164 protein-coding genes and 3 pseudogenes are annotated in these 166,292 nt (G+C 61.6%); 94 read left to right on the top strand and 73 right to left on the bottom strand.

Annotated features, from left to right (window positions below; translation table 11 throughout):
* Positions 1-115 precede the first annotated feature (115 nt).
* The 3 genes and pseudogenes from istA (AO692_RS09075) (at position 116) to AO692_RS09065 (ending at position 3,147) form a co-directional block, all read left to right on the top strand.
* Positions 116-1,682: pseudogene (gene istA / locus AO692_RS09075) on the top strand (IS21 family transposase).
* A complete protein-coding gene (gene istB, locus AO692_RS09070) occupies positions 1,615-2,343 on the top strand; it encodes an IS21-like element helper ATPase IstB (protein WP_054308547.1) in 729 nt (242 codons plus the stop codon). Before istA (AO692_RS09075) ends, istB (AO692_RS09070) begins: the two are co-directional and overlap by 68 nt.
* Before the next feature lie 156 nt (positions 2,344-2,499).
* The gene (locus AO692_RS09065) at positions 2,500-3,147 is read left to right on the top strand and encodes an AraC family transcriptional regulator (RefSeq protein WP_054309731.1); all 648 of its coding nucleotides are present in this window, start codon (positions 2,500-2,502) and stop codon (positions 3,145-3,147) included.
* 48 nt (positions 3,148-3,195) lie between these two features.
* Here AO692_RS09065 and AO692_RS09060 read toward each other — a convergent pair whose 3' ends face one another.
* The gene (locus AO692_RS09060) at positions 3,196-4,071 is read right to left on the bottom strand and encodes a LysR family transcriptional regulator (protein ID WP_054309730.1); all 876 of its coding nucleotides are present in this window, start codon (positions 4,069-4,071) and stop codon (positions 3,196-3,198) included.
* A gap of 79 nt (positions 4,072-4,150) precedes the next feature.
* Here AO692_RS09060 and AO692_RS09055 point away from each other — a divergent pair, with 79 nt between their 5' ends.
* From AO692_RS09055 to AO692_RS09040, 4 genes are all read left to right on the top strand, one after another.
* On the top strand, positions 4,151-5,191 hold the full coding sequence (locus tag AO692_RS09055; RefSeq protein WP_082407265.1) for an agmatine deiminase family protein: 1,041 nt from the start codon (positions 4,151-4,153) through the stop codon (positions 5,189-5,191).
* 68 nt (positions 5,192-5,259) lie between these two features.
* Positions 5,260-6,300, top strand: coding sequence for an agmatine deiminase family protein (locus tag AO692_RS09050; protein ID WP_054309728.1), 1,041 nt, complete (start codon positions 5,260-5,262; stop codon positions 6,298-6,300).
* A gap of 8 nt (positions 6,301-6,308) precedes the next feature.
* Positions 6,309-7,199, top strand: coding sequence for an N-carbamoylputrescine amidase (gene aguB / locus AO692_RS09045; RefSeq protein ID WP_054309727.1), 891 nt, complete (start codon positions 6,309-6,311; stop codon positions 7,197-7,199).
* Between the two features lie 213 nt (positions 7,200-7,412).
* The gene (locus AO692_RS09040) at positions 7,413-8,498 is read left to right on the top strand and encodes an extracellular solute-binding protein (protein WP_054309726.1); all 1,086 of its coding nucleotides are present in this window, start codon (positions 7,413-7,415) and stop codon (positions 8,496-8,498) included.
* Positions 8,499-8,537: 39 nt separating this feature from the next.
* On the opposite strand, the gene AO692_RS09035 is transcribed toward AO692_RS09040, so the two are convergent.
* Positions 8,538-9,497, bottom strand: a complete 960-nt coding sequence (locus tag AO692_RS09035) for an FkbM family methyltransferase (RefSeq protein WP_054309725.1) — start codon at positions 9,495-9,497, stop codon at positions 8,538-8,540.
* A 279-nt stretch (positions 9,498-9,776) separates the two neighbouring features.
* On the opposite strand from AO692_RS09035, the gene AO692_RS09030 reads away from it, so the two are divergent.
* Both AO692_RS09030 and AO692_RS09025 read left to right on the top strand, forming a co-directional pair.
* The gene (locus AO692_RS09030; RefSeq protein ID WP_054309724.1) at positions 9,777-10,115 is read left to right on the top strand and encodes a metalloregulator ArsR/SmtB family transcription factor; all 339 of its coding nucleotides are present in this window, start codon (positions 9,777-9,779) and stop codon (positions 10,113-10,115) included.
* A 51-nt stretch (positions 10,116-10,166) separates the two neighbouring features.
* Positions 10,167-10,634, top strand: coding sequence for an SRPBCC family protein (locus AO692_RS09025; protein WP_054309723.1), 468 nt, complete (start codon positions 10,167-10,169; stop codon positions 10,632-10,634).
* A gap of 83 nt (positions 10,635-10,717) precedes the next feature.
* Here AO692_RS09025 and AO692_RS09020 read toward each other — a convergent pair whose 3' ends face one another.
* On the bottom strand, positions 10,718-11,506 hold the full coding sequence (locus AO692_RS09020; RefSeq protein ID WP_054309722.1) for a 3-hydroxybutyrate dehydrogenase: 789 nt from the start codon (positions 11,504-11,506) through the stop codon (positions 10,718-10,720).
* A 202-nt stretch (positions 11,507-11,708) separates the two neighbouring features.
* Between AO692_RS09020 and AO692_RS09015 the strand changes: the two genes are divergently transcribed.
* Together AO692_RS09015 and AO692_RS09010 are read left to right on the top strand one after the other, a co-directional pair.
* Positions 11,709-12,458, top strand: coding sequence for an acetoacetate decarboxylase (locus tag AO692_RS09015; RefSeq protein WP_054309721.1), 750 nt, complete (start codon positions 11,709-11,711; stop codon positions 12,456-12,458).
* A gap of 29 nt (positions 12,459-12,487) precedes the next feature.
* Positions 12,488-13,648 carry a patatin-like phospholipase family protein gene (locus AO692_RS09010; RefSeq protein WP_054309720.1) on the top strand — a complete coding sequence of 387 codons (1,161 nt, stop codon included), beginning with the start codon at positions 12,488-12,490 and terminating at the stop codon, positions 13,646-13,648.
* A gap of 124 nt (positions 13,649-13,772) precedes the next feature.
* Here AO692_RS09010 and AO692_RS09005 read toward each other — a convergent pair whose 3' ends face one another.
* Entirely contained in the window at positions 13,773-14,795 is a 1,023-nt protein-coding gene (locus tag AO692_RS09005) for a transporter (RefSeq protein ID WP_054309719.1), read from the bottom strand.
* A 124-nt stretch (positions 14,796-14,919) separates the two neighbouring features.
* Complete coding sequence (locus tag AO692_RS09000) at positions 14,920-16,524, bottom strand: inorganic phosphate transporter (protein ID WP_054309718.1); 1,605 nt, start codon at positions 16,522-16,524, stop codon at positions 14,920-14,922.
* 365 nt (positions 16,525-16,889) lie between these two features.
* On the opposite strand from AO692_RS09000, the gene AO692_RS08995 reads away from it, so the two are divergent.
* The 3 genes from AO692_RS08995 to AO692_RS08985 all read left to right on the top strand — a co-directional run bounded on the left by AO692_RS08995 (position 16,890) and on the right by AO692_RS08985 (position 18,291).
* Complete coding sequence (locus AO692_RS08995; RefSeq protein WP_054309717.1) at positions 16,890-17,075, top strand: Flp family type IVb pilin; 186 nt, start codon at positions 16,890-16,892, stop codon at positions 17,073-17,075.
* A gap of 221 nt (positions 17,076-17,296) precedes the next feature.
* On the top strand, positions 17,297-17,602 hold the full coding sequence (locus tag AO692_RS08990) for a hypothetical protein (protein WP_054309716.1): 306 nt from the start codon (positions 17,297-17,299) through the stop codon (positions 17,600-17,602).
* Positions 17,603-17,742: 140 nt separating this feature from the next.
* On the top strand, positions 17,743-18,291 hold the full coding sequence (locus tag AO692_RS08985) for an NUDIX hydrolase (protein WP_152979765.1): 549 nt from the start codon (positions 17,743-17,745) through the stop codon (positions 18,289-18,291).
* A 35-nt stretch (positions 18,292-18,326) separates the two neighbouring features.
* On the opposite strand, the gene AO692_RS08980 is transcribed toward AO692_RS08985, so the two are convergent.
* Entirely contained in the window at positions 18,327-18,869 is a 543-nt protein-coding gene (locus AO692_RS08980) for a GNAT family N-acetyltransferase (protein WP_054309715.1), read from the bottom strand.
* 128 nt (positions 18,870-18,997) lie between these two features.
* The gene (locus AO692_RS08975; protein WP_054309714.1) at positions 18,998-19,228 is read right to left on the bottom strand and encodes a YdeI/OmpD-associated family protein; all 231 of its coding nucleotides are present in this window, start codon (positions 19,226-19,228) and stop codon (positions 18,998-19,000) included.
* 182 nt (positions 19,229-19,410) lie between these two features.
* On the opposite strand from AO692_RS08975, the gene AO692_RS08970 reads away from it, so the two are divergent.
* Positions 19,411-19,866: a DUF2214 family protein gene (locus tag AO692_RS08970; RefSeq protein ID WP_054309748.1), complete on the top strand. Its 456-nt coding sequence runs from the start codon at positions 19,411-19,413 to the stop codon at positions 19,864-19,866.
* Between the two features lie 64 nt (positions 19,867-19,930).
* On the opposite strand, the gene nth is transcribed toward AO692_RS08970, so the two are convergent.
* On the bottom strand, positions 19,931-20,731 hold the full coding sequence (gene nth, locus AO692_RS08965; protein ID WP_054309713.1) for an endonuclease III: 801 nt from the start codon (positions 20,729-20,731) through the stop codon (positions 19,931-19,933).
* Positions 20,732-20,753: 22 nt separating this feature from the next.
* On the opposite strand from nth, the gene AO692_RS08960 reads away from it, so the two are divergent.
* Positions 20,754-21,248, top strand: a complete 495-nt coding sequence (locus AO692_RS08960; RefSeq protein WP_054309712.1) for a DUF2244 domain-containing protein — start codon at positions 20,754-20,756, stop codon at positions 21,246-21,248.
* 173 nt (positions 21,249-21,421) lie between these two features.
* Positions 21,422-22,324 (top strand): bifunctional helix-turn-helix domain-containing protein/methylated-DNA--[protein]-cysteine S-methyltransferase, encoded by a 903-nt coding sequence (locus AO692_RS08955; RefSeq protein WP_054309747.1) that lies wholly within the window; start codon positions 21,422-21,424, stop codon positions 22,322-22,324.
* 12 nt (positions 22,325-22,336) lie between these two features.
* On the opposite strand, the gene AO692_RS08950 is transcribed toward AO692_RS08955, so the two are convergent.
* Positions 22,337-23,251, bottom strand: coding sequence for an EamA family transporter (locus AO692_RS08950; protein WP_054309711.1), 915 nt, complete (start codon positions 23,249-23,251; stop codon positions 22,337-22,339).
* A 241-nt stretch (positions 23,252-23,492) separates the two neighbouring features.
* Here AO692_RS08950 and AO692_RS08945 point away from each other — a divergent pair, with 241 nt between their 5' ends.
* The 9 genes from AO692_RS08945 (at position 23,493) to AO692_RS08905 (ending at position 29,047) form a co-directional block, all read left to right on the top strand.
* A complete protein-coding gene (locus tag AO692_RS08945) occupies positions 23,493-24,401 on the top strand; it encodes a ribokinase (RefSeq protein ID WP_054309710.1) in 909 nt (302 codons plus the stop codon).
* Between the two features lies 1 nt (position 24,402).
* Complete coding sequence (locus tag AO692_RS08940) at positions 24,403-25,875, top strand: amidase (protein WP_054309709.1); 1,473 nt, start codon at positions 24,403-24,405, stop codon at positions 25,873-25,875.
* 88 nt (positions 25,876-25,963) lie between these two features.
* Positions 25,964-26,287: a metalloregulator ArsR/SmtB family transcription factor gene (locus tag AO692_RS08935; protein ID WP_054309708.1), complete on the top strand. Its 324-nt coding sequence runs from the start codon at positions 25,964-25,966 to the stop codon at positions 26,285-26,287.
* The gene (locus tag AO692_RS08930) at positions 26,284-26,703 is read left to right on the top strand and encodes an SRPBCC domain-containing protein (protein WP_054309707.1); all 420 of its coding nucleotides are present in this window, start codon (positions 26,284-26,286) and stop codon (positions 26,701-26,703) included. Before AO692_RS08935 ends, AO692_RS08930 begins: the two co-directional genes overlap by 4 nt.
* 47 nt (positions 26,704-26,750) lie before the next feature.
* A complete protein-coding gene (locus AO692_RS08925; protein ID WP_054309706.1) occupies positions 26,751-26,972 on the top strand; it encodes a hypothetical protein in 222 nt (73 codons plus the stop codon).
* Between the two features lie 12 nt (positions 26,973-26,984).
* Positions 26,985-27,452 carry a DUF1801 domain-containing protein gene (locus AO692_RS08920; protein WP_054309705.1) on the top strand — a complete coding sequence of 156 codons (468 nt, stop codon included), beginning with the start codon at positions 26,985-26,987 and terminating at the stop codon, positions 27,450-27,452.
* A 63-nt stretch (positions 27,453-27,515) separates the two neighbouring features.
* Positions 27,516-27,854 carry a YciI family protein gene (locus tag AO692_RS08915; protein ID WP_054309704.1) on the top strand — a complete coding sequence of 113 codons (339 nt, stop codon included), beginning with the start codon at positions 27,516-27,518 and terminating at the stop codon, positions 27,852-27,854.
* Positions 27,855-27,859: 5 nt separating this feature from the next.
* Positions 27,860-28,297 carry a DUF1801 domain-containing protein gene (locus AO692_RS08910; protein ID WP_054309703.1) on the top strand — a complete coding sequence of 146 codons (438 nt, stop codon included), beginning with the start codon at positions 27,860-27,862 and terminating at the stop codon, positions 28,295-28,297.
* A gap of 135 nt (positions 28,298-28,432) precedes the next feature.
* Positions 28,433-29,047: a LysE family translocator gene (locus AO692_RS08905; protein ID WP_054309702.1), complete on the top strand. Its 615-nt coding sequence runs from the start codon at positions 28,433-28,435 to the stop codon at positions 29,045-29,047.
* Between the two features lie 66 nt (positions 29,048-29,113).
* Here the strand turns inward: AO692_RS08905 and AO692_RS08900 are convergent, their stop codons facing one another.
* Positions 29,114-30,055, bottom strand: a complete 942-nt coding sequence (locus AO692_RS08900) for a nucleoside hydrolase (protein ID WP_054309701.1) — start codon at positions 30,053-30,055, stop codon at positions 29,114-29,116.
* A 129-nt stretch (positions 30,056-30,184) separates the two neighbouring features.
* On the opposite strand from AO692_RS08900, the gene AO692_RS08895 reads away from it, so the two are divergent.
* Together AO692_RS08895 and AO692_RS08890 are read left to right on the top strand one after the other, a co-directional pair.
* On the top strand, positions 30,185-30,610 hold the full coding sequence (locus AO692_RS08895; RefSeq protein ID WP_054309746.1) for an Hsp20 family protein: 426 nt from the start codon (positions 30,185-30,187) through the stop codon (positions 30,608-30,610).
* Positions 30,611-30,673: 63 nt separating this feature from the next.
* Positions 30,674-30,931: a DUF1150 family protein gene (locus tag AO692_RS08890; protein WP_054309700.1), complete on the top strand. Its 258-nt coding sequence runs from the start codon at positions 30,674-30,676 to the stop codon at positions 30,929-30,931.
* Positions 30,932-31,103: 172 nt separating this feature from the next.
* Here the strand turns inward: AO692_RS08890 and ptsN are convergent, their stop codons facing one another.
* The 6 genes from ptsN to lptC form a co-directional block, all read right to left on the bottom strand.
* Positions 31,104-31,568, bottom strand: coding sequence for a PTS IIA-like nitrogen regulatory protein PtsN (gene ptsN, locus AO692_RS08885; protein ID WP_054309699.1), 465 nt, complete (start codon positions 31,566-31,568; stop codon positions 31,104-31,106).
* 58 nt (positions 31,569-31,626) lie between these two features.
* The gene (gene raiA / locus AO692_RS08880; protein ID WP_054309698.1) at positions 31,627-32,211 is read right to left on the bottom strand and encodes a ribosome-associated translation inhibitor RaiA; all 585 of its coding nucleotides are present in this window, start codon (positions 32,209-32,211) and stop codon (positions 31,627-31,629) included.
* A gap of 265 nt (positions 32,212-32,476) precedes the next feature.
* Positions 32,477-34,000, bottom strand: coding sequence for an RNA polymerase factor sigma-54 (gene rpoN, locus AO692_RS08875; RefSeq protein ID WP_054309697.1), 1,524 nt, complete (start codon positions 33,998-34,000; stop codon positions 32,477-32,479).
* Between the two features lie 145 nt (positions 34,001-34,145).
* Positions 34,146-34,940, bottom strand: a complete 795-nt coding sequence (gene lptB / locus AO692_RS08870) for an LPS export ABC transporter ATP-binding protein (protein WP_054309696.1) — start codon at positions 34,938-34,940, stop codon at positions 34,146-34,148.
* Positions 34,941-34,951: 11 nt separating this feature from the next.
* Entirely contained in the window at positions 34,952-35,542 is a 591-nt protein-coding gene (locus AO692_RS08865; RefSeq protein ID WP_152979764.1) for an LptA/OstA family protein, read from the bottom strand.
* Complete coding sequence (gene lptC, locus AO692_RS08860) at positions 35,529-36,251, bottom strand: LPS export ABC transporter periplasmic protein LptC (protein WP_054309694.1); 723 nt, start codon at positions 36,249-36,251, stop codon at positions 35,529-35,531. Before lptC ends, AO692_RS08865 begins: the two co-directional genes overlap by 14 nt.
* 346 nt (positions 36,252-36,597) lie before the next feature.
* On the opposite strand from lptC, the gene sppA reads away from it, so the two are divergent.
* The 5 genes from sppA (at position 36,598) to AO692_RS08835 (ending at position 39,737) form a co-directional block, all read left to right on the top strand.
* A complete protein-coding gene (gene sppA, locus AO692_RS08855) occupies positions 36,598-37,548 on the top strand; it encodes a signal peptide peptidase SppA (RefSeq protein ID WP_054309693.1) in 951 nt (316 codons plus the stop codon).
* An 81-nt stretch (positions 37,549-37,629) separates the two neighbouring features.
* Entirely contained in the window at positions 37,630-37,914 is a 285-nt protein-coding gene (locus AO692_RS08850; RefSeq protein ID WP_054309692.1) for an integration host factor subunit beta, read from the top strand.
* 57 nt (positions 37,915-37,971) lie between these two features.
* Positions 37,972-38,304: a DUF1049 domain-containing protein gene (locus AO692_RS08845; protein WP_054309745.1), complete on the top strand. Its 333-nt coding sequence runs from the start codon at positions 37,972-37,974 to the stop codon at positions 38,302-38,304.
* 126 nt (positions 38,305-38,430) lie between these two features.
* The gene (locus tag AO692_RS08840; protein ID WP_054309691.1) at positions 38,431-39,396 is read left to right on the top strand and encodes an ornithine cyclodeaminase family protein; all 966 of its coding nucleotides are present in this window, start codon (positions 38,431-38,433) and stop codon (positions 39,394-39,396) included.
* 95 nt (positions 39,397-39,491) lie between these two features.
* Complete coding sequence (locus tag AO692_RS08835; RefSeq protein WP_054309690.1) at positions 39,492-39,737, top strand: DUF982 domain-containing protein; 246 nt, start codon at positions 39,492-39,494, stop codon at positions 39,735-39,737.
* A gap of 55 nt (positions 39,738-39,792) precedes the next feature.
* Here AO692_RS08835 and AO692_RS08830 read toward each other — a convergent pair whose 3' ends face one another.
* From AO692_RS08830 to AO692_RS08810, 5 genes are all read right to left on the bottom strand, one after another.
* Positions 39,793-40,110 carry a DUF1634 domain-containing protein gene (locus AO692_RS08830; RefSeq protein WP_054309689.1) on the bottom strand — a complete coding sequence of 106 codons (318 nt, stop codon included), beginning with the start codon at positions 40,108-40,110 and terminating at the stop codon, positions 39,793-39,795.
* A complete protein-coding gene (locus tag AO692_RS08825; RefSeq protein ID WP_054309688.1) occupies positions 40,107-40,958 on the bottom strand; it encodes a sulfite exporter TauE/SafE family protein in 852 nt (283 codons plus the stop codon). The genes AO692_RS08830 and AO692_RS08825 overlap by 4 nt, the downstream gene beginning before the upstream one ends.
* 16 nt (positions 40,959-40,974) lie before the next feature.
* Positions 40,975-41,718 carry a GntR family transcriptional regulator gene (locus AO692_RS08820; protein WP_082407263.1) on the bottom strand — a complete coding sequence of 248 codons (744 nt, stop codon included), beginning with the start codon at positions 41,716-41,718 and terminating at the stop codon, positions 40,975-40,977.
* 137 nt (positions 41,719-41,855) lie between these two features.
* Entirely contained in the window at positions 41,856-42,242 is a 387-nt protein-coding gene (locus AO692_RS08815) for a VOC family protein (protein WP_054309687.1), read from the bottom strand.
* A 66-nt stretch (positions 42,243-42,308) separates the two neighbouring features.
* Positions 42,309-42,998 carry a YafY family protein gene (locus AO692_RS08810; RefSeq protein ID WP_054309686.1) on the bottom strand — a complete coding sequence of 230 codons (690 nt, stop codon included), beginning with the start codon at positions 42,996-42,998 and terminating at the stop codon, positions 42,309-42,311.
* 129 nt (positions 42,999-43,127) lie between these two features.
* On the opposite strand from AO692_RS08810, the gene AO692_RS08805 reads away from it, so the two are divergent.
* The 4 genes from AO692_RS08805 (at position 43,128) to AO692_RS08790 (ending at position 46,793) form a co-directional block, all read left to right on the top strand.
* Complete coding sequence (locus tag AO692_RS08805) at positions 43,128-44,267, top strand: class I SAM-dependent rRNA methyltransferase (RefSeq protein WP_054309685.1); 1,140 nt, start codon at positions 43,128-43,130, stop codon at positions 44,265-44,267.
* A gap of 58 nt (positions 44,268-44,325) precedes the next feature.
* A complete protein-coding gene (locus tag AO692_RS08800) occupies positions 44,326-45,177 on the top strand; it encodes an RNA methyltransferase (protein ID WP_054309684.1) in 852 nt (283 codons plus the stop codon).
* Positions 45,174-45,647, top strand: a complete 474-nt coding sequence (gene lspA / locus AO692_RS08795; protein ID WP_054309683.1) for a signal peptidase II — start codon at positions 45,174-45,176, stop codon at positions 45,645-45,647. The genes AO692_RS08800 and lspA overlap by 4 nt, the downstream gene beginning before the upstream one ends.
* Before the next feature lie 156 nt (positions 45,648-45,803).
* Positions 45,804-46,793, top strand: a complete 990-nt coding sequence (locus AO692_RS08790; protein WP_054309682.1) for an MDR family oxidoreductase — start codon at positions 45,804-45,806, stop codon at positions 46,791-46,793.
* Between the two features lie 39 nt (positions 46,794-46,832).
* On the opposite strand, the gene AO692_RS08785 is transcribed toward AO692_RS08790, so the two are convergent.
* Complete coding sequence (locus AO692_RS08785; RefSeq protein WP_054309681.1) at positions 46,833-47,708, bottom strand: NmrA/HSCARG family protein; 876 nt, start codon at positions 47,706-47,708, stop codon at positions 46,833-46,835.
* Between the two features lie 98 nt (positions 47,709-47,806).
* On the opposite strand from AO692_RS08785, the gene AO692_RS08780 reads away from it, so the two are divergent.
* Positions 47,807-48,205, top strand: coding sequence for a helix-turn-helix domain-containing protein (locus AO692_RS08780; RefSeq protein ID WP_244483298.1), 399 nt, complete (start codon positions 47,807-47,809; stop codon positions 48,203-48,205).
* Positions 48,206-48,220: 15 nt separating this feature from the next.
* Here the strand turns inward: AO692_RS08780 and AO692_RS08775 are convergent, their stop codons facing one another.
* Both AO692_RS08775 and AO692_RS08770 read right to left on the bottom strand, forming a co-directional pair.
* Positions 48,221-48,700 (bottom strand): NIPSNAP family protein, encoded by a 480-nt coding sequence (locus tag AO692_RS08775; protein WP_244483297.1) that lies wholly within the window; start codon positions 48,698-48,700, stop codon positions 48,221-48,223.
* Positions 48,701-48,784: 84 nt separating this feature from the next.
* Positions 48,785-49,693, bottom strand: a complete 909-nt coding sequence (locus tag AO692_RS08770; protein WP_054309679.1) for a LysR substrate-binding domain-containing protein — start codon at positions 49,691-49,693, stop codon at positions 48,785-48,787.
* Between the two features lie 149 nt (positions 49,694-49,842).
* Between AO692_RS08770 and AO692_RS08765 the strand changes: the two genes are divergently transcribed.
* The 3 genes from AO692_RS08765 to AO692_RS08755 all read left to right on the top strand — a co-directional run bounded on the left by AO692_RS08765 (position 49,843) and on the right by AO692_RS08755 (position 53,544).
* A complete protein-coding gene (locus tag AO692_RS08765) occupies positions 49,843-52,122 on the top strand; it encodes a PAS domain-containing hybrid sensor histidine kinase/response regulator (protein ID WP_054309678.1) in 2,280 nt (759 codons plus the stop codon).
* Positions 52,123-52,276: 154 nt separating this feature from the next.
* Positions 52,277-53,161 (top strand): GNAT family N-acetyltransferase, encoded by an 885-nt coding sequence (locus AO692_RS08760; RefSeq protein ID WP_152979763.1) that lies wholly within the window; start codon positions 52,277-52,279, stop codon positions 53,159-53,161.
* Between the two features lie 8 nt (positions 53,162-53,169).
* Positions 53,170-53,544: an MmcQ/YjbR family DNA-binding protein gene (locus tag AO692_RS08755; protein ID WP_054309676.1), complete on the top strand. Its 375-nt coding sequence runs from the start codon at positions 53,170-53,172 to the stop codon at positions 53,542-53,544.
* Between the two features lie 112 nt (positions 53,545-53,656).
* Here the strand turns inward: AO692_RS08755 and AO692_RS08750 are convergent, their stop codons facing one another.
* Together AO692_RS08750 and grpE are read right to left on the bottom strand one after the other, a co-directional pair.
* Positions 53,657-54,289 (bottom strand): trimeric intracellular cation channel family protein, encoded by a 633-nt coding sequence (locus tag AO692_RS08750; protein WP_054309675.1) that lies wholly within the window; start codon positions 54,287-54,289, stop codon positions 53,657-53,659.
* Between the two features lie 180 nt (positions 54,290-54,469).
* On the bottom strand, positions 54,470-55,099 hold the full coding sequence (grpE, locus tag AO692_RS08745) for a nucleotide exchange factor GrpE (RefSeq protein ID WP_054309674.1): 630 nt from the start codon (positions 55,097-55,099) through the stop codon (positions 54,470-54,472).
* A 239-nt stretch (positions 55,100-55,338) separates the two neighbouring features.
* Here grpE and AO692_RS08740 point away from each other — a divergent pair, with 239 nt between their 5' ends.
* On the top strand, positions 55,339-55,527 hold the full coding sequence (locus tag AO692_RS08740) for a hypothetical protein (protein ID WP_054309673.1): 189 nt from the start codon (positions 55,339-55,341) through the stop codon (positions 55,525-55,527).
* A gap of 18 nt (positions 55,528-55,545) precedes the next feature.
* Here AO692_RS08740 and AO692_RS08735 read toward each other — a convergent pair whose 3' ends face one another.
* From AO692_RS08735 to cysG, 6 genes are all read right to left on the bottom strand, one after another.
* On the bottom strand, positions 55,546-57,174 hold the full coding sequence (locus tag AO692_RS08735) for a choline dehydrogenase (RefSeq protein WP_054309672.1): 1,629 nt from the start codon (positions 57,172-57,174) through the stop codon (positions 55,546-55,548).
* Positions 57,175-57,318: 144 nt separating this feature from the next.
* Positions 57,319-57,870, bottom strand: a complete 552-nt coding sequence (locus tag AO692_RS08730; protein WP_054309742.1) for a DUF934 domain-containing protein — start codon at positions 57,868-57,870, stop codon at positions 57,319-57,321.
* A gap of 114 nt (positions 57,871-57,984) precedes the next feature.
* On the bottom strand, positions 57,985-58,749 hold the full coding sequence (locus tag AO692_RS08725; RefSeq protein ID WP_054309671.1) for a phosphoadenylyl-sulfate reductase: 765 nt from the start codon (positions 58,747-58,749) through the stop codon (positions 57,985-57,987).
* Entirely contained in the window at positions 58,724-60,394 is a 1,671-nt protein-coding gene (locus AO692_RS08720; protein ID WP_054309670.1) for a nitrite/sulfite reductase, read from the bottom strand. Before AO692_RS08720 ends, AO692_RS08725 begins: the two co-directional genes overlap by 26 nt.
* A 39-nt stretch (positions 60,395-60,433) precedes the next feature.
* Complete coding sequence (locus AO692_RS08715) at positions 60,434-60,730, bottom strand: DUF2849 domain-containing protein (protein WP_054309669.1); 297 nt, start codon at positions 60,728-60,730, stop codon at positions 60,434-60,436.
* A complete protein-coding gene (cysG, locus tag AO692_RS08710) occupies positions 60,727-62,178 on the bottom strand; it encodes a siroheme synthase CysG (protein ID WP_054309668.1) in 1,452 nt (483 codons plus the stop codon). Before cysG ends, AO692_RS08715 begins: the two co-directional genes overlap by 4 nt.
* Positions 62,179-62,713: 535 nt before the next feature.
* Here cysG and ybaL point away from each other — a divergent pair.
* Positions 62,714-64,510, top strand: a complete 1,797-nt coding sequence (gene ybaL, locus AO692_RS08705; protein ID WP_054309667.1) for a YbaL family putative K(+) efflux transporter — start codon at positions 62,714-62,716, stop codon at positions 64,508-64,510.
* Between the two features lie 147 nt (positions 64,511-64,657).
* On the opposite strand, the gene AO692_RS08700 is transcribed toward ybaL, so the two are convergent.
* Complete coding sequence (locus AO692_RS08700; RefSeq protein ID WP_082407266.1) at positions 64,658-66,520, bottom strand: chloride channel protein; 1,863 nt, start codon at positions 66,518-66,520, stop codon at positions 64,658-64,660.
* A gap of 65 nt (positions 66,521-66,585) precedes the next feature.
* Here AO692_RS08700 and AO692_RS08695 point away from each other — a divergent pair, with 65 nt between their 5' ends.
* Complete coding sequence (locus AO692_RS08695; RefSeq protein WP_162839658.1) at positions 66,586-67,041, top strand: MarR family transcriptional regulator; 456 nt, start codon at positions 66,586-66,588, stop codon at positions 67,039-67,041.
* 45 nt (positions 67,042-67,086) lie between these two features.
* Here the strand turns inward: AO692_RS08695 and AO692_RS08690 are convergent, their stop codons facing one another.
* The 3 genes from AO692_RS08690 to AO692_RS08680 all read right to left on the bottom strand — a co-directional run bounded on the left by AO692_RS08690 (position 67,087) and on the right by AO692_RS08680 (position 72,185).
* The gene (locus AO692_RS08690; RefSeq protein ID WP_054309666.1) at positions 67,087-69,315 is read right to left on the bottom strand and encodes a transglycosylase domain-containing protein; all 2,229 of its coding nucleotides are present in this window, start codon (positions 69,313-69,315) and stop codon (positions 67,087-67,089) included.
* A 174-nt stretch (positions 69,316-69,489) separates the two neighbouring features.
* Entirely contained in the window at positions 69,490-70,617 is a 1,128-nt protein-coding gene (locus AO692_RS08685; RefSeq protein ID WP_054309665.1) for a glycosyltransferase, read from the bottom strand.
* 8 nt (positions 70,618-70,625) lie between these two features.
* Complete coding sequence (locus AO692_RS08680) at positions 70,626-72,185, bottom strand: GumC family protein (protein WP_054309664.1); 1,560 nt, start codon at positions 72,183-72,185, stop codon at positions 70,626-70,628.
* 175 nt (positions 72,186-72,360) lie between these two features.
* Here AO692_RS08680 and AO692_RS08675 point away from each other — a divergent pair, with 175 nt between their 5' ends.
* Complete coding sequence (locus AO692_RS08675) at positions 72,361-73,650, top strand: VpsF family polysaccharide biosynthesis protein (protein WP_054309663.1); 1,290 nt, start codon at positions 72,361-72,363, stop codon at positions 73,648-73,650.
* A 45-nt stretch (positions 73,651-73,695) separates the two neighbouring features.
* Here AO692_RS08675 and AO692_RS33650 read toward each other — a convergent pair whose 3' ends face one another.
* On the bottom strand, positions 73,696-74,199 hold the full coding sequence (locus tag AO692_RS33650) for a hypothetical protein (protein ID WP_244483296.1): 504 nt from the start codon (positions 74,197-74,199) through the stop codon (positions 73,696-73,698).
* A 42-nt stretch (positions 74,200-74,241) separates the two neighbouring features.
* Here AO692_RS33650 and AO692_RS33645 point away from each other — a divergent pair, with 42 nt between their 5' ends.
* From AO692_RS33645 to AO692_RS08655, 4 genes are all read left to right on the top strand, one after another.
* Entirely contained in the window at positions 74,242-75,045 is an 804-nt protein-coding gene (locus AO692_RS33645; RefSeq protein WP_244483295.1) for a hypothetical protein, read from the top strand.
* A 274-nt stretch (positions 75,046-75,319) separates the two neighbouring features.
* Positions 75,320-76,474 (top strand): UDP-N-acetylglucosamine 2-epimerase (non-hydrolyzing), encoded by a 1,155-nt coding sequence (gene wecB / locus AO692_RS08665; protein WP_054309661.1) that lies wholly within the window; start codon positions 75,320-75,322, stop codon positions 76,472-76,474.
* Complete coding sequence (gene wecC, locus AO692_RS08660; protein ID WP_054309660.1) at positions 76,467-77,792, top strand: UDP-N-acetyl-D-mannosamine dehydrogenase; 1,326 nt, start codon at positions 76,467-76,469, stop codon at positions 77,790-77,792. Before wecB ends, wecC begins: the two co-directional genes overlap by 8 nt.
* The gene (locus AO692_RS08655) at positions 77,789-78,592 is read left to right on the top strand and encodes a WecB/TagA/CpsF family glycosyltransferase (protein ID WP_054309659.1); all 804 of its coding nucleotides are present in this window, start codon (positions 77,789-77,791) and stop codon (positions 78,590-78,592) included. Before wecC ends, AO692_RS08655 begins: the two co-directional genes overlap by 4 nt.
* Positions 78,593-78,599: 7 nt before the next feature.
* Here AO692_RS08655 and AO692_RS08650 read toward each other — a convergent pair whose 3' ends face one another.
* Positions 78,600-80,039 (bottom strand): oligosaccharide flippase family protein, encoded by a 1,440-nt coding sequence (locus AO692_RS08650; RefSeq protein WP_054309658.1) that lies wholly within the window; start codon positions 80,037-80,039, stop codon positions 78,600-78,602.
* A gap of 27 nt (positions 80,040-80,066) precedes the next feature.
* Positions 80,067-80,192, bottom strand: a complete 126-nt coding sequence (locus AO692_RS33855) for a hypothetical protein (RefSeq protein WP_280138578.1) — start codon at positions 80,190-80,192, stop codon at positions 80,067-80,069.
* Between AO692_RS33855 and AO692_RS08645 the strand changes: the two genes are divergently transcribed.
* Positions 80,191-81,312, top strand: a complete 1,122-nt coding sequence (locus tag AO692_RS08645; RefSeq protein ID WP_244483293.1) for a glycosyltransferase family 4 protein — start codon at positions 80,191-80,193, stop codon at positions 81,310-81,312. The genes AO692_RS33855 and AO692_RS08645 overlap by 2 nt on opposite strands.
* Positions 81,309-82,730: a phenylacetate--CoA ligase family protein gene (locus AO692_RS08640; RefSeq protein ID WP_054309656.1), complete on the top strand. Its 1,422-nt coding sequence runs from the start codon at positions 81,309-81,311 to the stop codon at positions 82,728-82,730. The genes AO692_RS08645 and AO692_RS08640 overlap by 4 nt, the downstream gene beginning before the upstream one ends.
* Positions 82,731-82,736: 6 nt before the next feature.
* On the opposite strand, the gene AO692_RS08635 is transcribed toward AO692_RS08640, so the two are convergent.
* Positions 82,737-83,981, bottom strand: a complete 1,245-nt coding sequence (locus AO692_RS08635; RefSeq protein WP_054309655.1) for a cellulase family glycosylhydrolase — start codon at positions 83,979-83,981, stop codon at positions 82,737-82,739.
* 108 nt (positions 83,982-84,089) lie between these two features.
* Here AO692_RS08635 and AO692_RS08630 point away from each other — a divergent pair, with 108 nt between their 5' ends.
* The 3 genes from AO692_RS08630 to AO692_RS08620 all read left to right on the top strand — a co-directional run bounded on the left by AO692_RS08630 (position 84,090) and on the right by AO692_RS08620 (position 88,358).
* A complete protein-coding gene (locus AO692_RS08630) occupies positions 84,090-86,003 on the top strand; it encodes a heparinase II/III-family protein (RefSeq protein WP_054309654.1) in 1,914 nt (637 codons plus the stop codon).
* 205 nt (positions 86,004-86,208) lie between these two features.
* Positions 86,209-87,204, top strand: a complete 996-nt coding sequence (locus AO692_RS08625; RefSeq protein ID WP_054309739.1) for a sterol desaturase family protein — start codon at positions 86,209-86,211, stop codon at positions 87,202-87,204.
* A 218-nt stretch (positions 87,205-87,422) separates the two neighbouring features.
* Positions 87,423-88,358, top strand: a complete 936-nt coding sequence (locus tag AO692_RS08620) for a GNAT family N-acetyltransferase (RefSeq protein WP_244483292.1) — start codon at positions 87,423-87,425, stop codon at positions 88,356-88,358.
* Positions 88,359-88,395: 37 nt separating this feature from the next.
* Here AO692_RS08620 and AO692_RS08615 read toward each other — a convergent pair whose 3' ends face one another.
* Positions 88,396-89,508, bottom strand: a complete 1,113-nt coding sequence (locus AO692_RS08615; RefSeq protein WP_054309652.1) for a hypothetical protein — start codon at positions 89,506-89,508, stop codon at positions 88,396-88,398.
* Between the two features lie 902 nt (positions 89,509-90,410).
* Between AO692_RS08615 and AO692_RS08610 the strand changes: the two genes are divergently transcribed.
* The gene (locus AO692_RS08610; RefSeq protein ID WP_348271452.1) at positions 90,411-90,734 is read left to right on the top strand and encodes a DUF982 domain-containing protein; all 324 of its coding nucleotides are present in this window, start codon (positions 90,411-90,413) and stop codon (positions 90,732-90,734) included.
* A gap of 177 nt (positions 90,735-90,911) precedes the next feature.
* Here the strand turns inward: AO692_RS08610 and AO692_RS08605 are convergent, their stop codons facing one another.
* From AO692_RS08605 to AO692_RS08585, 5 genes are all read right to left on the bottom strand, one after another.
* A complete protein-coding gene (locus AO692_RS08605; protein ID WP_054309650.1) occupies positions 90,912-91,166 on the bottom strand; it encodes a GlsB/YeaQ/YmgE family stress response membrane protein in 255 nt (84 codons plus the stop codon).
* Between the two features lie 199 nt (positions 91,167-91,365).
* Positions 91,366-91,617: a hypothetical protein gene (locus AO692_RS08600; protein WP_054309649.1), complete on the bottom strand. Its 252-nt coding sequence runs from the start codon at positions 91,615-91,617 to the stop codon at positions 91,366-91,368.
* A gap of 20 nt (positions 91,618-91,637) precedes the next feature.
* Entirely contained in the window at positions 91,638-92,258 is a 621-nt protein-coding gene (locus AO692_RS08595) for a ribonuclease D (RefSeq protein WP_054309648.1), read from the bottom strand.
* 11 nt (positions 92,259-92,269) lie between these two features.
* Positions 92,270-93,655 (bottom strand): M20/M25/M40 family metallo-hydrolase, encoded by a 1,386-nt coding sequence (locus AO692_RS08590; RefSeq protein WP_054309647.1) that lies wholly within the window; start codon positions 93,653-93,655, stop codon positions 92,270-92,272.
* A 195-nt stretch (positions 93,656-93,850) separates the two neighbouring features.
* The gene (locus AO692_RS08585; RefSeq protein WP_280138579.1) at positions 93,851-94,783 is read right to left on the bottom strand and encodes a lipid kinase; all 933 of its coding nucleotides are present in this window, start codon (positions 94,781-94,783) and stop codon (positions 93,851-93,853) included.
* A gap of 540 nt (positions 94,784-95,323) precedes the next feature.
* Between AO692_RS08585 and polA the strand changes: the two genes are divergently transcribed.
* From polA to AO692_RS08570, 3 genes are all read left to right on the top strand, one after another.
* Complete coding sequence (gene polA / locus AO692_RS08580; protein ID WP_054309738.1) at positions 95,324-98,260, top strand: DNA polymerase I; 2,937 nt, start codon at positions 95,324-95,326, stop codon at positions 98,258-98,260.
* Positions 98,257-98,697, top strand: a complete 441-nt coding sequence (locus tag AO692_RS08575) for a GFA family protein (RefSeq protein WP_054309645.1) — start codon at positions 98,257-98,259, stop codon at positions 98,695-98,697. The genes polA and AO692_RS08575 overlap by 4 nt, the downstream gene beginning before the upstream one ends.
* 200 nt (positions 98,698-98,897) lie before the next feature.
* A complete protein-coding gene (locus tag AO692_RS08570; RefSeq protein WP_152979762.1) occupies positions 98,898-99,209 on the top strand; it encodes a hypothetical protein in 312 nt (103 codons plus the stop codon).
* A 51-nt stretch (positions 99,210-99,260) separates the two neighbouring features.
* Here AO692_RS08570 and AO692_RS08565 read toward each other — a convergent pair whose 3' ends face one another.
* The 8 genes from AO692_RS08565 to AO692_RS08530 form a co-directional block, all read right to left on the bottom strand.
* Positions 99,261-99,683, bottom strand: coding sequence for a Fur family transcriptional regulator (locus tag AO692_RS08565; RefSeq protein ID WP_054309643.1), 423 nt, complete (start codon positions 99,681-99,683; stop codon positions 99,261-99,263).
* 166 nt (positions 99,684-99,849) lie between these two features.
* A complete protein-coding gene (mgrA, locus tag AO692_RS08560) occupies positions 99,850-100,896 on the bottom strand; it encodes an L-glyceraldehyde 3-phosphate reductase (RefSeq protein WP_054309642.1) in 1,047 nt (348 codons plus the stop codon).
* A 206-nt stretch (positions 100,897-101,102) separates the two neighbouring features.
* Positions 101,103-102,242: a Gfo/Idh/MocA family oxidoreductase gene (locus AO692_RS08555; protein WP_054309641.1), complete on the bottom strand. Its 1,140-nt coding sequence runs from the start codon at positions 102,240-102,242 to the stop codon at positions 101,103-101,105.
* A gap of 10 nt (positions 102,243-102,252) precedes the next feature.
* Entirely contained in the window at positions 102,253-102,999 is a 747-nt protein-coding gene (locus AO692_RS08550) for a sugar phosphate isomerase/epimerase (RefSeq protein WP_054309640.1), read from the bottom strand.
* 51 nt (positions 103,000-103,050) lie between these two features.
* Positions 103,051-104,145 (bottom strand): sn-glycerol-3-phosphate ABC transporter ATP-binding protein UgpC, encoded by a 1,095-nt coding sequence (ugpC, locus tag AO692_RS08545; protein ID WP_054309639.1) that lies wholly within the window; start codon positions 104,143-104,145, stop codon positions 103,051-103,053.
* A 2-nt stretch (positions 104,146-104,147) separates the two neighbouring features.
* The gene (locus AO692_RS08540) at positions 104,148-105,053 is read right to left on the bottom strand and encodes a carbohydrate ABC transporter permease (protein WP_054309638.1); all 906 of its coding nucleotides are present in this window, start codon (positions 105,051-105,053) and stop codon (positions 104,148-104,150) included.
* Positions 105,054-105,055: 2 nt separating this feature from the next.
* Entirely contained in the window at positions 105,056-105,958 is a 903-nt protein-coding gene (locus tag AO692_RS08535) for a sugar ABC transporter permease (protein ID WP_054309637.1), read from the bottom strand.
* 105 nt (positions 105,959-106,063) lie between these two features.
* A complete protein-coding gene (locus AO692_RS08530) occupies positions 106,064-107,302 on the bottom strand; it encodes an ABC transporter substrate-binding protein (RefSeq protein WP_054309636.1) in 1,239 nt (412 codons plus the stop codon).
* A 345-nt stretch (positions 107,303-107,647) separates the two neighbouring features.
* On the opposite strand from AO692_RS08530, the gene AO692_RS08525 reads away from it, so the two are divergent.
* Complete coding sequence (locus AO692_RS08525; RefSeq protein ID WP_054309635.1) at positions 107,648-108,688, top strand: LacI family transcriptional regulator; 1,041 nt, start codon at positions 107,648-107,650, stop codon at positions 108,686-108,688.
* 29 nt (positions 108,689-108,717) lie between these two features.
* Here the strand turns inward: AO692_RS08525 and AO692_RS08520 are convergent, their stop codons facing one another.
* The 7 genes from AO692_RS08520 to AO692_RS08490 form a co-directional block, all read right to left on the bottom strand.
* On the bottom strand, positions 108,718-109,974 hold the full coding sequence (locus AO692_RS08520) for a S41 family peptidase (protein ID WP_054309634.1): 1,257 nt from the start codon (positions 109,972-109,974) through the stop codon (positions 108,718-108,720).
* 107 nt (positions 109,975-110,081) lie between these two features.
* A complete protein-coding gene (gene gndA / locus AO692_RS08515; RefSeq protein ID WP_054309633.1) occupies positions 110,082-111,497 on the bottom strand; it encodes an NADP-dependent phosphogluconate dehydrogenase in 1,416 nt (471 codons plus the stop codon).
* A 216-nt stretch (positions 111,498-111,713) separates the two neighbouring features.
* Positions 111,714-113,336 (bottom strand): copper resistance CopC/CopD family protein, encoded by a 1,623-nt coding sequence (locus AO692_RS08510; RefSeq protein WP_054309737.1) that lies wholly within the window; start codon positions 113,334-113,336, stop codon positions 111,714-111,716.
* 52 nt (positions 113,337-113,388) lie between these two features.
* Positions 113,389-113,910, bottom strand: coding sequence for a YcnI family protein (locus AO692_RS08505; RefSeq protein WP_054309632.1), 522 nt, complete (start codon positions 113,908-113,910; stop codon positions 113,389-113,391).
* 31 nt (positions 113,911-113,941) lie between these two features.
* Positions 113,942-114,484 carry a copper chaperone PCu(A)C gene (locus AO692_RS08500; protein ID WP_054309631.1) on the bottom strand — a complete coding sequence of 181 codons (543 nt, stop codon included), beginning with the start codon at positions 114,482-114,484 and terminating at the stop codon, positions 113,942-113,944.
* 96 nt (positions 114,485-114,580) lie between these two features.
* Positions 114,581-114,940, bottom strand: a complete 360-nt coding sequence (locus AO692_RS08495) for a DUF2946 family protein (protein ID WP_054309630.1) — start codon at positions 114,938-114,940, stop codon at positions 114,581-114,583.
* A gap of 133 nt (positions 114,941-115,073) precedes the next feature.
* Positions 115,074-116,009 (bottom strand): GntR family transcriptional regulator, encoded by a 936-nt coding sequence (locus tag AO692_RS08490; protein WP_054309629.1) that lies wholly within the window; start codon positions 116,007-116,009, stop codon positions 115,074-115,076.
* Between the two features lie 153 nt (positions 116,010-116,162).
* Between AO692_RS08490 and AO692_RS08485 the strand changes: the two genes are divergently transcribed.
* From AO692_RS08485 to AO692_RS08460, 6 genes are all read left to right on the top strand, one after another.
* Positions 116,163-117,668 carry an altronate dehydratase family protein gene (locus tag AO692_RS08485; protein WP_152979760.1) on the top strand — a complete coding sequence of 502 codons (1,506 nt, stop codon included), beginning with the start codon at positions 116,163-116,165 and terminating at the stop codon, positions 117,666-117,668.
* 52 nt (positions 117,669-117,720) lie between these two features.
* On the top strand, positions 117,721-118,737 hold the full coding sequence (locus tag AO692_RS08480; RefSeq protein WP_054309627.1) for an aldo/keto reductase: 1,017 nt from the start codon (positions 117,721-117,723) through the stop codon (positions 118,735-118,737).
* Between the two features lie 58 nt (positions 118,738-118,795).
* On the top strand, positions 118,796-119,233 hold the full coding sequence (locus tag AO692_RS08475) for an RbsD/FucU domain-containing protein (RefSeq protein WP_054309626.1): 438 nt from the start codon (positions 118,796-118,798) through the stop codon (positions 119,231-119,233).
* A gap of 242 nt (positions 119,234-119,475) precedes the next feature.
* Positions 119,476-120,471 (top strand): ABC transporter substrate-binding protein, encoded by a 996-nt coding sequence (locus tag AO692_RS08470; protein ID WP_054309625.1) that lies wholly within the window; start codon positions 119,476-119,478, stop codon positions 120,469-120,471.
* Between the two features lie 194 nt (positions 120,472-120,665).
* Entirely contained in the window at positions 120,666-122,219 is a 1,554-nt protein-coding gene (locus AO692_RS08465) for a sugar ABC transporter ATP-binding protein (protein ID WP_054309624.1), read from the top strand.
* A complete protein-coding gene (locus AO692_RS08460; RefSeq protein ID WP_054309623.1) occupies positions 122,216-123,184 on the top strand; it encodes an ABC transporter permease in 969 nt (322 codons plus the stop codon). Before AO692_RS08465 ends, AO692_RS08460 begins: the two co-directional genes overlap by 4 nt.
* A 55-nt stretch (positions 123,185-123,239) precedes the next feature.
* Here the strand turns inward: AO692_RS08460 and AO692_RS08455 are convergent, their stop codons facing one another.
* Complete coding sequence (locus AO692_RS08455; RefSeq protein WP_054309622.1) at positions 123,240-124,535, bottom strand: amidase; 1,296 nt, start codon at positions 124,533-124,535, stop codon at positions 123,240-123,242.
* A 245-nt stretch (positions 124,536-124,780) separates the two neighbouring features.
* Between AO692_RS08455 and AO692_RS08450 the strand changes: the two genes are divergently transcribed.
* The 6 genes from AO692_RS08450 to AO692_RS08425 all read left to right on the top strand — a co-directional run bounded on the left by AO692_RS08450 (position 124,781) and on the right by AO692_RS08425 (position 130,348).
* On the top strand, positions 124,781-126,391 hold the full coding sequence (locus AO692_RS08450; RefSeq protein ID WP_054309621.1) for an ABC transporter substrate-binding protein: 1,611 nt from the start codon (positions 124,781-124,783) through the stop codon (positions 126,389-126,391).
* 71 nt (positions 126,392-126,462) lie between these two features.
* Positions 126,463-127,449, top strand: coding sequence for an ABC transporter permease (locus AO692_RS08445; protein WP_054309620.1), 987 nt, complete (start codon positions 126,463-126,465; stop codon positions 127,447-127,449).
* Positions 127,446-128,267: an ABC transporter permease gene (locus AO692_RS08440; protein WP_054309619.1), complete on the top strand. Its 822-nt coding sequence runs from the start codon at positions 127,446-127,448 to the stop codon at positions 128,265-128,267. Before AO692_RS08445 ends, AO692_RS08440 begins: the two co-directional genes overlap by 4 nt.
* Complete coding sequence (locus AO692_RS08435) at positions 128,264-129,064, top strand: ABC transporter ATP-binding protein (protein WP_054309618.1); 801 nt, start codon at positions 128,264-128,266, stop codon at positions 129,062-129,064. Before AO692_RS08440 ends, AO692_RS08435 begins: the two co-directional genes overlap by 4 nt.
* Positions 129,057-129,845 (top strand): ATP-binding cassette domain-containing protein, encoded by a 789-nt coding sequence (locus tag AO692_RS08430; protein ID WP_054309736.1) that lies wholly within the window; start codon positions 129,057-129,059, stop codon positions 129,843-129,845. The genes AO692_RS08435 and AO692_RS08430 overlap by 8 nt, the downstream gene beginning before the upstream one ends.
* Positions 129,842-130,348 (top strand): L-2-amino-thiazoline-4-carboxylic acid hydrolase, encoded by a 507-nt coding sequence (locus AO692_RS08425; RefSeq protein WP_054309617.1) that lies wholly within the window; start codon positions 129,842-129,844, stop codon positions 130,346-130,348. The genes AO692_RS08430 and AO692_RS08425 overlap by 4 nt, the downstream gene beginning before the upstream one ends.
* Positions 130,349-130,354: 6 nt before the next feature.
* Here AO692_RS08425 and AO692_RS08420 read toward each other — a convergent pair whose 3' ends face one another.
* From AO692_RS08420 to AO692_RS08400, 5 genes are all read right to left on the bottom strand, one after another.
* The gene (locus AO692_RS08420) at positions 130,355-131,992 is read right to left on the bottom strand and encodes an AMP-binding protein (RefSeq protein ID WP_054309616.1); all 1,638 of its coding nucleotides are present in this window, start codon (positions 131,990-131,992) and stop codon (positions 130,355-130,357) included.
* An 89-nt stretch (positions 131,993-132,081) separates the two neighbouring features.
* Positions 132,082-132,675: a 2'-5' RNA ligase family protein gene (locus tag AO692_RS08415; RefSeq protein WP_054309615.1), complete on the bottom strand. Its 594-nt coding sequence runs from the start codon at positions 132,673-132,675 to the stop codon at positions 132,082-132,084.
* 98 nt (positions 132,676-132,773) lie between these two features.
* Positions 132,774-134,261 carry an aldehyde dehydrogenase gene (locus tag AO692_RS08410; protein ID WP_054309614.1) on the bottom strand — a complete coding sequence of 496 codons (1,488 nt, stop codon included), beginning with the start codon at positions 134,259-134,261 and terminating at the stop codon, positions 132,774-132,776.
* On the bottom strand, positions 134,261-135,451 hold the full coding sequence (locus tag AO692_RS08405) for a cytochrome P450 (RefSeq protein ID WP_054309613.1): 1,191 nt from the start codon (positions 135,449-135,451) through the stop codon (positions 134,261-134,263). The genes AO692_RS08410 and AO692_RS08405 overlap by 1 nt, the downstream gene beginning before the upstream one ends.
* 10 nt (positions 135,452-135,461) lie before the next feature.
* Positions 135,462-136,910, bottom strand: coding sequence for an APC family permease (locus AO692_RS08400; protein WP_054309735.1), 1,449 nt, complete (start codon positions 136,908-136,910; stop codon positions 135,462-135,464).
* Between the two features lie 176 nt (positions 136,911-137,086).
* Between AO692_RS08400 and AO692_RS08395 the strand changes: the two genes are divergently transcribed.
* From AO692_RS08395 to AO692_RS08380, 4 genes are read left to right on the top strand one after another with little or no spacing between them, the layout of a single operon-like run.
* Complete coding sequence (locus AO692_RS08395) at positions 137,087-137,851, top strand: IclR family transcriptional regulator (protein WP_054309612.1); 765 nt, start codon at positions 137,087-137,089, stop codon at positions 137,849-137,851.
* A 27-nt stretch (positions 137,852-137,878) separates the two neighbouring features.
* Positions 137,879-139,150, top strand: a complete 1,272-nt coding sequence (locus AO692_RS08390; RefSeq protein ID WP_054309611.1) for a Tm-1-like ATP-binding domain-containing protein — start codon at positions 137,879-137,881, stop codon at positions 139,148-139,150.
* Complete coding sequence (locus AO692_RS08385; RefSeq protein WP_054309610.1) at positions 139,147-139,803, top strand: HAD-IA family hydrolase; 657 nt, start codon at positions 139,147-139,149, stop codon at positions 139,801-139,803. Before AO692_RS08390 ends, AO692_RS08385 begins: the two co-directional genes overlap by 4 nt.
* 16 nt (positions 139,804-139,819) lie before the next feature.
* A complete protein-coding gene (locus tag AO692_RS08380) occupies positions 139,820-141,175 on the top strand; it encodes an aminotransferase class III-fold pyridoxal phosphate-dependent enzyme (protein WP_054309609.1) in 1,356 nt (451 codons plus the stop codon).
* 7 nt (positions 141,176-141,182) lie between these two features.
* Here the strand turns inward: AO692_RS08380 and AO692_RS08375 are convergent, their stop codons facing one another.
* Positions 141,183-142,058 (bottom strand): helix-turn-helix domain-containing protein, encoded by an 876-nt coding sequence (locus AO692_RS08375; RefSeq protein WP_054309734.1) that lies wholly within the window; start codon positions 142,056-142,058, stop codon positions 141,183-141,185.
* Between the two features lie 92 nt (positions 142,059-142,150).
* On the opposite strand from AO692_RS08375, the gene AO692_RS08370 reads away from it, so the two are divergent.
* Entirely contained in the window at positions 142,151-143,689 is a 1,539-nt protein-coding gene (locus AO692_RS08370; RefSeq protein ID WP_054309608.1) for a 4-hydroxyphenylacetate 3-hydroxylase N-terminal domain-containing protein, read from the top strand.
* Positions 143,690-143,704: 15 nt separating this feature from the next.
* Positions 143,705-144,214, top strand: a complete 510-nt coding sequence (locus tag AO692_RS08365) for a flavin reductase (RefSeq protein ID WP_054309607.1) — start codon at positions 143,705-143,707, stop codon at positions 144,212-144,214.
* A gap of 67 nt (positions 144,215-144,281) precedes the next feature.
* Here the strand turns inward: AO692_RS08365 and hpaR are convergent, their stop codons facing one another.
* The gene (gene hpaR / locus AO692_RS08360) at positions 144,282-144,686 is read right to left on the bottom strand and encodes a homoprotocatechuate degradation operon regulator HpaR (RefSeq protein WP_162839659.1); all 405 of its coding nucleotides are present in this window, start codon (positions 144,684-144,686) and stop codon (positions 144,282-144,284) included.
* A 246-nt stretch (positions 144,687-144,932) separates the two neighbouring features.
* On the opposite strand from hpaR, the gene AO692_RS08355 reads away from it, so the two are divergent.
* From AO692_RS08355 to hpaH, 5 genes are read left to right on the top strand one after another with little or no spacing between them, the layout of a single operon-like run.
* On the top strand, positions 144,933-145,319 hold the full coding sequence (locus tag AO692_RS08355) for a 5-carboxymethyl-2-hydroxymuconate Delta-isomerase (protein WP_054309605.1): 387 nt from the start codon (positions 144,933-144,935) through the stop codon (positions 145,317-145,319).
* A gap of 13 nt (positions 145,320-145,332) precedes the next feature.
* Positions 145,333-146,850 (top strand): 5-carboxymethyl-2-hydroxymuconate semialdehyde dehydrogenase, encoded by a 1,518-nt coding sequence (hpaE, locus tag AO692_RS08350; protein ID WP_054309604.1) that lies wholly within the window; start codon positions 145,333-145,335, stop codon positions 146,848-146,850.
* A gap of 56 nt (positions 146,851-146,906) precedes the next feature.
* Positions 146,907-147,887 (top strand): 3,4-dihydroxyphenylacetate 2,3-dioxygenase, encoded by a 981-nt coding sequence (gene hpaD, locus AO692_RS08345; RefSeq protein WP_054309603.1) that lies wholly within the window; start codon positions 146,907-146,909, stop codon positions 147,885-147,887.
* Positions 147,888-147,921: 34 nt separating this feature from the next.
* On the top strand, positions 147,922-148,785 hold the full coding sequence (locus tag AO692_RS08340) for a fumarylacetoacetate hydrolase family protein (RefSeq protein WP_054309602.1): 864 nt from the start codon (positions 147,922-147,924) through the stop codon (positions 148,783-148,785).
* 11 nt (positions 148,786-148,796) lie between these two features.
* Positions 148,797-149,597: a 2-oxo-hept-4-ene-1,7-dioate hydratase gene (gene hpaH, locus AO692_RS08335; protein ID WP_054309733.1), complete on the top strand. Its 801-nt coding sequence runs from the start codon at positions 148,797-148,799 to the stop codon at positions 149,595-149,597.
* A 47-nt stretch (positions 149,598-149,644) separates the two neighbouring features.
* Here the strand turns inward: hpaH and AO692_RS08330 are convergent, their stop codons facing one another.
* From AO692_RS08330 to AO692_RS08320, 3 genes are read right to left on the bottom strand one after another with little or no spacing between them, the layout of a single operon-like run.
* On the bottom strand, positions 149,645-150,880 hold the full coding sequence (locus AO692_RS08330; protein WP_054309601.1) for a styrene monooxygenase/indole monooxygenase family protein: 1,236 nt from the start codon (positions 150,878-150,880) through the stop codon (positions 149,645-149,647).
* Positions 150,881-150,924: 44 nt separating this feature from the next.
* The gene (locus AO692_RS08325) at positions 150,925-151,710 is read right to left on the bottom strand and encodes an SDR family oxidoreductase (RefSeq protein ID WP_054309600.1); all 786 of its coding nucleotides are present in this window, start codon (positions 151,708-151,710) and stop codon (positions 150,925-150,927) included.
* A 33-nt stretch (positions 151,711-151,743) separates the two neighbouring features.
* A complete protein-coding gene (locus AO692_RS08320) occupies positions 151,744-152,241 on the bottom strand; it encodes a flavin reductase family protein (protein ID WP_054309599.1) in 498 nt (165 codons plus the stop codon).
* A 174-nt stretch (positions 152,242-152,415) separates the two neighbouring features.
* Between AO692_RS08320 and AO692_RS08315 the strand changes: the two genes are divergently transcribed.
* The 8 genes from AO692_RS08315 to AO692_RS08280 all read left to right on the top strand — a co-directional run bounded on the left by AO692_RS08315 (position 152,416) and on the right by AO692_RS08280 (position 161,445).
* Positions 152,416-153,402, top strand: a complete 987-nt coding sequence (locus AO692_RS08315) for a helix-turn-helix domain-containing protein (protein ID WP_152979759.1) — start codon at positions 152,416-152,418, stop codon at positions 153,400-153,402.
* A 237-nt stretch (positions 153,403-153,639) separates the two neighbouring features.
* The gene (locus AO692_RS08310; protein WP_054309597.1) at positions 153,640-154,743 is read left to right on the top strand and encodes a hypothetical protein; all 1,104 of its coding nucleotides are present in this window, start codon (positions 153,640-153,642) and stop codon (positions 154,741-154,743) included.
* A 10-nt stretch (positions 154,744-154,753) separates the two neighbouring features.
* The gene (asnB, locus tag AO692_RS08305; protein ID WP_054309596.1) at positions 154,754-156,670 is read left to right on the top strand and encodes an asparagine synthase (glutamine-hydrolyzing); all 1,917 of its coding nucleotides are present in this window, start codon (positions 154,754-154,756) and stop codon (positions 156,668-156,670) included.
* A gap of 23 nt (positions 156,671-156,693) precedes the next feature.
* A complete protein-coding gene (locus AO692_RS08300; protein WP_054309732.1) occupies positions 156,694-156,948 on the top strand; it encodes an acyl carrier protein in 255 nt (84 codons plus the stop codon).
* 15 nt (positions 156,949-156,963) lie between these two features.
* Positions 156,964-158,517, top strand: coding sequence for a class I adenylate-forming enzyme family protein (locus AO692_RS08295; RefSeq protein WP_054309595.1), 1,554 nt, complete (start codon positions 156,964-156,966; stop codon positions 158,515-158,517).
* The gene (gene nadE / locus AO692_RS08290) at positions 158,514-159,485 is read left to right on the top strand and encodes an NAD(+) synthase (RefSeq protein WP_054309594.1); all 972 of its coding nucleotides are present in this window, start codon (positions 158,514-158,516) and stop codon (positions 159,483-159,485) included. The genes AO692_RS08295 and nadE overlap by 4 nt, the downstream gene beginning before the upstream one ends.
* Positions 159,486-159,700: 215 nt before the next feature.
* A complete protein-coding gene (locus AO692_RS08285) occupies positions 159,701-160,318 on the top strand; it encodes a glutathione S-transferase family protein (RefSeq protein ID WP_054309593.1) in 618 nt (205 codons plus the stop codon).
* A 227-nt stretch (positions 160,319-160,545) separates the two neighbouring features.
* Positions 160,546-161,445, top strand: a complete 900-nt coding sequence (locus AO692_RS08280; RefSeq protein WP_054309592.1) for an alpha/beta hydrolase — start codon at positions 160,546-160,548, stop codon at positions 161,443-161,445.
* A gap of 265 nt (positions 161,446-161,710) precedes the next feature.
* Here the strand turns inward: AO692_RS08280 and AO692_RS08275 are convergent, their stop codons facing one another.
* Positions 161,711-162,607, bottom strand: coding sequence for a DMT family transporter (locus AO692_RS08275; protein WP_244483291.1), 897 nt, complete (start codon positions 162,605-162,607; stop codon positions 161,711-161,713).
* A 34-nt stretch (positions 162,608-162,641) separates the two neighbouring features.
* On the opposite strand from AO692_RS08275, the pseudogene AO692_RS32185 reads away from it, so the two are divergent.
* The 4 genes and pseudogenes from AO692_RS32185 (at position 162,642) to istB (AO692_RS08260) (ending at position 166,268) form a co-directional block, all read left to right on the top strand.
* Positions 162,642-163,024 (top strand): annotated as a pseudogene (locus AO692_RS32185) (YkgJ family cysteine cluster protein).
* Between the two features lie 60 nt (positions 163,025-163,084).
* The gene (locus AO692_RS08270; RefSeq protein ID WP_054309590.1) at positions 163,085-163,432 is read left to right on the top strand and encodes a hypothetical protein; all 348 of its coding nucleotides are present in this window, start codon (positions 163,085-163,087) and stop codon (positions 163,430-163,432) included.
* A 608-nt stretch (positions 163,433-164,040) separates the two neighbouring features.
* A pseudogene (gene istA, locus AO692_RS08265) lies at positions 164,041-165,607 on the top strand (IS21 family transposase).
* Complete coding sequence (gene istB / locus AO692_RS08260; RefSeq protein ID WP_054308547.1) at positions 165,540-166,268, top strand: IS21-like element helper ATPase IstB; 729 nt, start codon at positions 165,540-165,542, stop codon at positions 166,266-166,268. The pseudogene istA (AO692_RS08265) and the gene istB (AO692_RS08260) overlap by 68 nt, the downstream one beginning before the upstream one ends.
* Positions 166,269-166,292 lie beyond the last annotated feature (24 nt).

Genomic DNA, 166,292 nt, shown 5'->3' with positions numbered 1-166,292 from the left:
TGTGTTTCGGCGTGGAATAAGGACCCCGTTTCAGGGGTGACCGGCGTCCAAAAAGGACCCCTGTAACGCAGGGTTGTCACACTGCCTTCGGTTTCATCGGGGGCATTTGTTTTGGATGTTGGTTGTGGAGACGATTGCGAAGATACGTCGGCTTTCGCTGGTCCAGGGGAAGTCGATCAAGGAGATCTGCCGCGAGTTGAGGATATCGCGGAAGGTTGTCCGGAAGGTGCTGCGGTCGAACGCGACGGAGTTCCGTTACGAGCGTGAGCATCAGCCGATGCCAAAGATCGGCCCCTGGCAGGATCAGCTCGACGGGCTTTTAGGTGGCAATCACGGCAAGGCGGGGCGCGAGCGGCTAACGCTGATCCGAATCTTTGAGGAGCTCCGCGGTCTCGGATACGACGGCAGCTACGACGCGGTTCGCCGATACGCCAAGAGCTGGGCGAAGGCGCAGGGATCAGCGACGGCGGAAGCCTATGTGCCGTTGTTCTTCGCGCCGGGTGAAGCCTACCAGTTCGACTGGAGCCACGAGATCGTCCTCATCAATGGCGTGACTGTGACCGTGAAGGTTGCCCATGTCCGGCTTTGCCACAGCCGCATGATGTTCGTCAGAGCCTATCCGCGCGAGACGCAGGAGATGGTGTTCGACGCGCACGACCGGGCCTTCGCCTTCTTTGGCGGCACCTGCACGCGCGGCATCTACGACAACATGAAGACGGCGGTTGAGACGGTATTCGTCGGCAAGGACCGGCAATACAATCGCCGCTTCCTGCAGATGTGCAGCCATTATCTGGTGCAGCCGGTCGCCTGCACGCCGGCGTCGGGCTGGGAGAAGGGTCAAGTCGAGAACCAGGTCGGGCTGGTGCGCGAGCGCTTCTTCACGCCGCGGCTGCGCTTCAAATCCTATGAGGAACTCAACGCCTGGCTGCTCGACAAATGCATCGCCTACACCAAGACGCACCGTCATATCGATCAGCCGGAGCGCACGATCTGGGAGGTGTTCGAGGAGGAGCGCGGCAAACTTGTCGAGTATCGCGGCCCCTTCGACGGCTTCCACACGGTCCCCGCCTCGGTATCGAAGACCTGCACGGTGCGCTTCGACAACAACAAATACTCGGTGCTGTCGACTGCCGTGGGCCGACCGGTCGAGATCCAGGCCTATGCCAGCAGGATCGTCATCCGGCAGGATGGCGTTGTCGTCGCCGAACACGCCCGTTCGTTCGGGCGCGGTGAGACCATTTACGATCCCTGGCACTATGTCCCCGTGCTCGCCCGCAAGCCCGGCGCATTGCGCAATGGCGCGCCGTTCCAGGACTGGGTTCTGCCCTCGGCGATGGAGCGGACCCGGCGCCGACTGAAGTCCTCGGATGACGGTGATCGCCAGATGGTGGCGATCCTGGCTGCGGTGTTGACCGACGGGATCGATGCCGTGGAGGCCGCCTGCCAAGAGGCGCTCGACCAGAACGTCTGCTCGTCAGCTGTCATCATCAACATTCTGGCGCGGCGGCGCGATCCGGCGCCAGCCATCACCATTCTCACCCCGGACGCTCTTCGCCTGCGCCATGAGCCGCAGGCCGACTGTGCCCGCTACGACAGCCTCAGGAGGGCAAGCTGATGGAACGCACGCAGGTTCTGGATCTGATGGGAACGTTGAAGCTCTACGGCATGCGCAGTGCCTATGACGAGGTTATGGCGACCGGCATCAAGCGCCAGCACGAGCCGCCGAGGATCGTCGGCGATCTGCTGTCGGCCGAGATCGCCGAGAAGCAGGCGCGCTCCATCAAATACCAGCTCACCGTCGCAAAGCTGCCGATCGCCAAGGACATCGAGGAGTTCGACTTCGACGGCACGCCGGTCAACGAGGTGCTGGTCAGGGACCTTGCCAACGGCACCTTCGTCGCCGACCAGCGTAACGCCGTTCTCATCGGCGGCACCGGAACCGGCAAGTCACATCTGGCGATTGCCCTTGCCCGATCCCTCATCCGCAACGGGACGCGCGGTCGCTTCTTCAATGTCGTTGATCTCGTCAACCGGCTCGAGACCGAGCACCGCGGTGGCAAGCAGGGCCGTATCGCTGACTACCTGACCCGATTGGACTTCGTCGTCCTCGACGAACTCGGCTATCTGCCCTTCGCGCAAGCCGGCGGGCAGTTGCTCTTCCACCTGATCAGCAGGCTCTACGAGCGCACCTCGATCATCGTCACCACCAATCTGGCGTTCGGCGAATGGCCCGCTGTCTTCGGCGACGCCAAGATGACGACGGCGCTGCTCGACCGGCTCACCCATCACTGCGAGATCATCGAGACCGGAAACGAATCCTGGCGATTCAAGAACCGCGCCTGATCACCCCATAACGCCGATCCGCGCTCGCCGGCCTGCGCAACCCAGACCAGCTTCGCCCGGCGAGCGCTAACCGTGGTGCCCTACAGGGGTCCCTTTTGCGCGCCGATCCAGGGTCCCCATTCCAGGCCGATTGACAGGCGAGCCACGGAAAGCGAGGTGACCCTGCTCTACATGCCATACGATCTCTTCGGCGATCAGGCGGGCATGCTGGTTGCGGCCAACAATTCAGTCCTCTCGGGCAACTACGCAACACTTTTGATCGATTATATCAGCAGCGTCGAAACAAGACTGCCAGCGCTGGTGGCCAACGATCTGCCAAAGATCGTGCACACGATAAGAGACATGCTCGTCACCTGCGTGACGGATGCAGCGGCCAATGCCCGAAACGGGGTCAATCCACTGACATTGAGCGCAATGGAACGGGTACACCGCTATATCCACAGCAACCTTGGTGCACCAAATCTCAATCCCGACAGCATCTCGCGCGCCATGGGCATTTCCCGCACTCGCCTCTATCAACTGTTCGAGGCGAGCGGCGGCGTTCTCAACTACATTCGCAGAAAGCGCCTGCAGGATGCCTATGCAGCGCTCAGCGATACGACCAACAACCAACGCATATTGGACATTGCCGAAGGGGCTGGTTTTGACGTCGCGGCGAATTTCACGCGTGCGTTCATACACGAATTCGGGCTGAGCCCAAGCGAAGTCCGCAAAGCGGCCAGCAGCGCCCAGCCCCCAACCATCCAGACCGATCCGTCGCCGACGCCAACTTTCGAGAAGTGGCTGCGAGAATTAGGGCGCTGACATTCGGCCTGGACAATATGCGGCCATGGGACGTCGGTCTGTTCCAAACTAGCTCTGCTCACCCAACCAATCCCACGCCCCCTGAACATCGGCATCCTTGAGCCGATCCTGCGTGGATATGGCATACCACGCGCGGCCCGTTTCAAGGGTGTGGTCATAGGGGAGTACGAGAGACCGTGCTGCTATGGCCGCCTCGACCAGCGGCAGGCTACCCAGCGCCACGCCCTGACCGAGCTCAGCCGCGGCAAGCGCAAGATCGCTGTCGCTGAAATTGCTTCCGTGCCAGCTGCCATTCGCCTCGATGCCGGTACTCCGCAGCCAATCGGCCCAACCGACGGGACGCTCGTCATGAATGAGAGGAACACCGAGCAGGTCGGCGGGATTGTCCAGAGCCCTCGCCAACGTCGCAGTTGCGACCGGCGACAGGACATCCTTTGCGATCAGCAGGCTCTCGCATCCCTCGGGCGGCGCTTCGGCATGGATGATTGCCAGGTCGATCTCCATCGTCTGGAAATCGATCGCCGCCCCGCTTGTGTCGAGCCAGGGTTCGCAGGCCGGCACGGCCGCTTGCAGCGAAGGAAGGCGATGCAGCAACCAGCGTCGGCTGAAATCACGTGGCGCATAGATCACGACGCTGCCGGGCTTACGATAGGGTTCCAGACGCCGATAGCCTTCCTCCATGAGTTCCAGGCACTGGCGTACGGTGCGCTGATAGTCGCGCCCCGCATCCGTCAACCGCACCTCGCGGCCGATACGCAGGAACAACGGTTGACCGATATGGCCTTCGAGCAGCCGCATCTGGTGGCTGATGGCCGATTGGGTGAGACCCAGATCCTCGGCTGCACGGCTGAAGCTTTCGAACCGCGCGGCCGCCTCGAACCCCTTCAGGAATTGCGTCGGAGGAATATGCCGGAACCTTGCCATTCATGAATTCCATTCAATGACAACAGGAATCCTTCTCAGTTGTATGGGCTGTTCTTCAGCTTAACAATGAGCACTGTACATGAATGGAGAGTTTTCGATGAATGCCATCGAGTGGCCGGCGCAGCAGTTGAAATTTCGTCGACCTGCCGAATTCGAGCCTCATGCGAAGACATGGATGGCATGGCCTCACCGCCAGGACATGTATGGCGCCACTCTGCCTGCCATGCAGCAGGCCTATGCAGCCGTCGCCCACGCCATCGCACAATTCGAGCCGGTCAGCATGGTGGCTCATCCCGATCACGCCGGGGGTGCCCGGGCCATGCTTGGAAGCGGCATCGATGTCGTCGAGATCCCGATCGACGATTGCTGGATTCGCGATTCCGGCCCGACCTTCCTCAAACTCGCCGATGGCGGCCTCGCCGGCGTGTCGTGGCGTTTCAACGCCTGGGGCCGCAAGCACGAGCCCTATGACCAGGACAACGCGCTTGCCGAGAGGTTGCTCAACAGGGAGAACGCGCTCGCCCTGCGCTCCTTCCTCCATTGCGAAGGCGGTTCGCTGACGACCGACGGCGAAGGAACGCTGATCGCGACCGAAACCAGCCTGCTCCATTCCAACCGCAATCCCGGCTTGTCGAAGGCATGGGTGGAAAAAGAACTGCTACGCATGCTTGGCCTCGAAAAGGTCGTATGGCTGCCTGGCGACCCGCTGGATCTCGAAACGGACGGCCATGTCGACGGTATGTGCTGCTTCGTGTGCCCCGGCACGGTGATGTTCGAATACAATCCCGATCCATCGGACCTGCACGGACGCGTCCTTGCCGACAACCTTGCGGCCTTGCGCAGCCAGACCGACGCTCGGGGACGCAGCTTCGAAGTGATCCTCATCCCCGAAGCCTACGATGTCGAAGCGACCAGCGAAGTGTTTGCACGCTCCTACATCAATTTCGCGCTCGCCAATGGTGGCGTGGTCATGCCGACCTTCGGTCAGCCCTCGGGCGAGGAGGCCAAGGCGGCCGTCGCGCGCGCCTTCCCGGATCGGCGCATCGTCACGGTCGATGTCGGAGCCGTGGTGCCGGCGGGCGGCGCCATCCATTGCATCACGCAAGAACAGCCGCGGTAGCGGGCTGCCGAATGAGGACATCATGGACACGTCGTCACGTTATCATGGCAGCGGCAGGATGGACGCTCATGTCTGAGATCTCGATCAAGTCGGCACAGGCGAACGACTGGAAGGCGGCCGTTCCTTCCGAGACCGCACCGCATGCCAGGACCTGGATGGCCTGGCCGAGCACACCGGCCGTTTATGGCGGGCCGGGTGCGTACTACGAAAGCGTCCAGGAGACACTGGGCCGGCTGGCGGCGGCGATCGCCGAGAACGAGCCGGTGGCCATGGCGGCGGCCGCGGAACATCACGCCATTGCGGCGGAGCTCTGTGGTCCAGATGTCGAACTCGTCGACATCGCAACCGACGACATGTGGATGCGCGATTCCGGGCCGGTATTCGTGCGCTCCGCGGACGGTGCGATGGCTGCGGTCGACTTCCGCTTCAACGGCTGGGGCAACAAGCAGGCGCATCCGCGCGATGCAGACATCGCTTCCAATGTCGCCAGACATGTCGGAGCCATTCGCCATGTCTCTCCACTTCGGGGCGAAGGCGGCGGCATCGAATATGACGGCGACGGCACCTTGCTGCTCGCCGAGAGCTGCTGGGTCAACGACAACCGCAATCCCGGGCTGAGCCGCGCCGAGATCGAGCAACACCTCAGGACCGCGCTCGGCGTCGAGGCCGTGATCTGGGTTCCAGGCGTGCGCGGCAGAGACATCACCGACGGTCATGTCGACGGCTCCATCCGCTTCGTGAAACCAGGCCTGCTTATCGCCAGCAGTTGGCCGGGCGATACGTCCGAATGGGGCCGGGCACACGAAGAAGCGCTTGCCATCCTGGCCAAAGCCAAGGACGCACGCGGACGCAAATTCGAGGTGGTCTCCGTTCCTTCCGCCACGAACGCGCGTTCCAAAAGCGACGATTTCCTGACCAGCTATGCGAATTATTATGTCGGCAACGGCGCGCTCTATACGCCGCAGTTCGGTGACAAGAAAGCCGATGCTCTGGCCAGGGAAACGCTTGGGCGGCTGCACCCGGACCGTCGCATCGTCCAGCTCGATATGGACCGCATCTACGAGAATGGTGGCGGCATCCACTGCGTCACCCAACAACAACCTTTGTGAGGTGAACCATGCGCCAGTTGATTGCCGCTGCTGTCCAGATTTCCTGCACCGACGAGATCGAAGCCAATCTCGACAAGCTCGAACATCAGGTCCGCGAAGCCTCCCGGCGCGGCGCCCAGCTCGTCGTGCTGCAGGAACTGTTCGAAGGCGTCTATTTCTGCATGGATGAGGACAGACGCCACAATATCCGCGCGCGCCCGCTTGAAGGGCATCCGACTGTTGCCCGCATGGCAGCGCTGGCGCGCGAGACAGGTACCGTCCTGCCGGTATCCCTGTTCGAGCGCGACGGTTCAGGATTGTTCAACACACTGGTGATGATCGACGCCGACGGCAAGGTGCTCGGCCACTACCGAAAGAGCCACATTCCAAACAGCCCCGGCTATTCGGAAAAGCTCTACTTCAATGATGGCGATACCGGCTTCAGGGTCTTCGAAACCGCTGCCGGTAAGATCGGCGCAGGGATATGCTGGGACCAGTGGTTCCCCGAAGCAGCCCGCGCCATGGTGCTGATGGGCGCCGAGGTGCTGATCTACCCGACTGCCATAGGCTCGGAGCCTTCCTATCCCGGCTGGGATTCGAAGGACCATTGGCAACGCGTCATGCAGGGCCATGCCGGTGCCAACCTCACTCCGGTTATTGCCGCCAACCGGATCGGCGTGGAAAGGGGTGAAACAAGCGAAGTGGTGTTCTACGGCTCGTCCTTCATCACGGACCATACCGGAGCCAAGCTCGCCGAAGCCGACCGTGTCTCCGACAGCGTGATCACGGCTGCTCTCGACCTCGACGAGATCGCCGCGGCCCGGCGCAGTTGGGGCGTATTCCGCGACCGGCGGCCCGATCTCTACGGCGCGCTTCTGGAGCCGACACCGGAGCGCCTGCTCGCCAGGGAGGCGGCCTAGTGCACGGCCTGAAGAGCCGCCGCTGAAAACTGTCGGAGCGCCACAAGGCTCACGCGACGCTCCGATTGAAAGCTCCGGCAACGATCCGGGGGCGTACCAGAGCGTTTCCGTTTTTTACGGAAACGCGAAAATGCTCTAACTCTTTGTTTTCACGCAATTCCGGGCGGAAAACCTCTACGCACTTTTCCTGGAATTGCTCCAAGGGAGGAAATGATGAAACATTGGCTCGCGCTTGCCGCGGCATGCCTTTTTGCGACCTCGGCTCTCGCCGAGGAAAAGGTGCTGCACCTTTATTCCTGGGAATCCTATTTCGGACCGGACACCATCGCCAAATTCGAGAAGGAGACCGGCATCAAAGTCACTTACGACCTGTTCGATTCCAACGACATGGTCGAGACCAAGATCCTCACCGGAGGTTCCGGTTACGACGCCATCACCATCAACCTGTCACCGCACCTGCAACGCGAGCTGCCCGTGGGCGTCTGGGCAACGCTCGACAAGAGCAAGCTTTCCAATCTGGGCAACCTCGACCCGGCCGTGGTCGCGCGTGTCGACGAGATCGACAAGGGCAGCGCGCACGGCGTGCCCTGGATGTGGGGAACGACCGGCGTCGGCTACAACGTCGACAAGATCAAAGCCATCATGCCCGACGCGCCGGTCGACTCGCTGCGCATGCTTTTCGACCCGGAAATCGTCGGCAAGTTCGCCCCTTGCGGCGTCACCATGCTCGACGATGCCGAACAGGTTCTGGGTCTTGCACTGATCTATCTCGGCCTCGATCCGGATACCACCGATCCGGACGAATTGCAGAAGGCTGTGGACGTCATCGCCAAGATCCGTCCCTATGTGCGCAAATTCCACAGCTCCAGCTACATCAACGATCTCGCCCAGGGCGATGCCTGCGTGGCGCTTGGCTTCTCCGGCGACATGCACATCGCCGACGTTCGGGCCAAGGAAGCGAAACGGCCTTTCTCGATCACCTATCGACTGTCGAAGGAAGGCAATTTGATGTGGGCCGACGTGTTGGCGGTACCGAGTGACGCACCGCACCCGGAAGCCGCGCATGCCTTCATCGATTTCGTGATGCGGCCGGACATTGCCGCATCGGCCGCCAGGGACACCGGCTTTTCGACGGCGAACAAGGCGGCGCTCGCGATGCTCGATGAAAAGCTGCGCGCCGATCCAGACCTCTATCCGTCAGACGAAGCGCAGAAGCGCTTTCACCTGCCGAAGGCGCTCGATCAGAAAGCTCTGAAAATGTGGTCCAAGGCATGGAACCGGGCCAAAGGTCTGGAATAAACCCGTTGGAGTGCCGGGCCAGGCACCGTCTGCCCGCCCCTATTCGGCGATCAGCCTTTCCAGCCGTTCGATCCAGAATGGGCTGCGTGTAGCAATGAAATCGTAGCCGAAACGCCGTGATTTCTTGATATCCGCCAGTTGCTCCGGCGCCGTGATTTCGCGGCGCCGGCCATGTCCCAGCCAGAAAACGCGCAGCTTCAGCATATCCAGCGCATGGCGCGTGGTGGCATGATCGAGATCGGAACCATGATCCTCGTAGACAAACACGGTATCGCCGCCGAGCAATCTCGTCGCGCCGGAAAACGCGGCTATCTCCACACCCTCGACATCAAGCTTGACGATGAATTTGTCGAGCCCGGCAAACAGCGGCAATGCAGCGAGATCGTCGATGCTTATCGTGTCGCATTCGAGAATGGGGGGCGAGCCGTCGGCGGGATCGACGATGGTGCGCGCTTCATGCTTTGCGCCGAAAATGCGCACATGTTCGCCGCTCATCGCACCAATTGCCCGGTTCAATGCCGTATAGCGGCCACCATTGAGCAAGCGATTGTCTTCCAACACACGGAATGTATCGGCGGCGGCCTCGATCGCCACCGTGGGCTTGCTGCCGGCCTGCGGGCCACTCGCCAGAATTGACCAGTAACCGTAATTCGCCCCGCCATCGATGAAGCCGTAGCCGACATCGCGCACCGCATCGAGCAGGGTCAGCATCGAGCGCTCATACGAATAACCGGGCAACAGCAGGATCGACCAATAAGGGTCGCAATAAGGAACACGCATCGATGCGCCGGACGTCAACGTAAAGACCATCGGCCGCTTGCTTGGCAGCAAGGCGCGAACGGCGCGCGCCACATACGAAAAGCCGAACTGGCGCAGCGGCAGCAGTACCCGCATGGCAAGCCGCAGCGAGCGCAAGGCCATGGCCTCATGCAGGCTTGCGCCTTCTATGCGGCCGCTGTGCGCGTCGACAACAATGTCTTTTGCCAGAGGCTTCAACATACGCGGTTCAATATCCGAGATTGCCTCCAAATACGATGCCACCTGCACCCCCCAAGGTCATTTCCCGAATGCGGCTCCTATCACCCGCCACCCCATACATCACGTTTGCGGCGTCTCTGCTTGGAAACCAATTGTTAACCTTACCGGCGCGCGACGAGGCCGAAGCCTATCAGGTGCCGTCGACGACACGGCGGTTTGCTGGTCCCGACAGCCATTTGCTTGACAGGCGCGGCTTCTTTATTATTTTACCGATAAGCTAATTAGCCAATTGGAAAAATAATGGACCAGCTCAGCCTCACCTTCCATGCGCTTGCCGACCCGACCCGGCGCGCCATCCTGATGCGACTGGCCAAAGGCGATGCCACCGTCAACGAGTTGGCGAAACCATTCGACCTGCGCCTTCCAACCATCTCGAAGCACCTCAAGGTGCTGCAGGAGGCATCGCTGGTTTCCCAGACCCGCGAAGCACAACGACGGCACTGCCATCTCGAAGCCAAGGCGCTGAAGGAGGTTGCCGACTGGGTTTGGAATTACCGAACGTATTGGGAGGAGAGCTTCGACCGGCTCGACGCCTTTCTGAGCGACATCGAAGCAGCGAGTAAAGCCAGCAAGAATTAGCCGCACCGCTCAACGCAACTCATCGTTTTGTCACGAAATGGAGCAGTCATCATGTCCAAGACCACTTTTACGGCCGAAACCGGCAAATACGAGATCGTCATGACGCGAACGTTCGATGCGCCACGCGAACAGGTCTTCGCCGTCTACACCGATCCCAAGGCGATCCCGAACTGGTGGGGCCCGAGTTGGCTGACGACGACGGTTGATAAATTTGAAGCAAGGCAAGGCGGCGTCTGGCGTTTCGTGCAGCGCGACAAGGCCGGCAACGAATACGGCTTCCATGGTGTCCACCATGAAATCACGGTCCCTTCCCGCATGGTGCGCACCTTCGAATTCGAAGGCATGCCGGGCCATGTTCTGCTCGAGACCGTCACTTTCGAGGACGTCGGCGGCAGGACCAGGATCGTCGCGCAATCCGTGTTCCAGTCCATCGCAGCACGCGATGGCATGGTGCAGTCGGGCGCCGAGTCCGGAGCCACCGAGAGCTGGGATCGCCTGAACGCTCTGCTTTCCGCCTGACCGGTTGGACATCAGAAAAAGACCGCCGGCTCCGTCGGCGGTCTTTTCTTTTGCGGGAACATGAGCTTACACGGGCGAACGACTTACTGGGCCGTCCAGCCGCCGTCGACCGGCAGCGTCGTGCCGGTGATCTGCCTGGCGGCGTCCGAACAGAGGAACACCGAAAGCGCCGCGATCTCTTCCACCGTCACGAATTCCTTGGTTGGCTGAGCTGCCAGCAGCACGTCATGCTTGACCTGCTCTTCGGTCATGTTGCGCGCCTTCATCGTATCGGGGATCTGCTTCTCGACCAGTGGCGTCCACACATAGCCCGGCGCGATCGCGTTGACGGTCACGCCGTCTTGCGCGGCTTCGAGCGCCACCGTCTTGGTCAGGCCGGCTATGCCATGCTTGGCCGAGACATAGGCCGATTTGAAGGGCGACGCGACGAGCGCGTGCGCGGAAGCGGTGTTGATGATCCGACCCCACTTGCGCGCCTTCATGCCCGGCAGTGCAGCCTTGATCGCGTAGAACGCCGCCAGCAGGTTGATACGGATGATCGCCTCCCACTTGTCGTCGGGGAATTCCTCGATCGGCGCGACATACTGGATACCGGCATTGTTGACCAAAATATCGAGGCTTCCAAAGGCTTGCTCGGCCTCCTGCACCATGGCGGTGACTTCTTCGCCCTTCAGCATATTGGCGCCGGAATAGCGGCACTGGACGCCGAAATCCGCTTCGATCGCCACACGCTCCTTCTCGATTTCAGCAGGGTCTCCAAGTCCGTTGATGGTGACATTGGCGCCTTCGGCAGCAAAGGCTCGGGCAATGGCAAGGCCAATGCCGCTGGTAGAGCCGGTGACGAGCGCATTCTTTGAAGTCAGGGAACCCATGGTGATCTCTCGGCTGGCAGTTGGAGTGACATTCTAACTAGGTGCATTGCAGCAAGTTTCCATCACAAACATGTGTCGATTTCATTCTGGAACCGACAAACGACTGGAATCGTTCATCGACCCGACACAAACCCGTCATGCTGCCATGCAACATGACATGCGTTGTTTCTGATGTGACATCCGTCAATCCCGAGGTGACAACTTGGAAATCGCCGACGTCGTGAAGCGCGCTTACGCCATGCCGCTGACCAACCCCTCCTTCCCGCCCGGGCCTTATCGTTTCTTCGACCGCGAATATGTCATCATCACCTACCGCACCACGCGCGAGGCGCTGGAAGCGGTGGTGCCGGCGCCGCTGGAACTCGATGGCGAGCCGCTGGTGAAATACGAATTCATCCGCATGCCGGACTCGACCGGCTTCGGCGACTACACCGAAAGCGGCCAGGTCATCCCTGTGCGCTTCAACGGCGAACATGGCGTCTATGTCCATTCCATGTATCTGGATGACGACGCTCCAATCGCCGGAGGGCGCGAATTATGGGGCTTTCCCAAGAAGCTGGCCAATCCCAAAATCGTCAACGAAGGCGAAGTTGTCGTCGGCACGTTGCACTATGGTTCGGTGCTCTGCGCCACTGGCACGATGGGCTACAAGCACCGCGAAGCCGACCGCGAACAGGTGATGGCCGCGCTGACCGCACCCAACTTCCTGATCAAGATCATTCCGCATGTCGACGGCACGCCGCGCATCTGCGAGCTCGTGCGTTATCACCTCACCGACATCACACTTAAGGAAGCCTGGACCGCTCCCGCCGCGCTTGACCTGCGCCCGCATGTCATGGCCGACGTGGCTCGCCTTCCGGTGCTCGAAGTCGTTTCGGCTTTGCATTTCACCGCCGACCTCACCCTCGGCCTCGGCGAAGTCGTCCACGACTATCTCGCCGGCGCACGCTGACCTTTCTTAATCATGTGCCGGAGTTGACCGTGCTGGACCGCAACAGAACGAAGGCGAACATCGCCACCATCCAGGAGATCGCATCGCAATACGACCGCGTCGCGCTCGTACTTCAGGGCGGCGGTGCGCTCGGCGCCTACCAGGCCGGCGTCTATCAGGCCCTGTCCGATGCCGGTTGTGAACCCACCTGGCTTTCCGGGGTTTCGATTGGCGCCATCAACGCTTCGATCATCGCCGGCAATGAACCGAGCCGCCGCCTGCAAAGGCTGGAACAGTTCTGGCAGACGATTTCCGGCCGCAAGATCTGGGCCTATACGCCGGAAGGCGACATCTATCGCGACATCCGCAACCGCACCAGTTCGTGGATGACGATGACGATGGGACAGCCTGGCTTCTTCAAGCCGCGCTTCCCCAACCCATGGTTGGAGCAGGTGGGTGCGGAAGGCGCGACCAGCTTCTACGACACGGCGGAATTGAAAGACACGCTCGAGCAGGTGATCGATTTCGACGTGCTCAACGATGGCCGCAAACGCCTCAGTGTCGGCGCCGTCAACGTGCGCACCGGCAATTTCGTCTATTTCGACACCGACAAGGTCCGTATCGGGCCGGAGCATATCATGGCTTCCGGCGCCCTGCCCCCGGCTTTTCCGGCCATCCGCATCGAAGGCGAATATTATTGGGACGGCGGCATCGTCTCCAACACGCCTCTGCAATATCTGCTCGACCAGGAAGAGGACCGCAGCTCGCTGGTTTTTCAGGTCGACCTGTTCAGCGCCCGCGGTGTGCTGCCTCGCGGCATGGCCGACGTGCTGTCGCGCCACAAGGACATCATGTATTCGAGCCGTACGCGCCAGAACACGGACAACTTCAAACGCATCCATGATCTGAAGATGCAGCTCCTGGATGCCCTCAAGCGCGTTCCTGCAGAGATGCGCTCCCCCGAGGAAGAGCGGCTGATTGCCGACTATTCCGATGCCGGCGTGGTCAACATCATCCACCTCATCTACCAGCACAAGGGCTATGAGGGGCACGCCAAGGATTATGAATTCTCCGGCACCTCGATGCGCGAACACTGGGACACAGGGCTCGAAGATACACAGCGCACGCTGCGGCACCATCAGTGGTTGACCCCGCCGACGAATACGGAGGGCGTGGCCATCCACGATCTGCATCGCGAAGACCCGACCTGACCAAGCAATCCTGAGACCAGAGCAACTCCAGGAAAAGTGTGTAACGGTTTTCCATCCGGAATTGCGTAAGAACAAAGAGTTAGAGCGTTTCAGCGTTTCCGTGAAAAACGGAAACGCTCCAGGGTCAGAAACGCACGCTGATGCCGGCGCGACGCAGCAGCCAGTAAAACAGCGCCGTGGCGCCAACACCCAGCGCGACCGCCCACCAGAAACCGCCATCGCCGTGTGTGAACGGCAGGCCGCCGGTATTCATGCCGAAGACACCCACCACGAGCGTACCGGGCAGGAGCAGCGCGCTCATCACAGCCATGGCTTTCAGGCTGCGATTGGATTCGTCGGCCAGTTCAGCTGCCATTTCTTCCTGCAGCAGCCTGGCGCGATCGTTGATCATGACGATCTCGCGGTCGAGCCGCTCGAGCCGTGTCGACAGGCGCTGCAACACCGTATGAGCGGCCGCGGAAAGCTGCCATTCTTCGCGGTCCTCGTCTTCGAACAGTGCAACCATGCCGGAAACCGGCCTGTGCAATGAAACCGCCAACCGGCGCACTTCCTTGAGCCGTCGACGCTCGTCGCTCAACCTCTCCGTGACCAGATTGTCTTCCACTTCATCGAGCTGTCGCGCTGCTTCCGCGAGCCTGAGGCCGGTATTCTTGCAGAAGGCGCCGACGATTGCCTCGAACAGATCGAAGGCTGTAGGCAACCTCAACCCATCGCCCAACGCTCGGCGCAGTTGGTCGACACCTTCCAGCGAATGCCGGCGCCCAGTCACCAGGAGGCGTTCGGTAACCGCGAAATGCAACCGTCCGATCGTGCTCGAGCGCCGCTCGATATCCTTGTGCATGTCGGCCGACACGCCATGCACCACTCCGTCTTCATGGCCAAGCACCAGACTGTCATGCCCTTCCAGGATGGCGCGCGATGCGTGAGGCAGCCGACAGGCATGCCCCACCCAACCATGCGCACGCTGATCGACCAGATCGACGTGCAGCCAGACCCATCCTTCGTCGGCGGCAAGGGCGGCTTCGATATCCTTCTGCGCCAGGACGGCCGCTGGCTGGCCGGGCAGTGCGCGATAGGCAAAGATCAGGCCTGGCGCCTGATCGGTGCTTTCACTGCCCGGAAGGCTGAAACGCGGCGCTTCATTCATCGACGGCACGGAGCCTTGATTGGACGGAGCACGATCCCGGAAAATCTTTCTGGACAAGGATCATGCGACAGAACCACGAAGAGGCTGGCACGGCTTCACTGCGCCAGCCTCGCTTGACGAGACGCTAGAACACCGCGCGCATCAACACGAACAGGCCAAAGGCCAGCGCGATGGAAGCTGGCAGGGTCAAGACCCAGGCGAGCAGCATGTTGCGCACCGTCGACCACTGCAGGCCAGAGCCGTTCGCAGCCATCGTGCCGGCAACGCCCGACGACAGAACATGGGTGGTCGAGACGGGCAGCCCCAGCATGTCGGCGGCACCGATCGTGCCCATGGCGACGAGTTCGGCGGAAGCACCCTGGCCGTAGGTGAGGTGCGTCTTGCCGATCTTTTCACCCACGGTGACGACGATACGTTTCCAACCGACCATCGTGCCGAGCCCGAGCGCCAGCGCAATCGCGATCTTGACCCAGAGCGGGATGAACTTGGTCGCGTTGTCGACGGCCTTGTGATAGCCGGTGACCACCTTGAGGTCGTCGGCCTCCATCGGCAGTAGCTTCTTCTTGTCGATCAGCTTCAACGCCTCGCCGATGAGATAGATATCATTGCGGGCGTTGCTGACCAGTTCGATCGGCAGTTTCTCGACCGATGGATAGGGCGACACCAGCGCATTGGTCTGATGGATAAAGGCCTGCAGCGCCGGTGTGGTCTGATCGGTCCAGGTCTTGGTGCGCACAGCTTCGCTCACGACGGCCTTGGCGTCGGTGACGGTTACACCCGGCTTCACATATTTTCCGAGCACCGTGTCAACCTGCGCGGCGGCGGTCTTGTAGGCTTCCAGATAATTGACGTCCGGCGTGCGGTTCAGGGCAAACGCGGTCGGGACAACGCCGATCAGGATCAGCATGATCAGACCCATGCCCTTCTGACCGTCATTGGAACCGTGCGCGAAAGACACGCCCGTGCAAGTGAAGATGAGCAGGGCACGGATCCACAGCGGCGGCGGCGTATTGCCTTTCGGAGCCTCGTAAAGTGCCTTGTTGCGGACGAGCAGCTTCATCGCCAGAAGCAGCAATGCCGCCATGCCGAAGCCGAACAGCGGCGAGATCAGCAGCGACATGCCGACTTCCGTCGCTTTCGACCAGTCGACACCGCTCGTGGCGCTGCCGGCCGGCGCCAGGAACTGGTTGGCGAGACCGACACCGACGATCGAGCCGATCAGCGTGTGCGAGGAAGAAGACGGCAGACCGAGATACCAGGTTCCGAGGTTCCAGATGATCGCAGCCGTCAGCAGCGAGAACACCATGGCAAGACCCGCGCTGGAGCCGACCTGGAGGATGAGTTCCACCGGCAGCAGCGAAATGATGCCGAAGGCGACCGCACCGCTGGCCGTGAGCACGCCGAGGAAGTTGAAGAAACCCGACCACATGACGGCGAGTTCGGCCGGCATGGAGTGCGTGTAGATCACGGTCGCCACCGCATTGGCGGTATCGTGAAAGCCGTTGACGAATTCGAAGCCGAGCGCGATCAACAGCGCAAGGCCAAGCAGGATCCAGGGAACAGCCACAGCGCTGGTCAGATCCTGGCTCAGTGCGTAACCGACATAGATCAGCCCGCCGATCACGATCGCCAGGAAGATCGGCATGAACCATCGGCCGGCCATGCTTGGCCCTTCGAGCGGATGCTCGGGCCGCGGAATGCCTATTTCACTCGAGGTTAAGTCCACCATTGTCCCGTCCCTTTTGCAGTGCAGCAAAATTCAACGAGACCCTATTTCGGCTAAATGAACCTGTTGTGACGCCAATGTCCGCCGGGCAGCAGGTGCCGGCGGCAACGCTCGTTCCATGGGGTTACCTCGGCAAGAACCGGCCCCCGTGTTTTTCTAAGCAGCGGCGTCGGTTCGATTTCGATATCAAACAATCCGCAATATTTGTCTAAAGTTCTTCTGGCCTGAGTTGTGTCTTTGTTAAGCAAACACTCGATCTACACTTTGTTTACCATTTGGCTTAACCGGTCCGCAATCGAAGCCGCACAGAATGGGCCACGGTTCGCAAAGAGACCGTCAAACGTCACAACCGGGCAAAGGGTACCACCATGACCAATCTTCTTTCGCGCTTCTTCAAGGATGAATCGGGCGCGACGGCCATCGAATACGGCCTGATCGCCGCTCTGATTGCGCTGGCGATCGTTACCGGCGCCGGCTTCCTCGGCACCACGATCAACAACAAGTTCAACGCCATTGCCACCAAGCTGAGCACGTCCGGCAACAACAACCTCTAACAAGTCGAGGCTGTTGAACTCCCGACGCGTTTTCGAAGCTTCGAAAACAGACCTTGGGGCGCCTGTGGCGCCCCAATCGTTTTTTCAGTCGCCCTGCCTCCAATCGGCTCCGTCACAGCCGCTGGTCGCGTAGGCTGCCAGGGCCCTCTGTCTCTGGACCCTGTCGCCACTCGCACTATATATCCGACTATCGCCTTAGGCCTGAATCGGAGCGACGAACGATGGCGCGCCACCTCATCATCACGATTTGTCTCGGCACCACGTTTTTCATGATGCCGGCCACCGCGACATTGGCCGCGGGTGAAACACAGTTGGCCCAGGTGCAGCCGCGCGCCAATTCGATCGGCCAAGCCGATCTTCAGGCGCTGCGTAATCAGCTCCAGCGCCAGCAGTTCCAGCAGCAGCAACAGATCTATCGAGAGATCGACCGGCAGGTCGTCACGCCGCCGCAACCGGTGGCGCCGGCGGTCCGGCAACCTTGCCAATCTTCAGCCCGTGGCGGTAGTGCAGTGGGTGGTTGTCGCTGATAGAACAGCAAACAATTTGATTAGCCGTCTATAAAAATCCATAATGTGCCTGCGATACGCGAGCCATTGCGCTCGTTCTCAACGTTTATGCTAATTTGAAGGTCTGCCTGAACCGCCAGGTGGATTTGATCGGAAGTGCGATGGCGGCAACAAAAAAGAAGAACGGACGTGAACATGCGTCCAAAAGAGAAGCGCCTGCCGCCCCGACCGTCGTCAAGCCGTCGGTTGCCAAGCCATTGCCGAAAAAGCAGGCGGTCGAGCAAGCGAAAAAGGGCAAGACCATCCGGCAAGTCGCCGCTATCCCTTTTCGCAAGGGAGCGGATGGCGGAATCGAAGTCATGCTGGTGACATCGCGTCAGACGCAACGCTTCATCGTCCCCAAGGGCTGGCCGATGTCCGGCAAGAGTGGCCGCAAAGCCGCTACCATCGAAGCCAGGGAAGAAGCAGGCGTGGTCGGCAAGACGTTGAAGCAGCCGGCCGGCAGCTATTCCTATTGGAAACGACTGGAAACCAATTTCGCGCGTGTCAACGTCACCGTCTATCTGCTTACCGTCAGTGAAGAACTCGTGAACTGGCCGGAGGCACGCACGCGCCAGCGGGCATGGCTCAAGGCGGAGGATGCTGCCACATTGATCGACGAGCCGGAATTGGCGACGCTTTTGAAGACGCTTCGCGTTCCCGCCGAGTAGAGCGTCTCCGCGTTTCCGTGAAAAACGGAAACGCTCTAGCTTAACGGGCGCCGCTCGAAAAGGATCGTCGGCTCTCCATGATAGGTCGTGCGGAGCACTTGGACGTAGCCGGCCCTTCCCGCCACTTGCAGCGAGGGCCTGTTTTCAGGATCGATTATGCAGACGGTTCGGGCCGCACCGATGGTCTCGTCGGCCCAGGCAACCATGCGCGCAACCACTTCGCCGGCGATGCCCTTGCCATGGGCTTCTGGGGCCAGCACCCAGCCGGCTTCCGGAATACCTTCCAATGAGGGCTTGATGTCGCGCTTCATGTCGTGGAAACCGGCCTCGCCGATGAAACGTCCGGTCCCCCTGTCTTCGATCGCCCAATACCCATAGCCAATCAGTGACCATAATCCTGCATGGCGCAGGAAGCGCATCCAGCTTTCCTCGCGCGTGCGCGCCTTGCCGCCGATGAAACGGCATACGACGGGATCGGCCCACATCTGCGCATAAGCGTCAAAATCACCCAAAGCGTGGGCGCGAAGGACGGTTCTGTCGGTTTCCAGGGTCGGTGCGGTCCGGATTGCTGTCGTCATGGTTGCCTCTTCATTTCAGCCGCACCTAGCAGGCGGTGCGGTGATGACAAGGGCCAGCGCATACGGCATTCCCGGCCAGAAACCGGCGCCGCGACGCGTCAGCCATCGAGGCCGAGCACATTGGCAGCTTAGCCGCGCCAAGCCATGTTCATGTAGACGCCACCACGCTTCAATTCGTCCAGCATCTGGTTGAGCCGCTTGATCCGCGTCTCCTCGCGTCTGGCCCGCGCAATCCAGCCCAGATAGTCGTTCTTCTGATAGTCGGGCCTTGCCGCGTATGCAGAACCCAGCCCATCCCGGTCGAGAGCCGCCCGAATATCGTCGGGCATGGGATTGATGGCACGCTTCAACTTCGTCATCCGGTGACGTTAGAGCGCCACGTCCGGAAGTGCAAAGGACGTTCCAACACTTTAAATCTGCGCATCGTGCTTCCGAAATCGATTCCGATTCCGGGCCGATACTCTAGCCAGCACCTGACGACCCGCTGGGCATTTCCCCTCCGAGGTCGTATGAAACACACCATCGCGAGGAGGGAATGCAGATGGAAACCACCGATCTCGTACTGACCATTCTACACCATCTGCTTGCTTTCTCACTGGCCGGCATAATCGCGGCCGAGTTCGTGCTGATACGCAACGAGTTGACGCCCGGCACATTGCGACGCCTCGCGCGCGTCGACCGCCATTACGGCCTGCTTGCGGTGCTGATGATCCTTGTCGGCATCGGCCGCGTGTTCCACGGCCTGAAGGGCTGGGAATTCTATGTCTACAATTGGGTGTTCTGGGCGAAGATGGTGACCTTCGCCGCGGTCGGCCTGCTCTCCATCGTTCCAACCATCCGCTTCATTGCCTGGAACCGGCAGGCGGTCTCGAACAGTGCATTCCAGGTGCCAGGTCACGAACTCGCTTCGGTGCGCCGTTATGTCTGGCTGGAAGCATTGCTTTTCCTGGCTATCCCGGCTTTCGCCGCCGCCATGGCACGTGGCTACGGCCTCTGAGGCCGGCCGGCCTGGAGCGTTTCCGTTTCGCGGAAACGCTCTAACTCTTTGTTTTTGCGTAATTCTAAAGCACTTCACCGGCCGGTTCGAGCGGCGCTAGTTCGACCAGCGGTGCCGGAATGGCATTTGTCTTTTCGGCAGCCTTGCAGATGTCGGCGATGATACAGGCCTGGCAGTCGGGTTTGCGCGCCTTGCAGACATATCGGCCGTGCAGGATCAGCCAGTGGTGCGCATGCCGCATGTATTCATCTGGAATGATGCGGATGAGCCCTTCCTCGACCTGCTCCGGCGTCTTGCCGGGCGCAAGGCCGAGGCGATTGCCGATGCGCAGAATATGCGTGTCCACGGCCATCGTATGCCGGCCGAAAGCCATGTTGAGCACGACATTCGCAGTCTTGCGGCCGACGCCGGGAAGCCTGACAAGTTCGTCGCGGCTGTCGGGTACTTCGCCACCATAGTCCGCAATCAGGGCTTTTGAGAGCAAAATGACGTTCTTGGCCTTGTTGCGCCACAAGCCGATGGTGCGGATGTATTCGCCTACCTTCGCCTCGCCCAGCGCCAGCATCTTCTCCGGCGTGTCGGCTATCTTGAACAACGCGCGGGTCGCCTTGTTCACACCCGCATCGGTTGCTTGCGCCGACAGCACCACCGCCACCAGAAGCGTGAAAGCGTTCACATGTTCAAGTTCGCCCTTTGGCTCGGGCCGCTGTATGGCAAAACGGCGGAAGATCTCATGCACTTCGGCCGCCGTATAAGCCGATTTCCCGCGTGAAGATTTCTTCGCGGACGCACGCGCCGTTCCGTTGCGCTTGGGCGCGGGACGATTTTCCGAGCTGCGACGATCTTTGAGCTTGGGGACTGCCATGTGCTTCCTATAATATCAGGCCATGAGCGATACAAATGCCCCTTTCGCTGCTGACGAGCCGATCTTTCAGGCTTTGCTCATGCCGCATCGCTCGCTTGGCCGCTTGGGCTTCATGATCCTGATCGGTGCGCTTCTGTTTTGCTGGGCCGTGACGGGCGTGGTTTTCCTGGCCAACGGTGCCTGGCCGATCTTCGGCTTCTTTGGCCTCGACGTGCTGGCAATCTATGTCGCCTTCCGCCTCAACTACCGTGCTGCGCGCGCCCGCGAAGAGGTTTCCGTATCGCGCACAGCGCTCGATATCCGCAAAACCGCTCCGTCAGGCAAGACGGAGGAACACCGCTTCAACCCATTCTGGTCGCGCTTCTCGGTGGCACGCCACACCGAGATCGGCATCACCACCATGGCGGTCGAGTCGCGCGGCCAGAGCGTGCCGATCGGCGGCTTCCTGAACCCGGATGACCGCGAGAGTTTCGCCACGGCCTTCACCCGCGCGCTCGCCACCGTCAAGGCGCGCTGACCTTCGCAGGAAACGGGTGGAGACTGGCTCCAAAAGCCCCGATATTCGCGTTCAAGAGCACGATCCCGGAAGTTGCAGACTTTCCGGACAGGATCATGCGACGAAACAAGAAGAAGGAGCAGAATGCATTCCATTCTGCTCCGGGAGAAATTGCCATGAACGCTCATCTCGCTATGAATACCAGGATGCCGATGAAGATCGCCCCGACCCTCGAGAAGGACATCACGCCGGACGGCAGCGATTATGAGGTCGTGCGCCGCGCCATCGAGAAGATCAGCCTCGACTATCGCGATCAGCCCTCGCTGGAGGCGCTGGCTGAAGAGGTCGGCGAAACGCCCACCGGCTTGCAGAAACTGTTTACCCGCTGGGCCGGACTGTCGCCGAAAGCCTTCCTGCAGGCCGTGACGCTCGACCATGCGCGCAGGCTGCTCGATTCCGGCATGCCGCTGCTGGAAGCCTCCCTCGAAGTCGGCATGTCCGGCCCCGGCCGCCTGCACGACCTGTTCGTGACACACGAAGCGATGTCGCCGGGCGATTACAAGACCCGCGGCGAGGGATTGACCATTCGCTACGGCTACCACATTTCGCCTTTCGGCGTCGCGCTGATCATGGTTACCGATCGTGGCCTGGCCGGCCTCGCCTTCAATGATGCCGGCAGTGAGCAGGCTGCCCTCAGGGACATGTCGAGCCGTTGGCCGAACGCCACCTATGTCGAAGACATCAGCGCCACGGCTCCCTATGCCGCGCGTATCTTCGACCCCGCCCATTGGCGTTCCGACCGGCCGCTGCGCGTGGTGATGATCGGCTCGGATTTCCAGATCCGCGTCTGGGAAGCATTGCTGCGTATCCCGATGGGCAAGGCCTGCACCTATTCGGCGATCGCCGCGGAGATCGGCCAGCCGACGGCGAGCCGCGCGGTCGGTGCTGCGGTTGGCGCCAACCCGCTGTCCTTCGTGGTGCCTTGCCACCGCGCGCTTGGCAAGTCCGGTGCGCTCACCGGCTACCACTGGGGCCTGACCCGCAAGCGTGCCATTCTGGGCTGGGAAGCGGGCCAGCTCTCGGTCGGCGCGGCGTGACGCCGCGCAGCTTCAAGGTGTTGGAGTATCCTTTGCGCGTCCGAATGGACGCGCAGCGCTCTTAAGTCTCGCCCCGAACAGGTTGATGCACAGGCCCGCGATGACAAGACCGGAGGCGGCAAGCTTCCAGCCCTGCAGCGGTTCGCCGAGCAGCACGGCGGAGCCGAGGAAGCCGAACACCGGCACCAGCAGCGTGAACGGTGCAACGGTCGACACCGGGTAGTGCGCAAACAGGCTCGCCCAGACAGCGAAGCCGAGCAGCGTCGACAGATAGACGATATAGGCGATCGAGCCGACCGACACCCAGTCGAGATTGGTGAAGCTGGATATCAGGTGATCCGGGTCGAGCACCAGCGCCACCACCAGCAGGATCGGCAACGCAAAGAGGCTCCCCCACACCACCAGCCCCAGAACATTGGGAGTGGCGGCAAGCTGAGAAATCCGTTTCGAAACGATATTGCCGGCGCCCCAGGAGGCGGCTGCCGCGACAAGCAGAACGAGGCCGACAATCGTCACGTCGCCGCCGACGTTCAACGCAACCACACCGACACCGCCGAAGGCAAGCAGAGCGCCGGCCAGTTGCCATACCGTCGGCCGTTCACCGAGCATGATCACGGAGAGGCCGATGGTGAAGAACACCTGCAATTGCAGGATGAGCGAAGACAGGCCCGCGCTCATGCCGAGCTTCATGCCCGTAAACAGGAAGCCGAACTGCATGGCGAAGATCAAAAGACCGTAAAGGGCGATCAGCCACAACGGCACCTTGGGGCGCGGAATGAAGAACACCCACGGGAAGGCCGCGAGAGCGAAACGTGCCACGCCCAGCGCCAATGGCGAGACCTGTCTCAGGCCCAGCTTGATGATGGCGAAATTGACACCCCAGATGAAAACGATGCCGAGGGCCAGCAGGAGATGACGCAGCCGCATGGTTCAGTTTTCCTGATGAATTCATTTAAATAATTGAATTTATTATTTTATTTTACCCGCACGGAAACAGTTTCGCAAGCTCGTGCGCCTGCCGGCCGGATCACAATCCATCTCTCGGGAATTACGCAGGGGAAGGACGCCTGGCCTACCGGCAAAGCAGTTTCCTTCGAGGCGGAGAACCGCTAGGGTCCGCGCCGAAATAAGCCCGGAACAATCCAGAACAATCTTGAGGGGGCCTGCCTTGATCGTCACCATTGGTTCCATCAATCTCGATCTGATCGCCACGGTCGAGCGTCTCCCGGGTCCCGGCGAGACGGTCCCGGGAACCTCCTTCACCACGGCCCCGGGCGGCAAGGGCGCCAACCAGGCGCTGGCCGCCGCGCGTGCCGGCGCCAAGGTGCGCATGGTGGGTGCAGTCGGCAAGGATAGCTTCGCCGGTGAAGCGCTGGCGCTGCTTGATCAGGGCAAGGTCGATCTTTCGGCGGTCGCCAAGACGCACAGCTCCACCGGCACCGCCCATATCCTGGTTGGCGGTGATGGCGAGAACATGATCGCGGTCGTGGCCGGCGCCAACGACGCCGTGCTGGCCGGCGACGTCGCGAAGGCTGCACTCAAGAAAGGCGATGTCGTATTGCTGCAGCACGAAATCCCGCTGAAGACAGTGGAGGCAGCCCTCGATGCAGCGCGCAAGGCTGGCGCAATCACTGTGCTCAACACCGCACCCGCCCGCATCGAGGCCGCCAAGCTGCTCGACAAAGCCGACTACGTGGTGGCCAACGAGACCGAGTTCGACCTTTATTGCGAACCGCTGGCATTGACCGGAACGGATCGTACCGAGCGCATGCGTGCCTTTGCGAAAAAGAGCGGACGAACCATCGTCGTCACCCTCGGTGGGGAAGGCGTTCTGGCCGCGACCGGCGACGAATTCCTGAAAGTGCAGGCCCTCAAGATCGTTCCGGTGGATACGGTGGGCGCCGGCGATACGTTCTGCGGCTACCTGGCAGCCGGGCTGGAATCCGGCCTGCCGCTGAAGGCAGCGCTTGCGCGCGCTGCCGCAGCCGGCTCGCTCGCTTGCCTGAAGCCCGGCGCCCAGCCGGCGATCCCGCAGGCCGCCGAAGTCGAGGCCGCTCTCAGCTCGGACAGCCACTGACATGACCGACACGCGCCCTGCAAGCCGGCACGCCATTCCACCGGCCGGCGACGTCTGTGGCCTCAGTGCAGTCGATCTCGCCGCGGCGATCCGCGAACGACGGCTTTCCGTACGCCAAGTCATGACCGCCTTCCTGGATCGCATCGAAGCGCTCAACCCAAAGGTCAATGCCATCGTCTCGCTGCGCGACCGCGCCGACCTCCTGGTCGAGGCGGATGTTGCGGATGCCCATCTCGCCAGTGGAGGCACAACGGGCAGCCTGTTCGGTCTGCCGATCGCAATCAAGGATCTCGCCCAGACCAGGGGCCTCAAGACCACGTTCGGCTCGCCGATCTTTGCCGATCTCGTGCCAGAGGCAGACGAGTATTTTGTCGAGCGCATGCGCAAGGCGGGCGCCATCGTCATCGGGAAGACCAACGTGCCGGAGTTCGGTCTCGGTTCCAACACCTACAACACAGTCTTCGGACCGACGCTCAATGCCTTCGACCCTGCCTGGACGGCTGGCGGGTCCAGCGGCGGCGCGGCCGTCGCCCTGGCGCTGGACCTCGTGCCCCTGGCCGACGGCAGCGATTTCGGCGGTTCGCTACGCAACCCCGGCGCCTACAACAACGTCTTCGGCTTCCGCCCGTCGCAGGGACTGGTGCCGGGCGGTCCCGGTTTCGAGGTCTTCCACGCACAGATGGGCGTGGAAGGGCCGATGGGCCGCAGCGTGCGCGATATGGCACTCCTGCTCGACGTGCAGGCCGGCTACCACCCGCATGCACCGCTGTCGCACGATCCGCATGGGTCGTTCCTGAAGGGGATCGATGAAGGGCCAGCGACCGGCGGCAGAATCGGCTGGCTGGCCGATCTCGGCGGTCATCTGCCCATGGAGGATGGCATCCTCGATCTTTGCGAGACAGCACTCCAGCGGCTCGCCGGCATCGGCTTCGAGGTCGAGCCCCTGCTGCCGGACGTCGATTTCGAAGCCCTATGGCAGGCTTTCGTGACGTTGCGGCAATCTTCCAGCGGTTGCGGGTTGAAGCTGCTCTACGACGATCCGTCAAAGCGCGCGCTTTTGAAACCGGAGGCGATTTGGGAAGTGGAAGGAGCCGCCCGGCTCACCGCGCCACAGATCCACGCCGCCGCAATGCAGCGCACCGCCTGGCACCGCACGCTGCTGACGCTGTTCGAGCGCTACGATCTGTTGGTGCTGCCCACGGCGCAGGTATTTCCTTTCGATGTCTCGACGCACTGGCCGCGCGAGGTCGCAGGCCGTGCCATGGACAGCTATCATCGCTGGATGCAGGTCACAGCCTTCGCGACCCTCGGCGGTTGCCCGGCCGTGAATGTGCCGACAGGATTTGACGCCAAGGGCAGGCCGATGGGCATGCAATTGATCGGTAAACCGCGCGGTGACCTTGCCGTGCTGCGCGCCGCCGCTGCCTATGAAGCCGTCCTGCCCTGGAAGGTCGGAGCCTCGCCCGAGAACTAGTCGTTTCGCTATCCTCTCAATTCACGCTTGACTAATCCATAGCCAGTCAGTTATACGTCAAATCATAGCCAACGGGTTATCGATTTCGATGACGGACGCGCACGACCAGCTGTTCAAAACGCTTGCCGACCCGACCCGTCGGGCGATTTTCGAACGGCTCTGCCGCGGTGGGGAACAGACGGTCGGCACGCTGACAACGCATGCCGGCGTCTCGCAGCCGGCTGTGTCGAAACATCTGGGCGTCCTGAAACAGGCTGGCCTGGTGCGCGATCGTCACGAAGGCCGCCAGACGCATTACAGCGCGCAACTTGGTGCGCTGGCGCCACTGGTCGATTGGACAAAGGAGATGGCAGGCTTCTGGGAAAGTCGTTTCGACGATCTCGAAGACCTGCTGAAAAGGATGGATCAATGAGCGAAACACGCACCGTCATTGTTGAACGGGAAATCCCGTTTCCTCCTGAAAAGCTGTGGCGCGCGCTGACCCAACCGCACCTGATCGAGGAGTGGCTGATGAAGAACGACTTCAAACCGGCCGTCGGCCACCGCTTCAATCTGCGCGGCGAATGGGGCGGCGTGCTGGACTGCGAAGTGCTCGCCGTAGAGCCGAACAAGACACTCTCCTACCGCTGGGACTTCGCCCATGACGACCCGGCCTACGGGTTGAAAAGCGTGGTCACATTCACGCTGACGGCCACGCCTGCGGGAACGCATCTGCGCATGGAACAATCCGGTTTCCGGCCGGATCAGAAGCAGGCCTTTGGCGGCGCCAAGGCAGGCTGGCAACAGTTCTTCACAAATCTCGAGCAGCTCCTGGCCAAGGACGATTAGGTCCATAGCCGGGCAAGCCGCTTTGCTTCACTTGGAATGAGAGAACCATGACCTGGAACAAATGGATACGGCAGTTCCATCGTTGGCTGTCGATCATCTTCACCGCCACCGTCGCCGCCAATTTCATCGCCATGGCAATGGGGCAGCCACCGGCCTGGATCGTCTACTCGCCATTGCTCCCGCTCTTTCTGCTACTGTTCAGCGGGCTTTACATGTTCGTCCTGCCCTACGCCACGAAGGGACGCGATAGCCAGCCAACCAGCGGATAGGATCGACAAGCGATGCCGGAAGGGAAACCCAAAGCGACCAAGACCGCCAAGCAAACGGCCAGGACCAAGCCGGAGCAGCCCGTTTTGCTCTCCGGCGGCAACCCTCAGATTCCGAAGGGTTATGGCGACGCCCCGGTGCAGGCCTATATCGCGGCGATGCCGGGCTGGAAGAGCGACGTCGGCCGCCGCCTCGACGCCATCATCGAAAACGCCGTGCCTGGTGTACGCAAGGCCGTGAAATGGAATTCGCCGTTCTACGGCGTTGCCGACGAAGGCATGGGCTGGTTCCTCGGCATCCATGTCTTCACCAAATATGTGAAGGTGTCGTTCTTCCGCGGCGCGGCGCTGAACCCGGTCCCGCCGGGCACCTCCAAGCAAAAGGAGGTGCGCTACTACGATATCCACGAAGACAAGCTCGACGAAAAGCAATTCGCCGATTGGGTAAGGCAGGCCAGCCGGTTGCCGGGCGAAAAGATGTGACGCGCCGAAGTTCCGCGCGCGCCTGGCTCCACTGCAGAAGAACGATGCGATCAAGGAGGAACAATGCTTTTTCTGGTGCTGATCTATCACCACGACGCGAAAATGGCGGCGGCAACGGCCGCTGAACACGAGGCCCTGGGGCGTGACTATGGCGCGTTCAACAAATTCCTTGCCGAAAGCGGCGCCTTGCGTGGAACCGCCACATGGCCTGCCGGCGTCGCGACGATCCGCTCGCAGGACGGCGAAGCGCTTGTCACGGAAGGTCCCTACAGTGAGGCCAAGGACAAGGTGGCGGGTTTCTTTCTCATCGAAGTCGAGGACATGGACGCCGCGATCGGATTCGCCAAACGTGTGCCCGGCGCGCAATATGGCGGCGTCGAAATCCGGCCTGTGCAGGTGTAACAATCATGACGAAGAACACGACCGACACTGAAAGTGTCCCTGCCTCCGAGCTCATCGACCAGACCATCAAGGCCCTGGGCGATTGGCGCGGCGAAATGCTCGCCCGGCTCCGCGCCCTCATCAAACAGGCAGATCCCGATGTTGTCGAAGAGGTGAAGTGGCGAAAGCCCTCCAATGCGATGCTGGGGGTTCCGGTGTGGGAGCATGACGGCATGATCTGCACCGGCGAGACCTATAAAGCCGCCGTGAAGCTGACCTTTGCCAAGGGGGCTTCGATGGAGGATCCTTTCGGCCTTTTCAATTCAAGCCTCGACGGCAACACAAGACGCGCCATCGACTTTCAGAAGGACGACGCGATCAACGAGGAAGCATTCAAGGCGCTTGTTCGCACTGCCGTGGCCTTGAACACCTCACAGGTCGGAAAGAAGCCAAAGAAGGCCTGAGGCAGCGGGGCTTCCTGAAAAACAGCTGATACCCTCATCCCGCATCCCTGACAACACACCCTCCCTTGCGCGCCCTGCGGCGGCATGCATTGATCCCGACGCTGGCCGATGCCGGCATTCGAATGGGGAGAAACCATGTCGCCGTCTCTTTACGCCGCCTATGTCGTGGCCTGCATCGTCATCGTCCTTGTGCCGGGACCGACAGTGACATTGATCATCGCCAATTCGATCCGCCATGGCACGCGCGCCGGGCTGGCCAACGTGGTGGGCACGCAGATCGGCCTTGCGGTTACCATCGGCGTCGTCGCCATCGGCCTGACCTCGCTGATTGCCGGCATGGGCCACTGGTTCGAATGGGTACGCCTGCTCGGCGCCGCCTATCTCATCTGGATGGGCATCCAGATGTTCCGCAACAAGGGCAGCCTGAATCCGGACGGTTCGGTCAGGAAGCCGCGCGGCGGCTTCGTACTGCAGGGCGTTCTGGTCGCCATCAGCAATCCCAAAACGCTGGTGTTCTTCGGCGCCTTCTTCCCGCAATTCATCGACCCGAGCGGCAATTTTTCACTGCAGATGACAGTGATGGGCCTCACAGCCCTCGCCTTCGCCGCCGTCTCCGACAGCTGTTACGCGCTTGCCGCCGGCCGTGCCGGTCGCTTGCTCTCGGCGCATCGCATTCGGCTCCTGTCGAAGATCAGTGGCGGCTTTCTCGTCGGTGGTGGCCTTTGGCTGGCTTTCTCGCGGGCGAAATAAACAGCTTCCCCATCTTCGCGGAGAGAGGGTGATCTGGCCCCCTCTCCCGTAAACGGGAGGGAACTCTCAGAGCCGCCCCAGCCTTTCCGTCAGCAGAGCGAAGAAGCCATCTGAATCGATGTCGCGCATGACGGTGGCGTTCTTCGGCCGGTCGGTCACCCCCCACCAGTCGATCACGGTCATGCCCATGGTGAGGTCCGAGGTTGTTTCAACAGTCACATTGCAGTGACGGCCCTTGAACAGGTCCGGCTTCAGCAGATAGGCGATGACGCAAGGATCGTGCAGCGGCCCGCCGTCGGTGCCGTACTTTTCCTCGTCGAAACGCTCGAAGAAATCGAGCAGCGCGGCGGTTGCGTCGCCCACTTTCGAACCCATCGCGCGGAACGCCTCGACCCGCTTGGCCGTCGTCAGCGCCTTGTGCGTCACGTCGAGCGGCATGACCACGATCGGCACGCCAGAGTGGAAGACGACGTCAGCCGCGTGCGGATCGACATAGATGTTGAACTCGGCCGCGGGCGTGACGTTGCCACCCTCGAAGAAGCCGCCGCCCATCAATACGATTTCCTTGATGCGCGTCGCGATCCTGGGCTCGCGGACCAGGGCCAGTGCGATATTGGTGAGCGGCCCGAGCGGGCACAGCGTCACCGAACCCGGCTCCTCGTGCATCAGTGTCTCGACGATGAAATCGACGGCATGCTGCTCTTGCAGCTTCATCGTCGGCTCCGGCAAATCGGGACCGTCGAGGCCGGTCTTGCCGTGCACATGCTCGGCGGTGACCAGTTGCCGGACCAATGGCCGGATGGCGCCCGAATACACCTTGATATCGCGGCGGCCGGCCAGTTCGCAGATCTTGAGGGCATTCTTTTCAGTAAGCCTCAGCGGCACGTTGCCGGCGACTGCGGTGATGCCGATCACATCCAGCTCGGGACTCGCCAGCGCCAGCAATATGGCTACGGCATCGTCCTGGCCGGGATCGGTGTCGATGATGATCTTGCGTTTATCCGGCATTTTGTGTCCTTGGTTGGCGGGCCCCTTGATGGCTTGAACTCGCCCGCGCGGCGGACCATATCAATGAAGACCGGGAAAATGCCAGTCGGGTTTTTCCGGTTCATGTCGCTCTTGGAGGACAACGGTACGATGAGTCGAATGACGCCCTTTTCCAGCCCGCTTCTTCTGGGCTTCGATGCAATGGAAAAGACGCTGGAGCGCCTGGCGAAATCCGGTGACAGCTATCCGCCCTACAACATCGAACGGCTGCGCGGCAGCGAAGGCGACGCCGAGAGGCTGCGTATCACGCTGGCGGTCGCCGGCTTCGCGGAAGACGATCTGGACGTAACCACGGAAGAGAATCAGCTGGTGGTGCGTGGACGCCAGAACGACGACACGGAACGCGAATATCTTCACCGCGGCATCGCGGCCCGCCAATTCCAGCGCTGCTTCGTGCTGGCCGACGGGATGCGGGTGCTGGCGGCGGAGCTGAAGAACGGTCTTCTGTCTATCGACCTCGACCGGCCGGAAGCCGAAAGGCTGGTACGAAAAATAAACATATCGGTGAAAGACTGACTTTGCCGATGGCTCTTACGCGCGGCGGCCCTGGACAGGCGCCTCGCCGAAAGGAGGCTTAAAATGCCCAGAACTATCGAAAGACTGACCATGACCAACAGCGAACTCGCCCATCTCGGCGAAGGCTCGGTCGCCTATCTTAGAAAAGTGTCGAGCGATGACCTGCGCGGCCGCTTCCCCGGCCTCGAGGAAATCCAGCCCGGCATGGAATTGTGGGCGCTGTTTGCCGCCAATGGTCAACCGATCCTGCTGTCGGATGCCCGCGATCGAGCCCTTGCCGGCGCGATGGAGAACGACCTGACCACCGTCGCTATCCACTGACGGCGGCCATCTGACTGGAATGAGAAAGGGCGGCATCCGCCGCCTTTAGAGCGCTTCCGTCTTTCACGGAAACGCGGCAACGCTCTAACTTTTTGTTTTACGCAATTCCAGACGTAAAACCGTTACACGCTTTTCCTGGAATTACCCGTGTAGATCTTAATTTTCCGAGACCTTAGGCCGCGTGCGAAGCCGGTGCCTGCGAAAGCAGAGCCAGGATGGCATTGGCATCGCGCGTGCCACGGATCTTTGCGACCGTGTCGCTGTCGCGCAGCAGGCGCGCTATACGCGACAGCGCCTTGAGGTGGTCTGCGCCCGCACCTTCGGGCGCCAGCAGCAGGAACACCAGGTCGACGGGTTGATCGTCGAGCGATTCGAAATCGACCGGCGTCTCCAGGCGCGCAAACACGCCGGCGATACGCTTAACCCCCGGCAGCTTGCCGTGCGGAATGGCGATGCCGTTGCCGACGCCGGTGGAGCCCAGCCGCTCGCGCTGCAGGATGATGTCGAAAACCTCGCGCTCCGGAATGCCGGAGATCGTGGCGGCACGCTCGGCAAGCAGCTGCAAAAGCTGCTTCTTTGAGTTCGCCTTCAACGCCGGCATGATCGCCGAGACGTCGATCAGATCACTCAGATCCATGCTGAAAATCCTTTTTCGCCCACCACCCCTGGCCGCGTCGAAACGCAGCCGGAGGTCGTTATCCCTGTGCGACCTTTGTGGTCGAAGGGTCAATCCAGCCAATGTTTCCGTCCGGCCGGCGGTAGACGATGTTGAGATGATCGTTTCCGGCATTGCGGAAAACGAAGACAGGACTGTCCTTGGTGTCCAGTTCGATCACAGCTGAGGCGACCGACATGGTCTTCAGCACCATGGTCGATTCCGCGACGATGGCGGGGGCATAATTATCCGGGATTTCCTCGTCGTCATCGGCGAGCGGCGCCATCACCGTGTAGGCGATGTCGGTGGCCGCACCGTTGCCGGCGCCCGAGGCATGCGATTTCAGGCGGCGCTTGTAGCGGCGCAGGCGGGTCTCCAGCCGGTCCGCCGCCGCCTCGAAGGCTGCCGTCGGCTCCTGGGCATCGCCGGTCGCTTGCAGCGCGATACCGGAATCGAGACGGATCATGCAATCAGCGGTGTAACGCGAACCGGCTTTCACAACCGTCACATGTCCAGCAAAGCCGCGGTCGAAATATTTCCCGATGGCTTCCCCGATCCGATCGGTGATGCGCGTACGAAACGCATCGCCGATGTCCATGTGTTTTCCCGAAATGCGCAGCGTCATTTGAAAACTGACCTTTCCTGCTCAGGCTTCACACTGTCTGGAGTTTATACCTGTGGTCCGCGCAGACAAGCTTCGCGGTACCTTCCACGCCCGATTTTGTAACCGAACCTTGTCGCTGGCCTTGGACCGTTCCTTGACCGCCCCCAGGTCAACTTCACGACGGACCGACCACTTCCGGGCCGCAGCCCGTCTCATGCGGGCGGGCTTCTAGCCAACTCCCCGGCGCTTGTCAACGAAACGAAAAACTGTGGAAATCCGCGGCTTCTCAACGCCCGGCGCCAGCCAGCGCACGCTTTTCGCGCCGTCGCTGCACCGAGGACGGAATGTTCATTGCTTCCCGATACTTGGCGACTGTCCGTCGCGCGACGTCAACACCGTCCGCCTTGAGCAGGTCGACGATCGTATCATCGGAGAGCACGTCTTCCGCCTTCTCTTCCTCGATCAGCTGCCGGATGCGGTCCCGCACGGATTCCGAGGAATGTGCGGCCCCGCCATCCGCTGCGGCGATCGATGCGGTGAAGAAATAACGCAGCTCGAACACGCCTCGCGGGGTCAGCATATATTTGTTGGCCGTCACCCGGCTGACGGTGGATTCATGCATGCCGATGGCATCGGCCACCATCTTCAGGTTGAGCGGTCGCAGATGCCGCACGCCATGGACGAGAAAGGCATCCTGCTGACGTACGATCTCGGAAGCCACCTTGAGGATTGTCTTGGCGCGCTGATCCAGACTGCGGGTGAGCCAGTTGGCATTCTGAAGGCACTCGGAGAGGAAATCCTTCTCCGTCTGGTTCCTGGCCTGGCCGAACACCCGGGTGAAATAGACCTGGTCGACCAGGACGCGCGGAAGCGCGTCCGCATTGAGTTCAACCGCCCAGCTGCCGTCGGCGGCCGGCCGCACCTCGACATCGGCCACGATGGCATCGCTGGCACCGCCCGAAAAGGCGAGGCCTGGCCGCGGATCCAGTGCCCGGATCTCAGCCAGCATGTCGAGGAGATCTTCTTCGTCAACGCCGCATAGCCGCTTCAGCGTCTGGAAGTCACGCCTGGCCAGAAGCTCCAGATTGGCGACCAACGCCTTCATCGCCGGATCGAAACGGTCACGCGCCACAAGCTGCAACGCAAGGCATTCAGCCAGATCGCGCGCGAACAGGCCTGCTGGCTCGAAGCCACGGCAGGCGTCAAGAACACGTTCGACCGAAAGCGTGTCCGTCCCAAGACGTTCGGCGACCTCGCCCAGCTCGGCATGCAGATAGCCGGCATCGTCCAGCCCGTCCGCCAATTCAGCCGCGATCAGCCGGTCGCCGGCATCAAGGAAGGCAAAGGCGATTTGCTCGCCGACATGGTCGCGCAGCGTGACGGCGGCTGCCGCCATGTCCTCCATGTCGAAACCTTCGGAAGCGCCGGAACCGCTACCCGGCGCCGACTTCCATTGCTGCGAGAGGTCGGGGCCGACACGTTCGCTGACGCCCGGATCATCCGGAAAGAGGTTTTCGAGCGATGAATCGAGCTTTTCCGAGATGGCCTCAGAGCTCCAGGCTGTTTCCGCCTCGAACCATTCGTCGGCGTCCGTTGGCTTCCGCTCGTTTTCTTTCTGCTGTGCCGGCTCTGTCGCCGCATCCGGCTGCGGGTCGGCCCGCTCCAACAAGGGGTTGCGCTCGATCTCTTCATCGATGAAGCGCTCGAGTTCGATATGGGTGAGCTGCAACAGTCGGATCGACTGCATCAGCTGCGGCGTCATCACCAGCGACTGCGATTGTCTCAGCTGTAATTTGGCCGCAAGCGCCATGTTCCGGGTGCGAAATCCTTATTCGGCGAAGCCGTTGACTGCCATGCTATCAAATGGCCCGGCTTTTGCTTGTCAAGGGAACCAGGCACGCCGCGCGTCCACTCGAGCGCACAAAAGGACGCGGACACATGCGGCAACGCCGAAATCAAAGCGTGAAGGCTTCACCGAGATAGAGCCGCCGCACGTCCGGATTGGCAACAATCTCTTCCGCCCGGCCGTGGGTCAGAACTTCGCCGGCGTGGATGATATAGGCACGGTCGATCAGACCCAGCGTCTCGCGCACATTGTGGTCGGTGATCAAGACGCCAATGCCGCGGGCCGTCAAATGGCGGACAAGCTGCTGGATATCGGCCACCGCGATCGGGTCGATGCCTGCGAAGGGTTCGTCGAGCAGCATATAAGCCGGACGTGTGGCCAGGGCGCGCGCGATTTCGAGACGCCGCCGCTCGCCACCCGACAAGGCCATGGAAGGCGCCTTGCGCAGATGGGTGATGTGGAACTCCTCCAGCAACGCGTCGAGCTCACGCTCACGCGTCTTGCGGCTCTTTTCCACCACTTCCAGAACGGCGCGGATATTCTGTTCGACGTTGAGGCCACGGAAGATCGAGGCTTCCTGCGGCAGATAGCCGATGCCAAGCCGCGCCCGCCGGTACATCGGCATCGAGGTCACATCGAAACCGTCGATCTCGATCGTGCCCTCATCGACCGGAACCAGCCCCGTCACCATGTAGAAGCAGGTGGTCTTGCCGGCACCGTTGGGACCAAGCAGGCCTACGGCCTCGCCGGCGCGCACGCCGAGTGAAACACCGTTGACCACCCGCCGGCCCTTGTAGCTCTTGGACAGGCCGCGGGCCATCAGCGTGCCCTTGAGCTTGACCTTCTCGCCACCGACAATGGCAGGCGCGGCCGGCTTGGCGTCGGTTTGTTTCAGCAACTGCATCGCGCTTTCGGTCAGGGTTTCTTGGTCGAATCCGGATTGATCTGCATCATGACGCGGCCGGAGCCGCCTTTGCTGCAGCCGTCGACATTGGCGAGGCCGGATTTCATCTGCACGGTCAGCTTGCAGCCGGTGAGCACATTGTCGCCCTGGCTCAACACCACCTTGGAACCGGTCAGGACCAGAACCTGGCTCTTCATGTCGAAGGTGCCGCGCTCGCCGGTGGCAATCTGGTCGTCGGACTTGAGATAGACGGTGCCGTCGACTTCAAGATGATCGATGTTTGTGGATCCGCCGAGCGCTGGACCGGCCATGGCCGCACTCTTGGAGCCATCCTTGCCGGCAGCCTTATCCTTCAGATAGTACACCTTGAGGATGCCGGCCTTCAGCAGGGTCGGGCCTTGCACCACACTGACATTGCCCGTGAAGATGGCAAGGTTCTCTTCCTGCCTGACTTCCAGCTTGTCGCTCTCGATCTGGATCGGCTTGTCGCCGGAGAGCTTCAGGCCGGACATGTTGGTTTGAGTCGACTGGGCGAAAGCCGGCACGGCCGCAGCAGCCAGAAATGCCGCAGCAGCAAGCCACTTCATGTTATTCGGCCGCATTCGGCTCTCCGCTCTTGTCGCTGGCCGTCTTCAGCACGCCAGGCTCCAGGTTGACTCGCACCCGCTTTTCGAAAACCAGCACCTTGCCGCTGTCTTCCACCGACATGGAGTCGGACTGGATATGCGAGCCGCGCGTGACGATGTCGACCGGGTCGTTCGTCTTCATATTGCCTTTCGCCATATCAAGGAAGGCCGATTTCATCTTCACCACCATTCCACTCGTAGTGGTCATGGTGATGTCCTTGGCCAACTCCAGCGTGTTGGCATCGCGGTTGTAGACACCCTTGGCGGCTCCGACCACCGCCGACGTATCCTTGTCGAGCGGCAGCTTGGCGTCGATGCCTTCCAATCCGATGATGCTTTCCTTGGCGACGTCCTGGATCGCCCTCAGCGCCTTCATCGAATAGGGCAGGTTTTGCTTGGTGAAACCCTCGAGCTTGGGATTGGCCATCACCAGCTTGCCGTTGGAGAAGGCGCTGCCGTCGGCCTGCACCGGAGCCACCGGAGGGGTTTTCAGATAGGAATAGACAGGGAAGGCGATCGCGATGATGCCCGCCACGATCGGCAGGGCCAGTTTGAGGACACGGACACGGCGCGAATGCCGCTGGGCGCTGTCGAAGGCGACGGCGCGTTCGGACGGGATCTCGCCGCGTTTCGGCGCGACAACAATATCGTCCTTACCCTCCGGGTCGGTCGTTCGTGCCAACATGTAAACCTTCTGGTCCTTTTGCCTGCCGAACCCGCGCTTTATTTGGTGCGGGTTCGCGCCCAAGCAAGCGCATGCGAAGAAAAAACGCAAAAATATGACATATCCCTGAAGCGCCGAAAAATCGCCAGGGCTCTATCAAGATTAGCATGACGCCTTTTTCGCCGCCATGCCTGCATTTCGACTATCAGTCGGCCTTTTATTGCCGGATCGCTCATGATGAGTTGCCCCGGGCTACCGGGATGCTTGCGGCGACGATGCCGCACGGCGCGCAGGCCCGAAAGCGGTAGCCCTGAATTGGCGGTTGCATTAAAAGCATCTGCTTGCGTGCCCCGAAATTGAGGCTGACATGACCCTGAGAGCCGACGACCTGATCGACCGCCGCCGCCTGCGGCGCAAGCTGACCTTCTGGCGCATCGCCGCCATCGCCGTGCTGCTGATCGGGCTGGCCGCGCTTTCTGCTTGGTATTATCGCGGCGGCGAAGGCACCGGCATCGATCATATCGCCAAGATCAAGATCGAAGGCACCATCACCCAGGACGACGAATTGATCCGCCGCATCGAGGCGGTGCGCAAGGCGCCGCACGTCAAGGGCGTGATTCTGCTCGTCAACTCACCGGGCGGCACCACCGTCGGCGGCGAAACCATCTACGACGCCGTGCGCAAGCTTGCCGCCGAGAAGCCGGTCGTGACCGAGGTCGGCACGCTGGCCGCCTCCGCCGGTTACATGATCGCCAGCGCTTCGGACTATATCGTCGCGCACCAGACCTCGATCGTCGGCTCGATCGGCGTGCTGATCCAGTATCCCGATGTGACCGGCTTGATGGACAAGATCGGTGTCAAGCTCGAGGAAGTGAAATCCTCGCCGCTCAAGGCATCGCCCTCGCCGTTCGCGCCGACCACCGAGGAAGCACGTGCCATGGTGCGCAAGCTGATCATGGACAGCTACGACTGGTTCGTCGACATCGTCGCCGAGCGGCGCAAACTGCCGCGACCGCAGGCGCTGGCGCTCGCGGACGGCTCGATCTTCACCGGCCGCCAGGCCGTCACCAACAAACTGATCGACGCACTGGGCGGCGAACAGGAGGCCGTGAAATGGCTCGGCACCAAGGGCGTCGACGAAAAACTCAAGGTCGTGGAGTGGAAGAGTACCGAACGCAGCAGCTTCTTCCTTCCCAACGCGATGGTGCGCCAGCTTGGCCGCGCGCTTGGCCTGCCGGTGGAGAGCGAACAGGTGCTGCGCGAGATCGGTGCCGACCGCTTGTTCCTTGACGGTCTCGTTTCGGTCTGGCACCCTTGATCTGGCGTGGGGCATAAGTCAAAAAGCGAATAAAATCATCCGCATAAAATTGGCCGCCGCGCCTTTACGGGGACCGTCCGCATGATCAAGTCCGAACTCGTCCAAATCATCGCCACTCGCAACCCGCATCTGTTCCTGCGCGATGTCGAAAACATCGTCGGCGCGGTCTTCGACGAAATCACCGACGCGCTCGCCGACGGCAACCGCGTCGAGCTTCGCGGCTTCGGGGCTTTCTCGGTCAAGAACCGGCCCGCCCGCACCGGCCGCAACCCGCGCACCGGCGAGTCGGTCGAGGTCGAAGAAAAATGGGTGCCATTCTTCAAGACCGGCAAGGAGTTGCGCGAAAGGCTGAACGGCGAGAAATAAGCCGCCATGCCGGCCTCCAGGCGGATGGCCGCAACCAGCCTTCCGACCGGAGACGCCATGTTCAACCGCTTCGCCGTCATCGTCATCTTCGTTCCGCTGGCCATCGTGCTGATTGCGCTGGCGGTGGCGAACCGCGAACTGGTCGCCTTCACGCTTGACCCGTTCAATCCCAGCAATCCGGCCTTGACGCTCACTTTGCCCCTGTTCGTCATGCTGTTTCTGGCGTTGGCCGTAGGCATCCTCGTTGGTTCTTTCGCCACATGGATGCGGCAGGGCCGTTACCGCAAGCTCGCGCGCCAGCGCGGCGTCGAGGCTGAGAGCCTGCGCCAGGCGATCGCGCGCGCGCCTTCCAGCGGCCAGGGACCGACCCTGCCCAAGCCGACCACCTGACCAGCGCTTCATTGGAGCGCCGCGCGTCCATTTGGACAGACGCTCTGACGCGTTGAATCTACGCATCGTGCTTTCCGAAAATCGGTTCCGATTTTCGGGGCTCTGCATCGAACGGGAGACCAATCCATGCTGACCATCTCGGCCGCCGAGGTCGATCGTGCGCTGACCTTTTCCGGCCTGGTCGAGACGCTGCGCATCGCTTTCCACGACGGTGCCGTACAGCCGGTGCGCCACCACCACACGGTGGAACGGCCCGATGGCGCCGCATCCACGCTGCTTTTGATGCCGGCCTGGACCGATCTCAATGCAGCCGGCACGTCCAAGGATGGCCACATCGGCGTCAAGATCGTTACCGTCTCACCCGACAACAATGCCATCGCCAAACCTGCCGTAATGGGACTCTACTTGCTTCTCGACGGCAAGACCGGCGAACCGGAGGCGTTGATCGACGGCCAGCGCTTGACGCAATGGCGCACCGCCTGTGCTTCGGCGCTCGCCGCCACTTATCTCGCGCGGGAAGATGCATCGCGGCTGCTGGTGATCGGCGCCGGAGCGCTTTCGCCCTTCCTGGCCAAGGCGCATTCCGCGGTACGGCCGATCACGTCGATCCGCATCTGGAACCGCACGCTGGCCAACGCCGAAAAAGTCGCCGTGACCCTCCGTGCGGAAGGTTTCCCGGCAGAAGCGGCTGCGGATCTCGATGCCGAACTGGCCGAAGCCGACATCGTTTCCTCCGCCACCATTTCCAACGAACCTCTGGTCAAGGGCGCACGCGTCAAGCCAGGTGCCCATATCGACCTGGTCGGCGGTTTCACACCGACCATGCGCGAGGCCGACGATGCGGCCATTACCCGCGCGCGCGTCTACGTCGACACCCGTGCCGGCGCCACCAAGGAAGCCGGCGACATCGTCCAGCCGCTTGCCTCCGGCGTGCTCAAGCCCGATGCCATCGTCGCGGATCTGCACGAGCTGGCACGAGGCCAGAAGAAGGGGCGCGAAGGGGCGCAGGACATCACGCTGTTCAAGTCTGTCGGCGCAGCGCTCGAGGACCTGGCAGCCGGCATCGCCGTCTACAAAGCCTTGAAATCCTGATCCGCGATCACGCTTCGGTTATCGCTTCCGTTTTCGGGAAACCGGATGTTGAGCTGCGCGTTTGTTGCCCGCAGCAACAGCCAAGGACCGAAGCCATGAACGAAGGCTGGTTTTCGAAAGTCGTGCCGGTAGCCACCGGCATACTGGGCGACATTCGTCATATTTCCAACGCAAGACAAGCGATCGACCTGCTCACCAACCACTGGCCGGATGCCGGCACGCGCAAACATCTCGATGCCAAGCGTGCCTCCCAGGCCGTCATCAACGGCAGCGCTTCCGGTGACAGCGCAAGGGAAGCGTTCATCGAGGCCGCCCGCGAGGCGCGTATCCTGGTCGAGTGATCGACCACCCCGCACCTCGACGGACTCCGGATTTCAGCCGATTTCCGTTGACCGGTCAGATATCGATGAAGACACCGACCGCGATGATCGCCAGTACAAGCGCGGCGATAACGGCATAGATGTAGTCTCGTTCGCGCAGGAAGATGGCCAACATCAGTGCCACCCGGGCAACAGGCAGGAGGATGAACACCGCAACACCGACCTTCACCACGTCAAGCCCGGTCCAGGGAAGCGCGAGCGAAGTCTGGAGCGGCTCGATCGCAGCCATAAGGATGCCGAAAGCGATGAGGCTGCAAGCAAGCCATGTTCCGTACCAGAGCAGGCCAGCAATGATTTGATCCCGCTTCTCGAAGTGGTCTGCCGCGGGCTTCATGCCGAACCTCCGAGAAGATGGATGCCGAAGGCGCTCAGGAGCATCTGGACCGCCAAAGCGCTAAGAACAACCACGAAGAAGATGCGCAGCTTATCGGCTGGAAGCCCGATCAGCAGCCGCGCACCGAGGAGCGCGCCGACGACGGAACCGAGAGCGATGGGGCCGGCGATGCCGATGTCGATGTCGCCCCGTACGAAGTAGGCCCCCGCGCTGGCGGCCGCCGTGACGCCGATCATGAAATTCGATGTGGCGGACGAGACCTTGATGGGGAGGCGCAAGGCAGCATCCATGGCCGGGATTTTCAAGACGCCGGAGCCAATTCCCAGCAAAGCCGAAATCAGTCCGGCCCCGTACATCATCGCCATGCCAAGCGGAACACGGCCGACTTGATAGAGCACTTCCCGCCCTGCTGTGTGATCGGGAAAGCTGGAATGCAGGCGCAGGATCGTGGCCCAGCTTTTCGCATTCGGCGCACTCGCGTCGATTGCCTCGCGCCGACGTGCGAGCATCTGCTTCGCCGAGAGCGCCAGAATGACCGCAAACAGCCCATACAGGACCGAGGTCGAGACGCTGCCGATCAGGAATACACCGGTCAGCGCGCCAAACGTCGTGGCCGTCTCAAGAACGATGGCAAGCCGGATATTGGTCAGGCGACCTTTCAAGAACGCAGCGGCGCTGCCGCATGAGCAGGCGATCACCGAAATGATGCTCGCGCCGATCGCGACATGAATATCGACGCCGAAAAGCATTGTGAGGAGCGGCACGATAAAGATGCCGCTCGCCATGCCGAGCACACCGCCAAGCGCGCTTGCGCCAAAAGCGGCCACGAATAGCCATAGGCTGTCCATTGCTTCGTCCCTTACTTTACGAGCGGTGGCGCGAACGCCTGGCCAGGCGCGTGACGAAGCTGATGAGGTCACCGCGATAGTAGAGCTTTTCGTAGTCGATGGGCCGGTGCCCTTCGGTGTAAGACGTGCGTTCGATCAGGAAGATCGCGCTGCCGGGATCGACGCTCAGAGCCTGCGCCACGTCCGGCGCAGCGGTGACGGCTTCCAACCTATACTCTGCCTCCGTCAACGGCACGCCGTATTTGCCCTCGAGCAGCGAAAAGATCGGCTCGGCGTCCAGGTCGTGGGCGGCAATCTTTTCGCCGATCCCACGCGGCAGATAGGTTTCATCGAAGGACATGGCGACGCCATCGGCCAGCCGGACGCGCTGAATCCGCATGACGAGACCGCCAGGTGGCACCGCGAGTTGCCTGGCCACGTCTGCATCTGCAGGTACGACCTGTTTGTCCAGAAGCCGGGCGGTTGGCGTGCGGCCGAGCGCCTGCATGTCCTCGACGAAGCCGGTCAGCTCGGTCAATTCCTGAGTGATCTTGCGCTGCGCGACGAAGGTGCCCTTGCCGCGGCGGATTTCGACCTGTCCGCGAGCCACAAGGTTCTCAATTGCCTTGCGGACCGTCGTTCGGCTGACGCCGAAGCGCTCGATCAGGCGGTCTTCGGGTGGAAGCTGGCTACCCGGAGAAAGATCCCCGGCGGCGATATCGGACGTCAGCGCCGCTTCAACTTTTGCATAGAGCGGGCTGGGATCGTGTTCAGCAATCATGAAGACATAGTGACATCATGATGTCACTATGTCAAAGGCTATATCAGCCTGAATTTTGGTCCCTTCCAATCGCTTGTCGAGCCACGGCTCCCGTTAGAACGCGTGGTCGTAGGAAGCCACCGCGAGGCCAAACTGCGTCAGGACTGAATGTTTCCCACATCATTCATGCAGTAGACGCGGAGCCTATGCTTGTCGGGATCAAGCGCGACGAAGGTTCGACCGAAATCCAGATCGGTCGGCGTCTGCAGGATGGAGAGGCCACGACCCGCCCAATCGGCATGCGTTGCATCGACGGCATCAGGCTTTTCGAGCTGGAAGACGATCTCGGCTCCTCCGCCCGTGGCAGCGACAGCGGGCTTGGCCGTGTGTCGCGACCAGAGGCCGAACTTGAAGCCGTTGTCCAGCACGAACAGCACGAAGGTCGGCGAGGATTCGACCGGCTCGCGGTCGAAAAGCGCCTGATAGAAAGCGCCGCTCACCTGCGGCTGGTCGACATAGAGGATAACGAAGTTCGGACTTTGCATGGTTGCTCTCCGTGTTGCGATGGAGAGACCGTAGCTGAAGCCACTGTCAGATTCTGGCAGCAGCGATCACCGCTGCGCTACGTCTTCCAGCGTGGTACGCCACTGTTTGAGCAAAGCCTGCCGTCGCCGCGGATAGCGCAGTCCGGTGGCATCCAGCGTTGCGATGCGATCGGTGCGGAAATGCCGAAAATCCTGCCGCATCTCGCACCAGGCCACCATCACCCGCACCTTGTCGAAAAAGCTGAGCGCAAAGGGCCACACGATCCGCTTGCTGCCGGCACCGCCGGCATCGCTGTAGGTGATGGCAAGTTTCTGTTCGTCGCGGATTGCCTGGCGCACGGCGGCCAGGTCGATACCTTCGCTGGCTCCCATACGCGGACCGACAAGCAGTGTTGATGCATCGAGATCGTTGCGCAGGTCGTCCGGCAGCACGGCAGCGATCTTGGCAAGCGCATCGGCAGCCGCTTTGGACAGCCGGCTGTCGGGCTGCTTGACCACCCAGCGCGAACCGAGCACGATCGCCTCGATCTCCTCATCGGTAAACATCAGCGGCGGCAGCATGAAGCCGGGCTTCAGCACGTAACCCAGCCCTGCCTCGCCCTCGATTGGCGCGCCTTGCCCCTGCAGCGTGGCGATGTCCCGGTAGAGCGTGCGGATCGAAACGCCGAGTTCGCCCGCCAAGGTGCGGCCGCTGACCGGCAGGCGATGGCGACGCAAGGTCTGGACGAGATCGAGCAGGCGTTCGGAGCGCGACATGGGATGCCTTATACCGCTTGCGCTGCTCCGGTACCCTTGAATTTGTCGGCGCCGCCGTTTCACTCGCGCTGAAAGTTGCGCGGTTGCAGCCCCTATGCCAAAAGCAGCGCGAAACGCGGAGCGTCCTTCTTGAAATTCATGCGCGACAAACGCCGGGACAAATCGAGCCGCCGAGACGGCAGCGCGCAGTCGCCGCGCGCGCAGGATGGACGCCGCGACAAGCGTCCCGAGCGCAAGGCCGAGCCTCGCCAGGAGCACAAGCAGACGTCCCGACCGGAGCCAAAAGCCGAGCGCCAGGAGAACCGGGCTTCGCGGCCGGTCGAAGCCAAAAGCGAAACCGCGCAGCGCGTACTGACGCGCCGCGAAGGCGCCTTGCCGGCTGAAAAGCTGCCGTTGATCCTCGAAGTCGCGCCCAATGCCGACTATGCGCTGCTCGACAGCGGCAATGGTCAGAAGCTCGAACAATACGGCCCCTATCGCATCGTGCGTCCGGAAGGCCAGGCGATCTGGCAACCGGCACTGCCGGCCAAGGATTGGGACCGCGTCGACGCCGTCTTCACCGGCGATACCGACGAGGAAGGCATGGGCCGCTGGCGTTTCCCGCGCCAGCCGCTTGGCGAAACCTGGCCGATGAAACATGACGGCATCGACTATCTTGGCCGCTTCACGTCTTTCCGCCATGTCGGCGTCTTTCCCGAGCAGGCCTCTCACTGGGACCACATGGCTGGCCTGATCGAGAGCACCAGGCGCCCGGTCAAGGTTCTGAACCTGTTCGGCTACACCGGCCTCGCCTCACTGGTGGCGGCGCGCGCCGGCGCCGAGGTCACCCATGTCGATGCCTCGAAGAAAGCCATCGGCTGGGCGCGCGAGAACCAGGAGATGGCCGGCCTCGGCAACAAGCCGATCCGCTGGATCGTCGAGGATGCAATGAAGTTCGCCGAGCGCGAAGAGCGCCGTGGCAGCCGCTACGACATCATCCTGTTCGACCCGCCGGCCTACGGTCGCGGACCGAAGGGGGAAGTCTGGCAACTGTTCGAAAACCTGCCGGCACTCACCGATATCTGCCGCTCTATCCTCACACCGAAGCCGTTGGCTGTGGTCTTGACCGCCTACTCGATCCGCTCCTCCTTCTTCGCCACCCATGCCCTGATGCGCGATACCTTTGCCGGCATGGGCGGACGCGTGGAATCCGGTGAACTGATCATCCGCGAACAGTCGGCTGGACGGGCGCTGTCCACCTCCCTCTTCTCGCGTTGGGTCTCCGCATGATCCCGCAAAATGGAAGCCGGTTTTCCGGCAAGATCATGCGGAAACAAAAGAGTCCGAAATGACGGAATATGAGAACCGCCGCGTGGTGGGACAGGTCAAGGAAGTCACCAGCCTGGCCAACCCCCTGGTGAAAGACATCAAGGCGCTGGCGCTGAAGAAATTCCGCGACAGCCAGAATGCCTTCATGGCCGAAGGCCTGAAGCTGATCATCGACGCGCTCGACCTCGGCTGGCAGATCAGGACCTTGGTTTTCGCCAAAGCCGGACGCGGCAACCCGGTCGTCGAAAAGGTCGCGGCCCGCACTGTGGCCGCTGGCGGCACGGTGCTCGAAGTCTCCGAAAAAGTGCTGTCGGCCATCACCCGCCGCGACAATCCCCAGATGGTGGTCGGTGTTTTTTCGCAGAAGTACATGGCGCTGAAAGACGTCCGTCCGAAAAATGGCGACGTCTGGGTGGCGCTCGACCGCGTGCGCGATCCCGGCAATCTGGGCACCGTGCTGCGCACCGTCGATGCCGTCGGCGCCAAGGGCGTCATCCTGATCGGAGACACCACCGATCCGTTCTCGCTGGAAACCGTGCGGGCCACCATGGGTTCGGTCTTTGCCGTACCTGTCGCCAGGGCAACGCCGGATACTTTCCTGTCCTGGCGCAAGAACTTTCCGGGCCTCGTGGTTGGCACGCATCTCAAAGGCGCGGTCGACTATCGCTCGGTCGATTTTTCGAACCGGCCGGTGCTGCTCCTGATGGGCAATGAGCAGCAGGGCCTGCCCGACGATCTCGCGAACGGTTGCGATCGCCTGCTGCGCATTCCGCAAGCCGGGCGCGCGGACTCGCTGAACCTTGCAGTCGCCACCGGCGTCATGCTGTTTGAAATCCGTCGCGGCGCGCTCACGCTGGAGGACCGATCCTGAAATCGCTGACGCCTTATGCCCTGCTGACCATCGTCGCCATCGCACTCGACCAATGGATCAAGCAGTGGGTCGAAACCGGCCTGCCCTTTCAGGAGAAGATCGATCTCCTGCCCTTTCTGGCGCTCTTACGCACCTACAACACCGGCATCGCCTTCTCGATGTTTTCGTCCTTGAGCGACACCGGTCTGATCGCCGTGGCCGCTGTGGTGGTTGTCTTCGTGCTCTATCTGGCGCTGAAAACCCCGCCCAACCAGGTGCTCGCCCGCATCGGCTTCGCGCTCATCGTCGGCGGCGCGCTCGGCAATGTCATCGACCGCACCGTCTACGGGCATGTCATCGACTACATCCTGTTCCACACGCCGATCTGGTCATTCGCCATCTTCAACCTGGCCGACGTCTTCATTTCGGTAGGTGCTGCCGCAGTCGTGCTCGACGAATTCCTTTCCTGGCGGCGGCAACCGCGACCTTAGAGCAATTCCAGCAAAAGTGCGCAGCCGGAGTTGCGTAAAAACAAAGCGTTAGAGCGTTTCCGCGGTTCCACGAAGGGCGGAAACGCTCCGGGACGATTGACCACGTTTGTTTTCGAACTAGCCTGACCTCCTCATCCAAAGATCGAGGAGCAGCCTGTGCCGGATACCTTCAAAGCCATTCTCGTCTCGCGCGACGAGGACAAGAAGCAGTCGGTTGCGGTCACCGAGCTGAGCGAAGCCGATCTGATGGAAGGCGACGTCACTGTCGCGGTCGAAGCCACGACGGTGAACTACAAGGACGGGCTGGCAATCACCGGCAAGGCGCCCGTGGTGCGCCGCTGGCCGCTGGTGCCCGGCATCGATTTTGCCGGTACGGTGCTTTCCTCCGATCACGCCGACTGGCGCAAGGGCGATCACGTCATCCTGAACGGCTGGGGCGTCGGCGAAACCCACTACGGCGCTTATGCAGAACGAGCCCGCGTCAAGGGCGACTGGCTGGTGCCACTGCCGGAAAGCATCACCGCGCACGATGCCATGGCCGTCGGCACCGCAGGTTACACCGCGATGCTGTCGGTGATGGCGCTGGAACGCCACGGCATCGTGCCGCAGCGCGGCCCGGTGATCGTGACGGGAGCGGCTGGCGGCGTCGGCTCCGTCGCGGTCGCGATCCTGTCAAAGCTCGGCTACCACGTCATCGCCTCGACGGGGCGCGCGTCCGAAGAGGCCTATCTACGCGATCTCGGCGCCGCCGAGATCATCGCCCGCGACGAACTGACGGATCCGGCCAAGCCGCTCGCCAAGGAACGCTGGGCCGGCGGTGTCGACGCCGTCGGTTCCACCACGCTGGCCAATGTGCTGTCGATGACCGCCTATGGCGGCGCTGTCGCCGCCTGCGGCCTGGCCGGCGGCATGGACCTGCCCTCTTCGGTTGCCCCCTTCATCCTGCGCGGTGTCTCGCTGCTCGGCATCGATTCCGTGATGGCGCCAAAGGAGGTACGGCTCGATGCCTGGCGGCGCATCGGTCGCGACCTCGATCTGGCAAAACTCAAGGCGCTTTCCACCACGATCGGCTTCGACGACATCATTGGTGCCGCCACCGACATCGTCGACGGCAAGATCCGTGGGCGAGTGGTCGTCGACATGTAGCTCCTCGATCGCGGGCCGGTTGGCGGCTTAACCTGCCGCCTATCCGAGGGTCTCCTCAAAAGCCTTGCGTCCGCTCCCGGAAAGCCAGGACCGGAACGAGCGAATTTCTGGATTGATCGCACGCATGGCATTCAGGTCGACGTGGTCGGCCAGTGGCCCGGCGTCCAGGCTGGCGGCCATGTGCCCGAGATCGGGATTGGCCGCGAGAACCTCTTCGGGGAAACGTGCATAGGTGATCGTACGGCCGGCAGCTTGCGTAAGGATAGCCCCCAGCTCATTGCCGGTGACGGTATCGCCCGCGATCTTCAGCGTCTTGCCGCCGAACCGCGTCTTGTCGGCAAAGACCGCGGCCACGAACGTGCCGATGTCCTCCACGGCAATGAGCTGCATCGACTGATCCGGGCGGAGGAAGAAGGTGAAGCGCCCCTCCTCCAGCCCGAACCCGGGTCTCACGAGCATCTCCATGAAGATCATCGGCCTGACGATGGTTGCAGCAATGGGCAGGCTGCGGACATGCGCCTCGATGCGCGGTTTGGCGTCGAAACGCGCCACACCTGTCAGAGTCTCCCCCGCGCTGGCGCCCGAGGAGTAGACAAGATGGGCGATGCCGCTCTCTGCGGCCAGATCCGCGATAGCGATCCCGGCGCGCACCTCTTCTTCCTGAGCCAGATTGCCCGGCAGGACGCTGAAGACGCCGTATGCGTCCCTCATCGCGGCGCGGATCGTGTCGATATCCTCGAACGATCCCTGCACAAGTTCGGCACCGGCATCGCGAAGCGCGATCGACCCCGGTGCCGCAATGTCTCGCACGAATGCACGAACAGGCCACCGCGCTTGCAGCAGAGCTCGGGCGACCGATCCTCCTTGCCGGCCTGTGGCGCCGAACACCAGGACTGGACGTTTGCCATTGGTCATCCGGGAACCCTCGTGTTGAACAAGGGTACCTATATATACTGTCGGAACGCCGCTGGAAGACGGCACATTTTCCAGCCCAGGGCACAAGGATGATACGCTTGGACAAACCGCTCCATGGCAGGCCTGACGAGATTGTGGGCCGCTGCTTCAAACCGGTCCCATCGAACGGGGTCTGCACGCGGCTCGGCGACAAATGGACCGTCCAGGTCCTGTGGCGCCTCTCGGTCGCACACGGAAAGCGGCTTCGTTTTTCAGCGCTCAAAAGCGAGATCGACGGAATTACGCAGCGCATGCTGACGCTTGCGCTGCGCAATCTGGAACGGGACGGCCTTGTGGCGCGCCACTACTTTCCCGAAGTGCCGCCACGCGTCGAATATGAACTGACCGAAATGGGCGCAGGCATCTTGTCGGCGCTCGAAGGTCTCAACTTCTGGATCCAGGACAACTTACCTCGTATCGAGGAAAGCCGCCGCGCCTACGACGATGCCGGGCAATGAGATGGCGGGCCGTCGTCAGATCACCGCGGAGTAGTCCGTGGGACGCAGCACGCGCTCGGTTATCTGGCCGACCATGCTGCCGGATTCGGTCGCGGTTCTTTCCTTGATCTCGGACCATTCGCTGTCCGCCATGAACCTCGCCCAAGCGTCGGTCATCGTCTGCTCGTCCGGCCAGCGAAGCAGATAGACGAATTCGGTTCGTCCTTGTGGCTGCGTCTCCCACAACGCGATGAAGTCGAAGCCGTATTTTTTCATGATGCGGATGGCGTGGTCGCGGAAGCGGGCATGGAACGCTGCCTTGTTCGCTTCGAATATCTCGTAGATGCGCAATTGGTGGATCACTTGGATGTTTCCTTTCTGCTTCTCAGCCAGGGCTGGAGAGATCGCGGGCCAGGCCGCGACAAGCATACCCGTCAGAATCTTACGGCGGGTGGCCGATAATCGGCACCTGGAACCTCTGTTGGCCCGATCACAGTGCTGGGATTTCTCGCCCATGGCTCACTCCATCCTGGCTTCATGAACAGGATGGATGATTGGCTTCCTCAGGTAAAATATATTATATATGACTATTTGATATCTCTAGGATATCAAACTGCTCGTTGTTCGGACAATGTCGAGGAATTTATCGCGTGCGGGCGTTGGCCTGGACGCATCCCAGGCTGCAAGGACGTCCAGGAACGAGGCGTCTCCTGTCCCCTCCACGACGATCTGGCGAAAGACGATGCCGTCGCGTAGCCCTTGCCTGACGGAAGCGGGCACAAGGGCAATGCCGAGCCCACCCGCGACCAATCCCGCGATCGTTTCGATCTGCCGGGCTTCCTGTACGATGCGGGGAGAAAATCCTGCTGCGTTACAAAGCGCGATCATCTGATCGTAGAATCCCACGCCTTCAGAACGAGGGGTTGCGATAAAGTCGTCTTCCGCCAGAGCCGCGAGAGGAACCCGCTGCTTGGCAGCCTGGGCATGCCCTTCCGGCAAAGCAACCATGATTTCTTCGCGGGCGATGCGCTCGAAAACCAGCTCCGGGACTGCGACGCCTGGCCGTCGCATCAAACCGATGTCGGCCAAGCCCGCTTTCAACGCGGCGATCTGTTCGGTGGTCGTTGCCTCCCGCAGCGTCAATTCGACATCGGGCAGACGGGACCGAAAAGCCTGGACCACCCGGGGAAGAAAATTGAAATGCAGCGTGCCAACGAACACTATTTTCAAGCTGCCGCTTGTTCCTGACGCGACCCGCCTCGCCTGCTCGACACCCGTTTCGAGTGCCCCGAGAACGTTGCGCGCCGTCTCCAGAAACGAGACACCCGCAAGCGTCAAAGCCACATTGCGGTTGTTCCGTACGAACAATGGCGCGCCTATCTCGGCCTCCAGGCGCCGGATGGCCTGACTGAGAGGAGGCTGGGCCATATGCAGCCGCTCCGCCGCACGGTGGAAATGCAATTCTTCGGCGACAGCAACGAACTGACGAAGCAAACGAATCTCGATCATCGGGCCGACGTTACAACGATTGTACGGGACCTACATGTCCCGCATTCGCACCCATGCTGCAGACCGGCGCAGGGAAAGCGGCGAAAATCGCTAAAATTCGAGGGGTCCGGCGCAACCTTCTATAATTTATCTGTGGCTAAGATAGCCGCATGATAGGGGACGAGACTGCAACGAAGGTGGGACCGCAGCGGCTCGCTGACCAGGCCGAGCCGGCAGCGCAGCGTCGCCTGCTGGCCACCACGCCACCGCTGGCACCGACGATGGATCGGCGCGAACACGAAGGCTTGCCCTTTGCGATCTTCGTGGCGCTTGTCGTGCTCGCCGGTCTTTCCCACCTCACAGGCGCGCCGCCCTTCATCACGGCCGGCGTGCTTGCGACAAGCCTTGCCGGCTTGGCCCTCTTCCTACGCAATCGACGCAGTGAGCACGACGCCGTCTCGATCCTTGACGACACAGCCGCCCGCAGCCGCGCCGAAATCGAAACCATGGCCGACCGCATGTGGGAGATGCAGGAGAGTGAGGAGCGCTTTCGTGGCCTCATCGACGCGCTCGGCGACCTGGTCGTGCACCGCGACCGCGACGGCCGCATCGTCTATGCAAACCGCGTCTTCGCCGACCTGGTCGGGCAGGACCAGGTCGATCTTGCCGGCATGACGCTGAAGGAGCTCGGCGTCGACATCGGCATCGTTCCGGACGCTGCCTTTTCCAGCCGCGACTGCCTGAGTTCGACAGACGTTGTCATCCGCACGCCGAACGGCCCCCGCTGGTTCTCGTGGATCGAACTGTCGATGCGCGACAAGGACAGCGCCGAGGTTTCCCACAGGGCTATCGCGCGTGACATCACCGCCCGCAAGCAGGCCGAATCCTCGCTGATCAATGCCCGCGAGCGCGCCGAATATGCCAGTCAGGCCAAGTCACGTTTCCTCGCCACCGTCAGCCATGAAATCCGCACGCCGATGAACGGCATCATGGGCATGGCCAAGCTGCTCGCCGATACCAGGCTGACGCCCGAACAGCGTACCTATGTCGGCGCGGTTTCGACATCGGCCAGCGCGTTGCTGGCGCTGATTGAGGACCTGCTCGACTATTCCAAGATCGAAGCGGGACGTTTCGCGCCCGAACCGCAGCCGATGTCGCCGCGCGAGATCGCCGACAACGTCGTGGAGCTTCTGGCTGCGCGCGCCTTTGCCAAAGGTATCGGCCTGGCCTGCCATGTCGCACCGGATGTACCGCAGATCGTCACGGCCGATCCCGGTCGCGTCCGCCAGGTGCTGCTCAACCTGATCGGCAACGCCGTCAAGTTCACCGAGACGGGTGGGGTGCTGGTCGGCGTCACCCGCCAGAGCACCAACGGCGGCGACCACCTCGTCTTCTCGATCACCGACACCGGCCCAGGGCTCAGCGAAACTGACATGGACCGCATCTTCGAGGATTTCGAACAAGCAGACGGCACTTCGACGCGCAAGCACGGCGGCGCCGGCCTCGGACTTGCCATTTCGAAGCGGCTGGCAGCCGCCATGAGCGGGACGATCAGCGTTTCCAGCGCGCCTGGCGAGGGCTCGCAGTTCGTTTTCCAACTGCCAGCGCGGGAGGCCATCGAGACAACCGACGACCGCGCCGGCGTCCTGGCCGATTGCCGTGCCGTCATCGTTTCGGAAAACGCCACCGAGGCCGAGGCGATCGCCCGCACCATCCGTGCCCATGGCGGCGATGCCGAAATCGTCACCAACGCCGCCCAGGCATTGCCTTTCGCGCGTTTCTGCAACGTTCTCCTGATTGACGCGCGCCTGGAAGACAACGAATGCCGGACGCTCAAGCGACTGCGGCGGACGGGCTTCACGGCCTGCGAGGCGGTGACGCTCATCGCCCCATCCGACCGCGGCGCCCTGGTCGAATTCCGTGCCGGGGGATATGCAACCTTCCTGGCCCGCCCCGTCCGCGGCGAAACCCTGCTGAGGGTGCTTCTGGCCGGCCACGCCGCCGTCGGCGGCCCATTGCCCGCCCCAAATCAGGCCGTGACCGCGCCTGCCGGCACTGTAAGCAGCCTCTCCGTGCTGATCGCCGAGGACAACGACATCAACGCGATGCTTGCCCGCGCCACGTTGCAGAAAGCGGGACATCATGTCGACATCGTCAACAACGGCCGTGCCGCAGTCGATGCAGTCGCCACCGAAAGCCCGGCCAGGCGTTACGACGTCGTGCTGATGGACCTGCATATGCCTCTGATGGACGGCATGGACGCGATCGCGGCGATTCGCCGCCATGAAGAGGCATCCGGCATTGCCCCGGTGCCGATCATGGTGTTGTCGGCGGACAGCCAGGAAAGGACCCGTCATGCCGTTCTCGCTCACGGCGCCTCCGGTTTTGTCACAAAACCGCTTGATCCACAGGCTTTGGTGCATGCCGTGGAGAGCCAGGCGGCAGCCTGATTCCGCAGTTCCCGGTTGTTAGATAAGCCGGCTAGGCAGGGGGTCGTTGCCGTCTTCCCCTTGCTCCTCACCATGTATCACGGTACTGTCACAATCCTGTAGCACCTACATCGTATCCCGACGCCAAGAGGGATGGCTCGAAGGAGAATCACTCGTGCATACAGCGATGCCGCAAGGTGAGATGCAGGGGAACACCGGAGGCAGCGCGATCCAGAGGATGAGGACGATCGAGTCCATCACCGGTACCTTGGGCAAGATCGGCAGCCTGGAAGTGCGGCTGGCCCGGGACGAGTTGGAAATCGCCGCCGCTCAGGAAATCCGTTATCGCGTTTTTTATGACGAGCTCGGTGCCCGCAAGAGCCGGCTGCAGTCGCTCGAACGCCGAGACGCCGACCGTTTCGACCCTGTCTGCGACCATCTCCTGGTATTCGACAACGCCCTTCCCGGCCCGGACCATCGTCGTATCGTCGGCACCTACCGGTTGCTGCGCCAGGAAACGGCGGTCCGCGCCGGCGGCTTCTATTCCGAGGATGAATTCGAACTCAGGCGGCTCATTGCCAAGCACCCCGGTCAGCGCTTTCTTGAGCTCGGCCGCTCCTGTGTGCTGCCCGAATACCGCTCAAAGCGCACCATCGAAGCGTTGTGGCAAGGTCTGTGGGCTTATTTCACCCATTACGACATCGGCGTTTTGACCGGCTGTGCTTCCTTCCACGGCATCGTGCCGGCAGCGCATGCCGAGGCACTCACCTATCTCGCGCATCACTGCCGCACCAGTCCGGCATGGGACATCCGCGCCAATGACGGACGCTATTGCTCCATGGATCTGATGCCAATCGAGGCGGTCAACGCCAAGGCCGCGATCGCTGCGATGCCGACGCTGGTAAAAGGTTATCTGCGCGTCGGTGCGCGCATCGGCGATGGCTGCGTCATCGACCACGACTTCAAGACTGTCGACGTCTTCATCGTGTTGCCCGTGCGCGAAATCGGCGCCCGCTATCTGAATTATTACGGCGGTGAAGGGCAGCGCTTCGCTGCCTAGCAACAGCGATGGCTGATGACTTTTCCACCGTCTTCGAACGCCTGAAACGGGCAGCTCAGGACCTGCCTGACCTTGTCGAGACCACTTCCTACGGCACGCCGGCGCTGAAGGCCGGCAAGAAACTGCTCACCCGCGTCAAGGATGCGGAAACGGCGGTGGTGATGTGTCCGCTCGACGAGAAGGAAATGTTGCTCCAGGCAGCACCTGACATCTATTTCGAGACCGATCACTACAAGGGCTGGCCGGCGTTGCTTGTGCGCATGAACGTGGTATCCGACCACGAACTGCGTCATCGCCTGGAGCGAACCTGGCTGACCCAGGTCCCGAAAACGAAAGCAAGGACCTGGCTGGCCGAGCGGGAAAAATCACCGGACAAACGATAACGTCGTCCCGGAGCAGGTCCAGCAAAAGTGCGCAGCGCTTTTGCGTCCCGAATTGCGTAAAAACAAAGAGTTAGAGCGTTTCCGATAAAAGCGGAAACACTCCGCATCGAAATTACGGAATATCCTCGGGCCGCCGTCCCGGGCGGCTCTTGTATGGCGTAAACGACCAGCCGAATTTCAGTGCCCCACCCCGCACCGCGAGAGCCGCAAGCACGCCGGCAGGATATGAGAGCTGCGGCGACAAGTGAAGAAGCTCGCCGGCCGTATAGACGCCGGCGCCTATGATGGCCGCTGTCACATAGATTTCCGGCCTGAGCAGCACCGAGGGCTCGCCGGCCAGCAGGTCGCGCAGAATCCCGCCGAAACACGCCGTCATCATGCCCATGATGATCGAGATGGCCGGCGAACCGGTGATCGCCATGCCCTTCGCGGCCCCGATCACCGCAAAGACCGCGAGGCCGACGGCATCCAGCCACAGCAAGAGCTTGTAGCGAGATTCGACGCGGTGGGCGCCGAAGAAGACCACGAGAGCCACCACGGTGCAGATCAGCACATAGTCGCGGTTGGCAACCCAGAACACCGGCACGCCAAGGATAAGGTCGCGGAAGGTACCACCGCCGATGCCAGTCACGGCCGCCAGGAAAACAAAGCCGATGATGTCGAGCTGCTTGCGCGAGGCCGCCAACGCACCCGTCGCCGCGAACACCGCGACACCGGCATAGTCGATGAAGGTGATGGCGGACATCGGAAGCCTGAGGCTGGAGCGGCAGTAGGCAGTAGGCAGTAGGCAGTAGGCAGTAGGCAGTAGGCAGTAGGCAGTAGGCAGTAGAAACCTATATGCTGCTCAGTACAAAAGCCAAGGGCGCCGCGGTTCTCACCCGACGCCCTTTTTTCTACTGCTTACTGCCTATTGCCGACTGCCTATTCAGGCATCCTTCTCGGCCTGCTCGTTGACCGGCCCTGGCTCGGTGGGCTCTGCAGTTGCCTTGGGTCCGCCCTTGGAAACGCCGACCATGGCCGGGCGCAGCACGCGCTCGCCGATCGAATAGCCGGGCTGCACGACCTGGACGACGGTATTCGCCGGCATATCGGGGTTCGGCACTTCGAACATCGCCTGATGGAAGTTCGGATCGAACTTCTCGCCTTGCGGCTCAAGCTTCTTCACGCCATGGCGCTCGAGTGCTGAGAGCATGGCACGCTCGGTTATGTCGACGCCCTCGATCAGAGCCTTGAGACCTGCGTCGGCAGCCGCCTTCGCTTCCGCTGGAATGGCATCAAGCGTGCGCGCCAGATTGTCCGATACCGAAAGCATGTCACGCGCGAAATTGGCGATCGCATAGGTACGGGCATCCTGGACGTCACGCGCGGTACGGCGGCGTAGATTCTCCATCTCGGCCGCGGTGCGTAGCGCCTTGTCCTTCAGTTCCTCGTTTTCCTTCAGCAGCCGAACCAGCGCCTCATAGTCGCCGTCGACACCACCTTCTGCGCGTTCCGTTTCAGCTTCCGCTGCTTCGATATCTTCAGGCGCGCGTTCGTCTTTTGCCTGGTCGCTCATCGCCATTTCCCGTCATGCCGGTTGGTTCTGGATTTGTGCCCGATATCGAGGTTTGGAACTCAAAAATCAAGGGGAAAGGGCATTTCCCGCAGTATCGTTGTGTCGACCCTCAAAAGCAGGCAACACAATCAAATTAATTCAAATTTTACGCTGTTTCGACCCGGCGCTTGCCAAATTGCCGCAATACGGGAACGATTCACCGGCGGGGTGGTTTCAAGGCCGACTAAGGATTTGAGGCCATGTCCCGTATCAATGCAGCCAAGCACGATCAGTTGCCGACGCAGATCAGGCGCCAGTTTTCCGATCGTTCGAACCAGCGATTCCTGCACAGCTTGCCGGCTTTCAGGGTGGTGAACGAGATTCCCGAGCCGCTGCGCACTCTGCTCGACAGGCTCGACGCACAGGAAAACAGCACTCAGAGCCGCTAGGCAGGCGCTACTCCACGATCACGCGCAATGAGCCCATCCGGCGGCTGCTGCCTTCATCAGGTCGGCCGCCTTTTCCGCGATCATGATCGTCGGCGCATTGGTGTTGCCCCCTACCAACGTCGGCATTATCGAGGCATCGACCACGCGCAGCCCGGACACACCACGGACGCGCAACTGCGGGTCGACGACAGCCATGTCGTCCGTACCCATCCTGCAGGTGCCCACCGGGTGATAGATCGTGTCGGCGCGGGAGCGGATGTGATTCATCAGTTCGGCATCGCTGGTCACGCCGGCCATATGGAGTTCCTTGTGCCGATATTTGGCCAAGGCCGGCGCTTCCAGCACATTGCGCATCATCTTCGCGCCTTTCAACATGAGGGCCGCATCGTGCTCGTCGGACAGATAGCGCGGATCGATCCGCGGCGCGGCCAGCGGATCAGCACTCGCAAGTGTCACCTCACCGCGCGAATGCGGCCTTAGCACGCAGACATGGCAGGAGAAGCCGTAACCCATATGCATTTTTCGGCCGTGGTTATCGACAATCGCGATGATGAAATGCAGTTGCAGGTCGGGCCGCTGCAGCGACGGCTCCGATTTCATGAAGGCACCGCCCTCGGCATAAGGCGTCGCGATCATGCCGGTGCCATCCTTGCGCCACTGCAGGATGTTTTTCACCAGATTGATCGTGCCCTTGAAGCCGAGACCCATCATGTCGATTTCCCTCGATTTCCAGCTCATGATGAAATCGAGATGATCCTGCAGGTTCTTGCCAACGCCAGGCAGATCGTGCGTCACCGATATATTCTGGCTAGCAAGTTCCCTGGCCGGACCGATGCCCGACAAAAGCAGAAGCTGCGGTGAACCGAAGGCGCCGCTTGAGACCACCACCTCGCGTCCGGCGTGGGCAAAGGCCTCGCCCTTGGCGGTGCGATAGCGCACACCAGTCGCCCGCTTGCCGTCCAGCATGATGCCCGTGGCATGGGCACCGGTGATGACGGTGAGATTCTTGCGGCTCATGGCCGGGTGCAGATAGGCGGCTGCAGCCGAACAGCGTTCGCCATTGCGCTTTCCGCCCCAGAACTGGGTGACCTGATAGAGCCCTGCCCCTTCCTGCTCCGGCCCGTTGAAATCCTCGTTCGGTCGGATCTGGTTCTCGCCGCATGCCGCTACGAAGGCACGGCTGAGCGCGCGCGGGCTTTGCTGTTCTGCCACCTGCAGCGGGCCGTCGCCGCCATGCAGATCGCTGGGGCCGCGCTGGTTGCCCTCCGCGCGCTTGAAATAGGGTAGCACTTCGTCCCAGGACCAGCCTGCACAACCGGAGGCGACCCAATCGTCATAGTCGGCTGCGTGGCCGCGAACATAGAGCATGGCATTGATGGCGCTGGAGCCACCCAGTGCCTTGCCGCGTGGCTGATAGCCCTTGCGCCCGTTGAGACCTGGTTGCGGCACCGTCTCGAAGGCCCAGTTGTTGATCTTTGGACGACCCGGCAGCAGCGCCACGATGCCAGCCGGCGCACGGATCAGCATGTCCTTGCCTTCGCCGCCCGCTTCCAGCAGGCAGACACTGACGGACGGGTCCTCCGAAAGCCGCGCGGCCAGCACCGAGCCCGCCGAGCCGCCGCCGGCGATGACATAGTCGAACTTCATGCTGGCCCCTCCAGGCTGCCGGCGGATATTCCGTCCAGCCCGCTCACAGAAGCCGCAAACGCCAGAGTTGTAAAGATATGCAACCGACTACCAAGACCGGACCTTGGCCGATTGTTCTGCGACCGTTCCCCGTGCCGTGGGAGTTCAGTTGGTCGGGATGCGGCGCCAGCTGTAGTTGCCGGTCGGAGCCGAAGCTTTTGCCGCCGGCTGGTAGTGCACCGGAATGCCGTCGAGGCGGCCTTCCTCCAGGCGCTTGAGCAGAACCGGATGCGTGATTTCGAACTCGTCGAAACCGACGCGCAGCATATGTGGCAGCTGGTCGATCAGCACCTGGCCGGTTGCCCTGACCGCACCTTCGAAACCATGGCGGCTGCGCAGCAGCGATGCCTTGGAGAAGGAACGGCCATCGGTGAAGGCCGGGAAGGCCAATGCCACCAGTGAAAGCTGGTCGAGCAGGTCGACGATCTTGTCCAGTTGATCGCCCGGCTGCAGCGAAACACCGAGCCGCTCCTTCGCCGATATCCTGATCTGCGGATCGAGATCGAGGAATACCTGCAGCGGCAGGATGAAACGGCCATTGCCGGAAAGCGCGTCGGCGGTTTCGGCATGCGTCCAGTCATCCTCGCGGAACCCGTTGGGGGTCCACAGGCGCGACGCCGGCGCGGCGCTCGTCTCGGGCTTTGCGGTTTCGGTCATGAAGACGAGCATATGGCTTATTCTTCTGTCAATTTCCAGTGTGGAGAAGGGATTAAGGGAGTAGGGCAGTAAGGGAGATCCAGGGATTGCCCTTACTGCCCTACTCCCTCCATCTCACAGCGCTGCATCGGTCAGCGACTTCTCCAACCCGGAGAGGTGAATGCCGCATTCGGTCTTGGCGTGACCGGCCCAACGACCGGAACGTGCGTCTTCGCCCGGCTGCACGGGCTGCGTGCAAGGGAAGCAACCGATCGACAGATAGCCATAGGCGACCAGCGGATTTTCACGCAGCGCGTGCTGGCGCATGTAATCGGCCTGATCGCCGGTCGTGAAACGCGCAAGCGGATTGATCCGGACGCGCGGACCGACCGCTTCGAACGCCGGCAGCGCCGCGCGGGTTGAAGCCTGGAAGCGCTTGCGGCCTGTGAACCAGGCGCGATACGGTTCGACACCACGCGCCATCGGTTCCACCTTGCGCACGTCGCAGCAGGCATCGGTATTGGTCTCGTGCAACTTCCCCGTCGGGTCGATACGGGCAAGTGCTGCCTCGTCGGGTATCACGACCTGGATATTGGTCAGGCCGAAATCGGCAGCCAGCGCGTCGCGATAATCGAACGTTTCCTCGAAATGCTTGCCGGTGTCGAGGAAGATGATCGGCAGGTGCCGGTCGACCCCGGCGATCATATGCAGGAGCACCGCCGAGTCCGCGCCGAAGGAAGACACCGCAGCGAGTTCGCCTGCGAACAGCTCAGTCGCGGCGCGCTCTATGATCTCATGCGGACTCAGATGTCCGTAAAGCGATTCGAAGGCAACGGCTTGCGCTGCCGCTCCACTTTCGCTCGGAACAGCCTGATCAAGCGGCCTTGGCTTCGCCAGCATAGAGCGCCTCCTTGAACGGCGCCGGACCAACGCGGCGATAGGCATCGAGGAACTTTTCCGATCTGTCGAGGCGGATGGCGAGATAGGTCTCGACAACGGTTTCGATGGCGTCGGTGATTTCGTCCGGACCGAAGCCGCGGCCGATGATCTCGCCGACCGAGGTGTGTTCATCCGCCGAACCGCCGAGCGTGACCTGGTAGAGTTCCGCACCCTTCTTCTCGACGCCGAGAATGCCGATATGGCCGACGTGGTGATGGCCGCAGGCGTTGATGCAGCCGGAAATCTTCAGTTTGAGCTCGCCAATGTCGCGCTGCCGCTCCAGCGATGCGAAACGCTTGGAGATGTTCTGCGCCACGATGATCGAACGCGCATTGGCCAGCGCGCAATAGTCGAGGCCAGGGCAAGCGATGATATCGGAGATCAGGTCCGAATTGGCGGTCGCCAGGCCGATCTCGGCCAGCCTGTCATAGATCGCCTTCAGGTCGGCGCGTGCCACATGCGGCAGGATCAGGTTCTGCTCGTGACTGACGCGGAGCTCGTCGAACGCATATTTCTCCGCAAGGTCGGCCACCGCGTCCATCTGGCTGTCGGAGGCATCGCCCGGTACCTCGCCGATGCCTTTCAACGAAATCGTCACCGCCGCGTAATCGGGATTGCGGTGGGTCACGACGTTCTGGTCGAGCCATTCGGAGAAGCTGCGCGAGTCCAGGCGAGCCAGCTTGATCGCCTCGTCACCTTCGGGCCGCGCCGGCAGCACCGGCGGCGCGAAATAGGCGTCGATCGCCTTGATGTCGGCTTCCGGCAGCGTCAGTTCGCCATCCTTCAGCTCAGCCCATTCGGCCTCGACTTGGCGCGTGAATTCTTCGACACCAGTCTCGTGCACCAGGATCTTGATGCGCGCCTTGTACTTGTTGTCGCGGCGTCCGTAGAGGTTGTACACGCGCAGGATCGCCGTGCAGTAGGACAGAAGGTGCTCTTCGGGCAGGAAGTCGCGGATCTTCTTGGCCACCAGCGGCGTGCGCCCCTGCCCGCCGCCGACATAGACCGCAAAGCCGAGTTCACCAGCCGCATTCTTCTTCAGATGCAGGCCGATGTCATGCGTCTGGATGGCGGCGCGGTCGCGCTCGGCCCCAGTCACCGCGATCTTGAACTTGCGTGGCAGATAGGAAAACTCGGGATGCACGGAGGACCACTGACGCAGGATCTCGGCGTAGGGGCGCGGATCAGCGGCCTCGTCTGCGGCAGCGCCGGCAAAATGGTCGGCGGTCACGTTGCGGATGCAATTGCCGCTGGTCTGGATGGCATGCATCTCAACCGAGGCAAGGTCGGCGAGGATTGCCGGAATGTCGGATAGTGCCGGCCAGTTGAACTGGATGTTCTGGCGCGTGGTGAAATGGCCGTAGCCCTTGTCATATTTGCGCGCAATGTGGGCGAGCATCCTGAGCTGCTTCGAGGACAGCGTGCCGTAAGGCACCGCGATACGCAGCATATAGGCGTGCAATTGCAGGTAGACGCCGTTCATCAGGCGCAGCGGCCGGAACTGGTCCTCGGTGATCTCGCCGGCAAGGCGGCGCTCCACCTGATCGCTGAACTGCGCGACGCGGGCCTGTACGAACTGGTGGTCGAACTCGTCGTAACGGTACATGTCTTGTCCTCCGGGCACCGAGGCGCCCGCTTGTCGTGATCAGGCCGCCTTCGGGCGTGCCTGTTTGCCGAGATCATTGCGGTTGGTAGGGCCGGCGGCACGGATCCTCTCGCGCAGGCGCAGCGGATGAATGACGCCGTCGACGACATCGACGTCGATCAGGTTGACGTCGACCACTTCGTTGGCAGCCAGCGAGGCGGCGCCGATCGCTTCCAGGCGCTCCTCGGCCGCCTTGTCGGCAGCGAGCTCCGAGCTGTCGATCGTCTCGGCCCAGGCGCCACCGGCGTACCAGACGGCCTCACCATCGGTGAGACGGTTCGCGGTGAGAATCTTCATGATGCTGCTCCCTGGACGGCCAGTTGATCGGCCTCTTGGTGCTTGCGGGCCGCGAGGGGCTCGGAACGGTCGAAGTTGGCGCCGGCGACTGCATCGCCGATGATGGTCATGACAGGACCGACCAGATCGCTGCGTGCCTCCAGCGACGGCAGGTCGGCCAGCGTGCCATGGAAACGACGGCGGTTGGTCAGACTGGCATTCTCGACGACGGCAACCGCCGTATCAGGTGACAGCCCGGCCTCGATCAGCCGGCCGGCGACGTCGGCAGCGACGCTGCGACCCATATAGACAGCGACCGTGGCGCCAGAGATCGCGAGCCTCGCCCAGTCCGGCAGTGTACCGCCCTTGAGGTCGTGGCCGGTGGTGAAGACCATGGAAGAGGTCACGCCGCGCAAGGTGAGCGGCAATTCGAAGTCGGCGGCAGCGGCGAAGGCCGCGGTAACGCCGGGCACCACTTCGTAGGAGATACCGGCCTCGCGCAGCGCCGCCATTTCCTCGCCTGCTCGGCCGAACACCAGCGGATCGCCGCTCTTCAGCCGCACCACACGCCGCCCTTCGCGGCCGAGCGAAACCAGCAGGGTGTTGATTTCCGCCTGCGACTTGGAATGGCACCCCTTGCGTTTGCCGACCGGCAGACGCTCGGCATCGCGGCGGCCCATGGCGACGACAGCTTCCGGCACCAGCGCGTCGAAAACGATGACGTCAGCTTCCATGAGAAGGCGTTGGGCGCGCAGGGTCAGCAGATCTTCGGCGCCCGGTCCGGCACCGACCAGCGCGATATGGCCGCTGTAGACTTTGTTGGAAAGCAGCAGCTTGGAGGCGGCGTCATGGGCAGCCGACAGATTGCCGGCTTCCACCGCGCGCGCCGGCGAACCGGCAAAGAAATCCGCCCAGAAGCGGCGACGGCGATTGCCCTTGGGCAGGATACGCTCCGCCGCGTCACGGAAGGTTGCGGCAAGAGCTGCCAATGGTCCGAGCGAGGGCGACAGCAACTGATCGATGCGGGCACGGATCATCTGCGCCAGAACCGGGCCGGCGCCCTCCGTGCCGATAGCGACGGCCACGGGTGCACGGTTGACCAGCGCGGGCGTAAAGAAATCGCACAGTTCCGGCCGGTCGACGGCGTTGACCGGAATATTCAGCGCGCGCGCATCTTCGGAAACCTGACGGTCGAAGGTTTCCTCTCCGGTCGCAGCGAAAACCAGCGCAGCCCCGGCCAGATGCCCGCTGCGATAGGCTTCGGCTACGTGGCTGGCACCGTTCTCGGCGATCCAGGTGCGCAGCGCCGGTTCCACGTGCTCGGCGATGATGAGCAGATGGGCGCTCGACTGGCCAATCAGCCGTGCCTTGGCCAGCGCTTCCTCGCCGCCGCCGACGATGACCACGGCTTCGCCTTCCACCCGCATGAAGACGGGAAAGGCATTGAGCTTGGACGTGGCATGCGGCATTGCGGTAAGACCCTGAACAGGCTGGCATTTCTACGCGCATGCGGGAAAGATCAGAAGAAACGCACTCGCGCTCCTTCGTTTTGGATGCAATCTCTTTTCTGAAAGCAGCAGGGGCTGGAGAAAAATTTTTCTCTCGACGGCAAAACGAGGCCGGCAATGCCAGCCCATTTCCATTCCGGCCGATCTTTTAACCGCCGCTCGCCTTTCCAGCAAAACACATTTTTCTAATTTCTATCTATTTAGTAGAATTAAGCACTGGAACACCGAACGGCCCCCAGACACCGCAAATCGCCCTACCCGCGCATTTCACATGCATTTCAAGGACCTCGTGGGGTTGCACGGCATCGTCGCCATCCCCATAGTGGAATAAGGCGGCGGCTCAGGGCGACGCTCATCCAACATCGTTAGAGCGCTGCGCGTCCATTGGGGGATGCAGGGACGCTCTAACATTTTAAAGCTGCGCATCGTGCTTTCCGAAAATCGGTTCCGATTTTCGGGCCGATACGTTGGAACCAAGAAGGGCGCTCCATCGACCATGCCGCATGACACACCCCTTATCGCAACCATCGTCGTCGGTCTGGGGTTGGCATTCGTCTTTGGCGCCATAGCCAATCGCTTCCGCATTCCGCCTTTGGTCGGCTATCTGCTGGCCGGCATCCTCGTTGGTCCCAACACGCCAGGCTTCGTCGCGGACCAGGGCCTCGCGCTCGAGCTCGCCGAGATCGGCATCATTCTCCTGATGTTCGGCGTCGGCCTGCATTTTTCAATGAAGGACCTGCTTTCCGTGCGCGCCATCGCGCTGCCCGGTGCGGTGGTGCAGATCGGCTTTGCCACCTTGCTCGGCTGGGGGCTGGCCTGGATGCTCGGCTGGTCGCTCGGTGCCGGTCTGGTGTTCGGCCTGGCGCTTTCGGTGGCCAGCACCGTGGTGCTGCTGCGCGCGCTGCAGGAGCGCCGGCTGGTCGAGACCGAGCGCGGCCGCATCGCCGTCGGCTGGCTGATCGTCGAAGATCTTGCCATGGTGTTGACGCTGGTGCTTTTGCCGGCGTTGGCCGGCGTGCTCGGCGGAGTGGACCAGGCGCCCGCACCTGGCGGCCTCTATGGGATGACCGCCGACTACGGCGTCTGGGGCGTGGTCGGCGTCACCCTGGCCAAGGTCGTCGCCTTCGTGGTTTTGATGCTGGTGGTCGGCCGCCGTGTCATTCCCTGGGTTCTTCATTATGTCGCCCATACCGGCTCGCGTGAACTGTTCCGCCTGGCGGTGCTGGCCGTGGCGCTTGGCGTCGCCTTCGGCGCGGCCAAGCTGTTCGGTGTTTCGCTGGCGCTCGGCGCCTTCTTCGCCGGCATGGTGATGAGCGAATCCGAGCTCAGCCATCGCGCCGCTGAGGAATCGCTGCCGTTGCGCGACGCCTTTTCCGTGCTGTTCTTCGTTTCGGTCGGCATGATGTTCGATCCTTTCAGCGTGATGCAGCACATCTGGCCGGTGCTGGGGACGCTCTTCATCATCGTCATCGGTAAGTCGCTGGCTGCTTTCGCCATTGTGCTGCTGTTCGGTTATCCGATCGCGACGGCACTCATCATTTCGGCCAGCCTTGCGCAGATCGGCGAGTTTTCCTTCATCCTGGCCGAACTCGGGGTCGGCCTGAAGCTTCTGCCCGAGGAAGGCCGCGACCTGATCCTGGTCGGCGCGATCCTTTCCATCATTCTGAACCCGGTGATGTTCCTGCTGGTCGATCGGCTGAAGCCGTGGCTTGAGCAGCGGCGTGGCGCCGATGGCGCGGCGGTCGCCACGGCCCCGATCGGCCCGGCAACGACTGTCGGACAGGTCGCGACCACGGGCGAGAAGCCGGAAGAGGACGATGCCCCCACCCCCACAACCCAGACCAACCACACGATCCTGATCGGCTACGGCCGTGTCGGCAGTCTGGTGGGCGCGGCACTGAAACAGGCCGGGGAGCCATTCCTCGTCGTGGAGGACGCGGACAAGACGGTGGCGCGCCTGAAGGCGGACGGCATCGAGACCGTGACAGGCAACGCCGCCAAGGAAGACGTCTTCGCCGCGGCCAACCCGACATTGGCCAAGCGGCTGATCCTGGCCATTCCGAATGCCTTCGAGGCTGGCCGCATCGCTCTCCTCGCCCGGGCCGCCAACCCGACGATCGAAATCGTCGCCCGCGCCCATTCCGATGCCGAAGTGGAACATCTGGAAGGACTCGGCGCCAACACGGTTATCATGGGCGAACGTGAAATCGCGCGCGGCATCGTCGAAGCCGTGCTGAAACCGGGACCAGACCAGCAGAGCGAAACCACGGTCGAGCCAGTGCCGGCTGCCTAAAGCAGTTCCAGCAAAAGTGCGGAGCGGTTTTGCGTCCGGAATTGCGCAGAAACAAAGCGTTGGAGCGCCGCGCGTGCTTTCGGATGCGCAATCGACGCTCCAGTAATATCCCGTATGACCTTTCCGAAAATCGATCCGATTTTCAGGTCATGCGCGAGGGCTGGCGGTTTCCGGCTTCGCAGTCTTACGGCCATGCTGCCGCACCAGCAGCCGTGAACGGTCGCGTTCCTCGGCGACACGCCGCGCCCTGGCAGTCAGAAGATCCTTGCGGGCGACCAGACCGACCAGCTTGCCTGCGGCGTCGATCACCGGCACACGACCGATCCCGTTTTCCGCCATGCGGTCCGCCAAGTGACCGACCAACTCGTCCGGCCTGCCAAACAGCGGTTCCTCGACAAGCACATCGCCAAGCAGAGATTCCCGGTCAACCTCACCGCTCTCGCTGAGCCAGGCCAGAACGTCTCCCCGCGAAACCATCCCCACAACGATCCGGTCCGATGTGATGACAGGATAGCTCTTGTGGCGATGATCGGCGCTCATGAAATAGTCGATCGTCTGGCCCACGCTCCAGGATGCGTCGATCGCATCCGGTTTCACCATCACATCCTTCACCCAGGCTTGTTCGAACGGATCGGCTTGATATTCGCGCGTGATGTGCAGGCCACGGCGCGCGATCTTCTCGGTCAGGATGGACCGTTTGAGCAGGAGCACGGTTGTGGCATAGGCTATCGCGCAGGCAACCAGCAGCGGCAGCAGCGCGTGCTGGTCTCCCGTCAGTTCGACCGCGAAAAGCGTTGCCGTCAAAGGCGCGCGCATCGTGCCGCCCATCATGGCGGCCATGCCGAGCAGCACCCAGAAACCGTTGTCGGCCTGCGGCAGCAGAGGTGTCAAAAGCGCACCCAGCGCGCCGCCGAAGATCAACAACGGCGCCAGAACGCCGCCGGACGTGCCCGAACCCAGCGCCACTGCCCAGATGATGGCCTTCACGACAAGAAGCAGAAGGGCCGCTTTGAAAACAAGGTCTCCGGCCAGCAGATGGTGGATGTTGTCGTAGCCGACGCCCAATGCCGCCGGTTCGATCAGGCCGCCAAGACCGACCACGAGACCACCGATCATCGGCCACCACATCCAGTGGATCGGCAACTTCTGGAACAGATCCTCCGTGCCATAGACCATGGCCGTGAGCAACCCCGAACCCAGCCCCATGGCGAGCCCAACCACCATCCATGACAGAAAGGCCGGCAGCGAGGGGGTCATCTGGCCCGCATAGGCAAACAGCGGCGCCGGATCGAGCAACAGCGTGCGTTCAGCCGCCGCAACCGTCGCGGCGACGACCACCGGCAGGAAACTTCTCGGTTTCCACTCGAAAAGCAGAAGCTCGACCGCCAGCAGCACCGCGGCAAGCGGCGTGCCGAAGATCGCCGTCATACCGGCAGCCGCGCCTGCCACCAGCAGCGCCTTGCGTTCGCTGGAACTCAGGTGGATCGTCTGCGCGATGAGCGAGCCGACGGCGCCGCCCGTCATGATGATCGGGCCTTCCGCGCCGAACGGACCACCGGTGCCGATCGAGACCGCCGAGGAAAGCGGCTTGAGCAGGGCAACCTTGGCGCTGATGCGGCTCTGGCCGATCAGGATCGCTTCGATGGCCTCGGGTATGCCATGACCGCGGATTTTTTCTGAGCCGAAACGCGCCATCAGGCCGATGATCAGGCAGCCGATTACTGGCACGGCAACCATTCCCCATCCGAGGGGTGAGCCTGCAATCGGCAAGGCCTCCAGTGAGAAGCGGCCATAATAGGCGATGTTGGTGCAAAGTGTGATCAGTCTGAGCAGGAGCCAGGCGGTCCCCACCGAGGCGGTGCCGACGACGACGGCGATGGCCATCAGCATGAGCACACGGGCATCGGCAGTGAAGTCGCCCGGCCTTGGCACGGAGTGCCTGGACGAGAAATGCGGCCGGTGTCCCAGCGCGACGCTGGCTGGCTTATGGGTCTCGGTCGATGTAGGCATGATGACAGTGCTGTTGATGAATTTATATCGCACTACGATATAAATTCTCGAAAGGGAATGACCCGGTGATCAAAAAACCGAAAGCAGGCTCGGGACGTCCGCGTTCTGGCGGCTCGCAAAGCGTCGACTATCGCTCTCTCGCCGAGTTCCGTTATGCGATCCGCAGGTTTCTTGCCTTCAGCGAAGCAGCGGCAAGCAAGGCGGGCCTGACGGCGCAGCAGCACCAGGCGCTGCTTACGATCAAGGGCGTGGGCGAGGCTGACGGCTTGTCGATCGGCGATCTGGCGACACGGCTGCTGGTGCGGCAGCACACAGCCGCGGAACTCGCCAATCGGCTGGAGGAAGCGGGCCTCGTGCGCCGCCGGTCTGATCCGAACGACGGCCGGCGGGTGCTGCTGACGCTCACACCGGAAAGCGAAAAACGCCTGCAATCGCTTTCCGATATCCATTTGGACGAAATCAGCTCTATGGCGCCACAGCTGGTGTCCATTTTGGCGAAATTGAGCAACACCCGTGCGTAAGAGATGAGCTAGCGCGACCGCGCTTTTCCGAAACCTAACGACGCCTCAGCCTCCGCTCAGGATATCGAAGATCGAGGTGCTGCGCTTCTTGGTAGGCCCGCCGACATCGCCCGGCGGCACCGGATGATCGATCGAGGCGGTGCTGCCATTGTCACGCGGCATGGCAGCACTGTCGTCCTGAACCTGTTGACGCACCGCGCGCGCGGGCTGATCGGCCGAGGCAGACGGCACGCCTCCCGGAACGGGCGCCGGTGGTGTGAGGTCCGGGGGAATATCGTCCTGCACGACGGTATCGGCTGGCGTCGAGCGCCAGGTGCCAGGCAGTGGTTTCACCGGAACGCCCTGATGCGCGGCCATCATGAATTCATGCCAGGCCTGCGCCGGCAATGCGCCGCCGGTAACGTTCTTCATCGCGGTGCCATCGTCATTGCCGAACCACACGCCGGTGGTGAGATTGGCGGTGTAGCCAACGAACCAGGCATCGCGCGAATTCTGGCTGGTGCCGGTCTTGCCGGCGGAAGGCCAGCCGAAAGCGGCTTTTTTCGCGGTGCCGACCTCGACGGTGCCCGACATCATCGAATTCATCATGCCGATGATCTCAGTACGCGCCACGCGCGGCGCCGAGCCTTCGTTGGCTTTATAGAGCACCTTGCCGTTGGTGTCGGTAATGCGGCGCACGAAATGCACCTCTGGCCGGAAGCCGCCATTGGCGAAGGGGACGTAGGCCGAGGTCAGTTCCAGCGGCGTCACTTCCGAAGTGCCGAGCGCGATCGCCGTGTTGTTCTGCAAATCGGACTCGATGCCCATGCGGTGCGCGGTTTCAACGACCGCATCGGGGCCAACTTCCATCGTGAGCTGCGCCGCCACCGAATTCAGTGATTTGGCCAGGGCCGTCGCCAGTGTGACCTTGCCGTAATATTTGCCCTTGAAGTTGGCTGGCGTCCATTTTCCGATGCGGATCGGCGCGTCGTTGCGCACGCTGTCAGGCGTGCGGCCGGCTTCCAGCGCCGTCATGTAGACGAAGGGCTTGAAGGCCGAGCCGGGCTGTCGCCGTGCCTCCGAGACGCGGTTGAACTGGCTGGTCGAATAGTCGTAACCGCCGACCATCGCCCGCACCGCACCGGAGTTGTCGATCGACACCAGCGCTCCCTGGGTGACATTGAGTTTCTTGCCCTTCGCATCGACCAGTTCGCGGATCGATTTTTCAGCGAGCTTCTGCAGCGTGAGGTCCACCGTCGTTTCCACGACAATGTCGCCGCGCACGTCACCGATCAGGGTCGGAAGTTCTTCTACGATGGTGTCGGCGACATAGTTTTCCGAGCCGGTCCAGTAGGATGGCGCGCGCACCGCGGGGGCTGCCATCGCCGTCTTCAGTTGCTTGTCGCTGATCATGCCCTCTTCACGCATGGCGCCCAGCACCAGCTGAGCGCGGCGCTCGGCCGCCTTGGGATCGCGCGCCGGCGAGAAGCGCGACGGCGCCTTGAGCAGGCCGGCGAGCAATGCCGCTTCCGAGAGCGTCACGTCACGCGCGCTCTTGCCGAAATAGCGGCGCGAGGCCGCTTCGACGCCATGCGCGCCGGAGCCGAAATAAACCCGGTTCAGATACATTTCGAGGATCTGATCCTTGGTGTGCTTCTGCTCCAGCCAGATGGCGAGCAACACCTCCTGCACCTTGCGCTCCAGCGTCCGGTCCGGCGTCAAGAACAGGTTCTTGGCCAACTGCTGGGTCAATGTCGAACCGCCCTGCCGCAGGCTGCCGCCGATAAGGTTGGTCACGACCGCACGGGTGAAGCCGATCGGGTCGATGCCGTAGTGTGAATAGAAGCGCCGGTCTTCGATGGCGATGACGGCTTCGGGAATATAGCGCGACATCTCGTTGAGGCCGACCGCCTCGCCGCCACTCGCTCCCCGATTGGCGATCAATTGGTCATCGACATCGACGATCTTGATATTGGGCGCCCTGTCCGGAACCGACCATGTGGTGGCCGCCGGCATCTTGGCGCCGTAATAGACGACGACGCCGGCACCTGCGATGCCGCCCCAGATGGCAAGCACGAAACACCAATAGAGCAGCCGTCCGAACAGGCCGGTCTTGCTGCGCTTGCGCCGGCTGCCACGAGCCGACTTCGCTTTGCTCGCGCTGCGTTTGCTGGAGGATTTACGGTTTCCCGGCACGACGCGGTCCTCTTCCCGCACCGAGAATCCCGTGGAAGAAGCCGTTTGCGACGGCCCGTCGAAGCTGGGCTCGATGCGTCTGTCCCTGCGGTCCGCCATGCGCGCTGCCGATAGTCCCGATGCCGATGGCGCTCCGATGAAGACTAGATGAGGCGGTTTAAAGGCGGGTTAACCAGCGCTTGAAACAGCACCATTTCCGCTCATTCGCGATCAGGCGTCGGAGAGTTAGGCGCTTTCCAAACAGCTTGCTGTCGCGATTCACCGAGCAGCGGATCACTCCCGCAGCAGCGCCTCATAGAGATCTCCGATCTTCCCGACCTCGAAATCCGCCGCCCTGCCTGCCAGGATCTGGGCGGGTTTCGGCCGATCCAGCATCTCGGCCATTGCATTTGCCATCGCCGTGTCGTCGCCTACTGGCACCAGGGTTCCGAAACGGCCATCCCCAAGAATCTCGCGCGGGCCATGTGGTGCATCCGTGGAGATTACCGGGACACCCGCTGCCATGGCCTCGACCAGGACATTGCCGAAGCCCTCGCTTGTCGATGAAAGAACGAACAGATCGGTTGCCGCATAGCAAGCTGCGGGATCATTGACATAGCCCGCAAAGAGCACGTCGGAGCCTATGCCGATTTCCTGCGCATAGGCTTGCAGCTCTGCCGCCAGCGGCCCTTCACCGAAAATGACAAGACGAGCCCGACGGTCGACGCGCAGCGCGGCGAAAGCTCTCAGCAAAGTCCAATGGTCCTTGACCGGAACGAGGCGTCCCATGGTGGCGATGACCGGACCATCGCCCATCGCCTTCAACTGGGCCTGCCAAGCATGGGAATGCCCTGCATGGGAATGCCCTGGGCCCACAACGGTCGGTGGCAGCGGGTTGTTGATGACGACTACCTTGGATTTGGGAAAGCCTCCCGCCACAAGATCCCTGCCAACGCCTTCCGATACCGCGATGACCCTGGTTGCGCGTGCCGCCACCGATCTGGAAAGATGGTGTGCCAGTCTGGCGCCGAGCCTGTCGGACGAAAGCGAAGCGGCGGCATGGAAGCTCGGAAAGAACTTGGCCCGGCTTCTTGCCAACAACAACGCCAACGCCATCAGCAGATTGGCGAATTCGGGCGCGCTGAAGACCGCATCGGGAGCGAGACGCTTGAGCAGGCGTGCGCCTTGCACGACGCCCTTCAGTGTTTTCGCCTTGCCATAACCTTCGTCTCGAATGGCAAAACCGAGGTCGATCAGGCGTACCGCGGGCGAGCGCAAGGCGGCATTCGGTCCTTCGGCATTCCAGGTAAAAAGCGTGACGTCGTGTCCGCGGGCGGCGAGTTCATTTGCCATGAGGACAAAGACACGCTCTGCGCCGCCGCCTCTTAGGCTGGCGATGTGGAAAACAATGCGCTTTGCCATGCTGTTTTTCAGGCGCGGGCTGCGCCAACTTTCGAATTGTTTGGAGGGCGGCGCATGTCACGTATGATACCCCAGGCGATAGCGAGGAACATGCCGAGAGCAAAGCCAGCTACCGCCCCCAACACGATCATGATCGAGGTACGGGGTGGCCACGAGCGCCCATTCGGCGGCACCGCCATGGAAATCACCTGGACATTCGTGGTGTCGATCTGCTCGCGTTCGGTGATCTGGCGCGCACGGGAAAGGAAGCTCTCATAGATCGCCGACTTCGATGCTGCATCGCGCAGAAGCTCGCGCAGGGCGACTTCCGATTCATTGTCAGTGAAAACCCTGCCTTTGAGATCATTCATTTTTGCATTGAGCGAAGCCAACGCTGCTTTGCTCCTGTCGAGATCGACTTTTGCCTGATCGACAGAGCGGCTGAACTCGGCTCTGAGCTGCGCGTCGACGGTCGTCAATTCCGTTTTGAGACGTACGATCGTTGGATGGCGAGGGCCAAACGTCATGGCTTGCGAATCGATTTGCTGCCGCAGGCTGTTTGCCCTTTCGCGCAGCGCCGCAAGCGTTCCTGAAGTCTCGGGAGCGGAACGAGTTCCGTTGACGCCCGAGGCGACCAAGGCATCATAGTTCGCCTGCGCGGCGACAACACGCGATTGCTCCTCGACAAGTTGGGTATTGAGCTGCGTCATCGTTTGAGAGCTGACGAGCTGGCCATTGCTGGAAGACAGACTGTGGCTGCGTCTGTAGGCCTCGACTTTTTCTTCGGCCGCCTGCACATCGTTCCTGAGCTGGCCCAGCCGTGCGTCGAGAGCGGCAGCGGCACGGCTTGCACCGGAAGCCTCGGCATTGGCCAGTTCTTCCTGGAACGTCTTGGTTATGGCCTGCGATATCTCGACGGCTTTGTCCGCAGTTTGGGCCGATACAGAAAGCGTCGTCACGAACGACTTTTCATCCCCGCTGGTTTTGACCTTCTGCGCCAGGTTTTTCAGCGCGGTAAGTTTCGGGTCGGGCTTGGCGTCGTTGGCTTTGCCGCCACTTCGGCTGGCATCAAAGAATTCTGGATCGTCGGTGAGGTCGAGCTCATCCACCACGCGTGAAAGCACACTGCCCGAGGTCATGATACGCTGCTTGCTGCGCATGCTCAGGATCTGTCCATCGACCTGCCCCGATTGAGGGTAGAGATCGTTCTGGACAACCTGCAAATTGGCGGGGTTGATCAAGATGTCGGTAGTGACGGTATAGCGTTGCTTACCCAGCAGCCCATAGGCTCCCCCGAGGACACCGCCGACGATTGCCAGTAGAAGAGCCATCACAAGGCCCGCGCGCAGCCACACAAACAGACGCCGAAAATCGAGTTCCAAAAAGGCCCCGATCTTGTCGAGCGTCACCGTTGCGACTGGTTCTTTGGCAGCCGTCACCTCCTTCGAAGGTGACGTGAGCGCGGATGCCACGGGTGAAGCACGTTGTTGCAGCCCTGCTCCGCTGGCACGCCGCGCATTTTCGATCCGTTCATAAGGGCTGATACCGCCGGCCGCCGCGGACGTTGGGGGGCGGGAACCCGCAGACATGTGTTAACCCTTGTAATTCTTCACCATACGTAGCCTGCTTACCGAAACATCGTTAACATTTTATTTTCCATGTTTGCATATAGATTGACCAATCCGGCATACCATGACGATCCGGCGAACCCTTGCGGATATCGGTGGCCAGATGTCGTGTGAATATCCCTATTTAGGATAGGCTATGAGCAGCCTGACTGCCGGATCGGAACAGTTATCCAGCCGGGCGCGCCGTCAGAATGCGCTGTCGCTTCTGTTTTTCCTATGCGCGGCCTTTGCACTCCTGATCCGCTTCACCGTACCGCCGCAGTTGATGAACATGGTGGTCAACTATACGGACGAGGGCGGGCCTTTCTACGCAAAACTCCATTTCGGCACCTATGCCATCTTCTTGCTGACCCCGCTTGTTCTTTTCAGCCGGCCCTTTCTGCTGCGCGGCGACGAAATTGGAATATTCAAGGCGTTGCTCCGTTATTCAGTGCTGGTTTTGGCACTGGTGCCCTACCTGTTTGCTGCCGGTCGCGCCGGTGCGTCCGGTTTTGTGGTCGACACATATCTGGTGGCAGGCGCCGCGGGCTTGATGATGCTGGCCTTGAACCCGCAAGCGAGACGGGCATTGGGCGATGTGGTCCTCGTAGTGCTGATCCTGAGCGCCGCAATAGGTGTTGTTGAAGTCATGATCCAACATCGTTTTCTACCCTTCACCGAGAATGAACCGGAGTTCAGGCCAATCGGATTGGCGGGACACCCCCTGGCATTGGGGGGGCTCAGCGCTATCGCAATAGGCTTCGTGGCGTCGACCCGCTGGCGCATATGGGTGCGGGTGCTTTCGATCTTGATATTGTTCGTCGGCATCGCGGCGTCGGGCGCGCGCACTGCCCTGATCCTCACAGTTGGTGAAATCTTCATTCTCCTGTTGTTCGTGCGCTGGCCGCGTTTGACGCTCGAACATCAGCGGCAGGCCAAGTTCGTCGTGCTGGTGTTCGCCGCGATAGCTGGAATGGCGATGATCGCTGTGCTGTTTTCCGCCGGTTTCCTGAATCGGTTCAGCAACACGATCTTCGACGCAAATTTCATGGCACGGGTGACGATCTACCAGGTTTTCGGGCTCGTCAGCTGGAAGGACATTCTGTTTGGGATGGACGCCAACGACCTATTGAGGATTGTGAATGAGCAGTTGGGGCTACCCCACATCGAGAGCGCTCCGGTGGTCTTTGCCCTGTTGTTCGGCATTCCCGTAGCCATACTCTTCTTCGCATTGATACTCTGGTTCATCTTCAGGTTGCTGCACGACGTGCCTCTACCAGCCAAGGTCGCCACCGCTGTATTCTTGCTTGCCTCGCTGTCAAACAACGCCCTGTCTTCGAAAACGCCCGACGTGACGATTTTGGTGGTGTTGTTGATTGCCTCCAGAAAGCCACCAGACGTTTCGCCTTCGGTTGCCTTCGAACGGGCGCGCACTCAATCCGGCTGATGCATTTCGCAGGAGGAACTGCCGGCTTGGGAACGGCGGAAAAATTTAGCCGGCGCTGTCTATGACTTCGACACGCCCTGCGCGGTTGAGCGTATGAATGCCGGCGCGTGCCCACGCTGACCCCGGACAGATCGGGCGAGGCGAGGAAAAACGGACATCGTTATCGTCGAGCTGCTCCAGGCTCATCAGGCCAAGACCGCCGCCATAGGCGCGTGAGCCGTCTTGAACGGGCAACACCTGAGTTGCGCCGCGGCGAATGATAGCGCCGCCGGGACGGGCCGCAGAGTGATCGACGGCGATGGGATTGAGCGCATGGCCAATCCATGGTCCTCGCAGTGAGGGCGCACCATAGACAGCCAATGTGTCCGAGGCGCTGCCATAGCCGTACCGTTCTGTTCCCAGCAGCCAGAAACGACCATCGGATTCGAGCAGTGTCGCGTCATTGAAATCACTGTCGGGGATCAGCACCGTGTCGCGTACCCACCGGTCGGGAAACCGCACGGCACGATAGAGCACGACTTCGCGCGCCGAACCGCTCTCGGGGATCATGAAAACCTCGCCATCGTGGGCGAATACCTGCGGATATGACAGGTGGTGCCCTTCTTCGAGCACGAGCCGCGGAACCCCGAACTTGCCATCAGCATGGAGTTCTGCGACGGAGATTACGCCGCGACCCGTCGCATATGGAAATTCCTCGACAAACAGATAGTGGCGGCCATCGCGCTCGAAAACAAAAGGGTCAGCGTAAAAACGTTCGCCATCATCCGGAAGAACCGTGAACGGCGAACCGTCGATCCTCCCGGTTTCGGCGATTCCAGGTCCATCGATCAGCCGATAGGCGACCTGCCAATAGAACGGACGCCGTCTCTGCCTGAGTTTCTCTACGGCGCGATTGACCAAGCCTTTGCAGAAATATGGCCCGGCGTGCCGAACAAAACCGCCATTCTTCAGAGGGGGCTGCGCGCTATCGGCAATCGGCTGGAGCTTGCCCCCGAAAAAACGGGCGACGCTTTGCATAATCAGCGATATAGCGCCGGCAAGCAGATTGTTGCTGGTCCGAGAAAGCCAGAACCTGTCCCCGAGCATGGGGCGAGCCCGTGCCACAACAACGCCATCGAGGCGAGCGGCAAGTTCAGGCAGTTGCCCGCTTGCCAGCATTGTGTTGATGCCGGCAAGAAAAGTGCCTTGACCGCAAAACTCCAGCTGCAGGATCGGTGTCGCTTGTCTCGTTGCACTGCCGGTGAGATCGATGATGAGATCGGGAGGGCCGCGATCAATCGCCGGAAGCGGCGCGACGCGAGTCGCCAGAGAGGGACCAAAGCGCCAGCTTTCGATCGCCAGAACAGCATCGAATGCGCGAGTACTCGGTGCCGCTGCCGATGTGCGACGGTATGAAACGACGTGGCCCGCCGCTTCCAGCCGCACAAAAAGCTCATTTTCCCAGCGCCGAGACATGGCGGCGTGGCCGATAAATAAAATATTACCCAAGCCCAAGTATTCTCTTTAGCGCCACTGCGGTTTGATATCTTTCGATACAGTCCTTGGCAAGAGATGTTGCAGAAGATGTGAACTCGAAGATTAACCGTATGATAACGTTTACAATCGTGAAGACGCTTCCAAATGCTATGCAGTCTGACAGGGACGCCATCTTCGGCGATCGAGGGTAACCATGAACGCCGCTTCATCTGCCAAGATGCCTTCCAAGAGGAAACTGCTGGTCGTGTTCGGCACGAGGCCGGAGGCGCTCAAATGTTTTCCCGTAGCGCGTGCCGCCCTTGCCCATCCAGGCTTTGTCACGGAGATATGCGTCACGGGCCAGCATCGCGAAATGGTCGATCAGGTCATTGAGCTGACAGGCCTGCCGGTGCACCACGATCTCAACATCATGCAACCCGGCCAGACATTGTTCGACGTGACTTCGCGCGTGCTGCTCGGGATGGCCAATGTGCTGGACAAGGCCAAGCCCGATATTGTCCTCGTGCAAGGCGATACGACCACCGCGATGACAGCGGCGCTCGCTGCCTTTTACAAGCGTATCCCGGTCGCTCACATAGAGGCAGGGTTGCGCAGCCATGACATCAATTCTCCCTTTCCGGAGGAATTGAACCGCAAGATCGCCGGCAACATCGCCACCTGGCATTTCGCGCCAACCGCCGAAGCACGCGACAATCTGCTCGCCGAAGGAAAGGCTGCGGACACGATCTTCGTGACCGGCAACACGGTCATCGACACGCTGCTGCATTTCTCCGACGAGATCGATGCCAACATCGAGATGAACGCCAAGTTTGCCGCGCGTTTTCCTTTCATCGATCCAACCAAGAAGATGATCCTCGTCACCGGTCACCGGCGGGAAAATTTCGACGGCGGCATCCAGCGCATCTGCAGCGCCCTCAAGACATTGGCGATGCGCGAGGATGTGCAGATCGTCTATCCAGTCCATCCGAACCCCAACATCCGGCAGGTGGTCGACGAGGAACTTGCCGGAGTGCAGAACATCCACCTGATCGACCCGCAGGACTATCTGCCGTTCCTGTACTTGCAGAAACGGAGTTATCTGGTGCTGACCGACAGCGGCGGTGTGCAGGAAGAAGCGCCATCGCTTGGGAAGCCAGTACTGGTGATGCGGGAAAATACCGAGCGCCCGGAGGGCGTCGCGGCAGGCACCGCTCGGCTGGTCGGCACCGACATCGAGAAAATTCTGTTCAATGCCAATAGCTTGCTCGACGACGGGCGCGTCTATCGTAGTATGGCGGAGCGACACAATCCCTACGGCGATGGCCGAGCCGCGACCCGGATCATTGAGGAACTACAGCATCATGGCTGAAATCAGAACCGTTTCCGTTATCGGCATGGGCTATATCGGCCTGCCGACCTGCGCCATCTTTGCCAGCCGCGGATTCGATGTCATAGGCATCGATGTCAATGAGTCGGTGGTCGCGAAGGTCAACCGTGGCGAAATCCACATCGTCGAACCCGACTTGGACGGTTTGATCCAAAAGGTCGTGGCCAATGGCAAGCTCAGGGCCTTCGGCACCCCCCAGGCGGCTGACGCCTATATCATCGCCGTTCCAACCCCGATCACCGAAGAGCACAAGCCGGATATCAGCTATGTGCTTGATGCGGCTCGAAGCATCGCTCCGGTCCTGAAGCGCGATGACCTCATCGTGCTGGAATCGACGTCGCCGGTCGGCACAACACGCACCATGACAAGCCTTCTTGCCGAGTTGCGGCCCGATCTCAAATTTCCTGTCCCGCACGGCGAAGAGGCGGACGTACTGGTCGCCTATTCTCCCGAGCGCGTGCTGCCGGGAAAGGTGCTGACCGAGCTGATCAACAATGACCGTTCGATCGGCGGACTTTCGCGCAAGTCGTCGGAAAGAGCCGCTACACTTTATTCGAGCTTCGTCGCCGGCGATCTGTTCATAACGCAGGCCGAAAGCGCGGAACTTGTAAAGCTGACCGAAAATGCGTTTCGTGACGTCAATATCGCCTTCGCCAACGAACTTGCGGCGGTCTGCCAGGATTTGTCGCTCAATGTCTGGGAGGTGATCGATCTCGCAAACCGGCATCCGCGCGTGAATATCCTCCAGCCGAGCCCGGGCGTCGGTGGTCACTGTATTGCGGTCGATCCGTATTTCATCATCGACGCCGCACCGAACAGCACGCGGCTGATCAGTTCGGCGCGCCGCATCAATTCCGAGCGTCCACTGTCGGTGGTCAAGGACATCGAAGCATTGCTCGACCCTACCCGCGAGCAGACGATCGCCTGCCTTGGACTCAGCTTCAAACCCAACATCGACGATATGCGCGAGAGCCCTGCCGTCGAGGTGGTGAAACTTCTGTCCAAGCTCCCCAATCTCAAGATCGTCGCGGCAGAGCCCAACGCGCGCGCGCTGCCACGTGAGCTCGAGGGCAACGATATCGCTTTTACAGATGCACTTTCCGCCATCGACCAATCCGATATCGTGGTTCTCCTGGTTGATCATCGACAGTTCAATTTCGTTGATCCCGAGGCGCTGAAAGACAAGAAGCTGGTCGACACGAGAGGCCTCTGGACCTGGCGCAAGGCGCGTAAGCCGGATGCCCGCATCGAAGGCAAGAGATCCGAACTGGAGCGTTCCCGTACCGGGGAGGCGGCATGAACGTGCACGATGCGGCGTGGGCGCAACATCCTCTGTTGGCATCACGGCACCGGGAGTTTCTCGGCGCGCCCATTCATGCGTTGACCATGGCGGAGACGCTTTCCATTGTCGACGAGGCAATGGCCATGCGTCGACCGCTGCACCATGTCGTCGTGAACGTCGCCAAGCTTGTAAACATGCGCAACAATGCCGAATTGCGCGAAGATGTGGTCTCGGCGGACGTGATCAATGTCGACGGCAAGGGAGTGCTTTGGGGCGCTCGGCTCTGCGGGATCAAATTGCCGGAGCGCGTCACCGGTGTCGATGTCATGATCAATGTGCTCGCCCTCTGCGCAAAGAGGGGTTACCGACCGTTTCTTCTGGGGGCCGAACAGCACGTTCTCGACGCGGTTGAAAGTCAGCTCGCCAAAGATCATCCAAGTCTCAGCATTGCCGGCAAGCGCAATGGTTATTTCAGGACGGAGGAAGAGTCCGAGGTCGTCCAGGCCATCAACGATTCAGGTGCGGACTGTCTGTTCGTGGCCATGCCGACGCCGAGAAAAGAGCGCTTCCTCAAGCGCTATCGCGACGAACTTACGCCGAATTTCTTCATGGGGGTGGGAGGCAGTTTCGACGTCTATGGCGGGAAAGTCGCCCGGGCGCCTAAATTGGTCCAGGCGGCCGGCATGGAGTGGCTGTTTCGCGTCGCACAGGAGCCACGGCGTTTGTGGCGGCGTTACTACGATACCAACACCGCCTATGCATGGTTGCTGTGCCAGGAGTTCTGGTCCCGCCGGATACGTCGGAGCATCAATCCATAGGATTGGTCTAAAAAGTCGGCAGGCGCGCCTTGACCTTGTCAAGGAAAAGCACGGCCTCCGCAGGATAGAACATACAGATCAGCGCAAAAAACGTCGCCGTCCCTGCGCTGCCGCCGGCCGCCAGCGGCAGAATTGCCGGCGCTTGACCAAGAAAACCGGCAGCAAGAGCGGCAACCAGACCCGTGCTCGCAGAGAGGACGACAGAGATGCCAATGTCGCGCCACGGCACGGGCACCGGCGTGAGCCGATGGCTGATGACAATGCAGGTTATCAGAGCGGCTACCGATCCACCCGCCAACGCCAGCGCAGCACCCAGTTCCGCCATTTTGGGGATCAACAGGAAAGACAGCGAAATCGTCCCGACCGAACCGAAGAAATTGACAATGATCAGCAGCCACGGCCGCTTGTGTGCGTGCACCACGACGCCATAAACGAAGGTTGCGAGATTGGCGCACAGGACGCTGAAAGCGATAACTGGAAACAGCAGCCCGAAGCGGCCATGATAATCCGCAGGCAGCATAAGCCGCGTGATATCGGTGCTGAGCGCGACGAGCATTGCCGCGACCGGCAGGCAAAGGCGCATCATCAAGGCTATAAGCTTCGACAACAAGCGGCTTGAGGCCTCAGGCCCCTCCTCGTCAAAGCGGTTCACCACCTCCGGAAATGCCCCTGTGTTGATTGCATTTGCAATCATGTCGATCGGCTGTCGGGCCAGTGCATAGGCGGCAGCGAAGACTGCTACGGCGCTGGCATCGTAGTAAACCTTGAGGAACAGTCGTTCAGCACTGTTCAGTCCAAAGCCGACCAGGGCCATGATGACCAAAGGAGCGCCGAAGGCGAAAAACTCCTGGCGAGTGAAGCGCGACGGGCCGGGAACGACGTGCCGGGACGCGACGATACTCGCTGTGATGCCTGCAATCAGCATGCCAAGGCTCGAGCCGAGTGACACCGCAAGGAAGGAGCGTTGGAACAGGAGGATGGCGGCAATCGGCAATATGAGTTGCAGCAGGCTGCGCAAGGCTTCAAGGATCGAATAGACCGAATGCCGCTGTTGCATCTGCAGTATGGTCAATGCGAAGCGGCCGATCGACCCGGCAATCAGATAGCTGCCGACGGCAATGGCAAACTCGCCCCAATGTTCCGGCACGATGATCACCGAGGCAATTGCGGAGATAACCAGCGCAACGAGGGTCGTGGCAAGCAACACCTGCCCCGCCAGGATCAGGCTGCCTTTGCTGATGTCGCCTTTGCCACCAAGTCTAAGAAGCGAAATGCGCAGCCAGTTGGTGACAGCGACATCCGTCATTTCGCCCACCGTGACCACCAGCGTCAGCAAGCCGTAGTGGGTCTGATCGATCATGCGCGTCATGATGACCAGCAGGAGCAAAGCGGAAATACGTGTCAGCAGAATCGCCGGGGCGTATATTAGCGTGGAACGAAGTAGCAAAGGTTTTCCCCGGACAATTCAGCCTGATTAACCGTTGACCGGCGCGAAAGCCAGCAGCATGCCACCAAAGAACGACAGATCAGTTGGGCTATAAGCTTTATTTGACACCTTTGCTTTACCGCTGGTCGCATGTGCTATCCGCAATGGTGTCATGTTGCAGTCTCCCCTGAGCAACCCAAAACTGCATGTCCTCGTCGCAACGCCTTCAGGTGGCTCGGGGCAAGGGGGCATTGACCGCATCATGGGGGCGCTCAAGCGGGAGTTCGCGCGCCAGGAAATTGCGGACATCGACGTGCGGTTCATTGCCAGCCGCGGTCCGGGACATGTCGGGCTTTCGATCTTCTATACACTCGGTTTTTGTCTGCGCATGTCTGCGGCACGCTTTGCCGGAAGCGCCGACGTCGTTCACATCAACGTAGCGAGCACGGGCAGCACATACCGGAAGATGGTTATTGCGATGTGCGCACGAATGCTCGGCATCTCCTATGTGCTGCATCTGCACGGGGCGGAATACAGGACCTTCTGGAGCGGAGATGGCGGTTTTTTGGACCGCCGTATCCGAAGCATGTTCGAGCATGCCAGCCGCGTCGTGGTGTTGGGCCGAATTTGGCGCGACTTCATCGCCAGCCGCGCGCCGGGTGCCGCTGGAAACATCGTCATCGTGCCCAACGCCACTGAAACTCCGGTGCTGGAACATGTCGGCGGCGGAGACAGTGTCCATATCCTGTTTCTTGGTCGTATCGGCGAGCGCAAAGGCGTGCCGCAACTATGCGATGCCCTGGGGAACATGAAGTCTGTGGGGCGTTGGCGCGCGACGATTGCCGGCGACGGCGAGGTCGAGGAGACGCGTACGCGATTGGCACAACTCAGCCTCGCGGACCGCGTTCAGCTTCCGGGCTGGGTCGGGCCAGATGAGGTTGCCGCTCTGATCGCTTCCGCCGACGTGCTGGTGCTTCCCTCCTTTGCCGAAAATCTGCCTGTCTCGGTCATTGAAGGCATGGCCAGCGGCCTAGCCGTTGTGGCGACGCCGGTCGGAGCGGTGGAGGACATTCTGACCGACGAGCAAAATGGTTTGTTGGTCCCTCCCGGTGACGTTGCTGCATTGACGAAAGCGTTGACGCGCTTGGTCGAAGATCCGGCACTGCGTACGCGCCTTGGAGAAGCCGCCAAGGCTGTGCACAGGGAGCGATTGGAAATTGCTCCCTTCGCGATGGCATTGCAGCGCGTGTGGCGCGATGCGGCGAGCGGCACCCGACTGGAGGCAAGATCATGAAATTGCTCGACATCGCACGCGGCGCCTATGTGCGAAGCCCCGAACCCGTGAGGCGGCTTTTAGCGCCGCTGGTGGCACGCGTACCGACCACGATGAAGTTCGGTGCGACCTATCGTTCATGGCGAGAGCAGATCGCTCACGCGGCGGCGGATCCCGCTTATGCCGGGCAAGCACATCTGGCCGCGCTGCGGGGATTGCTGCAGAAAGCGCATGGGGGCAGTCCCTTCTATCGTGGGTTGATCGACAAGGCCCTTGGTCCCGGCTTTGACATTGCGGCACTGCAGCTCGCCGACCTGCGCCGCCTGCCAGTGCTTACCAAACAGGCCTTGCGCGACGCGGGTAGCGCCGCGCTGGCGGAGCCCGCCGCAGACCTCGACGAGGCCACGACCAGCGGAAATCATACCGAGCAGCCTTTTGTCTTCTATCTGGACAAGGACCGGAGCTCCCGCGAGATCGCCTTCGTCTATGACGCGTGGTCGCGCATAGGCTACGACGAGCAGACGGCGCGCGCCTGCTTCCGGGGTTTCGGCCTCGACGCCCAAGGCAAACGCCTGCACGAGTGGGAGCCGGCGTTGCGCGAACTGCGACTTTCGGTGTTTCCGATGACTGTCGAAGATGCTGCCTTCTACCTCGATCTGATCGACGAACGAGGCATCCGTTTTCTCTATGGCTATCCTTCGGCGATCGAGTTGTTTTGCCGGCATATGCGCAAGCTCGGCAGGATACCGAAACTGCGCATCGAAGGCATCATGCCGATTTCGGAGCCCCTTTTTCCTCACCAGCGTGCCAGCATCCAGGCCGTGCTTGGCCAAGTGCCTTTCGCCTGTTTTTACGGCCTCAGTGAAAAGGCACTGTTCGCCATTGAAATACCCGGACGCGTGGACAGTTACGAGTTCAATCCGCTTTACGGGCTGGCGGAACTGATCGATGACAACGATGCTCCCGTTGTGAAACCGGGCAAGCTGGGGCGGCTCGTCGGCACCGGCTTCCTGTCGACCGGCATGCCGTTCATCCGCTACGATACCGGCGATCGTGCCCGGCTGCTCGAATTGCCCAGTGCCGAAAACGGCCAGCGGCTGAGAGTCGAGGCCATCATGCCACGCCGCAACATTGATTATCTGATTGCCGCGGATGGCAGCCATGTGGTGAGTTTGTCGCTCGCGCCGGAGGATCCCATTTTCTTTGAAGGACTGCAGGAATTCCAATTCTATCAGGATACGCCGGGTGAAGCGGTGGTCCGCTACATTCCGATCGACGGGACCGTGGGCAATCCAGCCGAGCGGCTGATCGCCAACCTGAATGCGCAGACCCATGGCGCTATCCGCTTTTCGTCGAAGCAGGTCGAGCGCATTGCCTGGGGGCGCGGCGGCAAGCGCGCGTTTGTCGATCAGCGTCTCAACATCGCGGACTTTGAATAGAGGGCCTCAAGGTGCGAGACCCAGTGCCTTCAACAAATCGAGATCCGGAAGCGCAGGCCCGCTGGGCTGGATGACAGTCATTCCATACGGATTGGTGTATTCCCAGATCGACCACGGCATCCCATAGCGCTCCGCCAACTGCCGTACCGCCGTCAGATAACGCAAACGGTCGGCATTGAATGCGCCCATGCTGCCATCGGAGGACATCAGGATGACGCCGAATTCGCCCATGAACAGGCGCCGGCTTTCAATGTTGTTGGCCTTGGCCCAATCAACCGCCTGTTGAAAAACAGCTTCGAGCTGGCTCGTCCCCCAGTTTTCCTCGAAATATTGGGCAATCCTTTCGCGCGCCGCCACCGTGTTCATCATGCGTTCGACCTGGCTCAGACCGGCGGCTTCCATTTGCGCTGCAAGCGTTTCAATCACGACTTCAGGCGTGCTGCTGGCGGCTGGCCACGGAAGGCCCGAGGCGAAAGTGGTTGTCCCGTCTGGCCGCTGATGCGTGAAACTGTGCGGCTCGTACATGTGGAAGCTGTAGTAGAGGTTGGGATCGTCGAAGCTGGGCTTCAGATCGACCAATCCGGCAACGCTGCCGCCACAGCCACCTGTCGCGACGACCGTGAGATCGCGGCTGACCGCGCGGATATCGCGGACCGTGTCCGACATGATCCGCTGCCAGTCATCGCTTCCGCTTGAATCGCAAGGGTAGTGGGTCGGCTCGTTATAAGGTTCCAGGGCAACCTTGTCGGTGCCGATCTTGACCAGCATCGCAGCCACTGCCGCGACCATCGTGCGGTAGCGGGTCACGCCTTCGCTGTCGGCGCTACCAGAAATTATCTTGAGACCGTAGGCCGGAACCTGTTCGACGCTGTGCAGGTTGAAAACCACCTTGAGCCCGTTCGACACGACATGCTCCACTGCGGCGGCAAGGACGTCCAGTGCCTGCTGGCGTTTGGCGCCATCGCTGGCAAGCAGAGGGCCCGGATCGACAGTCAGCCGGACGAAGTCGAAACCCATGGAACGGATACCGGCAAAGACCTCCCCATCGGGCCAGTCGGCGAGAGGCCTGCCTGCGCCGAGCCATTCCTTCTCGGTTCGGTAAGGCGGCCATTTGTAGGAGCGGTCCTGTTCGACCGGGGACCAGTTCAGCCACCCATGCACGCCAACGCCTTTTTGCAGGGCAATCGGCTCGGCTTCGGCGCCTGTGATCAGCGAGAGTGCCCATATTGCGACAAACGCCACTATTCTCATCGCCGATCTCCGTATCATTATCGAAGATATTAACCGGGGGAATGCAAAGGAAGCATTGCGGCCAAATGGCTTCCCGGCGGCATGGAGTACAACTGTGACGGAGCTTGCATGAGGATCGGCTGGTACATCAACCGATTGCGCAGCATGAGCCCGGCCGAGATTTCGCATCGACTGGGCGAACATCGTCGCAAGGTTGTTTCCAAGCGTCGCGACGATGGCTGGCAGCGTTATGGTTCACCCCAACTGCATCCCGTGTTCCGCGCATTGAGGGGTGCCGTGCAGGCAGACGCGACCGCTGACCGACGGCAAGCCATCACAGCTGCCATTGCGGACACACTTGAAGGGCGGTTTTCCGCGCTCGGGCGGACGTGGCCACCGCGCGATCCCGGCCTTCTGTTTCCGGCTGAATTCTGGCGTCTCGATCCGGTGAGCGGCACGCTCTGGCCCGGCCCTGAAGTGCATGCCTTCAATGTCGACTTCCGGTCGACCGGCGATCGTGGCGACATAAAATATGTGTGGGAGATCAACCGGCTACAGCAGTTGCCGCCGCTGGCTGTGCATTGGCTTCTCTCTGGCGATGCGCAATGCCTAAACGCCATCGAGGCGGCCATCGACAGTTGGCATTCCGCCAATCCCCCCTTTCGCGGAGTGGCCTGGGCCTCCGGCATTGAAGTCGCGTTACGAGCCATCAGCCTGATTGTGACGCTGGATTTTGCAGGCGACAAACTGGCTGCGACGACACGCGGCAAAATAGGTGAGATACTGGCGGCGAGTGCCTACTGGCTACCCCGGTTTCCTTCCCGTTTTTCGTCCGCGAATAACCATCTCGTCGCGGAACTGGCCGGCGAATATTTGATCAGTCTGGCTTTTGGGGCCGAGTCAGCCTCCGCCCGCACGGCGCTCATTGCCGAAGTCGACAAGCAGATTCTTGCCGACGGCGCCGGCGCCGAGCAAACCCCGACTTATGCGGCCTTCACCGCCGAGCTCATCTTGCTGTGCGCCACCGCGGCACATCAGGCCGAGGCGCCGTTTCCCGCATCCGTCGAGAAGCGCTTGGCTGCCTTCGCCGATTTCGTGGATTGGCTTCCCGCAAAGGCCGGGGGATTTGGTGACGACGATGAGGGCCGCGTGATCACGCTGGGGGATGAGCGCGACTATGTCCGATCGATCGCGGCTGCCATTCACGGTTATTTCGGCATGGCAGGCGCTGCCCCAGCGCCAGATGATTTTCGCAGCCTTTTCTTTGGCGTGCCATTGCAGTCGGCAGCAACGCCGCACGGATTACGAACATTTGAGCAAGGTGGCCTCTCCGTCTGGCGCGGGACGATGAATGGTCGCAGCATCGAACTGACATATGATCACGGCCCACTCGGCTATCTCTCGATAGCGGCCCACGGTCATGCGGACGCGCTCTCACTCACCTTGTGTATCGACGGCGATCCGGTGCTGGTCGATCCTGGCACGTGGCTCTATGGCTCGGGAAGAGAGTGGCGCGATTGGTTTCGCTCCACTCCGGCGCACAACACCTTGAATATAGAAGGTCAGAGCCAAAGCATCATCTCGGGCCCGTTCAACTGGTCACACAAGGCGCAGGCAACATTGGTGGAGAGCCAACGCGAGTTGCCATGGAGGCTGCGCGCGCTGCATGATGGATACAAAAGCCGTTTCGGCATTGTGCATCAGCGCACTGTAACGGGCGAAGCCGACGGCATTCTGGTCGCCGACCAATTGCTTGGCCGCGGCCGTAAGGCCGAAATCGTTTTCCAACTTGCAGCCGGCCTGGAGGCAAACCGAGACGGAAACACCGTCATGGTGTCGCGTGGCGGCGAAACACTGATGACAATCCGCTTTCCGGACAATTCGGTCGACATCCGCGCTGGCGGCGATACACCGGGGCAAGGTGGCTGGGTTTCACCACGTTTCGGCGTAAGACAACCTGCACAACGTCTCGCCTGGCGTGGTGAGGTCGGCAAACATGGCGTTGATGTTCGTCTCGCGGTAAGTCCACCACAGCATCAATAAGACGGCCAGGCTTTCCGTCCTGTTCAACATCATTTAAAATACATTCAGGGGTTTAGCAGTTTTGACACGGTTGATCTGCTAACCGGAGCGGCATATTGCCCTTTCGCATCTCGAATGATCGCGAGTCTCATGCGGCGGGCTTGGCAAATTTACGTTTCACATCTAACCGGATCGCCAATTCACGATCCAGGAGACCATGACATCGATGCTCTCGGAAGTTGTCAGAGTGGTCACCACAAAACTGGCGAACATCGATTACGTGACGCTCGGCCTCCTTTTGGTCACGGCGTTGGGCAGTGCGTTGATCGTCTACTGGCGAACCGTCGAGCATAAGTCCTTCCGGGATTTCTTCGATTTCGCTTTTCCGGCGGAAGTCATACTGCATCCCTCGGCGCGGGCGGACCTTTTATTCTGGGTCACCAAAAAGCTGATGATGCCTTTCCTGCTCATTCCTGCCGGCGTCACTTTCATCGCCGCTATGGGCTATGCGACAAATCAGTCGCTTGGCTGGCTCTTTGGCATCTCGGGTCCGATCATCGACGGCCCCGCCGGGCCGGTGACCCTCATCCTCTTCACCGTGACCATGCTGATCGCCTATGACATCTCGTACTATCTCTACCATGTCGCCCAGCATCGCTTCCCGTTCCTATGGGAATTGCACAAGGTGCACCATTCCGCGGAAGTGATGGTGGGGATCACCAAGGATCGGGTTCACCCGCTTGACGATCTGATGAACCGTGCCTGGGACGGCGTCATCCCGGGGATCTGCTTCGGCATATGGAGCCTGATCGCGCTGAATCCCGTAGAGATCGCCGTTTTTGGCATTAACGTCTATGTCATCCGCAACATCCTGATGATGGACTTTGTCCGCCATACCCATCTGAAGATCTCCTTTGGCCCGCTGGACCACGTTATCCTGTCTCCGCATTGGCACCAGGTGCACCACAGTGTGGATCCCAGACACTATGACAAGAATTTCGGCCTGCTTTTTTCGTTCTGGGATCGCATTTTTGGAACGCAGTTTGTTCCGGATCCGAAGGAGGATCTCAAATTCGGCCTGATGGACCGTGATGTGCGCGACTATCAATCGCTCTACGGGCTTTACATCCTGCCGCTCAAGAAGATGGCGGGACACATCGTTCGATTTTTCAAAAGACGCTCCGCAAATGTTGCGCAGCCAGAAGATCGTCTTCATCCATGAACGAAACTGTCGCAATCGACACCGTTGGGATGGAGCGGATGGAAATTATCGGCTCGGCTGATCGCTTGGCTGCGGTCGAAACCGAGTGGATGGAGCTATGGCAGCGCACCGACAGCCTGGTCTTTCAAAGCCATGGCTGGATTTCGGCCTGGTGGAGCACGGTACGGGACCGTGATCAGCGCTCGCTGCGGATCGGTCTTGTCTGGAACGCCGATCGATTGGTCGCCGTCATTCCCCTGGCGATCAGCAGGCGCAAGGGCCTTCGGTTCCTCGAATGGGCTGCCAACAGCTACACAGACTATGGAAACATTCTGGTTGCACCGGAATGCAGCCAAACAACGCTCGAGCATCTCTGGACCCGCATCTGGTCCGAAGGTGGTTTCGATATCGCCTTTATCAATCGTCTTTTGCCGGATGCGCAGGCCCACAGGATTTTCGCACCAGGAGTTTCCGGTGGCATCAAGCTTCGCCGCAATCATCGGGAAGAAGTCAGCTATCGGGTAGTCGGACAATGGGACAGCGGAGCAGCATGGCTGGCAACGCATCCGAAGAAAACGCGGCAGAACTATCGGCGTGGCATAAAAATGCTGGAAGAGGCAGGCGAAGTGAAGTTTCGCCTGGTTGCGCCCGACGAACCGCTGCAGCCAATGTTGGAGAGGCTGTCTGAACTCAAGCGTAGATGGCTGGTGCAGCACACACGCGAATCCGACCTTTTTGAAGAGGGCGAGTCCGTCCTCACCGCGCTGGTGGACATGCTTGCGCGCGCCGGTGTGCTGCGGATTTTTGTGATGGAATGCAACGGCGAACTGGTCGCAGTCTCGATCAATATCGTCCAGCACGGCGTCATGATGGCATTCGTCACAACCTATGATCCGGATTTCAGCCGTGCGTCGCCGGGGGTCGTCTTGATGGTGGACTATATACAATGGTCGATCGACCACGGCTTGCGGATGGTCGATTTCCTTTGTGGTGGCGAAGCTTTCAAACATAGGTTTGCAACGGAGGCTGTGACCCTCCAGTCGGTTCTTGGCGCACGCACCACGCGGGGCGCACTCGCTGCCTGCGCCGATCGCATCTGGAAAAGGGTCGGCAGCGTGCGCACACGCGACTCGACGCCCGAGCCCCAATCCAGCCCGGCCAAGGAGACTGCCTGATAGTCGGCTGCCTCTTTCCGGCGCGTAAACTTGCGGCTCAAAAGAAGTCTGTTGAAAGCCTGCTCCAGCTTTCGCCTGCCAGGCCGCCTATAAAGACATCGTTTCGTTGAACCGCACTGAGCACGTCGGCGCGTGCGGTCACAACACAGACATTCGTCGCCAGGCGAAAGAACATCGTAGATTGTTGTGAAAGCGCACTGAGATAGCGTGGATCTACCCGACCGCGTGCAGCGATATGACCCTCTTCCTGCAGGTGAAATAGCATGCCATCGACAGCATGCCTTTCAGTGCCGGACTTTGCGATCACACTCAACACTTGCGCTATGCCGTCCGGCCGGCGGTAATAACAAAAGAAACCAGTTGGACTTCCTGTAGAATCGTCGATCGCAAACAGTCGTAGTGCGCCCGCAGCTCGATTTTCCATTGCCATGCCGAGCAACCAGCTGAAATCGTCCTCTGTCCAGGCCGGATACGCCGAATAACTTTTGAGCAGAACTGGAATGAGGGAAATGGCTTCGTCCTGCGCTATTTCCTTCACTGTCGCACGCGATTTTGCGGCTTGGCTGACCGGAAAAAGCGGATTCAGAATCTTGCCTACGGCGTTTGATGCCAATCCGCCCAGGAAGGGCAGCCGATTCGCAACGTACTTCGTCACATAGCTTCCCGTCTTGAATATGCGGGTCCATCCGAGCCCATGTGCGCCGAGCGTCACGCCTCCGATGGCTTCGAAATGCCTCAGACTCACCGGAGCGGCACTGTCGCTGAAACTAAATATCTTTTCACTCGGCCGCAGGCTGAGGGTCAATTCGGCTGCCCCGCGCGGCGAACCTCCAGGTTTCATCATGTAAGCGCAAAGGAGCCGCCCCATGATCGATTGTCCGTTAACGATGTAAGGAATTGGCAAGGCTGCGACCACGCTGTCTATTTCGCCATGGTCATTTTCATGCACGATGCTCCCGATCGCCGGATCGTAATAAGCATTCTCGAAAAAGAGTCGCTGAAAATACCGATCGAAGTTTTCGTTGCATGACTTCGAATGGGGGCGGAAAACCAATTTGAACAGGGCACGGACGGCTGGAATGTCGTCAATATTCATCGCGCGCACATGTCGCGATTTGACGTTATTCGCCGATGACGAGATATGCCCCATCTGGCCCCCCAATTGTTTGTCCCTCGGTGGACTGCGACTCACCTGGCCACATAATTTAGACGGGTGACAGCATCGTTGCGAATTTACGTTTAAGCTGCCGGTTGCAATACCGTAAGCGCCGAAATTCGGTTATCTTTCGGTTAATCCTTCTCGTTGATTGATGATTATTTCAGTGGTGTCTGCCAGAATCAAAACTCTGAGTTCATAGAACCAGGCGGCCCTTAAGCTTTGGCGAGATTGATCAATTCTTACGGGATCATTTTGACATCGACGATCCTGGGATCCCAAAATCGAGATAGCGCAGATCGCAGGAGATCGCAGTAGCGCGATCATAGCGACACTTCGGATGATGGCATGGCGGCGTCCACAACCGGCTGACACGAGAGCTACTGCTAGCGCCGTGTTGATGCGAATGCTGATCGCACAGAACAGGTATGAGCCGTCCTAGGTGTCATCTGCCCCCCAGCCGCAGCAAACCAGATCTCCGTCAACTACTCCGCGAAAACAGACCGCGTCACTCTTTCGTGAATGTAACGAAGGGAACTTTGCCGGGAACGGCCCGTTGAGGGGAACTTCCTGAGGAATTTTCGTCCGCTCGAAGTCAGGCATGTCCCTCCATGTCCTGTAAACGGCTCGCTGCAACACCCCCTGCAGCGGGCCGTTCAATTTTAAGGTCTCCGGTGAATTAAGTTCGCTGACGAACGGCTGTCGGAGGCATTGCGATCGCCGGCAGGAGGCCCTCCAGATCAATTTTTGAATCTGGTGATCAATCCTACGTGCGTGGCCTTTCGCTCTCCCCACAAAGGAGTACAGTGAAGCTCTCTCCTCACAAAGGAGTACAGTGAACTGCTCCAGTGCATGACCCCGAAATCGGGATCGATTTCGGAAAGGAGCATGCGCTGATGTCTGGGAGGTTGCCAATGAACCGCCTGCAATTTGTCGTGCCGGTGCGGCTTTCGCGTGGACCAGGCCATCCGATCAAAGAAATCGAAGGCGTTGCCGAAGCGATCGCATTTTTGCGTGAATGGCCTGCAGGGCGTCGCGGCCCCGTTTTCAACTGCGCCATGAATTGCTGCCTTGCCGCCGATGCCGGCCAGATCAGCACCGATGATGCGCGCCGCTCCTTTGCCGGTTTCATCCGCATCAGCGGCATGCTCGTCGATGAAAGGATTGGCCACTATGTGGTCGATCATAGCCATGAAAGGCCGATGCGCAGAAGCGCTTGAGGTCGATCCGGATAGGACAAGGCCGTTTTGAAAGCCATTCCCAGGAACAGGCCCGGGAATGGCTTTTTCATTTTTCTGCCGCGGCAGGCGTTCTAAAGCAATTCCAGGAAAAGTGTGTGCCGGTTTTCCGTCCGGAATTGCGTAGGACAAAGAGCTAGAGCGTTTCCGTGAAACGCTCTAGGCCTGTTTAACCAGCCTGATCAGCACCAGAAGAATGATCGCGCCGATCGCGGCGTGAATGATCGAGGCAATGATACCCGATCCCAGGCTGATGCCCAGCGCCGGAAACAGCCAGCCTGCGATGAAGGCACCGACGATACCGACAACGATATTGCCGATCAGGCCGAAGCCGAAGCCCTTGACGATCAGGCCGGCTAGCCAGCCGGCAATCGCGCCGATGATGAGGAAGACAATCAGACTTTCGACACCCATGGCAGTCCCTCTCGAACATGGGCCGAAACCAGGCGAAGCTGCGAATCAGGCCCCGGTTGCAATGCGGGGACGATAGTTCAACCGAGCAAGAAAAGCCAAGCGCGCTTTAAAACGCCGCGCTAGAGCAGTTCCCGGAAAGTGTGTGACGGTTTTCCGTCCGGAAGAGCGTTTCCGCGTTTCCGTGAAAAACGGAAATGCTCTAGGCGTCGTCATCCTCGTCGTCGGATGCAGGCCGCCAGCTTGTCGGTTCTATCTTCTTCTGGGTATGGCCGTCGATCGCCGCCCACCAGCCGATATCGCCGGGATTGACGTCGCCGCCGAGGGCCTTGAGGCGCTCGGCCGAGCGGTACTGCGCGATGGATTCGTTCAACACGCCGTCGCCGTCGGTCCAGTAGACGGTCACCTTGGAGCCGTCCTTCGGCGCGGTGTCGATCGGTTGTCTTTCAGCCATGTCCTAGCCTCCATCGGCCCTCAACTGTGGGCGAAAATATCCTCTTCGTCCCAGCCCATGAGGTCGAGTTTGGCACGGGTCGGCAGGAAGCGGAAGCATGCGTCGGCTTCCTTGACCCTGCCGTCGCGCTCCAATCGGCCGGCCAGCACATCGCGCAGCCGATGCAGGTAGAGCACGTCGGAGGCAGCATATTCGAGTTGCTCCGGCGAAAGCGTCTCCGCTGCCCAATCGGAGGACTGCTGCTGCTTCGACAGACTGACCCCAAGCAGTTCCTGGCAGATGTCCTTCAGCCCGTGACGGTCGGTATAAGTGCGCACCAGCCGCGACGCGATCTTGGTGCAGAACACCGGCTCCGGCATGACGCCGAAGGCGTTGTAGAGCACGGCAAGATCGAAACGGCCGAAATGGAACAGCTTGGTGACCTTGCGGTTTTTCAGCAGGCTGACCAGGTTCGGCGCCTTCTTCTGGCCAGGCGCGATCTGGATAACGTCGGCAGAGCCGTCGCCAGGCGAGATCTGCACGACACAGAGCCGGTCACGGTGCGGGTTGAGGCCCAGCGTCTCGGTGTCGATGGCAACCGCATCGACGTCGTAGTGGCTGAGATCGGGCAGATCGTTCTTGTGGAAGCGAATGGTGCTCATGGCCGGCGCTCTCAACGGGTCAGCGCGTCGAGGATACGCGCCCAGGAGCGTTGTCCCTTGTGGAACGAGCTCAAATCGTACTTCTCATTCGGCGAGTGGATACGGTCATCCGACAGGCCGTAACCGACCAGCAGCGATTCCATGCCGAGGAAATTCTGGAAATCACCGACGATCGGGATCGAACCACCCATGGCGATCATCACTGCCGGCTTCGGCCATTCATCCGACAGCGCGTTCTTGGCCTTGGTCAGGAATGGTGAGTCATAGGAAAGCTGGATCGCCGGCGAGCCGCCATGCGGGTGGAATTCGACCGAGCAGTCCGCCGGCAGGCGGCTCTCGACGAATTTGCGAAAGGCAGCGCGGATCTTGTCCGGATCCTGCTTGTGCACGAGGCGGAAGGAGACCTTTGCCGATGCCTCCGCCGCGATCACCGTCTTGAAACCCTTGCCGGTGTAACCACCATTGATGCCGTTGAACTCGGCGGTCGGGCGCGCCCACACCAGTTCCAGCACCGAACGGCCCTTCTCTCCCGCCGGAACCGAAAGGCCGATCGGACCAAGGAAGGTCTCGGCCGTCTCGCCCAGCGCTTCCCACGATTTCAGCACCTGCGACGGTGTCTCTTCGACACCGTCGTAGAAGCCAGGGATGGTCACACGGCCGGTCTCGTCATGGATGTCGGCCAGAATCCTGGCCAGGATGCGGATCGGGTTGGCCGCGGCGCCACCGAATTCGCCCGAATGCAGGTCGCGGTTGGCTGCCTTGATGACGATTTCCTCGCCGACGAGACCGCGCAGCGCAGTCGAGATGGCCGGGGTTTCGCGGTCCCACATGCCGGTATCGCAGACCAGCGCGAAATCCGCCTTCAGTTCCTCGGCATTGGCATCGAGGAACGGCTTCAGCGATGGCGAGCCGCTTTCCTCTTCGCCCTCGAACAGGATGGTGATGCGGCAAGGCAAAGAACCATGCTCGGCTTTCCAGGCGCGGCAGGCCTCGACGAAGGTCATCAACTGTCCCTTGTCGTCGGCCGAGCCGCGGCCGGTGATGACCTTGCGGCCCGGTTCGATCTCCTTCATCGCCGGCGCGAACGGATCATCGTGCCACAGATTGAGCGGGTCGACCGGCTGCACGTCGTAGTGACCGTAGAACAGCACATGCGGCGCACCTGCCGGGCCATCATGGTGGGCAACCACCATCGGATGACCGGGTGTGTCCCGCACCGAAGCGTCGAAACCGATCGACTTCAGATCCGCCACCAGCCATTCGGCAGCCTTGCGGCAATCGGCCGAAAAGGCTGGGTCGGTGGAAATCGACTTGATCTTCAACAGGTCGAACAGACGATCGAGGCTCTGGTCGAGGTTCTTGTCGAGACGATCGAGGACGGGATTGAGAGCGGTCATTGCGGGCCTTCTGATCTAAAACGGCGATTCCGCGGCGACCCTATCGCATGACCCCGAAAATCGAAATCGATTTTCGGAAAGGATCATGCGCCAAATCAAAATGTTAGAGCGTCCTTTGCGCGTCCAAGTGGACGCGCGGCGCTCTAATAGAAGCGTTGTCCAAAGAAAACCACGGCCAGCTGATTGGCTCTATCGTCAGTCATCGGTGCCTGGCGGCGCGTAGACGGCGATCGCTTCAGGATGGACAAGGAAGGAAGCAGGCGTCGAGGTGACGATCTCGCCGTCCGTATTCACCGGCTGCGGCATCTTGGTGGTGACGTCGAACTGCACGCAACGTGCCGTCCTCACCTCGTTCCACGCACCATGCGTGCCCGAGCGAAAGGAACGCAGCATCAGCGCCAGTTTCCAGACATTGCTCATCTCGAGGCTGTAGAGATCGAGGAAACCATCATCGATCGCCGCGCTCGCCTCAACGACATTACCGCCGCCATAGTGGCGGCCATTGCCGACGGCGATCTGGAAGGTCTTCACCCGCACCGTCTCGCCCTTCTCGCGGATCCAGGCGGTGAAGGGCCGTACCTTGAACAGCACGCGCGCCGCGGCGATGGCGTAGCCCAGCCGGCCCCAGCGCTTTTTCAGCTTGGGTTGCAAGCCCTGCGCCAATTGTGTCGAGAGCCCGATGCTGGCGACGTTGAAGAAAGCGTGCCCGTTGACGGAACCCAGATCGATACGGCGTTCGTAGCCACCGACGATGACATCGACGGCCTGCATGATATCCATCGGCAGGCCGAGCGTGCGGGCAAGGTCGTTGGCGGTGCCCATCGGCAGGATGCCCATCGGCAACCCGCTTTCCATCACAGCCATGGCGCCTGACGAAACAGTACCGTCGCCACCGCTGATGATGATGCAGTCAGCCTGTTCGCGCAGCCTTGTGATATCGCGAGCGAGTTCCGGCAGCGCCGAAAACGGCTCGACCGTCACTTCCAGCCCACCGGTTCGCAATCTCTCGATAATGCCGTCGAGCGGCATGTCGCCACGCCGCGCCTTCTGGTTGACGAGCAACAACGCGCGCCGCTTGGATCTTTTCGAGACCTTCGTGGTCGCTGTCTTTTCAGCTGTTTCGGTGATGATCCTGCTCCCAAAAAAGTGCCGCCGTGGTGGAGGGGGAACCACGGCGGCGCTACTCGAAACAATGCGGCAGCCCGGAGAGGGGGAAAGGCTGCCGCAGATGTCCGGCATAGGCGGGGGACGGGCCTTGTTCCGGACTTCGGCGAAAACTGCCGAGGACCCTTATTTGTGGAGGCGAACATGGCGATTCAAGGGCACGAACATTACACTTTCGTAACATGCCCGTGAGCAGCCTCATCAGCAGCAATGATCGGCTGTTTCGGGCCGGGAACAAGGCCGATCATCTTTTGCCAACGACGGCGCGCGACCGCAGCCGGAAAGCCGCCTCAAGTCTTTTGACGGATCGCCTGCGATCCTCGGTCGGCACTGTTCGGCCGGAGACCCACCGGTGCCCCGATGCTTCATTTCGACCTTGTCTGGGACAGCGACGACGAGGCCTGGGGAGCATCCGGTCCAAACCTGTTCGAAGAATGTCAGGAGACGGCGGCACAGCGGCCTAAACCATGGACAGCCGCCTGTTGCCGGGCTACCCGTATCGCCATGAAAAAAGGCGATCATCTTTTCCTTGTCGACGGCTCCGGCTACATCTTCCGCGCCTATCATGCGCTGCCACCGCTCAACCGTAAGTCCGACGGCCTGCCCACCAACGCGGTGCTCGGTTTCTGCAACATGGTGTGGAAGCTGATGCAGGACGCGCGCAACACCAGCGTCGGCATTACACCCACCCATTTCGCCGTCATCTTCGACTATTCGTCGAAGACCTTCCGCAACGAACTCTATGCGGAATACAAGGCCAATCGATCGGCGCCGCCGGAAGATTTGATCCCGCAATTCGGCCTCATCCGCGAGGCCACCCGCGCATTCGACCTGCCTTGCATCGAGATGGAGGGTTTCGAGGCCGATGACCTCATCGCCACCTACTCACGTATGGCGCGCGAGGCCGGCGCCGACGCCACCATCATCTCCTCCGACAAGGACCTGATGCAGCTCGTCGGACCTGCCGTCGGCATGTACGACCCGATGAAGGACAAGCAGATCGGCATTCCCGAAGTGATCGAGAAATGGGGCGTGCCGCCCGAAAAGATGATCGACCTGCAGGCTCTGACCGGCGACTCCGTCGACAATGTGCCGGGCGTGCCCGGCATCGGTCCGAAGACGGCGGCGCAGCTTCTGGAACAGTTCGGCGACCTTGACACACTGCTCGCCCGCGCCGGCGAGATCAAACAGGACAAGCGCCGTCAGTCGATCGTCGACAACGCCGACAAGGCCCGCATCTCGCGCGATCTGGTGACGCTCAAGAACGATGTCCCGGTGGTCGAGAGCCTGGACGACCTGGTGCTGCAGCCCCCGAACGGTCCGCGGCTCATCAGCTTCCTGAAGGCGATGGAATTCACCACGCTGACACGGCGAGTCGCCGAGGCGACCGACACCGATGTCGCGGCCATCGATGCGGCGGCGCTGACGGTCGAAACCGGCGATACCGCGCATGGGCCTGACGTCGGTGCCGGCGTGCAAAAGCAGCCGGCTGCCGAACCGACCCCGGTGGCAACGGCCACGCAAGGCAATGTCGAAGGCACTGTGGCCGGGCTCGTCGCGGCCCGCATCCAGCAAGCGGCGGTGGCCAAGTTCGATCCGACGACCTATGTCTGCGTCCGCGATGCGGCCACGCTGCAGTCCTGGGTCGCGGAAGCCCGGGAGGCCGGCATCGTCGCTTTCCGCGCCGAGACGACATCGCTCGATCCGATGCAGGCGGATCTGGTGGGTTTCTCGCTGGCAACACGGCCCGGCCGTGCTGCCTATGTGCCGCTCACGCATCGAAGCGCCGAAGACGACCTGCTCGGCGGCGGCATGGCGCCGCAACAGATATCGTTCGACGACGCACGCGCGGCGATCGCTCCGCTGCTTGCGGATCCGTCGGTGCTGAAGATCGGCCACAATGTGAAATATGACTGGCTGGTGCTGCGCCGGCACGGCCTGCTGCTCCAGCCTTATGACGACGCGATGCTTTTGTCCTATGTGCTCGATGGCGGCACGGCAGGCGGTCACGACATTGCCTCGCTGGCCGACAAGTGGCTCGGACGCACGATGACCCCTTACAAGGACATTGTCGGCTCCGGCAAGAAGCTGGTGACTTTCGCTTTCGTCGAGATCGACCGCGCGACTTCCTATTCCGCCGAAGGTGCCGATGTCGCGTTCCGGCTGTGGCAGGTGCTGAAGCCTCAGCTTGCGGCGAAGCGGGTTGCTTCGGTCTATGAACGGCTCGAACGGCCGCTGGTGGAGACGCTGGCAAAGATGGAGGAACGCGGCATCTCCGTCGACCGGCAGATGTTGTCGCGGCTGTCGGGAGACTTCGCGCAGCGTGCGGCGGCACTCGAGGATGAAATCTACCAGGTTGCCGGCGAACGCTTCACCATCGGTTCGCCGAAGCAGCTTGGTGATATTCTGTTCGACCGGATGAAACTGCCGGGCGGCACCAAGACGAAGTCGGGCCAATGGTCGACCACGGCGCAGGTTCTGGAGGAACTGGCGGCGGAAGGCCATGAGCTGCCGCGCAAGATCGTCGACTGGCGCCAGGTCACCAAGCTGAAATCGACCTATACGGACGCGCTGCCGGAGTATGTGAACCCGGAGACCAAGCGCGTGCACACATCCTATGCGCTCGCCGCCACCACGACCGGACGTCTGTCATCGTCTGAGCCAAATCTGCAGAACATACCGATCCGCACCGCCGAAGGGCGTAAGATCCGTACAGCCTTCATAGCCGACAAGGGCAACAAGCTGATCTCGGCAGACTACAGTCAGATCGAACTGCGTGTGCTCGCCCATGTCGCCGACATTCCCCAGTTGAAGCTGGCATTCGCCAATGGCGACGACATCCACGCCGCGACCGCTTCGGAGATGTTCAATACGCCCGTCGAAGGCATGGCACGTGAAATCCGAAACCGTGCCAAGGCGATCAATTTCGGCATCATCTACGGCATTTCGGCCTTTGGCCTGGCCAACCAGCTCTCGATCCCACGCGAAGAGGCGTCCGACTACATCAAGAAGTACTTCGAACGTTTCCCGGGCATCCGCGACTACATCGAATCCACCAAGGCATCCGCGCGTGAGTTGGGCTATGTCGAGACCATCTTCGGCCGGCGCATCCACTATCCTGAAATCCGTTCGTCCAACCCGTCGATCCGCGCCTTCAATGAGCGCGCGTCAACCAACGCCCGCCTGCAAGGCACGGCCGCCGATATCATCCGCCGTGCCATGATCCGCGTCGACCAGGCGCTGGAAGACGCCGGACTTTCAGCGCGCATGCTGCTGCAGGTGCATGACGAACTGATCTTCGAGACCGTTGAAAGCGAGGTCGAGGCGACCATCCCTGTTGTGCGCGAGGTCATGGAGAACGCAGCCATGCCGGCGGTTGCGCTGTCGGTTCCGCTGCAGGTGGACGCTCGCGCTGCCAACAACTGGGACGAGGCACATTGACAGGCTCCAGGGTGGAAGAAAAAGCCTTGCGGCTGAGCGGCGGCTGCTTCTGCAAGGCTTCACGCTACGAAGTCGAGGACGCCTTCGTCTATGCAGCCAACTGCCACTGCTCGGATTGCCAACGCACAACGGGTTCGGCCTTCAAACCTTTCGCCGGCATCGAGCGGGAAAAGTTTCGCCTCGTCACCGATAGAGATGCACTGTTGATCTACGGCGACGACACCACCCACGACAGCTCCCATAACGCGCATTGTGCCCGCTGCGGCTCGCTGCTCTATTCCGTGGTGCGGGATGGTGCCTTCGTCCATATTCCGATGGGCACGCTGATCGACGCGCCGACTATCCGCCCGGACCACCATATCTTCGTCGGCTCCAAGGCGGCGTGGTTCACCATCACCGACGACTTGCCGCAATATCAGGAGCACGCCAGCGAATAGTCGGGCGCAGCCTATGCCAAAGCCGCCTGACAATGATGGTTCACAGGTTGGGATGGTTTGCAGGTTGGCCGCGGCAATGGCAATAGTGTGTTCACCAAAAACGATTGTAGCGCGTGACGCGGATACACTCTTAACTAGAAATTATTCTACTGGCTGGTAGAACGCGCCATCTATTTCAAGCATGAAATGATTTGGTGCTCATGACGAGACGCTTCGAGATTGTCCTTGGTCACGCCTTCTTCGGCCTTGGCTTCGGCTTCCTGGCGGTTGCCTTGTGGTCGGCTGTCGCGTCGACCCCACCTTCAGGTGAACGTCTCGCCAGTCTGGTCATTCTCGTTACATTCGGGATGGCGGCGGCAGGTGTCGTGATGGGTGTGCTCAATGCGCGAAATGTGCCAGCGCTGCTGCCCGCCAAGGCGCGATACAGCGCCAGAAGAACTCTTTTCTATGCTCTGGGGCCGATACTGATCACAGCGCTTGTCGCCCTCATCGTCAGTTTCCCGCCACAATAACCAGGTCACGACCAACTCCGCCCCCAGCGTATCCGCAAGGCTGGAATTGCTCTAGGCGGCTTCTGCCCGACACTTGGCACAGGTGCCGCGGAACTCGATCACCGCCTTCTTGGCGACGAAACCTGCAGTCCCGACCCATTCATCCAGCCGCTCGCCGATCTTCTCGTCGCAGAATTCGGTGACCTGGCCGCAATTGTCGCAGATGGCAAAGGCGGTCATGCCGTGACTGTGTCCATGCGCATGGCCGTGGTCGTGCGGATCCGAGCAGGCGACGAAGGCGTTCAGGCTTTCCAGCCGGTGTACATAGCCTTCCTTCATCAGCGTATCGAGCGCGCGATAGACTTGCAGCGGCGCGCGGAAACCGCGCTCACGCAACTGGTCGAGCAGCGTGTAGGCGCTGAGCGGCGCGTTGGCCGCTTCCAGTTTTTCCAACACGCTCTGCTGGTTCTTGGTCAGCACATTCCTTGCCGTCATGATCCCGCTTTCGATACCCTGCGCCACACGCGCCCATCAGACAGCTCACCGTACGCCGGCCAGCCGCCTGTCTCAGAAATAAGCATGAATCGCTGGTTTTGCCATTGTCTTGTGATGCGACAGTCCGGAGGACATCCGGACCGTCCCTGGCGCAAAGCGTAGCTACTTACTTGCGCGTCGGTCCTGTTCTCTCGGCCGAAGCGGCCCAGAGATTGATGTTGGCCTCGCGTGCATAGCCGTCGATCTCGGCAAGCTCAGCGTCGCTGAAATCGAGATTCTTGAGCGCGCCGACGCAATCCTCCACCTGCTCCGGCCGGCTGGCACCGATCAGCGCCGAGGTGACGCGACCGCCACGCAGCACCCAGGCCAGCGCCATCTGTGCCAGCGTCTGACCGCGCTTCTTCGCAATGCCGTTCAGCGCCTGGATGTTGGTGATCGTCTGTTCGTTGAGGAAGGATTGACGCAGCGATTTGCCTTGCGTGGCGCGGCTGCCTTCCGGCACGCCGCTCAGATACTTGTCGGTGAGCATACCCTGAGCCAGCGGTGAGAACACGATCGAACCGACGCCAAGTCCTTCCAGCGTATCGAGCAGGCCGTCATCCTCGACCCAGCGGTTCAGCATGGAATAGCTGGGCTGATGGATGATACAGGGCGTGCCGAGTTGCTTCAGGATATCGGCCGCCTCGCGCGTGCGCTGTGAATTGTAGGAGGAAATGCCGGCATAGAGCGCCTTGCCCGAGCGCACGGCGTGATCGAGCGCGCCCATCGTTTCTTCCAGCGGCGTGTCGGGATCGAAACGGTGCGAATAGAAGATGTCGACATAGTCGAGGCCCATGCGCTTCAGGCTCTGGTCGAGGCTGGCGAGCAGATATTTGCGGCTGCCCCATTCACCGTAAGGCCCTGCCCACATTTCGTAGCCGGCCTTGGTCGAGATGATCAATTCGTCGCGATGGCCGGCGAAATCGCTGCGCAGGATCTCGCCGAACGCAATCTCCGCCGAACCGGGCGGTGGGCCATAATTGTTGGCCAGATCGAAATGGGTGATGCCGAGGTCGAATGCCTTCTGGCAGATGGCACGCTTGACCCGGTGCGGTGTGTCTTCCCCGAAATTGTGCCACAACCCCAGCGAGATGGCCGGCAGCTTCAGGCCGGAACGGCCGCAGCGGTTGTAGATCATCGACTGGTAGCGGTCGGCAGCTGGAGCGTAGGGCATGGTGGATCCTTGGACAGGGTGTTCCGCAAATAGATGCGTCCTTCGAGGCAATCCTCGAAGGACGCATCTATAGTTCAATCAGCAGCCTCGACAAACCGCCGCTAGAGCAATTCCAGGAAAAGTGTGCAGCGGTTTTCCGTCCGGGATTGCGTCAAAACAGAAAGTTGGAGCGTTCCGCGTTTCCGTGAAAACGCTCCAGCGAAGATTCACGTCTTCGCCAGCAGCGCCTTGGCCTCCTTGACGCCCAGTGCGGCCGGCCGCTCACAGCTTGTCTGCATGGAGACGAACTTGCCGGTCTCCGCAGATTTCAGCAGGCTGGTCATCACCTCCACCGCATGCAGCGCCAGTTCCATCGAGCAGCGGTGCGGGCGGCCTTCCATGATTGCCAACGCCATGTCGGCAAGGCCGGCTGTTCGATAATTCGCCATCATGCCCTGCGAATGCTTTTCGTTGGGCACGCCGAACGGATGCTGCCATTTCGGCAGCGACTTCATCGCCTTGCTTTCCTTGGTGTAGGCAACGTTGCCGCCGAAGAAATTGGGATCCGGCACATAGAGCGTGCCTTTCTCGCCGTAGAGTTCCATCGGCGCGTGGCCATGCGCCCAGACGTCCCAGCTGGTGTTCAACGTAACCACCGCGCCGTTGGCAAATTCGAGCAGGCCATGAATGGTGGTTGGCGTGTTGACCGGGATCCTTTCGCCGGCGCGCGGCTTCGAGGAAATGATGCGCTCCTTAGCCGGGATCGAGGCAAAGGCCGCCACCCGCTTCACAGGCCCAACCAGTTGGATCAGGTTGGTGACATAGTAAGGACCGATGTCCAGCACCGGACCGGCTCCGGGCTGGAAGAAGAAATCCGGGTTCGGATGCCAATGCTCCATGCCATGGCTCATCACCGTGCAGGTGCCGCCGGTGATCGCCCCGACCTTGCCTTCGTCGATGAGATTGCGTGCCAGCTGATGCGCACCGCCGAGGAAGGTGTCAGGCGCCGAGCCGATGCGCAGGCCCTTCTTCTCGGCGCGTTTGCGCAGATCCAGCCCCTCCTGCAGCGACAGCACGAACGGCTTTTCCGAATAGACATGCTTGCCGGCGTCGAGCACCCGCTTCGATACTTCATAGTGAACGGCGGGGATGGTGAGGTTGACCACGATGTCGATATCGTCGGCCTTCAAGAGTTCGTCGACGGTATCTGCCCGCAGCTTGAACTCTTTCGCGCGCGCCTTGGCGGCGGCCATGTTGATGTCGGCGCACGCCCGCATCTCGATGCCGCGAAACAGCGGCGCCAACCTGAAATAGGCGGCCGAAATGTTGCCGGCGCCGATGACGCCGATCCCGAGTTTCTTTGCCATCGTCCCTCTCCTAGAAAGTCCTGGCTGCCTCGATCGACCGGCGCGCGAAGCGCTCGATGTCGTTCGGGTTGTCCTGTTCCATGATGAAATATTTGGCGTCGCTGCGCTCACGCAGCACCTTGGCCAGCTTCGGCCAGTCGATGGTGCCGTGGCCGACATCCGACCAGCCGTCCTCGTCCAGACCCTGACCGGGCTTGGCGATATCCTTGACATGGACAGCCACGACGCGGCGGCCGTACCGTTCGATCCAGGGCAGCGGATCGGCACCGCCGCGCACCACCCAGGCGACGTCCATCTCCCAGCCTATGTCAGGTGCCGCCGACAGGATATGTTCCTGCGGGATCGAGCCGTCCGGCAGCGTCTTGAACTCGAAATCGTGGTTGTGCCAGGCAAAGCCGTAGCCGGCCTTCTTCGCCGTCTCGCCAACCTTGGCCAGCCGCTCGCCGAAACCACGCCAGCCGGCCGCGTCCGTCGGGCGTGCCTCCGCAACCAGATAGGGGCAGATCAGGAGCCTGATGCCGAACGCATCGGCTGTTCTGCGCACGCTGTCAAAATCGCTCTCCAGCGCCTCGATCGAGAAATGCCCGGTCGGCATGGCGAGCTTGTTCTTGTCGAGCTCCGCGCGGAAGGCCTTCGGATCGTCATAGACGCCGCCGAAGCCTTCGACCTGAGCATAGCCGAGACTGCCCAGCAGTTTCAGCACCTTGTCCCAGGGCTGAAAGTTGCGGGCACTGTAAAGTTGAAATGACCAGTCCATTCTATCTGTCCATTCTGCTTGGGGGCTGCTTGGTGGGGATTCCTTTGGCTGTCACAGCCGATTGCCGTCTTCGCCGAACAGCGAGGCACGCATGGGGTCGAAGCCGATCTCGACCTGGCTGCCGATCTGGGGCGCACGCTCGGAAGGCATGCGCACCGAAAGGCTTTGCGCCCCTAACCGCACCCAGACCAGCGTGTCTGAACCCATCGGCTCGACGACATCGACGGTGGCTTTCGTCGAAAACGGCCAGCCGGAGCCGGAATTGAGGCCGATATGTTCCGGTCGAACGCCGAACACCGCCGGCCCCGCGACAGGCTGCCGGTCGAAGGTATAAGTTGAAAGTGGGATGCTCAGATCGCCGGCACCGAAGCGCCAGCCGCCATCGCTCTCTTCCAGCCTGCCGTCGACGAAATTCATGCCGGGCGATCCAATAAAGCCTGCGACGAAGCGATTGACCGGACGGCTGTAGATCGCCTGCGGCGCGTCCAGTTGCTGGATCACACCGCCACGCATGACGGCGATCCGGTCGGCCAGCGTCATCGCCTCGATCTGGTCGTGGGTGACATAGATCATGGTGTTGGCAAGCCGCTGATGCAGCCGCTTGATCTCGACGCGCAGTTCCGAGCGCAGCTTGGCGTCCAGATTGGACAGCGGTTCGTCGAACAGGAAGACATCGACATCACGCACCAGGGCCCGGCCGATCGCCACGCGCTGGCGCTGGCCGCCGGAAAGCGCTGCCGGCTTGCGCTGCAGGAGTGGCTCGATTTGCAGGATCTCGGCTGCGCGCGCGATCCGCTTGCCGATCTCCTCCTTCGGCGTCCCCGCCACCTTCAGGCCGAAGGACAGGTTCTTCTCCACGCTCATCTGCGGATAGAGCGCATAGGACTGGAACACCATGCCGATGCCGCGGTCCTTGGGTTCTTCCCAAGTGACGTTCTTGCCCTTGATGAAGATGCGCCCATCGGAAATGTCGAGCAGGCCGGCGATGCAGTTGAGCAGAGTGGACTTGCCACAACCGGACGGCCCGAGCAGCACGATGAACTCGCCCTCCGCGATGTCGAGGTTCAGCGACTGCAACACCGAGACCACGCCGAAATTGAGCGTCAGGTCCTGAATCGAGACGCTGGTATTGACGGTCGCGCTCATGCTCACCCTTTCACCGCGCCGGCGGCGATGCCGCGCACGAACAGTTTGCCGGAGATGAAATAGACGACGAGGGGCACGAGGCCGGTCAGCAGCGTGGCTGCCATGTTGACGTTGTATTCCTTCACGCCCTGCACGGAATTGACGATGTTGTTGAGCTGCACCGTCATCGGATAGGTGTCTGGGCGCGTGTAGACGACGCCGAACAGGAAGTCGTTCCATATGCCGGTGATCTGCAGAATGACGGCGACGACGAAGATCGGCACCGACATCGGCAGCATGATGCGCAGGTAGATGCTCCAGAAGCCGGCGCCATCGACACGTGCGGCCTTGAACAGTTCCTCCGGCAGTGACGCGAAATAGTTGCGGAACAGAAGCGTCAGGATCGGCATGCCGAAGATCGAATGCACGATGACCAGCCCGGTCAGGCTGCCATAAAGCCCGATCTCGCGCAGGATGATGACGATCGGGTAGAGCATCACCTGATAGGGGATGAAGGCGCCGATGATGAGGATGGTGAAGAACAGTTCCGAGCCCTTGAAGCGCCAGTTGGCAAGCGCATAGCCATTCACCGAGGCGATCGCGATCGACAGGATCACCGATGGCACGGTGATGCGCACCGAGTTCCAGAAGCCACGCGAAAGCCCGTCGCAATTCAGCCCGGTGCAAGCCGTCGCCCAAGCCTTCACCCAAGGTTCGAAGGTGATCTCCAGCGGCGGGGAAAAGATATTGCCGAGCCTTACCTCTGGCATGCCCTTCAGGGACGTGACCACCATCACGTAGAGTGGCAGCAGATAGTAGACAGCGACCACGAACAGCGTGCCGTAGATGAAGATGTTGCGCTTCGAGAAGCGATGGCGTGGCTTCGGCCCGCGTGGACCGTCTGCGGCAAGCGTCTGCGACATCGCCATCGTCAGCGCCTCCGCCCGAATTCGAGATAGGCCCAGGGCACGATGATGATGGCAACCGACAGCAGCATCATCGTCGAGGCAGCAAAGCCCTGGCCGAGATTCTGGGCGAAGAACATGTAGTCGTAGACATATTTGGCCGGCACTTCGGAGGCGATGCCAGGACCGCCGCTGGTCTGCGCCACCACGAGGTCATAGACCTTGACGATGCCCGCGGCGATGATGACCAGCGTGGTGACCAGCACCGGCCGCATCATCGGCAGGACGATGAAGAGATAGGTTCTCCACGCCGGAATGCCGTCCACCCGCGCGGCCTTCCAGATGTCCTCGTCGATGCCGCGCAAACCCGCCAGCATCAGGCACATCACGAAGCCGGTGCCTTGCCAAAGTGCCGCGATGAGCACGCCATAGATGACGATGCTGGAATTGTAGAGCGGATCGAAAGCGAAGCTTTCCCAACCCAGCGAGCGCACCACCGCTTGCACACCGAAATCAGGGTTGAGCAGCCATTGCCAGACCACGCCGGTGACGACGAAGGAAAGCGCGAAGGGGTAGAGGAAGATGGTGCGGAACGTGTCTTCGAAGCGGATCTTCTGGTCGAGCAGCGCCGCCAGCACGAAGCCGATCACCAGGGAGAAGATCAATGACAGGATGCCGTAAATGGCCAGGTTCTCGATCGACACCAGCCAGCGCGGCGTTGCCCACAATCGCTCATACTGGTCGAGGCCGACGAATTTGAGCCGCGGTAACAGCCGCGAATTGGTGAAGGAATAGAGCACGGTCCACAATGTGCCGCCGACGAACACCACCAACGCGGTGAGGATCATCGGCACCGAGGCGATCTTGGCGCTGAGGTTGCGGAACAGTCTGCTTGGGCGCTTGGCTGCACTGCTCATTGTGGATGCCATGCGTTGGACCTCCGGGAATTCCGGCCCGCCAAGCACACGGCAGGACCGGAACCCGGGAGGATCGGGGGAGACAGGATCAGGGCAGGACCGCTATCTGGTCTTGTCCTAGTCGGCGCTTGAAATGATGTCGGCGAAGCGCTTCTGCGCATCCTCGACAGTCAGGTCCGGCTTGGCGAAGAATTCGGAGAACAGGTCCTCCTTCTGCTTCTGCGTATCCTGCGACAGCAACTGATCCGTCCATGGGATCACGGTGCCCTTGGCGAGGATGTCGAGACCCTTCTTCATGCAGTCATTGGCGGAGTTGAGATCGACATCGCCACGCACCGGCAGCGAACCCTTCTTCAGGTTGAAGGCAACCTGCGTCTTGGGGTCGAGCAGCGTTTCAGCAAGCACTTCCTGCGCCTTGGCCTTCTCGGCATCCTTGAGCAGCGGAAAATAGAAGGCATCGCCACCCGTAGCGAGGGCATTGCTCATGCCAAGGCCGGGCAGACAGGTGTAATCCTTGCCGGCAACCTTGCCGGCCACCTGGAACTCGCCTTGAGCCCAGTCGCCCATGATCTGTCCGCCGGCCTTGCCGGTGATGACCATGTTGGTGGCTTGGTTCCAATCCTGCACATTGGTGCCCTTGGACATCTTGCGGGCATCGTCGGCCGCCTTGAACACCTTGGCGATCTCGGCTCCGCCGGCGAACTCGCCATCCTTGTCCTTGTAGACCTTGAGGAAGGCATCCGTACCGCCGACCGCCAGCAGGAGCACGTCGAAGGCGCCCGAGGCCTGCCAGGGCTGGCCACCCACGGCGAGCGGCACGATGCCGGCCTTTTCCAGTGCCGGCGCCGCCGCCACATATTCGTCCCAGGTCTTCGGCACAGCCACGCCGGCCTTGGCGAAGGCTTCGTTGGAGAGCCACAGCCATTGCCAGGAGTGGATGTTGACAGGCACGCAATAGATCTTGCCGTCGATGGTGCAGGAATCGAGCAGCCCCTTCGGGCGCACGACTTCCGTCCACTTGCCCTTGGTGGCGATGTCGGTGAGGTCGCGCATCAATCCGGCCTGCACCAGTTCCTCGGCCTGACGGCCATGATTGAACTGCGTGGCGCCCATCGGGTCGCCACCGGTGATGCGTGAAATCATGATGGGGCGCGCCGTGCCGCCGGAGCCGGCGATGGCACCATCCACCCATTTGTTCCCGGTAGCATCGAAGGCCTTGGCGAGCTCGGCGACGGCAGCAGCCTCGCCGCCCGACGTCCACCAGTGCGTGACTTCCAGATCCGTCGCGTAAGCGGCTCCGGTGAAGCCAAGAGCCGTCCCAGCCGCCAGCACGGCAGCCTTCAAAGTGCGTCGCATTCCGATTCCTCCCAAAATCTGAAACGTTACAGATTTTGGATACGGCAATTGCGCCTATGTGGCAATCCCCAATCAACAGCCGGGTCAAAATATTTTTCGAAGCTCGACAAAATAGAGGGCCGGAACTCCTAGGAATGCAAAATTTTCCATATTGCGCTGCAAAATCGGTCACTGCGGTGCAAAATGCCGGAATTCGAGACGCGCCTCCCCTTACCGACCAAAGGTTGGGCTGGAGAATCTGTAACGTTTCAGTATATTGCATAGCGAAGGCGCAGGCAGCGTACCCGGCGAATTCAGTCATTGTCCCCGCGGGGACAGGCTGATATGCGCGCTGCGGGCAGGGTTATGGACAAGTCGAGCAACAACACGGGCGAGGAAGAAGCGGAGGCCGGCAGGCCGACGCTGAAGACGCTTGCCTTCATGACCGGCCTCGGCGTCACCACCGTCTCGCGAGCCTTGAAAGACGCTCCCGAAATCGGCGCCGAGACGCGCAAGCGCGTGCAGCTCGTCGCGCGCCAGATCGGCTACCGGCCGAACCGGGCCGGCGTACGCCTGCGCACAGGCAAGACCAACGTCATCTCCGTCGTACTCAATACCACCGAACAGATCGGCGGCTTCCTGTCCGATTTCATCTACGGCATTTCAGAACGGCTTGCGGCGACGCCCTACCATCTGGTCGTCGCCCCCTATTCCCACAACAACGATCCTATGGAGCCGATCCGTTATGTGGTCGAAACCGGCTCCGCCGATGGCATCATCATCTCGCGCACCGAACCGAACGATCCGCGCGTGCGCTATCTGACCGAGCGTGGCTTTCCTTTCGCCGCGCATGGCCGCACGGCGATGGGCATCGAGCACGCCTATCATGATTTCGACAACGAGACCTTCGCGCGACTGGCCGTCCGCCGGCTGGCGGAACTCGGCCGCAGGCGTCTCGCGCTTCTGGCGCCACCGCCCGCCCTCACCTACCACCAGCATATGCGCGGCGGCTTCCTCGACGAGTTGGACCGGCACGGACAGAGCGAGGCTCCGTTCTCGTCCGTCAGCAGCGACAACATCATCGACGACATCCGCCGCCACACCATTGAACTGATGCGGCGGACAGGCCGGCCCGACGGCATCATTTGCGGCGCAGGTGGCCCGGCCTTCGCGCTCATCGCAGGCATCGAGGCCGCCGGTTTCAAGCTTGGGCGCGATGTCGACCTCGTCGCCAAGGAACCTTTCAACCTGCTGCAGCTGGTTCGTCCCGAAATCCATGTCGTCGAGGAAGATTTCAGGCTCGCCGGACGCGATCTGGCCACAGCGGTGCTCAGCAGCATCGACGACAGATCGGCGGCACCGATGCAGCGGCTCGTGGTACCGGCTGAGGTCATCGCGCCGAGATAGTCAGCGTCGACCGGCGCGAGACAGCTCGGTCAATTCGCCACGGCCGAAGCTATCGCGGAACAGGGTCTTTGCTGCGGATAGAGACGCCAAGGGGTGATGCTGGAAAGGTCCCTTGTCATTTGCTCCACCGCGACATCCAGCTGCGGATCAGCTCCCATCGCATAGGGAATAGGCGCATCCACGACGATGTCCGGCACGACACCCTTTCCCTCGAGGACTTCACCATCGACCTGAACGGTCCCGGCTGCCAACATTAGGAGGCTGGTGTCCGGAAGCAAAAAAGCTCTCCCGCTGAGCACCGCACCAGCGGTTTTTTTTCCAATCACGGCGAAGCCCCGCTTCTTGATGGCGCAGGCCAAGATCTCGTTGGCGCTGCGTGTTCCCTCATCAACCAGGACAATGATCGGCTTACGCCATGTCTCTCGCCACTTCTCGCTTCGACCATCCCGCATTGTGAACGTTACATCCGCAAAATCCTCCAGCAACATAGCCGGGAGTTCGTCCGTGTAACCTCCCCAGCGCCCCCGCAGATCAAGTATCAGACCGTGAGCACCACTCAAAATCTCGCTACGCAGCATCGCTTCCACAGCGTCATTGGTCTGTCGGGACGCGAGCGCCCAAATCCGGAAATAAGCAATGCTATAGCCGCGATTTTCAACTACGCGACCACTGGCTCTGATGGCATCAAAATACATTCGAACCGGTGAGATCGAAGTGACTGCCACCGGTATATCCACAGGGGGTGCCTTGGCAGTGCGCCTAACGGCGACCATCACCGGTTTTCCGGCCTGTCCCTTGAAAGACTTGATCTCATCAAACGGCTTTCCATCGACGGTCAAAATCTCGTCGCCGACGAGAATTCCCGCTTTCTTTGCCGCCGCCCCATCGTAGACATGGGTAACGAACCGCTTGCCACCGATGATGGTAGTGTTCATCCCGATGCCGTCATATTTGGCTTCACCGTCCGGCGGGAACACCAGACGGGAAGCTCCTCGCCACGGACCATAAATGTCGGCTACTTCATAATAGTCGACAGTTCCCGGCATAAACCTGCGCGTGTGGGAAACGTGTAGATCGGCAAGCGCCCTGTCGATATCCGCATTTGTCGGATGCTTTCCGGCAAACGACGGAAAATCCACGGGCTTATAGAAGTCACGCTCTACAAGCTCCTCGATCTTCGCGGCCACGCCATCGGCAGCCGACTCTTTGCTGATCTTGTTTTGCGCTTGCGCCGCCATCGCCCAGCAGATGACGGCCGCAGCCGACAGAAACCACCTTACCCGCATATGCCCCTCCAGCCCGGAACCAGCGGACGGCATCCAAACACGAACGGCCGCGTGGCGCCACTTTTTCAGCGATCGCCGCGTTTCGAACTGACGCTATCTGAAAAACCTCAGCCCTGCCCCCATGGCCCGTGGAAAGCACCTTTTTCGCCAATGCGCTCAAAGCCATGCGCGCCGAAGAAGTCGCGTTGCGCCTGGATGAGATTGGAGGTTCCCCGGCCCTGGCGATAGCTGTCGAAATAGGCAAGCGCCGACGACAGCGCGGGGACCGGCGAACCGGCTTCGATGGCCAGCGCCACCACGCGCCGCAAAGCCGGGTGCGCCTCCTGCATCATTTTCACGAAATCCGGAGCCATCAAAAGATTGGTCGTAGCGGCGCCGGCCCCAAAGGCCTCGGCCATCGTGTCCAGCATCTGTGAACGGATGATGCAGCCGGCGCGCCAGATCTTGGCAATCGTCGGCATGGGCAGGTTCCAATCGAATTCCTTCGACGCGCCGGTCATCACGGCGAAGCCTTGCGCATAGGCTGCGATCTTGCCCGCGAACAGTGCCAGTTCCAGTTGCTTGAGCAGCGCGTCACGCGGAGCGGTGATGCGCTGCACTCCATCGCCATAGACCTTCTCCGCCGCCAGCCGTTCGTCCCTGAGCGACGACAGCACGCGGGCCGCCACCGCCGCCTCGATGGCGGTCGCAGGAATGCCGAGCTGCTGCGCTTCGATCACCGACCACTTGCCGGTGCCCTTCTGGCCGGCACGGTCGAGGATGATGTCGACTACCGGCTTGCCGGTCTTGGCATCGTCGGCCTTCAGCACCTCGGCGGTGATCTCGATCAGGTAGGAATTCAACCGGCCCTTGTTCCATTCGGCGAAGACCGGCGCGATTTCCTTGGGTGCCATGCCGAGCCCATCGCGCAGGATGCCGTAGATCTCGGCGATCATCTGCATATCGGCATATTCGATGCCGTTGTGAATGGTCTTGACGAAATGGCCCGCCCCATCAGGGCCGAGCCAGGCCGCACAGGGCTCACCCTTGAACTTGGCCGAGATCGCGGTAAGCACGCTTTCGATCCGGTGCCAGGATTCCTCCTTGCCGCCGACCATGATCGACGGGCCATGACGTGCCCCCTCTTCACCGCCAGAAACGCCCATGCCGATAAAGGTCAGGCCCGAACCCTCCAACTCCTTGAACCGACGCATCGTATCGCGGAAATTGGCGTTGCCGGCATCTATGATGATGTCGTTGGCGGCAAGTTCTCCGCGCAGCGCCGCGATCTGCTCGTCCACGGGAGTGCCTGCCAGCACCATGATGATGATCGGCCGCGGCGGACGGATGGCGGCGGCAAGATCGGCAAGGCTCTCGCAAGGCACGATGCGGCTGGCGAGATCGCCGGCCTTGGCCACGAAATCGTCGGTTCGCGACGGCGTGCGATTGTACACCGCGATGCGATGGCCCTTCTCCGCAATGTTGAGGGCGAGGTTTGACCCCATCGTACCGAGGCCAATCAGGCCGATTTCGGCTTTTTCCATGCTGTCGTTCCTGTCTGCGAATACCGGCTAGCGCCGTAAAGCCGGCATGATTGGCCTTCGGAACCCGCTTCGTCAACAAGTGTCGCTGTCTGCCCAGCGGAAATTTCAATCGATTAGTGCGCGTTGGGATTCGCGTAAGGATGAGCCCCCGGAAGTGCAGACGCGGCCGATTGTTCGAACCTCAACACGCCTTGAGCCATGCCGCAAACGCAAACGTCAGGGCCGGATATCGATCGGGCCTTCCAGCTTCACCATTTCGAAGTCCGAAACCAGAATGTCGAGCCGCACCGTCCAACGCCCGGGGAATGGGATGACCAGACCATCGACCAGCCATGTGCCGTCACCGGGCTTTGTCGCGATGCGTTTCAACGGCTCTATGCCCGCCTCGGGTTTCGAAAGCACCAATGTCACTTCCTTGGCGTCGAGCGGCCCGAAATCGCCGGTCATCAGCATGATGCTGGCCGATACCGACCCGGCTCGGCCAGGCGTCACGGTGAGATCGGCCATGGCCTCCAATGTCATCATATGCGTCGAGACGGGTTCGGCCGCGGCGATCGCCAGAGCGCGAGGCGGTGGCGTGAAGCGCCAGCCGGCGGCTATACCAAAGATCACCAGCACGATGACGGTCTCCGCTGCAATCGAACGCACCAGCCGGTGCCGCGCCGCAGTCTGCCCAGCTTCCGCAGCGCGCGTCAGCACCCAGCGATTGGTCGCGGCAAGCGCGAACAGTCCGACCACAAGCGCGAGCTTTGCCAGCAGCAGCCGGCCGTAGTCGGTGTCGGCCAGCGCCGAAAGCGTTTCCACCTGGATCACAGCAAGCACACAGCCGGCAATCACAAGGATGCAGACTATCGGCATGATAGCCTTCGAGAAGCGGTGCAGGAATGTTTCCGCGCCCGGCGCCTGGCGGCTCAATGTCACTGCCAGCGGCGCCAGGGCACCGGCCCAGAAGGCAATTCCCAAGCCGTGGAGGAAGACCATCGGCCGCGTCAGCCATTGCGGCGCGGCGGCACTGGCATGGCCGCTGGCGGCAAGTGCCACACCGACCGCGATCAAGGCGACAGCGGCGAACGGCTTGGCATCGTCACGCGGCAGGACGAGCGCCAGAAGACCCAGTCCCAGCGCGATGGCGGCAATCAGTGCCGTCCAGACAAAGCTGGTGCCAAAGGCAGTCTTCCAGACGATCGCTTGCGCGAATTGCTCGAACGGCGCGCCCAGCGCATCGAGCCCTTGCAGGCCGAGTGACACGGGTGCAACGACCAGACCTGCGAACAGCATCGCGAGCACGAAGCGTCCACCTCCACGCCCCTCGCCCGCCAGCCAGGTCAAAGCGAATGCCCCACCCACGCCCAGGAACAGACCCAGATAGAGCACGATCTTCGCCGCCCAGATCGCGCAATGCAGCCAGGGATCGGCGATCTCACCGATTGCCGGCGCGGCACTGATCGAGCCTACCGAAAACAAAAGCGAACCGCCGACCGGATGCCCGTCGGCGGAAATGACCCGCCAGCTCAGCACATGCGTGCCATCGCCAAGCGGTTGAGGGCTGTCGATATCCAGCGTCTGCCCGTCGCTGCGGAACGACGTCAGCCGCTCCTGCGTGCCGTCCGGGCGCACAAGGGTAAGCACCAGCGGCGAAACCGGTTCACTGAAAGCGAGCGAAAAGCGGCTTGGACTCTGCTGCAGCATCGCCCCGTCCGCCGGCTCGGTCTTGACAAGACTGGCATGTGCAGAAGCTTGACCAACCCCGAAAATAGCAAGCAGGCCGAACAGAACGACAACCGCAACAACAAGGCTCCGGAAACCTGCTCGCGGATTATGAAGGGCGAAGTGCTGCATGGAGCGATACCCGATGGATTGCGGCACGCCATAGCAGGCGCGCCGCCATCCATTATTTCTTTGGCAAGAGCTTCAGGCCGGGTGCAGGATGCTCGAGCGCGTCCTCGTCCTGGCCGGCGGCCGGAATTTCGATCCAGCGGGCCGTGCCACCGCCTTCGCATTCCTGCACGACTGGGAAGCGCAAGGTCTCGCCGGCGGGCAGATCGCCGGTCAGCCGCGCCCGCAGCACGAATTCGTCGTAGAATTCGTCCGGCAGGTTGCCGCCGTTCCAGTTGACCTCGGTTACGCCCTCGCTGACCGTCTCACCCCACAACGAATAGGGCTTGGCATATTTGCCCTTCACCGTCTCCAGTTTCCAGCCGGCCTTCGGCATCGGCTTCACGTCGATGACACCTTCCGGAATCTTGATGCGCACAGCGGTGGTTGCCTTGCCATCGCAGCCATGCGGCACGCGGAAGATGGCCTTGTAGGTGGAATCGACCGGCGCTTCCTGTGTCTCCAGCGAGACGTGGGCAAAGGCTGTCCCCATACCGGCGCTCGTCAAGAGCCCGGCAACGATCATGGTTCTGAACATCGGAGTTCCCTAAAATCTGGTTCTGAAAAGATCAGTTCGCGTGGTCGCCATGCGCCTTGGGCGCAGCACCGCCAACGGCCTCGACGTTGAATTCCACCGTGACCGGACCCGCCTTTTCGAATGTCAGCGTCGCCGCGAATGTCTCGCCCTGTTTGGGCTGGCGATTGAGGCCGATGAACATCAAATGGTAGCCGCCGGGTGCCAGCTCGGCCTTGCCGTTGGCCGGGATTTCCAGACCGCCGTCGAGTTTGCGCATGGTCATGACGCCGTCCTTGACCGACATCTCATGCACCTCGGCTTTCTGCGAAACATCCGAAGCGATCGAGACCAGGCGATCCGGCTCGCCGCCGCTGTTCTTGATGGTGAGGTAGCCGCCGGCCACCTTGGCGCCAGGTGGCGTGGCACGCGACCAGGGATGATCGATCTCGAGATTGCCGACCTTGAATTCATGCGCGAACGCAACCGGCATGCCGGCAAGCAGAACCGCGAAGGCGGCTGACGCAAGGCCAAGCCGTGCGGGGACCGAGTTACAAAGAGAAGACGCACGCAAAAGAGCGCTGTTGAAAATAGGCATGGGGTTGCTCCATGGCTGACGCGCCGTTGCTGGACGCGCGGATAAAACGAAGGGGAAAATCGTGGCGCGGCCAAGGGCCAGGCGCAACGTCAAAGGTCAGATCAAGGCCGGTGGCGCACGCGGATTGCCCGGCGACCAGTCATGGCTGAAGCCAACGGCATTGCGAGCGGGGAAGGCGATCAAGAGGCTGGCGGCGAAGGCTAAGCCGTCAAGCAGAAGAGAAGTTTCCGGCGGCGCGCCAAAGGCTGACGAGTACATGTTGCAGCCCAGCACGCAGCACGATTGCTGGTGCTGCTGCGGCTGCTCGCCCGGCGGCAACTGCGCCGCACCGTCATGGGTACAGATGACATTGCCGAAGGCATCGAGCTGGGCAGGGTCGGGACCGGCGCCGGCGGCAAAAGCGCCAAGCACGGATTGCAGGACGAGCAGCCACGCGACGGCGAGGGCCGTCGGCATGCTCCATCTCCTGCGCCCAGCGATCACGGCGTCGCGCACTCCCTTGCCAGTCCGCAAAGACCTACCACGAGCCAAAGGACCGGCAAACCGTCAAATCGGCGCTGCGGCAACAAGCCCATCATGAAGCAGGGTGTCAGGCGGTGTTCGCGGCAGGCGTTCCAGCGCGTTTCGCCATGACGTTCTGCCGGCCCTCAGGCGTCGAATCGATCAGGGTCTGCCGCGCCGACATCAGATGCTTGCGGCAGGCAGCCTCGACCTTCGCCGCATCGCGCGACTTGAGCGCCGCGATATAAGCGAGATGCTCGGCTACGGCCGTCTCGTTGCGGCTGCGCTGGCCGGCCTTGTTCCACTGGTAGTGATAGTGGAAGATCATGGCGATGACATCGTAGAAATCGACGATGAAGCGGTTGCGCGAAGCGCTGTGGATCAGTCGGTGGAAGCGCTCGTCCAGTTCCGAAAACTCGGGATAGCGATTGGCGATGTCATGCGCCAGGACATGGTGCTCGGCTTCCAGCCGGTCGAGATCGCCCCAGACGGGACTGTCGTCCGGCAAGACAGTAAAGGCTGCCGCCGAACGCAACTCGAACATCTCGCGGATGTCGGCCAATTCCAGCGCGAAGGCATGGGTGAAACCCTTCAGCACCCAATGGCTGTTGCGACGTTTCTCGATCAGGCCGAAGCGGCTGAAGCGGATAAGGAACTCGCGCACACTGGTGGTGCCGACACCGATTTCGCGCGCCAGCTCCAGCTCGTTGATCTGCATGCCGGCTTCGGCGCCTTCGGCCAGCAGGCGCCGCATGAAAGAGCGCTCGATGATCTGCGACAGCGAGTCGGTCTCCTCCTCCGGGAAGAAGTCGTCCTCCTTCGGCGCACGCAGCACTGTCTTGTCGCGCTTGTCCCAGGCGATCAGCCCGTTTTCAGCCATGCGGGCCAGAATACCGCGCACCGTTGTGCGGCTCACCCCGAGCGTCGCCCCCAACTCCGGCTCGGAAGGCAGGTTGCTGGTTTCCTCCAGCAGCCGCAGGCAGCGATTATAGGCATCCTTGTAGACGTTGTTGCTCTTCGACATCCTGTTCTCTTGGCCTGCGCACCGTTCGCGGAAAGCGCTCTAACCGAAAATGCCAATTGACGCTCAAATGTTTTTTTACGATAAAAGACATTATCGACAGGAATGCCGGTGTCAATCCGGCAAAGACCCAGGACCGTCCCAGGAACCACCGCCGTGACCACCGCCAATTCGATCGTGCTTTCGCCTTCCGACAATGTCGTGGTCGCCAACGGCCGGCTGGAGAAAGGCTCGGCCCTGCCAGGCGGCGCGGTCACAGCGGATGCAATCGAATCCGGGCACAAGGTGGCGATCCGGGCCATCCCGGCCGGCTCCGCTGTCGTCAAATACGCGCAGGCGATCGGGCGCGCCACGCAGGATATCGCGGCAGGCCAGCACGTGCATTCGCACAATCTGGTGTTCGAGTCCGGCCGCATGCCTGTGGTTCCGCCTTCGGCGCCTCTGGAGGCCAACGAGACGGACAAGGGCCGCACCTTCATGGGTTATCGCCGCGCCGACGGTCGCGCCGGCACCCGCAATTTTGTCGGCATCGTCGCCAGCGTGAACTGTTCGGCCACTGTCTGTCACGCGATCGCCGACGAAGCCAACCGTCGCCTGCTGCCGCTTTATCCCGGCATCGACGGTTTCGTGCCCATCGTGCACGGCCAGGGCTGCGGCATGAGCGCCACCGGCGACGGCATGATGGTTCTGCACCGCACGCTGGCCGGCTACGCGCGCCACCCCAATTTCGGCGGCGTGCTGATGGTGGGGCTGGGTTGCGAGGTCAACCAGCTCACCCTGTATGGCCAGAAAGGCGTTGCCGCCGGCAAGCGGCATTTCAACATCCAGGATGCCGGCGGCTCGCGCAAATCGGTCGAAAAGGCAATGGGCGTGCTGACCGAGATCGCCGAAGAGGTCGGCAAGCTGCAGCGCGAGCCGATCCCGGTCTCGGAGATCGTCGTCGGCCTGCAATGTGGTGGCTCGGACGGCATGTCCGGCATCACCGCCAATCCGGCGCTGGGGGCTGCGGTCGATCTGCTCGCCGGCGTCGGCGCCATCGGCATCCTCTCGGAAACCACCGAGATCTACGGCGCCGAGCACCTGCTCGCCTATCGCGCCGCCACGCCGGAGATCGCCACCAAGCTCGATGGGCTGATCAAATGGTGGGAGAACCACACCGCCATGCACGGCGCCTCCATCGACAACAACCCCTCGCCCGGCAACAAGCGCGGTGGACTGACCACCATTCTCGAAAAATCCCTCGGTGCCGTCGCCAAGGGCGGCCAGACCCCGCTCAACGGCGTCTTTGCCTATGCCGAGAAAGTCACCGGCAGCGGCCTCGTCTTCATGGACACGCCGGGCTACGACCCCGTCTCGGCCACCGGCCAGGTGGCGGGCGGCGCCAACGTCATCGTCTTCACCACCGGGCGCGGTTCCTGCTTCGGCAGCCACCCGACCCCTTCGATCAAGGTAGCCACCAACACCACGCTGTTCGAAGCCATGGAAGAAGACATGGACGTCAATTGCGGCGTCATCGCTTCCGGCGACAGGACGATCGCCGAGATGGGCCGTGAGATGTTCGAACTGATCATCGAGACCGCCTCGGGCAAGAAGACCAAGAGCGAGCAGTTCGGCTATGGCGACAACGAGTTCGTGCCTTGGCATCTCGGCGCAACGCTGTAGCTTCGACAAGTCAGCCAACGGCCGGGGAGCGGCCGCGAATGGGAGTGCCTGCATGAAGACCCGCCGTATCGGCAAAACCGCGCTGGAAGTCACCGAGATCAGTTTCGGCGGCGCCTCGCTGGGCAATCTCTATCAGGCTGTTCCCAACAAGGACGCCGAAGCGGTGCTCGACGCAGCCTGGAATTCCGGCATCCGCTATTTCGACACGGCACCCCACTACGGCTTCGGGCTCTCGGAGCGCCGTTTCGGTGATTTCCTGCGCGACAAGCCGCGCGACAGCTATGCGCTTTCCACCAAGGTCGGCCGCCTGCTGAAGCCGGCACCGGAACACGAGGTTCCCAATCTCGGTTTCTTCAACCCGCTGCCGTTCAAGCTGGAATATGACTACAGCTATGACGGCATCATGCGCTCGGTCGAATTCAGCTATGCCCGCCTCGGCCTCAACCGCATCGACATCCTCTATGTGCACGACATCGGCGTCTACACGCACGGCATCGAACTCACCAAGGCGCATCTCGGCCAGTTGCTGGGCGGCGGCATCAAGGCTTTGGAAGAGCTGAAATCGGGCGGGGTCATTTCCGCGTATGGGCTTGGCGTCAACGAAGTGGAGATCTGCGTGGAGGTCATGCGCCGCGCGCCGCTCGACTGCATCCTGCTTGCCGGCCGCTATTCACTGCTTGACCGCTCGGCAGAGGCGGAACTCTTGCCGCTCTGTCATCAAAGCGGCACCACGCTGGTCATCGGCGGCGTCTTCAACTCCGGCATCCTGGCGACAGGCGCGAAGCCCGGCTCGCATTTCGACTATGGCCCGGCTTCGCCGGAAATCCTGTCGAAGGTCTCAGCCATGGACAAGATCGCCGGTCAGGCCGGATACCCGCTGGCTGCGGCCGCGCTGCAGTTCCCCTTGCATGAGAAAGCGGTTTCGACCGTGCTGATCGGTACCGCCAAGGCTTCCAGCCTGACGCGCAATGTGGACCTGCTCAAGATTGACGTTCCCGAGGCGGAATTTGAAAAATACCGTCCTCATACGACTGTCCAGCCGCCGCTGACAGGAGCCGTGCGCGAATGAGATCGGTTGAGCGGAGCGCCCAGGCAACTGCGGAGAAGTCCAGGAAGGATATCGCCTGATGCTGCGCGGCATTCACCCCCTTCTCGGGCCCGATCTGCTGCACGCGCTGCGCAGCATGGGGCACGGCGACGAGATTGTCATCGCCGACGGCAATTTCCCGGCGAGCACGCTGGGTCCGAAGGTCGTTCGTGCCGACGGGCTGGGAGGCGAGGCATTGCTGGAAGCGATCCTTACCCACATGCCGCTCGACACTTACGCGCCGGCCTCGGCATTTCGCATGGCGGTTGTCGAAGATCCGGACCGTGTTCCTGAAATATGCCGGTCCTATCAGTCGATCATCGACCGTCTGGCCGGTTCCTTCGTCATCGCTCCCGTCGAGCGGTTCGCCTTCTATGAACGCGCGGCCAAGGCCGCCTACATCGTCGCCTCCGGCGAACGCGTCGCCTATGCGAACATCCTTCTCAAGAAAGGCGTGATCCAGACGGAGCAGGATTGACCGCCAGAGACGCACGGCCAACAATATGGAATGAATATTCCGTCTTGACCTTATTTTGGAATTGATGCTTCATATCGGAAAGAGGAGCAGTGAGGACGACGGAGGAAAGCGCCACACTTGCAAGCGCAGTTGCGATCCACTAAAAATCGCAGTGCTGTTTTTTATCTATAAAGTCCTGATTGGACTTCGCCTATCCAGAAGGGACTCCGCATAATCGACTGGGCGACTTTGGGAGGAAGCCTATGAAATTCGTGAAAAGCATGCTCAACCGCCGCGCTTTCGTGGCGCTCGCCGCCGCTTCCATGCTGGCCGGCGCATTCCAGACGGGGCCGGCCTCCGCTGCCGACACCACCATTCCGATCATCGTGAAGGACACCACCTCCTTCTATTGGCAGATCGTGCTTGCCGGAGCCCGCAAGGCCGGCAAGGACCTCGGCGTCAACGTGCCGGAACTCGGCGCGCAGGCTGAGACCGACGTGAACGGCCAGATCTCGATCCTTGAAAACGCAGTTGCCGGCAATCCGGCCGCTGTCGTCATCTCCCCGACCGAGGCCAAGGCTCTCGGCAAGCCGATCGACGAAGCAGCCAAGAAGGTGAAGATCATCGGCATCGACTCCTCGGCCGACTCCAAGGCCTTCACCTCCTTCCTGACCACCGACAACAAGGTCGGCGGCCAGGTTGCGGCCGATGGTCTGGCTGCGGCGATCGGTGCCGCCAATGGCGGCAAGGTCGAAGGCAAGGTGGCGATCATCACTGCGCTTCCAGGCGCCGGTTCGCTTGAACAGCGCCGCGAGGGCTTCCTCGAACAGGTCAAGGCCAAGTATCCAGGCCTGACGGTGGTTGCCGACAAATACGCTGACGGTCAGGCCACGACCGGCCTCAACATCGCAACCGACCTGATCACTGCCAATCCGGACCTCAAGGGTATCTTCGCCTCGAATCTGATCATGGCGCAGGGTGTCGGCCAGGCGATCGCCGAAAACAACCTCTCCGGCAAGGTCGGACTGATCGGTTTCGACAGCGATGAGAAGCTGATCAAGTTCCTCAATGACGGTGTCATTTCCGGCCTCGTCGTGCAGGACCCGTATCGCATGGGTTATGACGGCATCAAGACCGCGCTCGCGGCCTCCAAGGGCGAGAAGGTCGAAACCTTCGTCGACACCGGCGCCAACCTCGTCACCAAGGAAAACATGAAAGAGCCGAAGATCGACGCGCTCCTCAATCCGAAGCTCAACTGAGCCTCGACAACCGAATGTCTCCGGGGCCGTGTCGGCCCTGGAGATCCTGCCAGGGGTGCCGTCCGTGCCCAGCCTGGCAAAGACATCGCTCCTGCGAGAGCGTTTCCTGAAGCGCCACGGCATGCCTGTCCGGCTCAGGACTCATGCGCTAGGCTGCACGAGCTGTCCAAAGCGTGCCAATCGGGAGGATTGTCATGACATCGGCGACACAGCACCAGCATCCTGCCCCGGAACTCGAGCCCGGCAAGGTGATCCTGGAACTGCGCGGCCTGGAGAAGAAGTATCCTGGCACCCATGCCTTGAAGCCGGTGAACCTCGCTTTCAGGGCTGGCGAAATCCACGCGATTGTCGGCGAGAACGGCGCCGGCAAATCCACGCTCATCAAGCTTCTGACCGGCGTGATGCCACGCACCTCCGGCGATGTCATCTGGGAAGGTGAACCGGTCGCGCTCGCCACGCCGCATGAAGCGATGGCGCTCGGCATCAACGCGGTGCACCAGGAAGTGGTATTGTGCCGTCACCTCACCGTTGCTGCGAACATGTTCCTCGGCGAGGAAAACGTCCGCTACGGCCTCCTGCAGCAGCGCGCCATGGTGCGCGACGCACAGAAGATCATTAACGATCTCGGCTTCAACCTGCCCGCCCATGCCATGCTGGGCGACCTCACCATCGGCCAGCAGCAGTTGATCGCCGCTGCCCGCGCTACCGTGCGCGGCACCAAATTCCTCATCTTCGACGAGCCGACCGCCTACCTCACCCGCAAGGAGGCCGACCAGCTTTTCGCGCTGATCCGCCGCCTCAAGGCCGACGGCGTCACCATCATCTACATCAGCCACCGTATGGAAGAAGTGTTCGAACTGGCCGACCGTGTCTCGGTGCTGCGCGACGGCACCTATGTCGGTACCCGCAACATCAAGGAGACCGACGAAGCCGAGCTTGTGCGACTGATGATCAATCGCACGATCGAACAGATCTACCACAAGGACGAGTTTCCGATCGGCAAGACGATCCTGGAAGCCAGGCAGCTTTCCGGCAAAGGCTTCGAGAATGTCTCGATGACGGTGCGCGAAGGCGAGATCGTAGGCCTCTACGGCCTGATCGGCGCCGGCCGCAGCGAATTCGTCACCACGCTTTACGGCCGCCACGCCAAATCCTCCGGCACGGTGTTGTGGGACGGCAAGGAAGTGCACATCCGTTCCGAGCATGATGCGATCAAACTCGGTATGGCGCTGGCGCCCGAAAGCCGGCGTGATCAGGGTCTTTGCCTCAACCTGCCGGTGGGACTGAACCTCAACCTGCCGATCTATAAGCGCATCAGCAAGAACCTGCTCATCTCGGGCGGAGAAGAAACCAAACATGCCGAACAGCAGATTGCCGGCCTGCGCATCAAGACGGCCGGACGACACGCGCTGGCCTCCAGCCTGTCGGGCGGCAACCAGCAGAAGATCGTCATCGGCAAATGGCTGAACCACGGCGCCAAGCTGTTCATTTTCGACGAGCCGACGGTCGGCGTCGACGTCGGCACCAAGGCGGAAATCTATCGCCTGTTCTCGACGCTCCTCTCGCAAGGCGCGGGCATCATCCTGATCTCGTCCTATCTGCCGGAGGTTTATGAACTAGCCGATACGCTGCATGTTTTCCGGCGCGGCAAGCTGGTCGCCACGCACGGCTTTCACACCGCCAGCCACGAAGACATCCTGACCCAGGCACTCGCCGAAAAACAGGAAAAACCGGGAGGACAACCATGAGCACCGAGGCGATCCCTGCCGAAAAGCCGAAGCGCAACTATAACGCGCTGTTCGGGCTGACGCTGCTGGCGCTGCTGGTGCTGTTATGGGTCCTGCTGTCCTTCTCGACGTCCAGCTTCGCCACCGCCAACAACATCTCCAACCTGCTTCGCCAAGGCTCCATGATCGCCATCCTGGCGGTCGGGCAGACCTTCGTCATCATCACCGGCGGCATCGACCTTTCCGTCGGCGCGGTCGTCGGCTTTGCGACCGTGACAACGGCGATGCTGATCAATTCGGGCCTGCCGGTTTTCGTCGCCATCCTGATCACCTTGCTGATCGGCGTTGCCATCGGCCTCTTCCACGGCTTCGGCATCGTCAAGATGGGGCTACCGCCCTTCATCATCACGCTGGCCACATTGACCTCGCTGCGCGGCATCGGCCTTTTGATGACCAACGGCAACTCCATTTCCATCAACAACGATGCCTTCCAGGAATTCTCGCGCGGCTCCTTCGTCGGCGTGCCCAACCTATTCTGGATGGTCATCCTCGTCGGCGTGCCGGCCTACATCTTCCTGCATCATACGCGCTGGGGCCGCTACCTGTTCTCGGTCGGCTCCAATGCCGAGGCCGCGCGCCTCTCCGGCGTCAACGTCCAGCGCACCATCTACATGGCCTATACACTGTCGGGCCTCTGCGCGGCCTTTGTCGGCGTGTTGCTCGCGTCGCGCATCGGCATCGGCAACCCGACCCAGGCCGAAGGCTGGGAACTGCAGGCGATCGCCTCGTCGGTCATCGGCGGCACGTCGCTGTTCGGCGCCGTCGGTTCGGTGCACGGACCGCTGCTCGGCGCCTTCATCCTGGCCACCATCAACAACGGCGCCAACCTGCTCAACGTCAACGCGTTCTGGCAGCGCGTCATCACCGGCGTGCTGATCATCGTCATCGTCTATTTCGACGGGCTGCGCCGGCGCGGCAGCAAATAAAGGACCCGATAGAGCGGAAGCGCTTCCGCTCTATCGCCTGCCTTACAGAGTCGGTTCAGGCCTTGAGCAAGGATTCGACTGAACTCGCGATCGCCAGCAGGCGACGGTCATGGCCATTGCGACCGACCAGCATCAGGCCGGATGGCAGCGCGGTGCCGGGCATCGGCAGCGAGATCGCGCACTGGTCGAAATAGTTGAACACCTCGGTGTTGCGCAGCAGCAGCCCTTCCATGCGGTCGTCGAACTTCGGATCGGCCATCACCGAATCGATCAGCGGGGCCACGACCGGCACGGTCGGCAGCGCCAGCACGTCGAAATCCGCCAGCCTGCGACCCATCTCGACGACATGCTCGGCGCGGCTGCGCATGGTGCGGATGTAGATCGGAACCGGCGCCTTGGCGTAACGGGCCAAAGGCACGCTGACATGCGGATCGACCGCCACGTCCGTGCCAGCCTCCAGCCAGTCGGCATGAATGGCGGCACCTTCCATGCCCGCAATCGAGCCATATTGCGTGGCCTCATTCATCGCATCGACCAAGTCGTCGATGGCGATGTCGAAAAGGCGCGCGCCGGATCGCTCCAGCTTGCGGATCGCGTCCTCGAAGGCGCGCGCGATCGGCTCTTCGGTGTCGCTGAACAGATAGCCGCGCGGAATGCCGACGCGCAGGCCATCGAGTCGCGCCGGCACGAGTGGCCCGGGTTCCTCGCCGGCCAAGACAGCATCGGTGGCAGCGCATTCGGCAACGGTGCGTGCCAGAGGGCCAAGAGAATCCAGTGCGAAGGAAAGCGGAAAGGCGCCATCCAAAGGCACGCGCCGCGCGGTTGGCTTGAAGCCGACAACGCCGTTCAGCGCTGCCGGGATACGGATCGACCCGCCGGTGTCCGAACCGATCGAAATGGCGCTGGTGCCTTCGGCCACCGACACGCCGGCGCCGGAAGAGGATCCTCCCGGCACACGCCTGGCATCGGCGCCATTGCCCGGCGTGCCGTAGTGCGGATTGAGGCCGAGCGCGGTGAAAGCGAATTCGGTCATGTTGGTTTTGCCGATGATGACGGCACCGGCCTGACGCAGGCGTTGCACCACCGGCGCGTCTTTCCGCGCTGCTGCGGCGGTGCGGCGAAGCAATGAACCGGCCAGCGTCGGCTCACCACCAACATCGAGCAGATCCTTGATCGAGACGATCTCGCCGTCGAGCGGTCCCAAGGTTATACCGGCCTGCCGCCGCGCATCGGCGGCATCGGCAGCAGCGCGGGCCGCGTCGGGATAGAGCCTGGTGAACACCTTTTCATCGGCTGCCCGCTCCGCAAGGCGCGAAAGAACAGCTTCAAGACGATCGCGCGCTGAGGACATCGGCATCTCACCTGGCGTTGATGTTCGGACTCCCCTGCTGTCTCACGCGCACCACTAAACCGCAACGCCTTTGGCTTGCACCGCGGCTGGTCCAGCGAATGGAAATTTCAACGCCAGGCCCTTTCGCGCCAAATCCTTCTCTGGCGAAACGGCCGACAAAGGTCATAATCCGCACCGGTGGAACAGGCGGCCAAGCCTGTCCGGAATTGTCAGCCCCGCCTGGCGGGTCATTTGGGGGTTCAGTCATGTCGGATTTCAGCCTCACCAGACGCTCGGTGCTCTCAGGGGCTGCATTGTTGCTCGCCTCGACCGCCCTTCCAACCATCGGCCGGGCGCAGGAGCCGCAGAAGGGTGGACGCTTGACGGTTGCGGCCGATTCCGAGCCGCGCAACCTGAACCCGGCAATCGTCGCATCCAACGGCGTCTTCTTTATCTCCTCCAAGATCGTCGAACCGCTCGCCGAAGCCGACTATGAAGGCAAGGATGGGCTCAGCCCCCGCCTGGCCGTCAGCTGGGAAGGTTCGGAAGACGGCAAGTCCGTCACCTTCAAATTGCGCGAAGGCGTGACCTGGCATGACGGCAAGCCATTCACCTCGGCCGATGTCGCCTTCTCGGCCCTGCAGATCTGGAAGCCGCTGCAGAACCTCGGCCGCGTCGTCTTCAAGGATCTCGAGGCGATCGAGACACCGGACGAACACACCGCTGTCTTCAAGTTTGCCAAGCCGACGCCATTCCAGTTGATCCGCAACGCATTGCCGGCGCTGACCAGCGTCGTGCCCAAGCACGTCTATGAAAACGGAAAGATCGAGGAAAACCCGGCCAACACCGCGCCCATCGGCACCGGTCCGTTCAAGTTCGCCGAACACAAGGCAGGCCAATATTACCGGCTGGAGAAGAACGCGGCCTATTGGGGCAAGAGCGAGCCCAATCTCGATGAGATCGTCTACCAGGTGCTGCCGGATCGCTCCGCAGCCGCCAACGCGCTGGAAGCCGAGGAGATCCAGCTCGCTGCCTTTTCGGCTGTGCCGTTGGCTGACCTCGATCGCATCTCCAAGGTTCCGGGCCTGAAGGTCGTCACCAAAGGCTATGAAGGCCTCACCTATCAGCTCGTCGTGGAAATCAACCACCGCCGCAAGGAACTGGCCGACGTGAAGGTGCGGCAGGCGATCGCCCATGCCATCGACAGGGACTTCGTCGTCAAGACGATCTTCCTCGGCTACGCCGAGACAGCCACCGGGCCGGTGCCGAAGAACGACAAGCAGTTCTATACTCCCGACGTGCCGGCCTATGCCTTCGATGTCGCCAAGGCCAACGCCTTGCTCGATGAGGCCGGCTACAAGCCCGGCGCCGACGGCAAACGCTTCAAGCTCAAACTGCTGCCGGCCCCCTATTTCAACGAAACCAAGCAGTTCGGCGACTATCTGCGCCAGGCGCTCGCAGCCATCGGCATCGATGCCGAGCTCGTCAACAACGACTCCGCCGCGCACATGAAGGCGGTTTATACCGACCACGCCTTCGATCTGGCGGTCGGCCCGCCCGTGTTCCGTGGCGACCCCGCGATCTCCACCACCATCTTGGCACAGAGCGGCATTCCCGATGGTGTGCCCTTCTCCAACCAGGGCGGCTACAAGAATGCCGACATCGACGCCATCATCGCCAAGGCGGCCGAAACGCTGGATGCCAAGGCGCGTACCGACCTCTACAAGGAGTTCCAGAAAAAGGTTGTCGAAGACCTGCCCTTCATCAACGTCGCCGACTGGACCTTCATTTCGGTTGCCAGCGACAAGGTGGGCAACATCGCCGACAATCCGCGCTGGGCCGTGTCCAACTGGTCGGACACCTGGCTGGCGCAGTAATCCGGATCGGTGCTTGAGGTCGGCCGCCGCCAGCGGCTAAGTTGGCGGCTCCGGCCTCGAAGTTTGTACTCATGTCACGTGCCTTCCTCCTCTTGCGCCGGCGCCTTGTCGGCTCCGTCTTCGTGCTTCTGATCGTCGTTGTCGGCACGTTCCTCCTGCTCGAGGCGGCTCCCGGCGATGCGGTCGACGCCTATCTTGTTTCGACCGGCGGCGATGCCGGCCTTGTGGAGGCAATGCGGCAAAGCTGGGGTCTCGACCAGTCCGCCGCGACGCGGCTGGCCAACTACCTGTGGGCGCTGCTGCATCTCGATCTCGGGCAGTCGGTTGCCTTCTCGCGGCCGATCCGTGACGTCATCCTGGAGCGCCTGCCGGTTACGCTCATCCTGATGGGCGCTTCGACCGCACTGTCCTTCGGTCTTGGCTCGGCGCTGGGCATCTATGCCGGAGCAAGACCCGGCAGCTTGCGCGACCGTTTCCTGTCGACGGCGTCGCTGGCGCTCTATGCGGTTCCCGGTTTCTGGCTGGCGCTCGTTCTCGTCATCGTCTTCGCCGTCGACCTGCGCTGGTTCCCGATCTCCGGCTTCGAGACGATCGCGTCCGGCAAGACCGGCTTCGCCCGGGCCGCCGACATCGCCCACCATCTCGTCTTGCCCGTGACCTCCCTCGGCGTGATCTATCTGGCGCTGTATCTGAGGATGATGCGTGCCGGCATGGCCGAGGTCTGGCGGCTGGATTTCATACGTGCCGCCCGCGCCAAAGGGCTCAGCCGCCGGCGCATCGTGCTGGCCCATGTCGCGCGCAACGCGCTGTTGCCGCTTGTCACCATGCTCGGCCTGCAATCCGCGCAGATGCTGGGTGGCAGCGTCGTCATCGAAAGCATCTTCTCGGTACCCGGCCTCGGCAGGCTGGCGCAGGAAGCCGTGGCACTGCGCGACACGCCGCTCCTGCTCGGCATCATTCTGGTCAGTGCCGTTCTGGTCATTCTCATCAACCTTCTGGTCGATATCGCCTATGCTTTCCTCGACCCACGTGTCGGCGCCAGCGAGGCCGGCGCATGAGGCGGCTGGCATCCGCACCGGAAGCGCTGGTCGGGCTCGGCATTCTGGCCGCACTGACGGTCATGGCGCTGGCAGCCTCGATGCTTTTCCCGGGCGATCCGCTCGCCATCAAGGGAGCTCCCCTGCTGCCGCCGTTCCAGGATTGGTCGCTGCCGCTCGGCACTGACCGCCTCGGCCGTGACGTGCTGGCCGAACTCTTCCATGGTGCGCGCGCATCATTGGCCGTAGGGCTTGCCGCAGCAGCGGCAGCGATCGCCGTCGGCGCGGTGGTCGGCACATTGGCAGGCTTTGCCGGCGGCATTGTCGATGAGGCACTGATGCGCATCACCGATGCCTTCCAGACCGTGCCGTCCTTCCTGCTGGCACTGGCTTTCGTCAGCGTCGTCGGCCCGTCGCTGACCGTCGTGGTGATCGCCATCGCCCTCTCTGCATGGACCGGGCCGGCCCGCGTCGCACGTGCGGAAGTACTCTCGATCCGCGAACGCGATTTCGTTGCCGGCGCGAGGGTCATCGGCATGCATCCGCTGGAGATCGCCTTGCGCGAAGTGCTGCCCAACGCCTTGCCGCCGGTGCTCGCACTTTCCTCCGTCATCGTCGCATCCGCGATCCTGATCGAGGCCGCACTTTCCTTCCTCGGGCTCGGCGATCCCAACCGCGTCACCTGGGGCGGCATGATCGCGGAGGGTCGTACGGTTCTGCGTTCGGCACCGTTCCTCTCGATCGTGCCCGGCATAGCGCTGGTGCTGACCGTGCTTGGCGTCTATCTCGCCGGCGAAGGCGTGGTCGAGGGTACCGCCGTCAGGAAGGGCCTGTCGTGACCGGCCCTCTCGTCTCGATCCGCAACCTGTCGGTCTCCTATCGGCGCGACGCGTCGTCGCCTTCGCTCGGCAACATCGATCTCGACATCGCCGCCGGCGAGCGGCTGGCGATCATCGGCGAAAGCGGTTCCGGCAAGAGCACGCTGGCGCTTGCCATCGCCGGGCTGTTGCCACCGACCACAGCGGTGAATGGCGCAATCCTGTGGTCGGGACAGCCGCAACTGCCACGCGGTGGCCGGGACATCGGCTTCGTCTTCCAGGATGCTTCAGCAAGCCTCGACCCGGTGATGGCTGTCGGCCGGCAGATCGCGGAGGTCGCCCACACACATCTCGGGCTCGGTTGGCCACAGGCGCAAAGCCGTGCGCTCGATCTGTTGCGGCGCGTCAGGCTGCCAGAGCCCGAGACCGCGCTGCACGCCTATCCGCACCAGCTGTCTGGCGGACAAAGGCAGCGAGTGGCGATTGCCGCCGCCATCGCCGCCGGGCCGAGATTGCTGATTGCCGACGAAGCAACCAGCGCCCTCGATACCATCGTGCAGGCCGACATCGTCGCGCTGATCAGGCAGTTGGTGGCCGAGGATGGGATGGCGCTGCTGTTCGTCAGCCACGATATCGCGCTTGCCGCCGAACTGGCCGACCGCATCGCTGTCTTCCGCAGCGGCGAGATGGTCGAACTGGGCACCGCCGACGCAGTGATCCAGACACCGCAGCATGCCTATACAAAGAAGCTGCTGGACGCCCATATCGGACTGGACGCCGCGCCGATGATCGCAGCAACAGGGCATGGCCATGTCTGATCCGCTGCTTGCCGTCTCCGGACTGACCAAGCGCTTCCGCCGCAGCGGAACAACAGTCATTGCAGCCGACAACATTTCCCTTTCGATTTCTGGCGGCGAAACGCTGGCGCTCGCCGGTCCTTCGGGCTCCGGCAAATCCACCATAGCCCGCCTGATCCTGCGGCTGATCGAACCCGATGCCGGCCGCGTGGATTTCGACGGCGGGGATTTCCTCGCCCTGCACGGCGCGGCGCTGCGCGCCAAGCGGGCTCGGTTACAGATGGTGTTCCAGGATCCGCTTGCCGCGCTCAACCCGCGCGCCACGGTCGCACGTGTTCTGGATGATCCGCTGCGCATCCACGGACTTGCCAGCCGCGGCGAGCGCCCGGATCGTATTGCGACCCTCCTCGAACGCGTCGGCCTGTCACCGGATCTCGCCGGTCGTCACCTTCACGAGATTTCCGGCGGCCAGCGACAGCGTGTGGCGATCGCCCGCGCCATCGCCACGAAGCCGTCGCTGATCGTGCTGGATGAGGCCGTTTCGGCGCTCGACGTCTCGGTGCGCGGCCAGATCCTCGAGCTGCTGCTCGATCTGCAACGCACGGAACGCATCGCCTACCTGTTCGTTTCGCACGACCTTGGCGTCGTGCGTGCCTTCGCGCATCGCGTCATCCTTCTCGAGGGTGGTCGTATCGCTGAGCAAGGCGATGCCCGCGCCGTCATCGACAACCCGCAATCGACCATCGGCAAGGCGTTGGTTGCAGCCGTGCCCAGACTGACAAGAACACAGGACCGATCATGACAGACCCACAGGCACGCGCGGAAAAGCTTGCCCGCGAACTCGATTCCGCCTTCCGCAACCGCGCCGATCTCTACCGGCTCATGCTGGACGAACTGACGGCGGAACTGGGTGCGGAGCAGGCCGAAGCGGTCATGGTGCGCGCCATCGAAAAACGCGGCCAGGAGGTTGCGACGGCTGCCTTCGGCAAGTTCGGGCCAAACGACGCGCGCGCCATCGGCGAGGCGTTCCTGTCCGTCAGTCCAGATGACGGGCGCATGTATCCGACCGATGTCGAGCGGGCATCGGATCGCATCGCTTTCAAGGTGAAGCGTTGCCCGCTCAAGGACGCCTGGGTCGAAGCCGGTGTCGGCGATGAACAGCTCACCACGCTCTGCCGCATTGCAGGCGCTTTCGACCGCGGCCTGTTCGAGGCCACCGGCGTGCGCTTCGACAATGTCACCTGGTCTCCCGGCCACGGCAGCGGCTGCTGCCACATCGCGCTCACCGATCGAGACGCGGCCTGAGGGGGACTATTCCTTGCTGGCCTGCCTGAGCTCCACCCGCCGGATCTTGCCGGAAATTGTCTTGGGCAGCGCATCGACGAATTCGATCTCGCGCGGATATTTGTAGGGCGCGGTCAGGTTGCGGCAGAATTCCTGGATATCGCGCGCAAGCTCGTCCGACGCCGTAAACCCTTTCGCCAGGATGACATAGGCCTTGACGATCTGGCCGCGTGTCGGGTCGGGCTTACCGATGACCGCGCTTTCGGCGACCGCCTTGTGCTCGATCAGCGCGCTCTCCACCTCGAACGGGCTGATGCGATAACCGGCGGATGAGATCAGGTCATCGGAACGACCGACGAACCAGAGATAGCCGTCCTTGTCGCGGCGGGCGGTATCGCCCGTATAATACCAGCCATTGCGGAATGAGCCGGTGTCCAGCGCCTTGCCGGTGTAGTAGCCGTGGAACAGGCCGCCCGGGTGCGGATCGGTGACCCTGACCGCGATATGGCCGACTTCCTCGTCGGGCAGACGCTTGCCATCGTCATCGACGACGTCGACATCGTAACCCGGCACCGGTTTGCCCATCGAGCCGAACCGAACTTCCTCGCCGGGGAAATTGGCGACGATGTTGATGGTCTCGGTCTGGCCGTAACCATCGGCGATGGTCGTGCCGGTCGCTTCCTTCCAGATGCGCATCACCTCCGGATTGAGCGGCTCGCCCGCGCCCAGCGAACGGCGCAGGCTGGAAAGATCGTAGCGTTTCAAATCCTGTTGCGCGAACAGGCGGTAAACGGTGGGCGGCGCGCAGAAGGTCGAGACCTTGAGCTTCCCGATCAGCTTCAGATGCATGTCGGCATCGAAGGCGCCGTCGCCATTGTAGAGCACTGCCGGCGTGCCGAGCATCAACTGTGGGAACAGGATACCCCAGGCAGCCTTCGCCCAGCCGGTATCGGTGAGCGACCAGTGCACGTCGCCGGGCCTGAGATCCATCCAGAACAGGCCGGTCGCCACGTGAGCCAGAGCATAGCCATGGTCGCGCGGCACCATCTTGGGCATTGAGGTGGTGCCGGAGGTGAAATAGGCCATCATCATGTCGGTGGCGCGGTTCGGTGGAAAATCCTTCCGATCCAGCTCCGGAGAAGCCTCGGCCAGCAATTTGTCGAACGACAGCCAGCCATCGCGTTCGCCGTCGACGACGATGAAGGTCTTCAGCGTCGGGCATTCGGCGCGGATGGCATCCACCTTGGCGCAGTGCTCGGAGGTGACGATGACCACCGTGGCCTTCGAATGGTTGACGCGATAGGCGATGTCATGCGCGGTCAGCAGGTTGGTGCCCGGCATCGAGACGACGCCCGCCTTCATGCAACCGAACAGCACGGTGTACCAGGCCGGCACACGGCCGATGACGACACAGGCAAAGTCGCCGGCGGCGACGCCCAGCGTGCGCAAGGCGTTGGCAAAGCGGTTCGAACTTTCCGAAAGCTGCGAATAGGCGATGCGCTGGATCGTCTCGCCATCGCGCGAGACGGCGATCACCGCCGTGCGGTCGTCCCGCTTCGCCCAATCGTCGATGACGTCGAAAGCGAAATTGAAATGCGCGGGTATTTCCAGGCGAAATTCCGCACGCGCCCTGGCATAGGTGCGGTCGACCGTCGAAAAATCCATCCTCTCCTCCGCGATGGCGATGCAACGTTCAGGTCGCATCACATAGCGCGGACGACCTTAGGAAGCCATCGAACCAAAGGCTATGCCTTTTAGTGCCACTTCGCCTGCGTCAGCCAGGATTCAAGAATGTTGTATTTTGTCAGTCCTCGCTCGCTGTGGACAAGCGAGAACCTTCGGACGGTGAAACGCAAGGGATCGATTTGCTGCGGGACGACCGACCGAGAACTGTAGAAAAGCGTGATATGCGGGTTGAAGCTTAGCGCCCCACGCAACCCGTTGGAGATGAGAGCAACACCGAGCCGACATTGGAGATCCATCAACGCCGTGCTTCCGCCCAAAAGCACTGTTGCTCGCCTGTCGGGTCGACCACCGGGAAACGTGACGATACGATCAAAGCAGACATCAAACGCCTCGGCGACAACGGCATTCGCGGCGCGTTTGGCCGCAAATACATATTTTTCGCGCAAACGTTTGTCGTCCCTGATGTGCTGGAGGGAGATGTGCAGGTGGTCCAGCGGACGCAATTTCGCCTGGATCCCGTTCGCCGTCTGTATCTCGGACGCAATCTCCAGCGCCTGACTGCCGACCGGCGCTTCAAGCAGCACCATCAAGATCAGTCGCTCCGGTTTCTTGGGCCGACGCGGAGCTTCTGACTGACCAAAATCGAAGGCAACTTGGGACATGCCTCGCCCAATTCGCAGGGTCGAAACATTCAGATTGGAACAAAACAGGAACAAACACAAGTGCGATTTCGAAAGACCGCGCTTGTGCCGCCAGCCCCCTACGCCAGCGAAATCCAGGCCGTTTTCAGGTCCGAATACTTGTCGAATGCGTGCAGCGACTTGTCCCGGCCGAAGCCTGACTGGCCGAAGCCTCCGAGCGGCACGGTCATGTCCGCACCGCCATAGGTGTTGACGTGCACCACGCCGGCGCCGATCGCCCGCACCATGCGATGCGCCCGGGAAAGATTGGAGGTCCACACCGCGGAGGCGAGTCCATAGACGGTGCCGTTGGCCAGCCGCACGGCTTCCGCCTCCTCCTCGAAGCGCTGTACAGCCAGGACCGGGCCGAACACCTCTTCGCGCGCCACGGTCATGCCGGGAGCGACACCGCCGAAGATCGTCGGCTCCATGTAGTAGCCGCCGGTTTCCTCGCGGATGCGACGGCCGCCAGAGACGAGCTGTGCGCCTTCGTCCAGCGCCGTCGCCACATGGCCGAGATCCTTCTTAAGCTGCTCCATGCTGCTCACCGCGCCGATGTCCGACTTGATGTCGAGCGGATCGCCGACCTTCATCCTGGTCGTTGCCGCCACCAGCTTTTCCACGAAGGCGTCATAGATCGAGGACTGGACAAGCAGCCGCGAGCCGGCGACGCAGACCTGGCCGGCATTGCGGAAGATGCCATGCGCGGAAACCTTAGCCGCGACATCGAGATCGGGCGCGTCGGCAAAGACGACATTGGGCGACTTACCACCAAGTTCCAGATGCACCCTCTTCAGGTTCGAACGCGCCGAATAGTCGAGCAAGCGACGCCCAACCCCGCCGGAGCCCGTGAAGACAAGCGCATCGACGTCCATATGCAGGCCAAGGGCCTCGCCCGTCACGCTACCGCGCCCGGTAACGACATTAAGAACGCCTTCCGGCAGGCCAGCTTCCGCCGCCAGTTCGCCGAGACGTAACAGGGTGAGGGACGCCACTTCGGCCGGCTTCAGCACCACGCTGTTGCCGGCGGCAAGTGCCGGCGCCACTTTCCAGGCGCCGATCATCATCGGGAAGTTCCACGGCACGATGGCGGCGACGACACCCAGCGGCTCGCGATGGATGAGGCCAAGCACGTCCGGCGCCGTCGGGGCGATCTCGCCATAGACCTTGTCGATGGCCTCGGCATAGTAGCGGAACGTGCCTGCCGCCGACAAAGGCTCGGCCTTGTAGGCCATGCCGATCTCGGTGCCGTTGTCGCGCACGCCGAGCACAGCCAGTTCGAGCGCATGCTTCTCGATCAAATCGGCCAGTTTCAGCAGCACTTTCTTGCGCGCGGCGGGCGCTGCACGCGACCAGCTTCCCTTCTCGAAGGCGGCGCGCGCGGCGGCCACTGCACGATCGACATCCGTTGTTCCCGCATCGGCAATCGAAGTCAATGTCGTGCCGTCGATCGGCGAGATGACGGGAAGCATTTCCCCATCCCGGCTGTCGGCGAACGCGCCTCCGATGAAAAGCTTTTGTGCTGCGACAGGTTTCTGCCGCAGCGCGTCGATCGTGGCCTGGTCCATCAGGTCTTTTCTCCGAATGTCACATGAAGCGCGGTCGGCGCGCGGAACTCCCAACCCCGGAACATAGGGGTTTCACCATTCGCCAGTCGCATATTGGGGAACCGCGCCAGCAGCAAGGCTACCGCCAGGCACATCTGCTCGCGTGCGAAGAAGCGGCCCGAACAGAAGTGATGACCGAAGCCGAAAGCTGCATGGCTGCCATGGTTGCGATGGATGTCGAACCGGTCTGGATCGGGAAACCGGCTTTCGTCACGGTTTGCCGACGAGACCAGCGCGGCAACCGGCGCACCGGCCGGTATCGTAGCGCCGCCGAGCTCGACGGCGCGCGTGGTCTGTTTTGTCTGCGTGCCGATCGGGGCAATCCAGCGCAGGCCTTCGTCGACGGCCTTCGGCACCAGTCCCTCAGGATCGGCCAGTACGGCTCGCATCTGCTCGGGATGTGTCAAGAGGCCGGCAAGGACCGAACCGGCGCCATGACCCGGCTCCTGCATGCCGCCCAAAAGGATGACCTTGATGGTCGGCAGCAGAAACTCGATCGACCGCGTCTGTCCGGCCGGCATGCCGTCATGCAACATATGCGAAAATGCCGAGCCGTCCGGTTCGCGCGCCAACCGCTCCAGCGTTGGCCGCACAGCTTCGCTCACCTCAACGCTGACGGCGTCGGCGATCTCGTCCCGCTTCGGGTCGTTCTCGAAATTGATGGCGCCTTGCGCCAATCCATAGAACCAGCGCCTCAGTGTCGGGACATCGACCTCGTAAAGTCCCATGGAATGAGCAAGCGCCAGAGTCGAGACAGGCTCGAAATACTCAGCCATCAACTCGGCCGAACTCCGCCTGGCCAGTTCATCCAGAAGGGGTTCGGCGATGCCACGCACCAGGTCGCCGGCATAGCCGGCGACGGTCCGAGGGCGATACTTGGGATCGACGCCGGTGCGAAGCTCCCTGTGAACCTCCCCATCGGTGGTGAGGATGGTTGGCTTGCCGAAGGAGCGCTCCACCGGCGAGGTGCCAACCACATTCGAGAAGATGTCCGGCGTCTTGCCAACCGTCTCGACATCCTTCCAGCGCGTGACGAACCAGAGATCGACAGCCGGAACATAGGCCACAGGTGCGGTACGCCTGAGTTCGGCATAGATCGGATAGGGATCGGCTTCGAGAGCCTCGACGGTTATGCTGTCCGCATAGGTCATGGCACCGACCCTACCCTTTCACCTCGTCGCCGAGCTGGGCGAAGGCTGCCGGGTTCTTGCTCTTGAGGGCAAGGGCCAGCACCAGGCCGAGCACTGCCGCGATCAGAACCAGGGAAGGCAGGAACCAGGACAGTGTGCCCGATGCGCCCGACAGGCTGCCGAAATTCCCCACGATCTGGAAGATGATATAGGCAAGAACCAAGCCGGCAATGACCGGCGCGACCTTGGCCTTCAGCACGTTGCTTTCCAGCGAGGGATTGCGGCTGAAGAAGGCAAGCACTGAGAACGACGTCAGCGCCATCAGGGTGATGATGCCCAGCGTGCCGACATTGGTGAGCCAGGAAAACAGCGCCAGCACGGGGTCCTGACCGGTGACGGCGAACAGGCCGATCACCAGGAATGCGATTGCCGTCTGGACCAACGAACCGACATGCGGGCTCTTGAATACCGGATGCGTGACACCCAGCCCTTCAGGCAACAACTTCTCGCGGCCGGCGACATAGAAGTAGCGGGCGACGCCGTTGTGGAAGGCGACCACACCGGCGAACAGGCTGGACACGAACAGGATGCTCATCAGTTGCGTCACCGCAGTGCCGACATAACGGTCGGACAGCGTGAACAGGAAGGTCGTCGGATCCTGAAGGGCCTGCAATGAAGGCACCAGCTTGTCGATACCCGCGCCATTCGCCATCAGCCAGGATGTGAACATGTAGAACACGCCGATGACCAGGATCGAAATGTATGTGGCACGCGGCACGGTGCGATGCGGCTCGCGCGCTTCCTCGGAATAGATCGTGGTGGCCTCGACACCGATGAAGGCGGCGAAGCAGAAAAGCAGACCAATGGCCGGCGCGCCGCTCAGAATCTGCGTCGGCGTGAACGGCGCCATGCTGAGGCCGGAATCGCCTCCCTTGAACAGGATGGCGAGATCGACCACCAGCACCACGAGATACTCAAGCAGCACCAGAACGGTGAGGATTTTGGCCGACAGGTCGACCCGGCGATAGCCGAGTACGCCGACCAGGGCGACGCCGATGAAGCACCAAAGCCACCATGGCAGGTTGATGCCCCAGCCGGCGAACAGACCCGAGGTGGCGGCGCCGAACAGGCCGAAGACGCCGATCTGCATGGCATTGTAGGACAAGATGGCGATGAGCGCCGCGGCACCGCCCAGCGCACCGCCGAGGCCCTTGGCCGTATAGGCGTAAAAGGCGCCGGCATTGGCGACGTGCCGGGCCATCGCGACATAGCCGACCGCGAAGATCAAAAGCACGGCGGTGACGATCAGGAAGGTGCCGGGAATGCCGGCACCATTGCCCATCAGCATGGAAAGCGGCACGCCGCCTGCGACCGCTGTCAGCGGTGCCGCGGCTGAAACCACCAGAAACGTTACGGCGCCGACGCCAAGGCTGTTCTTTCTCAGCCGATTGGCTTCTCCGGATTCCACTACGGTTGTCATGAATTCCTCCTCCTTCCCCGCCAGGCGGGGCCACAAGCCCATTTGAAATGCCGGATAGCCGAACGGCCTGTTTTCGTTTCATTATTTAAAACGACATTTCGAATATAGACTTGCAAAGATGCTCTGCACCTGTCAAGTTAATTCGCGCGTTAAGTATCTGGAGGAGAGACAAACGCATGAGCACGGTGGCCAAGGCCGTGTCCCTGCTGGAGGTGCTGGGACAAGGCGAGCCGGAAAGGACGCTGGCGGATCTCGCCCGGTCGGCCGATTTCGACAAGGCGACGACCCGACGCCTGCTTCTGGCGTTGATGGACCAGGGGCTGGTCGAGCAGGATGGCGGCAGCCGCCTTTACCGGCTGGGCATTGGCGTGGCACGGCTGGCGTTGATGCGCGAAGCGCAGTTTCCTTTTCTCAGGACAGCGGTCCCGCTCGCCGAGGCATTGGCCGCCAAAACCGGCGAGACCGTACACTTCTCCGAACATTCAAGCCGCGGGCTGATCTCTGTCCATGTGGTGGAATCGAGCAAAGCCAACCGCGTTGCCGTGCCGATTGGCGAAACCCTGCCCCTGCACGCCACGGCCTCGGGCATCGCTTTCATGGCTTTTGCCGACCGCCGCATCATGGAAGCGGCGTTGGGCGCCAGGCTGGCATCCTACACACCGCACACGGTCACCAATCCGGCGGCGATCAGGGATCTGGTCTCAGCCGCCCGTGCGAGAGGTTATTCCATCGGCGCACAAGGCTATGAAGACGGCGTCTTTTCCGTCGCGGCGCCCATCCTGGGTTCGCGCGGCACCGCGGTCGGCGCGCTTGCGATCGCGGCACCACGTGCCCGCATCGAACCCGCCGACACTGAGTCCCTGGGGACTGCTGTCGTCGAAACCGCCTTCCAGATCAGCGAGCGCCTGACCGGCCGTCGCGCCAAGATAGCCAACGAATAGAACCAAAAAATCACCAGAGCGGAACGGATGACCAAAATCCCGAAGATTCTTCTATGCGGCACCGGCGACACCAAGGCCGACGAACTGCTTTACATGGCCGGACGCATCCGCAGCGCAGGTGGCGAGCCCATCATGCTCGACGTCAGCGTGCTCGGCGACCCGCCCTACCGCCCCGAATATGACAAGCACGCCGTGGCCTCCGCGATCGGCACCACCATCGAGGCGATCGCGCAGTCCGGCGACGAGAACAGTGCCATGGAACTGATGGCGCGAGGCGCCTCCGTCCTCGTCCGCGAGCTCGAAGCTGGCGGCAAGATCGATGCCTTCATAGCCATCGGCGGCACGATGGGCACCGACCTGGCACTCGACATCGCGCTCGCGCTGCCGATCGGCGTGCCGAAATTCATCGTCTCCACCATCGCCTACTCCCATCTGATCCCGCCCGAGCGGATCGCTCCGGATCTGATGATGATCCTGTGGGCCGGCGGTCTCTATGGCCTCAACGACACCTGCAAGGCCGTGCTCTCCCAGGCATCCGGCGCCGTTGTCGGCGCCGCGATCACGACGGCAAAACCGCGCCCGAACCTGCCGACCGTGGCAATTTCGTCGCTCGGGACGAGCTGCCTTTCCTACATGAAGACGCTGCGGCCTGAGCTCGAGAAACGTGGCTACGAAGTCGTCATCTTCCACACCACCGGCATGGGCGGGCGTGCTCTTGAATCGCTCGCAGCCGACAACCGCTTCGTCGCGGTTCTGGATTTCAGCCTGCAGGAAGTCGCCAATCATTTGAACGGCAGCGTCGTCTCTTCCGGCGTCGACCGTCTGGAAAATGCCGGCCGCGCCGGTATCCCGCAGATCGTTGCCCCGGGAGCAGTCGACATGGTCGACTTCCCGACCTGGAAGCCGGTTCCGGACGGGCTGTCAGATCGTCCTTATCACGCCCACAATCGTCTGCTCGCCTCAGTCACGACAGGAAAAACCGGCCGCCGCCGTGTCGCCCGGGCAATTTCGGAAAAGCTTGCCTTGGCTTCCGGCCCCGTCGCTTTCATCCTGCCGGCAGGCGGCGTCGAACAATGGGATCAGGAAGGTGAGCCACTCTACGAACCAGACGCGCTTGCAGCCTTTTCCGACGAGATACGCAGCGTCATCAAGACGCCTGTCGAGCTCCACGAGATCGAAGGCCACATCAACAGCACCGAGTTCACCACCACGGCTCTGGCGATCTTCGATCGTTGGGTGGCGAACGGCGTGATCGCTCCGGGCCTTCGCCGGGAGCGGGCCCAGGGGCAAGCATCATGAATGCCCCCAAAGCCCTGGTGTTGGATTTCGGCGGCGTCGTCACCAGGACGCTGTTCGAAACGCACCAACTCACCGAGAAGGCTCTCGGCCTCAAGCCCGGTACACTGACCTGGCAAGGACCGTTCGACCTGGCGTCCGACCCACTCTGGCGCTCCATGCAGGCAGACCAGATCAGCGAACGCGACTACTGGAAAACCCGCACCCGCGAGGTCGGCCGGCTCGTCGGCGAGGACTGGGATGCGATGGAGACCTTCGTGCGCCGTGCCCGCGGCGCCGATCCCGAAGCCGTCGTGCGGCCGGAAGCCGATCGCGCCATCCGCAAGGCCCATGCCTCTGGCGTGAGGCTTGCGGTGCTCTCAAACGAACTCGACCTGTTCTACGGCGCCGATTTCCGTGGCCGGCTGCCGCTGCTTTCTCTCTTCGAGACGATCGTCGATGCCACCTACACGAAGATCCTGAAACCGGACCTTCGCGCCTACCGGTCCGTTGCCGATGCACTTGGCCTGCCGACCAGTGCCTGCGTGTTTGTCGACGACCAGAAACGCAACATCGATGGTGCGACCGCCGCCGGCATGCTGCCCGTTCATTTCGATGTGGCCAGCCCGGCCCGATCTTACGCCGAAGCGCTCGGCCATTTCGACCTCACTCTTTAAGAATTGGAGACTTCAGATGCGCGACACCAACTTTTTCGCCGAAAACAATGCCAAGCCGATCTGGCATCCGATGGCGCATCCTGCCGAGATGCGAGCATCGCCGCCGCGCGTAATCATGAAAGGCGAAGGCGCCCATGTCACCGACATCGAAGGGCGTACCGTGCTGGACGCCGTCGGCGGCCTGTGGAACGTCAATCTCGGCTACAGCAGCGATCCGATCAAGCAGGCGATCGCAGCCCAGCTCGACACCCTCCCTTACTATTCGGGTTTTCGCGGCACTTCGACAGGCCCATCGATCGAGCTCGCCTATGAGCTCTCGCAGTGGTTCGCGCCGGAAGGCATGGTGCGCACCTTCTTCACCTCGGGCGGTTCGGATTCGGTCGAGACGGCGCTGCGCCTTGCCCGCCAATACTGGAAGATCCGGGGGCAGGCCGACCGCACCAAATTCCTGGCGCTGAAGAAGGGTTATCATGGCACGCATTTCGGCGGCGCCTCGGTCAACGGCAACGCCAATTTCCGCCGCAACTACGAGCCGTTGCTGCCAGGCTGCTTCCACACACCGGCGCCCTGGACCTATCGCAACCCGTTCGACGAAACCGATCCGGTCACCCTCGCCAGGCTGTGCGCGCGCGCCATCGAGGAAGAAATCGCCTTCCAGGGCGCCGACACCATCGCCGCCTTCATCATGGAACCGGTTCTCGGCGCCGGCGGCGTCATCGTGCCGCCGGAAACCTTCATGCCGCTGGTGCGCGAGATCTGCGACCGGCACGACATCCTGCTCATCGCCGACGAAGTGGTGACCGCTTTCGGCCGCACCGGCGCCTGGTCGGGATCACGGCTCTGGAACGTGAAGCCGGATTTCATGACCATCGCAAAGGCGATCACCTGCGGCTACTTCCCGCTCGGTGCCACGCTGATCGGTCAGAAAGTGGCGGACGTCTTCGAGGCGGACAAGACCAGTTTCGGCGCCATCGGCCACGGCTATACCTATTCCGGCCACCCGGTCGGCTGTGCCGCGGGCCTTGCAGCACTCGCCGAAACCAGGCGTCTTGGCGTCAATGAAAACGCAGCAGTGCGCGGCGTTGAACTCGGCAGGGCGCTGGAAGCGCTGAAAGCCAAGCATACGCTGGTCGGCGATGTGCGCAGCAAGGGGCTGATGGCAGCGCTTGAACTGGTGTCCGACCGCGGTTCCAAGAAGGCTGCCGACAAGAAGACCATGGCCAAGGTGGCCGACGCCGCCTACGACGCCGGCGTCATGCTGCGCGTATCGGGCAACATGATCATCCTGTCGCCGCCGCTGATCATCACTGCCGCCGACGTCGCCAGGATCGCCGAAGGTCTCGATGCCGGCCTGACGGCGGCGACCGCCTGAGCAGGCTTCAACCGGCGGAGGGGCCTAGTCGCTCCCTTCGCCACGCCGCGGGCGACAAGCCTGTCGCCTTGCGGAAGAAACGCGAGAAATAGGCGGGATCGTTGAAACCCGTCTCGAAAGCGATGTCTTCGACCGACCGGATGGTGAAGGCGAGCAGCCGCTTGGCTTCCACCAGGCGTCTTTCATTGACGGCTTGCCGCACCCCGGTGCCCAGCACTTGCTGAGCGGCCTTGTCGAGCAGGTGCCGTGTGGTGCCCAGTGTCTCGACAAAACGCTCCACCGGCCAGTCTTCACGAAAGTTCCGGTCAATGAGATGACGCAGCCTGGCCGCCAGCGCTCCCATTGCGGGAAGTTCGATCGGTTGCGGCCCGCTGCCCAGCCGCGCAATGCCGGAAAGCGCCACGGCGATCAACGGTGGCAGGATTTTGTCCATGCCTGGCAGCGCATCGGCATATTCCTCCTGGATTGCCCGGATACTGGTCTCCAGTTTTCGCCACAGCGTCTCATCGCCGCGTCCGGTGACGAAAACAGGGCGGTCGAGCCGCAAGAGCGAGTTCGCCGCAATCGCGGCAAGCGCGTCATCGGCCACCGAGACCACGATCGCGTCAGTACCAGGCTCGATATCGAAACCATGCACCACGCCGCTCGGCACGAAACTCACGGCGGGTGCTGCAAAATCTTCGGAAAACTGTTCGATCCGGTAATTGCCGCGGCCGCTCGTCCAGAAGGTGACCTGGCCCATCTGCGGGTGCTTGTGCGGCTGCACGCGGCCGCGATGGATACCTTCGCGCGCGAGAACGGTTTCAACATGGAAGAACCCGACGTCGAGCGCGCGCGCAGGTTCGCCGTAAACGAAGAATTCAGGGATGAAGACCTGGCTCATGGCGCCCGAAAAAGTCCAAGCGGTTTTCAACTTTTGTCCATAAACCATCGCCCTGCCCAGCGCTACTCTCAACGCATCAAGGGAGGATCATGATGCGAGCAGAAGATTTCCGGGCCGACAAGACGCGCCCGTTCACAGGTGCTGAATATCTGGAAAGCCTGCGCGACGGCCGCGAGGTCTATATCAACGGCGAACGGATAACCGACGTCACCACCCATCCGGCGATGCGCAATTCGGTGCGCTCGCTCGCCCGTCTCTACGATGCTCTCCACGACCCCAAGCAGCAGGCTGTTCTCACTTCACCGACCGATACCGGCTCTGGTGGCTATACCCACAAATACTTCCGTGTTGCCCATTCGCCGGCCGACCTCGTCGCACAGCAGGGTGCCATCGCCCATTGGGCGCGCATGACCTATGGCTGGATGGGGCGCACCGCCGACTACAAAGCGGCGCTGATGAACACGCTGGGCGCCAATGCCGACTGGTACGGCCCGTTCAAGGACAACGCTCGTGCCTGGCACAAGCGGGCGCAAGAATCCGTCCTGTTCATGAACCATGCCATCGTCAATCCGCCGATCGATCGCCACAAGCCGGCCGAACAGGTGAAGGATGTCTTCGTCCACATCACCAAGGAGAACGATGCGGGTATCTGGGTCTCCGGCGCCAAGGTGGTGGCAACCTCGTCGGCGCTGACTCACTACAATTTCCTGGCGCAGAGTTCCGCCACGGTAACGGAAGATCCCTCGCTTTCGGTGATGTTCATCGTGCCTATGAATGCGCCGGGCGTGAAGATGTTCTGCCGCGTTTCCTACGAGCAGACGGCCAACACGGTCGGCCACCCCTTCGATTATCCATTGTCGTCCCGCTTCGACGAGAACGACGCCATTCTGGTGCTCGACAATGTCTTCGTGCCCTGGGAGGACGTTCTGGTGCTGCGCGACGCGCAGAAGATCCTCTCCTTCCACCCCGCATCCGGCTTCATGCACGGCTATTGCTTCCAAGGCTGCACACGTTTTGCCGTGAAGCTCGATTTCCTGGCCGGCCTGCTTGCAAAGGCGCTGCGCGCCACCGGCGGCGATGCCTTCCGCGGCAACCAGGCGGCACTCGGTGAAGTGATCGCGCTGCGCCACATGTTCTGGAGCTTCTCCAACGCAATGGCCTATAACCCGATCCCATGGGCTGGCGGTGCCGTGCTGCCGAACATGGAAGCTGCGCTCGCCTACCGCACCTTCATGTCCGAGGCCTATCCGCGCGTCATCGAGACGGTGCGCAAGGTTGTCGCGTCCGGCCTGATCTACCTGCCTTCCTCCGCCAAGGATTTCGGCAATCCCGACATCGACCGCTACCTGGCGCAATATGTGCGGGGTTCCGACAATATGGGTCACATCGAACGCATCAAGATCATGAAGCTGCTTTGGGACGCCACCGGCACGGAGTTCGGCGGCCGCCACGCGCTTTATGAACTCAACTATGCCGGCGCCCAGGAAGAGGTCCGGCTGCAGGTTCTGAAGGGCGCCGAGCGCGGTGGCCGGCTTAAGCAGATGGAAGAACTCGTCGACACCTGCATGGCCGACTATGACGAGAACGGCTGGACCGGCAACACCTGGCTGCCGCCGTTAGGCGACGATTGAGCATGAGGGCCAGCCATGCAACCGCAGGTCTCGAGACTGGAATTTCGTGACGCCATGGCGCGTGTCTGCGCGCCCGTCAACATCGTCACAACGGATGGACCGGCCGGTCGCGGCGGCTTTACCGCGACGGCCATGTGCAGTGTTTCCGACGATCCGCCGACCTTGCTCATCTGCATGAACGAGCGCTCGGGGCAGACGGGAATGTTCCTCGACAACCGACGTTTCTGCGTCAACGTGCTGACGCAGGCACACATGCATCTCGCTTCGAAATTCGCTGGCGCCATCCGTGATATGGCCGAGCGCTATCAGGCGGCGAACTGGCAGACCATGCCTTCCGGCATGCCGGCGCTGCTCGACGCCATCGTTTCGTTCGACTGCGAGATCGGCGACGTCAACAAGGTCGGCACGCACAATGTGATGTTCGGCCGCGTCGTCGACATCCGCCATGGCAGCGGCGAAGCGGCATTGCTTTACGTCGACCGCAACTATTCGCAGCCGATGGCGCTCGGCAGTTTCGGTGGGTGAGAAGCAGGCCACGATGGCGGACGGTCGAACGAAGCTCGCAGCGGGCCGATCCGCAAAGAGAAAAAACTCAGCCTTCGCTGCTCTCCGACTGGATCAGGCTTTCCAGCATGTCGAGGAGCTGTTCGTACTGCTCGGCGCCGTATCGTCCCTCGATCGCCTCGTAGATGGCGATGCGCTCGGGAGCCAAGTCCTCGATCAGCGCCACGCCGCTTGGCGTGATGGCAAGCAGCGCGCGCCGGCCATCGTCCTTCACCCGATTGCGGGTGATGAGCCGGCGCTCTTCCAGCGCCTTGATGATGCGTGTGAGACTCGGCGGCAGGATCGAAGCGCGGCCGGCGAGTTCGGTTGCCTCGAGCGGCCCCGTCTCGGCCAGCACGCGCAAAACGCGCCACTGCTGTTCGGTGATGTCGTGCCGGGCCAGCATCGGCCGGAAATGCGCCATGATCACTTCGCGGGCACGCAGAAGCGTCATCGGCAGGGAGCGTCGTGTGGAAGGCGGCAGCAAGATGGCGTCTCCGCTCTGGTTCCGTCTGTTTCGCGAACCGGCACACGCGCTACGCGCAGTCGGCTTTTAAGCGCTATATCCGCGATTTTGGCGGCACCGGCAATCCCGCCGGGAGCGGATGGCACAACCCATTCAACAGCGCTTGACTTTCATCAGTCAAGATGTAATTCACATGTTAATTACAAACAGTCGACTTTATAGTGGAGGAACGCCGTGCCCCACATGGCGATCGAATATTCCGCGAATCTCGATGAAACGGTCGATATCCAGGGCCTGTGCACGCTGGTGGCGGACACGATCCTGGAAACGGGTCTGTTCGAGATCGGCGCCATCCGTGTGCGCGCATTTCGCGCGGAAGCCTACGCGATCGCCGACCGGCTGCCGCAGAACGGCTTCATCGACATGAATTTCCGCATCGGCAAGGGCCGTAGCGCGGAAGAAAAGAAGCGCACCGGCGAGGCCATCTTCGCCGCCGTGTCACAACGGCTGGCACCGCTGTTTACCACCCCTCATTTCGCGCTGTCGCTTGAGATCCGCGAGATCGACGCCGAACTGAGTTGGAAGAAGAATGCGATCCACCCGCGACTGCGCGGCAAGTAACGAGGACGAAAGCATGAGCGCACTGGACGACAATCTGCGCAAGGCAAGCGCCTATCTCGAACGCTTCAAGCGCGACGGCGTGCTCAATCACATTGCCGGCGAGGCAGTACCGGCCGCCGATGGCACGACCTTCGAAACGATCTCGCCGGTCGACCTGAAGCCGCTGGCCAAGGTGGCGCACGGCAAGGCTGCGGACATCGACCGCGCCGCCAAGGCAGCGAAAGCCGCATTCCGCGACTGGGCGGCCATGTCGGGCGATGCCCGCAAGAAGTTGCTGCACAAGATCGCTGATGCCATCGTCGCGCGCGCCGAAGAAATCGCCTTCGTCGAATGTATGGACACGGGGCAGTCGCTGAAATTCATGGCCAAGGCGGCGCTGCGCGGCGCCGAGAACTTCCGCTTCTACGCCGACCGTGCACCACAGGCACGCGACGGCCGCACGTTGCAGGACGCCGGCCAGGTCAACATGACGACACGCGTGCCGATCGGCCCTGTCGGTGTCATCACGCCCTGGAACACCCCCTTCATGCTGTCGACCTGGAAGATCGCGCCGGCGCTCGCCGCCGGCTGCACGATCGTCCACAAGCCGGCGGAGTTCTCGCCGCTGAGCGCGCGTCTCCTGGTCGAGATCGCCGAAGAGGCCGGCCTGCCCAAGGGTGTCTGGAACCTCGTCAACGGCCTCGGCGAAGATGCGGGCAAGTCGCTGACCGAGCACCCCGACATCAAGGCCATCGGTTTCGTCGGAGAAAGCCGCACCGGCTCTATGATCATGAAGCAGGGCGCCGACACGCTGAAGCGCGTGCATTTCGAACTGGGTGGCAAGAACCCGGTCATCGTCTTCGCCGATGCCGATCTGGAACGCGCGGCGGATGCCGCGGTCTTCATGATCTATTCGCTCAATGGCGAACGCTGCACCTCTTCGTCGCGCCTGCTGGTCGAGGCTTCCATTCACGACAAGTTCACGGCGCTTGTTGCCGAGAGGGCCAAGCGTATCAAGATCGGCCATCCGCTCGATCCCGAGACGGTGGTCGGCCCGCTGATCCACCCCGTGCACGAGAAGAAGGTGCTCTCCTACATCGAGATCGCCAAGTCGGAAGGCGTCACCATCGCTGCCGGCGGTACCAAGTTCGATGGTCCTGGCGGCGGCTGCTATATCGCCCCCACCCTCTTCACCGGCGCCAACAATTCGATGCGCGTCGCCCGCGAAGAGATTTTCGGCCCTGTGCTCACCGCCATCCCGTTCAAGGACGAGGCAGAAGCGCTGGCAATCGCCAACGACACCGATTACGGCCTCACCGGCTATCTGTGGACGTCCGACGTGACACGCGCCTTCCGCTTCACCGAAGCGCTGGAAGCCGGCATGATCTGGGTGAATTCCGAGAATGTGCGCCATCTGCCGACACCATTCGGTGGCGTGAAGAACTCCGGTATCGGCCGCGACGGCGGTGACTGGTCGTTCGACTTCTACATGGAAACCAAGAACATCGCTTTCGCGACCAAGCCGCACGCCATCCAGAAGCTTGGCGGCTGACGCCCTGCCGCGTGGCTTCGCCATGCCGCGCAGCGACACATACGAGGAGGAACCCGATGCCTTTGCCGCAACCCAATCTCTATCCCGCTTTCAACATCGTGCGGCTGAGCCATGTCGAACTTGCGGTCACGGACCTGGCGAAATCCCGCGCGTTCTATGTCGATACGCTCGGCCTGCAGGTGACCGACGAGAGCAAAGACGCCATCTATCTGCGTGCGCTGGAGGAGCGTGGCCATCACTGCATCGTTTTGAGGAAAGCCGACAAGGCGGAAGCCTGCGATCTCGGCTTCAAGCTGTACAGCGAGGAAGACCTCGACAAGGCCGAGCATTTCTTCAAGGCCAAGGGCCTGCCGGTGGAGTGGGTCGAGCGGCCCTACCAGTCGCGCACTTTCCGCACACGCGATCCGCACGGCATTCCGCTCGAATTCTATTCCAAGATGGACCGTCTGCCGCCCATCCATCAGAAATATGCCCTCTACAAGGGCGTGAAGCCGCTGCGCATCGACCACTTCAATTGCTATTCGCCGAATGTCGATGAATCGGTGGCCTTCTACAACGAGCTCGGCTTCCGCGTGACCGAATACACGGAAGACGCCGAGACCGGGAAACTGTGGGCCGCCTGGACGCACCGCAAGGGCGGCGTGCACGACATCGCCTTCACCAACGGCCGCGGCCCTCGCCTGCACCATGTCGCCTTCTGGGTGCCGACGCCGCTCAACATCATCGATCTGCTCGATCTGATGGCCACCACCGGCTACATCGGCAACATCGAACGCGGCCCCGGCCGGCACGGCATTTCGAACGCCTTCTTCCTCTACGTCCGCGACCCCGACAACCATCGCATCGAGATCTATTGCTCGGACTACCAGACGGTCGATCCCGACCTTGAGCCCATCAAGTGGGACCTGAAGGATCCGCAGCGGCAGACCCTGTGGGGGGCACCCGCGCCGCGCTCGTGGTTCGAGGAAGGCAGCGTGTTCGCCGGTGTCGAGCCGCGCGACCCCGATCTCGCCGCTTCGCCCATCATCGCGCCCTGACCGGCACCGAGACGACCTTCGCAAGGAGCCGGGCATGAACGCACGCATTGCCACATTCGCCGCAGGCGGCAAGACGCGCTACGGCGCCATAGCCGAAAACGGTGCCGTCGACCTTTCCAGCCGTTATGGCAGTCAGTGGCCAACGCTGCGGGAAGTCATTGAGGCCGGCGCCTTGCGCCGGCTGGCAGAAGAAGCGGCCGGCTTGCCGGCCGACTTCTCGCTCTCCGACATCGCCTATGAGATCCCGGTGCCGATGCCGGAAAAGCTGATCTGCGTTGGCGTCAATTTTCCCGACCGCAACGAAGAGTACAAGGACGGCCAGGCCGCGCCTTCCAACCCTTCGCTGTTCATCCGCTTTCCGCGTTCCTTCGTCGGCCATGGGGCCAATCTGGTGCGCCCACCGGAATCACCGCAGCTCGACTATGAGGGCGAGATCGTCATCGTCATCGGCAAGGGCGGTCGCCGCATTCCGGAAGCAAGCGCACTCGACCACATCGCAGCGCTTTCGCTGTGCAACGAAGGCACGATCCGCGACTGGGTCCGACACGCCAAGTTCAATGTCACCCAGGGCAAAAATTTCGACCGCACCGGCTCGATCGGGCCCTGGCTGGTGCCTTTCACCGATGAGGCGCAGATCGCCGACATCAAGCTGGAAACGCGCGTCAACGGCGAGGTTCGCCAGAGCGACCGCACCAGCCGCATGATCTTCTCCTTCCGTAAGATCATTGCCTATATTTCGACCTTCACGACGCTGGTACCGGGCGACGTCATCGTCACCGGCACCCCGACCGGCGCCGGCGCCCGTTTCGATCCGCCGATCTGGCTGAAGCCGGGCGACGTGATCGAGGTCGAGGCCGAGGGCATCGGCATCCTGCGCAACGGAGTTGTTGACGAGTGAGCGCGACGACCATGACACCCGCCGAAATCGACGATGCCGCGACACGCCTGTTCGAGGCCGAACGCAGTCGGCGCCAGATCCGCCTGCTCAGCCTCGACTTCCCGAACGCCACCATGGACGATGCCTACAAAGTGCAGGCGGCGCTGGTGAAGAAGAAGATCGAGGCCGGCGCGGTCACCAGGGGCTGGAAGATCGGCCTCACATCCAAGGCCATGCAATCGGCATTGAATATCAACATTCCGGATTCCGGCATCCTTTTCGACGACATGTTCTTCGCCGACGGTGGAACGGTCCCGGCCGATCGCTACATCCAGCCGCGCATCGAGGCCGAGATCGCCTTTGTCATGAAGGCATCCCTGCGCGGCCCGAACGTCACCATCTTCGATGTGCTGAATGCCACCGACTACATCACGCCGGCGCTCGAAATCCTTGATACGCGCATCGAGCGCATGAACAAGGAGACGGGCAAGGCCCGCACCTTCTTCGACACCATTTCCGACAACGCTGCCAATGCCGGCATCGTGCTTGGCGGACGGCCGATCCGTCCGCTTGACGCCGACATGCGCTGGATCGGCGCTATCGTCTCGCGCAACGCCGAGGTGGAAGAAACCGGCCTGGGTGCAGGCGTCCTGAACCACCCGGCCATGGGCATCGTCTGGCTGGTCAACCGGCTGCACACCTATGGCATGGGCATCGCTGCCGGAGAAGTCGTGCTGTCGGGTTCCTTCGTGCGTCCGGTCGAAGCGCGGCACGGCGACACCATCGCCGCCGATTTCGGACCCTACGGAACGATCAGCGTTTTCTTCGAGTAAGACCTTCTGCGCGGCATGACTAGTAACCCGGCCATGCCGCTGAAAGATCAAGCCGCCAGTTGCTGCAGGTAACGGTCGGCTTCTTCCGGCACGGCGAACCAGGGGAACAGGTCCGGCGGGTTGTTGAAGCCGTTGGCTATTCTCCTGGCGAGCGCTGGATAGGCCTGTGCCGACCCCATGATGTTGAGCACATGCGGCGGTGGCGGCGTCAGCATCGCATTCGTCCAGCCGACGACATATTGCGCATACTGCCAATAGCGGTCGAAGGCTGCCTGCATGAAGGAGGCGTCGAACGGCCGGTCGCCATGCGCCAGAATGGCGTCCATATAGACCCTCGCCGCTTTCGAGGCGTTGTTCGATCCCTGCCCCGTGATCGGGTCGTTGAGGCAGACGGCATCCGCCAGACCCAGCACCAGCCGCCCCGAAGGCAGGCGTCCGACCGGCTTGCGAACCGTGGGCGGGAAGGCGCCCGACAGGATGCCGTTGGCATCGGTCAGTTCGACGGTGCGGCAGCGATCCGCCTCCCAGGGCAGGAATGTATCGAGGATCCATTTCGATCGCGCCAGATGCTCCTGCGGCGAAGTCACGTCCTTCCAGCAATCCATCGGCCCGCCGGGAATGCCTTCCAGCACCATGATCTCGCAAGCGCCCGAATTGGTCAGCGCCGGAAAGACGAAATATTCACCGATGCCGGGGATCAGATTGAAATTGACCGCCGAATGGTCCGGCCGCGGCACCATGCCATGGACATAGGTTAGCGCCAGCGCGCGCTGCGGCTTATCGAAGGGAGATTTTTCCGCGTCGCGCTCGAACAGCTTGGCAATGTCGCCCTTGCCGGCGGCAACGATGGTGAGGTCAGACGACGCAGCATAGTTCTCGAGATCGGCGATACCGGCTTCCTTGATTTCCAGCGTGCCACCACGCCGCTCGAACTCGCTCATCCAGACCGGGATCTTCACGCGCTGGTCGACGCTCTGCGCCGGCTTATCGAGCTTGCCGTTCCAATCGATCGCCTTGGCGCCGGGTTGATCCGGCGCCGGTACGACGAAATTGATGGAATCGACAGTCGGGCACTCCTTTTCCCAGAAGTTGAGGCCGACATCGCGCTCGTTCTGCAAGGCGGTGTCGAACATGCACTGGCTGGACAGCACCTTGCCGGTGCGCATGTCTTCCGCCGTCCGGTTCTGGACGACCTTCACCTCATAGCCGCCGTGTTGAAGCAGGCCGCAGGCAAGCTGCAGGCCAGCCTGCCCTCCCCCCAAAATCGTGATGCGCTTGCTCATCGTTGTTCCCTTCCCTTGTTTTGTCTTTGCAGCGCTTGCCGGGCCTATTCCATCAGGAGCGGGATGGCCGGATCGATGCGTTCCGGACCCATCGCCGTGTAGCCGCCGTCGACGCGGATATCGGTGCCGGTGATGAAGCTCGCCGCATCGGAAAGCAGGAATGCCACCGCTTCCGCCACTTCCGCCGGGTCGCCGGTACGTTTCAGCAGATGGAAAGGAGCCGCCACGCCGTCAGTCTTCGGCCGGTTGTCGTTGGACAGCTGGCGCATGATGTTGCTCCAGGTCCAGCCCGGAGACACGGCGTTGACGCGGATGCCGTCGGCTGCGAGATCGAGTGCCTGGTTGCGGGTCAGTTGCAAGATCGCGGCCTTGGAGACCGGATAGGCCCAGCGCCCGACCTGGGCGACACGCGCCGAGATCGAACCGAAATTGACGATCGCGCCCTTGGTCTTGGCCAGATGCGGACGCGCCTCCTGCATCAACACCACCGAACCGACGACATTGACATCGAACGCTTTCAGCCATTCGCTGCGCGTGGTTTCTGCACCATTGTCGAGATAGGTGGCGGCAACATTGACCAGGAAATCCAGCCGGCCATGACGTTTCACCGTCGCTTCGACCAGTGCCTTGATGCCTTCGTCGCTGGTGATGTCGGTGCGGATGAAACTGGCCTTGGTGCCGATCCGGCCGGCGACCGCCTCACCATCCGCTTCGTTGATATCGGCAATGATGACATTGACGCCGTAGCCTGCAAGAACCGCCGCGCAGCCTTCGCCGATCAGCGTGGCCCCACCTGAAATGATCGCCGTTTTTCCGTTCAAACCCTTCATCGGTCTTCTCCCAACTCGTTTCGATCCATCGGTTCAGGCAGCGGACCGGACATGCCCCACCGCTGAGAAACCGCCTTCGACATAGACCAGCGATTGCCCGTCCCCGAGCACCGTCTCCACCACGTGGCCGATCAGGATCACATGGGTCGTGTGCTCGACGACCTGTTCCAAACGGCATTCGAACGAGGCGAGCGCCCCACGCACGACCGGAACGCCGGTCACTCCCGAATGCCAATCGCCAATGCCGAACCGCTCGCCCGCCGCGAGCTCGGTCTGGCCGGCGAAGGTGCGCGCCACGTCTTCCTGCAAATGCGACAGCACATTGATTGCAAACACGCCGGAATCCGGCACGAACTGCGCCACCCAGGTCTTGCGGTTGACGCAGGCGACCAGCGATGGCGGCTCGGTCGACAAAGAGCACACGGCCGTTGCGGTAAGGCCGCGCCGCTCTCCGTCGCTGCCCGTCGTGGTGATCACGGAGACGGCGCCTGCGACCTTGCGCATGCCGGCGATGAAAGGCGCGGACGACATAGGCTCCTCCAGATATTCCCCGTCCGACGCGTTACCCGGCCTTTGGCGGGACTCGCGTTTCTTTTAGACTTCAACTAGATTGAGACTGAGGTGGAAGCGCCGTGGCCGCAATCCAATACGCGCAAAGACTATCCAGAATGCGCGGCCATACGGGGTGAATGGGAAGGCTGCCGCATGGACGCAGTCAATCTGAGATCGCCGCTGGCCCGGCACGCTTTGGTGGACACGTTTTCACCGGAGGAAGCGCGCCAGGAGATCGGCCGCATCTTCTGCCCGCATTTCCTGTCGCCGCGCCAGGCCAACGCCGCCGGTTTTCACGCCGTTCATCGCGCCTCGCGACAGCGCGGCTATTCGCTGAATTTCGTTGGTTATGGCTCGGAAGTCGAGATCGACCCCGGCGAACTCTCTTCCTTCTTCCTGCTGCAGATCCCGCTTGCCGGATCGGCCGAAGTCCGTTGCGGCACCACCACGGCCCAGGCGCGCCCGGGTCATATCGCCTCGCTGCTGTCGCCGACGTTGCCGACCCGCATGCGCTGGTCCGACGGCTGCGCCAAGCTGATCGTGCTGATCGAGCGTGAAGTCATGCAAAGGCAATGCGCCGACCTGGCGGATCGCGCCGTCGACAAGGTCGAGTTCGAGACGGCCGTCGACCTGTCGAGCCTTGCGGGACGGCTGGCACTCAATCATGTCGGCCTCATGCTGGAAAGTGTCGAGAACGGCAATGCCGCGTTCGGCACTTATCTGGCGAGGCTCGGGGAAAGCCTGTCTTCCTTGCTGCTTTCTTCGCTTGCCCATTCGCAACGCACGGCGCTCGATGCGCCGGCTCCAGTGGCGGCATCATCCACCATCGGTCGGGCACAGGATTGGATTCGCGCCAACATCGAACGAGACTTCAGCGTCGGCGACATCGCCATGGCGGTCGACGTCAGCCTGCGCTCACTGCAGGAGACAGTACGCCGCCACAATGGAACGACACTGGTGCAGATGATCGAGGCCGTCCGCCTCGATCATTTCCGCTCGCTGCTCAACGATCCTCAAAGCAGACGATCCGTGACCGAACTGGCTGGCCAGGCCGGCCTCGGGCATCTCGGCCGCGCTGCAGCTGCCTATCGCCGCAGATATGGTGAAACGCCGTCCCAGACGCTGCGTCGCAGCCGGTGATTTGAAACCAGCATCGACTTTTGCCCCCCACAAGTGAGCGCAGGTGCCGAAAGGGCTTCTGAAGAACACTCTTCTTGGGACGTCTTAAGCATCTGTTCGCCAAGCTTCACATCTTCTTCCAAACTATGGCGCTGCCAATCATTTGGTTAGAAGTTGCTGATACGACGCTGCCCATACGTAAGGCTGTACTCGCGATTGGAAGCGTAGACGTGTTCAGGATTGGCCGAGGCGACAAGCATGCCTGAGATCAGACCGGTAACGGCTCAGGATCTGCCGGCCGTCGCAGCGCTGTTTCAGCGGCTCCTGCGCAGCAACGGCGTGGATCCGCGTGCCCTCGCCGACTATCTGAAGACGCTGTTCCTCGAAGGTCCGAATTACGATCCCGAACTGGCCTCCAAGGTCCACGTGCGTGACGACGGCACCGTGAGCGGTTTCTTCGGCATCTTCCCGCTTGCGATGGAACATGCCGGCAGGACGCTGCGCGCAGCCGTCTGCGGCACCTTTATGGTGGATGCCCGCAAAGACGACCCCTTCGCCGGTGCCCGACTGTTGCGGGATGTCCTCTCCGGTCCACAGGATCTCTCCTTCACCGAAACCTCGAACGACCTGTCGACAGCTCTCTGGCAGAAGGTGAACGGGCATATCCTGCCGGACTACAGCCTCGAATGGCTGCGCATCCTGCGCCCGGTTTCCTTCGTCGCAGACAGCGTCGCGAAGCGCGTGCCCGGGGCACGGCTTGTCACGCCTCTTCTTCGACCCTTCGATGCCCTGGCGCAGCGCGCCAAGTCGGACTGGTATGGTTACGTGCCGGAGGTCAGTCGCGCGGACGCATTCACCGATGGCGACGTCAGCGAGGACGAAGCCGCCGAGATTATCCCGACATTCCTGCGCCAGTTCGCGCTGCGGCCGCAGTGGGATGCTGAACGCCTGCGCTATATGCTGGCCGAGGCTCGCCAGAAGGTTATCCATGGTGAAAGGGTGCTGCGGGTTGTTCGCGCCCGCTCGAACGGCGCGCCAATCGGCTTGTTCCTCTACTACGGCGACAGGGGGCGTCTCGGTCGCGTCGTCCAGGTCCTATCACTGCCTGGTCGCGAAGGACTCGTGATCGACCGGATGATGCGTCATGCCGACTCACGGAACATGCCGGCGTTGCGCGGACGCACGCAGCCTGCGCTTCTCGGCGCCATGATGGGACGCAAGATCGCATTCGTGCATGCCGCATCCACCATCGTTCATTCTCGCGACCCGAAACTGATCGAGGCCTTCACCAGTGGACAGGCCTTCGTCAACGGTCTTGCCGGAGAAGGTTGGACTCGTCTGATCGGCGACCGCTTCACATGACGGTGGCCTGATGTGCGGGGTGGCGGGGTATTTCGGAAAGGGTGTGGCGCCAGCTGAAGCGAAGGCGCTGCTGGCTCGCATGACGAGGCAACTCTCTCATCGGGGTCCGGACGACAGTGGCATCCATATCGATGGCGAGGCCGGGCTGGCGCATCGACGGCTGTCGATCGTCGGTCTCTCCGACGGCCACCAGCCGATGTCCGGTCCGTCCGACAATCTGGTGATCTCCTATAATGGCGAGATCTTCAACTATGTCGAACTGCGGAATGAGCTGATCGCCAAGGGCCGGCAATTCCACACCCGATCGGACACCGAGGTGATCCTGCAACTCTATGACGAGAAGGGCCTGGATTGCCTTGATGAACTCAATGGCGATTTCGCCTTCGCGCTTTGGGATGCACGTCAGGGACGCATGGTTCTGGCTCGCGATCGCATGGGCGTGCGCCCGCTGTTTTACACACAGCGCAGCGACACGCTGTTCTTCGCATCCGAGATCAAGGCGCTGCTCGCCGTCCCGGGCATCGAGGCGAGGCTCGACCCGCTTGCACTAGACCAGATCTTCACCTTGTGGACGCCACTTGCCCCACGCACCGCATTCCAAGGCATTTCGGAATTGCCGCCCGGTCACCTGATGATCGTGGAAAGTGGACGCGTCGAACAGCGCGCCTGGTGGCGGCAGACCTATCCCGATGCCGGTGATATCCGGCCGCGATCCGACGCGGTCGAAGAGCTGCGAGCATTGCTCGACGACGCCACCCGCATTCGGCTTCGTGCCGACGTGCCTGTCGGCTCCTATCTTTCCGGCGGTCTGGATTCTTCTCTTGTGTCGGCGCTCGCCGCTCGCGCGCACCCCGAACAGCTCAGAACCTTTTCGCTCGGCTTCGACAGCGAAGAACACGACGAGAGCAAATGGCAGGCTGTAATGGCCTCGGCGCTTGGCGTGGAACACACCACTGCCCGTTGCTCCGCCAGCGATATCTCGGGCTTGTTCCCATCCGTCATACGCCATGTCGAACGGCCGATCCTGCGCACGGCGCCGGCGCCACTCGCCAAGCTTTCGGCATTGGTGCACGACAACGGCATAAAGGCGGTCCTCACCGGTGAAGGCGCGGATGAATTGTTTGCCGGGTACGATATCTTCCGCGAAGCGAAACTGCGCCGCTTCTGTGGCCGCCAGCCCAACTCGAAGTTCCGGCCATTGCTGTTCCAGCGGCTCTATCCCTATCTGCCTGGCCTACAGCGGCAATCGCCGGAATATCTGGCCCGCTTCTTCGGTGCCGGCGACGACCGCATCGACGATCTCCTCTATTCGCATCGGCCTCGCTTCCGCTCGACAGGTGCTGCCAAACTGTTCTTTTCATCCGAGCTCAAGCACGAGCTCGGCGACTATGATGCGACTGCGGAACTGGCCTCCATGCTGCCGTCGGATTTTTCCCGCTGGCATCCATTGCATCAGGCCCAATATCTGGAAACGACGTTCCTTCTGCCGGGCTATATCCTTTCCGCGCAGGGCGATCGCGTCATGATGGCAAACAGTGTGGAAGGCCGCTTTCCGTTCCTCGACCCGCGCATCATCGACTTTGCTGCGGGCTTGGCTCCGGACATGAAGCTGCACGGCCTGCGGGAGAAGCATATTCTCAAGCAGTCTGCGAAAGGCCTGGTTCCCGAGGCGATCATCGAGCGGCCGAAACAGCCCTATCGCGCGCCGGACAGCCAGGCCTTTGCGGCAACGCCGCCGCGTTATCTGGCAGACGTACTCTCCAGGGCCGCCATCGCCAAGGGCGGCTTCTTCAACGCTACAGCGGTCGAAAAGCTGAAAAACAAGGTCTTGCATCAGGAGACAGCCAGCTTTCGGGACGATACCGCCTTTGTCGGCATCCTTTCGACCCAGCTTTGGCTGGACACGTTCTCCACGAAGACCGATTGATGGGACACACCGGGACAGAGACCATGGCAGACGACACCAGAACGGCGATCCGCGCCTTCATCATCGAGAACTTCCTGTTTGGCGACGAGAGCCAGCCCTTGCCCGACGAAATGTCGTTGATCGATAATGACCTGGTCGATTCCACAGGCATTCTCGAACTGGTCGGCCACATCGAGAAGGAGTTCGGCTTCAAAGTCGAAGACCGCGAGATCGTTCCGGCTAATCTCGATTCGATCGCCCGCATCGTCGCCTATATCGATGGCAAACGAGCCAGGTAAGGGGCAGGCTGCAAGATGCGCCTCGAAGATCATCTTCGCGCACGCGCAGCCGATGCTGGCCTGAAGACGGCGCTGGTCTGTGGCGACCGGCGGATCAACTATGCCGAATTCAGTCAGTCGGCAGAGCGCGTCGCCGGGGCGCTTGCCAACGCCGGCGTGCGACGGGGCGATCGCGTTCTGGTGTTCATGGACAATGGCCTCGAGGCCGTGCTTTCCATTTTCGCAGTCTGGATGGCCGGTGCGGTGCTGGTGCCGGTCAATCCGTCAGCCAAGATCGGACGCATCGCATTCCTGATCAACCATTGCCGCCCCACCGCCATCATGGCGCAAGGCAGGCTGGCCCCCATCCTTGCCGAAGCCGCATCGCAATTCCCGACACCGATCCACATTCTGCTGACGGAGCCGCACGCCGCGCTTCCGAATGCGCCCCTTTTCGAGAAATCTCCGCGCACCGAACCGGTGTCGATGATCGACGACGGTCGGCAAGAGGACGATCTCGCGGCAATTCTCTACACCTCCGGTTCCACGGGCGACCCGAAGGGCGTGATGATGGCGCACGCCAATCTCAATGCCGCCGCATCTTCCATCGCCTCCTATCTCGAAAACACCGCGGACGACGTCATCCTCAGCGTGCTGCCGCTGTCCTTCGGTTATGGGCTGACGCAACTGCTGACCACGGTCTTCAGCGGCGCGACGCTCGTTCTCGAAAAATCCTTTGCGTTCCCCTACGCCGTCTTCGAACGCCTGCGGGATCAGCGCGCCACGGGCTTCCCATTGGTGCCCTCGATGGTCGCCATGATGCTGCAGATGAAGGACCTGGACGCCGCCCTGTTCGCCAGTTTGCGCTACATCACCAGTGCTGCCGCACCGTTGCCGGTCGACCATATTCGCCGGCTAAGAAGCGTTCTGCCTGGTGTGCGTCTCTATTCGATGTATGGGCAGACCGAGTGCATCCGCGCCACCTATCTGCCGCCCGAACAGCTTGAGCAACGACCAGGCTCCGTTGGTCTCGCAATTCCAGGCGCGCAAGCCTGTGTCGTTGATGAGGCTGGCAAACCGGCAAAACCCAATGACATCGGCGAACTGGTGATCAGCGGGCCGAATGTCATGAGAGGCTACTGGGAAGCGCCGGAAGCGACAGCGCAGACGCTCCGTCCACACGTGCAAACCGGCGAACTGCGGCTCCATACCGGTGATCTCTTCACCGCCGATGCTGACGGCTTCCTCACCTTCGTCGCCCGCCGCGATGACATCATCAAATCGCGTGGCGAGAAAGTGCCACCGAAGGAAGTCGAAAACGTCCTGCACACGCTGCCCGGCGTCGCTGAAGCCCTCGTAGCGGGCGTCCCCGACCCGGTGCTCGGACAATCCATAAAGGCCTTTGTGGTATCGGCCGACCCAAGGTTGACCGAACGCGATGTGCTGCGCTACTGCGCGCGCCATCTGGAAGACTATATGGTTCCCAAGACGATTGAATTCGTCGCCGCTTTGCCGAAGACCGACAGCGGCAAGCTCAGCCGCCGGCTGGCGGCAGCAATGCATTCCACCAGAAAAGGGCCTGACGCATGACGATCCGCTTTTCGGCATCGGCACTCGATTTCGATCCGGCAGCGGAGACCGACCGCATTGCCACAGTGATCCGTGAGAGCCTGCGCAAGGATCTGCGTCGGCGCGGACTCGTGCTTGGCCTGTCCGGCGGTATCGATTCCAGCGTCTGCGCCGGGCTGGCGGTGCGGGCACTAGGCCCCGGCAATGTCTTTGCGCTGCTGATGCCCGAGGCCGATTCCGACCCCGAAAGCCGGCGGCTTGGAACATTGGTGGCGGATACTTTCGGCATCGAACGCACCACCGAAGACATGGCGCCGATGCTGGCGGCAATGGGGTGTTACGAGCGGCGTGACGCCTTCATCCGCCAGGTCGAACCGGACTACGGCCCGGGCTGGGCATCCAAAATCGTCTTCGACAACGGCCTCACCACGGGAGGTTACAATCTCTCGTCGCTGGTCGTGCGCTCGCCCGATGGCGTTGAGAAGAAGCTGCGGCTGCCGGTGGAGACCTATCTTGGCATCGTCGCCGCCACCAATATGAAGCAGCGTACCCGCAAGCAGCTCGAATATTATCATGCCGACCGGTTGAATTATGCCGTGCTCGGCACGCCGAACCTGCTGGAATACGACCAGGGCTTTTTCGTCAAGAACGGCGATGGAGCCGCCGACATCAAGCCGATCGCGCATCTCTACAAGACGCAGGTTTACAGGCTCGCCGAATATCTCGGCGTTCCCGCCGAGATCCGTGCACGGCCACCGACGACGGACACCTATTCGCTGCCGCAGACGCAGGAAGAATTCTACTTCGTGCTGCCGTACGACAAGATGGACCTTTGCCTCTACGCGCTAAACCACGCAGTGCCGGCCTCGGATGTTGCCCAGGCGGTTGGGCTGACCGTCGATCAGGTCGAGTTCGTCTGGAAGGACATCGCCGCCAAGCGCAAGGCGGCACGCTATCTGCACATGACACCGCAATTGATCGCCGAATAGGCGTACCGCCGGCCTTTGGGCGCAGCGAGCGAAGAAGCATGACGGCATCGGCATGAGCGCAATTTTCGCTCGTCAATGAATAGAAAATGCAGCGCCAATATCCAATCCGGCGCAATACTATTCCATCAGCACAGCACGACCGGACGCGCCAGCTTCTCCGTTGGCGAACGGTGACGCGTGCATCTGCGCCGCCTCACCGTCAGATTGGATAGACAATGGACCTTCTCTACCAGACCCACTCCCCCTATGCCCGCAAGGTTCTGGTCTTCGTGTATGAAGCCGGACTCGCCGGAGAATTGCGTGTCATCCACCACGAAACCAGCCCGACCAACCGCAACGAGCAGGTCTTCGCGGTCAACCCGTTGGGCAAGGTACCGGTTCTGGTCCTGGCCAATGGCGAGACGATCTTCGATTCCGTCGTGATCTGCGACTATCTTGAAACGCTTAACAGGCAGGTTTCATTGATCCCGGCTACGGGGTCCCGGCGCTGGGCAGCCCTGCGGATGCAGGCCGTTGCTCAAGGCATGTGCGAAGCCGGCATCGCTTTGCGCTGGGAGACTTCGCGCCGTCCGCAGCATCTGCGCTATCCCGTACTTGCCGATGGTATGACGACGAAGCTGGTCGAGTCCTACGATTATCTCGAGCGATCGACAGCTCTCGATGAGCCCCTGCATATCGGCCATATCGCTGTCGCCACAGCCCTCGATTGGCTGGCATTCCGTAACCTGCCTGACTTTGAACAGGGAAGGCCGCGGCTGTCAAAATGGTTCGAGGAATTTCTGCAGCGCCCCTCCATGCGGGCCACACCGTATGACGGCGAGACGCACGACTGAATGACGTCGCCTGCACCGGGCCGACCACACTTTGGAAACGGGCCGCGTTAGGTCGGGGAGAAATCCAGGTTTCCATTGAAGAAATGTCACATAGACGTCTCGTTTAGTCGTTTGACGTTTCAATCTTCCGGGAAACAGCATGGACCGTCCGTCAGGCAGGCTCCCTCGCCTGCCTGATCGGTCTAACGGCGATGTGATCCATCATTCGCTCAACCCGGAGGATACCCATGTACCGATTGCTTTGGCGCATCATGAAAATGGCTCTTGCTGTCACGGTCGTGAATGCAGCGCTGGCTGCTCTATCCATTCCCTCTACCGCGCAAACGGCGCCTGTCGTCAAGGAGGGAACGATAGAGCTCGGTCCGATCAGCATCTACTACCTGGATACAGGAGGCGATGGTGAAACAATTCTCCTGATGCATCCAGCTTCCGCCGGCAGCGACGCGTATCGCAAGCATCAAATTGCAGCGTTCGCGGCCGCGGGCTATCGCGTGGTCGCCTATGACCGCCCCAATTTCGGCAAGACCCGTTACGACCCCGTCGCGTCACCGCTTCAGGGAACGACGACCGACGATCTCGACGCCCTCACACGCCAGCTGGGCCTGGACCGCTTTCACATCGTGGGCACGGGGGCCGGCGGCTATATCGGAGTGGACTTCACTCTATCCTTCCCCGAGCGGGTGCGCAGTCTGGTGATCGCCAATGCGGCGATGGACATCATGGACAACGACACCTACAGCGCGATGATAAAGCGCCCGCGACCCGAGGGCTTCTACAACATGCCGATCGAATTCCAGGAACTTTCTGCCTCCTTCCGCACCGGCAATCCGGAGGGTGTGAAGACTTGGCTGGAGAATTACACCGCAAGCCGCGTCAAGCCGCGGGGCCCCGGTCAGCCTGAGAAAAATGTGGCGACATTGAAGGGCATAGCAGACACCAAGGTGCCGATGCTTTTCATCTCAGGCGAGGCGGACAACTATGCCCCGCCGCCGCTTTACCGCGAAGCCGTGAAGCACCTGCCGAATGCTGAACTCGTCACGATTCCAGAATCGGCGCACGCTTCCTATTGGGAGCGGCCTGATGATTACAACAAGGCGGTGCTCGGTTTCCTGGCAAAACACCATTGATCAGGTGACGGGGACCAGAAATTAGGCTGCCCCTGAGACATCCCCAAAACACAAATGGCCCGTCACAAGACGGGCCATTTGTGTTTAATTTGGTTGCGGGAGGGTGCAACCGCTTCAACTTGCGATCCAATAGTGATCGCTCCATGCAAATATCTGACGTCGCGGAAATCGCTAAGCTGGCAATCGCTCTTTTATCGAAATGCACCCATCTTCGATCACTTCATAATGCCGAGGCGTAGGGTATCTATCGGTGTGAACTGGGCGATTACGTCAGCGAACCTTCCACCTCGAAGCCACGGTGCCCCAAGCTCCCTTGCGCGGACCAGAGTACCGATCGAGCTCGCGAGCTTGTTCTTCGGTTATGCCGAGATCGTCGAGTTGGTCCCTGTCGAGCATCGACAGCGGTTTGTTTCGTTGCGCGGCCGATCCCATGCCGGAGAACGACCATTGTCGCGCCAACGATGAGTGCGGCTCCCAGCCTTTGCGATGAAGTGAGACGTTCGCCCAGAAAGATGAACGATCCCAATACCCCGAACACCGGGATGAGATTGAAGAAGGAGCCTGCGACACTCGCTGCCATAGATCTGAGTGCGTGCAAATAGAACCAATAGGCAAGCGCATAGTATAGCAGCCCCGAGAGGATGATCGTTGCAATGTCTCGATAAAGCACTCCTGCAAGATTCGGCGCAGTGACGGAGCGCAACTCCAACGGCCAAATTGCAAGCACCCAAGCGAACGCGACACTCTGCTGGACAGCGACCGTAAAGAGCGGATTTGCGACTAGGTTCCGTGCCAGGATCGTATAGATCGCACAGCATAGCACACCCGCCAGTATCAGAGCCGAACCGGCATTTAGTGTCTCGGACGAAGCGTTGCCCAACAGTCCGCTGACCAGCAAAACGCCACAGGTCGCAAGGGCGACAAGGCCAAGAAGCTGCCGACCGATCTGTTCTTTTAGAAACATCCAGGCAAGCCCAAGAATTAGGATTGGTTCGAAAGCCCAGAGCAAGGTGGCCACACTGGCGGAAGTTTCGACGAGACCAAACATGCTGAATGTGTAGGCCCATCCAGGGTTTAGCAGGCCGAGCAACCCGATCCACGGCAGCAGGCGAGCTGAGGGGCTCTTCGCCTTGGTGACAATCACGGCCAGCCACAGTGCCACGACACTCGGGGCGAGTTGAAACACCAGGACGGAGATCGGTGGAAACGACGGTTTCGACTGCAATGCCTGTGGCGCGTGCTGCGCCTACTCGTCGACATGGCCGAGGTTTAGCACCGAGACCGTTTCTCAACTCGAACAAATTCCTGCTGAAAATGTTTTCCGCGATAAAGCGGGATGCGCTGCGTTGGCGCTCGCTGCTCGGCGCTGTCGGCAAGTCGGAACAGCGACCTCGTCTCGATCTATGGAAACCGCCCCGACGTCTGCCGCGCCTGCGAGCTGGGCGGCTGCGACTGCCTCATAGCGTGCAGGGCACTGGGCTTATGTTTGATTCACCCGGCAGACGAGGTTGCAATCGATCCTGTTCAGCCGGAGTGGCATCGAACCACGAACATAATTACCTGTGGCGGTAGGATGTGATAGAATGCCTTTGCTCGTGCGCGATTATGCGCACCCGTCTGACAAAGATCGGACACTACCATGGAATCCCGGGAATGGATCAAGCCGGCCGCTTGCGGCGCGGTCGGAGGAGCCTTGGCGCTCGCAATCATCGGCTTCACCATCGGCGGATGGGTCACGGGCGGCACTGCGACGAAGATGGCGGAAAACGCCAGCATCAATGCTGTCGTCGCGGTCATGACCCCCTATTGTGTCGCGCAGTCGAAGAGCGCGCCGAATTCGGTCGAGGTTCTGGCCGCTCTCAAAGCCGCCAACAGCTATGATCGTCGATCAATTATCGAAAAAGCCGGATGGGCCACGCCACTTGGAGACACCACGCCCAACACGGCATTGGCGGTCTCGTGCAACTCCGCCCTCGCCCTGAACTAGGATCAAGAACGAGGCGCGGCCGACAACCAGCGCCTCGTACTCGGCATAAAAGCACCAAGCGGCAAGCCGTTGCAGAGCCTGAAGCCATTCAATCCACGGTGCGGGAATGACCTTTAGCGGCCCTGTTTCAGCGCTATTTGCCGTCACTGACGAAGGCTGGTTTGGAAGACGGTCAAAGGGAACGGCGCTTGCGCCGTCACGATCTGGATCGCGAAGCGACTGCGCGATACGATCGCTAAAATCGAGAGTTCCAACCTCGCTGAGAAGGCAGACATTCTTGCTGTGACATCAAGCTGAGACCGAGCCATATCGCGATCCCGCCCACAGTGGAGACGATATGCCCCTATGGCAAGCAAGCGAGCTCACGCTCCCCTCAACGTCTTCCTGAACAGCCGCATGTTGGTGTGCTGCGCCTTGAAGCAACAGGCGCAATCGACTTTCAGTACGGACGAGACTAGCTGGACTGGTGGCACGACATATTCCCGATGTCGCTTGTGTTTCGGCGTGGAATAAGGACCCCGTTTCAGGGGTGACCGGCGTCCAAAAAGGACCCCTGTAACGCAGGGTTGTCACACTGCCTTCGGTTTCATCGGGGGCATTTGTTTTGGATGTTGGTTGTGGAGACGATTGCGAAGATACGTCGGCTTTCGCTGGTCCAGGGGAAGTCGATCAAGGAGATCTGCCGCGAGTTGAGGATATCGCGGAAGGTTGTCCGGAAGGTGCTGCGGTCGAACGCGACGGAGTTCCGTTACGAGCGTGAGCATCAGCCGATGCCAAAGATCGGCCCCTGGCAGGATCAGCTCGACGGGCTTTTAGGTGGCAATCACGGCAAGGCGGGGCGCGAGCGGCTAACGCTGATCCGAATCTTTGAGGAGCTCCGCGGTCTCGGATACGACGGCAGCTACGACGCGGTTCGCCGATACGCCAAGAGCTGGGCGAAGGCGCAGGGATCAGCGACGGCGGAAGCCTATGTGCCGTTGTTCTTCGCGCCGGGTGAAGCCTACCAGTTCGACTGGAGCCACGAGATCGTCCTCATCAATGGCGTGACTGTGACCGTGAAGGTTGCCCATGTCCGGCTTTGCCACAGCCGCATGATGTTCGTCAGAGCCTATCCGCGCGAGACGCAGGAGATGGTGTTCGACGCGCACGACCGGGCCTTCGCCTTCTTTGGCGGCACCTGCACGCGCGGCATCTACGACAACATGAAGACGGCGGTTGAGACGGTATTCGTCGGCAAGGACCGGCAATACAATCGCCGCTTCCTGCAGATGTGCAGCCATTATCTGGTGCAGCCGGTCGCCTGCACGCCGGCGTCGGGCTGGGAGAAGGGTCAAGTCGAGAACCAGGTCGGGCTGGTGCGCGAGCGCTTCTTCACGCCGCGGCTGCGCTTCAAATCCTATGAGGAACTCAACGCCTGGCTGCTCGACAAATGCATCGCCTACACCAAGACGCACCGTCATATCGATCAGCCGGAGCGCACGATCTGGGAGGTGTTCGAGGAGGAGCGCGGCAAACTTGTCGAGTATCGCGGCCCCTTCGACGGCTTCCACACGGTCCCCGCCTCGGTATCGAAGACCTGCACGGTGCGCTTCGACAACAACAAATACTCGGTGCTGTCGACTGCCGTGGGCCGACCGGTCGAGATCCAGGCCTATGCCAGCAGGATCGTCATCCGGCAGGATGGCGTTGTCGTCGCCGAACACGCCCGTTCGTTCGGGCGCGGTGAGACCATTTACGATCCCTGGCACTATGTCCCCGTGCTCGCCCGCAAGCCCGGCGCATTGCGCAATGGCGCGCCGTTCCAGGACTGGGTTCTGCCCTCGGCGATGGAGCGGACCCGGCGCCGACTGAAGTCCTCGGATGACGGTGATCGCCAGATGGTGGCGATCCTGGCTGCGGTGTTGACCGACGGGATCGATGCCGTGGAGGCCGCCTGCCAAGAGGCGCTCGACCAGAACGTCTGCTCGTCAGCTGTCATCATCAACATTCTGGCGCGGCGGCGCGATCCGGCGCCAGCCATCACCATTCTCACCCCGGACGCTCTTCGCCTGCGCCATGAGCCGCAGGCCGACTGTGCCCGCTACGACAGCCTCAGGAGGGCAAGCTGATGGAACGCACGCAGGTTCTGGATCTGATGGGAACGTTGAAGCTCTACGGCATGCGCAGTGCCTATGACGAGGTTATGGCGACCGGCATCAAGCGCCAGCACGAGCCGCCGAGGATCGTCGGCGATCTGCTGTCGGCCGAGATCGCCGAGAAGCAGGCGCGCTCCATCAAATACCAGCTCACCGTCGCAAAGCTGCCGATCGCCAAGGACATCGAGGAGTTCGACTTCGACGGCACGCCGGTCAACGAGGTGCTGGTCAGGGACCTTGCCAACGGCACCTTCGTCGCCGACCAGCGTAACGCCGTTCTCATCGGCGGCACCGGAACCGGCAAGTCACATCTGGCGATTGCCCTTGCCCGATCCCTCATCCGCAACGGGACGCGCGGTCGCTTCTTCAATGTCGTTGATCTCGTCAACCGGCTCGAGACCGAGCACCGCGGTGGCAAGCAGGGCCGTATCGCTGACTACCTGACCCGATTGGACTTCGTCGTCCTCGACGAACTCGGCTATCTGCCCTTCGCGCAAGCCGGCGGGCAGTTGCTCTTCCACCTGATCAGCAGGCTCTACGAGCGCACCTCGATCATCGTCACCACCAATCTGGCGTTCGGCGAATGGCCCGCTGTCTTCGGCGACGCCAAGATGACGACGGCGCTGCTCGACCGGCTCACCCATCACTGCGAGATCATCGAGACCGGAAACGAATCCTGGCGATTCAAGAACCGCGCCTGATCACCCCATAACGCCGATCCGCGC

Origin of the sequence: Mesorhizobium sp. 1M-11, from assembly GCF_001303895.1 — a bacterium.
GTDB lineage: Bacteria > Pseudomonadota > Alphaproteobacteria > Rhizobiales > Rhizobiaceae > Mesorhizobium.
This window is presented reverse-complemented; position numbering and strand designations above follow the sequence as displayed.

Excerpts from the sequence above, each read along its gene's own strand:
- AO692_RS08395 (WP_054309612.1), top strand. The coding sequence starts at position 137,087 with ATGAGCACGGTGGCCAAGGCCGTGTCCCTGCTGGAGGTGCTGGGACAA.
- AO692_RS08415 (WP_054309615.1), bottom strand. The coding sequence starts at position 132,675 with ATGTCCCAAGTTGCCTTCGATTTTGGTCAGTCAGAAGCTCCGCGTCGG.
- AO692_RS08615 (WP_054309652.1), bottom strand. The coding sequence starts at position 89,508 with ATGGGGCATATCTCGTCATCGGCGAATAACGTCAAATCGCGACATGTG.
- AO692_RS08730 (WP_054309742.1), bottom strand. The coding sequence starts at position 57,870 with ATGACCGAAACCGCAAAGCCCGAGACGAGCGCCGCGCCGGCGTCGCGC.
- grpE (WP_054309674.1), bottom strand. The coding sequence starts at position 55,099 with ATGAGCGACCAGGCAAAAGACGAACGCGCGCCTGAAGATATCGAAGCA.
- hpaH (WP_054309733.1), top strand. The coding sequence starts at position 148,797 with ATGACACCCGCCGAAATCGACGATGCCGCGACACGCCTGTTCGAGGCC.
- AO692_RS08825 (WP_054309688.1), bottom strand. The coding sequence starts at position 40,958 with ATGGACAGCCTATGGCTATTCGTGGCCGCTTTTGGCGCAAGCGCGCTT.
- AO692_RS08495 (WP_054309630.1), bottom strand. The coding sequence starts at position 114,940 with ATGCCGACGGCCCTCGCCGTCGCGTGGCTGCTCGTCCTGCAATCCGTG.
- AO692_RS08635 (WP_054309655.1), bottom strand. The coding sequence starts at position 83,981 with ATGAGAATAGTGGCGTTTGTCGCAATATGGGCACTCTCGCTGATCACA.
- AO692_RS08565 (WP_054309643.1), bottom strand. The coding sequence starts at position 99,683 with ATGACGGCAAGGAATGTGCTGACCAAGAACCAGCAGAGCGTGTTGGAA.
- rpoN (WP_054309697.1), bottom strand. The coding sequence starts at position 34,000 with ATGGCGCTTGCGGCCAAATTACAGCTGAGACAATCGCAGTCGCTGGTG.
- polA (WP_054309738.1), top strand. The coding sequence starts at position 95,324 with ATGAAAAAAGGCGATCATCTTTTCCTTGTCGACGGCTCCGGCTACATC.
- AO692_RS08835 (WP_054309690.1), top strand. The coding sequence starts at position 39,492 with ATGAACGAAGGCTGGTTTTCGAAAGTCGTGCCGGTAGCCACCGGCATA.
- AO692_RS08370 (WP_054309608.1), top strand. The coding sequence starts at position 142,151 with ATGCGAGCAGAAGATTTCCGGGCCGACAAGACGCGCCCGTTCACAGGT.
- AO692_RS08590 (WP_054309647.1), bottom strand. The coding sequence starts at position 93,655 with ATGACCGCTCTCAATCCCGTCCTCGATCGTCTCGACAAGAACCTCGAC.
- AO692_RS08680 (WP_054309664.1), bottom strand. The coding sequence starts at position 72,185 with ATGTCTGCGGGTTCCCGCCCCCCAACGTCCGCGGCGGCCGGCGGTATC.
- AO692_RS08955 (WP_054309747.1), top strand. The coding sequence starts at position 21,422 with ATGAATACCAGGATGCCGATGAAGATCGCCCCGACCCTCGAGAAGGAC.
- AO692_RS09050 (WP_054309728.1), top strand. The coding sequence starts at position 5,260 with ATGTCTGAGATCTCGATCAAGTCGGCACAGGCGAACGACTGGAAGGCG.
- AO692_RS08315 (WP_152979759.1), top strand. The coding sequence starts at position 152,416 with ATGGACGCAGTCAATCTGAGATCGCCGCTGGCCCGGCACGCTTTGGTG.
- AO692_RS08535 (WP_054309637.1), bottom strand. The coding sequence starts at position 105,958 with ATGGCATCCACAATGAGCAGTGCAGCCAAGCGCCCAAGCAGACTGTTC.
- wecB (WP_054309661.1), top strand. The coding sequence starts at position 75,320 with ATGAACGCCGCTTCATCTGCCAAGATGCCTTCCAAGAGGAAACTGCTG.
- AO692_RS08570 (WP_152979762.1), top strand. The coding sequence starts at position 98,898 with ATGACGAGACGCTTCGAGATTGTCCTTGGTCACGCCTTCTTCGGCCTT.
- AO692_RS09025 (WP_054309723.1), top strand. The coding sequence starts at position 10,167 with ATGTCCAAGACCACTTTTACGGCCGAAACCGGCAAATACGAGATCGTC.
- AO692_RS08765 (WP_054309678.1), top strand. The coding sequence starts at position 49,843 with ATGATAGGGGACGAGACTGCAACGAAGGTGGGACCGCAGCGGCTCGCT.
- AO692_RS09030 (WP_054309724.1), top strand. The coding sequence starts at position 9,777 with ATGGACCAGCTCAGCCTCACCTTCCATGCGCTTGCCGACCCGACCCGG.
- AO692_RS08970 (WP_054309748.1), top strand. The coding sequence starts at position 19,411 with ATGGAAACCACCGATCTCGTACTGACCATTCTACACCATCTGCTTGCT.
- AO692_RS08960 (WP_054309712.1), top strand. The coding sequence starts at position 20,754 with ATGAGCGATACAAATGCCCCTTTCGCTGCTGACGAGCCGATCTTTCAG.
- AO692_RS08440 (WP_054309619.1), top strand. The coding sequence starts at position 127,446 with ATGAGGCGGCTGGCATCCGCACCGGAAGCGCTGGTCGGGCTCGGCATT.
- AO692_RS08905 (WP_054309702.1), top strand. The coding sequence starts at position 28,433 with ATGTCGCCGTCTCTTTACGCCGCCTATGTCGTGGCCTGCATCGTCATC.
- AO692_RS08510 (WP_054309737.1), bottom strand. The coding sequence starts at position 113,336 with ATGCAGCACTTCGCCCTTCATAATCCGCGAGCAGGTTTCCGGAGCCTT.
- AO692_RS08720 (WP_054309670.1), bottom strand. The coding sequence starts at position 60,394 with ATGTACCGTTACGACGAGTTCGACCACCAGTTCGTACAGGCCCGCGTC.
- wecC (WP_054309660.1), top strand. The coding sequence starts at position 76,467 with ATGGCTGAAATCAGAACCGTTTCCGTTATCGGCATGGGCTATATCGGC.
- hpaE (WP_054309604.1), top strand. The coding sequence starts at position 145,333 with ATGAGCGCACTGGACGACAATCTGCGCAAGGCAAGCGCCTATCTCGAA.
- AO692_RS08690 (WP_054309666.1), bottom strand. The coding sequence starts at position 69,315 with ATGGCGGACCGCAGGGACAGACGCATCGAGCCCAGCTTCGACGGGCCG.
- AO692_RS08365 (WP_054309607.1), top strand. The coding sequence starts at position 143,705 with ATGCAACCGCAGGTCTCGAGACTGGAATTTCGTGACGCCATGGCGCGT.
- AO692_RS08755 (WP_054309676.1), top strand. The coding sequence starts at position 53,170 with ATGGCTGATGACTTTTCCACCGTCTTCGAACGCCTGAAACGGGCAGCT.
- AO692_RS08470 (WP_054309625.1), top strand. The coding sequence starts at position 119,476 with ATGAAATTCGTGAAAAGCATGCTCAACCGCCGCGCTTTCGTGGCGCTC.
- AO692_RS08555 (WP_054309641.1), bottom strand. The coding sequence starts at position 102,242 with ATGGCAAAGAAACTCGGGATCGGCGTCATCGGCGCCGGCAACATTTCG.
- AO692_RS09000 (WP_054309718.1), bottom strand. The coding sequence starts at position 16,524 with ATGGTGGACTTAACCTCGAGTGAAATAGGCATTCCGCGGCCCGAGCAT.
- AO692_RS08655 (WP_054309659.1), top strand. The coding sequence starts at position 77,789 with ATGAACGTGCACGATGCGGCGTGGGCGCAACATCCTCTGTTGGCATCA.
- AO692_RS08915 (WP_054309704.1), top strand. The coding sequence starts at position 27,516 with ATGCTTTTTCTGGTGCTGATCTATCACCACGACGCGAAAATGGCGGCG.
- AO692_RS08830 (WP_054309689.1), bottom strand. The coding sequence starts at position 40,110 with ATGAAGCCCGCGGCAGACCACTTCGAGAAGCGGGATCAAATCATTGCT.
- AO692_RS08715 (WP_054309669.1), bottom strand. The coding sequence starts at position 60,730 with ATGAAGATTCTCACCGCGAACCGTCTCACCGATGGTGAGGCCGTCTGG.
- AO692_RS09035 (WP_054309725.1), bottom strand. The coding sequence starts at position 9,497 with ATGTTGAAGCCTCTGGCAAAAGACATTGTTGTCGACGCGCACAGCGGC.
- AO692_RS08505 (WP_054309632.1), bottom strand. The coding sequence starts at position 113,910 with ATGTTCAGAACCATGATCGTTGCCGGGCTCTTGACGAGCGCCGGTATG.
- AO692_RS08820 (WP_082407263.1), bottom strand. The coding sequence starts at position 41,718 with ATGATTGCTGAACACGATCCCAGCCCGCTCTATGCAAAAGTTGAAGCG.
- AO692_RS08285 (WP_054309593.1), top strand. The coding sequence starts at position 159,701 with ATGGACCTTCTCTACCAGACCCACTCCCCCTATGCCCGCAAGGTTCTG.
- AO692_RS08500 (WP_054309631.1), bottom strand. The coding sequence starts at position 114,484 with ATGCCTATTTTCAACAGCGCTCTTTTGCGTGCGTCTTCTCTTTGTAAC.
- AO692_RS08330 (WP_054309601.1), bottom strand. The coding sequence starts at position 150,880 with ATGAGCAAGCGCATCACGATTTTGGGGGGAGGGCAGGCTGGCCTGCAG.
- AO692_RS08925 (WP_054309706.1), top strand. The coding sequence starts at position 26,751 with ATGACCTGGAACAAATGGATACGGCAGTTCCATCGTTGGCTGTCGATC.
- AO692_RS08990 (WP_054309716.1), top strand. The coding sequence starts at position 17,297 with ATGGCGCGCCACCTCATCATCACGATTTGTCTCGGCACCACGTTTTTC.
- AO692_RS08940 (WP_054309709.1), top strand. The coding sequence starts at position 24,403 with ATGACCGACACGCGCCCTGCAAGCCGGCACGCCATTCCACCGGCCGGC.
- AO692_RS08725 (WP_054309671.1), bottom strand. The coding sequence starts at position 58,749 with ATGCTGGCGAAGCCAAGGCCGCTTGATCAGGCTGTTCCGAGCGAAAGT.
- AO692_RS08750 (WP_054309675.1), bottom strand. The coding sequence starts at position 54,289 with ATGTCCGCCATCACCTTCATCGACTATGCCGGTGTCGCGGTGTTCGCG.
- AO692_RS08920 (WP_054309705.1), top strand. The coding sequence starts at position 26,985 with ATGCCGGAAGGGAAACCCAAAGCGACCAAGACCGCCAAGCAAACGGCC.
- AO692_RS08280 (WP_054309592.1), top strand. The coding sequence starts at position 160,546 with ATGTACCGATTGCTTTGGCGCATCATGAAAATGGCTCTTGCTGTCACG.
- AO692_RS08450 (WP_054309621.1), top strand. The coding sequence starts at position 124,781 with ATGTCGGATTTCAGCCTCACCAGACGCTCGGTGCTCTCAGGGGCTGCA.
- AO692_RS08325 (WP_054309600.1), bottom strand. The coding sequence starts at position 151,710 with ATGAAGGGTTTGAACGGAAAAACGGCGATCATTTCAGGTGGGGCCACG.
- AO692_RS08930 (WP_054309707.1), top strand. The coding sequence starts at position 26,284 with ATGAGCGAAACACGCACCGTCATTGTTGAACGGGAAATCCCGTTTCCT.
- AO692_RS08700 (WP_082407266.1), bottom strand. The coding sequence starts at position 66,520 with ATGCCTACATCGACCGAGACCCATAAGCCAGCCAGCGTCGCGCTGGGA.
- AO692_RS08420 (WP_054309616.1), bottom strand. The coding sequence starts at position 131,992 with ATGGATTTTTCGACGGTCGACCGCACCTATGCCAGGGCGCGTGCGGAA.
- AO692_RS08630 (WP_054309654.1), top strand. The coding sequence starts at position 84,090 with ATGAGGATCGGCTGGTACATCAACCGATTGCGCAGCATGAGCCCGGCC.
- AO692_RS09055 (WP_082407265.1), top strand. The coding sequence starts at position 4,151 with ATGAATGGAGAGTTTTCGATGAATGCCATCGAGTGGCCGGCGCAGCAG.
- AO692_RS08320 (WP_054309599.1), bottom strand. The coding sequence starts at position 152,241 with ATGTCGTCCGCGCCTTTCATCGCCGGCATGCGCAAGGTCGCAGGCGCC.
- AO692_RS08490 (WP_054309629.1), bottom strand. The coding sequence starts at position 116,009 with ATGTCGAAGAGCAACAACGTCTACAAGGATGCCTATAATCGCTGCCTG.
- AO692_RS08850 (WP_054309692.1), top strand. The coding sequence starts at position 37,630 with ATGATCAAGTCCGAACTCGTCCAAATCATCGCCACTCGCAACCCGCAT.
- nadE (WP_054309594.1), top strand. The coding sequence starts at position 158,514 with ATGACGATCCGCTTTTCGGCATCGGCACTCGATTTCGATCCGGCAGCG.
- AO692_RS08410 (WP_054309614.1), bottom strand. The coding sequence starts at position 134,261 with ATGGACCAGGCCACGATCGACGCGCTGCGGCAGAAACCTGTCGCAGCA.
- AO692_RS08775 (WP_244483297.1), bottom strand. The coding sequence starts at position 48,700 with ATGGGCGAGAAATCCCAGCACTGTGATCGGGCCAACAGAGGTTCCAGG.
- AO692_RS08540 (WP_054309638.1), bottom strand. The coding sequence starts at position 105,053 with ATGGCGATGTCGCAGACGCTTGCCGCAGACGGTCCACGCGGGCCGAAG.
- hpaR (WP_162839659.1), bottom strand. The coding sequence starts at position 144,686 with ATGACGCTTCTGCGTGCCCGCGAAGTGATCATGGCGCATTTCCGGCCG.
- AO692_RS08985 (WP_152979765.1), top strand. The coding sequence starts at position 17,743 with ATGGCGGCAACAAAAAAGAAGAACGGACGTGAACATGCGTCCAAAAGA.
- AO692_RS08480 (WP_054309627.1), top strand. The coding sequence starts at position 117,721 with ATGAAGACCCGCCGTATCGGCAAAACCGCGCTGGAAGTCACCGAGATC.
- AO692_RS08600 (WP_054309649.1), bottom strand. The coding sequence starts at position 91,617 with ATGGCTGAAAGACAACCGATCGACACCGCGCCGAAGGACGGCTCCAAG.
- AO692_RS08645 (WP_244483293.1), top strand. The coding sequence starts at position 80,191 with ATGTTGCAGTCTCCCCTGAGCAACCCAAAACTGCATGTCCTCGTCGCA.
- AO692_RS08300 (WP_054309732.1), top strand. The coding sequence starts at position 156,694 with ATGGCAGACGACACCAGAACGGCGATCCGCGCCTTCATCATCGAGAAC.
- AO692_RS09020 (WP_054309722.1), bottom strand. The coding sequence starts at position 11,506 with ATGGGTTCCCTGACTTCAAAGAATGCGCTCGTCACCGGCTCTACCAGC.
- AO692_RS08800 (WP_054309684.1), top strand. The coding sequence starts at position 44,326 with ATGACGGAATATGAGAACCGCCGCGTGGTGGGACAGGTCAAGGAAGTC.
- AO692_RS08980 (WP_054309715.1), bottom strand. The coding sequence starts at position 18,869 with ATGACGACAGCAATCCGGACCGCACCGACCCTGGAAACCGACAGAACC.
- AO692_RS09040 (WP_054309726.1), top strand. The coding sequence starts at position 7,413 with ATGAAACATTGGCTCGCGCTTGCCGCGGCATGCCTTTTTGCGACCTCG.
- AO692_RS08425 (WP_054309617.1), top strand. The coding sequence starts at position 129,842 with ATGACAGACCCACAGGCACGCGCGGAAAAGCTTGCCCGCGAACTCGAT.
- ugpC (WP_054309639.1), bottom strand. The coding sequence starts at position 104,145 with ATGAGCGCGACCGTCAATACCAGCGTCTCGATTCAGGACCTGACGCTC.
- AO692_RS08430 (WP_054309736.1), top strand. The coding sequence starts at position 129,057 with ATGTCTGATCCGCTGCTTGCCGTCTCCGGACTGACCAAGCGCTTCCGC.
- AO692_RS08640 (WP_054309656.1), top strand. The coding sequence starts at position 81,309 with ATGAAATTGCTCGACATCGCACGCGGCGCCTATGTGCGAAGCCCCGAA.
- AO692_RS08770 (WP_054309679.1), bottom strand. The coding sequence starts at position 49,693 with ATGATCGAGATTCGTTTGCTTCGTCAGTTCGTTGCTGTCGCCGAAGAA.
- AO692_RS33855 (WP_280138578.1), bottom strand. The coding sequence starts at position 80,192 with ATGACACCATTGCGGATAGCACATGCGACCAGCGGTAAAGCAAAGGTG.
- AO692_RS08890 (WP_054309700.1), top strand. The coding sequence starts at position 30,674 with ATGCCCAGAACTATCGAAAGACTGACCATGACCAACAGCGAACTCGCC.
- gndA (WP_054309633.1), bottom strand. The coding sequence starts at position 111,497 with ATGGAAAAAGCCGAAATCGGCCTGATTGGCCTCGGTACGATGGGGTCA.
- ptsN (WP_054309699.1), bottom strand. The coding sequence starts at position 31,568 with ATGGATCTGAGTGATCTGATCGACGTCTCGGCGATCATGCCGGCGTTG.
- AO692_RS08735 (WP_054309672.1), bottom strand. The coding sequence starts at position 57,174 with ATGAAGTTCGACTATGTCATCGCCGGCGGCGGCTCGGCGGGCTCGGTG.
- aguB (WP_054309727.1), top strand. The coding sequence starts at position 6,309 with ATGCGCCAGTTGATTGCCGCTGCTGTCCAGATTTCCTGCACCGACGAG.
- AO692_RS08520 (WP_054309634.1), bottom strand. The coding sequence starts at position 109,974 with ATGCGGGTAAGGTGGTTTCTGTCGGCTGCGGCCGTCATCTGCTGGGCG.
- AO692_RS08740 (WP_054309673.1), top strand. The coding sequence starts at position 55,339 with ATGTCCCGTATCAATGCAGCCAAGCACGATCAGTTGCCGACGCAGATC.
- sppA (WP_054309693.1), top strand. The coding sequence starts at position 36,598 with ATGACCCTGAGAGCCGACGACCTGATCGACCGCCGCCGCCTGCGGCGC.
- AO692_RS08675 (WP_054309663.1), top strand. The coding sequence starts at position 72,361 with ATGAGCAGCCTGACTGCCGGATCGGAACAGTTATCCAGCCGGGCGCGC.
- raiA (WP_054309698.1), bottom strand. The coding sequence starts at position 32,211 with ATGACGCTGCGCATTTCGGGAAAACACATGGACATCGGCGATGCGTTT.
- AO692_RS08310 (WP_054309597.1), top strand. The coding sequence starts at position 153,640 with ATGCCTGAGATCAGACCGGTAACGGCTCAGGATCTGCCGGCCGTCGCA.
- hpaD (WP_054309603.1), top strand. The coding sequence starts at position 146,907 with ATGCCTTTGCCGCAACCCAATCTCTATCCCGCTTTCAACATCGTGCGG.
- AO692_RS08445 (WP_054309620.1), top strand. The coding sequence starts at position 126,463 with ATGTCACGTGCCTTCCTCCTCTTGCGCCGGCGCCTTGTCGGCTCCGTC.
- mgrA (WP_054309642.1), bottom strand. The coding sequence starts at position 100,896 with ATGCCCTACGCTCCAGCTGCCGACCGCTACCAGTCGATGATCTACAAC.
- AO692_RS08950 (WP_054309711.1), bottom strand. The coding sequence starts at position 23,251 with ATGCGGCTGCGTCATCTCCTGCTGGCCCTCGGCATCGTTTTCATCTGG.
- AO692_RS09005 (WP_054309719.1), bottom strand. The coding sequence starts at position 14,795 with ATGAATGAAGCGCCGCGTTTCAGCCTTCCGGGCAGTGAAAGCACCGAT.
- nth (WP_054309713.1), bottom strand. The coding sequence starts at position 20,731 with ATGGCAGTCCCCAAGCTCAAAGATCGTCGCAGCTCGGAAAATCGTCCC.
- AO692_RS08900 (WP_054309701.1), bottom strand. The coding sequence starts at position 30,055 with ATGCCGGATAAACGCAAGATCATCATCGACACCGATCCCGGCCAGGAC.
- asnB (WP_054309596.1), top strand. The coding sequence starts at position 154,754 with ATGTGCGGGGTGGCGGGGTATTTCGGAAAGGGTGTGGCGCCAGCTGAA.
- AO692_RS08550 (WP_054309640.1), bottom strand. The coding sequence starts at position 102,999 with ATGGACTGGTCATTTCAACTTTACAGTGCCCGCAACTTTCAGCCCTGG.
- AO692_RS08405 (WP_054309613.1), bottom strand. The coding sequence starts at position 135,451 with ATGACCTATGCGGACAGCATAACCGTCGAGGCTCTCGAAGCCGATCCC.
- AO692_RS08295 (WP_054309595.1), top strand. The coding sequence starts at position 156,964 with ATGCGCCTCGAAGATCATCTTCGCGCACGCGCAGCCGATGCTGGCCTG.
- AO692_RS08455 (WP_054309622.1), bottom strand. The coding sequence starts at position 124,535 with ATGTCCTCAGCGCGCGATCGTCTTGAAGCTGTTCTTTCGCGCCTTGCG.
- lptB (WP_054309696.1), bottom strand. The coding sequence starts at position 34,940 with ATGCAGTTGCTGAAACAAACCGACGCCAAGCCGGCCGCGCCTGCCATT.
- AO692_RS08785 (WP_054309681.1), bottom strand. The coding sequence starts at position 47,708 with ATGACCAATGGCAAACGTCCAGTCCTGGTGTTCGGCGCCACAGGCCGG.
- AO692_RS08605 (WP_054309650.1), bottom strand. The coding sequence starts at position 91,166 with ATGGGTGTCGAAAGTCTGATTGTCTTCCTCATCATCGGCGCGATTGCC.
- AO692_RS08375 (WP_054309734.1), bottom strand. The coding sequence starts at position 142,058 with ATGAGCCAGGTCTTCATCCCTGAATTCTTCGTTTACGGCGAACCTGCG.
- AO692_RS08400 (WP_054309735.1), bottom strand. The coding sequence starts at position 136,910 with ATGACAACCGTAGTGGAATCCGGAGAAGCCAATCGGCTGAGAAAGAAC.
- AO692_RS09060 (WP_054309730.1), bottom strand. The coding sequence starts at position 4,071 with ATGGCAAGGTTCCGGCATATTCCTCCGACGCAATTCCTGAAGGGGTTC.
- AO692_RS08625 (WP_054309739.1), top strand. The coding sequence starts at position 86,209 with ATGCTCTCGGAAGTTGTCAGAGTGGTCACCACAAAACTGGCGAACATC.
- istB (WP_054308547.1), top strand. The coding sequence starts at position 165,540 with ATGGAACGCACGCAGGTTCTGGATCTGATGGGAACGTTGAAGCTCTAC.
- AO692_RS08390 (WP_054309611.1), top strand. The coding sequence starts at position 137,879 with ATGACCAAAATCCCGAAGATTCTTCTATGCGGCACCGGCGACACCAAG.
- AO692_RS08340 (WP_054309602.1), top strand. The coding sequence starts at position 147,922 with ATGAACGCACGCATTGCCACATTCGCCGCAGGCGGCAAGACGCGCTAC.
- AO692_RS08530 (WP_054309636.1), bottom strand. The coding sequence starts at position 107,302 with ATGCGACGCACTTTGAAGGCTGCCGTGCTGGCGGCTGGGACGGCTCTT.
- istB (WP_054308547.1), top strand. The coding sequence starts at position 1,615 with ATGGAACGCACGCAGGTTCTGGATCTGATGGGAACGTTGAAGCTCTAC.
- AO692_RS08385 (WP_054309610.1), top strand. The coding sequence starts at position 139,147 with ATGAATGCCCCCAAAGCCCTGGTGTTGGATTTCGGCGGCGTCGTCACC.
- AO692_RS08810 (WP_054309686.1), bottom strand. The coding sequence starts at position 42,998 with ATGTCGCGCTCCGAACGCCTGCTCGATCTCGTCCAGACCTTGCGTCGC.
- AO692_RS08380 (WP_054309609.1), top strand. The coding sequence starts at position 139,820 with ATGCGCGACACCAACTTTTTCGCCGAAAACAATGCCAAGCCGATCTGG.
- AO692_RS08525 (WP_054309635.1), top strand. The coding sequence starts at position 107,648 with ATGGACAAGTCGAGCAACAACACGGGCGAGGAAGAAGCGGAGGCCGGC.
- AO692_RS08270 (WP_054309590.1), top strand. The coding sequence starts at position 163,085 with ATGGAATCCCGGGAATGGATCAAGCCGGCCGCTTGCGGCGCGGTCGGA.
- AO692_RS08935 (WP_054309708.1), top strand. The coding sequence starts at position 25,964 with ATGACGGACGCGCACGACCAGCTGTTCAAAACGCTTGCCGACCCGACC.
- AO692_RS33650 (WP_244483296.1), bottom strand. The coding sequence starts at position 74,199 with ATGATCCCCGAGAGCGGTTCGGCGCGCGAAGTCGTGCTCTATCGTGCC.
- AO692_RS08995 (WP_054309717.1), top strand. The coding sequence starts at position 16,890 with ATGACCAATCTTCTTTCGCGCTTCTTCAAGGATGAATCGGGCGCGACG.
- AO692_RS08815 (WP_054309687.1), bottom strand. The coding sequence starts at position 42,242 with ATGCAAAGTCCGAACTTCGTTATCCTCTATGTCGACCAGCCGCAGGTG.
- AO692_RS08685 (WP_054309665.1), bottom strand. The coding sequence starts at position 70,617 with ATGGCAAAGCGCATTGTTTTCCACATCGCCAGCCTAAGAGGCGGCGGC.
- lptC (WP_054309694.1), bottom strand. The coding sequence starts at position 36,251 with ATGTTGGCACGAACGACCGACCCGGAGGGTAAGGACGATATTGTTGTC.
- AO692_RS08475 (WP_054309626.1), top strand. The coding sequence starts at position 118,796 with ATGCTGCGCGGCATTCACCCCCTTCTCGGGCCCGATCTGCTGCACGCG.
- AO692_RS08465 (WP_054309624.1), top strand. The coding sequence starts at position 120,666 with ATGACATCGGCGACACAGCACCAGCATCCTGCCCCGGAACTCGAGCCC.
- AO692_RS08595 (WP_054309648.1), bottom strand. The coding sequence starts at position 92,258 with ATGAGCACCATTCGCTTCCACAAGAACGATCTGCCCGATCTCAGCCAC.
- AO692_RS08975 (WP_054309714.1), bottom strand. The coding sequence starts at position 19,228 with ATGACGAAGTTGAAGCGTGCCATCAATCCCATGCCCGACGATATTCGG.
- AO692_RS08895 (WP_054309746.1), top strand. The coding sequence starts at position 30,185 with ATGAGTCGAATGACGCCCTTTTCCAGCCCGCTTCTTCTGGGCTTCGAT.
- cysG (WP_054309668.1), bottom strand. The coding sequence starts at position 62,178 with ATGCCGCATGCCACGTCCAAGCTCAATGCCTTTCCCGTCTTCATGCGG.
- AO692_RS08460 (WP_054309623.1), top strand. The coding sequence starts at position 122,216 with ATGAGCACCGAGGCGATCCCTGCCGAAAAGCCGAAGCGCAACTATAAC.
- AO692_RS08610 (WP_348271452.1), top strand. The coding sequence starts at position 90,411 with ATGTCTGGGAGGTTGCCAATGAACCGCCTGCAATTTGTCGTGCCGGTG.
- AO692_RS08845 (WP_054309745.1), top strand. The coding sequence starts at position 37,972 with ATGTTCAACCGCTTCGCCGTCATCGTCATCTTCGTTCCGCTGGCCATC.
- AO692_RS08910 (WP_054309703.1), top strand. The coding sequence starts at position 27,860 with ATGACGAAGAACACGACCGACACTGAAAGTGTCCCTGCCTCCGAGCTC.
- AO692_RS08840 (WP_054309691.1), top strand. The coding sequence starts at position 38,431 with ATGCTGACCATCTCGGCCGCCGAGGTCGATCGTGCGCTGACCTTTTCC.
- ybaL (WP_054309667.1), top strand. The coding sequence starts at position 62,714 with ATGCCGCATGACACACCCCTTATCGCAACCATCGTCGTCGGTCTGGGG.
- AO692_RS08865 (WP_152979764.1), bottom strand. The coding sequence starts at position 35,542 with ATGCGGCCGAATAACATGAAGTGGCTTGCTGCTGCGGCATTTCTGGCT.